General features: G+C 47.3%; 177 protein-coding genes and 6 pseudogenes (1 of these 183 cut by a window edge). 140 read left to right on the forward strand and 43 right to left on the reverse strand.

All coding sequences use genetic code 11. From position 1 onward, the window contains the following. The first annotated feature begins 310 nt into the window (after positions 1-310). Positions 311-412: a hypothetical protein gene (locus FHS19_RS35865; RefSeq protein ID WP_512699185.1), complete on the forward strand. Its 102-nt coding sequence runs from the start codon at positions 311-313 to the stop codon at positions 410-412. A 462-nt stretch (positions 413-874) separates the two neighbouring features. On the opposite strand, the gene FHS19_RS00005 is transcribed toward FHS19_RS35865, so the two are convergent. Beyond that, a complete protein-coding gene (locus tag FHS19_RS00005) occupies positions 875-1516 on the reverse strand; it encodes an AraC family ligand binding domain-containing protein (RefSeq protein WP_183576912.1) in 642 nt (213 codons plus the stop codon). Between the two features lie 402 nt (positions 1517-1918). Here FHS19_RS00005 and FHS19_RS00010 point away from each other — a divergent pair, with 402 nt between their 5' ends. The 23 genes and pseudogenes from FHS19_RS00010 to FHS19_RS00105 all read left to right on the forward strand — a co-directional run bounded on the left by FHS19_RS00010 (position 1919) and on the right by FHS19_RS00105 (position 35335). After that, the gene (locus FHS19_RS00010; RefSeq protein WP_183576914.1) at positions 1919-2587 is read left to right on the forward strand and encodes a GntR family transcriptional regulator; all 669 of its coding nucleotides are present in this window, start codon (positions 1919-1921) and stop codon (positions 2585-2587) included. A gap of 44 nt (positions 2588-2631) precedes the next feature. Then, positions 2632-2757 (forward strand): hypothetical protein, encoded by a 126-nt coding sequence (locus tag FHS19_RS35200; protein WP_281382188.1) that lies wholly within the window; start codon positions 2632-2634, stop codon positions 2755-2757. A gap of 16 nt (positions 2758-2773) precedes the next feature. After that, complete coding sequence (locus tag FHS19_RS00015) at positions 2774-3787, forward strand: response regulator transcription factor (protein ID WP_183576916.1); 1014 nt, start codon at positions 2774-2776, stop codon at positions 3785-3787. A 2-nt stretch (positions 3788-3789) separates the two neighbouring features. Further along, the gene (locus FHS19_RS00020; protein ID WP_183576917.1) at positions 3790-5622 is read left to right on the forward strand and encodes a cache domain-containing sensor histidine kinase; all 1833 of its coding nucleotides are present in this window, start codon (positions 3790-3792) and stop codon (positions 5620-5622) included. 79 nt (positions 5623-5701) lie between these two features. After that, positions 5702-7231 (forward strand): extracellular solute-binding protein, encoded by a 1530-nt coding sequence (locus tag FHS19_RS00025; RefSeq protein ID WP_183576919.1) that lies wholly within the window; start codon positions 5702-5704, stop codon positions 7229-7231. Between the two features lie 108 nt (positions 7232-7339). Then, entirely contained in the window at positions 7340-8299 is a 960-nt protein-coding gene (locus tag FHS19_RS00030) for an ABC transporter permease (RefSeq protein WP_183576921.1), read from the forward strand. 2 nt (positions 8300-8301) lie between these two features. Then, the gene (locus FHS19_RS00035) at positions 8302-9168 is read left to right on the forward strand and encodes a carbohydrate ABC transporter permease (RefSeq protein ID WP_183576923.1); all 867 of its coding nucleotides are present in this window, start codon (positions 8302-8304) and stop codon (positions 9166-9168) included. 147 nt (positions 9169-9315) lie between these two features. Then, positions 9316-11376 (forward strand): beta-galactosidase, encoded by a 2061-nt coding sequence (locus FHS19_RS00040; protein ID WP_183576925.1) that lies wholly within the window; start codon positions 9316-9318, stop codon positions 11374-11376. A 104-nt stretch (positions 11377-11480) separates the two neighbouring features. Next, positions 11481-11657 (forward strand): annotated as a pseudogene (locus FHS19_RS00045) (glycosyl hydrolase 115 family protein); the annotation flags it as partial. Between the two features lie 712 nt (positions 11658-12369). Then, on the forward strand, positions 12370-14004 hold the full coding sequence (locus tag FHS19_RS00050) for a type 2 periplasmic-binding domain-containing protein (protein ID WP_183576926.1): 1635 nt from the start codon (positions 12370-12372) through the stop codon (positions 14002-14004). A 320-nt stretch (positions 14005-14324) separates the two neighbouring features. Next, complete coding sequence (locus tag FHS19_RS00055) at positions 14325-15218, forward strand: ABC transporter permease (protein WP_183576927.1); 894 nt, start codon at positions 14325-14327, stop codon at positions 15216-15218. Positions 15219-15221: 3 nt separating this feature from the next. Next, positions 15222-16115, forward strand: a complete 894-nt coding sequence (locus FHS19_RS00060; RefSeq protein WP_183576929.1) for a carbohydrate ABC transporter permease — start codon at positions 15222-15224, stop codon at positions 16113-16115. Positions 16116-16211: 96 nt separating this feature from the next. Continuing rightward, positions 16212-17996: a sensor histidine kinase gene (locus FHS19_RS35435; RefSeq protein ID WP_183576931.1), complete on the forward strand. Its 1785-nt coding sequence runs from the start codon at positions 16212-16214 to the stop codon at positions 17994-17996. Positions 17997-17999: 3 nt separating this feature from the next. Next, a complete protein-coding gene (locus FHS19_RS35440) occupies positions 18000-19598 on the forward strand; it encodes a response regulator transcription factor (RefSeq protein WP_183576932.1) in 1599 nt (532 codons plus the stop codon). Between the two features lie 356 nt (positions 19599-19954). Beyond that, the gene (locus tag FHS19_RS00075) at positions 19955-23110 is read left to right on the forward strand and encodes a glycosyl hydrolase 115 family protein (RefSeq protein ID WP_183576934.1); all 3156 of its coding nucleotides are present in this window, start codon (positions 19955-19957) and stop codon (positions 23108-23110) included. Between the two features lie 98 nt (positions 23111-23208). Continuing rightward, positions 23209-24477 (forward strand): family 43 glycosylhydrolase, encoded by a 1269-nt coding sequence (locus FHS19_RS00080; RefSeq protein ID WP_183576936.1) that lies wholly within the window; start codon positions 23209-23211, stop codon positions 24475-24477. Positions 24478-24657: 180 nt separating this feature from the next. Continuing rightward, the gene (locus FHS19_RS00085; RefSeq protein WP_183576939.1) at positions 24658-26721 is read left to right on the forward strand and encodes a beta-galactosidase; all 2064 of its coding nucleotides are present in this window, start codon (positions 24658-24660) and stop codon (positions 26719-26721) included. Positions 26722-27521: 800 nt separating this feature from the next. Beyond that, positions 27522-28103, forward strand: a complete 582-nt coding sequence (locus tag FHS19_RS00090; protein WP_183576942.1) for an OmpL47-type beta-barrel domain-containing protein — start codon at positions 27522-27524, stop codon at positions 28101-28103. A gap of 790 nt (positions 28104-28893) precedes the next feature. Then, positions 28894-31194 carry a CBM96 family carbohydrate-binding protein gene (locus tag FHS19_RS00095; RefSeq protein WP_183576946.1) on the forward strand — a complete coding sequence of 767 codons (2301 nt, stop codon included), beginning with the start codon at positions 28894-28896 and terminating at the stop codon, positions 31192-31194. A 383-nt stretch (positions 31195-31577) separates the two neighbouring features. Continuing rightward, entirely contained in the window at positions 31578-31679 is a 102-nt protein-coding gene (locus FHS19_RS35870) for a hypothetical protein (protein ID WP_512699185.1), read from the forward strand. 1479 nt (positions 31680-33158) lie between these two features. Beyond that, positions 33159-33362, forward strand: a complete 204-nt coding sequence (locus tag FHS19_RS34700; RefSeq protein WP_246426376.1) for an ABC transporter permease family protein — start codon at positions 33159-33161, stop codon at positions 33360-33362. A gap of 12 nt (positions 33363-33374) precedes the next feature. Further along, positions 33375-33689, forward strand: a complete 315-nt coding sequence (locus tag FHS19_RS34705) for an ABC transporter permease family protein (RefSeq protein WP_246426377.1) — start codon at positions 33375-33377, stop codon at positions 33687-33689. A gap of 38 nt (positions 33690-33727) precedes the next feature. Beyond that, positions 33728-35335: an alpha-amylase family protein gene (locus FHS19_RS00105; protein ID WP_183576948.1), complete on the forward strand. Its 1608-nt coding sequence runs from the start codon at positions 33728-33730 to the stop codon at positions 35333-35335. 357 nt (positions 35336-35692) lie between these two features. On the opposite strand, the gene FHS19_RS00110 is transcribed toward FHS19_RS00105, so the two are convergent. Both FHS19_RS00110 and FHS19_RS35205 read right to left on the reverse strand, forming a co-directional pair. Beyond that, a complete protein-coding gene (locus FHS19_RS00110) occupies positions 35693-36580 on the reverse strand; it encodes a hypothetical protein (protein ID WP_183576951.1) in 888 nt (295 codons plus the stop codon). Between the two features lie 177 nt (positions 36581-36757). Next, entirely contained in the window at positions 36758-36880 is a 123-nt protein-coding gene (locus FHS19_RS35205; RefSeq protein ID WP_281382195.1) for a hypothetical protein, read from the reverse strand. Positions 36881-37516: 636 nt separating this feature from the next. On the opposite strand from FHS19_RS35205, the gene FHS19_RS35590 reads away from it, so the two are divergent. From FHS19_RS35590 to FHS19_RS00170, 12 genes and pseudogenes are all read left to right on the forward strand, one after another. Beyond that, positions 37517-37855, forward strand: a complete 339-nt coding sequence (locus FHS19_RS35590) for an ABC transporter transmembrane domain-containing protein (RefSeq protein WP_376771801.1) — start codon at positions 37517-37519, stop codon at positions 37853-37855. Between the two features lies 1 nt (position 37856). Beyond that, positions 37857-38486, forward strand: a complete 630-nt coding sequence (locus FHS19_RS00120; protein ID WP_183576956.1) for an ABC transporter transmembrane domain-containing protein — start codon at positions 37857-37859, stop codon at positions 38484-38486. A gap of 43 nt (positions 38487-38529) precedes the next feature. Continuing rightward, a pseudogene (locus FHS19_RS00130) lies at positions 38530-39255 on the forward strand (ATP-binding cassette domain-containing protein). Between the two features lie 411 nt (positions 39256-39666). Continuing rightward, on the forward strand, positions 39667-40446 hold the full coding sequence (locus tag FHS19_RS00135; protein WP_183576960.1) for a Cof-type HAD-IIB family hydrolase: 780 nt from the start codon (positions 39667-39669) through the stop codon (positions 40444-40446). Positions 40447-40735: 289 nt separating this feature from the next. Further along, a complete protein-coding gene (locus FHS19_RS00140; protein WP_183576962.1) occupies positions 40736-40951 on the forward strand; it encodes a hypothetical protein in 216 nt (71 codons plus the stop codon). A 226-nt stretch (positions 40952-41177) separates the two neighbouring features. Beyond that, the gene (locus tag FHS19_RS00145) at positions 41178-41552 is read left to right on the forward strand and encodes a YciI family protein (RefSeq protein WP_100537127.1); all 375 of its coding nucleotides are present in this window, start codon (positions 41178-41180) and stop codon (positions 41550-41552) included. Between the two features lie 342 nt (positions 41553-41894). Then, the gene (locus FHS19_RS00150; RefSeq protein ID WP_183576964.1) at positions 41895-42263 is read left to right on the forward strand and encodes a cupin domain-containing protein; all 369 of its coding nucleotides are present in this window, start codon (positions 41895-41897) and stop codon (positions 42261-42263) included. A gap of 131 nt (positions 42264-42394) precedes the next feature. Continuing rightward, the gene (locus FHS19_RS00155) at positions 42395-42880 is read left to right on the forward strand and encodes a DinB family protein (protein ID WP_183576967.1); all 486 of its coding nucleotides are present in this window, start codon (positions 42395-42397) and stop codon (positions 42878-42880) included. A 413-nt stretch (positions 42881-43293) separates the two neighbouring features. Continuing rightward, positions 43294-44097: a nucleotidyltransferase domain-containing protein gene (locus FHS19_RS00160; RefSeq protein WP_183576970.1), complete on the forward strand. Its 804-nt coding sequence runs from the start codon at positions 43294-43296 to the stop codon at positions 44095-44097. 565 nt (positions 44098-44662) lie between these two features. After that, positions 44663-44791, forward strand: coding sequence for a hypothetical protein (locus FHS19_RS35210; protein ID WP_281382198.1), 129 nt, complete (start codon positions 44663-44665; stop codon positions 44789-44791). Between the two features lie 53 nt (positions 44792-44844). After that, positions 44845-45129 carry a tyrosine-type recombinase/integrase gene (locus tag FHS19_RS34710; protein ID WP_246426378.1) on the forward strand — a complete coding sequence of 95 codons (285 nt, stop codon included), beginning with the start codon at positions 44845-44847 and terminating at the stop codon, positions 45127-45129. A 154-nt stretch (positions 45130-45283) separates the two neighbouring features. Next, a complete protein-coding gene (locus tag FHS19_RS00170) occupies positions 45284-46153 on the forward strand; it encodes a phosphotransferase (RefSeq protein WP_183576973.1) in 870 nt (289 codons plus the stop codon). A gap of 369 nt (positions 46154-46522) precedes the next feature. On the opposite strand, the gene FHS19_RS00175 is transcribed toward FHS19_RS00170, so the two are convergent. Next, positions 46523-47317: an SDR family NAD(P)-dependent oxidoreductase gene (locus tag FHS19_RS00175; protein ID WP_183576976.1), complete on the reverse strand. Its 795-nt coding sequence runs from the start codon at positions 47315-47317 to the stop codon at positions 46523-46525. 148 nt (positions 47318-47465) lie between these two features. On the opposite strand from FHS19_RS00175, the gene FHS19_RS00180 reads away from it, so the two are divergent. The 9 genes from FHS19_RS00180 (at position 47466) to FHS19_RS00220 (ending at position 58302) form a co-directional block, all read left to right on the forward strand. Next, positions 47466-48317 carry a helix-turn-helix transcriptional regulator gene (locus FHS19_RS00180; protein WP_183576979.1) on the forward strand — a complete coding sequence of 284 codons (852 nt, stop codon included), beginning with the start codon at positions 47466-47468 and terminating at the stop codon, positions 48315-48317. A 1710-nt stretch (positions 48318-50027) separates the two neighbouring features. Next, positions 50028-51197 carry an exo-beta-N-acetylmuramidase NamZ family protein gene (locus FHS19_RS00185; protein WP_183576982.1) on the forward strand — a complete coding sequence of 390 codons (1170 nt, stop codon included), beginning with the start codon at positions 50028-50030 and terminating at the stop codon, positions 51195-51197. 22 nt (positions 51198-51219) lie between these two features. Then, complete coding sequence (locus tag FHS19_RS00190; RefSeq protein ID WP_183576985.1) at positions 51220-52173, forward strand: GNAT family N-acetyltransferase; 954 nt, start codon at positions 51220-51222, stop codon at positions 52171-52173. A 29-nt stretch (positions 52174-52202) separates the two neighbouring features. After that, the gene (locus FHS19_RS00195; RefSeq protein ID WP_183576988.1) at positions 52203-53519 is read left to right on the forward strand and encodes an ABC transporter substrate-binding protein; all 1317 of its coding nucleotides are present in this window, start codon (positions 52203-52205) and stop codon (positions 53517-53519) included. 39 nt (positions 53520-53558) lie between these two features. Further along, positions 53559-54455 carry a carbohydrate ABC transporter permease gene (locus FHS19_RS00200; protein WP_183576991.1) on the forward strand — a complete coding sequence of 299 codons (897 nt, stop codon included), beginning with the start codon at positions 53559-53561 and terminating at the stop codon, positions 54453-54455. After that, positions 54455-55327 (forward strand): carbohydrate ABC transporter permease, encoded by an 873-nt coding sequence (locus tag FHS19_RS00205; RefSeq protein ID WP_183576994.1) that lies wholly within the window; start codon positions 54455-54457, stop codon positions 55325-55327. Before FHS19_RS00200 ends, FHS19_RS00205 begins: the two co-directional genes overlap by 1 nt. A 45-nt stretch (positions 55328-55372) precedes the next feature. Beyond that, positions 55373-56083, forward strand: coding sequence for a PIG-L deacetylase family protein (locus FHS19_RS00210; RefSeq protein WP_183576997.1), 711 nt, complete (start codon positions 55373-55375; stop codon positions 56081-56083). Positions 56084-56252: 169 nt separating this feature from the next. Then, the gene (locus FHS19_RS00215; RefSeq protein WP_246426379.1) at positions 56253-57377 is read left to right on the forward strand and encodes a serine hydrolase domain-containing protein; all 1125 of its coding nucleotides are present in this window, start codon (positions 56253-56255) and stop codon (positions 57375-57377) included. 76 nt (positions 57378-57453) lie between these two features. Beyond that, positions 57454-58302, forward strand: a complete 849-nt coding sequence (locus FHS19_RS00220; RefSeq protein WP_183577000.1) for a MurR/RpiR family transcriptional regulator — start codon at positions 57454-57456, stop codon at positions 58300-58302. A 349-nt stretch (positions 58303-58651) separates the two neighbouring features. Here the strand turns inward: FHS19_RS00220 and FHS19_RS00225 are convergent, their stop codons facing one another. Further along, positions 58652-59263 (reverse strand): TetR/AcrR family transcriptional regulator, encoded by a 612-nt coding sequence (locus tag FHS19_RS00225; RefSeq protein ID WP_183577003.1) that lies wholly within the window; start codon positions 59261-59263, stop codon positions 58652-58654. 524 nt (positions 59264-59787) lie between these two features. Between FHS19_RS00225 and FHS19_RS00230 the strand changes: the two genes are divergently transcribed. Continuing rightward, positions 59788-60570, forward strand: coding sequence for an SDR family NAD(P)-dependent oxidoreductase (locus FHS19_RS00230; protein WP_183577006.1), 783 nt, complete (start codon positions 59788-59790; stop codon positions 60568-60570). Between the two features lie 210 nt (positions 60571-60780). Here the strand turns inward: FHS19_RS00230 and FHS19_RS35845 are convergent. From FHS19_RS35845 to FHS19_RS00240, 3 genes and pseudogenes are all read right to left on the reverse strand, one after another. Further along, positions 60781-60918, reverse strand: a pseudogene (locus FHS19_RS35845) (ISL3 family transposase); the annotation flags it as partial. Positions 60919-61051: 133 nt separating this feature from the next. After that, entirely contained in the window at positions 61052-62701 is a 1650-nt protein-coding gene (locus tag FHS19_RS00235) for a response regulator (RefSeq protein WP_246426380.1), read from the reverse strand. After that, on the reverse strand, positions 62698-64449 hold the full coding sequence (locus tag FHS19_RS00240) for a sensor histidine kinase (RefSeq protein WP_183577009.1): 1752 nt from the start codon (positions 64447-64449) through the stop codon (positions 62698-62700). Before FHS19_RS00240 ends, FHS19_RS00235 begins: the two co-directional genes overlap by 4 nt. Before the next feature lie 193 nt (positions 64450-64642). Here FHS19_RS00240 and FHS19_RS00245 point away from each other — a divergent pair, with 193 nt between their 5' ends. From FHS19_RS00245 to FHS19_RS00260, 4 genes are all read left to right on the forward strand, one after another. Beyond that, the gene (locus FHS19_RS00245; RefSeq protein ID WP_183577012.1) at positions 64643-65533 is read left to right on the forward strand and encodes an ABC transporter permease; all 891 of its coding nucleotides are present in this window, start codon (positions 64643-64645) and stop codon (positions 65531-65533) included. Positions 65534-65542: 9 nt separating this feature from the next. Then, entirely contained in the window at positions 65543-66415 is an 873-nt protein-coding gene (locus FHS19_RS00250) for a carbohydrate ABC transporter permease (RefSeq protein ID WP_183577015.1), read from the forward strand. A gap of 117 nt (positions 66416-66532) precedes the next feature. Continuing rightward, a complete protein-coding gene (locus FHS19_RS00255) occupies positions 66533-68227 on the forward strand; it encodes a type 2 periplasmic-binding domain-containing protein (protein WP_183577018.1) in 1695 nt (564 codons plus the stop codon). Positions 68228-68242: 15 nt separating this feature from the next. Then, positions 68243-69535, forward strand: a complete 1293-nt coding sequence (locus tag FHS19_RS00260) for a TolB-like translocation protein (protein ID WP_246426381.1) — start codon at positions 68243-68245, stop codon at positions 69533-69535. 259 nt (positions 69536-69794) lie between these two features. Here the strand turns inward: FHS19_RS00260 and FHS19_RS00265 are convergent, their stop codons facing one another. After that, positions 69795-70577: an AraC family transcriptional regulator gene (locus FHS19_RS00265; RefSeq protein ID WP_183577021.1), complete on the reverse strand. Its 783-nt coding sequence runs from the start codon at positions 70575-70577 to the stop codon at positions 69795-69797. 180 nt (positions 70578-70757) lie between these two features. Between FHS19_RS00265 and FHS19_RS00270 the strand changes: the two genes are divergently transcribed. From FHS19_RS00270 to FHS19_RS00310, 9 genes are all read left to right on the forward strand, one after another. Continuing rightward, positions 70758-71465, forward strand: coding sequence for an RraA family protein (locus FHS19_RS00270; RefSeq protein WP_183577024.1), 708 nt, complete (start codon positions 70758-70760; stop codon positions 71463-71465). Positions 71466-71496: 31 nt separating this feature from the next. Next, on the forward strand, positions 71497-72525 hold the full coding sequence (locus FHS19_RS00275; protein WP_183577027.1) for a zinc-dependent alcohol dehydrogenase: 1029 nt from the start codon (positions 71497-71499) through the stop codon (positions 72523-72525). A gap of 22 nt (positions 72526-72547) precedes the next feature. Further along, positions 72548-73255, forward strand: coding sequence for an SDR family oxidoreductase (locus tag FHS19_RS00280; protein ID WP_183577030.1), 708 nt, complete (start codon positions 72548-72550; stop codon positions 73253-73255). Between the two features lie 107 nt (positions 73256-73362). Then, positions 73363-74427, forward strand: coding sequence for a glycoside hydrolase family 88 protein (locus FHS19_RS00285; protein ID WP_183577033.1), 1065 nt, complete (start codon positions 73363-73365; stop codon positions 74425-74427). 20 nt (positions 74428-74447) lie between these two features. Further along, on the forward strand, positions 74448-76508 hold the full coding sequence (locus FHS19_RS00290) for a heparinase II/III domain-containing protein (protein WP_183577036.1): 2061 nt from the start codon (positions 74448-74450) through the stop codon (positions 76506-76508). 65 nt (positions 76509-76573) lie between these two features. Then, positions 76574-78523, forward strand: a complete 1950-nt coding sequence (locus FHS19_RS00295; protein WP_183577039.1) for an alginate lyase family protein — start codon at positions 76574-76576, stop codon at positions 78521-78523. Positions 78524-78603: 80 nt separating this feature from the next. Then, entirely contained in the window at positions 78604-80001 is a 1398-nt protein-coding gene (locus FHS19_RS00300; RefSeq protein ID WP_183577042.1) for an ADP-ribosylglycohydrolase family protein, read from the forward strand. Between the two features lie 461 nt (positions 80002-80462). After that, positions 80463-83363 carry a sugar-binding protein gene (locus tag FHS19_RS00305; RefSeq protein ID WP_246426382.1) on the forward strand — a complete coding sequence of 967 codons (2901 nt, stop codon included), beginning with the start codon at positions 80463-80465 and terminating at the stop codon, positions 83361-83363. 86 nt (positions 83364-83449) lie between these two features. After that, a complete protein-coding gene (locus FHS19_RS00310) occupies positions 83450-83854 on the forward strand; it encodes a phytanoyl-CoA dioxygenase family protein (RefSeq protein ID WP_312887131.1) in 405 nt (134 codons plus the stop codon). A 254-nt stretch (positions 83855-84108) separates the two neighbouring features. Here FHS19_RS00310 and FHS19_RS00315 read toward each other — a convergent pair whose 3' ends face one another. Together FHS19_RS00315 and FHS19_RS00320 are read right to left on the reverse strand one after the other, a co-directional pair. Further along, complete coding sequence (locus FHS19_RS00315) at positions 84109-85299, reverse strand: winged helix DNA-binding domain-containing protein (protein ID WP_183577048.1); 1191 nt, start codon at positions 85297-85299, stop codon at positions 84109-84111. A 68-nt stretch (positions 85300-85367) separates the two neighbouring features. Then, positions 85368-85727, reverse strand: coding sequence for an NAD(P)H-dependent oxidoreductase (locus FHS19_RS00320; protein WP_183577051.1), 360 nt, complete (start codon positions 85725-85727; stop codon positions 85368-85370). Between the two features lie 390 nt (positions 85728-86117). Here FHS19_RS00320 and FHS19_RS00325 point away from each other — a divergent pair, with 390 nt between their 5' ends. From FHS19_RS00325 to FHS19_RS00345, 5 genes are all read left to right on the forward strand, one after another. Continuing rightward, positions 86118-88496: a helix-turn-helix domain-containing protein gene (locus tag FHS19_RS00325; protein WP_183577054.1), complete on the forward strand. Its 2379-nt coding sequence runs from the start codon at positions 86118-86120 to the stop codon at positions 88494-88496. A 167-nt stretch (positions 88497-88663) separates the two neighbouring features. Continuing rightward, positions 88664-90277, forward strand: a complete 1614-nt coding sequence (locus FHS19_RS00330; RefSeq protein ID WP_376771827.1) for an extracellular solute-binding protein — start codon at positions 88664-88666, stop codon at positions 90275-90277. Between the two features lie 73 nt (positions 90278-90350). After that, entirely contained in the window at positions 90351-91265 is a 915-nt protein-coding gene (locus FHS19_RS00335; RefSeq protein ID WP_312887132.1) for an ABC transporter permease, read from the forward strand. A 12-nt stretch (positions 91266-91277) separates the two neighbouring features. After that, the gene (locus tag FHS19_RS00340; RefSeq protein ID WP_183577060.1) at positions 91278-92159 is read left to right on the forward strand and encodes a carbohydrate ABC transporter permease; all 882 of its coding nucleotides are present in this window, start codon (positions 91278-91280) and stop codon (positions 92157-92159) included. A 111-nt stretch (positions 92160-92270) separates the two neighbouring features. Then, a complete protein-coding gene (locus FHS19_RS00345) occupies positions 92271-93881 on the forward strand; it encodes a glycoside hydrolase family 2 protein (protein WP_246426383.1) in 1611 nt (536 codons plus the stop codon). Positions 93882-94254: 373 nt separating this feature from the next. Here FHS19_RS00345 and FHS19_RS34540 read toward each other — a convergent pair whose 3' ends face one another. Next, positions 94255-94380 (reverse strand): YolD-like family protein, encoded by a 126-nt coding sequence (locus FHS19_RS34540; RefSeq protein ID WP_221223814.1) that lies wholly within the window; start codon positions 94378-94380, stop codon positions 94255-94257. A gap of 190 nt (positions 94381-94570) precedes the next feature. Between FHS19_RS34540 and FHS19_RS00350 the strand changes: the two genes are divergently transcribed. From FHS19_RS00350 to FHS19_RS00375, 6 genes are all read left to right on the forward strand, one after another. Then, positions 94571-95494, forward strand: a complete 924-nt coding sequence (locus FHS19_RS00350) for an ABC transporter permease (RefSeq protein WP_183581286.1) — start codon at positions 94571-94573, stop codon at positions 95492-95494. Positions 95495-95530: 36 nt separating this feature from the next. Continuing rightward, on the forward strand, positions 95531-96412 hold the full coding sequence (locus tag FHS19_RS00355; protein ID WP_183577066.1) for a carbohydrate ABC transporter permease: 882 nt from the start codon (positions 95531-95533) through the stop codon (positions 96410-96412). A 67-nt stretch (positions 96413-96479) separates the two neighbouring features. Continuing rightward, positions 96480-98057: an extracellular solute-binding protein gene (locus tag FHS19_RS00360; protein WP_183577069.1), complete on the forward strand. Its 1578-nt coding sequence runs from the start codon at positions 96480-96482 to the stop codon at positions 98055-98057. A 112-nt stretch (positions 98058-98169) separates the two neighbouring features. Next, positions 98170-99924 (forward strand): cache domain-containing sensor histidine kinase, encoded by a 1755-nt coding sequence (locus FHS19_RS00365; RefSeq protein WP_183577072.1) that lies wholly within the window; start codon positions 98170-98172, stop codon positions 99922-99924. After that, positions 99902-100663, forward strand: coding sequence for a response regulator transcription factor (locus tag FHS19_RS00370; protein WP_183577075.1), 762 nt, complete (start codon positions 99902-99904; stop codon positions 100661-100663). Before FHS19_RS00365 ends, FHS19_RS00370 begins: the two co-directional genes overlap by 23 nt. A gap of 240 nt (positions 100664-100903) precedes the next feature. Beyond that, complete coding sequence (locus FHS19_RS00375; RefSeq protein ID WP_183577078.1) at positions 100904-103621, forward strand: glycosyl hydrolase family 95 catalytic domain-containing protein; 2718 nt, start codon at positions 100904-100906, stop codon at positions 103619-103621. Positions 103622-103798: 177 nt separating this feature from the next. Here the strand turns inward: FHS19_RS00375 and FHS19_RS00380 are convergent. From FHS19_RS00380 to FHS19_RS00400, 5 genes and pseudogenes are all read right to left on the reverse strand, one after another. After that, positions 103799-104017 (reverse strand): annotated as a pseudogene (locus FHS19_RS00380) (IS3 family transposase); the annotation flags it as partial. Further along, positions 103954-104166, reverse strand: coding sequence for a hypothetical protein (locus tag FHS19_RS00385; RefSeq protein WP_183581507.1), 213 nt, complete (start codon positions 104164-104166; stop codon positions 103954-103956). The gene FHS19_RS00385 and the pseudogene FHS19_RS00380, both read right to left, overlap by 64 nt. A gap of 227 nt (positions 104167-104393) precedes the next feature. Further along, the gene (locus FHS19_RS00390) at positions 104394-104825 is read right to left on the reverse strand and encodes a hypothetical protein (RefSeq protein ID WP_183577081.1); all 432 of its coding nucleotides are present in this window, start codon (positions 104823-104825) and stop codon (positions 104394-104396) included. A 1043-nt stretch (positions 104826-105868) separates the two neighbouring features. After that, a complete protein-coding gene (locus FHS19_RS00395; RefSeq protein WP_183577084.1) occupies positions 105869-106153 on the reverse strand; it encodes a YolD-like family protein in 285 nt (94 codons plus the stop codon). Between the two features lie 178 nt (positions 106154-106331). Beyond that, positions 106332-107225: a helix-turn-helix domain-containing protein gene (locus tag FHS19_RS00400; RefSeq protein ID WP_183577086.1), complete on the reverse strand. Its 894-nt coding sequence runs from the start codon at positions 107223-107225 to the stop codon at positions 106332-106334. A gap of 127 nt (positions 107226-107352) precedes the next feature. Between FHS19_RS00400 and FHS19_RS00405 the strand changes: the two genes are divergently transcribed. Next, positions 107353-108237 carry a phytanoyl-CoA dioxygenase family protein gene (locus tag FHS19_RS00405; RefSeq protein ID WP_183577090.1) on the forward strand — a complete coding sequence of 295 codons (885 nt, stop codon included), beginning with the start codon at positions 107353-107355 and terminating at the stop codon, positions 108235-108237. 309 nt (positions 108238-108546) lie between these two features. On the opposite strand, the gene FHS19_RS00410 is transcribed toward FHS19_RS00405, so the two are convergent. The 3 genes from FHS19_RS00410 to FHS19_RS00420 all read right to left on the reverse strand — a co-directional run bounded on the left by FHS19_RS00410 (position 108547) and on the right by FHS19_RS00420 (position 112190). Then, on the reverse strand, positions 108547-109029 hold the full coding sequence (locus FHS19_RS00410; protein ID WP_183577093.1) for a YkgB family protein: 483 nt from the start codon (positions 109027-109029) through the stop codon (positions 108547-108549). A 252-nt stretch (positions 109030-109281) separates the two neighbouring features. Continuing rightward, positions 109282-110805, reverse strand: coding sequence for a redoxin domain-containing protein (locus tag FHS19_RS00415; protein WP_183577096.1), 1524 nt, complete (start codon positions 110803-110805; stop codon positions 109282-109284). A gap of 1046 nt (positions 110806-111851) precedes the next feature. Further along, positions 111852-112190: an MmcQ/YjbR family DNA-binding protein gene (locus tag FHS19_RS00420; RefSeq protein WP_145164451.1), complete on the reverse strand. Its 339-nt coding sequence runs from the start codon at positions 112188-112190 to the stop codon at positions 111852-111854. Between the two features lie 671 nt (positions 112191-112861). Between FHS19_RS00420 and msrB the strand changes: the two genes are divergently transcribed. The 5 genes from msrB to FHS19_RS00445 all read left to right on the forward strand — a co-directional run bounded on the left by msrB (position 112862) and on the right by FHS19_RS00445 (position 117516). Then, the gene (gene msrB, locus FHS19_RS00425; RefSeq protein WP_183577099.1) at positions 112862-113851 is read left to right on the forward strand and encodes a peptide-methionine (R)-S-oxide reductase MsrB; all 990 of its coding nucleotides are present in this window, start codon (positions 112862-112864) and stop codon (positions 113849-113851) included. 123 nt (positions 113852-113974) lie between these two features. Then, positions 113975-114625, forward strand: a complete 651-nt coding sequence (locus tag FHS19_RS00430; protein WP_183577102.1) for a peroxiredoxin-like family protein — start codon at positions 113975-113977, stop codon at positions 114623-114625. Between the two features lie 83 nt (positions 114626-114708). Continuing rightward, positions 114709-115371 carry an NAD(P)H-dependent oxidoreductase gene (locus FHS19_RS00435; RefSeq protein WP_183577105.1) on the forward strand — a complete coding sequence of 221 codons (663 nt, stop codon included), beginning with the start codon at positions 114709-114711 and terminating at the stop codon, positions 115369-115371. A gap of 189 nt (positions 115372-115560) precedes the next feature. After that, positions 115561-116478: an NADP-dependent oxidoreductase gene (locus tag FHS19_RS00440; protein WP_183577108.1), complete on the forward strand. Its 918-nt coding sequence runs from the start codon at positions 115561-115563 to the stop codon at positions 116476-116478. Positions 116479-117069: 591 nt separating this feature from the next. Then, on the forward strand, positions 117070-117516 hold the full coding sequence (locus FHS19_RS00445) for a hypothetical protein (RefSeq protein WP_183577111.1): 447 nt from the start codon (positions 117070-117072) through the stop codon (positions 117514-117516). Positions 117517-118245: 729 nt separating this feature from the next. Here FHS19_RS00445 and FHS19_RS00450 read toward each other — a convergent pair. Beyond that, positions 118246-118947, reverse strand: coding sequence for a Crp/Fnr family transcriptional regulator (locus tag FHS19_RS00450; protein ID WP_183577114.1), 702 nt, complete (start codon positions 118945-118947; stop codon positions 118246-118248). A 1536-nt stretch (positions 118948-120483) separates the two neighbouring features. On the opposite strand from FHS19_RS00450, the gene FHS19_RS00455 reads away from it, so the two are divergent. The 5 genes from FHS19_RS00455 to FHS19_RS00475 all read left to right on the forward strand — a co-directional run bounded on the left by FHS19_RS00455 (position 120484) and on the right by FHS19_RS00475 (position 123508). Beyond that, positions 120484-121446: an NADP-dependent oxidoreductase gene (locus FHS19_RS00455; protein ID WP_204797512.1), complete on the forward strand. Its 963-nt coding sequence runs from the start codon at positions 120484-120486 to the stop codon at positions 121444-121446. A gap of 270 nt (positions 121447-121716) precedes the next feature. Further along, the gene (locus FHS19_RS00460; RefSeq protein WP_183581290.1) at positions 121717-122316 is read left to right on the forward strand and encodes a nitroreductase family protein; all 600 of its coding nucleotides are present in this window, start codon (positions 121717-121719) and stop codon (positions 122314-122316) included. 229 nt (positions 122317-122545) lie between these two features. After that, entirely contained in the window at positions 122546-122791 is a 246-nt protein-coding gene (locus tag FHS19_RS00465; protein WP_183577117.1) for a hypothetical protein, read from the forward strand. A gap of 134 nt (positions 122792-122925) precedes the next feature. Beyond that, positions 122926-123210, forward strand: a complete 285-nt coding sequence (locus FHS19_RS00470; protein ID WP_183577120.1) for a hypothetical protein — start codon at positions 122926-122928, stop codon at positions 123208-123210. Next, positions 123191-123508, forward strand: a complete 318-nt coding sequence (locus FHS19_RS00475) for a hypothetical protein (RefSeq protein WP_246426385.1) — start codon at positions 123191-123193, stop codon at positions 123506-123508. Before FHS19_RS00470 ends, FHS19_RS00475 begins: the two co-directional genes overlap by 20 nt. 317 nt (positions 123509-123825) lie before the next feature. Here FHS19_RS00475 and FHS19_RS00480 read toward each other — a convergent pair whose 3' ends face one another. After that, positions 123826-124527 (reverse strand): Crp/Fnr family transcriptional regulator, encoded by a 702-nt coding sequence (locus FHS19_RS00480; protein ID WP_183577123.1) that lies wholly within the window; start codon positions 124525-124527, stop codon positions 123826-123828. Positions 124528-125311: 784 nt separating this feature from the next. Between FHS19_RS00480 and pdxR the strand changes: the two genes are divergently transcribed. Beyond that, complete coding sequence (gene pdxR / locus FHS19_RS00485; protein WP_183577126.1) at positions 125312-126724, forward strand: MocR-like pyridoxine biosynthesis transcription factor PdxR; 1413 nt, start codon at positions 125312-125314, stop codon at positions 126722-126724. Positions 126725-126803: 79 nt separating this feature from the next. Here the strand turns inward: pdxR and FHS19_RS00490 are convergent, their stop codons facing one another. After that, on the reverse strand, positions 126804-127442 hold the full coding sequence (locus FHS19_RS00490) for an FMN-dependent NADH-azoreductase (protein ID WP_183577129.1): 639 nt from the start codon (positions 127440-127442) through the stop codon (positions 126804-126806). 1038 nt (positions 127443-128480) lie between these two features. On the opposite strand from FHS19_RS00490, the gene trxB reads away from it, so the two are divergent. The 5 genes from trxB to FHS19_RS00515 all read left to right on the forward strand — a co-directional run bounded on the left by trxB (position 128481) and on the right by FHS19_RS00515 (position 132458). After that, complete coding sequence (gene trxB / locus FHS19_RS00495; RefSeq protein ID WP_105446304.1) at positions 128481-129422, forward strand: thioredoxin-disulfide reductase; 942 nt, start codon at positions 128481-128483, stop codon at positions 129420-129422. Between the two features lie 32 nt (positions 129423-129454). Further along, positions 129455-129766, forward strand: coding sequence for a thioredoxin (trxA, locus tag FHS19_RS00500; RefSeq protein WP_183577132.1), 312 nt, complete (start codon positions 129455-129457; stop codon positions 129764-129766). Between the two features lie 185 nt (positions 129767-129951). After that, positions 129952-130560, forward strand: a complete 609-nt coding sequence (locus FHS19_RS00505; RefSeq protein ID WP_183577135.1) for a thioredoxin family protein — start codon at positions 129952-129954, stop codon at positions 130558-130560. 190 nt (positions 130561-130750) lie between these two features. Next, positions 130751-131491 (forward strand): SDR family NAD(P)-dependent oxidoreductase, encoded by a 741-nt coding sequence (locus FHS19_RS00510; protein ID WP_183577138.1) that lies wholly within the window; start codon positions 130751-130753, stop codon positions 131489-131491. A 346-nt stretch (positions 131492-131837) separates the two neighbouring features. Then, positions 131838-132458, forward strand: coding sequence for an NAD(P)-dependent oxidoreductase (locus FHS19_RS00515; RefSeq protein ID WP_183577141.1), 621 nt, complete (start codon positions 131838-131840; stop codon positions 132456-132458). A 106-nt stretch (positions 132459-132564) separates the two neighbouring features. Here FHS19_RS00515 and FHS19_RS00520 read toward each other — a convergent pair whose 3' ends face one another. The 3 genes from FHS19_RS00520 to FHS19_RS00530 all read right to left on the reverse strand — a co-directional run bounded on the left by FHS19_RS00520 (position 132565) and on the right by FHS19_RS00530 (position 136717). Further along, on the reverse strand, positions 132565-133647 hold the full coding sequence (locus FHS19_RS00520; protein WP_183577144.1) for a lactonase family protein: 1083 nt from the start codon (positions 133645-133647) through the stop codon (positions 132565-132567). Between the two features lie 825 nt (positions 133648-134472). After that, the gene (locus FHS19_RS00525; RefSeq protein WP_183577146.1) at positions 134473-135171 is read right to left on the reverse strand and encodes a response regulator; all 699 of its coding nucleotides are present in this window, start codon (positions 135169-135171) and stop codon (positions 134473-134475) included. Then, positions 135164-136717: a DUF4118 domain-containing protein gene (locus FHS19_RS00530; protein WP_183577149.1), complete on the reverse strand. Its 1554-nt coding sequence runs from the start codon at positions 136715-136717 to the stop codon at positions 135164-135166. The genes FHS19_RS00525 and FHS19_RS00530 overlap by 8 nt, the downstream gene beginning before the upstream one ends. 696 nt (positions 136718-137413) lie before the next feature. On the opposite strand from FHS19_RS00530, the gene FHS19_RS35595 reads away from it, so the two are divergent. From FHS19_RS35595 to FHS19_RS00595, 14 genes and pseudogenes are all read left to right on the forward strand, one after another. Next, positions 137414-137533: a potassium-transporting ATPase subunit F gene (locus tag FHS19_RS35595; protein WP_183577151.1), complete on the forward strand. Its 120-nt coding sequence runs from the start codon at positions 137414-137416 to the stop codon at positions 137531-137533. Between the two features lie 30 nt (positions 137534-137563). Then, positions 137564-139246, forward strand: a complete 1683-nt coding sequence (gene kdpA, locus FHS19_RS00540) for a potassium-transporting ATPase subunit KdpA (protein ID WP_183577154.1) — start codon at positions 137564-137566, stop codon at positions 139244-139246. Positions 139247-139271: 25 nt separating this feature from the next. Continuing rightward, positions 139272-141305, forward strand: a complete 2034-nt coding sequence (kdpB, locus tag FHS19_RS00545) for a potassium-transporting ATPase subunit KdpB (RefSeq protein ID WP_183577158.1) — start codon at positions 139272-139274, stop codon at positions 141303-141305. A gap of 149 nt (positions 141306-141454) precedes the next feature. Further along, a complete protein-coding gene (gene kdpC / locus FHS19_RS00550) occupies positions 141455-142069 on the forward strand; it encodes a potassium-transporting ATPase subunit KdpC (RefSeq protein WP_183577162.1) in 615 nt (204 codons plus the stop codon). Positions 142070-142144: 75 nt separating this feature from the next. Continuing rightward, complete coding sequence (locus FHS19_RS00555; RefSeq protein WP_183577165.1) at positions 142145-144478, forward strand: universal stress protein; 2334 nt, start codon at positions 142145-142147, stop codon at positions 144476-144478. A gap of 292 nt (positions 144479-144770) precedes the next feature. Beyond that, positions 144771-144866, forward strand: a pseudogene (locus FHS19_RS34715) (GNAT family N-acetyltransferase); the annotation flags it as partial. A gap of 100 nt (positions 144867-144966) precedes the next feature. Further along, positions 144967-145575: a nucleotidyltransferase family protein gene (locus tag FHS19_RS00560; RefSeq protein WP_183577168.1), complete on the forward strand. Its 609-nt coding sequence runs from the start codon at positions 144967-144969 to the stop codon at positions 145573-145575. A gap of 470 nt (positions 145576-146045) precedes the next feature. Beyond that, on the forward strand, positions 146046-147296 hold the full coding sequence (locus FHS19_RS00565; RefSeq protein ID WP_183577170.1) for an FAD-dependent oxidoreductase: 1251 nt from the start codon (positions 146046-146048) through the stop codon (positions 147294-147296). Positions 147297-147820: 524 nt separating this feature from the next. Further along, positions 147821-149443 (forward strand): response regulator transcription factor, encoded by a 1623-nt coding sequence (locus FHS19_RS00570; protein WP_183577174.1) that lies wholly within the window; start codon positions 147821-147823, stop codon positions 149441-149443. Between the two features lie 33 nt (positions 149444-149476). Further along, positions 149477-151294 (forward strand): cache domain-containing sensor histidine kinase, encoded by a 1818-nt coding sequence (locus tag FHS19_RS00575; protein ID WP_183577177.1) that lies wholly within the window; start codon positions 149477-149479, stop codon positions 151292-151294. Positions 151295-151544: 250 nt separating this feature from the next. Beyond that, entirely contained in the window at positions 151545-153455 is a 1911-nt protein-coding gene (locus tag FHS19_RS00580) for an OmpL47-type beta-barrel domain-containing protein (protein WP_183577180.1), read from the forward strand. A gap of 240 nt (positions 153456-153695) precedes the next feature. Further along, positions 153696-154661, forward strand: a complete 966-nt coding sequence (locus FHS19_RS00585; protein ID WP_183577183.1) for an ABC transporter permease — start codon at positions 153696-153698, stop codon at positions 154659-154661. Positions 154662-154672: 11 nt separating this feature from the next. Beyond that, positions 154673-155545 (forward strand): carbohydrate ABC transporter permease, encoded by an 873-nt coding sequence (locus FHS19_RS00590; protein ID WP_183577186.1) that lies wholly within the window; start codon positions 154673-154675, stop codon positions 155543-155545. Positions 155546-155617: 72 nt separating this feature from the next. Then, the gene (locus FHS19_RS00595; RefSeq protein ID WP_183577189.1) at positions 155618-157147 is read left to right on the forward strand and encodes an extracellular solute-binding protein; all 1530 of its coding nucleotides are present in this window, start codon (positions 155618-155620) and stop codon (positions 157145-157147) included. A gap of 310 nt (positions 157148-157457) precedes the next feature. On the opposite strand, the gene FHS19_RS00600 is transcribed toward FHS19_RS00595, so the two are convergent. Next, on the reverse strand, positions 157458-158162 hold the full coding sequence (locus tag FHS19_RS00600; RefSeq protein ID WP_246426386.1) for a GntR family transcriptional regulator: 705 nt from the start codon (positions 158160-158162) through the stop codon (positions 157458-157460). After that, positions 158111-158917, reverse strand: a complete 807-nt coding sequence (locus FHS19_RS00605) for a sugar phosphate isomerase/epimerase family protein (RefSeq protein WP_183577195.1) — start codon at positions 158915-158917, stop codon at positions 158111-158113. The genes FHS19_RS00600 and FHS19_RS00605 overlap by 52 nt, the downstream gene beginning before the upstream one ends. Before the next feature lie 199 nt (positions 158918-159116). Here FHS19_RS00605 and FHS19_RS00610 point away from each other — a divergent pair, with 199 nt between their 5' ends. From FHS19_RS00610 to FHS19_RS00650, 9 genes are all read left to right on the forward strand, one after another. Next, positions 159117-159977 (forward strand): phosphogluconate dehydrogenase C-terminal domain-containing protein, encoded by an 861-nt coding sequence (locus FHS19_RS00610; protein ID WP_183577197.1) that lies wholly within the window; start codon positions 159117-159119, stop codon positions 159975-159977. 1 nt (position 159978) lies between these two features. Next, entirely contained in the window at positions 159979-161037 is a 1059-nt protein-coding gene (locus FHS19_RS00615; RefSeq protein ID WP_183577200.1) for a Gfo/Idh/MocA family protein, read from the forward strand. Then, positions 161034-161774, forward strand: coding sequence for an amidohydrolase family protein (locus FHS19_RS00620; RefSeq protein ID WP_183577203.1), 741 nt, complete (start codon positions 161034-161036; stop codon positions 161772-161774). The genes FHS19_RS00615 and FHS19_RS00620 overlap by 4 nt, the downstream gene beginning before the upstream one ends. A 28-nt stretch (positions 161775-161802) precedes the next feature. Continuing rightward, the gene (locus tag FHS19_RS00625; RefSeq protein ID WP_183577206.1) at positions 161803-163107 is read left to right on the forward strand and encodes a glycoside hydrolase family 140 protein; all 1305 of its coding nucleotides are present in this window, start codon (positions 161803-161805) and stop codon (positions 163105-163107) included. 23 nt (positions 163108-163130) lie between these two features. Continuing rightward, complete coding sequence (locus FHS19_RS00630; protein WP_183577209.1) at positions 163131-164741, forward strand: extracellular solute-binding protein; 1611 nt, start codon at positions 163131-163133, stop codon at positions 164739-164741. Between the two features lie 78 nt (positions 164742-164819). After that, positions 164820-165731 carry an ABC transporter permease gene (locus FHS19_RS00635; protein ID WP_183577212.1) on the forward strand — a complete coding sequence of 304 codons (912 nt, stop codon included), beginning with the start codon at positions 164820-164822 and terminating at the stop codon, positions 165729-165731. 17 nt (positions 165732-165748) lie between these two features. Then, positions 165749-166624 (forward strand): carbohydrate ABC transporter permease, encoded by an 876-nt coding sequence (locus FHS19_RS00640; protein WP_183581294.1) that lies wholly within the window; start codon positions 165749-165751, stop codon positions 166622-166624. Positions 166625-166656: 32 nt separating this feature from the next. Beyond that, a complete protein-coding gene (locus tag FHS19_RS00645) occupies positions 166657-168324 on the forward strand; it encodes an apiosidase-like domain-containing protein (RefSeq protein WP_183577215.1) in 1668 nt (555 codons plus the stop codon). Positions 168325-168478: 154 nt separating this feature from the next. Next, entirely contained in the window at positions 168479-169486 is a 1008-nt protein-coding gene (locus tag FHS19_RS00650) for a glycoside hydrolase family 130 protein (RefSeq protein ID WP_183577218.1), read from the forward strand. 295 nt (positions 169487-169781) lie between these two features. Here the strand turns inward: FHS19_RS00650 and FHS19_RS00655 are convergent, their stop codons facing one another. Continuing rightward, complete coding sequence (locus tag FHS19_RS00655) at positions 169782-170066, reverse strand: ArsR/SmtB family transcription factor (protein ID WP_183577221.1); 285 nt, start codon at positions 170064-170066, stop codon at positions 169782-169784. A gap of 324 nt (positions 170067-170390) precedes the next feature. On the opposite strand from FHS19_RS00655, the gene FHS19_RS00660 reads away from it, so the two are divergent. The 3 genes from FHS19_RS00660 (at position 170391) to FHS19_RS00670 (ending at position 173368) form a co-directional block, all read left to right on the forward strand. Further along, positions 170391-171143 carry an SDR family NAD(P)-dependent oxidoreductase gene (locus FHS19_RS00660; protein WP_183577224.1) on the forward strand — a complete coding sequence of 251 codons (753 nt, stop codon included), beginning with the start codon at positions 170391-170393 and terminating at the stop codon, positions 171141-171143. A gap of 66 nt (positions 171144-171209) precedes the next feature. Continuing rightward, entirely contained in the window at positions 171210-171956 is a 747-nt protein-coding gene (locus tag FHS19_RS00665; RefSeq protein WP_183577227.1) for an SDR family NAD(P)-dependent oxidoreductase, read from the forward strand. A gap of 245 nt (positions 171957-172201) precedes the next feature. Further along, the gene (locus FHS19_RS00670; RefSeq protein ID WP_183577230.1) at positions 172202-173368 is read left to right on the forward strand and encodes an MFS transporter; all 1167 of its coding nucleotides are present in this window, start codon (positions 172202-172204) and stop codon (positions 173366-173368) included. Positions 173369-173964: 596 nt separating this feature from the next. On the opposite strand, the gene ilvB is transcribed toward FHS19_RS00670, so the two are convergent. Further along, the gene (gene ilvB, locus FHS19_RS00675; RefSeq protein WP_183577233.1) at positions 173965-175671 is read right to left on the reverse strand and encodes a biosynthetic-type acetolactate synthase large subunit; all 1707 of its coding nucleotides are present in this window, start codon (positions 175669-175671) and stop codon (positions 173965-173967) included. Positions 175672-176983: 1312 nt separating this feature from the next. Here ilvB and FHS19_RS00680 point away from each other — a divergent pair. The 5 genes from FHS19_RS00680 (at position 176984) to FHS19_RS00700 (ending at position 182336) form a co-directional block, all read left to right on the forward strand. After that, a complete protein-coding gene (locus FHS19_RS00680; protein ID WP_183577236.1) occupies positions 176984-177505 on the forward strand; it encodes a TetR/AcrR family transcriptional regulator in 522 nt (173 codons plus the stop codon). 242 nt (positions 177506-177747) lie between these two features. Further along, positions 177748-179181, forward strand: a complete 1434-nt coding sequence (locus FHS19_RS00685) for a DHA2 family efflux MFS transporter permease subunit (protein WP_183577239.1) — start codon at positions 177748-177750, stop codon at positions 179179-179181. A 101-nt stretch (positions 179182-179282) separates the two neighbouring features. Next, positions 179283-180161, forward strand: a complete 879-nt coding sequence (locus FHS19_RS00690) for an NAD-dependent epimerase/dehydratase family protein (protein ID WP_183577242.1) — start codon at positions 179283-179285, stop codon at positions 180159-180161. Between the two features lie 74 nt (positions 180162-180235). Beyond that, on the forward strand, positions 180236-180769 hold the full coding sequence (locus FHS19_RS00695; protein ID WP_204797511.1) for an SRPBCC family protein: 534 nt from the start codon (positions 180236-180238) through the stop codon (positions 180767-180769). A gap of 40 nt (positions 180770-180809) precedes the next feature. Continuing rightward, complete coding sequence (locus tag FHS19_RS00700) at positions 180810-182336, forward strand: multicopper oxidase family protein (protein ID WP_246426387.1); 1527 nt, start codon at positions 180810-180812, stop codon at positions 182334-182336. Between the two features lie 51 nt (positions 182337-182387). Here the strand turns inward: FHS19_RS00700 and FHS19_RS00705 are convergent, their stop codons facing one another. From FHS19_RS00705 to FHS19_RS00715, 3 genes are read right to left on the reverse strand one after another with little or no spacing between them, the layout of a single operon-like run. After that, a complete protein-coding gene (locus tag FHS19_RS00705) occupies positions 182388-182780 on the reverse strand; it encodes a carboxymuconolactone decarboxylase family protein (protein ID WP_183577245.1) in 393 nt (130 codons plus the stop codon). A gap of 18 nt (positions 182781-182798) precedes the next feature. Then, positions 182799-184445: a thiamine pyrophosphate-binding protein gene (locus tag FHS19_RS00710; RefSeq protein WP_183577248.1), complete on the reverse strand. Its 1647-nt coding sequence runs from the start codon at positions 184443-184445 to the stop codon at positions 182799-182801. A 4-nt stretch (positions 184446-184449) separates the two neighbouring features. Further along, entirely contained in the window at positions 184450-186696 is a 2247-nt protein-coding gene (locus tag FHS19_RS00715) for an EAL domain-containing protein (RefSeq protein WP_183577251.1), read from the reverse strand. 435 nt (positions 186697-187131) lie between these two features. Here FHS19_RS00715 and FHS19_RS35215 point away from each other — a divergent pair, with 435 nt between their 5' ends. From FHS19_RS35215 to FHS19_RS00740, 6 genes are all read left to right on the forward strand, one after another. After that, complete coding sequence (locus tag FHS19_RS35215) at positions 187132-187257, forward strand: hypothetical protein (RefSeq protein WP_281382231.1); 126 nt, start codon at positions 187132-187134, stop codon at positions 187255-187257. A gap of 14 nt (positions 187258-187271) precedes the next feature. Then, positions 187272-188171 carry a LysR family transcriptional regulator gene (locus tag FHS19_RS00720; protein ID WP_183577255.1) on the forward strand — a complete coding sequence of 300 codons (900 nt, stop codon included), beginning with the start codon at positions 187272-187274 and terminating at the stop codon, positions 188169-188171. After that, complete coding sequence (locus FHS19_RS00725) at positions 188156-189019, forward strand: LysR family transcriptional regulator (RefSeq protein WP_183577258.1); 864 nt, start codon at positions 188156-188158, stop codon at positions 189017-189019. Before FHS19_RS00720 ends, FHS19_RS00725 begins: the two co-directional genes overlap by 16 nt. A 255-nt stretch (positions 189020-189274) precedes the next feature. Beyond that, on the forward strand, positions 189275-190972 hold the full coding sequence (locus FHS19_RS00730) for a type 2 periplasmic-binding domain-containing protein (RefSeq protein WP_376771802.1): 1698 nt from the start codon (positions 189275-189277) through the stop codon (positions 190970-190972). A 192-nt stretch (positions 190973-191164) separates the two neighbouring features. Then, the gene (locus FHS19_RS00735) at positions 191165-192895 is read left to right on the forward strand and encodes a sensor histidine kinase (RefSeq protein ID WP_246426389.1); all 1731 of its coding nucleotides are present in this window, start codon (positions 191165-191167) and stop codon (positions 192893-192895) included. Between the two features lie 6 nt (positions 192896-192901). After that, the gene (locus FHS19_RS00740) at positions 192902-194461 is read left to right on the forward strand and encodes a response regulator (RefSeq protein ID WP_183577264.1); all 1560 of its coding nucleotides are present in this window, start codon (positions 192902-192904) and stop codon (positions 194459-194461) included. Between the two features lie 132 nt (positions 194462-194593). On the opposite strand, the gene FHS19_RS00745 is transcribed toward FHS19_RS00740, so the two are convergent. Together FHS19_RS00745 and FHS19_RS00750 are read right to left on the reverse strand one after the other, a co-directional pair. Next, positions 194594-195433 (reverse strand): alpha/beta fold hydrolase, encoded by an 840-nt coding sequence (locus FHS19_RS00745; RefSeq protein WP_183577268.1) that lies wholly within the window; start codon positions 195431-195433, stop codon positions 194594-194596. 45 nt (positions 195434-195478) lie between these two features. Beyond that, positions 195479-196117 (reverse strand): hydrolase, encoded by a 639-nt coding sequence (locus FHS19_RS00750; RefSeq protein ID WP_183577271.1) that lies wholly within the window; start codon positions 196115-196117, stop codon positions 195479-195481. Positions 196118-196416: 299 nt separating this feature from the next. Here FHS19_RS00750 and FHS19_RS00755 point away from each other — a divergent pair, with 299 nt between their 5' ends. Together FHS19_RS00755 and FHS19_RS00760 are read left to right on the forward strand one after the other, a co-directional pair. Then, entirely contained in the window at positions 196417-196602 is a 186-nt protein-coding gene (locus FHS19_RS00755; RefSeq protein ID WP_076176227.1) for a XapX domain-containing protein, read from the forward strand. A gap of 25 nt (positions 196603-196627) precedes the next feature. Continuing rightward, the gene (locus tag FHS19_RS00760) at positions 196628-198460 is read left to right on the forward strand and encodes an amidohydrolase (RefSeq protein WP_183577274.1); all 1833 of its coding nucleotides are present in this window, start codon (positions 196628-196630) and stop codon (positions 198458-198460) included. A gap of 382 nt (positions 198461-198842) precedes the next feature. Here FHS19_RS00760 and FHS19_RS00765 read toward each other — a convergent pair whose 3' ends face one another. Together FHS19_RS00765 and FHS19_RS00770 are read right to left on the reverse strand one after the other, a co-directional pair. Then, the gene (locus tag FHS19_RS00765; protein WP_183577277.1) at positions 198843-200081 is read right to left on the reverse strand and encodes an MFS transporter; all 1239 of its coding nucleotides are present in this window, start codon (positions 200079-200081) and stop codon (positions 198843-198845) included. Next, positions 200074-200502 (reverse strand): hypothetical protein, encoded by a 429-nt coding sequence (locus tag FHS19_RS00770; RefSeq protein ID WP_183577281.1) that lies wholly within the window; start codon positions 200500-200502, stop codon positions 200074-200076. Before FHS19_RS00770 ends, FHS19_RS00765 begins: the two co-directional genes overlap by 8 nt. 360 nt (positions 200503-200862) lie before the next feature. Between FHS19_RS00770 and FHS19_RS00775 the strand changes: the two genes are divergently transcribed. Continuing rightward, the gene (locus FHS19_RS00775; RefSeq protein ID WP_183581302.1) at positions 200863-201813 is read left to right on the forward strand and encodes a ring-cleaving dioxygenase; all 951 of its coding nucleotides are present in this window, start codon (positions 200863-200865) and stop codon (positions 201811-201813) included. Between the two features lie 92 nt (positions 201814-201905). Here FHS19_RS00775 and katA read toward each other — a convergent pair. Beyond that, positions 201906-203412: pseudogene (katA, locus tag FHS19_RS00780) on the reverse strand (catalase KatA). A gap of 167 nt (positions 203413-203579) precedes the next feature. Here katA and FHS19_RS00785 point away from each other — a divergent pair. Next, positions 203580-203963, forward strand: a complete 384-nt coding sequence (locus FHS19_RS00785; protein WP_183577284.1) for a cupredoxin domain-containing protein — start codon at positions 203580-203582, stop codon at positions 203961-203963. Between the two features lie 205 nt (positions 203964-204168). On the opposite strand, the gene FHS19_RS00790 is transcribed toward FHS19_RS00785, so the two are convergent. The 3 genes from FHS19_RS00790 to FHS19_RS00800 all read right to left on the reverse strand — a co-directional run bounded on the left by FHS19_RS00790 (position 204169) and on the right by FHS19_RS00800 (position 206394). Then, positions 204169-204684, reverse strand: coding sequence for an SRPBCC domain-containing protein (locus FHS19_RS00790; protein ID WP_152401716.1), 516 nt, complete (start codon positions 204682-204684; stop codon positions 204169-204171). A 28-nt stretch (positions 204685-204712) separates the two neighbouring features. Continuing rightward, positions 204713-205063: an ArsR/SmtB family transcription factor gene (locus FHS19_RS00795; RefSeq protein WP_183577288.1), complete on the reverse strand. Its 351-nt coding sequence runs from the start codon at positions 205061-205063 to the stop codon at positions 204713-204715. A 458-nt stretch (positions 205064-205521) separates the two neighbouring features. Then, positions 205522-206394, reverse strand: coding sequence for an AraC family transcriptional regulator (locus tag FHS19_RS00800; protein ID WP_183577291.1), 873 nt, complete (start codon positions 206392-206394; stop codon positions 205522-205524). A gap of 119 nt (positions 206395-206513) precedes the next feature. On the opposite strand from FHS19_RS00800, the gene FHS19_RS00805 reads away from it, so the two are divergent. Beyond that, positions 206514-208076: a glycoside hydrolase family 31 protein gene (locus tag FHS19_RS00805; RefSeq protein WP_183577294.1), complete on the forward strand. Its 1563-nt coding sequence runs from the start codon at positions 206514-206516 to the stop codon at positions 208074-208076. Positions 208077-208092: 16 nt separating this feature from the next. Here FHS19_RS00805 and FHS19_RS00810 read toward each other — a convergent pair whose 3' ends face one another. After that, the gene (locus tag FHS19_RS00810) at positions 208093-208953 is read right to left on the reverse strand and encodes an AraC family transcriptional regulator (protein WP_183577297.1); all 861 of its coding nucleotides are present in this window, start codon (positions 208951-208953) and stop codon (positions 208093-208095) included. 123 nt (positions 208954-209076) lie between these two features. Here FHS19_RS00810 and FHS19_RS00815 point away from each other — a divergent pair, with 123 nt between their 5' ends. From FHS19_RS00815 to FHS19_RS00855, 9 genes are all read left to right on the forward strand, one after another. Further along, the gene (locus FHS19_RS00815; protein ID WP_183577300.1) at positions 209077-211131 is read left to right on the forward strand and encodes a beta-galactosidase; all 2055 of its coding nucleotides are present in this window, start codon (positions 209077-209079) and stop codon (positions 211129-211131) included. Positions 211132-211238: 107 nt separating this feature from the next. Then, positions 211239-212306, forward strand: coding sequence for a glycoside hydrolase family 88/105 protein (locus FHS19_RS00820; protein ID WP_183577303.1), 1068 nt, complete (start codon positions 211239-211241; stop codon positions 212304-212306). 314 nt (positions 212307-212620) lie between these two features. Beyond that, positions 212621-216088 carry a DUF5722 domain-containing protein gene (locus FHS19_RS00825; protein WP_183577306.1) on the forward strand — a complete coding sequence of 1156 codons (3468 nt, stop codon included), beginning with the start codon at positions 212621-212623 and terminating at the stop codon, positions 216086-216088. Positions 216089-216443: 355 nt separating this feature from the next. Then, positions 216444-218162: a hypothetical protein gene (locus tag FHS19_RS00830; protein ID WP_183577309.1), complete on the forward strand. Its 1719-nt coding sequence runs from the start codon at positions 216444-216446 to the stop codon at positions 218160-218162. Between the two features lie 56 nt (positions 218163-218218). Further along, positions 218219-220618 (forward strand): alpha-L-rhamnosidase-related protein, encoded by a 2400-nt coding sequence (locus FHS19_RS00835; RefSeq protein WP_183577311.1) that lies wholly within the window; start codon positions 218219-218221, stop codon positions 220616-220618. A 130-nt stretch (positions 220619-220748) separates the two neighbouring features. After that, positions 220749-221873, forward strand: coding sequence for a GntR family transcriptional regulator (locus FHS19_RS00840; RefSeq protein WP_183577314.1), 1125 nt, complete (start codon positions 220749-220751; stop codon positions 221871-221873). 273 nt (positions 221874-222146) lie between these two features. After that, on the forward strand, positions 222147-223820 hold the full coding sequence (locus FHS19_RS00845; RefSeq protein WP_312887133.1) for an ABC transporter substrate-binding protein: 1674 nt from the start codon (positions 222147-222149) through the stop codon (positions 223818-223820). 109 nt (positions 223821-223929) lie between these two features. Then, complete coding sequence (locus tag FHS19_RS00850) at positions 223930-225843, forward strand: DUF5711 family protein (protein ID WP_183577318.1); 1914 nt, start codon at positions 223930-223932, stop codon at positions 225841-225843. Between the two features lie 19 nt (positions 225844-225862). Then, positions 225863-226762: a carbohydrate ABC transporter permease gene (locus FHS19_RS00855; RefSeq protein ID WP_183577321.1), complete on the forward strand. Its 900-nt coding sequence runs from the start codon at positions 225863-225865 to the stop codon at positions 226760-226762. Between the two features lie 295 nt (positions 226763-227057). On the opposite strand, the gene FHS19_RS00860 is transcribed toward FHS19_RS00855, so the two are convergent. Further along, positions 227058-229712, reverse strand: coding sequence for a DUF4855 domain-containing protein (locus FHS19_RS00860; RefSeq protein WP_183577324.1), 2655 nt, complete (start codon positions 229710-229712; stop codon positions 227058-227060). A gap of 341 nt (positions 229713-230053) precedes the next feature. Between FHS19_RS00860 and FHS19_RS00865 the strand changes: the two genes are divergently transcribed. After that, the gene (locus FHS19_RS00865) at positions 230054-230326 is read left to right on the forward strand and encodes a hypothetical protein (protein WP_183577327.1); all 273 of its coding nucleotides are present in this window, start codon (positions 230054-230056) and stop codon (positions 230324-230326) included. Positions 230327-230464: 138 nt separating this feature from the next. Next, on the forward strand, positions 230465-230686 hold the 5' portion of the coding sequence (locus tag FHS19_RS00870; RefSeq protein ID WP_183577330.1) for a hypothetical protein. Its footprint extends 30 nt past the window's final position; the window shows 222 of its 252 coding nt (coding positions 1-222); the start codon lies at positions 230465-230467; its stop codon lies beyond the right edge, outside the window.

The following is a 230686-nucleotide window of genomic DNA, read 5'->3' on the forward strand; positions in this document are numbered from 1 at the left end:
TATGTACCATGATGAGTCAAATACTCGTTTGTCGACACTTCCTGCCAATTAGGACGAATACCGTCTTCCGCGCCTGCTTATGCAAGAACGGTTACAGTTTTACGCCAAAAGGAGTTTGTACCGTCATATAGCTCTGAGCTAACGGGAAACGATAGCTTAATAAAGGAAGCTGAAGGCAGCCGTCTATTTTGACAGCTGCCTTTTCTAACTTTAAGGACAGATGTCATAAAACCCTAACTGTCATGAAAACGAAAATATGGCTTTTTTCGACTCGTCATATTCTCTATACAGAAGACGACGAGATTTAGGGATGAATAGACATGAAATGTATTTTTATTGGTATATGCCTTTTTCGGAAGAAGCGAGGATCGAAATCGAAAAAATGATGGGGCAGAAGCATGCGAAACCCTAACGGATACCGGGTATACTTTATCTACGAAGCCCGACACGGATGAACTCCTTCGCATTCAAAAAAATTGGTACTACAATGACCTTATCTAGATCTGGATAAGTAGCGTTTTAAGGAAGGAGAAGATCGCTTTAGGCGAGTCGAGACTTGATTCCATAAACGATGTATATAGGTGAATAAATATACAAATCCAGGTTTGCGGGAATTCTCACTAATAGTAAAAATAAACAGTATATTCAGCATTTGCTAAAGGAACCCTTCTCATTAAATATGAAAAACACCCTGATGTATCAACACTTTTTTTCGTTGGTTTTTCTCACTAAATATGACAACACACAAATATTGTGTGTTGTCATAATTAGTGATAATTTTTTCATAATTGATGAGAAATATTTTCACAATTAATGAGAAAATAAATAAACATACATAAATTTGCATATAAAAGTTATCAAAAAAACCGGCCTTTTATGAGGCTGCTTCTGGGAGATATGAAATCATAGTCTCTACTTGAATTCGTCCGTCGAGGTAAAATAGGGGACCGGTATGATTTAGGGCATGGTATATAGGCTGGCCGGGTTCCGTCCACTTTTCCCAAACCTGTTTTATCCAACGGAATAATGCTATGAGAAACAATGAAAATTCTTCATTTCGTTCGGTCTCGGACAGCGCAGGTAAGCGATCGTTCAAACTCTTATAGACGCTGTCGATTATGTTGAATCCATCCTCTTCACTATTTTCATACAGACATGGAAAAGGGAGTTTACCTAAATATATGAATTTATAAAAGGTGTAAAGCGAGGGCCATTTTTCAAAATAAGATTCAAACATGGTCGGTTCGAAGATGGCCAGGGAACGTTCGAAGCACTGGTCTTCGGCATAATCGAGTTTTAGATGATGGAGTTGATAAGGTTGAAAGATGCATAGCATCCCCGGTTTGATATCATAGCGGTTGTTATTGACAATCATCGTCCCTCTACATTGATGGATCAACAATACTTCCGCCCCAAGATTTGAATGAAAGGTTTCTTTATGTTCGTAATTGACACTTTTCCGTTTATAGGCAAAATGCGGTGGAACCTCGCCATAGCTACCCGCAACAAATGACATAACGATTCGCCTCCTCCTTCCCTTTTTCATGCTCGATACAAATCTATTTTCTAATATATTGAATCGATATCCCACATACAAGAGGGGTCATGCCTATGGGACAAAAGTCATCTGTAGGCGATCTACAAAACCGCAATAGAGTGTTGTTTTTCCCCAAAAGCGAATTACAATATCTTTGCTGTTTCAGCTAATATCCTTGTATACAGAATAAACTAAATAATCTCAACGAAAGTCAGATTGTCTCCAACCCCCCGACCTGATCATAACAGTGGCTGTCCCTCGGAAAGGTGCACGCTTGAGTTGCCAGCAAAGGATGCAGGAAAAGATTATAAAAGATGGTTGAAGTCATGTATGAATGTTGGAAAAATCAAAGAAATGGAACGTATGAAAGAGGTTAATGTCATGTCTACAGAGCAGAAAATCAAAGGTTCCACCCGGTCGTATTCTTATAACCTGCTTCGAGAGCGGATCCTACATCTGCAGCTGGAGCCAGGCACAAAAATATCGGAGAAAGAAATCGCGGACGAACTGAACGTCAGCAGAACCCCGGTTCGGGAAGCATTTATGAAGCTGGCTGAAGAGGAACTGCTGGATATCATTCCGCAGAGCGGCACCGTCGTTTCGCGCATCAACCTTACGCATGTGGAGGAAGGGCGCTTTATTCGAGAGAAATTGGAAAAAGAGATCGTAGCGCTGGCCTGCGACCAGTTTGACGAGGAATCCCGATTTCGGATTGAAGCCAATATTGCGATGCAGGAATTATGTACTGCGCAGAAGCACTATTACCGGCTTTTTGAGCTGGATGAAGAATTTCACCAGATCCTGTTTCACGCGACGGGGAAAGCGAGGACCTGGAAGCTGATGCAGCAATTGAATTTTAACCGGTTGCGGTTGTTGCGCCTCTCTAGAGATTCCGATTGGGACAACATCATTCTTACGCACAAAGAAATTTATTGGCTCATCATTCATAAGAAGAGGGAGCAGGCCATGAAAGTCATGGAGAAACATTTGAGCCAGGTCGTGGTTGAACAGGACCTTTTGAAAGAGGAGTATCCACATTATTTTATATGAGGTGAAGATTCTTAGATAACACATTGTTAAAGGAGGTTATTACTATGAATTTACCAAGAAATCGGCTTATGTTTACCATTTATGATTGGTTTGGCTATGAATTACCGATTAAAGATCGTTATGAGTTAATAAAAGAAGCCGAAATGCTATTCTTATCTAAAAAAAGTTAAAGAGGTTGAGGTTCTTATGTTAAAAGTATTGGTGGCAGAGGACGAACCCTGGATCAGAGCAGCCATTGTAGAAATGGTTGAAAGCATCGGGCATGATATTAAAGTTGTGGGTGATGTTACGAACGGAGTCGAAGCATGGCACATGATTCAGCAGTTGTGGCCGACTGTTCTGATAACGGATATCATGATGCCGGAGTTGGACGGGCTTGAGTTAGTCAGGAACATCTCAGAAGAGAAGATCCCGATGGCGGTTATTATCATCAGCGGGTATGAAAATTTTCAATATGCTCAAAAAGCGATCACCTTCGGCGTAAATAAGTATTTGCTTAAACCAGTAACGCTTGAGGATTTACGGGATGCTCTATTCGAGGCGATGGAGAAGCTAACGGAAATCGAAAAAATGAATCATTACCTGATCAAAATTCAAACGTATTTCGATACGATAAATGAAATAGAACCTGCAAGCGGCATTAAAAACATGTACAAGCTGGTTCAAGACATTACAACCATCAAATATGTGAATTATGGCGCATACTTGAGCTTGCTGCGGATTGTCGAATCGAAGATCAGTTCGTTGTTGGATAGTATAGAAGCGGAGCATACAGTGATGTCACAGTTCAGCGGGGTGCCGGATCAAGTCATTCGTAAGCATATTGGACAATTAACGGAATCATGGTTCCTTCATCCGGAGCGCAATAAAAAGGAATTCAAACAAGTCATCAACTCCGCGTGCGATTTCATACATTCCCACTATCAGGATGATCTTACACTGACGCAAATTGCTGAGTATACGAATTTAAGTATTTCTCATTTTGGTTCTCTGTTTAAACGATATACCGGAGAGTCGCTCATTTCTTATATTAATCAAGTGCGTGTTGAGAAGGCGAAGGAGTTGCTCCGTAACTCTAACGATAAAATATATATAATCGCTGAGGAAGTCGGTTTTTCAAGCCAGCCTTATTTTATTCGGGTATTTAGAAATATCACGGGGATGTCTCCGAGTGAATATCGAAAAAGTTTGGGGATATGAATATGAAGCAGTTGCTCAATCGTCTATCTTTGAGTAAAAAAATTACCATAAGCTTTATTAGTATAGCACTGGTCTCTGTCTTATCCATGAACTACCTCTCCAACTTCTATTACAGCCGCGCCACGCAACAGGATTTTTACAATATCGCCGAGAAAACGACCGTTAGTTTAAACCACGAACTGGAGATTTACTTTCAGCAGATCGCCAAATCCACATACGCCATGAATTCAGGTGTACTTCGTTATTCTAGCGTCTTGCTGCAGCAAGGAGATTCAGGCTTGATTCAAGATTGGCTTAGGGACGATTCATCTTTGAGTCCTGAGAAAAGGACTGTAGTCCGTGAAATTCTTAACAAATTCATTGCCTTTAATTATTCCGAGATTGAAGACATTTATCTCATGTCGAACGATCAGCGAGTCTTACAGGCGAACGGCGTTCCGACCGAAGCCCAATTGGCAAATCTACCGTGGTTTAATGAACCATTAAACACAGAACTGGAAATATTCCCAACGTTTCATTTAGGACCCCAAAACATACCTCTGATTGCAGTCTCCATTCCAATTTATGATGTGAATGACACGAAAATTTCGGGTCGGCTTGTTTTGCATATGAGATTAACCGAAATTAATAACATTATGGGAAACATGCGGATGGGTGAAACCGGCTACATCTTTATGGTTTCAGAGGATGGAAAAATCGTGTATCACCCGAATTCAGGACTGTTGGGTGCTTCTGTTGAGGAAACGGAGCTTTCATGGTTGGCACTCAGCAATTCGAACTCCCTGCAAACCTGGCATGGCGAACAATATCTTGTTTCATATAGCATTTCCGAGTTTACCGGATGGAAAACTATTGTATTGGTGCCGTTAAAGGAGATGGCGACAGGCCTGAAAATCGCTCAAAAGTCCGCCATTGTCGTGATGACTCTGCTTATTCTACTAATTATGATTACGGTTCCAACTGCGGCAAACCGCATCACGCGACCGACGATCCAATTGAAAAAAGCGATGGAGAAGCTGCAAACCGGTGATCTTACCGTACGGGCACCCATATCGCAAAGGCGAGACGAAATCCAACTGCTAAGCATAAGTTTTAATCGAATGGCAGAACGACTGAACGATCTAGTCAACACGGTGTACAATATGGAGCTTAAGGAAGTCCAAATGCAGTTGCTTGAGAAACAAGCCACGATCAAGGCACTTCAAAATCAAATCAATCCTCATCTCCTATACAACACGCTTGATATCATCAAAAGTATTGCTTATTTGGAGGGGGTTCCCAAGATCGAGATGATGGCGGGAAATTTGGCTTCGTTATACCGCTTCACGGCAAAGCTGGAGCAGGAGGAGATCAGCCTTGCAGAGGAATTGGAGCATCTAAAGAGGTATCTAGAGATTATTCACATCCGGTATACCCGGCATTTTGAGAGCAAGGTTTATGTGGACGAAAAATATGTTCAAGTTGGCATTATCAAACTTTCCATACAACCAATCGTCGAGAATGCGGTGAAATATGCGGTTGAACCGCGTAACGGGAAAGCTGCCGTGATGGTCAGTGCATATCCCGAAGGAAATGACTTGGTGATAGAAATAGCGGATAACGGTATGGGATTCGATCCCGCCGTTTTGGAAAATATGAAACAACGGCTAGCCTTGATTACCGATCAGCCGAATCATACAAAGACATCTATCAATTCGCTGGGGCTTACGAACGTGCATAATCGATTGGTGTTATTTTACGGAAAAGGCTACGGAATCGAAATTCATTCCTTCCCGAATCAAGGAACCGTCATATCAGTAAGAATTCCGTTCGGAATAAAGGATAACATTTCGTGAGATTGTGCAATTTTGAGTGCAGAACGAGGGGTTACAATTAGCATGAAAAACAATAAATCCATTCAAGGGGCGTGTCATTTTGAAAAAGTCGTTGAAGGCGCTTGCAGGATCGTTCTTGGCACTTAGCCTGATCGTCGGTTGTTCCAACGGTAACAATGGCGGGAACGCGGACCAGGGGAAAGCGGGCACGGCATCGGAACCGGCTAAGAACGAGGAACGGTTGCCGATTACGATTGCCGTGCAGTATTGGAGTGGTCCGAAATGGACGGAGGACCATCCAACTATTAAATATTTGGAAGAGAAGTTTAATGTGGATATCACATTACAACTGATTAACGGGTCTGAATACGGTGAGAAGATGAAGGTCATGGCGGCATCTGGTTCTCTGCCTGACTTTTATCGGGCAGACTCTCCAGAAACGTATCTTGCGTGGCAATCCGAAGGGGCTTTCGTTGAGTTAAGTGAGTTATTGCCGAAGTATCCGAACCTAATCAAGGCGTTCCCACTCGATCACGAAGCGAATCGGCTGCTTAATCCGGAGGGGAAAATTTACGGTTTGCCTGATATTTCCTGGACGGTTCGGGATACGATTCAAATTCGAAAAGACTGGTTGGATAATCTTGGCATGAAGCTTCCATCCGAAGATGAATTTACGGTCGACAAGTATTACGAAATCGCGAAAGCCTTCGCGACTAAGGATCCGGACAAGAATGGGGTCGCCGGCGATACGTATGGCATTATAGGTCTCGATTCGGTAATTCAGAATGCATTCGGCATCGCAAACGGATGGTTCGAGAAGGATGGAAAGCTGCTTCCGAAACAAACGCAAGTCGAGGAGTATAAAGCTTATCTTTCCTTCATGAAGAAAGCTTACGATGAAGGCGTACTGGATCGAGACTTCGTGCTTCGCAAATCTTCTGATTTAGACGACATGAAGAGAGGGAACAAGGCTGGCATCTACTCTCATCATAACGACTTGACCGGGTATGAAGACAGTGTCAAAAAAGCGTTCCCGGATACGAAACCAGAGCTCGTTCCTATGGCACCGCCAATCGGACCGACGGGGATTCGAGCATATTCGGCATATCTGACTGGAATGAACAAGCAGGTCATCAATGCGAAGGCAAGTCCGGAGAAGGTCGATCGGATTCTTCAGATTTTGGATTGGTGGGTTACGGACGAAGGCACGACTATTATGAAGAGCGGGCTTGAAGGCATAGACTATACCAAGAAAGCCGATGGATCCTACGAACCTACCGCCCAATGGGAAACGAATTTTCCGAGATATTTAAACAGCAGCATATTTGCCCGTCCAGGCGTCGATTTTAACATGTACCTCTGGACGCCGCAGGAGGATAAGGACTTTCTCGCATCATATAAGGCACTCGCCGAGAAATATACGTTGAAGGATGCAGCTGCGGGACTCACATTCTATTCAGACACTTATAAGAACAAGTCTGCGGATTTAAGTAAGAACTTTGATGAAGCAATGTCCAAGATTATCGTCGGTTCCGAACCGATCGAATACATCGAGCAGGCTTCCAAGGAGTGGCTCGCGAACGGCGGGGATAAGATCATTCAGGAAATTAATGCTGCGGCAGTAAAATAAATTCCATGCTCTGACGGTGAAGCAGGCCGCGATTCAATTGCGGCCTGTCTTGCGTATCCCTGTGTGAAGCCGAACCCAATAGAAAGTTTAGGAAGGAGCAGAATTGATATGAATGCACCGATTATACAACAGCAATCCGTTGGAAGCAGTACGGTACCATCGGTAAGAGTGAAATCGCAATATTGGAAGAGAGCGTTCCCGTATTATTTTATGATTTTACCTGGATTACTATATTTATTAATATTCCGTTATGCGCCGATGTTCGGTTTGTTTATCGCTTTCAAGAAATACTCACCTTTCCAAGGTGTCTGGGGTAGCGAATGGGTCGGTTTCGATCATTTCGTTCGGTTGTTTACGGAGAGCGATTTTTTGCTGTTGTTGAAGAATACGCTGATTTTGAACCTCCTGGACGTGCTCGTTGCTTTTCCCTTTCCGATCTTGATTGCGGTACTGCTAAACGAAGTCGGAAGGAAATATTGGAAAAATTCCATCCAAACGATTATGTATGCGCCGCATTTCTTGTCTTGGGTCGTGATCGTGGGCATAACGATGTTGTTATTTCGAACGCAGGACGGTGGTATCAATGCCCTGTTGGGTTCACTTGGGCTCAACCGTATCGAGTTGATGACAGATCCTCATTATTTTCGGTTCGTTTGGTTATTCCACAATATTTGGCAGGGCGCGGGATGGGGCGCGATTATTTATCTAGCGTCGATCGCTTCGATCGATCCTGCGCTATATGAAGCGGCCAGAGTAGACGGCGCAAGCCGGTTACGCCAAATACTGCACATCACACTGCCGTCGCTTAAAACGATTATCCTCATTATGCTGATTTTACGGCTTGGCAACTTCATCGATGTCGGCTTCGAACATGTATTCCTGCTACAGAATCCATTGAACCTTGAGGTCTCGGACGTGTTCGAAACATACATCTATCGCCAGGGGCTTGTACAGGGCGACTTTAGTTACGTAACCGCAGTCGGCTTGTTTAAATCCGTTGTAGGACTTGTGATGGTCGTATCCGCCAACGCGATCGCTAAGCGTTTCGGAGAGGAGGGTGTTTACTGATAATGAAGCAACTATCCATGGGGGATCGACTTTTTACTTTTTTTGCATACACTTTCCTGGTTCTCTTTACAGCGTTAATTCTGTTGCCGCTGCTCTATATTATCATTACGTCATTCGCTCCGGCTAAGGACTACTTGACTCGAGGATTCTTCCTCATTCCGAGCCACTGGACATTGGATGCCTATCAATATCTGCTGCATAACCCCGGCTTCGTGCAATCGTTCAAGAACTCGATTTTTATTACGGTAATCGGTACGTTCATTAATATTACGGTTACCTCCATGATGGCATATGGCCTCTCCGAGTCCTGGATTAAGGGACGATCGGCTGTTAACTTTATGATCTTGTTTACGATGTTATTCTCTGGGGGGCTGGTCCCGACTTACCTTGTCGTAGACAGTCTGCATCTCATCGATACGTTTTGGGCGTTGTGGCTGCCTGCGGCTGTCGCACCCTTCAACGTAATCGTCATGCGAAGCTTCTTTGCTTCGCTTCCTTATGAGCTTAAGGAGTCGTCAAGGATTGACGGCTGCGGCGAGTGGAGAATGTTTGCCAAGATCATCCTTCCATTGGCCAAGCCCGCGATTGCCACTTTTACTTTGTTTTATATGGTTGGGAACTGGAACACCTATTTCTCGGCTGTCATCTATCTGAATGACGATTCGAAATGGCCTCTTCAAGTATTTCTAAGGCAAATGCTGGTGATCAACGACGAGCGAGTCGGATTATTAAACGAAGCATTGTATACGTATACGCCATCTGCTCGAATGGCCGCTATATTAGTTTCTGCACTGCCCCTGCTGGTGATTTATCCGTTCCTTCAGAAACATTTCAATAAAGGGATGTTGGTAGGATCGGTAAAGGGTTAAGGGTAAGGAAACTAAACTTTATTGTGGAGAAATGCGAAGGAAAGCTTTTGTTCGATTTGCGAGGCAGTGAATGAACTGACGCAGCCTCGAACCTGGGCTGGTAACCGAGCATATGAAAATTAATTCTAGTAGACGGGATGTGACAAGATGATTAACACGAAAAAGCCGAAAATGTGGTATGGCGGTGACTATAATCCCGATCAATGGGAGAAGCCGATCTGGGACGAAGATTTGCGAATGTTCAAGCTGGCCGGTATCGACGTGACGACGCTGAACGTATTCGCTTGGGCAAAAAACCAGCCCGACGAGGAGACTTACGACTTCGGTTGGTTGGACGAGATCATGGACAAACTTCATGAGCAAGGTGTCGGTGTATGTCTAGCGACCAGTACGGCGGCGCATCCCGCGTGGATGGCGCGTAAATACCCCGATGTGCTCCAGGTCGATTTTAACGGCCGTAAACGCAAATTCGGCGGGCGTCACAATTCCTGTCCCAACAGCACAAACTACCGTAGGTTCGCGGTTCGCATGGCGGAGAAACTTGCGGAGCGCTACAAGGACCATCCGGCACTTCTGATCTGGCACATCAATAACGAATACGGCGGCGCCGGGAATTGCTACTGCGACAATTGCGAAAGGGCATTCCGTGAATGGCTGAAAGCCCGTTACGGTACGCTGGAAGAAGTGAACCGCGCCTGGAATACGTCGTTCTGGAGCCATACGTTCTACGATTGGGATGAAATCGTCTTGCCGAGTGGGCTCAGCGAGGAATGGCCTAGCGTGAACGGCAGGCAAGCGAGCAACTTCCAGGGCATCTCGCTGGATTATATGCGCTTTCATTCTGATAGCCTGCTAGAGTGCTACAAGTTAGAGTATGAGGCAGTGAAGAAGCATACGCCGGACATTCCTGTTACAACGAATCTAATGGGCGCCTTCAAAAAGCTTGATTACCACAAATGGGCAAAACACATGGATGTCGTGTCATGGGATAACTATCCTCGATTCGACACGCCACAGAGCATCGTAGGGATGAGGCACGATCTGATGCGTGGTTTAAAGGATGGCCTACCGTTTATGCTGATGGAGCAGACTCCGAGTCAGCAAAACTGGCAGAATTACAACTCGCTCAAGCGTCCGGGAATTATGCGATTGTGGAGCTATCAGGCAGTGGCCAGAGGGGCAGATACAATCATGTTCTTCCAGCTTCGTCGTTCCATCGGGGCTTGCGAGAAATTTCACGGCGCCGTCATTGAGCATGCAGGGCATGAGCACACTCGCGTATTCCGCGAATGTGCTCAGCTTGGAAAGGAACTCGAGAAGCTTGGGGATACACTCTTAGACGCTCGGGTTCAAGCAAAAGTCGCTATTGTGTTTGATTGGGAAAACTGGTGGGCAATCGAGATGTCCAGCGGACCCACTATCGCCCTCAATTATGTAGACGAAGTGCATAAATACTATGATGCACTGTTCCGTTCGGGAATTCCAGCAGATGTTATTGGTGTGGAAGCTGATTTAAGTTCCTACGAAATTGTGATTGCGCCCGTAATGTACATGGTTAAGCAAGGGATAGCCGATAAATTGGAACGATACGTTGAAGCCGGCGGTACGCTCATCACAACATTTTTAAGCGGCATTGTCGATGAGAACGACCTGGTCAAGACGGGTGGGTATCCCGGCGAGCTGCGGAAGTTGCTTGGCATATGGGCGGAAGAAATCGACGCACTGCTTCCCAGCCAGAAAAATCGAATCATCTTGCAGGGAGACACTTCAGGCCTGAAATCCGAGTATGAGTGCGGGATGCTCTGCGACTTGATCCACTCTGAAGGCGCCGAAGTAAAGGCGGTATACGGCGACGATTTCTATCGTGGAATGCCGGCGCTTACCGTCAATAAGTTCGGTGCAGGAGAAGCGTGGTACCTAGCAACGAGTCCGGAAGCAGCGTTCTTGCAAGACTGGCTGCATGAGTTGTATACCTCTAAAAACATCGCTCCCCTTGTTCTCGATATGCCTGATGGCGTGGAAACGACACTTCGTGTCAAAGACGGTCAAGGGTACTTGTTCGTGCTGAATCATAACGAAGATGCCGTTACAGTCAATTTGGGTGAAAAGTCCGGCGTCGATCTTCTTACCGGACGCGTGCTGCAGGGCGGCGAGGCGGAGCTTGCGAGCAGTGATCTGTGGATCCTGAAGCTTACGAATCATGTATGAGAAGGAGAAGTTAGAGATGGTTCAAGAGAAATTGGGTAAGAAGATACGGTTTGGACACGGTGAGACTATAAGAATACGTGTTCCCAACGAACGCTCATCAGGGGATTGCTCCTTTGACGGAGGTGCTGGTTCCCTGCGAAGATTATGATGCTCCAATGCCTGCCGTTCGGTTCCGTGGGTGGTTTGTCAACGATGAGGTATGTTTGATCGGCTGGAAGAAGCCATATCCGCCTACCCGGGAAGTTTGGCAACCTGTATACGAAGCGCTTCTGCACTCGGGCATATTAAAGTTCCCGATGGCGTGATTCAGGTGCCAGGATCGCGCTTTTGTGCTGCGGTATAATCATCCGTGAACTGTCAAACAATCCGTTACCGGTTAGTTTCTTGCTCATGGTTAGTACCCTCCTCAATACATGGTCCAATAATCGGCCCCGCGGCTTACTTTAGGGCCTTTAGTAGGGGCGGTCCCTCTCTCCCATGTCTCCAAAATCACAACGTTCTCCACCGACGACTTGTTTTCCCAGCGAACCACTCGAAGATGGCGGCGCGCGAAAAACAAGCACGAAACGTAGACAAAATCTCATGTGCAAATTTCAACATGGTATGGTCGGTCAACCCTTTCCGCGATCTGATCTCCTTTCTGGTTGGGGAACCTTAGGATATCACAGAATCGCTAGATTGGGTTATTTCGTTAGTGCACGATTTTTCATCGAGAACTTTTCACTGTCCAGTAATAAAAAATCAATCTCTATTTAAATTGAGTTTTGTTTTTGGTGATTTTTTACAAAAAAACCATCGTAGTAATTCTTTTAAAATTGATAAAAATCTTATCGTTGTTATGTATCCGTTTTCATAGTGGTCACTATAATTAGATACATAGATGAGAAAGGGAAGGGTGTTCAGATTTTGCTGCTGCACGGCGATGACTGAAGTTTAGGGTATAAGGTATGTTTTATATACCAAAATTATCAAATATCAAAAGGGAGGTAAACCATGAAAAACAAAAAAAACTGGTTCAAAAGCGCAACAATGCTGATCCTTGCAGCCTCGCTGGTTCTGGCAGCAGGTTGCTCAAGCAATGGCAGCTCTAAACCAAAAAACACCGGAGTAGAAAAAGAGGTAGCAGGAGAGAGCTCAGGAGGTTTTAAACTTTGGGTAGGCTGGTCCCAAACGGTTAACAATAACAGTTTGGTTCAACAATATTGGAAAACAGAGGAACCTGGCGTTGATGTTCAGGTTGAAGCTACGCAGGGAGACTCTCTAGCTGCCCTTAACCTCAAACTCAATACTGGCGGTTTTGAAGACGCGGCTCTTTTCGGCAGAAGGTTGCTTGTTAATGATGCTATGAAGCGTTCCAAACTTATCCTACCGTTGGAGCAGTACTTTAACATGCCTGACAAATATCCGAATCTGGCGAAGATTCCGAAGGTATATCTGGATCAGATGAAGGATGCCGATGGGCACATATGGTCGATTCCCGGTAACTTTGCTATTGATCCTACTGATCCTTTCCCTGGTTATTCCGCTCAGGCATGGTTTGTCCGAACGGAGATCTTAGAGCAGGCGGGGATGACGGTTAACGATTTGACAACGCTTAGTGGTGTGGAATCCTTCTTGGTGAAGGCAGCTCAGATGAAGGATGAATCGGGCAAGCCGCTTTTGCCACTGGGTCTTCTTATGGACGCAAGCGATGAAAATACTCTTTTGAACACTTTCGGCGTAACAACTGGTACGGCTGGAGGGGTTACTGCTGTACAAAGAGATGGCGATCAATTTATCTTCAAGTTCGATTCTCCAGGTTTTAAAGAAGGATTTAAGTGGATGAATAGCTTGTATAGTAAGGGACTTCTTGATCCTGAAGTGGTTACCGACAAAGTGGAAAGGTTTAAGGAAAAGACAAAAAGTGGCCGATATGCCATGACTGTAGGAAGTTTTTGGAATTTAGATAGCCAATGGGTTTATGGTGACTGGGTTCCGGTTCCATTTCCTAAAGTAGAAGGTGTTAATAAGCCAGGCACGGCTCAAGTCATTAACCCTTATCCTCAATTTGATACCTATATTAGTAAGAATACAAAGAACTTGGATGCCATTCTTAAGTTTTATGATTATGCGTTGAATCAGGAACCGGATTGGATGCATGTAATTAATGAAGGACCAAGCGGGAAATATTGGGACTGGGTGAATGAACCTTTAGGAAAGTGGAAGTTTATAGATCCTCAATATAATGAATTGCGCAACTCGGGCGATAATGCCAAAGTAGCGCAATTAACGCCACAACTTGCTCAGATTACAGCTCGCAGCAAAGAGTGGTACCCGTGGTGGAATCAGGTGATCGAAAAAGAGGGAGATGAGAAACCTGTTGTTTTTTCTCAGCAAATCAGTAAATTTGGCGCAGTGAAGGTTGCTGAGAATCAAGATATGGTGACGGCCAAAGTGGATGGTGTATGGGAGAAATATGCGTCGGAGCTTGAGGTGGTTTATAAGGAGTACCGAGCCAAGCTGCTGATGGCAGAGAACGATGCTCAATTTGAAAAAACTTGGAATGAGTTCACTTCTGCTCTCGAGAAACGCGCTCACTGGAGCGAGCTTAAGCAAGAGTGGAATGAATTGTATCAAGCCATGGACTAAGAAAGAAAAATGAGATTTTATGCAAAGGTGGAGCAGCCATTTTAAATGGGTTGCCCCCTGAGCATCTTTATTCTGACTGATAAGCCGTATGGAGATGAGGTGAATACCAAGTGCGAAGTTGGTATGCGAGAACATACCTCATACATAAATTCGTGCATTTCTAGTAGTGAATGTATGGAGATGAATTGTATAACATTGGATAAAATTTCGTGTAACAAGCGATACATTTCTTTTAAAGGTGATAAAAATCTAATCGTTATAATGTATTCGTTTTCATATAAGTCACTATAATTAGAGTTGCAGATAAAGGAGAGAGAGAAATGTTCTTTAAAATGTATAAATATCGCTGGCAATATTTGATGGTATTACCGGCGATTGTTTTGCTCTTTCTTTTCAATTACATTCCCATGGCGGGGATCCAAATCGCATTTAAGGATTTTGCGATCGGATCATCGATATGGGATAGTAACTGGATAGGATTGGACAATTTTTCGTTTGTTCATGACCCGCAATTTTGGGTCGTTGTGCAGAACACGTTATCTATTTCGGTTTTAAAATTCGTATTTGGTTTCCCTATGCCGATCTTACTCGCCCTCATGATTAATGAGGTTACACACTCAATCTTTAAGCGATTCGTGCAGTCGGTCAGCTATTTACCTCACTTTTTTTCTTGGATTGTGGTTGCATACATTTTGCAGTCATTTCTGACTTTAGATGGAGGAATCGTGAACGATATTATTGGAAATTTGGGAGGAAAACCGATCTTTTTCTTAGGTTCTACCGATTGGTTTCGTCCTATGATAATCGCCAGCAGCTTATGGAAAGAAGTTGGCTGGAATACCATTCTATATCTTGCGGCGATCTCAACAATCGATCCTCAGCTCTATGAAGCGGCAAAAGTGGAGGGGGCGGGCAAATTAGCTCAGATTCGCCACATAACGCTGCCGGGTATCTTGCCTACCATATCTATTGTTCTCATTTTAAGCATTCCTGGCCTCATCAATGTAGGAATGGATCAAATTTATCCTTTGATGAATTCAGCCAATCAGCAGGTCGCTGATGTTATCGATACCTATGTATTACGAAATGGTTTACAACAAGGTTATTTTGGCATGGCTACGGCAGTCGGATTGGTCTCCTCACTTATTGGACTCATTCTCGTAGTTACGACGAATGCAATTTCCAAGAAAATCAACGAAGAGGGGTTGTGGTGACGGATGAAACCAACTTCGCTTGAACGAGTAGGACAATGGCTAATCGTTTTGATACTTACAATGTTATGTTTGTCAATTCTTTATCCTTTTCTATATATGTTGGCTATCTCGCTAAATACCGGAGCAGATGCGGCGAAAGGCGGCGTATATCTTTGGCCTCGATCATTTACTTGGTTTAATTATCAAGTCGTGCTGGGCAATGAGGTAATCCGCAATGCTTATAAAATCACGATTGCTAGAACGGTTCTCGGCACCTTTGGCGGACTTGCCGTTACCCTTATGGCTGCATATGGGTTATCGTACAAGTTACTCCCTTTCCGAAATAGTATTCTGACCTATATACTCATCACCATGTTGTTTAATGGCGGGTTAATTCCTTTTTATATTCAGTTGTATAAGTTGGGATTGACTAATACGTTCCTCGTATATATTATCCCGAGTTTATTCTCGGTCTGGAATATGTTTGTCATGCAAAAATTCATACAGGGTATTCCAGAAGCGATGATTGAATCTGCTGAGTTGGATGGTGCAGGCCCATTTCGAATTTTACTACAAATCATCGTCCCACTTTCGAAACCGATGCTTGCCGCACTAGGTCTGTTTACTGCCGTTGGGCATTGGAATGATTGGTTCGCAGGAGCCTTTTATGTCACAAACCAGCAACTGATTCCAGTCCAGACATTTTTACAGCAGTTGTTGACTGCTCAAGATTTATCAAGCGTATTAAGTTCTAATGAAAACCAAGAAGTGTTAAGAGAACAGTCTATGTCCAATATTACATTGATGTCAATCAAAATGGCTACTGTTATGATAAGCGCTCTTCCGATTCTTGCAGTGTATCCATTCTTACAAAAATATTTTGTCAAAGGTGTATTGATCGGTTCGGTAAAAGGTTGAAATTTAATGTGGAGCAGCCCTTTTATTGGGAATGCTCCCTTTCGCCATTATTTTCAGTCATACAAACGATACGCCATAAGAATGGGAGAATGCGTAGTGAGAAGCTGGCTCGAAAGGCTTGTTATCAATCTGACAAGTTCCATGAAACTTCGTGGGAAAATTGTCCTGTTTTATGGACTGGTCGTATTCATTCCTACAGTTATTTTGGGATTTGGTGCAGGGTATCTGAATGTGAAAAATGTCAGATCCAATTATATGCTAACGATCAATGAGGCCGTTCGCCAGACGACGCAGAACGTTGAGTTCCGGAAGCAAAGTTATGATCTTCTTGTTACCCGCACTGGTACAGATGGAGAACTTATTTCTAGGCTTGCAGAGACTTACGAGAATATGGTAGATCAACTGGCAAGTGTTAACTACGTAAATCGTTCATTTCAAGTCACAAGTCGGTATTTGCCTGGAATTGTAGATTTCCGAATTTATCATGAAAATCCTGACCTTGTTGAGGATGGAGGACTATTATGGAGACCAGCTAACAGATCATTAGCTGGAATGAATGAGTTGTCTTGGTATCGTAGTGTTATGAATTCCGACTTTGTCTCTCAATGGTTTTCCACGCCAAGGAGTACTAACCAACTAATTGTTTCCCGAAAAATAACGAATGCAAATGGATATGCATTTGGAGCCATCTATATGCTCTTGGATTATAACAGTGCATTTGGTGAGGTAATGAATCAACCGTTTAATGGGATGGGAAGTTTGTTTCTTCTGGATGAAAACGATAACGTTGTTGCAGCCTCTGATCGCTCTATGCTTGGTAAGCCAGTTGAATTAACTCCATTGTCCAAGGTATGGCCAGGTGTTGACCATGCTGAGAACATCACCGATGCCAGTGAGTATTTTGCGGTTCGGCACATTAGTGGAGGCTGGAAAGTAGCATCCCTTATTCAAATGAAACAATTGGAGGAACAATCCACTAGGACCGTATACAGCATTATCGCAATTACTGTCGTTTTTCTTTTTATTTCCATGTTTTTAGTGCTGATCGTAATGAAAAATGTCGTTATGCGGGTTCGCAAACTAGGTGTCCGGATGAGTAATATTGCTGATGGGGATTTTGGAGTATCCATTCAAAGTGAGAATCGTGACGAGGTTGGGGAACTTGAAATCATGTTTAATCAGATGACGGGAAAACTTGGGAATCTGCTCGAAATGCTAAGCAGTGTCAAATTGAAAGAAAAAGAATCGTCCTTTCGAGCCCTCCAGGCACAGATCAATCCACATTTTATATATAATTCGCTTAGTTTACTTCAATGGCGAGCCAGTGATCAGGGCGACCAGTATCAGGTGGAAACTATTGAAGCCTTGACGACCTTTTACCGATTTGCTTTGAATAACACCTCAAATGTTACCTTAATCAAACATGAGCTAGAACATGTTCGAGCTTATTTGGACATTCAAATGCTTCGTTATCCGGAACGAGTCCGCGTTGAATGGGATATCGATGAGGATGTATTGGAATTTTATTCAATTAAGTTGATACTGCAGCCTATTGTTGAGAATGCATACATTCACGGGCGAATCTTTACGCGCCGAGACGCCTGTATTGTTATTGGAATCAAGCGAAGTAATAACGAGATCCACTTTTCTGTAAAAGATAATGGGGTTGGTATGGATCCAGCCATGTTATCAAACATTCGGAACGGTGAAAAGACGGGAAGCGACAATGGATTCGGGTTGTCGAACATACGTGAGCGACTAGTTTTGTATTTTGGAAACGTTGGTAAAATGAGAATCGAAAGTACTCTGGAAGTCGGGACAACTGTTACAATCGAACTTCCTGTCTGTAAGAATAAGCCGCACATTCAATTGGAGGGATAAAGTGTGCTTCAAACACTTATTGTGGATGACGAACCATCTCACATTCAGGGACTACTCCGTCACATCCCTTGGACGAGTCTTGGTTATACAACGCCATTAACTGCGGAAACAGGCGAATCGGGGGATTGTCTGCTTCAGACCACTCCTATCGATGTGCTAATAACCGATATATCTATGCCCGGCATGAATGGTATAGAACTTGCAGCAAAAGCGAAAATAATAAATCCAGATATTCAAATCCTGATAATCAGTGGTTACAATGAGTTTGAATTTGCACAGGAAGCTATTGATGTGGGAGCGAAAGGATATGTGCTGAAGCCACTGAATTTGAGGGAAATAGAGCGTAAACTGGCTGCATTCCGACAAACGTTGGAGAACATCAAGAAAATCAATGAGCAAACACTTCAATTTAAAGCAACAGTATCGAATAGCCGAGAATTGCTTAATGATTCTTTTATAGCTTACTTATTGGAAGATGAGCCGTTTGAGGAGAGCATGCTGAACTCATGGTGCCAGCTTCTTAACCTTCCCGACTTAGATGAGGGAATTCAAATCATTGTAGCGATGCTTGACGATTATGCTGCATATGGCAGCGAGGCCGAAAGCAGGTTTATATTGTATTCTGCTCTTCAGCAGTCGGTTTCGGTTTGCTTGCAAGAGATGGGTGTCGTGCTTATTTCAAAACTTAAACCGGATGGGGTAGCGGCCATTATAGTAAACCCTTCGTCTGAGACGAGGATCCTTATCGATAAGGAAATGAGATTTGTTCAGGAATATCTTCGCAATACTTTCCAAGCTACAGTTACAGTAGGCTTAAGCAGGAGAGGGGGTAAATGGAATGAGGTCCGTCATCTCATACGGGAGGTCAAATATACAATCTCCGATGCGCGGCAGAGCGAGAATGGGCAACTCTTGCATGTCGGAAGCATGGAGCAGAAAGCTTACGAGGAATTTCGATCACGTGAAGTTATGATTCCTGGGCTATTGTCACTGGCAGAAAGTGAGGAACTGGTTCCTCTGTTAGAAGCGGTGAAACGAGCATTTTATGACCTAGATACTAATGCCCACTCATTCTCATATATCCAATCATTTAGTATAAGCCTGATTGGAGAATTGTCACGCAAGTTGTGGCACGATATGGAGGCGATAGCCAAACTAACCAAGCATGTCTGGCACCGATTATTGGAGGTTAGTACGATTGACGGGTTGAAGGGCATCGTTCTTGACTACATCGCTTCAGCTTTTGAGTTTGCTCGGAAAGAACGAACACTTCAGCATCATCATCTCATTCATCGCGTCTCCTCTTATATTGAGGATCAATTGCCGGATATTGAGTCGGTGAGGTTGCTTGCAGAACGGTTTCGCATCAGTGCAGGACATCTAAGCGTATTATTCAAAAAGGAAACGGGAAAGACGATTTCTGATTATGTAAAGGATTTGCGGATGAAAAAAGCTAAAGATTTGCTGCAAGACCCGACAATCAAGATTTATGAGGTTTCTGAGCGAGTTGGTTTTCAAACTCAAGCTTATTTTACCTATCAATTCAAGAAGGTTGAGGGTTGCACGCCTATGGAGTATAGGGATCGTTATTACCGACAATGATCTTCTAAACATTATTAAAATTTATCGCGGAATAATATTTAATAGGAAAAGAAATGGATAGGACATGTAATAACTCAAAATGATCATATCTGCTGATCGTAAGGAGAACTCGAATTTGATTGTAGTGATATAACACACTAACTGCCTACTGCGTCTTGCGAATATGCTTGGAAAAAGCGGAAAGTGACCGAAACAGCATTGAGAGTTCTTTAAATGACCTCATGAAGATGAGCACGTTGGTGATCATTTCTATAATTTCAATGTAAGAAATCTTATATCTTCAATAATGAAACAAGAGGAAACTGCGGCGGTAAACTGATCGATGTATAACATAAACAAAAAGGAGATTTTATTTTATGGACAAATATTCGTCAGTTCCCGTTGTCTTATATGACGGAAAAACAACCGCACCCGTTTTGTTGGATGAAGGTTATTTGGGGAATCTGTACAGTAGTCGCAGTTACAGGCAGATCGTACGAGCCGTCGGAGATTTGCGCCAGGACATCGCTATGGTAACCGGGGCGATCAAGGCAGATACTATACAGCAACAAATGGTCGATGACCCGCAGAGTCAGGCGGCTCGTTTAGACTTGGCTGACCAGAGGAAGATTCCTGCCTTGATTCACGCCGTGGAGAGTGGCAAACGGATAAAGACTGCCGTGATTATCGGCTCTATCGCAGACAGTCTGATTATTCAGCGATTGATGGCGGAAGGCAAGCTGGAGGAAGCATTACGAATTGAAGGCAAGTGGGAGGCATATCTCGTCGCGGCGGTGGACCACCCACTAGAGGGCATCGAACGCGCGCTGGTTATTGCCGGAAGTGATGCACGTGGTACCATCTTCGGCATCTATACGTTATCCGAATTACTCGGTGTGTCTCCATGGTACTGGTACAGTGATGTGCCCGTGCTTGTAAAGGAGCGGATTGTTCTGAACGGTTTGATTGACAATCCGATTGTGGAGGAAGGGCCGAGTGTAAAGTATCGAGGCATTTTTATGAACGACGAAGAACGCACTATCGACTGGGCGAAAAAAAAATTTCCGGCAGAGAACGGCACACCGGAAGTGAACTTTTATCGGCATATCTTTGAATTACTGCTTCGGTTGAAATGTAATGTACTATGGCCAGCGATGCATGAGGGGACAACGGCTTTTAACCGGATGACGGATGAGAACGGTATTCCACTCAACGCCAAGGAAGCGGCGGAATACGGCGTAATCATGTCAGCGTCCCACTGTGAAATGTTGCTGCGCAACAATGTCGATGAGTGGGAGCCTTGGTATGAAGCGCATCGGAACGATTATGACTGGGGCGGCGATAACTACAGGGAAGCCTTCGATTATACCCGTCATAAGGAGGCTATTTTAGCCTATTGGAAAGAACGTTTAACGGCCAACAGGGAGTTCGAAAGCATTCTTGCACTCGGCATTCGCGGCGTTCATGACGGAAAATACACATGCAAAAATCTTTCTGAAACCTTTGGAACTGAGATTGCCATGATGGCCGATGTCGTTTACGAGCAACGCAAGCTCATCGAAGATGTGTATGGCAGCGCTAATGCTGTGGCTCAGGTTTTTATTCCCTATAAAGAAATGGGCAATCTTTATAATGAAGGTCTGAAAGCCTACCTTCCCGACGATGTCATGCTGATGTGGGCGGAGGATAATTACGGTTATTTACGCCAGGTTCCAAATACTGAGGAACGCAGTCGTTTCTCGGGTAGTGGCATCTATTATCATAGTTCTTATTGGGGAAAACCCAAAAGCTACCTTTGGCTTAATTCCATTCAACTCTCTCTGATGGTCGAACAATTGTGTCGCGCTTATGACACTGGGGCAGGCACTTACTGGATTCTTAACGTCGGTGACATCAAGCCAGGCGAGATTGCTCTGGAATGTTTTGCGAAGCTCTCGTGGGATATTACAGGCGAGGATGTCAAGATGCTGGAATCCAAGTTTTTGAAAAATCATGCTATGCGGGACTACCATTTGTCGGAGGCTGATGCGGCTATAGTGGCGAAGGTGATGGATCAATATTTCCGGTTATGCGGGACGAAGCGTCCGGAGTTTTTCGGGACAGAAAATCCTTCAGGCGTTCATTCTACCGCTTTTCATGAGGAGTTAGCGTACCCCTTTAGCGTCGCTGGAGTCGGCGATGAAGGTATGCTGCTTCTGGAACGGTGTAACTGGCTGTTGGAAACTTTGATCACGATCTATGAGAAATTGGACGAACAGCATCAATCCGCACTATATCAACAATTGTTGCATCATGTTATATCCTATCTCGGTGTCGCGGAGGAGTATGTTTATTATTGGAAGAATCGGCTTGCAGCGTCTCAAGGAAGATATGCGAGTGCTCGGATTTATGCGGAGCTTTCCCGGAAGGGACGCGACCGAATTCAAACTGCTCAAGACAAGTTCTGGGAAGTTAGTAAAGGGAAATGGCACAAGGCTATCGGTTATAGCCATCCTATTACCTATTATGGCGGCGTTAATGAAGGTATCGTACTTTTGAGTGATGACCATTACTCGACTGTATCGAGTCCGGCGTGGGGTGCGGGTGCAGCAGCAGAAGGACAAAATACGGCGGGCGCTGGTACTTTGCGATTCAATTCCCAAGTGAACGATATGCATTACTTCGATGTCTTCTCCAGAGGCAATGAAAAGGCGGAATGGATTGCCGAATCGGATGAGTGGATCGTTCTTTCGGCAAACGCTGGTAGTACGGCTGCAGAAGAACGAGTGACGGTTGCAATCGACTGGTCCATGCTTAGTTGCTCTGCAGCGGGCTTGATTCGGGTGTTCAACGCAGATCACGGTAAAAAAGTAGGAGAGGCTGTCTCCGTCTTTGCCGTGATGGCAATCGTATCGGAAGTCGCGTTTGATGGCCCCTCCTTCATTGAGGCCAACGGCTATGTTGCCGTGGAAGCGGAGCATTATACCGAGAGTCGTAAAGGTAAGGATGGCAGCGAATGGCGGCCGATCAAGTCCAACGGACCACGCGGCGATACCATGAAAGCATTTCCGGACACCGCGGAGCGCGGGGATTGCGATTTCGCGAACACTGCGCAATTAAGATACCACATTTATTTTACAAGCACAGGAACCTTCAAGGGCACCTTTTACAGGATTCCGACGCTAAATGAAGGCTTTGACGATTATGGTAATCCGCGCAGCTGCCGCACAGCAATTGGACTGGACGAAGTCCTCCCGGCAATGGCACAACTGGATGGTCAGTCCTCTTGGGGAGGTAGAAGATGGGAAGAGAATATTATGCGCATGATAGAGCTGTTAGAGTTCACTCTTATTGTTCAAACACCTGGCTGGCATGATCTAGTGGTCTACCGTTCAGACGCATCCATCGTTTTTAGCCGAATTGTAATAGAGACGGAGCAAGGGGCCGTGGACGGTTCGCTGCTTGGGCCTATGGAGAGTCCAAATAATATAGCGGGAGATGATGTGGAAAGAAGCCGAGTGGCAGGATTAACGAGAGAATTAGATGAGGCTTAACCGACGGGTAATGGAGTTGACAGCAACCATCCTTGTTTGAGAGGCTGTTTCTATTTTAGTCTCGCATAATTTATATTGGGGAAGAAAAGGAGAATACTATGAATAAGGGTATTATATTCAATGGAGTTCCATGGTTTGATCAGAATTTGGAGACGGTTAATGCTCATAGTGTTTGTGTACTAAAGGAAGGGAATAAGTATTATCTTTTTGGAGAGTACAAAACGAATGATGTCAATAAGTACATTGGTTTCTCTTGCTATTCCTCTCATAACCTGTCGGACTGGCAGTTTGAAAGATTGGCATTACCGCCACAAGAACAAGGACTTCTCGGTCCTGATCGAATTGGAGAACGGGTAAAGGTATTGAAGAACCATAACACCGGTACCTATGTCATGCTGATGCATACGGATAATTTGAAATACACTGATCCGTGTATAGGGCTTGCGACTTGCGATACGATTGACGGAACATTCAAGTTTCAAGGGCCGCTGCTTTTCGAGGGAGAACCTATTAGAATGTGGGATATGGGAACCTTTGTTGATGAGGATGGGGCAGCGTATTTATTACTCCACGAAGGCGACATCTATCGGTTAAGCGATGATTATCTTACCGCGGTGGAAAAAGTTGCGGAAAATATTGCACCGGGCGGCGAGTCACCAGCAATGTTCCGTGATGGAAGCCATTATTTTATGATGTTCTCAAACAAAACGGGTTGGGAAAGAAACGACAACTATTATTTCGTCTCGAATGACTTGCGCGGTCCATGGAAAAAACAAGGGTTATTTTGCCCCAAAGACAGTCTAACTTTTAATTCCCAATGTTCTTTTGTGCTTTCAATAGATATAAATGGGAGAACAGTCCCAATCTATATGGGAGATCGTTGGTCATATCCTCGACAAGCTTCAAGTGCCTCACAAGTTTGGCTGCCTATGACAGTCAAAGAAGACACATGTCGCATTTCGGAGTATTTTCCGGTTTGGAGTAGTGACACAGGAACCGAAGTTTTAGTTGAAGGAAACGAAGAGATATTATCATTTCGTTCAAATAAACATGGTGAATCCATAAATTATTCTTTTGAAGGAACTCAAATTATTGTATACGGCATAAGTGATTGTCATAGTGGCTATGCAGAAGTTCTTATCTATAATGACGAAGAAGAACTCATTCACAGATCTACGGTTGATTTTTACAGCTTGGTTACGGATAACAATATTAAATATGTTTCACCGAAACTGCCAGGTGGAAAGTACAAGCTTGAGGTTCGTGTAATGGGTGAAAATGGAGTTTGGTACACAAAGAATGGTACTAAATATGGAAGTGATGATCATTTTGTAACACTTAATAGTGTGAAGGTTTGCACAGACTAAAGCTAATTTAAGGTGAATATTGAATTATTGAAACATCATGATGCATGAAATTCATGGAGTAAATATATAGCTCTCCGGGACATATGAAAATCAGCGGCAACCACAGGAACCAAACCCTCGAAAAGATCATCGCGGCGAGCAAAAATCAAAGGGCGGAAAATGAGGAAAGGGTGAGCAAAGATGTATACATTCAAACCTTACAAAGAACCTGTACTATTAAGTGATCATTTGAACTTGGGAGGCGAAAACCCAAGTGGAGATAAAATAGAATTGACGAGCCATTATATTTTGCGCAACGGCAAGCCATGGCTGCCTGTCATGGGGGAATTTCACTTTTCGAGATATAACCGTCAATACTGGTATGAAGAGCTCTGCAAAATGAAGGCGGGCGGCATTACTCTGGTGTCGACGTATATTTTCTGGATTTATCACGAGGAAATTGAAGGCGTATTCGATTTCTCCGGCGATAATAACCTTCGAGCCTTCATCCTCGAATGTCAGAGGGCCGGTTTGGAAGTGGTCATCCGAATTGGACCCTGGGTTCATGGAGAATGTAGAAATGGAGGCTTTCCGGACTGGCTGCTAAAGAAGCCGTACAAGCTTCGTGAAAACAATCCGGACTATCTTAACAAAGCTCGCATTTTATACGAGAAGATCTCCGAACAGGTGCAAGGGCTGTTTTTCAAGGACGGCGGAAATATCGTGGCTGTGCAGTTGGAAAACGAGTTGACGAATGACGCAGAACACCTGGCCAAACTGAAAGATATGGCGATCGCCTGTGGCATGATAGCGCCAATTTACACCGTGACGGGATGGAATGCTGCTGCTGGCGCGAAGATTCCTGTGGATGAAGTGTTTCCTGTATTCGGTGGGTATTGCGATGCGCCGTGGGCTAGGCATATGGAGCCACTTCCACCGTCTCCCCATTATTTTTTTACGGGGTTGCGTAATGATACGGGCATCGGAGCGGATCTACTTCCGGCAAAACTTGGGGATGAGGGTCAATGGCGGTTGCCTTACGAACGATATCCCTTCGCAACTTGTGAGTTGGGCGGGGGATTGCATTCGACGCATCACCGCAGATATATCGTTCGAGGCATGGATATCTACGCCATATCGCTTGTCAAGCTCGGTGATGGAAACAACTTGATAGGCTACTATATGTACCATGGCGGTACGAACAAAATCGGCCAGTACTCCACATTTCAGGAATCAAAGGCCACGGGATATCCGAATGATTATCCTATCCTTTCCTACGATTTTCAGGGGGCATTGTCCGAGTACGGAGAGGTGGCGGAGCATTACCGGCTGTTAAACCTCCTGCATCTTTTTGTGCAGGACTTTGAGGAATTGTTTGCGCCCATGGTCAAAGTGGGAGCTGCTCAGAACGTGACAAGGGATGACACGACAACTTTGCGATATGCGATGCGAACTGATGGCAAACGGGGCTTCGTGTTCGTGAACCATTACCAGCGACGGTCCGAGCTGGAGAATCTGCAAGATGTCGTCATTGACACGGGCATCGTGACATTCCCTCCCATTGATGTGAATGGGGAAGTAAGCTTTTTTATGCCTTTTCATATGGATTTGAAGGGAAATATGCTTCGATATGCTACAGCACAGCCGCTATGCAGACAAGACAACACCTACTTTTTTGCAGAAATTCCGGGTATTTCTGCGGAGTACCAGTTGGTCGACGGTGAGACATTCAAGCCAGTCGCAGGGCTGCAATCGGTCTTTTCTGTCAACGGGGCTTCGATTGTGACGCTTACCTGGGATCAGGCAAGATATCTGCGCCGACTGGATGGAGAATTGTATATTGGCGATGGATGCGACCTGTATAGAGCTAACGATAAGATTTGTTCTGTGAGTAATGGAAATTTCAACTATTGGCATTGGACGGGGGAGTGTTTTGAAAATCATTCCATCGAGCAGCCGTTCACTGCTCCTGTTTATACGTTTGAACCTGTAGAAGAGCCGCCGTTTGTCCCGCATCACACAGAGACGCTGCATATCGGAGGCAAGAGAAAGGTGGAATGGAAAAAAATAACTGTAACTGGATCCCAGGGTTTTGTCGAAATTGATTACTACGGGGATGTGGCACACCAATATGCGGATGGAGAACTGGTGGCCGATAACTTCTATTGTGGCTTGGTATGGAGAATACCAGCAAGACTTCTGGAAGGCAGAGCATGCTATCTAGCCGTTTCGGAAATGCGCGACGATTTTTATCGCGAGTTTTAAATGGGACAGTAATGACGATTCGGGCTATGAAACTTTACTTCACTACAGAGGATTAGGTAATCCCCTAACTTATAAAATATGAGTGTCGGAGGACAAATACATACATCCATTCGAATCCGCGCTCTGCGCGGATTTTTCTTTTTATGAATGCAAGTTCTTGCCTTTTGTCTCAGACAATAACTTGCAACTTTATCCGTTTGATGACAAGAACTTGCATTGTTTGCCGTTAATGTTTTCTGCAATCGCCTCGAGCTAGATTTGCCCAGTCCCATAAGCAACGGAAGATAAGGCATCGGGTGAAAGGAGGGGAGAGCCTTCCATGACTGGCGGCAATATGAGGCAATTCTTGGCCACTTTACGTTTGATCGAATTCTTTCTGAGAATGAACAGAATAATAAAGCCTTAGAACATCGAACATTCAAGAATAAGCAGCACCTCCGTAGTTGATAGAAAAATTAGTCTTTTCGATTCGAGAAGCCCTTTTTGTCGGAGGCTTCTTTTATTTTGCAGCGGAACGGTTACTGTTGACGAACAATTGGCTTCTGTTGGAGCACCCGCTTTTCTAAAGACGAATGAAAACAATCTTATCAAATTGACAGAAATCTAATCGTTGTTACGTATCCGTTTTCCTGCTCATCAGTATAATTGGAGGTACGGACAACAAGGGGAGACGAGATGCTCGTAAAGATTTATAAATATCGCTGGCAATATGCGATGATTTTGCCTGCGCTTGTGTTGCTTTTACTATTCAATTATATTCCGATGGCGGGTAAGGAGCCCTGGTAGATCAGTTATCCGGAATGGAAGGAGTAACTGCTACTAATCTAGGCACCGTCACGCTATCTGCCGGGCAACACGCGTTCCGATTTACGGTAACAGGAAAGAATGATGCAAGTAACGCTTACTACTTTACAGTTGATTCATTCGTCTTGATGCCTGCTCAAACGGATGATCATACCACGCCCGTTACAACCTCCAATGCGCCTGAAGGGTGGGCAAAAGAGGATGTAATAGTAACCTTGAGTCCTACCGATTCCCAGAGCGGAGTTGCTAAAACGATTTATTCGATCGACGGGGCAGATGATGTCGAGGGAACTTCTTTTACAATAAAGTCGGGGGGAGTTCATACGATTTCCTTCAATTCAGTTGATAACGCAGGAAATGTCGAAGCGGCCCATACCCAACAGGCTAGGATTGATAAATCCGCACCCGTGACAGGGGCTACGGTCGCACCAGCTCAACCGGATGGGTCGAATGAATGGTATGTGCATGACGTAACGCTTATTTCTGACGCTTCAGACAATCTCTCTGGTGTATCCAACACGGAATATAGCCTAAAGCTATTCGGGCTACATAAAGCTGAGTCAGGATGGCCGGTATGAAGTAAAGTATCGCTCTACCGACAACGCCGGTAATGCTGAAACTGCTAAATCGATCTTGCTCAATCTAGATGAGACAACTCCTGCGATTACAGTAGCCGGTATCGTTTACAGGAAAACTTACACCGATTCGATGAGTATCACCCCCACCATCACGCTTCAAGATAACCTTTCTGGGGTTGACAGTACGAAAACGGTCGTATTGTTGGATGGGAATAATGTGCAGCAAGGCGAAGCCATTCCACTATACGAGCTTCAGCTGGGTCCGCATGCCTATATGATAACGGCTAGCGATCTGGCAGGGAACATTAGCAGCCATTCGGTTACGTTCGAGACATCGACAAGCATTCAGTCTTTGCAGGACATGATTAGCAGTTTTACGAGTGCTGGGTGGATCGATAACACAGGAATCTCGAACAGCCAGCAGAAGAAATTAAACAACAACGCACAAAGGTTGAAACATTGTTTCTAAGTAAAGGGTATATAAAAAGATTCGACTCTTCCTCGCAATATGAGGATAAAGCGATTGGCAAAATCAAGGGGGTACAGCAAACGTAGTTGTACTCTCCGGCATCAAGAGTTGTTTCTTATTTTTAATTGAAAGGAGGTGCTGCATCGTGGTTTGAATTTTTGCAAATGACCCAGTCTGAGTACAAGATTTTCTATGATCATCAAGATTGTCAGAACCCGTAATAAATGAAGCAGAAGAAGTAGAATTTATTCGGGGAATACTCGAGTTATTACTTAAGGAATTGATTGCGCTTGCATTCGAAATGTTAGGAGGGAACTGATAATGCCAATGACTCAAAAGAAAACAATGTCAAGACGCTTCTTAAGGGGGCTGGGTGTTACGCTTTGCGCGGGCCTGGCCGCGTCGAGTCTAATTGTCGTACCTGCACGTGACACTTTTGCTTCCGCCAATCTTGGTTCAAATGTAGCTTATTCCAGTCCGGCTTATGAGCGGGACCAGGTGCTGGAGGTGGGAGGAAAGCCATTCTTCTATAACGGCGTCCAGATTCGCATCGACAAGGTCAAAGACGTTTACGGTTATACGGACGCACAGATCAAGAACCTGTTCCAGGTTGCCAAAAATGACGGATTTACCGTTGCAAACGTTCAGATGCGGTGGGCGGATATTCAACCGGACACCACCATTGCGGCAGAGTCAACCGCGACGATCTCGGAAATGGCTCCCGGCTTGGTACAGGCCGGCAATCTGAAAGTCGAAGGAAGCTCGAGTAACGGCGAGAACTATACGTACTTGAGATATAATGTCAGCCAGCTTCCGAATACGGTGGAGGCTGCGAAGATCCGCGTTTACTTGCCGGATCCGTCGAATGACTTGACGCAGTCCCACAATCTGACCGCATATGATGTTACAGGACAAGCTGCTAGCACGAACCTCTCCGCACTGACATGGAATAATGCTCCGGTGAAGAGCACCAACGGGTTGTCAGGAGCTTCGAACGCATCGTATGACTCTATCCGGGGGTTCGGTTATTACGACATCGATGTGACGAATCTTCTCAAAAATCAACTTGCAAACGGCAGCAACGCGGCAGTCTTCATGCTTGGTTCGGCCTCAACGGACGGCCAAAATGCTGAAACGATCACATTAGACCGGAATGCGCAAGCGCCTCGACTAATCGTCTCCGAAAACAAAAATGCGTATGATTGGTCCTACCTGGACAAGATCATCGGATATGCGGATGATGCGAACATCAAACTCGAACTGCTTTGGTTCGGCACGGATACCGTCGGCATAACCGCAGACAACCGTGTTCCGTTCTACGTGTTTCACAATTATAAGAAATCTATGGCAGACGTTAATAAGCCCTTCTGGTCCAAGCAAACAGGGGATGCGGCAACGACGTACGGCGCTTACTGGTACTTGATGGACAAGAATGACACAAACCTCCAGCTACAGGAGAGCTCTGCCGTCAAGGCGATGATGAACCATGTTGCAGCTTATAATTCAAGCCACGGTTACCAAAACAGAGTGATCGGTGTGCAGGTCGCTAACGAACCGATGATTAGCATGCTGCATATGGAAAAGGTCTATGATTCTAATGGCAATGCGGTTCCGCATAGCATGGACTCGGACAGTTTGGCACTCAAAGCACAATTGGGTCTGAACGATCAGCAATTCCGGGATTACACAATGTTTCATTATATCAACAATCTGGCGAAAGCCGTCAAGACCTCCAATTACCCAGTCTGGACCCGTGTCAATAATATCACAAGCAATGATGCATGGGGGGTAACATATAACGAAAACAGGCGAGCGCAAGGAGGCACGGATACCGATTCAGGAACGTACTTGGACTTCATTGGCCTTGATCCCTACAATTATAACCGGGCTCAATTGTTTGGATTTGGGCATGGTGACGTTGGGCTTGGTGACTATTCGACCGGTGAAAATCTGCCGATGGTCATGGAGAGCTCCGGTGCAAGGTCGATGAGCGCCCTAATGGACCTTGCCACGATTGCCGGCGGCGCCTATTACAACGTTTATGATCTGGTCAGCCCTGACGGAAACAATTTATATGACCAGAATATGCAGCCTCGCGTCGTTCCCGCCGGGGATAAGTACTTGCCTAATGGCGGCACTTACATCAACGATGTTCGGGGCACCAACCAAATGCTGAACCAGATCGCCTACGAACTGGCGACCAAAAATCCAGATAGTCTCGGCGGATCCGACCTGTTATTCTTTAACGCCGAAGGTACAGAACTCACCACGATCAACTTAACCAAGCAGCTAGCCGGTCTCAATGTGACGTATCATTCAGACACCAAATACAGCGTTGGAATCGCGACGAAAAGAAGCGACACCGAAATCGTTCTGGAAAACACCTTGGATAATGACGCTACCTTCACGCTCAATGGCATTTCCGCGGGTAAAGTGGAAAGCGTGACATCCGGCCGCTATAATACGCAGACTCAACAATGGGTTGAAGATAATACTGCTTCCTATCAAGGTTCGGGTAACAGCGTCGTGGTTACCATGCCGCAGTACAGCAGCGTGCGCGTGACTCTGAAAAAATGCGGCAACCAGCAACAATGCGTATGGCATAGTCATTCTCATCGCTAAATTGGTTTATGATGACCATTCTGAAAAGTAAACAAAAAATTTAAAACAGCCCATTAACTTTGATTTCGAAGGAGTACCTTTACTAACTTTGCGCGGTCATATCTAATGCCGTTGTTACTTTATTCCTATGGCGTTACATCATGATTACTTCTCCAGGTACAAATTTATAGTAAAACGCTGGCAGAGACAGAGGACAAAAAACGTACTAATCATTAAGCTAACGGGGAACGTTAGTTCAATAAATAAAAATTCAGCCGCGTAAAAACCTTCAACCTCTTACTGTGAGGGAATGAAGGTTTTTTTCTTAACACTCCTTTCGTAACAGAATATAGTTTCTGTTATTTTCGTCGTCTTCTCTATACAGAAGACGACGAGATTTGGGAATGAATAGACATGAAATGTATTTTTATTGGTATATGCCTTTTTCGGAAGAAGCGAGGATCGAAATCGAAAAAATGATGGGGCAGAAGCATGCGAAACCCTAGCGGATACCGGGTATACTTTATCTACGAAGCCCGACACGGATGAACTCCTTCGCATTCAAAAAAATTGGTACTACAATGACCTTATCTAGATCTGGATAAGTAGCGTTTTAAGGAAGGAGAAGATCGCTTTAGGCGAGTCGAGACTTGATTCCATAAACGATGTATATAGGTGAATAAATATACAAATCCAGGTTTGCGGGAATTCTCACTAATAGTAAAAATAAACAGTATATTCAGCATTTACTAAAGGAACCCTTCTCATTAAATATGAAAAACACCCTGATGTATCAACACTTTTTTCGTTGGTTTTTCTCACTAAATAAGACAACACACAAATTATATAATTATTGTGTGTTGTCATATTTGGTGATAATTTTTCATAATCGATGAGGAATATTTTCGCAATGAAAAAAGGAATAAATATACACAAATTTGTATAAAAATGAATCAAAAAACAGCTATTAGGTGGACCTCCTTTTATGCGTGATTAAGCGTTCAACAAATTTAATTTCATCATAGGGAATCCATAATGGACCATCATCAGTGCGCACTTTTGCCCGATTCGGATTCCCTGATTATTGGGCTTTACCTTCAAATACTTCTCCTGTTTCTAATTTAATTCTAACTTTTTGAGCATAGGCAGCGGCGATTCTTAATTCTTCTATCAACTTACGTCACCTCTAAATAGATAATTTCGACTAGTATTTCGTGTTGCTGCGCCGTGTATATTAATTGTTGAATAGTAGCTTGAGAATTATTTACTTCAAAAAAAGAGCTAACTAGCTCCTTTTTTTTAATAATTTTAGTTTGCTCGCCCTAAATAGCCCTTTTGCTTTACATTTGATGTGATATATTTTTGTTTGTTCTATTAATTTTTCGATTTCTTTTTGTTGCTGCTCAATTTTTTCTTCTAATTCACTGATATATTCCGAAACTTCTTGCACCGGAAACCAAGCATGCACTTCAGTTTTGTGTTTGTTCTACATAATGAAAACCCAATCAAACAAATTCCAGCAGAGCTACGAACAGTTGATTTCCCTGACTTGCCTCAAAAATGGGAACTAGCATCAATCAATAAGTATGATGATGGATTTATAAGTCCCATGGGCACCAATACATTTACAAGCTAAGGTTGATAAAAAGATTAATAACTTGTTGAAATTAGGCTACATGAAATAGAAGAAAGGATATGCTCTGCAGCTCCTGGTTAGTAGTTGTTCAATGAAAATAAAACGATATCTTGGTGCAGACGTTGTGGGCATCCGATTATAAAAGGTAAAAAAGTTGCCATTTAGGGCGGACTTTTTTTGGTTTATTGATATCCATTCATCTGCGGGTTCAAACGGTTACAGCAAGCGGTGATATTCGGCAGGGCTTCTGCGGTTAGCGTACTGCTGTTTATTTTGCTATTCGCCATTACAATCTGGCAGTGGAACTCGTATCAAAAGAAAGAGGATTGAGTTGTAGGAGGTTTAACGGATGAGAAGACCAGCATACAGGATCGAGATGCTTGTCGTCTATGTGATCCTGTTTTTTACGGTTGTGACCACACTGTTGCCATTGTTCTGGATGATCACCACTTCGATTAAAACCCCAGGCGAAGTATTTGTATACCCGCCCAAATGGTTTCCTGGTGAATTTGTGTGGTCCAACTATGCAACGGCTTGGGAAATGGCACCTTGAAATAAATACTTTTTGAATACAATTTTATATACATCAAGTAATGTCGCAGGCGTTTTGATTACTTCTATTGCGAGCGGATACGCTTTTTCTAAACTGGATTTCAAGGGAAGAAAGACAATTTTTCTGGCTTACATCGGCACAATGATGGTCCCATCGCAGGTAACGATCATCCCCGTATTTATTTTCCTTTCGCAGATGAACTGGGTGGATAGCTGGGGAGCCATGATGGCAGCTGCTACCATGGTCAGCGCTCCAGTACTCATATTATTCTTGTTTGTCCAAAAGTATTCTATTGAAGGTATTGCGATGACTGGCATCAAAGGATAGATTATCAATACACTAAACGTTTAAAGGAAGTGAACAGGTTGGATTTTAATATTTTTATGACGCCTTCGCTTGTACTGGCCGAGACAGATCAAGGATGGGAGAAGCTGGTGCCTACGACGAATTCAGTTTGGAGTTCAAATCATGTTGAAGTGACAATGAATCTTCAGGAACCGGCAACGAGTAGGGGACTTTACCTCGAATCCAAAGAACTTTCGGTGCACAAAATACGTATTCGCTGGAAGCATCGTTTCACTCAACCAGTGGCACTGCTTGGAGATCATTGGGAACGTGGTTACGGGGACATGGGCTGGTACGGATTACAGCCGGAAAGGGTGATGCCATGGTATTTCATGATTCATGACGGCTCGTTGACTGCAGGTTTCGGCGTGAAGACTGGTGCGAAATCGTTGTGCTACTGGCAGGTGGATTTGGATGGCATAACATTGACGGCGGATGTAAGCAGCGGTAATCAAGGCGTAATCCTCGGTAAAAGGATTCTGAAATTCGCGGAGTTAGTACAGATTCACGGAAACGAGGAAACGACGCCTTATGAAACTACTCAGATGCTATGCAGTCTTATGTGCGACAACCCAGTTATGCCTAGCGCTCCGGTATATGGAGGGAACAATTGGTATTATGCTTACGGAAAAAGCACGCAGGAGGAAATCTTGAAGGATGCACGTTTTATGAGTCGGCTTGCCGGAATAGAAGCGAATCGTCCTTTTATGGTCATCGATGATTGTTGGCAGCTGGGGGCAGGTGTAAACGGAAATGGCGGCCCATGGATCGGTAACCGTGATTTCCCCGACATGGCGGAGCTCGCATATCTGATGAAGCAGGAGGGTGTCAAGCCTGGTATTTGGTGCCGTCCTTTGCTTACGCACGAGAAAGTGCCGCAAGAGTGGGTTCGCTATACCAGAGAAGGGCACTACCTAGACCCCTCCCACCCGGGCGTACTGGAGTATATTAGTCAATTTATCGGACGAATTTCTGATTGGGGTTACGAACTGATCAAGCATGATTTCTCCACCTATGATATGTTCGGGAATTGGGGCAAAGATATGAGAAGCCGTGTGAACGATTTGAACGTCCCCCTGTTTGACCGCAGCAGGACCAGTGCTGAAATTATTACGGGTCTGTATCGTACGATTAAGGATGCAGCCGGGGGAAGCCTGATTATCGGTTGCAATACTGTGGGGCACCTGGCGGCCGGACTCTTTGAGATCCAGCGTACAGGTGATGACACAAGCGGACGCTCATGGGAAAGAACGCGACGAATGGGTGTTAACACCTTAGCTTTCCGTATGCCGCAACATGGAACATTTTTTGCCCATGACGCCGATTGTGTTGGTATTACTCGAGAAATTCCTTGGGATTTGAATAGCCAGTGGCTGAGCCTATTGGCAAACAGCGGTACACCGCTGTTCGTTTCGGTATCACCGGAAGAGGCAACAAAAGAGCAAATTGAAGCGCTAAAGCAAGCATTTGCCAGAGCAGCCAAACCGGCCAAACCCGCAATACCACTGGATTGGATGTATAATACATGTCCTTCCCAATGGCTCATTGATGGAAAAACAGTTCACTTTGAATGGATCGGAATGAATGAAAAGCTTCTTCCGGTAAACGAACACGAATGGTGGGAATAGAGAAAGTAGACTACTAAACAGGATGGCGAATGGAGGATTATATACCGAAAAGTGATTTCCCGCCGAAAACCCTTGGATGGGAGGTAGTATGATTCCTCGGTTGTTAAATATGGCAATACAAAAAAATTGATCATTGCGCTAACGGGAAACGTTAGTTCAATAAAACAGCGACAGTCTAGGACTTTATTATCTCGTCCTTTGGCTGTCGCTGTTTCGGTTTTAGGCTCAGTCTATATAACTTATTCTATGAGGTCTGACGGTAAGGCAATTAGAAAAGCCGCGTGGAATATAGTCAAACAGTCTAATAATTTATTTTCTACTGACACTCGACGTAACGGGCGCTTTTTTTTCGATGGATTAATAACGGTTCAAGATCATGTTCGTCTTCAATTCGTCCGTTGGCAAAAACCAGCCCTCTTCCGTCAGATCGCTCTGAAGCAGGTCGTGGTCGGCCGCCGCTTCGATGCGGGTGTCTGTCTTGAACGACGCTTCCACGATATAATCGTACCCGCTGCCGTCCTCCTGAATAATCGCATATACCTCGACGTCGATTTCCCTTCCGTTCCATTCGCCGGTCCATCGCTTCCCATCAACAGGCCCTTTCTTATCGGCGTCGTCCAACAGGTCGGTGCCCCAGTTGCTGCCGTTCCAATCCTCGAATTTTCCGGGCGCGTGATCGATCGCCTCTTCGATAGCATCGTCTTCGTCCAGGTTGTCCATGCCGTCGTAGCCGTCGTGGCTCACCGTTTTTTTGTTGCTGAAGCTGAGCGTCTGCTTCTGATATCCCCAATCGACTTGCGCCTCGTAATCGTCTTCGTCGGCATCAAAGCCATCCTCGGCCGCCTGGGCCAGCGCCGCGTCGATATTGCCGTCAACGATCGGATAGCGCATCTTATACGTCAGTTCGAATTCGTCGTCGTCGTAATTTTCCAGCTTGCGTACGCGGACATCCCAGCCTTCTTTATTGATGTCAAGATCGTCCGTATCCAAGTATTCCACGCTGATTTTCGTTTTGCTGCTCGGCATTCCGAAATAGTCCCGGACCGAGCTTTTCAGCTCGTGATTCGAGTCGAGCACGACCGATGGGTCCATGAACAGCTTGACCTCGTAGTCGGGGACGGCTGGGGCGGAATCGGCCGCGGCCGGCATAGCAGTGCCAAGTACGGCGTTGCCGGCCAGCACGGCAGCAACGGCCGTCGTTCTAACGAGTTTGAGCAGTCTGTTTTCGTTACGTTTCTTCAACATAATAAATTCCTCCTTGTAATCGGGATAGGGTCAACCCATCCCGTCTGTCTGATGTGGTGCTATAAATCGGCGTGGGCGGTCGAACAGGAATACACGTTCCTTTCGGACAATTCCATCGACGCGAGGCGAAGACCGTGCTTGGTTTCGGTATCGTTACCGAGTCGTCTGGGGTAGCACTCAGCCAGTCATCAGAAGTCTGTTCTTGTACATCTGGTCGATGTTCGGCATAGAAGCTGCCAAGAATAGCGGCTTGATAATGGCGTCGAAGTCGTTCAAATCAACGACCAGTCGTTGTTCCATTTGTCCTCGACCAGCGGGGGGATCGGTTGCGAACACGCTTCGGTAGCAGCCAGCTCGTCCGACTGGGACGGATCGTCGAATGGAAATGCGCGGCGTAAACCTAAGTGTTGTCCACGGCATTACTGCTGGTACCGCTTACGCTGCGATGATGATGAACTCGAGCAAGAGCGGCAGGTTAGCCATCTTTCTCTGTTCTTTTTTCATTGCATCGTAAATACCTCCCCAGAATTTTCATGTCCATTCTCAGACTATAAGAGTTATGTTAGCGAGGCGTTAACGGCGTAATAAAGTTTTGTTAATTGGGCGATGTCCATATCAAGTCACAGCAGCAATTCTACCAGAAGATGAATGCCGGTTAGGTCCTGTTCTTCCATATCGACATGGGCAAAAGGGGGACACATAAACAAGGACATCCAGTTTTAAAGAGGGGGAGGTTCTTGGTTCATTAGAGCTTGTCTAACAAGGCTCTTTATGCCAAAATGTTTAGTGCCATCTGGTAGCTCATAGATGGCTATTCCTGTTGCGGGGATATCCTTAAACGAAACTGCGTTTCTGGTGACAGACTCGTGGGTTGCATTGAGGTAATGCCTTTGTCGTCGGGTTATGACAAGAACATATATCGTTAAAACATAAAAGGTGGAATTGAAGAACCTTTTAGTTCATTACGTTCGTCCTTTATGGATAACAATTCTAATCGGACTTATATTATCGATCATCGGAACACTTCTTAGCGTTGCGCAACCCCTTGTTATCAGAAATCTCATAAATAGTCTTTCAAAAGAATACACTTCTTCGCTTCTACTAAACGTTGTTCTGCTTATTTCCATTCCTATATTGGGGACAGTTATTTCTTACGTTCAAACATTTTTCTTATCTGGTGTAGGGCAAAAAATCACACAAAAACTTCGTGGTGATCTGTTTAATCGTATGTTGGGATTGCATACGGAATATTTGGACAAAACCCCCCCCGGGTAAAATGTATCAATTCATCCAGGATTCAATTATTGTCGGAGAAGGTTATATTGATCGGGAATTAGTACCCGCCATTTTATCTTTTTTTACCTTATTATTTATCTTTATTTCTATGTTCTGGATGGATATTTCTCTAAGCCTAGTTATCATGGCATGTGGATTAATTACAGTTTTATTAACAGCATTAACGGGAGCAAGGGTAAAGAGTGTTGAAAAAAAGTACGTTGATATAAGGTCAGAAAGTGCGGGTTATCTTCAGGAATCTCTAGAAAATATTAGGACCATTCGTCTATTTGGAGGCAGCGATAAAGAGTTTAAAGTTTGGAATGACTGGTTGGCACTAGACCGTCTCTATTGGATGAAGAGAAGACTGATTGGTGATTTTAATGAAAAAGGCATTCTTATTTTATTCCAATCACTGTGTTTAAGTATCGTCATTTTATATGGCTACATAAAAATCCGCCATGGAGTTCTCAATATTGGAAGTATTGTCGCATTTTTAGCCTATGTACTATGGTGTTTCAATCGGTTTCGAGTTTACAAAGGGTGCAATTGGGTACGAAAAGAGTCAAGGTTGTCCTCGACCCAATATATAGCATTTTTAACACTCCGTCAGAAAATTCAGGTACCTTGAAACCATCATTAGAACAAAAGGAAATGGGCAACGTTTTGATCATATCGATTTTAATTATCCAAACCGTAGTGAGGGTCTAACCAATGTTAATTTCAACCTCACCCCCGGTTCGACGACTTTAATCGTTGGACCAAGCGGTGTCGGAAAAAGTACGATTATAGATCTCATTACTGGTTTGTATGATCCCCTAAAGGGAAAGGTAGAAATCGCAGGCTGCGCAACTGTTGAGTGGAACAAGAAGTTATTAAGACAAACGATTGGTATAGTCCCACAAAATGTTGTTATTTAGAACCGTACATTAAGGGAGAACCTTTTGTATGGTTTGTCTTCAGACGAACAGGTAACTGATGAGCAAATAAATGAAATTATTCATAAAACCCATCTGGATTCCCTGGTTAAGAAGTTACCTAAGGGACTAGATGAAAAGCTTGGCCCCAATGCGATTCAGGCTTCGGGAGGAGAACGGCAGAGAATTGCACTTGCCCGCGCTTTGTTAAGAAACCCGTCCATTCTAATATTTGACGAGGTCACATCCGCCCTTGATCCCATTTTAACCGAGGAAATCATTGAGTTAATCTGGAGCCAAGAAATCACCTCGACAAAACTAATTGTAAGCCATCGATTGACTTTTGCATCTCGGGTTGATCAAATTCTGGTTGTCAATCCTGACGGAACGGTAACGGCGGGAAGACATACAGATCTCAAAGACAGTCATAATCTTTACAGAAAATTGGTCATGGCTGATCAGTTTGGGGGTAGTGGGGCATAGTTAGTTAATTTTGAAGGTAAGGTTGGAGTTTCTAATTATGAAATATTTAAAATCGCTCTTAATAATTTGAAATCAATCAGGAGGATGTACTGTATTTGTTGGAGAAAGTATTAAAGCTGATATCGTCACTGCTAAGGAACTAGGTAAGTAGACAATTCTTAAAACGAAGGATATGACATCAGATTTACCCCATGCAATTTGTGATAACTTGAATAAGATTCCAAACACAATTAAATCAATTGCATTGAACTAACGGGTACGATAGCTCAATAAAGATAAGAAGCCAGCCGATCACTTTGACCGGCTGGCTTTATTCAACTAACGGGCAGGATCGTTTAAATAGCCGTGGAATTTTTAAGCGTATAGTTGAGTTTAAAATAGAGTTTTCTTATATTGGGGGATTCGAGCAAAATGTACGAAATTGTGTTTTTTGACGTTGATGGTACATTATACAGTGAAGTGGATAGAAAAATCCCCGATAGTACAAAAGAGGCCATTCAGAGACTTCACGAAAGAGGTATTAAAGTAGTGGTTGCAACAGGGAGACCACATAGTTTATGTGAAGAGCTTATTGCATTATACGGCATCGATACAATAATCTCATCAAATGGAGCCCTTGTGAAAAACCAAAACCAGGTTATCCATAAGTCAGTAATATCACAAAAAACTGTTCGTGAACTGTCGAGTTTCGCTGAGTTACATGGACATGGTATTTCATATTTTACAGACTCAATTACAATGAATGGTATCGGAGTTGACGAGAAACGTATTAAGAATGCTTTAATTGAGACTCTCGGTCTAGTTGATTATCCAATCAAAATAAGTAAATTTCCAAATGAGATTTACTGTGTATGTTTGTATGCAGATGAAAGTGAAGCAATGAAATTCATTGATAGTTTTCCGCATCTGCAATTTGTGCGTTTCCATGGTTATGTGATGAACGTTCTTGAGTCTCAAACTGTTTCTAAATCGGAAGCAATAAAAAAAGTCCTGGATTATTACAACATCGATGTTAGAAATTCGATTGCATTTGGGGATGGCGGTAATGATCTGGATATGTTGGAACTCGTTGGTCTGGGGATTGCAATGGGAAACGGTGATGAGCGGCTTAAACAAAAAGCAGATTTCGTTACCAAGAAAGCAAGTGAAGGTGGCATACACTATGCATTGACCAAGTTAGGGGTTATATAGTTACATGTGGAAAAATACCTAATGCAAACGCGGGAAACATTTGTTTATCAAACTTCATTGTTGAGCAGGCTACAGCAGCCTGTTCATTTTATTAAGCTAACGGGCAGTTTAGTACAAACAATCATTATTATAAATGCGGTATAATTTTGCCAGAGGTGACGTTGGTGAAGACACGAACAAAGAAAAATTGATAGAGGTTATTTATAATAATACATCAAGAGATGACGAAATTGATGATGCCGTTATGAATTTATCCTAATTTGATGACGATGATGTGATCCATATTCTTATGAAATTAGCAAATGACGCTTCATTCGATGACATAATAAGGGCCAGTGCAGGAGAATCTTTAGCAGATATTTGGATAAGAAGAAGTATCATCGATTATAAGCTATTAGGAAGTCTGACAGGGATTGCTTTGAAAGAAGCATTGGCACTGATTAAATCCAAACGATCTGATTGGCACACGACTATTACGGAGTTATTCCCAACCAAAGTAAAGTAAATTATTTACGCTAACAGGAAACGATAGTTGAATAAAAGAACAGGATGAAGCTGCCGATCAGCACCGGCAGCTTCATTACTCTAACGGGCAGGTTAACTCAATAAGTAAATTGAACATGTTTTTTGAAATATTATCTAGGGTATGTCGATTTTTTTATATACCGTTCGTCAATTAAATAGAGGCAAGAATGAATGCCTATAAACTCACTCGATAAAGGAGAAATGAAATGAAATTTCTGTGCTTGGGTTACTTGGAGTCAGATAAAATGGATGCCCGCCCAAAGGATGAGATTGATGCTATAATGAACGAATGTCCACCCCACCTAGAAAATTTCTACAAGAGCGGCCAAGTGATTATCGATGCTGGTCTCGCATCCGAAACGAAATGCTTGCGGCGGGCGAATGGGAAAGTGAAGGTTATGGACGGTCCTTTTATCGAAACGAAGGAGATGATCGGTAGTGCTTTTCTCATAGAAGCACGGGACATGGAGGAAGCGATCCGGATTGCTTCCTTACATCCAACTGTACAAGTGGCATCGGGCGAGCAGTTTGGATGGGGGATTGAGATCCGGCCGATCAATTACTTTGAATCGAGAGACTAGAATCAACTGTTTTACGGAAAAGAGCGTTCAATATATGAAAGTAAGGGCCATTCCGCAAGGAGTGGCCTTAAATAGTTGCCGTTACAGTCAGTGCGCAGATCCCTTCCATAAATGACAGGTTCGGTCATTACGCTAACGGGAATCGTTAGCTCAATGAAGTCATCTTAAGGCAACCGGCTTTTTAGTCGGTTACCTTTTTCTCAACTAACGGGCAGAAGAGTTCAATCTGCAATCGAAGGGATAGTTTTTTTATAGCGATTTTCCACGAACTGAAAATGGTATAATTTGATGCGTATTAAGAAATTGAGCTTTTTTAGCTTAATAATGACATTGAGGTGAAGTATGAATATTTATCGTTTTGATAAACAAGTTGGAAGGCGGATTACTGCATTTGAAAGTGTAAATTTGGTTATGTCAAAAATAGCTCAGTCAACAGGAAAATTCCATATTGGATGTATGCATTTATCTACCAATGGGACTATAGGAGGACATGTTGCAACTGTAGAGCAACTCTTTTTAGTTATGAGCGGAACTGTGGAAATTCGTTCTGCTATTGAAGAGCCATGGACCCAATTATCTCAAGGGGAAGCCGTCTTTTGGAGACAAGGTGAGTGGCACGAAACAAGAACATTTCTAGGGGCGCAAGCAATAGTAATTGAATGCGAAGGTATTGGTCCCAATGAAATGGCATTGAAATCAGCACTAAGCTAACGGGAAACGATAGTTGAATAACCGACAAGGATGAAGCTGCCAATTCTAATCGGCAGCTTCATGCTAACGGGCAGTTTAATGTGGCGCTGCCTTGAAATTTATAGATTCATATTAAGAGGAGCGTGTGCTTCATGGCGAATGCGAAGGAAGTGCTGTCCGACCAACTTTTTGCAAATGCCGATGATCCGAGTTGGTATACGCCTTTCAAACAGGCGACCGAGGGGTTATCCGAGGTAGACGCCTTCCGGAAGTTGGATGCAAACGTTAACAGCATCTCGGAGATCACTCAGCATCTGCTGTACTGGAATGAGACTTGGCAGGAGCGTTACCGGGAGTCCCGGCTCGATGTCGTGTCGCGTATCTCGAGCAATGACGAAAGCTTCGTTGTGCCGGAGGGCCGTGATTTCAAAACCTTGAGGGAAGCTCTAATGAAAGTACTGTCGCGCTGGCAGGAGGATCTTGCTCCCGACAAGTTGGAACTGCGCGTGGACGGCTTCGACGAGTCGGTCAAGTGGTGGCAGGTCATTTCCAACGTGATCACCCATAACGCGTATCATATCGGTCAAATCGTTTATATCCGCAAGCTACAAGATAATTGGACCGAATCAGCGCATTAATAATATTTTGTGGAACCGATCCATCGCTGGTTATCTTTTGCCTGAGGCGATATCTAACGAGGAACGGAAAGTCGAGGAGTATTAGGTGCAGCTTATAATGTCGAAGGACAAGACGATAGTCCCATTGAAAGTCGCTATTTTAGCGGCTTTTTTGTTTTATCGGTACAAGATCTTGTCCCGAGCCCAGGACAAGATCTTGTACCGATTGCCGTAATGGACAAGAACATGAGCTTACCGATAAGATAAGTATCTAACATTGTTTGCATGCATGCAATCTCATTAAGCTAACGGGCAGGATAGTGCGATCTGATGCTCAATTGAAACTGCATACAAGACAGTTGACGATCATTCATTGCAAATGTTATTCTGCAATAATACCCATTTTATGGGTCACTATTTAAGGGGTGCTTGGCATGAAGTTACCGTTACACGATCAATTTATTAAACAAGCAATTGAGTTTGTAAGTCAAGATCAACGATGTATAGGTCTCCTCGCAGGAGGATCTATGATGTATGGAGAAATGGATGAGTACAGTGATCTGGATTTAATAATCGTCTACAATTATGCTTTTCGAAACGAGATCATGGAGCAACGCTTTCGAATTGCCGAAGGGCTCGGTAATTTACTTTCTGCATTCACAGGCGAGCATGTTGGGGAACCCAGATTGCTTATTTGTTTATACGGCCCCTCCCCCCTTCATGTCGACCTTAAATTTGTTCATTTGGTAGAGCTCGAATCCCGAGTCGAGAACCCACTGATTCTATGGGAGAGAGGTACTAGTATCACAAAAATACTCAATAAAACAAGTCCATCTTTCCCTTCACTTCAGCCTCAATGGATCGAAGATCGTTTCTGGGTATGGGTGCATTACTGTGCTACAAAATTAGGGAGAGGAGAATTATTCGAATTAATCGATACAATAACATTTATGCGTAATACAGTGTTAGGACCATTGGTGCTCATTCGCAACGGTCATTCCCCGCGAGGGGTTCGAAAGCTCGAAAAATATGCCCTCAAGGAATTGGAGGAACTACAAGATACGGTTCCCATCCACAACTTTCAAAGTTGCTACCATGCACTAAAAAATACGATCAAAATGTACCAACGTCTACGCGAAGGTTCGGAAATTGTGCCGAGGAATGAAGCTGAACAGGTCTCAATCGAGTTTCTTGACAGTATATATTCAGAAAATTCCAATGACAACTCGTTCAACTAACGGGAAACGATAGTTGAATAAAGACATTTGAAGGCAGCCGACCCAAAAGCCAGCTGCCTTTTTCCTCAACTAACAGGCAGATTGACGTTAACGTAATAGTTATATCTAGCCCATTGAGCGTATAATGGAACTGGAAGGTTTATTCACAGTAAAAATAAGGCGAGGATAATTATGTCAAAGTGGACTATGAAGTCCTTTTCCATACTGGTAATTTTTACCTTGTTGAATCTGTTAAATTTCTCATATATCTACTTATCCGACCAATTATATAAATTCTCGGATCTATGGGGCGATGTTTATTGGATTGCTACAGGATTAATTGGAATTATAATTGGCATAATTGGTGTTATTAGCCTTGGGAGTCGGATGCTTTTCTCTATAATTTCAATACTTGAAATCCTTTGGGGATTTGGACTTTTAGCTTTACTTTTTTTAGCTTTAGGAATCACTTCAATGTAATTTTGTAGACTACGCTAACGGGAAACACTAGTTCAATACATCATCAGATTAAAACCTCTCCTTAGAAGCAAACTAGACATATCGCTTCTAAAGGGAGGTTTTGTTTATGAACTTGAGTGAGTTATGGAGGTTGTATGAAGCTGACAAAATTATTCAAGGATTCAGTCCAAAAACCTTAAAAGCATACTCTCTTCAGCATAAAATGTTGATGCTGGAACTAGGCGACTGGTTATAACGGAAGTAACGTTAACAATGCTGAAGGAATAACTAGCAAAACAATCAGACCGGTTGAAGCCAAGCAGCCCAGGCCATCGAATTCGGTTTATTCGTTCTCTTTTCCGTTACGCTTATGAAGAGACGTATCTAACTTCGAATCCCTCTCTGAAATTATATGCGTGCCAACTCCTTGATAACGGTGCCTCTCTGGATTTCATCCAGGGTATGCTCGGTCATGAGAAGGCATCAACCACGCAAATCTACGCACACTCCGCAGCGAGCGCCGGAGAAAACTTTATCGACGCTTTTTTAATGTTTAACAGCGGCGGTTTTCCTTTTTTAATCCGCCGCTGTTAAACTAAAGGGCAGGAAAGTTAATTTAAACAAAACATTACCTTGAACTTCCTCCTGGTCAACTATACGATCTTTAGAGATGAAGTTATAAAAAAAGGAATTTTATCAAGGGTTATTTAGTCTTATATTCGTCTAATCGATGTTAAGGGGAAATTAAATGTTTGAACAAGTAGATATAAACAGTATCCTCAAAGATCTTCATGAAAAAGGCTTAATTGATAACACTGTTATTGCAACTAAAAATAAGACTGGTTCCACAGATGGGCGGGTTTATATTCTTTCAGAGCACAGCGAATCAAAATATGTTTTAAAGATAGATCACTCGAACCAAATTATCTTGGCGGAACAGTTTCTTATTACACATCGGCACATTAATCTTTTGCCTAAAATTCTCTATACTGATCCTGCAAAAGAGTATATCGTATATTCATACATTGCGGGTACAACCCATACTGCCAGTGGTTTAAAAATCAATTGGTTGACAACTTTGGTGAGAGAGCTCTTCAATCATTACGAAAAATGTCTACATACAGACAAGTGGGGAAGACTGGGATCACCGATTCAATCCTGGCGTGAATGGAACAATCGGAGTTTAGAAGATACGAGAAATAATTGGGGAAGCCTTTTACCAATTGAGGATTATTATAGATTGGAATCCATTTTTGAAAGAATATCCAAAAGTGCAGAGAATGAAGCAAGATTTTTGCTCCATGGAGATACTGGTGTCCATAATTTTGTATTTCATGAACACTCGTTAGTTGGTGTTATCGACCCTTCGCCAATGATTGGCCCTTTGTTATACGATTTTACGTATGCTTTTTGTTCCTCTCCAGAAGATTTAAACCTAGAAACCATATTGCCTGCATTCAATTTGCTGAATCATGGACCTTTGGAGAGATCAAGGCTTATTGAAGAAGTTATCTTTCAACTTTATTGCCGTATTGGTATCTGTATTCAATTCCATCCGCATGATTTAGAGAGCTATCTAAAAGCGTGGAAGTACTGGAAGGCCCTCCCCATCAATTAATCTTTGACCTCACAATTTGTACTTTATAGCGTTTTTTGGCATAACATCGTTTATTACGCTAACGGGAAACGATAGTTCAATAATGAACAAGAAGCCAGCCGATTACTTTGACCGGCTGGCTTTATTCAACTAACGGGATGCGATAGTTGAATAAAACTTAATGTTGAACAGGCTACAATAGTCTGCTCATTTTATTAAGCTAACGGGCAGGATAGTTATAATATACGCGGCCGTGGGTTGGCTTAAATTCCATTGTAGTTTGGGGGCGACAAGCAATTGAAGGAAGGATTCATTCTCGGAGACTTTCATAACATACGGAAGGAGCATCCCGGGTCAATGGGCCCTAGGGGATACTCCCTCCGTTTGGGACTACGCTCTTGTTCCGCCGTCCACCGGCAGAACGACGCCTGTCACGTAAGAAGCGCGATCGCTCAATAACCAGGCAGCCGCTTGCGCGATCTCATGAGGATCGGCAGGACGCCTAAGAGGCGTCACAGAGTTGCTATTTTCGATTATATCTGGGACTTGTGCAACTAACCCCTCGATCATCTTGGTCATGGTGGTGCCAGGTGCAATAGCGTTTACGCGGATACCCGAAGGTCCGTATTCTATGGCAGCCGTCTCGGTCAGACTATTAACAGCCCGTTTGGCGGCTCCGTAGACAGACAACCCCGGATTACCTCTGAAGCTGCCCACGCTGCTGTTGTTGACAATGGCACCGGTACCTGCAGTATCGAGCATTGCCTTGATTTCCGCTTTCATTGCCACCCAGATTCCTTTGTAATTTACAGCTTGAAGAAGGTCGAAATCCTCTTCTGTGACCTCAGTTAAGGGGGAAAGGGGAGCCCCAATTCCAGCATTATTGAATGCTATATCCAGACGACCGTGACGCTCAACGGTCGTTTGAACCGCCCGTTCGATGCTGGCGGAATCGGCCAGATCGGCTACAATGTAATCGGCTTTACCGCCTTTCGCGATAATTTCCTCAACTCCAGAGCGTAGAGCTGCTTCTGTTCTTGCGACGAGAGTAACCGCCGCTCCTTCTTCGGCGAAGAGTTTGGCTGCCGCTGCTCCGATGCCGCGGCTGGCCCCAGTGACCAGAGCTACTTTATTGATAAGCATCCCCTCAGAATTGTTATTTTTGTGCTGTGTTATTGATTGCATGGCCAGTCTCCTTTAAAGTCGGTAATGGTTTGAAACGTTTCAAACTGGGTTGAAGCGATTCCTGTGATTGAGTATAATTTTCTAATACATTTTTGACGAGAGGTTGCTTGATCATAGGTTTCCGAGTAATAGGTTAGGAGGGATTGAGATGAACGATCGCGAGCGCCGTTCGGCTCTCGGTGATTTTTTGCGTAAACGGAGGTCAAGCCTTTCTCCAGAGGATGTGGGATTGCCGACTGGGTCGCGCCGCCGGACAGCCGGATTGCGCAGGGAAGAGGTCGCACAGCTGTCGAATATCGGCACATCCTGGTATATGTGGCTGGAGCAGGGACGTGATGTCCGTCCATCAGTACAAGTGCTGGAAAGCCTAGCTGTGGCTCTAAAGCTTAATCCCAATGAACGACGCCATCTTTTTTTTCTCGCAGGAGAATCACTTCCTCCTTATTTGTCTCCTCATAAAGAAAGTATCGGGTCAACCTTTCAAAGGATGCTGGATGACCTAACTCCGAATCCTGCATATATTCTGGGAAGACGCTGGGATTTTGTGGCCTGGAATGATGCTGCAAATGAGATTTTCTCTATTACCTCGGCATCCCCTCCTCATGAATTGAATTTAATCTGGCGGTTTTTTACCGACCCGGTATGGAAGGGGCGCTTCAAAGGTTTCGACCAAAAGGCTGCGGGAATGATCGCGGAATTCCACACGGCATCAGCCCGCTACGTTGAAGATTCGTCGTTTGCCGAATTAATTGAAGATCTTAAACGGGTAAGTCCTGAATTTGACCGACTATGGCTGAAGCATGAAACTCCCGGCTCTCTTGAAGGATTTAAAGAAGTGGAGCATCCCTACATGGGGCACTTGGAATTTGATCATATTACCCTGCAAATCCCCAATGATCCTGATATGAGAGTGATGATTTACATGCCTCTCACGGCAACAAGATCAAAGCTGGAAAAATATTTGGCAAAGAGATCACCTGCAAAAGAAAGCAAGGGATAAGAACATCATATGATCCTGAGCGCGGGGGCTTTCGATGTGGGAGTTTTATAATGTCGGAGGACAAAAACATACACGCATAAAAGTCGTGGGATCCGCGGCTTTTTTTGTTTTAACGGACAAGAATGGTTAACCGATGAATCATCAATTACGAGGTTGGCGCTGAAAACGTTACTACAAATCAGGTTAATTAAGTTAACGGGCAGGATAGTTTAATCATATCATCGTCATTTCCCACGGAAGGAGAGGTGCATCATCGGATTGGAGATGGTAAGATCACGGTGATGAAGGGCGGAGGGGACTAGTGTCTGAAACAAAGAAACTTACAAATATCTCCTGATTGTGGAAAATGTTATATCATTAAGGTGAATATTGAACTCAACCAACTACCCTACGTTCCGTTCTCGATCCAAAGCAAGGCCCAGACCTAAACATAAAAAGTGGGAATTTGAACATATGTTCGTTGGGGCGTATTACTACATTGCCTGCAATGCGTCGTTGCGGATGTGGATGGGATGGCGAGTACGAAATCGTCTTCCTCATACGACTTCGACGACAATGGCAAAGGAGAGGTCGTCGTCAAGACGCAAGACGGGATTAAAGACGCAAAGGCAATATAATCGACGACAGACGAAGAAGTACTGAAACAGTAGTGGCTATATTCTGTAATGCCCGTGAAGTTATACCTGCGGAGCAAGTGACGCCCAAAAATGTAAGACGACAAGAACACACATGCTTAATAGCCGCGTAACTGCGGCTTTTTTGTTTTAAGGATATATTTTCTTGCCAAACCGACGACCAACTATTCGCACTAATACACCGATCCTCCGTATTTCTCCGCGAGGTCGATCCGCCTTCCAGAAGCCAGTGGGCTTGATGCTTGCCCACTTCCGCCCGAATCATCACGATCGTGGTCTCCACATGCCCGCCCGCGGAAGTAAAGGCAGCCTCTATATCCGTAGGTCGGGGGACATTCGGATGCGTCCAGAATACCCAGCTTGCCACTCGTTCCCTCCCCGAAGTAGAAGAGACGGCTCTGATTGCTAAATGCTTCGATAGAGGGACGGCCGGAGAGATCGCCGGGATCGCAGCCCCGTCGATGTCGGCTACGCTGATGTCCTCTTCGTCAATCCATCGATGCAGCCCATCGATGGAATATTGTTCGATATTCCGCTCTGGCATTCTGTTGTTCCGTAGTGAGTGTGCTTATTTTCTTGTTCATAAGAAGCCTCCATTGCTCGGTGTATCCGTCTGCAGTCACCTACGCTCACATAGGCGACGGATGGTGACCTTTCAGAGCCAAGTATATACAGAAAATGACTAGATGTAAAATAAAAGTTTATATTTTTAAAAATCTATTGAAATTTTATATTAAGTCTCTATAATGGGGCTTAAGGTAGCGCTTTCAATCATGACCGGTGGACTGGAGATTTGCTGAAATCGGTGGATAGGGAATCGCTTTAGGGAGGTGATACGATTCGTATGGTGGGAGTTTGAATAAATATTTCACAAAAATATAGGTTGATATAACAATTACTCTCACTTAAATATGGAAGAAAATATGACAAAAAAATCCTTGAATCGATTTAGAGGTAACATGAAGTAATATCTTGTAATTTTCAAATTTTGCAAAAAAATTTTACTCCTATAAGTTAAATTATCATACGTATAAAGTGACATAAAAACTATCATACCATTTGCGAGGTGAGATATATGTCAACTATGGTACTGACCGGGGCAGATATGCTGGCAGGCGAGGCTGGGCAGATCTTAAAAGGTAAGAAGTTCGGACTGTTGACGAACCCTACCGGCATCGATTCGTGCTATCGTTCTACGATCGAGATTTGCGAATCGCTGCCGGGGGCCGAACTCAAAGCGCTGTTTGGATGCGAGCATGGTATTCGGGGCGACCGGCAGGCCGGCGTCAAATTCGAAGAAGAAGTGGACCCCGAGACTGGTCACACGGTTCACAGCCTGTACGGCAAGCATCGTGCCCCTACGGCCGAGATGCTCGAGCCGCTGGATGCAATCGTTTTCGACATTCAAGACCTGGGGGTGCGGTTCTATACATACCTCTCCACGCTAGTCTATGTCATGCAAGCTTGCGCAGAACATGGCGTAGAGGTGATTGTGCTCGACCGTCCGAATCCGATGGGTAGCTTCGGAGCGGAAGGTGGCTATTTGCGAGAGGGCTTCTACTCGATGGTAGGAGCTTGGCGCATCCCTTTCACCACGGGGCTAACGATCGGCGAATTCGCGACCTTTGTTTGTAGCCAGATGGAAAAGCCGTGCGCGCTTCATGTCGTCCGGCTCGAGGGCTGGAAACGGGACATGGCATACACCGACACCGGTCTCCCCTGGGTTCTTCCTTCTCCCAACATGCCTACGATGGATACCGTCCGCGTCTATCCAGGCAACTGTCTTTTCGAAGGGACGAATCTATCCGAAGGACGCGGCACAACGAGGCCGTTCGAGATGATCGGAGCACCTTGGCTGCGACACCGCGAGCTCTGCGTCGAGATGAACGCCATGAACCTCCCCGGCGTCGTCTTCCATCCCATCACTTTCACTCCAGTCATTTCTAAGCATCGGGGCGAGCTCTGCAATGGCGTTATGACGTTCGTGACGGACAAGAGTGCTTACGAATCGGCGGCGACCGGACTACGCCTAATCGAACGCATCATGCGCTTGCATCCGGACGAATTCGCTTGGGTGAAGCCCGCAGAAGCGGAATCTGGATGGTTCATCGACGTGCTGAGCGGCAGCGATCGAGTCCGCAAGACGCTCCACCACGAGGGCGAGCTGGACGCGATCCTGGCCGACTGGCGTGCCGATAGCCTTGATTGGATGACCGTTCGACAATCAAGCCTGCTCTACGACTAAAATCCAAACAAGAGGTGATCCCATGACAACCGTTCAATACCATCATTACCTTCCTGGTGATGAAGCGGCGATCGTGAAACTGTGGAACCGCTGCTTGACCAAGGATCCGATAACCGACATACGGTTCCGCAATCTCGTCTTGCTCGACGCAAACTTCGATCCGCAGGGGATGCGCATCGCAAGCGGGGACGGCGAGGTGATCGGCTGCTTCTACGCGATCCGACGCTTGCTGCCGATGCACGGCACTGAGCTGGAGACGGATCGAGGCTGGGTGCCGTTCTTCTTTGTAGATCCGGGCTATCGTAGACAGGGTGTCGCTACTCGGCTCCTCGAGGATGCCACCGCTTTTTTGCGGGCCAGTAAGCGGGACAAGATGTTTTTTTCCGCTTATGCCCCCAACTATGTCGTGCCGGGCGTGGACAAGCAGGCTTACTCGGAGGCCGCCGCCTGGCTGGATAAAAAAGGCTTCAAACGCATGTATACTTCCGTCGCCATGGATTATTCGCTCGTCGACTTTGAAATCCCGGAAGCTGTTCGTCAATTAACCGAGCAGCGTATCGCCGAAGGCTATACGTTCTCGCGTGCGAGGGACAGCGATCTGTATGAGGTAATTCGATTCGCGACGGACGTGTTCAATCCCGATTGGGGTCGCGCCATCCGGGAAGGATTGACCCAACAACTCAAGCTGTCACAGATCTTAGTCGCGAGGCACAAGGGGGCGCTCGTTGGCTTTTGCCTGCATGGCGGATACGAAGGTGTGAGGGAGCGGTTCGGCCCGTTCGGCGTCGATCCGAGCCAGCGTGGCAAGGGGATCGGGAAGATTTTATTATATGAATGCCTCCAACTCATGCGCTCTCAAGGCATGCATGGCGCATGGTTTCTATGGACTGGGGAGCAGAGCCCGGCGGGTCAACTGTATCTGAAGACAGGCTTCACGATCACACGAAGCTTCGATATCGTGTGCAGATCCATATAAACCATCATGCTATTGGGGAGGCTCTAAAGATGAAGATGTGGAAAAGAGTACTGAGTGGATCGCTGATAGTGGCGCTGGCTTTAACCACGGCCGCGTGCAGCGGCAGTAAGGATGCAGGGGGATCGTCCGAGTCCGGCAAGAAGGTGACGCTGACGCTCCTCTCGCACTATAACGGCTCCAACGAAGCCGCGCTTAAACCGTATATCGACAAATGGAACCAAGAGAATCCCAACATCCAAGTCAAGATGACCCCGGTAGACTTCGGTGAGCTTCTCAAGACGATTATGACCAAGCAGTCGGCGGGTCAGGTCGCGGACATCATGCACGTCTATACGCTTTGGGGCGGCCAGCTGGCCAAGAACAATGTCCTCGCTGAAGCACCGCAGAGCGTCGCGGACGACGTCACTCAGAACTATCCGGAAGCTGCGGTCAAGGGTGCCTCATTGAACGGCAAAGTGTTCGGCTATCCGACCGAGGTGGAGGCTTATGGCCTTTTCTACAACAAGAAGCTGCTGAAGGAAGCCGGCTATGACGAGCCGCCTAAGACGTGGGACGAGTTGCTCGAGATGAGCAGGAAGATCGAAAAGAAGGACGCGAATGGCAAGGTGCTCGTGCAAGGCTTTGGATTCCAACGCGGGTATGCGGGTCTTGTTGTCCAGCCGTTCATGGCAATGATGGCTTCCGCGGGCAGCGGTTTACTCAGCGATGACCTGGCCAAGTCCAACCTGGACAGCGACGCGGGCCGCAAGACCATGGAGTTCTACAGCAAGGTGTACGGCAAGAACGGCATCACCGACATTGCCTTCAACACGACCAAAGGCTTCGGCGCGGGCCAGGTCGGCATGACGATCGGCGCCGGCTGGTGGGACGGCTCGCTAAAGACGCTGATGAAGGATGCTTATACCGATGTGGGCGAGGCGCCGATGCCGACGCCGGACGGTGGCGCGGGCGGAACGTTGGCGTACACGTGGGCATATGGCGTCAACAGCAAGTCGAAGCATCAGGAAGAAGCTTGGAAGTTCCTGCAGTGGATGAATGCCCAAGCCGACGATAGCGGCATGACGCCGGAAGGCCAATTCCTGCTGGACGCGTTCAACGTGATCTCTTCCCGCAAGACGGACCTCTCCTCGGCTAAGGTGCAGGAGAAGCTCCAATCGAGTCCGAGCGCGAAGCTGTTCTCCGACGCGCTGAACAACGCGCTTGACGAGCAGAGCCCCGCGGCCGGCACGGAAGCGCAGGACATCCTATACAAGCAGATCGAGAGCATGTGGACCGATCAAATCCAAATGGATGCCGCGCTGAACAACGCACACACCCAGATCAACACCAAGTTGGGCGAGAAATAGGTTGTTCGTAAGCGACTCGAAGTCGCAAGGAGGTGTGCCATGAGACGATTTAAATTCAAAAGAGAGACGCTGCTAGCCTACTCATTTCTGTCGCCCGTTCTACTGTTCTATTTGATTTTCCTTATGATTCCGGTCGTCTTCTCCGTATTGATCAGCTTTACGGACTGGGGAGGGTTCGACTTCGCTTCGATGAAGTGGGTTGGGCTTAAGAACTATCGCACCATCTTCTCGTCACAGTCGAGCTTTCTGAACCCAATTATGACCAATACATTCGTGTTCGCGTTCGGCGGTGTTGCGATCTCATTTATCGCGGCGCTCATCATCTCGTACCTCATCTCGCGAATGCGGTATGAGGGATTGTGGAGGACGCTGTTCTTCATGCCGGCCGTCACGACTGTCGTTGCCATCGGGAACGTATGGTACTACATGTACAACCCGACCAATGGGTTAATCAACGGCATTATAACGTCTCTAGGCTTCCGATCGATCAATTTCCTGGACGATCCGAATCATGCGCTCCTCTCCATCACAGCGGTCAGCGGCTGGATGGGCATTGGCAGCGCCGTGTTACTCCTCAGTGCAGGTCTGAAGGGGATTCCGAACGACTACTACGAAGCGGCAGAGCTGGAAGGGGCCGGACACTTGAGGCAGTATACGAAGATTACGTTCCCGCTGCTGAAGCCGACGATCCTGTTTGTGCTGATTACTTCCTTCATCGGAGGGCTGCAATCGTTCACGTTGACGATGGTCATGGCTAAGAGCGGCGGGCCGGGTAATTCGACCAATGTTGGAGCGCTGGAGATGTACAATCAGGCATTCAGCTTCGGCAATTGGGGCGTCGCGAGCGCGATGGCCATTATCTTGTTCTTCGTGATCTTCATCATTACGATGGCTCAGCTTCTGATATTTCGCAAGGGAGGGGTGGAGAGTTACTAATGAAATCCAATCGAGCTCCCTGGTACTTCTATGTCATCATTATCATCGGTAGCGTCATGATGGTCTTTCCGTTCCTGGACATGATCTTCTCCTCCTTCAAGAGCGCATCCGAATACGCGCTATTGAAATACAGGCTGCTGCCTGAACATTTTATCTTCTCAAATTACCGGATGGCAATCGAGGAGCTGCAGCTCCTGCTCCTGTTCAAGAATAGCCTGATTCGTTCGGTTTCCATCACTCTGGTCGTGCTGATCACGAGCTCGCTGGCAGGATATGTACTGGCGAAACTCCGCTTTCCGGGAAAGCAGGTCATATTCAGCTTCATCCTGTCGACCATGATGTTCCCTGCGTTTCTATTCTTCATTCCGAACTACTTTATCACCGTCCACTTCCCGCTCGTCGGTGGCAACGATATCCTAGGCCAGGGCGGTGAGGGGGGACTCGCGGCCAGCATGCTCGGACTTATCGTGCCCTTCTCGGTCAGCGGCTTCGGCATCTTCCTGATGCGCCAGTTCATGATCTCGATCGAAGATGCCTATCTGGAGGCGGCCAGGATCGATGGCGCCAAGGAGCTACGCATCTTCGCCCAGATCGTGGTGCCGATGACAGCGCCGGCGCTAGCCACGCTCGCGATCTTTGAGTTCATCAACTCGTGGAACGAATTCATCTGGGCTCTGCTCATGAATTCGGTCAACTCGAATCTGGCGACGCTCCCCGTTGGCATCCAGATGCTGAAGTCCGCGATAGATCCGACTTTGACGCAGCCGCTGGTCATGGCTGGACTCGTGATCGCGACGATTCCGATCCTGCTGCTCTTCATTTTCCTTCAGAAATACTATGTTCGCGGGATGATGAACACTGGTTTGAAGTAACGATGACTATGCATCAAAATCTATCTACTAAGGGAGAGATATTCAATGAGTGACAATCAAAAACAGCACATTCTGGCCATCAGCGCGCATGCAGGAGATCAAGACTTGACGGCGGGCGCTACACTCGCGAAGTACGTAATGGAAGGGCACAAAGTGACAATGCTTCATTTGACGCCAGGCGAGAAGGGCCATCCGCACCTGCCGCCGACGGAGTATGCCAAGCAGAAGATCGATGAAGCGCATCAATTCGCACACATCATTGGGGCGGACGTCCGCTTCTTCGACTACAAGGACGGCGAGCTTCCGCTGAACGAAGAGGTCAAGTTCCAGGTCGCGGACGTCATCCGTGAGCTGAAGCCCGACATCCTCATCACCCACTGGTCGAAGAGCATGCACAAGGACCACGAGAATACGCACTTCATCACGAAGGATGCACGATACTACGCCGCAATCCCGGGCTTTGAACGCGAATTACCGTATCATGGTGTAAAGCGGGTTTTCTTCTCGGAGAACTGGGAGGATATGTACGACTATAATCCGGAAGTGTTCATCGATATTCCGGAGGAAGCTTACGAGAAGTGGGTCAGAGGATTGAACTGTTATTCATTCGCTCGGGGCGAGACGTACGGCTTTCCATACATTGAGTATTACAAAGCGCTGACGGTCGTAAGAGGTGCGGTCAACGGGTTCAAGCGTGCGCAGGCTTATGCGGTCGCTCCAGGTGGCGTTCACCAACGCCAGCAGATGTTCATGTAGCCTTTTCTAAAACGTTCAGCATTCTAATGATCGCGACAGCCGATCTCCCATTTGTCTGACAGGTTGGCTCTAACAAAAGCCATTACCGGACCGATCAAAAGGGACTCGGCTGGTCGTTTTGATTTGGGGGGTTGAAGGCTAACAATCCTAATGGGAGGTGGACTTTACTATGAAAGAAGAATGGATCGATCAGACCCGTCAGATGGAGCTGAATGCCAGGCTGGCTTGCCGCGTGGTGGCATTGCTGGATCAAGCGATCGCGGAAGACGAGATTCCTGGCGGTGTCGTAGCTATCAGCCGGAACGGGCGGATTCTGGAGTATGCTGCGGGAGCAGCCGGCATAGAAGTGGCTACGAAGTTCCCTGTCCGTACGGATACGCTGTACGACTGCGCTTCGCTGACTAAGATCGTTGTCACCTTGCCGCTCGTCCTCCAACTTTTGGATGAAGGACATATACTACTGGATGATCCTGTCGAACGATACATTCCCGAATTTACTGGAGAGGGCTTCGCCAAGTCCTCCGTCACCATCCGTCATCTGCTGACCCATACGGCAGGGCTCGCGCCCTTCGCCAACATGCACTCTCATGGCTGGACGCAAGAGCAGATGATGAGCTTCGTTGCCGGACAGCGTCTGGATTATGAACCCGGAACGCAAGTTGTTTACAGCGACTTGGGCTTCATCCTGCTCGGCCAACTGATCACGGAGGTGCTGGGAACGCCGCTGGAAGAAGCCGCCGCCAAGCGGATATTCGAACCGCTTGGGATGATGGACAGTGGATTCCGTCCTCCTCCCGAGGAACGTCTTCGGATCGCGCCGACCGAGCGTTACTCTTATGAGCCTGAGCCGCGATGGGGGATTGTCCACGACGAGAACGCCTGGGCGATGGGTGGGGTCAGCGGACACGCGGGCTTGTTCTCTACGGCACGGGATCTAATCACCTATGCTTTGATGTGGCTGAACGAAGGCGAATGGGAGGGCAAGCGGCTTCTGTCTCGCTCGGCCGTACGGCTCGCCGTGCAGAATCAGACAGCAGCCGCTGTCGGTGGAACCCGCGGGCTTGGGTGGGTGTTAAAGGGAGACAAGTGGGACGCGTCCGGCGATCTGCTGTCTGAACGATGCTATGGGCATACCGGGTTTACAGGTACGAGTCTCTATATCGATCCGGACGCCGGGGTGACCATAGTGTTGCTGACGAACCGCGTGCATCTTGGGCGGGACAAGTCTGTCGCCCGGTTGCGGGCTTGCCTTCACAATGCTGTCGCGGCGACTTTGGAAGATTTGACTATTTAAATAAAGTCTTGATATTCATTCCGATCAGGAAATGAAACCATAGAATGAATTCGGATTAGCGCGGAGGTTTGAAATGATGAACGGTGGCCTTGTCAGGATCAGAGAAATGCTGGCCCAGTTGACGCCTTCCGAGCGGAAGGTAGCCAACTTCATACTGGAGAACCCGCAAAACATGATTGGGCTGTCCGTCGCCCAGTTGGCCGATCAGAGTGGCGGCAGCCAGGCGGCAGTCATCCGCCTGTGCAAGTCGATGGGGCTAAAGGGCTATCAGGAATTAATGTTGAAGGTGGCGGGTGATCTGCAAGAAGGGGCCGGATTCGGCTATCAAGAGATTCAGCCCCAGGATTCGATCGCTTCGATCGTCCAGCACGTATCGAATAACAACATCCAGTCGATTCGGGACACACTCAAGATCCTGGACGTGGCGATGATCACGAAAGCTATCGATGTGCTCTACGGGGCAGAGCGGATCTTTTTCTATGGGGTAGGGGCGTCCAATCTCGTCGCGCAGGATGCACAGCACAAATTCATGCGGATCAACAAGACGTGCTTCTCCTTCACCGATACGCATCTACAGTTGAGCTCGTCGGCGACGATGACCTCGCGCGACGCGGCGGTCGGAATCTCCTACTCTGGTGAGACGCAGAACGTCGTCTCCTGCCTGAAGATGGCGAAGGAGAAGGGGGCCGCCACAATTACCATCACCAAGTACGGCAACACACCGGTCAGCGCACAGGGAGATATTCCGCTATACATGACATCGACTGAAAACGAAATTCGTGTTGGCGCGACGTCTTCCAGGATAACGCAGTTGAACGTGATCGATATCCTCTATCTCGGCATGGCCAGCAGAGATTATGAGAAGTCCGTGACGTATCTAGAGATGAGTCGGGAGGCGGTCCGGGTGTCAAAGGAGAAAAGCTGAAGGTGGCGGCTGCTGTAACTTCAGATTCCTAGTAAAAATATAATAAGAAAAACTAAAATTTTTTTGGATCCGCTACTCTATACTCGCTGGTTTGAGCCGAATGAGGATCAAAAGAGTATAAACATGGTTCGTTGCGCTAACGGAAAACGATAGCTCAATGATGACATTTAAAGGCAGCTGACCCAAAAGTCGGCTGCCTTTTTCCTTAACTAACGGGCAGTATAGTCAAATAAACAGAAAACTGATTACCAGCAGCCTGATGGAACCCTAAGTGTGTCCGTTTGCAGGGACTTCGGGGTCATGACAGCCAAGCTTACGTTTTTATAACGATATTCCTCTGCACTAAGGTTTAGGAAGGCTTTCCGGAAAGTGTGGAATTGCCGGTAGGCCAGGTGGAGAGCGCCTGCTCAGCAACAGCCTCTAGCATGTCGCGACTGAAGCCAGCCTTGGCTTGAACAGCCATACCGTGGACCACTGCCATCACGAATGCAGCTAGCGCAGCACAGTTAGCGGTCTCCGGCAGATCTCCCTCCTGCTTTGCCCGTTCGAAGCGTTCACGCAGCGATACCTCTCCCTCCGCACGCGCATCAATCACAGCACGCCGAATAGGTTCGGTATCGTCCGAGCATGCCAAGGCACCGTTGATTCCCAGACATCCCTTGTGATCCGGGTAACGAGTATGCAATTCAGCCGACTTGAAGAGGAGGCGTTCGACCACCTCCCGCGAGGTCGGCAGCTCCAGCGCCGCCGGGACGAAATCTAGGTAGTGCTCGTAATAGCGAGCCAGCGCTCGGCGGAACAACGCCTCCTTGTTACCAAACGCCGAGTAGAGCGCAGGCCGTTCGACACCCGTGGCCTGTGTAAGGTCGGTGTATGACACGCCCTCGTAGCCATTGCGCCAAAACAGGCAAACTGCCGCATCCAGTGCCTGATCCACATCGAATTCGCGCTTACGTCCCATCAGTCAGATCCCCCTCGCTTTCTTTTTTTGTAACAGTCACTATAAAAAGGATTCACGTCAGACTTTCATAATACGTTATCATAACACACGTTACGGAATTCTGCTAATCCATCGGGCTAGGGTCTGTGGCAGGGCACGAACTGGCGAAATACTCGGCTGTATGGATATGTATCACGCACCAACGGCCCCACTGATGACCAATCTCGCAAGAGCGAGATGCCTCATCTTAACGCGACGCCGCTTGACGCCTCTGGCATGGAACGAATGATAGTGTGCACAAAAATGTATAACACAAAAAAATGTAATGATCGTTATGTTATTGACAATTCGCAGCGAATTATAATATTATTTTCGTAACGATCGTTACGATATTCCGCCGATTATGGGGCGAGGGCGTCCAGCGACGTACAAAGAGATTCTTATTTTCATCTGAAATCATTGAAGGAGGTTCTTATTATGTAGAATCGTGCTGAGGAAGTCCTTGCCAAAATAACATAAAAATTCTCTTTTAAGGAGTAGATCATATGTCGACAAATGAAGGAAGATTCAGTGGTAAGGTTGCTTTGGTTACAGGGGCAAGTCGTGGAATGGGGGCTGAAATAGCCAAAAAATTAGCTGCAGGCGGAGCGGAATTTATAGGCGTTCATTACGGCAGTAATAGGGATGCTGCTTTAAAAGTTGTTGAAGAGATTAAGGCGCTCGGCTCAAAGGCTGTGGCTCTGGAAGCAGATTTAAACACTGGTATTACCGGTGCAAAAAAACTTTGGGCTTCATTTGAAGATGCTGTTCGTTCGGAAATTGGATCTGTGCATTTGGACATCTTAATCAATAACGCAGGTATTGCACCGGCCGTTTCTTTTGAAGAAACGTCAATTGAAACGTTCGAAGATGTCATTAATATTAATCTTAAAGCTCCATACTTCCTTACTCAAGAAGCTAGCCCGTTTATACGGAACGGCGGACGAATCATTAACATGTCTACTGGCTTTACTCGTGTTGCCGGTCCAATGAATACCATTTATGCGGCTTCCAAGGGAGCCATTGAGACACTTACTTTGGCGTTGGCTCCACATTTTGCATCAAAGGGTATTACTGTTAATGCAGTAAGGCCGGGAGTTACGGATACTGATATGAACAAGGATTGGCTCGCCAACCCAGAAGCTCGTGCTGGAGCAGCTTCAGCGTCTGTTTTCGGAAGAGTTGGCAACGTTAAAGACGTTGCTGATGTAGTTGTGTTTGTAGCCTCTGAGGAAGCGCGATGGGTCACGGGGCAATTTATTGATGCCACCGGAGGAAATCATCTTTAAGAAAAGCAACAAATGAATGGAATTTGATGTTAAAGGGTTTGTAGTATGCTATCCTCCCTGTTAGCAGAACGACGGCAGCCGATCATCTAGGACGGCTACCGTCGTTTTTGCGAGTAAATGTTAATTTAAATCGGCCTCAACTTTAAAATCAGTGCTTGACTGTTAGCTCAACATCCGATGGCGGTTGCACCCGAAAAGAATGCCTGCTTTACGATCGTCATGCTCACACCAGCGCTCAAATTCTAGACTGGCACCGACAAAGCTCGGCGAGCAGTCATATCAAGTTGTGAATGCTTCTTTCCATTCCCACACGCTGTGAAGAAGTGGAGAGTAGTTCAGCAACGTTTCCGGTGGTCCCCTGGGAAGACGGAAGGCCGCTCCCTTATTCAGGGGACCGTTTTATTTGAAAGAACCAAAAATTCCGATGAAATAACCGAGGGTTGCCTATTCAGGTATCTTCCTGTATTGGAACAATCACTTCCTATTGTTCCATAGAAGCATCACGGAACTCCTGTGGGGTAATCCCATAATATTTCTTGAATAGTTTAGTGAAATAAGGCGGATTCTGGTAGCCGATTTTAGTGCAAATTTGATAGACGCGATCGTCGGTCTGTTTTAGTAAGAAAGCAGCCTTTTCCATTTTTAGTCGAATAATATATTCACTGAGATTTTCACCGGTTCTTGATTTGAAAATTTTGGATAAGTACACAGGGTGCATGTGAACATGATCCCCTATGGCTTGTAGCGTCACATCTTCCGCCAAGTGATTGATAACAAATTGTTGAATTTGCTTAATACTTAAGCTTTTTGCGTCAACCCAATCACGGTTCAGGTCATCATAAAGGAGGTTGGCGACTTTGAATGTCCATTCCTTTAACTGGCGGATACTTAAAAAAGGCTTGCGTGAGATAATCGGCTCATAATCGCTTCCAATCAGATTCTCCAGCAATTTTCCGTTCTTATGTGCGGCATAGGTGAAGGCAGAGCTAAAATGCAGAAACACTTCTAGCAAATGTTCTTGGGAATCGGACCAATGCTCTTCAAGCTCATTTATGATCGATTCGATCTTGGCCAGCGTCTCTTCTTTTTGGCCCATGTCGAAGAGCTGCATCAACGAAGGAGGTTCGTATAGGCTGCCAAGTGATTTGACTTGCGTACTTAAGCGTTTGTCATCCAACGTTAAGAAAATTTCCTGGTCATTACCCACACTGCGCCTAATGGTCGCGATACATTCTTGATACAGATCGGGCACATCCCTGGCAAAGGACCCCCAGGTGCTTACAATAAGAGAAATTCTCCCTTTCAGGAATATTCTTACGTTCTCTTGAAGTTTGAGTGCCAACTGTTCCAACAATAAGGAGTTTTGAACAGACTTGCCACTTTTTATCGCTTTGTCTTCCCTACGCTGATTGACCTTCACGAGGATGACCAAGTAGTCATAAACGTCTTTAGCAGTTATGACATCGAAATGTTCCCTCAACGTTTCTTCCGTAATATTCAGGATCGCGTATTCGAACAGGGAAAGACTTACTTGGTCAAATTCCGCAAACCCCTCCTCCAATCGAATGACCATCAATGCAATGGAATCATCCGTTCGGAATGGCAGATTCATAAATTCCGATTTGGTCTCTAACTCGCCATACCCGAACTTTTTTCCTTTGATCAAATCATTAAGAAACAGAGAACGAATAAGCGGCGCTTGTTCTTTTAGAGCAGCAAATACCTTTTGCTGGGAAAATAGCAACTGCCATTCCTCATAAAGCTGATCTTTCATCCTTCTAACCGCATTTAGGATATCTTCATCACTTGCTGGTTTAATGACAAATTCCGTTACTTGAAAGGACATGGCTTTTTTAGCATACTCAAAGTCCGCGTAACCTGAATGAATTATGCATTTAGTCCTGCTGTTGGCTTCTCGAATCTTTTCAATAAGCTCAAGCCCACTAAACTCTGGCATCCGGATATCGGTGATTACAATATCAATCGGATGTGTGTTCAAAAGCTCCAGTGCATCATTGCCTGAATAGGCACGGTAAACATGCTGGATATCAAGCTCATCCCAGGGGAGTAGTTCTGCTAATGAATCGGCTACAAGCCGCTCATCATCTACGATTAATAACTGTGTCATCATATCCCATCCTTCGAATCGTAGTTTGGCCAGTATAAGGTAAGCTTTAATCCACCGTACGAAGATTGCTCCATAGAGACACCGGCTTCTTCGCCAAATTTAAGAATAAGCCTTTGGGCGACATTCCAAAGTCCGCACATATTGTGATCATTACTTGAGTGCATAATTCTGGCAAGCAGTTCTTCCTGTTCTATCGAAGTTAGACCGGGACCGTTATCCTCAACTGTGATTCGATGGAATTCGTTAACGCTTTCAGCACTTACCTTAATAAAACTCGCTTGACTCCGGTTCGAAATTCCGTGGACGATGGCATTTTCAACAACAGGCTGAAGAATGAGTCTTGGAATTTCAACGGTGTTCATTGACGGCGGAAGGACAATTTCATAATCCATGTCGTACATGCGTAGTTTGTGTATCTCTAAATAGCTTTTGATGAGGTTCATTTCTTCCTGCAGTGTTGTCGTAGCTTCGCCCAGTCGTGTAGCGTAGCGATAATAAGCACCCAGTTGCAGGGTCATGGAAATAACGGCCTCCTCATCATGGTTTTTAGCGCTATATTGAATAAAATTAAGGCTGTTGTATAAGAAGTGTGGATCTACCTGAGATTGAAGTTGCTTTAGGGTCGCCTCTTGCAGCCGTATCTTGGATTCATAGACGGTTTCAATGAGCTCCTTAATCTGTGTAGCCATGGTATTAAATTGCAAGATAAGAAAATAAAACTCATTCCTCGCACGGTATGAAATTTGCGTGGAGAAATCACCTCTTGCTATTGCCCGAGCGCCAGACAACAACTTGATGATAGGGATTTGCACATTTCGGTAAATGAAGTACGAAACGGCTAGTCCTAGAAAAACAAGAATAATAACGGAGCCCACAAAGATATGGCTGGAGCGATTGATGGGCGCCAATACTTCGTCGAGCGGCACGTAATCTACAAGATACCAACCTAAGGCACTGGAAAGTTGGTAAGTAACGATGTATTTATTATTTTGCATGACGATGGTTTCATAGCCTGAAGTGCTCATTTTCGTGTCTAACAAGTGATCGACCATCGTATTGATGAAAGCAGTGTTTGAGCTGGTATTAATAATAGCTTTTTCGCCAGGCTTGAACAAAAAAGGATCATGGACGTTGCCCTTGTTCTTGAACTGATCGAGGCTTTTGACCAGCTCATAGACCGGAAAAGTAATCTCGGTAATCAGCTGATAGGATGACAAAGGACGATTAACGGAATAGCGTGGCTCGATAAAATGACGGATAAAATAAGGATGACCATATCTGTAATCCTCAGGAAGCAATTCCCAGTTTGTGTTCATGTGCTCCTTCAAAAAAGCAGCATCATAGATGACCTTCCCAGATGTCGAAATGGCTTCCTCAGAAATCGGCGAATACACTGCAATTTGGTTGGTCCACGGCATGGAAGAGCTATTTAAATTTAACTTCTCCAAAATATTCGAAACGACAACCAGTTTATCATAGGGCTCCTGAAATACTTCGTAATTCAGATAGGATCTTACCGCACTGTCGCGATTCATGCCAAGGACAAAAGTAGACATTTGATTCATGGTCGTATCAATCTGATTCGTCAATAGCGCCAGATAGGTTTCACTGGAGCGTAAAATTTCGTTGCGGACCACCTTATTACTGGTTTGGTTTGATAAGTAATTTAAGACCAACAAAGGAAGCAACATCATTACAAGAATCAAGTTGATCTTGACGAATGTGCTTAACCTATTGTACCTCTCGAGCATGGGATTCCTCCTGACAACAGGATATTTATCTAAATGCTAGATCAAATTTATTGATAAGTAAAACGCTTTATCAAAATGGTTAAGATAACATACCTGATGTTCATTTCCTCTACTATTAGCATGACTTCTGACCATGTTAACCTAATTTACAGATTACTTGAATAAGAAAGACAGATGGGAGATGAGGTTTGACATGAGACTGAGAAAGAACGCTGTACTCTATTGGATGCTGCTTCCTGGCATGATTCTAGTGTTTGTTTTCCACTATTTGCCCATGGCGGGGCTTGTGATGGCTTTCCAAGATTTTAAGCCATGGTTAGGTTTTGTTAAATCCCCTTGGGTGGGATGGGAGAATTTCCAGATGGCTTTTCAACGAGAGGATAGCTTGCAAGTGGTTTGGAACACCTTTTTTATTGCATGCACAAAAATTATTGTTAATTTAGTGGTACCTGTTGTTTTTGCTTTATTGCTAAATGAGATTAGACATATGGGATTAAAAAAGGTTATTCAAACACTGGTTTATTTACCGCATTTCCTTTCGTGGGTCGTCTTTGGAGGAATTGTAGGAGACATTCTATCCTCGCAAGGAATTATCAATACGCTAGTTCTTCCCTCACTAGGTTTAGACCCCATCTTATTCCTCGCGGACGGGAACTGGTTTCGATTTGTTGTCATCGTTTCAGATAATTGGAAGGAATTCGGGTTCGCTACCATTGTATTTCTAGCAGCTCTATCGAATATTGATCCATCACTCTACGAAGCAGCCGAAGTGGATGGCGCCAATCGATGGCGGCAAACCTGGGCTGTCACGCTTCCCGCTTTAGTTCCGATTGTGATTGTCGTGGGAACATTAGCGATGAGCTCCGTGTTAAATGCTGGTTTTGATCAGATCTTCAACTTGTATAATCCATTGGTCTACGATAAAGGGGACATCATAGATACTTTTGTTTATCGAGTCGGACTGCTGAACAGCGAGTTCGGTCTGGGAACCGCTATCGGATTATTCAAATCCGCCGTAGGCTTTATCATGGTCATCATTGCTTATGTGTTGGCTTCCCGGTTTGCAAACTATCGCATTTTTTAGGGGGTTCCTATGTACTACAAAACAAAATCATACCGGATTTTTTACGCTCTGAACATTATTTTACTTAGTTTGATATCGCTTGCTTGTATCCTCCCATTAATCCATGTCCTTGCCTTGTCATTTAGCAGCGGTTTAGCTGTAAGTGCGAACAAAGTAACTTTTTGGCCGGTAGACTTTAACTTGGATTCCTACAAGAGAACATTAGGTGACGCTGATTTTCTAGTCGCTTTTTATTTGTCCGTTGCACGCGTTGTACTTGGTGTTGTGATCGGGATTGCGGTTACCGTACTTACTGCGTATCCATTGTCAAAGATGGATTCGTTAAAAGGGGGGAGAGTCATTGCGTGGTTCTTTGTTTTCACCATGCTCTTTAACGGAGGATTAATCCCTTCCTATATCCTCATTCAAAAGCTGCATTTAATGAATACGATCTGGGCTTTAGTACTTCCTGGTGCGCTAGGGGTGTATAATATGATCCTCATGCTGAATTTTTTTCGGGCGATTCCTAAGGAGTTGGAAGAGGCAAGCTTAATCGACGGCGCAGGTCACATGACGACGCTGATTCGTATTTATTTGCCGATTTCCATGCCTTCGATTGCAACCATTGTCTTATTCGTAGCTGTGGGTCACTGGAACGCCTGGTTTGATGGTCTAATCTACATGCAAAAAGAGAATTGGCCGATGAGCACCTTGCTGCAAACCATGATTAAGGCGCCGGACCTCAGTCAGCGAACCGTATCGGATGCGGAGATCGTTAACTTAACGGAACGCACACTGAAATCGGCAAAGATCTTTATAGGTACCCTTCCAATACTTCTAGTTTATCCGTTTCTTCAGCGCTATTTTGTAAAGGGGATTGTCCTTGGAGCGGTAAAAGGGTAACTGAAATAAAAGTTAACATAACATATGCGAAGTTAAATAATTCACTCTGTGAACACGTTTGCCATTACTCTACTATAGGGTTGTAACAAATTATCAGTTACGAGAGGGGTTAAGAGCATGAGAAAAAAAATGATGATGCTATCGGCGATTCTGTTAGTGATAGCATTAATGGGAACAGCTTGTTCCAGTGGTGGAGACAAGGGGCAGTCGCCTGAATCGGACGTGGAAAGCAAGGGCTTTACGAACGGGAAGTTCGACCCGCCAATTACGTTGACAACAGTTGGATCTGTTGGTTCTAACTACGTATTCAAAAATGGAGAAACCCTTGAAAACAATGTTCATACCAAATGGGTAAAAGACAATCTGGGGATTGATATCAAGTATAACTGGGTAACCTCTGGTGATCAGTTCGCGACCAAAGTCAGACTGGATTTGTCGGCAAATAATAAGATGCCGGATGTGATTCATATTTATGATCCGCAATTGATGAGCGATCTCATTGAATCCGGTAAGTTTATGGATATCTCTAGTGCGTTCGATAAATATGCCTCACCCAAAGTAAAGCAAATATATAATCAAGATCCTATGTACTGGGCTCAGGTAACAAAAGATGGCAAACATTACGGTCTTCCCACCCTCTCCAGGGCGCAGCAAAATGATACATTGCTCTGGATTCGTACGGATTGGCTGAAGAAGATGAACATGGAACCGCCCAAGACGTTTGACGATCTGGAGAAAATCATGGATGGAATGAAGAAGACCGATTTCGGGACGGGGCCTGTGAATCCTCCGCTAGCCATAAGTATCAAGGATGCCAATATGCCATTTGTACAGTGGCGCGGGGATGCGAGTTGGATTTTTGGTGGGTATGGTATCATTCCTCACTATTGGAACAAGTGGAATGGGGATAAATTAGAGTACGGTTCCGTTCAACCGCAAATGAAGCAGGCGTTAGCTAAAATGCAGGATTGGTATAAGAAAGGTTATCTCTCAGCGGATGTTGGATTGATTGATGTAGGCAAGAGCGATGATACGTTCCGGAATCAGAAATCAGGCATTATGACAGGCCCGACTTTCCAAGCTTCCGTGGTAAGGAGCGCTTTGAATAAGAACAATCCAAATGCTGAAGCGGCTCCGTTCCCGATTCCGGCAGGTCCGTCTGGAAAACCGGGACTCAGAAATACGACCGTGCCAGGCGGTGCCTTCTTGATTAACAAAGACTTTAAGCACGTTGATGCCTTCTTCCTCTATATCAACAAAATGTACGAAATAGGTGACCCGCCAAAGGGCAGCGAATTCGAGAATGGCTATGCGGAAGGCTATGACTACGTCATCAAGGATGGCAAAGTAAGCTCTGTAGAGGCTGACTTCCCAGACAAACAAAAAGTAAATGTAGCTTCTTATTTCTTGAGCGGTCAACCTTTCGTGGATCCTGAACTTGAATTAAATTCATATGTGAAGCTGTACAACGGAGAGAAACCTTCAACACCATTTGAAACGCGGATGTATAACGCAGTTCCCGAATCGGAGCGGAAGGATCCGAAAAATGTACTCGAATGGAAGGCGGCTTATTACACGTTACAGCAAAAAGACAACACCCTGGCGAACTTGTTCCTGGGGCCACCTACTCCAACCATGAAGTCGAAATGGGAGGCCCTGGTCAAGATGGAAAGTGAGACGTTCCTCAAGATTGTGTATGGCAAGGCCTCGATCGATGAGTTCGATACATTTGTGGATAAATGGAAGAAAATGGGTGGAGATCAGATAACCGAAGAAGTCAATGATTGGTATAACTCGGTGGGTGGTAAATAAGGAAGCTCTGAAGCCATGGATGAATCCATGGCTTCTTTGAAATTCCACACATCAGAAAGGAACATGATCATGAATATATCGGAAAAATTCCCTGTTTATAACGATTACGATCCCTCCATAACGTTCCGTTGCGTCACTCCTGGTGAAGGCCGAGTGATTCATCGATTTTTTGATACCTCCCCCTTTAGTCCTTCTGGCCGCTACCTTGGGCTGTTCCGCATGCCCTTCGAAAATCGGAATCCACAGCCGGGGGATGCCGGCGAGGTCATCATCGTTGATCTTTGGGAAGGTGAGGAACGCATTGTTGCCAGAACGTGTGGCTGGGAGAGCCAGGTTGGCGCGAATGTCCAATGGGGGGCAAGTGACGAGGAACTCTTTTACAATGACGTTGATGTTACCACCTGGCAAGCCCGAGGCATCAAGCTGAATCCATTCAACGGGATGACGAAAATGATGGAGACTGGAATTTTCATGGTTTCGCCGGATGGAAGGACAGTCGCCACCACCTGTCCGGCCCGAGCGAGGCGGACGCAGATCGGATACGGGGTCATGCTGCCAGACGATCAAGTGCCAATAAATACAGGTTTGCCGGACGATGACGGGCTTTTTGTGACGGATACGGAGACGGGTGATGGTCGGCTGCTTGCTTCTATTCGGGTGATGCTAGAGGAACTCCACGACAAAGGGAAGCTGAACTTGGACGACTATAGGGAGGGGGAGAGCTACGGTTTTCAGTGCAAGTGGAATCCTCAGGGCACACGATTGCTGTTCGTGTTACGTACGTTTTCCAAGGATCACAGGATCCGGAAGAACCATGTGATCACGATGAAGAGCGACGGCACGGATATTCAACTGGCCATTCCCTCCCATGTTTGGGCTAAAGGAGGACATCATATCAACTGGATGCCAGATGGAGAGCATTTGACCATGAACCTAAATATTGATGGACAAGGTTTACGGTTCGTGAAAGTGCGTTATGATGGCGAAGATTTGCATAAGCTGTTGGACGAGGTGGAGGGCTCCGGTCACCCTACGGTTCATCCGGATGGCATTCATCTGCTAACAGATGCTTATTTAGAAGATACGGTGGCCTTCGGCGACGGCACGGTGCCGCTTCGTCTGGTCAATCTGCAGAATGGTAGCGAAAGGGTGCTCGCTCGCGTGCCCACAAAGCAGCCCTTTGACTTCACGCATCGTGTAGATCCACATCCTGCTTGGGACCGAGGGTTTACTCAATTTGCATTTAATGCCTATGTGGGGGGCACCCGTAGAGTATTTGTGGCAGATATGACTGGGATCCTTGATTAATGCTGGCTTTCGATGTGGATCCAAATGAAGTCGCCGATAAACAACAAAACGGAGCTCGCGATTTGCGGCTCCGTGTTCTATCTAATTTAGAAATGAAGAATGGCCCCTAGCGGGAAGGCGGTAGTCTGCTTCCTTGCTCAGGGGCCAATTATTTTCGGAGAAATCACCTTATGATTTTTATTGCACTGATCATTACATCCTCATGGGCATCGTAATTATCGTACTTGCTAGATACTCAAGTGAGCATGTTGACCTGTTGTCACTTCCTCAAATAATCGGATGGATTACATCCCATAACCTGCTTAAACAATCGGCTGAAATAATACACATTGCCGAACCCGGTATGCAAGGCGGCTTCCGTCACGTTGCATTCTCCACTTAACAACAAATCCTTTGCTTTCCCCAGCTTAATCTGGTTTTGATAATCCAATATAGACTGGCCCGTCACCTTTTTAAAAACCAATCGAAAGTGAGAGGGACTAAGGCCTGCCATGACCGCCAACTCCTGCACGCTATAATGGCGGCTGTAGTTTTCTTGCATTAGATTGATAATGTTCTCAATTGCTGGCGTATGTGGGGAGTTGGGGAGTGAGAAGGTACGAGTTCGGATCATATGGTACAGAATTTCCATGATGATGCTGCGGCAATGAAGTAAATAGCCGGGCTTCTTGCCGGCCCATGCAGGGCCAAGGGTTTGGAACAATTCTATCATCTGGTGAGGGTAAGAAGAAGGATTAACTCCTGAATAAGACGGGGGAAACCCCAGTTCTCCCGAAGGACTCTCCAAATCGAAGGCAACCATAATAAAGCCCCAGGGTTCTTCAGGATCACTGAAGCCGGAGTGAACCAATCCCTTCGGGAAATAGAGCAGGTCTCCTTTTTTTATGGTGTAATGTGTTCCTTCAATATTATAAAAAGCTCTGCCCCTTTTATTAATAGCCAGGATATGGTGAGTCTGGTTGCGGATTTCTCCAGTTCGCCAAGCGGGGTCGGGTTGTCTCTCTAAAACATAGCTAATATCGGATACGATAAAATTATACATCAACAAATAACCCCTTTTTCCACTTGTTCATATTACTCATTATAACATTCCTCGGACAGGAACGGACATAAGCGAATCGGATAAAAAGAACCTTGTAATGTGCATGGATGAAAAGGCTTTCTCTGCTTATGATTTTTAATAAGTGATCAACTCATCAATATGGGATATGGAGGTACGGCTATGAATTTGGATGAATTAACAGCATCAAGGGAGCAGCATCAAATCGTTAAACTGCCTATCACAGAGAAGGAGCTATGCGATCGTTATGAACAGGTGTTCACCTCTGCCGTGAATGATGTTCTGCGGGAGCTGGGGTATGTCTATCAGACGATGCCCAAAGAAATCCTTCCGTTAAGGGAAGACATGAAGGTGGCGGGAATCGCATTCACGGTCAAAGGCTCAAAGAATTTGACGCTGACCAGCGAAATGGAGCAACGGGCAAAGATGCTGGAGGAGCTCCATGAAGACTCGATTTGCATTTGGGATACAAGCGGCGACGATGAATCTGCCCAATGGGGAGAAATCATGACGATGGCTTCGAAACGACGAGGCTGCAGAGGCGCCATTGTGGACGGTGGGGTGCGTGATACAGATAAAGTTCTGGAACAGAATTTTCCGGTATTCTGCAAATACAGAACTTCAAACGGGATGTTGGGACGCTTTCGTATGATTGGCTGGCAGATGCCGGTGAAGCTTGGGGATGTGTTCGTATATCCAGGTGATGTTATCTTTGGTGACATTGATGGCGTCATCGTTATTCCACGGAAGTTGGCTTACGATGTGCTGCTTAAATCGGAATATATTAAGGAAAATGAGAAAGAGATCAAGCAAATGATCGTAGACGGTCTGACACCTACGGAAGTTGTAAAACGCGGCGGTTATTTCTGATCTTTAATCTATAACGGGAGGAGAGTTATTGATGAAAGCAGCAGTTCTAAACGAATGGGAGCATATTGAAATTAAGAATGTGGCCGTACCCGAATTATGTGACGAGGAAGTTCTTATCAAGGTAACATACGCAGGCGTATGCGGCTCGGATGTGACCATATATAAGGGAAAACATCCAACGGCCAAGACCCCAGTCATTCTGGGTCACGAATTCACCGGAGTTGTGGAGAAGGTTAATTCCTCCAAGCGATCCGATCTTAAGATGGGTGACCGGGTTGTTGTGGAGCCACTCATCAGTTGTGGAGAATGTTCCGCTTGTCTGGAAGGGAACTGGCATGTGTGCCGATCATTAAAGCTGCTCGGTATTCATACGAATGGCGGCTTTGCGGATTATGTAAAGGTACCCGCAGCTAAAGTGATCAAACTGAAAGACTCCATGTCCGATCGTATAGCAGCTTTGACTGAGCCCTTTGCAGTAGGCTTCCATGTCAATCAGCGTGGAGGAACTAAAGCAGGTGACAAGGTCCTTATCATTGGGGGTGGACCTATCGGCATGGTCATCGGTATTATGGCGAAACGCTGTGGAGCCGAACGAGTTGTGTTTACAGAGCTTAATGAAGCCCGGATTGATATGATCAAATCCTTCGGATTCGAGGCGATTCATCCCGGTCATGAGGACGTCGCTGCCCTGTCAGCCGAGATTACTCAGGAAACTGGTTATGATGTAGTCTTTGAGGTATCTGGTTCACAATCAGGCCTGCTAAGTTCAACGGATTTGTGTGCCATTCGCGGTACCGTTGTATTTGTTGGGTTCCCCCACAAGCGTCCGGAGGTAGATGTACTGACAGCGATCTTCAAGGAGTTGAATCTCGTTGGAAGCCGAGTGTATACGTTCAAGGATTTTGTTCGTACGGTTCGGATGCTGGAAGAAATCGTAGAAAGCCAGCAATATAATCTGGAGGGAATGATCAGCGATACCATGCCGGTGGAACAGGCCGAAGAAGCTATCCAGAAGATGATCCGTGGCGAGAATCTAGGCAAAATACTGTTAACTTACTAATGGTTGAAAGGGGTATTTCGATTTGAGATCCTTGCAGAATAAAGTAGCTATTGTTATAGGGGCAACAGGAGGTTTGGGTACGATATTGACGGAGGAACTAGCCTCCCAAGGTGTGAAATTGGTATTGGCCTCCACCAATCCTAAAAAGTTAAATCAAATGAAAGAAAAATATGAATCCGAGGGAGTTTCGATCATTGTATCAACTATAGATGTCACTAACGAGGAAGAAGTAAAAACATTATTTCATCTTGTACAACAAACATACGGACAAGCGGATATCCTGGTCAATCTGGCTGGATTATCCATTCCTGCTAAGGTGGAAGCTATGGCCGAAGAACAGTATGACTCGACCATGGATGTGAATGTGAAGGGCACCTACCTTTGTTGCAAGCACTTTATCCCGATATCTAACAAGGAGGATGGTGCACATATTATCAATATTGGTTCTATGGCAGCGAAACGGGCCAATCCAAACGCTCCGATGTACTGCACGGCCAAGGCGGCAGTCAATATGTTCTCCCAGGGTCTTGCTATGCAGGTAATGGATCAAAATATCCGCGTGACCACATTGAACCCAGGAGGCGTGGATACGGCCTTTTGGGGTGATCGGCAAGTGGCAAGGGAGAAATTTCTGAAAGCATCCGATGTCGTGGATGTCATGCTGTTTATATTGACTCGGGACACGCGAGTTGTGTTTCATGATATCGCCTTTGAATCGTTTTTTGCCTAATCATATAAAAATAGAATTACAGCCAACTTAATTGACGACCGAACCCATGAGAAAGTTGGTTGATAGCACGAAGTGACTTTAAATTGGACTAAAGGAGGGTATTTCCTATGGACACTTTAGCCGTTTCCGAGAAACTATTCGATACCTATGAAAGTCTGGAGGAAGTAAAGCATTATTATGGTCTGCTTGCAATATATGCGCTTGTCAGGTGTTCACAACTAGGGGATAACGCTAAGCTGCAAGAGCGTTGCCGCAAGATTCTAAACCGTTTCCCAGATGAAATTGAGCACCCTCATTATAATTTTCCAAGCTATCGAATCGGCGGATTGGCCAAGGCATTCGCCTTAATGACAGGTCTAATGCCGGGAATCGAGGCTCAGGTAAGGGAATATGCAGAGGAACTGCTCACGGCCCCTCGGGATCGTAAAGGTATTGTTAAAATGCCTGGCTCAGGTGATGCGGACTTAATCTGGATTGATGCGGCGATGGCAGTTACCCCATACCTATTATTCGCTGGCGTTAGTTTGAATGATCAACGTTATATAGACGAGGCGGCCAAGCAAACCTTTCTGATGATCGACGAATTCATTGACCCTTCTAACGTGCTGCTGCACCAATGCAAAAATTTTCTGGGGCCGGGTCTGTACTCCGAAGATCATTGGAGCCGAGGAAACGGTTGGGGGTATCTTGCATTAACGGAATTGGTGCAGTACCTACCCCAAGAATCCCCGCACAGGGGAAAAGCAGAAGATTATTTCAAGGATCTTTCTAATGCGCTCCTTCCCTACCAGAGCAAGAGAGGCTTATGGCGCCAGGAAATCCCCTTCGAATACTCGTATGAGGAATCCTCAGGCACAGCTCTCATTCTTTATGGATACGGTGTTGGCCTTCGGTTGGGGCTCTTGGATAAAGACATATACAGGGCTCCCTTTCAAAAGGGGATTCATGGATTGTACCAATATGGCGTGAATCCTGATTACTCTACAGAACTTAGCTGCCCGGGGAATTTATGCCCGGGAGAAGGCGATGAGAGGGGAAAGGTCAAAGCATATGTTACACTTCCCTTGCCATACCGGAACGAGCATCACAGCTTTGGTCCGTTCATACTGGCTTTTACGGAAGCTTATGCTCATGGAATCAGAGAATTGAACAAAGATTTTATTACTCCATAATGCAGGGAGGTTCACCCCCTATGAAATTGCTTGCACAAGAAGAAATTCAAGATCTACGGGACCACATTGCACAAGGAGATAAGCTCGACCAAATGTGGCAGAGTCTCGTACAGCGCGTGGAGAAGCAAACTTCTTCCCTTAAGCTGGTACAGCCGGGAGATACCGTGGAATGGTGGCATTTGGCCTGGGAACGAATCAGTGACGCGGCTTTTGTTTATGCAATTAACCGCGACGAGGGTGTCGGGGAATGGCTCAAGCATATTGTGCTAGAAATGATTGAAAGACCAGGGACCGATTGGCATGGTCCTGCATTTCGTGGACGTGCGACTCCTCAATATGGTGTTCTGGAAACCACACATGTGGGAGTAGCCGTCGCGGAAGCCTGCTGGTTGTGCTCCGATTTGTTCTCGGATTCGGAGAGAACGCTGATCCTGGAGAAGGTGAAGGAAGAATGTCAGGAACCATGCAGACGTTCATTGAACGATATGTCTAATAAAAGGGGGAATATGAGCAACTGGTTTATGGTCCTATTGAACGGTTTCGGAACCTCATCCATACTTCTCGATGACCGTGAGGCTGTGTTAGAGGCGATAGGTTACTATCAGACAGCCGTCCGTATGTTTAATGGCGACAGCTATGGCGAATCCCTTCAATATTGGAATTATGCCGCCCACCATCTGAGCAATTTTCAGGAGATGCTGACTCGTTATGATGCGGAGCTGGCTGAGCAAACCGATTTCATGTGTTATGCCCGTTGTATTCCATGGGCAGTTCAATCCTTGATGTACATGAAACCACTGGAAAACTCTAAGAAAATCATGCCGCGTTCGCTTAATTTTGGTGATTCAGCAGCAATCTTCCGCCCGAGTGCTAATCTTCTCTTACAGGTAGCCAAGCGAGCCAAGGAAGTATCTCCGCAGCTGGCTGGGCTGGCCCGGTGGTTGTTTGAGGAAACGTATTCCGTTCTTGAATTAGAGCGCAATGAATTGGCCACCTTTGGCTTCGTGAATTCCTTTCAGTATATGAGCTTGCTCCATTACGCCGGGGCTGCAGCACCATTGTCTCCAGAGGAGGCAGGGCTGCCGCTTGTACAGGAATTCGAAACAGGGAACGTCATTGTTCGGGACGGATGGCTGAACAAGGGGGCAGTCTTGGGTATGCAGGCTGGATATGAAGTGCTTCAGGTAACCAGTCATAATCATATGGACCAAGGTTCTTTTATCCTTGCTCATCATCATGAACGGTTCTTCATCGATCCGGGACACGCCTGCTACCGATTGGAGACTCAATCGAAATCCATGGCAACCTCTTCCCATAATACTTGGACTTTTCAAGTGGAAGGTCAGATTGAACCCCTGGTCCAGCAGACCATTGAGGGAGTGAACTTCTGGAATCCGAGAGAATCACTGGTTAACCGGAAGGTTGTAAGCAGCATGGACGGTATAACCGTTGTACGTTGCAATCTTGCTCCGATATACGGGCGACCCATTTTAAATGCGGAGCGTACATGGGTAACTTCATTTCCCAATATGATGATGATCATCGATCGGATTTCAACGGATGTGCCTGTCAAGACGCAAACGCACTTTTTGCTGAATAACCGTGGCAACAAATTACTAACAAATCTATATTCTGATACGAAGATCGTTCTTCGGCGGGGCGAGGCAGCTACGAAGTTTTTCTTAATGGATACTCTTTCAGGGAATAAGAGTTCTTCTTGTGCCCGGAAGTTATCCTGGGGATTCATGCATGACTATTATCATCCGCTGCCTAATCAAGACGGTCAGGGTAAGGAAGGAAGCGCAGTTCGCGTCACCTATGAGAATAATGAATTTGCCAAAGAGCATGTCATGGTGTATGCCTTCGCTATGGACGATATTGATAGCATCAGAGGCTGGCATATCTATAATCCGGCTCCCAACGTGTATTTTGCTGAATCACCGAATAAGGACGGGGGCCTCTCCGTAGAGGTGGAACCAGATGGAGGGCTTATCATTCAGGATTACGGTAATGGACGAATCTATGGACTTCTTGATGGCGAAATCGTTCTGAAAGATGATGGCACACAACGTTCACAATAACTGGGAAGATCAAGGATCCATGAAAAGCAATAGGGAGCACCCCTTGATATAAGGAGGTTTGAATTGTGAATGATCTGCCTACGGCATTTGATTTCACAGAGGTATGCAATTATATCCACCAATATTCCCCGGATTACATGCAGAGAACCATGCATTCCGCCGATATGGCTCTTCAAGGGAAGCTGATCCTGTCAGGTACACGCGGACAATGGCTGCTGGTAGGAAACCCTCCGGAATGGCATGACAACAAAGTAAATAACAACGGTTATGTATGGATGTTGAATCGGATGAATCATTGGTTGATTTTAGCTCAGGCGTATCTGTTCTCTAATCAACGAAAGTATATTGACCGTGTACTCCTGGAGCTTCTGGATTGGATCGAATCATGCCCGGCTCCTGCCCTGACGGTAGATGTAAAGGAAGCCCAGCGAGTTTATGGTTCAGTCGACCCCTGGCGCCAGCTTGAAGTCGGTGAACGGATGGGGAATGTATGGCCTTTCGTGATCCGGGTCATGGACCAAATTCCCGGCATGCTGGATTCTGCTCGGTCAACGATCCTTAAGTCCGTACTGGACCATGGGCGAATTCTACGTGAGGTTTGTCCGATGTTTTGGCCTAATGCTGACCATAATTACTACCTAACCGAGATGTGGGGGTTGTATTCCATCGCACTGAACTTTCCTGAGCTTGAGGAGTCAGCGGAGTGGGGGGCATTCGCTCAACAGGAGCTTGAGCGTTGTATGTCCTCTCAGTTCTCTAATCAGGGAGGCCAATTGGAAGGCTGCCCAAGTTATCATAACTTCACCACGATTCACATGGGCAAGGTAGCTTTGCTGGCATGTAACAACGGAATTTCCCTTTCAGAAGCCTTTGTAGAAAGATTCCGTCAAGCTATGAATTACTGCATACAAACATGCCGACCCACCGGCCAGGTCGTGCCGTGGGGTGACTCCAGCGCAGATTACGAGGCAGCGGTAACGATGTCTCTAGGAGCTCTATTTTTGGGAGAGGACAATCTCGTGCTTCTTCTTCAATCATTAATGGGTAAGCAGAAATTTGTCAATGCGATTATACCTCTCTTATTTGAATACCCAGAGTTACTGAGCCTGACGGGGGTGCTTATTCACTTGGATGTACCAGCAGCAGAGGAATTGGATGAACCTCCGCGTATCTTTTGGGACAAAGAGCTGGATCAGGTCTCGATTCGCTCTGATTGGTCCAGGCAGGCATTTAGCGTGTTTTTCGTATGTCGCACTCCGGTTTATAACGGACATGCGCATATTGACCCATCGTCGTTTGATTTTACGGCATGGGGCCAGCCGTTGGTGGTAGATCCAGGACGTTATAATTATTGGTGGCTGGAAGAACGCCGCAATTTCAAGTCGGCCGCCTGGCATAATACCCTAACGATTAATGGTAAGGATCCTTTCGAATACCTCTCCTCGTGGGACTACGGCCCCCAAAAGCAGGGTAAAATTCAGTATACCGTTGATGGAGGAGACTGGATCCGTGCCTCGGCCATTCATCATAATTACGAACCGGTCATCCATCGCAGAGACTTAGTTATGTTTACCGGTCAATTTTTGCTTGTCTTGGACGAGGTTTCAGGACTCACGGAGCAGGATACCGTTCAGTTGAACTGGCACTTGGATGCGGTTCAATCCCATTGGGATAAGGAACGGCAACTCGCATATACACAGAGCAATGAAGTCAATGTAGCGGTATGGACTGCTGGAGGAAAAGTATGCGGCGAACGAAAAGATGCCAGTATTTCCGATAAGATGGACCATCTTAGACCGTCCACCCGTGTTATCATGTCGGATTACGGGGGGGTGGCCGGTATCAGGAAATATGCTACGGTACTTTTCCCTTTCCGTGGTGAATTTCAGCAAGGACAGCTCAGATCACTCGAAGTTTATGAAAAAAGTGGACAAGCCTTTTGTCAAATGAAGTTGGAACTTTCAAGCTATGAGGTTGCATTCAAATTTGATGGCAAACAGGAGGGTAACGCATGAGTGAAGGAGAGCCCTATCAGTATTGAGAAGCTGCCCATCCGATCGGGTTCTATAATGAAAAAAAGTTTGGGGTGAAAATTATGGCAGGATGGGATTGTTTATATCATTTGATAAAAGAGGAAGTTGTACAGCGCAAAGAGGAAGGCTGCAATACGGAGGGGTTCGAAGAGAAGCTTGAAACGGCAGGCAATGATCGACAGAAATGGATGGCGATATATGAGGAACTCATACACCTTCCGATTAGCCCGGATTTTCCATTTAAGGAGCCATCTGGATTGGAAGAGATTCGTCTGGAGCGTCCGGATGGTCCGAGGGTACTTCAGACCAAACATTCTGAAAAGGTCTGGCGGGACAAGTTCTATGGATCATGGCTTGGACGCAGCGTCGGCTGTGCACTCGGCAAACCTGTTGAGCAGAAGGAATATATGGCAGGTAGCTTTGGCAATCCGGGCTGGAAAAATGTGATGCTTTGGTTCCAAGGTGCAGACGCTTGGCCAATAACGTCTTACGTGCCTGCATATTCTCGTGCACAAAAGGAAGTCGGCCTCACAGTTGGTAATTTGTCCACTAAAAGCCTTCGTGAGAACATTTGCTTCATGGAGAGCGATGATGACATCCGTTATACGGTCCTTGGCCTTATGATGCTCGAAGAGAAGGGATTAGAATGGGATTCCTGGGATGTAGGCATGTTATGGCATCGAATATTGTCCTATCATCAGGTCTGTACAGCGGAAACTCAGGCCTACTTAAACTTTGCTCAAGTGACATCTCATGCTAAGAATCTGCTGGAAAAGGAACGAAGTCCAGAATGGGAAATGCAGAAAGATTGGGTTCGTACGTATCTGAACCCTTATCGGGAGTGGATCGGCGCCCAGATCCGTGCAGATGGACTCGCGTACGGCGCAGCCGGGAAACCGGAGCTTGCAGCTGAGCTGGCTTGGCGGGATGCTTCTTTCTCTCACGTCAAGAATGGCATCTATGGAGAAATGTTTATAGCAGCCATGATTGCTGCGGCATTCACGGAAAGTGATCCGGAGCGTATCGTAGAAATCGGCTTAAGTGAAATTCCCGCCAACAGTAGATTGGCTAAAGATGTTAAGGAAGCGATAGCGATCGCGCGCAGTGCACAAGATCAAGTGGAATTGGTTGACCGAGTATGGGAAACATTTAAGCATTATAATCCGGTTCATACCAATAATAATGCCGCTTTGGTTTCGGCTTCGCTGATCTTTGGCCAAGGTGATTTTGAAAGAGCAGTCACCACTTCGGTTCTGGGAGGTTGGGATACGGATTGCAACGGCGCAACGGTGGGCTCTATTATGGGGGCCATGGTGGGAGCTGAGGGAATTCCCGCTTCCTGGTCTGAACCTCTGAATGATACCCTTTATGCGGAGGTCATCGGCTTCCATCCTATTTCCATCTCTGAATGCTCCTCCCGGAGCTATGAGGTATTTAAGAAGCTGAACCCCGATGACTGAAGAAAAACTCATCTTATTATGACACACCAGGTAAAGTATAGAAAACACCGCTATTCCTTTAGGGATAGCGTTGTTTTCTATAGGGAATTCTATAATCTCTTGAATAACTAGTAGCAAATAACTCCATGTGATCATGCCAGATCATTTTTAGCCTCGGTTTGCCTTGATTAGTTAACCGTCAGTTATTTACAACATTACTAAGAAAACATAATTAAAATTAAATCTACCTTCTATAACTAAACCAATGGCACATGTTAGATTGAATGTAGATTAGCCATACCTACGGTACATCAAACTAAACCCATGATGACGAATTCCAGTGATCCTCTTAGTTTTCTTGTAAGCGCTTAAAATATGATTATTCTGAGAGGATCTAGATTTGCAGGGTGCAGTAAAGGGGGATTGTAGTATTCGGAGCAATGACCACAGACGATAGTCGTGCAATAAACAATCGAAGGAGGATGAAATCATTGAAATTCTTTAAAAAAATGAATGTCTGGGTGCTAATGCTTTCATTAGTATTACCTGCATTCTTTGCAGCGATTGTACCGGCTGCAAAGGCTGACGCTTCAGATGGAACGCTCCACGAGGCGGAAGCTTCAGCAGGAGTCAATACGGCTTTGCAGACAGCAAGCGATCCTGTTAACTATTATGTGAGCCCAACTGGTCTCGACACGAATAATGGCCTTACTGAAACGACCGCTTTCAAAACGATTAATAAAGCGGCAAGTGTAACCAATCCTGGGGATACGGTCAATATTATGCCAGGCACGTATTCTCCAACAAACGACGCAAACGACTTTGTTGCGATCACACGTTCAGGTGATCAAGATCCCAGCACCGGTATCGAGCATTACATTACTTATAAAGCCTATGACCCGTCCAATAAACCCAAGCTGCTCCTCCCTCCGAATATTAAGGGAGTATGGGACATGATTGACGTCAATGCCAATTACATTATCATCGACAGCCTTGAAATCGAAGGCAATAACCTCAATCTAACATTGGCAGAAGGGGAAGCCAATTATGCCAGTAAGGTTGCCGGAGGTAAGGATTGGTCGACATATGCCAAGACGAATACCAACGGAATTAGCCTCCATGGACATCACATCATTGTCAAAAACAGCCATATCCATCATATGGCGGGTGGAGGTGTTGGTGGAGGCGGAGATTATATTACCGTTGAGAACAACGACATTCACTCCAACAGCTGGTATACCTTCTATGCAACTAGCGGCATCAGCTTTATGAACGATACGGATATCGACAGTAACATCACCGATTATAAAATTATCGTTCGGAATAATAGAGTTTATGACAATGAAACGAAGGTGAAGTGGGAAAAAACTAAAGGATATTCCGATGGCAATGGCATTATTTTTGACGTGGATGAAACCTATAAAGGTAAAAAACTAGTGGTGAACAACATTGTTTATAACAATGGAGGCGGCGGAATCCACATCTACAGAAGTCACAATGTTCATGTTATTAACAATACGATATATCACAACAGCAGAAGTCCAAATTTAGCGTATCCGAATATGGATGTTCAGTCCGGAGACAATGCAGTCTTCTTAAATAATGTCTCGGTTGCTAGAGACGAAGCCGGCGAGTATGCGAATGGAAACAGCGGATTTAATAACCTTTTTGCAAATAACCTCTATAGCGGCAATACACGGTTTCTAGGGATGAATGAACGGGTATTAGATCCGAAGTTTGTGTCTGAAACGGAAGCAGCTTATGATTTCCACTTGCAGGCAGATTCGCCGGCTATAGATTATGGTACCCGTACACTTGCACCAAGCATGGACATTGAAGGTAACCTACGTCCATATGAAGGAGCCGGGTCGAATGCTCGGGTGGATATTGGGGCATACGAATCCGCATTTAATAACCCAGCATTCTTAGTAGATGACGCCGTACAAATCACGGAACCAACCCCCGAAGTCCCCAAAGAAGCAACAGCAACAAAAGGAACACCGGCTATTGATGGACAAATCGATGATCTTTGGTCTGCAGCAAAGAGCTTTGAACCCCTATATGTAAGCGACCCGACGAAAGAGGCGCCAGAAGCAACTGTGCGTTTGTTATGGGATGAACACCATTTGTATGTGTTAGCTGAGGTGAAGGATACCAATTTGAATGCATCAGGTGGTAACTTATGGGAGCATGACTCCATGGAGTTCTTCGTGGATGAGAATGACGCCAAAACGACGTCGTTTCAAGCAGACGATAGACACTATCGCGTCAATTATTTGAATTTGAAAAGCGGGGGTACGAATGTTACACCGGACATCTTCACCTCTGCAGCACGTGTCGTGGAGGGCGGTTATATCATTGAAGCAGCGCTCCCACTGAAAACCATATCCGGTACCGTAGGGTCCGTTATTGGTTTTGACGCTGGGGCCAGTGATGATAGCAACTATGATGGTATTCGGGATAATGCAACGATGTGGAGCAACCGACGATTAAATTCATATGCCTCTACCCAGTGGTATGGGAATGTAACATTTGTAGAAGCCCCGTCCATCACAAATATAACCCCAATTACGGTGAATACGACAGTAGGAACGGCGCCAGTACTGCCTTCCGTGGTTACGGCCGAATACAGTAATCAATCTACATCCAATGTGAACGTAACATGGGATACTATGGATCCCAGCCGTTATGCAAATGAAGGAAGCTTCTCGGTAAACGGTACGGTTGAAGGCACGGACATCAAGGCCGTAGCTACTATAACAGTTCGCGCAGTGCCGCCAGTGCTGGAAGGATCTACCCTAAAGGTAACTCCGATCCTTACGGGTACAGCCGCTAAGGCTGAGATAACGGAACAACTGCTTCAGCAGCTGTTGGCCGAGACTCCGAGCGATGGTACAGGAAAGAAGCTGGCTACGATTGAAGTGGAGCAGGTAGCAGGAGCGGAATCTTACGTAACGGGCCTGCCGGCACCATTGTTTAAGGAAGGCACCGGGATAAACAGGCTGGCGATTCAGACGGCCCTATCCAACATCACTGTGCCAGATAACATGTTTGAGAAGAAGGATATAGCTGGAGCTTCCAATGTAGAGATCAATATGACGGTTGCTGACGCCTCCATCTTGAAAAAGGAGCAAAAAGTGAAAGTCGGGAACAAAACGTTATTGAAGTTAACCGCACTAGTTGACGGCCAGCGATTGGAATGGAAAAACAATCAAGCTCCGGTGTTGGTATCCATCCATTATCAACCGACACCGGAAGAATTAAAGAAGCCCGAGCACATCACGATCTACTATATTGACGGTGTTGGAAAGACGGTTAAGGAAACCTCGGGAAAATACGATGCGGTAACAGGCAAGCTCACCTTTGCCATTACTACAATGTAAGAGACGCGTCTTTTGCGAGGAATGATAGAAGGTCGTGAGCCTCAGACCTCCATTCCGTAGAGAATGTTAGCCACCTGGACGATGAGGTGAACACACTGTCCAAGGTGGTATCCAATTATCCGGATCCGATTCCGGTACGGTTGAAGCATGGAGATGTACTGTTCTTCGATTCACATCTGTTCCACCGGTCTTATCCAAACCGGACGAAGGACCGTTATCGGCGTTCCTTCGTGTGCCACTATTGCAATGCGCGTTCATTTGTGCCCTGGGATCATGACGGTTATGATGGCGAAAGCGGGAATTATCGCCAAATATTGGCGCGCGGGCGGACTCATCTGGCATATGCGGAACCGATCTTCGACACGCCGGTTGATATTACGCAGCACGATGAATTTCCCGAATCCTCCAGCGTGACGATGATGGCGATGGATGACGGGATGATGATGCCGGTCGTTCAGGAGAAAAAAGAGCAAAGCCAGGTCTTGGAATGAATCAATCGTACAAGAAAGACTTCCACTATAGGCTTCGTCCTGTGGAAGTTTTTTTGCTGTACGTTTTTAAATTTTCTGAATCAAATCCATGAAATGGCATCCCGGTTTACATAAAAAACGGATCGGATTAGACGACGAGACCTTTGGGGGAGTACAAAGATTTCAAGGGTCTCACAGTCACATGCCCTTATCGCTATGTGGGGCAAGTGTTTGATATCAATCCCGAATGAAACTTAACCAGGGCTCCTTCACTTTTACGCATGTGCCCCTGTTGTCACGGCACCAATCGTTAGTTGGGGTTGTCCCCCGAGGAATTGGCCGATCCGTTCTACCTGGTCGGCTAGTTCGCGCTTTTGTATAGCCGTTAGTTCGGCAAAAGGTTCCACTGTAATATAAAGCTTTCGGCCTGCCTTGCGAAGGTTCCAAACACCTGCGGCGATGCCGTTCACAAGCATAACCGGGAAGTTGCCGGCTTGGCCGCCGGACAACGCACGTTCCGCAGCTACTCCGGGGAAAATTCGATCCCGCGGGTGGCAGCCTACTACATAGGAATCAAAGTAAGGAAGCAATCGAATGCCATGAGGTCCTTTGGACGGGAACGAAACGTCTCCTGCTACCACCCATGCAGTTTCTCCATCCACCTCGACTGGTTGAAGTTCCCGGGTCATGGCTTTAAATAGCTCCACGGACCATAGCGGAGATACATTCAACCACTTCGCGAACTGCTGCGGCGTGGCCGGACCATAAGCAAGCAAGAAACGCTTGACGACTTGGGAAAGCGCCGTACGCCCATCCATTGGCTGAAAATCGGGCAAATAACGTTCAGGACTGATATAGGTTACTTTGCGCCCCCGGCTGGGGCCGTAACACAAGGCTCCCCGAATGCCTGCAATCGGCAAGGCAAGACGCCATCTGGGCCACATCCCGCCAAACGCCGGAACAACCCGGTCGTCCGCCCAAGGTCCGGCAGCCCTGATCACCGCTTCGCCCAGTTCTTCAATCGTCAGCTCCTCATGACGCAGTATGTCTGCAATAATTTCAACGATCTCATCTGTCTGTTCTGGCGTTAATCTTGTTTTCTCTGGAAGGCTGGCGGGGTCTCTAGGCGTGCTAGAAGATGATAAAGGAATGGCCGATAATGCTCCGGTCCACATCGGCAAGTCATCCGAAGCCAACAGGTGCACGGTGCCGCGCGGTCCGAACGCTTTGACAAGACTCTTCTCCCTCCACAAGGCCTCATGGATATCTTCGCGTTTTGCTCTCGTCGTCCTCAATCCGATCGACAACTCTGCGGCCGATAAGACCTGCGCATGCACGCCACAGAGCATTCCGGTAATTTCGGGAAGCTTGATTTCCTCAAGAGGAGAAGATAATCCATGACGATCGAGACGCCTCGCGCAAACTTCTTCCCATGTGACTCGCGGCTTTTCCGTGATTGCTGGCATAACCACTCACCCTTTCGTTCGCTTTTTATTCCGTCGGCGGTAGAACGTCTACTACATGAACCGGATCTTCAGAATCGGATGGCCAAAGCCGTTGTTTCCCGTAGCCCCATATCCATGATATCCAGGGGATCGCCGCTATGCTGATGATGCCCTTCGATAACGATCCCTTCCGGATGCCGAATGCCCCATAAGCCGACGATGTTCCGCATATAAGTAATCGCCATCTCGTAAGGTGCCATATCATCGATCGAGTAGTTGCCGTCCCGCGCATTGAGCAAAACCACCTCGGCCTGGTAGAGGTCAAGCACCTCCACCTGATCATCAGGGTGTGCATCTTGGTACGCGTGCAAGAACGCATCGTGCATCCGAACGCTGACGGATTGATCAGCCGGCCGGTCGTTCGCTTTCACCATCAATACTTTTGCCATTCCAAATCTCCTCCTAAGGTTCTGTCTCATTCGTTTTCTACAGTCTCAGGATAAACAAAAAAGTGTGACATCTGTGCGTCATACTTCGGAATAAAAGATTTTGGAGTACTCTTTAATTCTTCCGCAACCGGAGTGGCTCGACAATCTCTGCCCCATCGCCACTGCTCATACGATCTGGATTAGCCACTGTGCACCGGCCGGATTCTTCAGTTTGATCTTGAGATCAGTGTTGTGATTCGCGATAGGAGAAAAACCATATGGACAGAAGGTTTTCCAGTCGTTCTAAGGATCTTGATTACGGTTAACCATTCTATAGAATGGTTAATCGGATCCCTTTTCTGCTGTGCTATAATTCATAAAATAACTGCCCAGTTTGAAAGGATGAGAAGTATGAAAGTGCCATTCAATATGGCCATTAAGCGGGGAAACAAGAGTGTATTTGCCACGCTGTTTATATCATTTTTCGTTGTATTCATCGTACCGGTTACGATTAGCAGCGTTGTTTATTTGAAAATAGAGCAGATTCTGATTGACAATGCCTATCGGGCCAATGAAGCCATGTTGGAGCAGACCAAACACGTAATTAACGGTAAAACGCAAGAAATTGACAGCCTGATGCGTCAAGTCGCATTTCACCCTAAACAGCAGGTTCTGATGCAAAAGCCGGCGGACCCTGCCCAACCTAAGGAACAGTACCAGTATATTGAGCTCATGAAGGACTTAGCCAGGTACAAGGCGTACAGCTCTTTAACTTTAATCTATGATATGTATGTTTATTTTGGCAATACGGATACGATAGTAAGTCCTAGTATGAAGACGGATTCATCCACTTTGTTTCAGCAGATTTACAAATATAAAGGGATGACGGAAAATTCCTATCGCAGCAGCCTGCTTCTGGGGAGCCACTTCAAGTCCTACCTCAGCACCGACCTTATCATAAGCCAGTTCAAAGCAGAGCCGATGATTACCTTTATTCAGTCCCTTCCGTTCGGAGAATTAGGACCAGCCAAAGGAAGTCTAGTTGTCCTGATTCAGAAACGGCAATTCACGGATCTTTTGCGGGAGGTAGAGGGGCTGCATAACGGCAGCATTTATATCCTGAACCAACAAGGCGAGCTACTCATCGGTCCAGAAGGTGAAGGTCAGAACTCAGAAGTTATGGCCCATATTAAACCGAGTCTGGAAAAAACATCGGGCAAGTTTCTATTGCCCGTTCAAGGTGCGGATATGCTCGTATCTTACACAACTTCTTCGGAGAATGGCTGGACTTACGTTTCGGTATTCCCCAAGGATGTTGTTCTGGCGCAGGTTAACCGGGTTAAATTATGGAGTCTGCTGCTGATGGCGATCTGCCTGGCGATGGGTACCCTGCTGTGTGTATTTTTGGCTCGGCGCCACTACTCGCCGATAAAAGGGCTTGTTGCCATGATCAAGCATGGCCGGACGGCGATAGGAAGTGAAGGAAAGAACGAATTGAATTTCATCGCGGAAACGATGCAGCAGTTGTTCGGCAAGGAAGCAGAGATGGAGCACAGATTATCATCACAAATGCCCATTATCCGTTCCGATTTCCTGTCACGCCTGATTCGTGGCCAGATTGACGGCAGGGAGGTTACCCATGAAGATCTGAGTTTCATGGGGATTAATGTTCATCATAATGACTTTGTGATCATCATTCTGGATGTGGAGGAAAGCCCGAGCTTTCTGACCGAGGATACCGAGCGGGAGTGGATCCTGCTCCGATTTATCATGAACAATGTCAGCCAGGAACTGTTGAACGGCGATGGCTATATGCTCGAGCTTGGAAAGAAACGCATGCTGGTATTGGTCCCGCTAAACGACGTATCGGATGAGGATGATCATAGAATTCATGCCTATGCGAGAAGCTTCATTGAGATGATGGCTAGCAAATTCAGGACGGCCGTCTCGGCCGGTATCAGCCGTCGTCACAGTGGTTTAGAGCGGCTTTCGGAATGTTTTGAAGAGGCCACGATTGCCCTCAGCTATAAAATGACAAGGGGAACCCGTTCCATTACTTATTATGATGAAGTACAGAACTGGCAAAGCGAGACTTATCGTTTACCACCGGAGCTTGAAGCACAGCTATTAAACTATACGCGCAACGGTGACTTTCAAAATGCTGCCAGACTTCTCGATCATTTATACGACCTTAATTTTGAACAGGATCATTTGACACCCGAAATGGGAAGGTGGTTCTTCCTTGATCTTCTGAGCACATTGATCAAACTGCTCGAGTCCGAGCAGATCGATTATAGGGAAGTTTTGGGTGACGAAACAGAGCCGTCCAAACTGATCACGGATACGGATACCGCCTTAAGCGCGCACCTTCGCATCAAAGAAATGTTCAGGTTAACCGCCTCCCGGATCCAAGCGGATAAAGTGGATCCCCAAGATGCGCTGCTCAGAAAGATCCGTGAGTTTATTCAAGCTCATTACCATGACAACAATTTGGGATTATCGATGATCGCGGACCATTTAAATATGAACCCGGTATATATATCTTCTTTCTTTAAAAAGAAGAGCGGTGAGAATGTCACGGATTTCATTACACGGATACGGATAGAAAATGCAAAACGTCTTCTTGCCGAAGAAAATCTCACCATCCATGAAATTGCACTGGAGATCGGCTATGCAAGCAATATCGTCCTCACCAAGGTATTCAAGAAATTAGAGGGAATCACTCCAGGAAAATATAGGGAAGGTATCGCTCAATCCAAAACCAAACGAACCGATCTTAAAAATGGATAACCGGTGATCTTAAGCTTGATTTATCCAGCTTGAATGTTTGATATTTATCCCCGCACCCACTTTCCGTAGATTTAAACACAGAAGGACGCAGAGTAAATCTGCCCTTGTAATCAAGTCCAATATTGGGGAGGTTCATGGAATTGAAAAAGAAGAAATGGCGGAGAGGCATGGCTTACGGGATGGCGGCCGTCTTATTCGCAGGAATTCTTACTGCATGCTCCGGAGGAAGTGAAGGTGCAGCGCCAGCCGGATCCAAGGTGGAGTCCGGGCAAACGGAAGGGAAGAACGGGTATCCAGCTTCATTTAGCTATTGGGTGGAGCTGGATGGAGATTCGGCAGTATCCATGACGAATTTTAATGAAAATGAGGCTTACAAAAAGCTGGAAGAAATGACTGGCACCAAGGTGGACTTTAAGCATCCGACCGGTGGCGGCACCCAAATCCAGGAGCAGTTCAACCTCATGATTGCTTCCAGAAACTTGCCGGATGTCATCCAGACGAACTGGCTGACGGTTCCGAAGGGACCGCAGAATGCAATTGATGACGGAACGATCATCCGTCTAAACGATTTGATCGATCAATACGCACCGAATTTTAAAAAGTACTTGGATGAGCATCCGGATATCGCCAATATGATTAAGACGGATAAGGGGGATATCTATGCCTTTCCTTTTATTCGGGAGGACGACCGCCTGAAGGTTTACTACGGTCCGGTGATTCGTAAGGACTGGCTGGATAAGGTCGGAATGCAGCCGCCAACGACAATCGATGAATGGGAACAGGTACTGACAGCTTTCCGCGACAAGGACCCGAACGGTAACGGAAAAAAGGACGAAATTCCATTCCTGCTCGAAGTGGGTGCTGTCCGGAACGATCTCTTGAACTCGATGATTGGTGCCTGGGGCATACTGGACAAGTTTTACCAAAAAGACGGGAAGGTCTATTACGGGGAAATCCAGCCGGAATTCGAACAATTTCTGACTACCATGCACAAATGGTATACCGAAGGTTTAATCGATAAAGACTTTGCTGCTGTAGACGGCAAACTGAAGGACGCCAAGACAGCTGGCAACCAGCTCGGCCTCCTGTACGGATACTCCAGCGGCACAATCGGGAAGTTTACCGATCTGATGAAGGACAGCGTACCCGGATTTAAAATGACGGCCCTCCCTAATCCGACGCTGAACAAGGGAGAGGTATCCGCAGCGGGCATGATCAGTCCGACCTATCCAGGTGAGCATTCCGCGGCCATTACTTCGGCGGCAAAGCACCCGGAGCAAATCGTCAAGTGGCTGGATCTGGCATACAGTGATGAGGGCCACATGCTGTTTAATTTCGGCATTGAGGGTAAGAGCTATACCATGGTAAACGGCAAGCCTGAATACACCGAGCTGATTACGGATAATCCGGATAAGTTGACGTTCAAACAGGCACAAGCGAAGTTTATGAGAACCCAGTACGGAGGTCCCTTTGTCCAGGACGTAGAGTCTTTCCTTCAACAAATGAAGTATCCGGAACAGCTGGATTCGCTTGATGTTTGGTCCAAGGCAAAGAATAATCTTCAGCTGCCATTAATGACCCTGACATCCGAAGAGAGCAGCAAGATTGCATCGATCATGAATGACGTAAACACGTATTCGGATGAAATGGTGGTCAAATTCATCATGGGTACCGAACCGCTCAGTAATTTCCCTAAATATGTGGAAGCGCTGAAGAGCTTTGGCATCGAGGAAGCCATCCAGGTTGAACAAGCCGCGCTTGACCGATATTCCAAACGCTGATGACGTCAGGAGGGGCCTGGGGTCTTCAGTACCCTGGGCTCCCATTCTTACAGCTAATGAGGAGGGAACCTAGGTGTCATCTTACTTTACGAGGTTATGCCGGGACTTGGTCCGAAACCGAGCCGTGTATTTTATGCTGCTGCCGGTTGTCGCTTACTATGTCATTTTTCATTATGGTCCTATGTACGGCCTGCAGATTGCATTTAAAGACTTCAGCCCTGCGAAAGGGATCGGTGGGAGTCCGTGGGTTGGATGGAAGCATTTCGAGTCATTCTTTGGCAGCGTTTATTTTGGGAGAATCCTGGGGAACACGCTTCTGCTCAGCCTGTACAGCCTGATCTTTTTCTTTCCGACCGGGATTATATTTGCGCTGCTCCTGAACGAGCTCAGAAGCGGCAAACTCCGGAAAGCCGTGCAGACCATTTCTTACATGCCACACTTTATTTCGCTTGTAGTCATTGTCGGCATGCTGTTCGATTTCCTGGCCAGGGACGGACTTATCAACCAGGTCCTCGGTTACCTGGGGATCGAAGCCATCCCGTTCATGCGATCGCCCGGCTGGTTCCGAACGATTTATATCTCCTCCGAAATATGGCAGAGCATCGGATGGAGTTCTATCGTATACCTGGCTGCTATCAGTACGGTTAACCCTACATTATATGAAGCGGCGCGCATGGACGGCGCCGGGAGATTCAAACAAATGTGGCATGTTACCCTTCCGGGCATCATTCCGACCATAACGATCATGCTTATTCTGTTTATAGGCAAATTTATGACGGTTAGTTTTGAGAAAATCATTCTGATGTACAATCCGGTGATCTACGAGACCGCCGATGTTATTCAAACCTATGTATATCGCAAAGGGATTCTGGAAGCGGACTTCAGCTACAGCGCTGCGGTCGGCCTGTTTAATGCTGTCATCAGCTTTGCTCTGCTTATAACGGCAAATGCCGTCGCCAAGAAGCTTGGCGAGACGAAACTTTGGTAAGGAGGGATCAAGATGCTGATCAAACCGTCGCCAGGGGAAAAAGCATTCGACATCGTTAATGTCGTGTTCATGATCGTTGTATCCCTGGTCACCTTATACCCACTCTTATATGTTCTGATCTCATCCGTAAGCGATCCCCAGTATGTCGTTCAGAACCGGGGGATTACGCTTTACCCCCACGGATTTAATCTTGACGCATACGCGATGGTGTTTCGGAATCCCAATATTTTAACTTCGTTTGGGAACACCTTGTTCTATGTCGGAGCCGGCACGCTGCTCAATATTATCATGACGTCTCTCGGAGCGTATGCGCTTTCCCGAAAACATCTTATGCTAAAAAATGCGGTCATGTTTATGATTGTGTTCACGATGTTCTTTGAGGGAGGTCTGATCCCGCTGTATTTATTGATGCAGAATCTGCATCTGTTGGATAACCGCCTAGCGGTCATCATCCCCTCGGCCGTGAGCGCATTTAATCTTATCATCATGCGGACGGCGTTTCAGGCGGTTCCCGAAAGTCTGGAGGAATCAGCCAGAATTGACGGAGCGGGAGATTGGACGATCCTGTTCCGTGTGGTTCTTCCTCTTTCCATGCCGGTGGTCGCGGTGATGATCCTGTTCTATGGGGTTTCTCATTGGAATTCATGGTTTTATGCTTCGATTTTTCTTCAGACCAGGGAATACTTCCCGCTGCAAATTATCCTTAGGGAAATTTTAATCAGTAACGACACCAGCTCCATGTCCGTCGGCGTGGGAACGTCCGACCAGATGGCCATCGGGGAAACGATCAAATATGCAACGATCATCATCGCTACGGTTCCGATATTGCTGCTGTATCCTTTTTTGCAAAAGTATTTTGTCAAAGGCGTCATGGTTGGCGCCATTAAAGAGTAAAACCCAAATATAAGATTAATAACTTGGAGGGAAACGGTTTTGATCAGACTATTCGAAACAAACCGCATAAGAAAAACCCGCTCACTGGAGGGCACTTGGACATTTACTACGATGAGCGAAGATAGAACAGAACAGGACGCCCCCGTATATCAGCTTCCGGTTCCCGGATGCTGGGAACAACATCCGAACCTGGCTTCCTACCGAGGAAGAGGCGTATACCGCAAATCAATCCACACGTCGCAGAAAACCTCGCTGCGCTTCGTGTTCAAGGGAGTCAGCCATACCGCTGACGTATCTTTTGACGGTATTCCTGTAGCCCATCATTACAATGCCTATACCGCATTTGCAGCGATTGTAAAAGACGTCGATCCGGGTGACCATGTGCTAAAGGTTGAGGTGGATAACGGATTTCACGAAGGCTCGTCATTGCATGTACACAATGACTATTATACGTATGGCGGGTTGATCCGACCTGTAAGCGTCGAGGAGATCGGGGACGCTTTTATCGATCGGATCGAATTTGAACCACGGAGGAACGACACGGGCTGGGAAGCTGACATTCGGTTACATCTTTGCAGCATAACTGATACAGACCAGGAGTTCCGGGTGACGGGAAGTGTGGCCGGCCAGTCCCTGGACTTTGGATTGGTCCAACTACCCGCGGGCCAGAGTCTGTCCGTTAGCCACTCCATGGCCTTTTCGGGCGTCGAGGCATGGAGCCATGAGAACCCTGCGCTGTATAATCTGGAAGTGCAATTGGAAGATCCCGATGGCGGGGTGATCGATGATTTGATTGAAAGGGTAGGGTTCCGGGTCATTTCAACGAGTAACGGGAAAATTCAGGTTAATGGGAAGGACGTCGTCCTTAAAGGATTTAACCGCCACGAGGATCACGGCAGTGTTGGAGCTTCATTTTCATTGAACCTGATGGTCCAGGATCTGGATCTCATGGCCGATATGGGTTGTAATAGCGTACGGACGAGTCATTATCCCAATGACGAGCGTTTTCTGGACCTTTGCGATGAGCGGGGATTTTATGTATGGGAAGAAAATCACGCCCGCGGATTGACGTTAGAGCAAATGCGGAATCCAAACTTTATTCAGCAATGTGAAGATGTGAATCGGGAAATGGTCACACAGCATTATAACCATCCATCGATCATAATCTGGGCTATTCTAAATGAATGCGCTAGTCATACTGAGGAAGGACGAGTGCATTATCAACGGCAGTTGGAGCAAATTCGCTCACTTGACGGAAGTCGGCCGCTGACGTTTGCTTCCCACCACCGGGAAAGGGAACTTTGTTTTGACCTGGCTGACATTGTCTCTTTTAATCTCTATCCAGGTTGGTACGGCCCAGAGGACGCAGGAGAGCTGTGCGACAAAGCCAGAGGCTGGGCTGATGCAGCAGGAGGACTGGGTAAGCCGATGATTATGAGCGAGTTCGGAGCCGATGCCGTTTACGGGTACCGTATGCCCTCCCGGGTCAAGGGAACAGAGGAGCGGCAGGCGGACATCATCGATGAAAACCTGACTGCATACCAAAGCAGGCATTTTATATCCGGCATGTTCATTTGGCAGTTCTGTGACTGTCGGGTAACGGAGGAAAAAGTAGGACCACTATGGAGGGTGACAACGCAGAATATCAAAGGCGTCGTGGACATGTACCGCCGTCCGAAGCTGGCTTATGAAGTGGTGAAACGACATTTTGGAGACAAGTAACCGCAGTGTCCCTTAGTAACGCAAAAATTTATAAGCTGAAATATTACTCTAATTGATAGAACGGCTTTGTTCGCGAGAGGGGTCACCAGATTGAATACAACATCCTAGCGGTGAGTTATATGGGAAAATCATGATAGGACAGGCGACCAGGAAGTAATGGTCGCCTTTTTTGGGTTGATAGCAAAACATCGTGAACACAGTAGCGGGGCAATGCACAATGCTAAACGAAATTTTGACGATGAGCTGAATTAGCGAACGATCCCGCGATTGAGACAAATCGTCACGCGATTATTGGGAAACATGAGTTCGTGCCCGATATTCACTTGCCGGCCTAAGGAGAACAAAAAGCAGTCGAAGTTGGGATGAAAATAGCTTATGTACTGGCTGCGATAATATCGTCAAACTTAATCCATTCCCATTCATCGCGGTCTATGCTGAGCTTGATCTCTTTACGGACTGTATTAATGACCGTGACGAAACCGATAAGACTCCTGGACATTTAACCAAATATGCTGTGAGATGAAATCTTTACGGATGCACTGTAATGAAAGCGCTATCTATATTTGTATAAAATGATCACTACAATTCAAATTATGAACTGTATTCGTTATCTTCATCGAGAATCTATAATTAATTCACAGATCCGTTGTTTTGAAGCAACCAATGAGGAGGTGAACCAAGTGTCAACTATGAAGCGCCTGCAAAGGCAATTGCCGTTTCAAGTATTCGTGTGGGTTGGATTGGCGTATTTACTCATCTTCAGCTATATTCCGATGTTCGGGATTATTATTGCCTTTAAGGATTACAGGATATCCAGCGGAATTGAGGGTATTTTCACGAGCCCTTGGTCTGGCTTGTCCCACTTTCGGGAGCTAATCGACGACTATAATTTTCCGATGCTTGTGCGCAACACGCTGGTCATTAGCATTCTGAAGATTATATTTTCCTATCCGGTCCCAATTCTGTTCGCCATCTTGCTCAGCGAAGTACGTCACGTATTTTTGAAGAGGTTCGTTCAAACCGTAAGTTATTTGCCGCATTTCATATCTTGGGTTGTCGTTACCGGTATTGCAAACGCTTTCCTGTCGAGCGGCTACGGAGTTGTAAACGACCTACTGCTTAACCTTCACCTCATAGGGAAGCCGCTTGAAGTGCTCACGAATCCAGATTCCTTCTGGGGGCTGGCTGTCTCGACGGCGATCTGGAAGGAAGCGGGGTGGTGGACGATTATTTTTCTGGCCGCGCTGGCTGGTATTGATCCTTCTCTATATGAAGCGGCGGAGATTGACGGAGCGGGTCGATTGAAGCGGATCTTGTACATTACCTTGCCGGGCTTGAAGAGCGCAAGCATCGTCATTCTCATTCTGACGATCGGCAGTATGCTGGGAGGCGGCCTTGTCGGCTCCAACTTTGAGCAGGCGATGTTACTGGGTAACTCACTCAACAGCGACAAATCCCAGATCATTCAGACCTATGCATTTTCCATCGGTCTCGCCCAAGGACGATTTTCATTCGCCACGGCCGTCGACTTGATGCAATCCGTTATTTCGGTACTGCTAATCTTCGGAAGCAATACCATTGCAAAAAGGCTGTCCGGGACGGGGTTGTTCTGATCGAGCCATATATCAATCCCATGCGAGGTGAAAGGGATGCGAAGAAGGAAGACAGTGGAGGACCGCGTGCTGGATACTGTTATTACGGCTATTCTCGTAGTTGTGGTCTTCATTACCTTATATCCTTTCTATTATATTCTACTGATTACGTTCAACGAAGGTACGGATACAGCTGCCGGCGGCGTATACTTGTGGCCTAGACAATTTACCCTTAGTAACTACACTTATTTTCTTCAGGATCCGAAATGGGTTAAAGCGTTTGGTATCTCGGTGCTCCGAACGGTCATCGGGACAGCGCTCGGAATTCTGTTCACCTGCCTTGTGGCGTACGGATTGTCTAAGCGGGATCTGGTTTTCCGATCGGGATATTTTCTGGCCGTCGTGATCGCGATGAACTTCTCCGGAGGTCTGGTTGCTTTCTATATCGTGCTGAGAAGCCTTGGGCTTATTAACAATTTTGCAGTTTACGTCGTTCCGGGCATGCTTAACCTTTTTTTTCTGCTGATCGCCATCTCCTTCTTCCGGGACATCCCGGATGAATTGGGGGAATCAGCGCGAATCGACGGGGCTTCGGAGCTTCATATTTTTGCACGAATTGTCCTCCCGGTATCGATGCCGTTGCTCGCGACGATGAGTTTGTTCATTGGTTCCGGCCAATGGAACTCTTGGCTCGATTCAGCCTATTTTGTACAGGACGAGGGGTTACGTACACTAACTTACCGCATGATGCAGGTTATCAATCAGACAATGGTGCCATCAGGCGACACCCAAGCTGCAGCCATGTCTCGAACGAGCGTCACTCCGTTCTCCGTCCAGGCGACGGCGATGGTCGTCTCCATTGTGCCGATACTCGGCGTATACCCGTTCCTGCAGAAGTACTTCGTCTCAGGAATGATGCTCGGTTCCGTAAAGGGCTAGTCGGTATTGGAGAGTTCTCTTTTAAGGGAATGCTTTGAAAAATAAAAAAAATGATGGGGGAATGAATATGATTCATCGGTACAAGTCGTTTCTAATCCTGCTGATGACATTTCTTTTGTTGGCTGGAGGCTTGTTATCCGCATGCAGCAAGTCTACCAATGAAGGCACATCCAACAACAAGACTGAGGGCACCGCTTCGAATTCAACCTCTGGAGACGGCGCCCAGCCGTGCACAAAGCCGGTGGAATTGACGATGTTCGTTGATGCGACCTGGTATCCGTTCCAAGATTGGACAGGAGAAATTCCCGACTTGATTACGAAGGCGACTTGTGTGAAGCCGAAGGTAACCATTGCGACCGATGACAAGCAATTGGCTTTGATGGTCGCTTCTGGCGATCTTCCGGATCTGGTGGTTTCCTTTAACTTCAAGCTGATGTCCGACAGCAAACTGAGTCTTCCTTACAACGAGATCTTTCCAAAATATGCGCCTGACGTTACCTTCGATCCGGTGAAGGTACTCGTCAACACGGTGAACGACGGGAAATATTATGCCATCCGCAATGATTTTTCTTCGGAGTCTGAATGGAAGGTTAATCCGTATGCTCATATGATGACTGCAGGACTTGCCATGCGCAAGGATATTCTGGAGGAGCTTGGTAATCCTTCTATTAAAACACTGCAGGATCTTGACAACGTTTTCGCCGAAGTAAAGAAAAAGCATCCGGATATAGTGCCGCTTATTCTGAATCCAAACTGGCAGCGCCCATACTTTGACGTACAGTTCGGCGCTCAAGGAGGACTCGTCGACAACGGGGGGAAGATCGAATATTATCTTCGTCAGGATAGCGTGCGTGATTCTATGCTCTATATGAACAGCTTATACCGCAACGGGTTCGTTACATCGGAGAACTTCGCATATAAGAACGAATCGGAGACCGAGCAGATGATGTTATCGGGCAAAGGCTTTGCTTATACGTGGACCTATTCGGGGGCGGATCGTCTGACAGCGGATTCAAAGGGCAAACTTAAGTTTGTACAATTGGCTGAGCCGCTCAGTCCGAAAGCGTCCATCGTCAGCACGGGCACCGGTGGTTTGGGGATCTATGTGACGAAGGATAACAAGAACGTGGAAGCATCGGTCCGCTTCCTGAAGTATCTGTTCTCGGAAGATGGCTGGAGATTGGCGGAATGGGGCATAGAAGGCAAGGATTGGACTTGGAACGATGCCGGCTATCCGGTATTCAACTACGATCCGCAGGATCTGACCGTCCTCAAGCAGAAGGGTGTCTACTGGTGGGGAGTGCCCACAGAGACCGGTGTTGGTATGGCTCTCGGTTCTTACAAAGAAGGTTCCGAGACGACCCGTCAAGGTGAAGCATACGATAAGATCATCTCGTTCAATCCGGCGATTGGCATGATTAGTCCGGATACCGATTCGCCAGAGCAAATTATTCAGACGAATATTGATAATATGGTGAAGACGGAGGTAACGAAGGTATATCTTGCTCCTTCGGCGGAGGAAGCGCAAAAGGCTTACGATGAACTGATCAAGAAAGCAGAAAAAATCGGCATGGCCAAGCTGGAGGCGTGGGCCACAGCTCAGTATGGTCCTTTGAAGGAGAAGTACGACAGTTTGAAGAATTGATGAAATGACATATAAGGACTTTGAAGAAGAGGGGGCTCATATAGAGCGAGGCCGCACCATGGCCCGCTCTGTATGAGATCATTTGTTTTTTAGGGAACGGAGTGGATCTACCTTGCGAATCGGCACAAAGATGATTGTCGGTTATATTCTTCTAATCGTCATTCCGTTTCTATTTTTCGCAATTTTCGTCTACGCCCAGTTGAACGAGAAGTTAACGACACAGTACAAGCTTGCCAATCAACAGAATATCGAGCAGCTCGCAGTGAACCTCGACGCCAGCTTCTTGAAGATTGAATCACTGTATTCTATCTACCAGAATAACTCAGCCTTGATCGATTATTTGCGAGGAAACGAGCTGAACGATAGGGATTTAATTTATTCCTATCTGAAGGATATCTCGCCGGCCTTTTCGTTCGCATCCCTCGCGGAGGTTCAAATCGACAATTTAACTGTATATCCCAAGACCCAACGCAAAATGTTAACCGTAAGCGGATTCAAGCCATATGAAGAAGGACGAGACAAGCTGACAGATGCCGAACTGGGTGCCTTGAGTCCAAAGGAAGGCTTATGGAAGAGAGCAAAAACCGACGGGACGCTGTCCCTCGTCTTTTATCATAAAATTTACAACGATTTGTATAGCAACGATTTGGGAATTCTCGCTATTTCGGTTCGTTCCACCCTTGTGGAGGACTTTGTGCAGTCTCTCCGAAGCATGCATCCCGGAAACGCAGTTCTCCTTACTGACGCAGATGGGCAAACGATATATCGCAGCATCGACAACGAGAAAAATATCGAAGCAATTGATGATGCGGCTCGCCGGGTCCATGCGGGCGAAAAGGAGCATGTCAACGCGCGGTTTATTCTTAATTCTGCGCCAATAAAGCAGCTTGGATGGACTGTAATCGAGATCAATCCGCGAGAATCACTTTTTCACTTGTTTAGGGTGAAGCAATGGTGGCTCGTGGGAGGGGGAGTCTTATTGCTCCTGCTATCAGCCCTTTATTACGCCATTTTGTCGTCCTTGACCAAGCGAATGCTGCTTCTATCCAGACATATGAGACGGGTTGGTCCCGATTGGCTTGGACATTCGTATGCGGGCCCTGTTGGGAAGGATGAATTCGGATACCTCATTTCGAATTACAACGCGATGATCGCACGGATGGATGAGCTTGTCAATCGAGTTCAGAAAGTAGAAATATTGAAAAAAGACGCGGAATTCAAGATGCTTCAGGCACAAATTCAGCCTCACTTTCTTTATAATACGCTGGAGACGATGCGAATGCTGGCGCGTGCCAACGGCGATTCAACCGTTTCGGAGATGGCTTACTCTCTTGGCAATCTTATGCGATACAGCTTGTCCCGGAAAGACAACACGACGCTCGGTGAAGAATGGGAGTACCTTCGTCAATATTTAGCTATTCATGAGATTCGAATGCCCGACCTGCAAATCGAATGGGAGAAGGATGAGGCGGCAACCTCGATTCCCTGTCCACGGTTCATTCTGCAGCCGCTCGTTGAGAATAGTATTCTGCACGGATTATCCAAACGTAGAGGGGGGAAGCTTGTCTCTATCCGTATGGCAGTTCAAGGAGAATTCGTGATTATCATTGTGGCGGACAACGGCACAGGCATCTCGGATGACCGAATGAAGTTGCTGCAACAAAAGCTGCGGGATAACAATGGGTATGACGAAGGGGGGATCTCGGAAACCGAAGGAATCGGACTCAGCAATGTCCTTCAACGCGTCAAGGCTTACTTCGGTCCTCTATCAAGCTTGGCCATAGAGAGCAAACTCGGAGAAGGGACCGTCTGTACGCTAAAGCTATATCTGGAGGAGAGAGACCATGCTAAACTTGATGATCATTGATGACGAACCGATTATACTGGCAGGCATTCGAGATATGGTGGAGCAAGAAAAGACACCCTTTACTAGAATCTCTGTTGCTTTCGACGGTGTTGAAGCATTGGAGCAAATGGCCTACTTCCGTCCTGATCTTGTGATTACCGATATTCATATGCCGGAAATGGACGGACTTGCCTTCATTCGAGAGGCGCATAAGAAAAACGTTCGACGTTTTATCATCCTAACGGGCCACGATAAGTTTGAATACGCTCGTGAGGCATTGCGGCTGAAAGTCGTTGAATATTTGTTAAAACCAATCAATCAATCCGAGCTTAGCAGTCTGCTGAAAAGTATGGCGACGGACATCGTCACCGACAAGAATAAGGAGCGGGATGAAGAAGCGGATAAAGGACCGGCCTGGTATTCGAACGAGAAAATGCGGATGCTTGCCGATTACGTCCACGCCAATTATGGGAGAGATATATCTATTGCAGATGCGGCCACTTGGCTCAATCTGAATCCTGCATATGCAGGGCAGCTGTTCAAGAAGGAAACGGGGAAATCCTTTATCTCATACCTGCGATGCGTCCGAATGGAAAAGGCCAAGGCGCTGCTTCTCGACATGCGAGAGATGTCGATGGACCACATCGCTTGTTGTGTTGGGTACGAAAACAGCCGGACATTCTATAAGGTGTTCCGCGAGCACGTCGGTCAGACGCCCGGAGAGTATCGCGACTCAAACGGCAAGAATGGGGAAAGTTAAATCTCCTTTCGAACGGCTTCGGAATCTAATGAATTTCGATAACTGAGTTCCCGGCATCTTGCAATGCTTTTTGTATGTGCCGGCGAAGCTCTCCGGACGTTGCGAAGCCGAGTTGTACCGAAAAGGACGTTATCGGCCAGCGTCGGCTAATCGGGTTTGCTCTCACGGAACGGGTACGATTCGGGTGATGAAACATTAGTATTTGAAAACGATTATGCGTTTTTTGAGGAGGTTATTCAGATGACGAAATCGACAGACCTGCAACGCATGTTTAACAAAGGGAACTTTTCGCTGACCTATACGGAGATCCCAACTTCAAATCCGGGCGATGAGTGGCGGGACGGAATGGTGAGCGGCAATGGCGAAAATGGTTACATTACATCCGGCTCGCCGTATCGGGACTGCTTTATTTTTCAAAATATGTGGTTTAACTTTCCCTCTAACGCTCCTAGAGAGATACCGAGTGAGTTGACGGGACAACTTGACGATGCCAGAAAAAATGTCTATCTGCTGAACGATCAATGGAAGATCACGGACGCGAAGGGCTCGACGCGAATCAGGACCTTTTTTTATAGTTTCCATCCGGGTCACCAGCTCCGATTGGGAATCGTGAAGACGGGAATCGTATCTGAATACGAGCGGTGGACGAATCATGAGACGGCGGAGACCGGCGTGCGTTATAGAGACGAGCAAGGCCAGTGGGAGCGTACTTCGTTTACGTCTCGGATGGATAACGTATCAATTACGAGAATATCCCAATCGTCTACTGGCTCCAAGATCAATCTGGTCATCTCCATCGACGATATAACTAACATGGCCAAAGCGTACGATGGGCACTCCGAAGTGTCGGCACTTCAATACAAAAAGGTCGTGAACGAAAACGCTGAGTTTATCGCACAGGTTGTTCACTACCCCTCCTATCCAGGGAGCGAATTGATCAATGGCGGTTACGCTGGTCTTACGCAGGTCTTGGTCATGGGAGGAACGAAAAAGAGAGTGCTGCTCGAAAAAACAGACGAGCCGATGAATGTGGGCGCCGAACAAAACCCCGCGATTCAAGTCATTGATGCCGATGCCGTTTATCTCATTACGCAGTCTCAAAGGACAGTCGATATGGGCAAGCTTGACACTTTCGCCGGGTTGAAGGAATATCCCATTATTGGTGAGTTGTTCGGAAAAACAAATGAAGTAGCCATTAAATATAGGGAACGTAGCGGCTTTTTTGATTATGAATCGGCCCTAGCGTCTCATGCAAAGAAGCATTCCGATGAGTACAATGCGGTTAGTCTCGCCATTCAAGGCGATGAAGAGGATAAATCAGCGGACAACCGTTCTCTTGTTCGGGCACAGAAAGCCGAGAAAAGGAGAGTCAACCATGCTTTTATGGAACGGGTGTACGATCAGGGACGTTACGCCATGATCTGTTGCGGCGGTTCGAGCGCGCCGCGCTTGTATGGGATGTGGACCGGGGAATGGAACCCCGGTTGGCGCGGGATTTATACTCTCGACGCCAATGTGAACTTGCAGGTTGCCGCTATGAACACGGGGCATCTCGAACAAATGCCGCTCGGCTATATCAACTTCTTCTTAAGAAATGCGCCGGATTTTGAATATAACGCACGAATGTCCTACGGAATGCACGACGCTTTGCAAGTGTCCGTCAATTCGGACGGTGATCGCGGCATGCACGTGGAATACGACAATGATTATCCTTTCGAGTATTGGAATGCCGGCGCGAGTTGGTGTCTTTTGCCGATATTTGAATACTGGCAGTGTTATGGCAATCGACAAATTCCAATTCACGAGAGCATGCGAATCCAGGATCTACAGCCGATCCTTGGAATAAAAGATGGGGGGCTGACCGACGAGGAATTTGCAGACATGCTCCGTAGAGAATATTTGGATCTTGAACGAGATATCTTGCTTCCGCTTCTGACCAAGCAAGCGAACTTCTGGGAACAAATCTGTACGCCAGAATATTATACGGATGCTGACGGCAACGCCTGTTATCAAAGCGGCAAAACGATGCTTTATGATGGGGAAAAGTACATCCTCCTCCCAACCTATTCACCAGAGAACCACCCGATTGGATACAACAGCACGATCACGGCGAATGCGACAATGGACATCTCGGCTGCTCGCGACGGCCTTCACATGGTCATCGCGTTGGAAAAAGCAGTCAAGCGCGACGGATACAGAGCAGCTGTAGCCAAATGGGAATCGTTGCTGGGGCTGCTGCCGGAATATCAGCTTGATTCGGACGGCGCCTTGCGAGAGTGGGCAATGAAGGAATACACGGAAAACAATAATCACCGCCACCTAAGCCACCTCTATCCAGCCTGGCCGGCTTACGAAACGCAAAAAGAACCGGAGTTGGCCCACGCCGCCTCAATCGCATTGGAGAATCGAAATAATTACAATACGGAAGATGCCACAGCGGGACACGGCTGGATGCATAAGGCGTTAGTTATGGCCAGATTGAAAAACGGGGACGGCGTCATCGCATCACTGCTGCCGATGATGACGAATGACGGTTACTACGAGTCCTTGATGACCGATCACGACACAAACAGAAGATGCCATACCTACTGTACCGACACGTTATTTGGTACGGTAGCGGCTGTGAACGAGGCGTTGCTTTTCTCTAATACCGGCATGATCGAAGTACTCCCGGCTTTGCCCTCCGACTGGCCGAACGGTACTATGAAAGGTCTAATGGCCAGAACCCGGGTCGAAGTCAAACAGCTGGCGTGGGATCTGAACGCCAAACACGTAACCGTCACGCTGCGCTCTTTGGAAGACGGCAATTCAATTCATTTAATGGCGGGGATTCCATGGAACAGAGCGACAGTTGACGGGATTGCAATCGAAGCGACTCACGATGACAGGAACACCTACATTCCGCTGACACTACAGTGTGGATCGGACGTAACAGTAGTTTTTACACTCACAGATTAAGCAGGCGATACGAATGCCAGAGACAATAGCGCGAAGGGATCCTTTCCTGTGAGGCCAGAAGAGGCAATAAACGAGAGAAGGAAAGCAATAAAAGGTCCTGATCTTCCGATGCGGAAGGTCAGCTGGTTAGGGGACTGACCCCCGTTTGTGAGACAGGAATCAAAACACCTTGCAAGTTTAAGCAGCCAGTTGCCGGAAATGAAGCGGCGACTGGTTGTTTCGTTTTGTTTGAATGCGAATTGAGTTATAGTAAGTAATATGGTCTCAAACGGTCTGCTCGACGATGGCAGTCGTCGTACAGGTTAAACCTTCGAGATAGAACGTTTCAGACTTTAGTGTGGAATGAAACGATTCGATGGGGGCATTATCAGCGGGCGTACCCTTGCGGGCGTAGCTGTATTGTTTACCAACAGGCTGCTCCAACCGATTCCATTGGCCACTGCGATACCATCTTGGTCCATGACTTCTTTCACTGGAATGCCATCCAACCTCATTTCAATAGCTTTCTTTTTCACTTCTACTGGATAGCTGACTCTTGTTGCCAACGCAAAAACACCTCCAAAGTTGTCTCCATATCTTACGACATGGATGCATTCTCTTGAAGGTGTTTTTAATTTGTCTCACGCTATGGGGTCAGTGCCTTAGCATGATGCTTTTTTATATTTAGACGAATCCTTCAAACACTGGGAGTCTTAAATATCGAGAGAATATCGAACGTTTTTCCCTGTTAAGTAAATCAGATGATGATTATTAAGTTCTCGAGCAGCTTAGCTCAACGCCATATAAAATTCCCATAATCAATTACAATGATCTTTTTACTATTCTTTACGCGTAAGTTGTTATAATTTGGATTACCATCCTTCCTCATAACTACTTCATAAGGAATAATCCCATAGTAACTAAATTTACTCCTCAGTTCGTAAAGTTTTTCTTTATATTTTTTAGAATGAGGAAAATTCTGATTGTATTTTCTCATTATTATCCATCGATATTCATCTCCATAATCTATAATCTTGCCAAGATGTTTTCTAATTGAATAAGGAGATGAAAAATAAATGAATACTTCTTTCTTGTTGCTTTTAATCCCATATTTTGACTTAGCCACCTTTATAACAAAGCCATTCCCAATATCATAAACAACTCGCCTAGCCCCCTCACCGATAAACTTACCGTCACCAATCAATTTTTTTATATTATTGTTCATAGGTACAAGCAGCTCCTTTCAGAAATAGAAGGTCATAGAAGTTATATTTACGATTATGTATTCTCATCAGATTAATCATGAGGTTGTCAGTAAAAAGGCCACAAACTATTATTGAAAACATAGTTTGTAGCCCTTGGGAAAGTGATGGTGAACCTTATCTAAGCCCACCGTAAAAAGTGTTGTTAGAAGCAACGATGATGTCTTCTGTGTTTTTCACACTTAACTAATACCTTTTGTCCTGGTTTGAGGACGATAACTATAGGCTTCTTATGACGATGTTTCATGAAACATCCTCCCTTCGAAGAAGATAATTCAGTATATTCACTTAGCTAGAAATGAATTGGACTAAGAATCAATAAAAATTACTCATTTTTGTCTGCTGCCTAAAATTCCGCATTATCCTGTTCAAAAAAAACATCTGATCGAAAATCGGGGTCGTTCGCACCCATACCCAATCCGAGACCCCAAAAGGACCCGTGACCGAGAATATGCTCCGTATTTACCTTCCAATTTTTAGAGTGCGAGAAACAAAACACCTACATGGTGCCTTTTGCTCGTCTGGTGGCGTGAATTGCTTCTTAATTATGGAGCAGATAATATTTATTCAGTAGAAAAGAAAGAACATGGCTGTGAAACTTCATCATCCACAAAAATCCCAATGGGACAGGATAGTGAATCGCTGTTCCATTGGGATTTTTGAGCGGAAGGGAGACGATGTGTAACGCACCCGGCTTATGATAACCCTGAAGAAAAGCAGCCACGTTGGTTAGCATGGCTGCTTTTTTAGATTTGGATGAATTCTTCAAACACGGGGAGTCTTAAATACCCTTCATCTGTCCAGTGTCTGAAGCGAACCCTGATTTGAATATCAGGCTGTACGAAGACGTAGTTTTTGTTTTCACTAACTTTGGTCTTCAGTATAATCGGAAATGCCCTTTTGCGAACGGGATCCGTAAGGCCGTACTTTAGCGTCCCGGCCGGAGCGATTTGGCCATTACGGAGAACGCCGAGGGTCCAGGCAACTTCCTTTTTCGAATATCCGGTTATAAAACAGTCCTCACGCTGATAAACAACCATTCCCATTCATCACGGTCTATGTTGAGCTTGATTTCTTTACGGAATGTATTAATGACCGTGACGAAACCGGTAAGACTCCTTGTATGAAACGGATCAAATATACTTAGGTTTACTTTCACGTGGTTATTGAATGAATCCTGCAGTATCAGCCCCATCAGCTGCCACTCCTGCTCATCGATGACCGGCTTGCTCATGCGATTTAACTCCTTCTGGTGAACTAAAATGGTCTCTTTATGTTGCGGCAACATCATTCGCGAGCTATCAAACAACCCATTATCATTGTCCGCGTATGTAAAGGCGTTAAGCTTTACTGGTCAACCGAAACGATAAGGCAGCCCTCGGCTGCCTTATTCCCATTTATTGGGTTTTATAGTCTTGAATACAAAATACGCACTTAAAGCGAAAGCGCATATGTTTCTTTTTTTCTTACTATTTCTCGTTCGATTCGGCTCCTCTGCCATCAAGACCATTCAGGGTCCGGTTGCGGAAGGCTGTCGGTGAAACGCCGTGGAACGCGGTGAACTGTTTGGTAAAGTGGTGGATGGACGAAAATCCGAGGTCGTTAGCCAACGTGGTAACCGTTTGATTGCTTTCTAGCAGGGCGGACGCGGCGCGCTTCATGATCGTGCGCTTCCAGAATGCCTTGGGTGATAGTCCCGTCCCGGCTTTAAACAATTGATGGAAATGGGTCTTTTTTAACCCGCTTTGACGAAGCCATTCCTCATAACTGGACTCCGTATATTCACCACGTTCGATCAAATCTATGATCTTCAGAATGCGTGGGTCAGCGTGGTTGTCGTTAATCGCCTGGCCAAGACAGAGAATGAAAGCTTTTAACAACAAATGTGCCGCCGCTACGGAGCGGTGGTTTCTTTTCTGAAACTGTTTGACGATGGACGCTATCATCTCGGTTAATTCGGTATATCGATGAAGGGGGAATACTGCAGGTATCCGGTTGAGATCCGTTTCCGGGTGGATTTTGGTAAGCAGAGAAGGATTGAATTGGGACGACTTCCAGACAAGATGGGCCTCCGTATTCAGGGGCGGATCGGACCATAATTCGCAGTAGACATTATACGTAGTCAACGCCTGGGAAGGACCACTTTCGAACGAATGCTCGCAAGCGGGAGGGATGAAGAGGAGATCGCCTTTCTTTACATAATATCGCTGCGAATGAATCCTCAAGGTTCCACGTCCGCCATCAACGAGATGAAAGGCATAACAATACCCGATTCTCCCCAATTCGGATGGCTGGTTATCAAGCGGAAACCTGTAATGGTGCGCAACGCGAATGAATGGGGTTATTGACAGTAGACTATCCATTCCATCGTACCTCCAAACCAATTGATCGGAAATAATGACAACATAACGAACAGCCGTACAAATACATTTTCTTTAATTTTTGATAAATTTATCACAGAAAAATTATTTTGTATAGGAGATGATCGAAATGACGAAGGGATTAGCGGGTGGAAGTTTGACCAAAGAACAATTGCAATTCTACAATGAACAGGGCTATCTCGTACTACCGGGGTTGTTGACCGAGGAGGACCTCTCTCCGGCGAGGGAGGCGATGAATGAGAAAGTATCCATGATCGCTAATGAATTGCTTCAGGCTGGGCTGATCGATGATATGCTGGAAGATCGTCCATTCAAATCGAGGCTGGCTGAGCTGTTCGCAGATTTGACCGCTGACGATTTCCTTAAATATGGTCGAAGTTGGCGGGACCGGTTGCCCGGCTATTTCCACCTGATGAGCAATCCGAAGATATTGGATGCCGTCGAATCGCTGATTGGCGGGGAGATATTCGCCAATCCCGTATACAACACAAGACCTAAAATTCCTAGGGTAGCCGCAGGGGCGGTGCCGTGGCATCAGGATAAATCCTATTGGCCAGATGCTAATTCCAATCCGGTTATTACAGTTTGGATACCGTTGGTTGATGCGAACGAGATCAACGGATGTTTGCACATTAAACCAAGAACACACCGCAAAAAACTGCTTCAATGGCATCAGGAATCTCACTCCGGTACGGGCTACACCGCCCTGCACGAGGAACAGCTGGGACGGATTGAAACCGTGGCTCTTCCCGTTCCTACCGGTAGCGCGATTCTATTCAACGATCGATGCCTGCATATGTCGACGCCAAATGAATCGGATGAGGTTCGTTGGAGCGTTGACCTCAGATATCAGCCTACCGATCAAGATCCGATGCGCAATCACGGGGCTGGATTTCTTGCCAGGAGCCGAATTTATCCAGAGCGTGTCGCTACGCTGGAGGACTGGCTTGCGGAGCGCTTGGAGCACCGGCCACAGGAGAGCAGTGCTGAATAATAGGCAAAGAACTGCAGTATATTGTTTTGAATACAATTTAATGGTTAGAAAAAAGAAGTACTCCATTTTCGTCATGATCTCAATAAAGAAGTTTCATTCCTTATTTTTTATAAGAGTGTAAGAGAAACCTGTATGTCATAGAACCTTATGAAAATGCGCCTTGAAGCATCAACATATTCCGTTGGTTTTTCTCACTAAATATGACAACGCACAGGGGTTGTGTGTTGTCATATTGGTGATAATTTTTTCGAAATTAATGAGATTTCAGCGCCGTGGAAGACCGACCGTTTGATGCCGTATGGTCGGGATTCAGTGAATTATTTCGCTGCGAGCCGTCTTCAGCGATTCACCGAGGGCGAATACCGAAGCAGCCAGCAGGACAAGATCCTTCAAGAGAAATTGTCCCGGAAACGCCGAGAGAGCCGGAAAGCCAAGGCTCGGTTCAATAACGCCCGGTGTGGAAAACATGAAGCTGATCGTAGTCAGAAACATGATACAGGAGAGCGCCGCTCCGACAGCCGACAGCCTTGTGGACACAAAACGGCCGAGCAGGAGAAGACCGATGAGAATTTCCAGAACCCCGAGGAGAGAAGAGAACGTTCGGACCGGCATCACATCGTAAAGCCACCCCAAGAGCGGGCTGTTGCTGACAAGCGGGGCGATCCCGTTTGCCTCGTAAGCCGTAAATTTCATCCCGCCAATCCAAATGTAAACAATCGCCAAAGCGATAAACAGGCACTTAATTCCGAATGTTTCAAATTTTATACCAAAAGCATGATCCAACTTGGACATTATTTTTCCTCCTTATACCATCGTTAAGTGGCCATTCCCGGGATAAGCAACTTTGGTGCTCCACCGCAATATATGTTCAAGTACATATTGAATTCAGAACCTTACACTTGGGTCAACCACATTCAATTCCAGTTATTGTGTGTGGTATCTACTTCGCTAAAATTACCTCTATAGAGATCTGAGTATATCAAGGTGTTGAGTTTTAAGGAATATTTTCTTCAAGTATTGTAATTAGCGTTTGTTCCAATAACACTATTGCAACGAACGGACTATTTTTAAGGCTTCGGACGGCTCCATCCGCGTTCTATGGTTTACATCTGAAGCACCGGCTATGACGGTTCCTTTTTTATCGATAATATATGTGGCTGTGACAGGAAGCTCAAATGTATGGTCACCGTTATATTGATGTAGCTCAATACCAGATCTTTTTTGAATGGCTTGCATAAAGTCAGGCAGTCTGTATTTAAGATTATAGTTTTCCGCTGTTTTGTTGTTTGTATCGCTAAGGACGAAGAAGCTCAGTTCATGTTTTTCTTTCATGGAAAGCGAATGATCCGGTGTTTGCGGACTAATGGCAATCAATTGAGCACCGGCAGCTTTAATCTCATTCATGATGCGCTCATAGGCCTTCAATTGCAAATTGCAGTAGGGACACCATTCACCCCGATAAAACACGATAATGACGGGGCCCTTGGTTAGTTCTTCAGATAATGTGACGGGTTTGCCCGAAGCATCCTCCAGAGTAAAATCGGGAGCCTTATCTCCGGTATGCAGTCCTTTGCCTGCACCTTGATCTCGAAGGTCCTGAATCAATCTGGCAAATGCCGTCGCGGCATCTGGCGACATCTGGTTTTGAGTCTGAAATGCATCAAGTTCATCCTTTAAGCTCCTTTCCCATTTAGAAACACAGTCCTGGACCATAAGCGAAATCGATTTTTGAATGGGCGGAAATTCAAATCCTAAAGAGGCGGCTCTGGCATTCAATATCTTCCAAGTATAAGGAAACATGGCGTAGGGGGATAAAGTTTGTTCTTCATGCCGGCCTACATGAAACAGCGGGGTCGTATGCAAGCAGTCCCCTATCTCATAACAGAGTTCCTGGATGCTGAAATAACCGCAATTCGCCGCATTGATTGGTCCGACAAATTCGGATTTGGCTCCGATAAAATGAAGAAATTCGGCCGCATCCCACGCTGTCACATAAGTAATAGGGTGCTCGACTTCCAACACACCGATCGATTTATGTTCAGCAACATGCTTCACATAATAATCAAAACGGCCCGTATAATCGTCGGTTCCCGATACGACCATGGCTACGCGAACCGCAACGACGGGAAATACCGCATTCCGGAAGAAATACGCTTCGGCTTGGCGTTTTCCTTCAGCATAGTCATATTTCTGAACGTCTAAATCATAGCCGTATTGTTCCGGGATGAAATCGTCTTCGGTGATTTCGGCATCTTTACTGTTATAAACCGCCATACTTGAGGTTAATACATAGCGCTTAATGCGGTTGCCAAACACTTGCAGGGCGATTTTGGCATCTTTAGGATTAAAGCAGATTTGATCGTAGACGACATCATAATAACAATTGCCGAACGCTTCCATCATGGCATCCTGATTCGTGCGGTCCACCTTTATTCGGTTCACGGCGTCGCCAAAATTATCCGGTGTCTGACCTCTTGTTGCAATTGTCACATCATGGCCATCGCTGAGTAATAAATGAACTAACCTGCGACCGAAAAATGTTGTTCCTCCTAAAACGAGTATCTTCATCCATATCTCCTTTCGCATTTTTATTAATTGAGCGATATTTTGTCCTGCCATACAGTACAAAATAAAATAGACTGATCAATAGTACTTGTCTATTTTTATTACAAGTTAACATGCTGACTGAATGGGCATCTGTAATCTACATTACATTGTTAAGTGATTTTATACCAAAAATTGGTGCTGCTAACTCTCTACTTTTTTCAACAACACCATTTCGTCTAGATGCTTCATCATAGACAGGGACACGACGAACCGCGATTTCAAGAATGACGCATTCGGGAATATAACTGGAGTGTACAGCTTGGGAGATGTGCGAGTACGGCGGGCAGCTGGTCGACAGGATTGACTGTTTTGACCACCAGAGTGAGGCTCTCACTCTGCGGTAATTTCAGAACTTCGACCAAAACCTGCTGTAGTTCCTTTCATCATGGGGGGATGGGAGCTTAACGAATGTTTCGCGTTATATTGGCCAGGCCCTTATTTCGTGCTTGTCAAGGGAATCCACTTTTTTCAATGAGTTTGCTGTAACGTCAGTAGCGACTTGAACTCGGTACTGGATACCACAACGTGTTTCCTTAGTCGCTACCCGTTTTTATCCAATGGCCTGACAGTACGAATGACAGATCAATGCTTACTGTACTTGATCAGTCGATATTTTTTGTGATTCCACCCTAGTATAAAAAGAGCTTTTTACAAAGGATTACTGTGGAACCATTATGAACAACATTATGAACAAGTAACAGTCGATTCGAGCCCAATAAACCATGGTAAGTCGCGTTACAGGCTATCTTTGCATCTTGCGAGGGTGATTGAGTGCAAGGGGCTATTAACGTTAGAAGGAACGATAAGAGGGAGCGAAAGTGGTCACAGGCGTTCATAATCTGGATTGCGAAACGATGCCCGACGTACTCCCAGCTGCAAGTTGGATGACTTGTGGCTCTATGCCTCGATACACCCTTCCCGGCAACTAGCACTTTACACGGTAGGATTTGGGCCCGGCCGATCAATCCACAGCAGCTGAGGTTGAGTCGGGAATGACTTGAAAATCATTAGATGGACTCTCGTTTGCTCTTTGGAAGGCTTTGTACAACTAAATCGTAGGAATGGTCAATCATATCAAAGATAGCCGACTCTGGCAAAGAACCCCCGAGAATAATCGTATTCCAATGCTGTTTGTTCATATGGTACCCCGGTTTAACGTCTTCATGCTGCTCTCTCAAGTTTTCGGCAATTACGGGGTCGCATTTTAGGACCAAGTACCCTTTTTTCTCAAATAAAAGAGCGAATATTTTACCTGCAATTTTTATCGCGATTGGATCGGGTCCCGAGGGATAATCTTTAATCGCTCCTTTTTTGTTTAGACAGTACTCGATAAAATTATTTTTCAAAACGACTCATCTCCTTCGTAAATAACATCGTGTGTTCTACCCCAATCATCTAAACCGTCTGCTGTAACAATTTTCTTTATATTATAAAAAGAACGTTCGTTAACTTCTAAAGGAAGTATTAGCCCCATCGACCTCAGAGATTTTGTCGGTACTTCGAATATATCGTGAATAACCCCTAAGAATAATGCTGGAGATTGCGCTATGAACGGTTGTGTTTATTTCCGGAATTTCTTTGCCATAAAGATGAATTCGCTCAATCAATTCGTTCGGATTATCTTACGGTAGTTCCCAATAAAATATTTGCCGACTTCAAGACTAACTGAATCAGAATAACCAACAATGCATGCGATTGATTAACATGGCGACATGATTAATCGTCGATAGTATTTGTCATGAATATAATTCAAAATATATATCAAGTCAAATCAATTTCATGGTCGTACCCTCTTTACGAAAGGGAGTTTACTATATGCAGTTGAGAGAGTGGATTCCTTAATGACACAAACATCACGTGCCTTGCTTTAATGCATGAAATCAGGGGGAAATGAGGATAATACATAAATGTTTACCAGGAGCGAATTTGATTTGTCCGGCCGGCTGAATCATTGTAATGAAGCATGTTTTTTCTAAAATTTTCGTGATCTTGAATATTGAAGAGATGAGGTGTTGAAATGAACAGCACAAACGATAAACACAAAGAATTGGCTACTTTTGCCGGCGGGTGCTTCTGGTGTATGGTATCGCCGTTTGAAGAAATGCCGGGCATCATTAAGGTCGTTTCCGGCTATACAGGTGGACATAAGGATAATCCTACCTACGAGGAGGTTAACTCCGAGACTACCGGACATAGGGAAGCGGTGCAAATTACATTTAATCCGGAAGTGTTTCCCTATGACAAGTTACTGGACATTTATTGGTCACAAATCGACCCGACCGATCCGGGTGGGCAGTTTAACGACAGAGGAGAATCCTACAGGACAGCGATTTATTACCACAATGAGGATCAGAAGAACAAGGCGGAATCATCAAAGCGAAAAGTTGCTGAGAGTGGCCGATTCAATAAACCGATTGTGACGGATATTTTGCCGGCACAAACATTCTATCCAGCAGAGGATTATCATCAGAACTATCATAGAACTAATCCGTTCCGCTATAAAATGTATCGCAAAGGATCCGGCAGGGATCAATTCATTGAACAGCATTGGAAGCTCAAGAAGGATCCGAATCAATTAAAGAAGACGCTTACTAAGATGCAATATGAAGTGACCCAAAATAGCGGCACAGAGCCGGCATTTAATAACGAATATTGGGATCATAAACAAGAAGGGATATATGTCGATGTTGTATCGGGAGAGACCCTCTTCAGTTCGCAGGATAAATATGATTCCGGCTGTGGATGGCCCAGCTTTACCAAACCGATCGCAGAGTCACATTTGAACGAAAAGCTTGATCAAAGCTATGGCATGGTTCGCACCGAAGTGAGGAGCCAGGAAGGTGATTCCCATTTGGGCCATGTCTTTGACGATGGACCGCAGGATAAAGGGGGTTTGCGTTATTGCATTAACTCAGCAGCACTGCGCTTTATTCCAAAAGAGAATTTGAAGAAGGAAGGATATGGGGAATACCTTCACTTTTTTGAAAATGATACTTACAACGACTAAGTTTTTGTCCATATTGATTAGTTCAAAATAGGGATACTATGAACTGTAATCTACTTTACAGAACTGAGCTTAAACCTGCCTATATAATCAAACCATCAAATCAATATTGGAGGTTTAAGAACAATGAGCAACCAAAGTTTAACCGAACAGCTGGAAGAAGCCACTCAGCAGTTTAAAGTAAATACACCTATTGAAGCGCAGATTAAACTGAGTCAAATGATCGAGGAGCTTCAGGAAACGGGGATCGCTTCCGGGAAGCAACCAGGCGATAAGGCGGTAGATTTTAAATTACAAAACGCACTAGGCCAAGATGTGATTTTATTTGAAGAGCTCGCGAAAGGGCCGGTTGTGCTCGTCTTCTATCGAGGGGGATGGTGTCCTTTTTGCAATATGCAATTAAGGGCTTACCAGCAGATATTACCGGAAATCCAGGCGATCGGGGCGCAGCTTATCGCGATTAGCCCACAAAAGCCTGATCATTCGTTATCCCTACAAGAAAAGGAAGGATTGGAATTTCAAGTCCTTAGCGATCCGAATGGCTTGGTAACGGCCAAGTACAATTTGCTCTTCGATGTTCCGTCGGGAGTACAGGAAATCATGGAAGGTGCCGGACTCGATCTTGCAGAGTACAATAATACCTCGAAATGGGTTTTGCCGGTTCCAGCTACATTCATGATCGATGAGAGCGCTAATATCCGCTCCGCTTATGTCAATCCGAATTTCATGCAGCGTCAAAGTCCGGAGGAAATTTTGCGAGAACTAAGAAAGCTGTAACGACTTTTTTCGATTTCAAAAAAACGGATCCTGCTCTGCATGGACCCACCGCTGAATTTACTAGTTTTTAGAGGGAGGATATCATGACAATAACAAAGGAAGAAATATTGGCAGCTCATCATTTTCGGCATGCAACCAAAGAATTCGATCCTAACAAAACCGTCTCTGACGAGGACTTTAGATTTATTCTGGAAACGGGCCGGCTTTCGCCCAGCTCGTTTAGCGCTGAGCCGTGGAGATTTGTAGTTGTTCAAAATGAACAGCTTCTGAACAAAATAAAAGACGTTTCTTATGGAGCGGCTAGCAAATTACCAGAAGCCAGCCATTTCATCATTATTCTATCCAGGACCGCACAAGATATGAGATATGACTCCGCCTACCAGTTGGAGCAGCAATCCAAAGCCGTTCCGAAGGAACGACTGTCGAGGCATCTTGAAATCTATGAAGAGTTCCAGAGAAATGATTTCAAGCTCTTGGAGCATGATCGTTTTCTTACGGATTGGGGCATCAAACAGACGTACATTCCGCTTGCGAACATGATGACGGCTGCAGCATTAATTGGCATTGACTCATGTCCGATCGAAGGTTTTGATATTGAGACAATGAATCGGATATTGGAAGAGGAAGGGCTGCTGGAAGACGGACACTTTACCATTTCGGTCATGCTCGCCTTCGGTTATCGCAAAAAAGAGCCGGGACCAAGAATACGCAGACCCTTTGATGATGTTGTGAAATGGGTAAAATAAATATAATTTTACTCACATTTATACCAATTAAATGGGATTGAGGTTGGCGTGATGGTCACATTCGGTGATCAACCAATGAATAATGAATGTGATTGTCGCGCCTGCTAATCCATGGTGGTAAGGCACAGAGCGTGTAATCGCTTTGGGTCGACGTGGAATCGAAGAGATTTTACAGGGTGAGGTGTTGGAATGAAAGCGATTGTGGTAACAAATGAGACCGCGGGAACGGCCGGAATGACACTGGCGGAGAGACCAGAACCGCAGGCGACGACAAACGATGTACTCGTTCAGGTTCATGCGTCCGGATTCACCCCCGGGGAGTTAACATGGCCTGGAACCTGGACCGATCGCCTCGGCCGCGACCGGACTCCGTCGATCCCTGGCCACGAGGTGGCAGGAATCGTAACCGCACTCGGCTATGGCACGAGGGGACTGTCGGTGGGACAACGGGTATTCGGGCTCGCGGACTGGACTCGCGACGGCACCCTCGCGGAATATGTGTCTGTCGAGGCGCGCAATCTTGCACCGCTGCCAAGCGATATCGACTTCACGGTAGGTGCGAGCTTGCCGATCTCGGGTCTGACTGCGTGGCAAGGACTATTCGTGCACGGCCGCATCCAGGCAGGGCAGAGTGTCCTCGTGCATGGCTCGGCCGGAGGAGTCGGTTCGATGGTGACGCAGCTCGCCCGCGAGGCGGGAGCCTACGTCATTGGCACCGGACGTGCAGCAGACCGTCAGACGGCGCTCGACTTCGGAGCGCATGAGTTCGTCAACCTCGACAACGATTCACTGGAAGACGTCGGTGGCGTCGATCTGGTTTTCGACGTGATAGGTGGTGACATCGGGAAGAGGTCCGCGGGTCTGGTTCGAACAGGCGGAATGCTGGTGACCATCGCAGGCCCGCCCGAGGTACAGCCGGCCGAAGGCTTGGCGGTTGATTTTGTCGTCGAGGCCGATCGGGAGCAACTAGGTGAGATCGTCCAGCGTGTCCGGGATGGTCGGCTACGAACAAACATCGGCCAAATCGCCAGCCTCGACCATGCCGTCGCTGCTTTCAACCCAACCGAGCGGATCAAGGGAAAGACGATAATCCGTGTTCGTACGTAAAGGCCCAGGGACCAGGCTTCGGATCATTGTCATCTGGGAAGCCCGGTCATAGATGGCTTTAGAAGCGTGGCGTATGGCCTTAAAGTAAAACCAAAGACCACCGGAAATCTGGTGGTCTTTTCTTATCAATGGTAGCGTTGGAGGCATATTTAATTAGCTAACTCATCACTGTGAACACCAAGCATATGGCTAATCTCTTGATATGAAAAGGCACAGGGCATATCTATCTTGGATGTCGCCGAATGGTTCTCAGGTTGGAAAGAAGATGGAACACGCGTTTTCTTAGATAATGAAGCGCAATCGATTCCGATTGATCGCTCGTTTTTCCTGTCTCCGAATGGTTATGAAATTTGAGTCCGAGAAGTGGTGTTGCTAAGAAGTTCGTATTCCGTAAGAGAATGAAATTGACTCTCCGACTCTATTTCCCCATCGCTCTCTTTTATATCTTCTCGAGACAATTCTTCAAAAAGCCGGGCTCAGTGTCCATTGGGCGGGTGCACCGGCAAGTAGCCTTATTCCCTGTTCGTGCGTTTACATAGTTCACAAGACGGCGTCTCGAAGAGAACAAGTTGATTCAGAAGGGATAAATTAATGGAAAAGAATTCTCAACCTCCGGTTTTAAACGCCGAAAAATTGCTTCGTCATTGGTTAGGTGCAGTGAGGTTCCGATTCACTGTTGCCATATCAGGAACAACGAGCGATTTTGCTTCATTCGATGCTGGTTACGGCGTCAGGACGCCGCTTGAAATTGTACGTCACTTATCGCAGTTGTTACACAACTGCTGTTCAACGATTTTTGATTCGCCGCGCGTACGACTTGAAACAAAAGGCTGGTATGAAGAAGCGGCACGATTTTATGAAATCATAGATCAATTGGAGCAAGCCATCTTGCAATTGATTCCGGAGCAAAGCACTGTGGAATACCTTGTTCAGGGACCGTTAACGGACGCAACCAGCCATATCGGCCAATTGACGATGCTTCGCAGATTGGCAGGAATTCCGGTGGGGTACATCAATTATTCGCAAGCAACGATTTAAAGAATGGGATGGTTGGGAGATAAAGCGTCAACGGCCGCCGCTTGTCTGATGAAGAAGCCAAACGTTTTTTATCGATTCTGTGCGGGTGGAATGGACGATGAAATAAACAATCCCTATGGATTTTTGGGTTTGGCTCTCAAGCCACGAAACGGGCTAAGACAAACGTCTTGAAGTTGTCTATGGGGTGGCGGAGCAAGATAAATACTGATATCCCGGGAGGGTTGCTTTTCATATACTCGGGGAGTCTTCGGTGAATCCAGTTAGGGCACTTGCATTCTAGTTTGAGATGCCGATGGACGCCTGAGCGAAACGCACGGTTATCCTCGATCATCAGATCGACTGCGGCGAGCGCGGCATAATGCGCTCAGCCTATCTCGTATCCGAGCGTTGGGGGCGAAATGACATTAGGAGATATCATTGAGACTATTGTTGTGCGAGTACTGGATGGTGACCAAATCGCAAAGGTCCTTGTTTGATAACGCATGTATGGAAAGTTTTTTTAGCCATTTCAAGAGTGAATCCTTGGAGCTACATCACTACACAAACCAAAAGCAACTCGTAGATGAAATTCAATGTTATATTTCTGTTTAATAATCTTCACCTCTATAATCATCACCGATTCCCAAAAAACAACCTTAGCCCGATTGAGTACCGAACTAAGGTTGCCTAGGTCCTTTTTATAACTGTCTACTTGACGGGGGTAAATCCAATACCCGGTGGTCTTTGCTATCATTGTTTAGAGTTTATAGGATTATTTTCTTCAAGCATGGTGACAGCAAGTTGAACAGACAGGCGAGATGTCTTAACGACGCCATCCTTAGCAAGCTCACTCATCACGCCACTGACCGCTTCGCGGCTAGCACCAAGCATATTGGCAATCTCTTGATGTGAAAGAGGCAGATCAATCTGGGCATATCCATCTTGAATGACGCCGAATTTGGCGCTCAATGTGGAAAGGAGATGAAGGACGCGTTTTCTAAGACCATGAAGCGCAAGCTGTTCCAATTGATCCTCCCGCTCTTTTAACCGGTCACTGAGTGCTTTAAGAAATTTGAGCGCGAGCTGAGGCCGATTGATCATCAGCCGTTCGAAATGAGGCTCGGACATGGAGCAAAGAAGCGACGATTCCATCGTTTCAATATAAACCTTCCTGGTACCGAAAGAGAATGAATCTAACTCTCCGAATATATTTCCTCTTGTGAGAATGCCAAGCGTAAACTGTTTTCCGCTGTCGTTCAGTTTATAAAGTCTAAGCTTTCCCTCCTTGACGAAATAGAGGCCCTCGAGCGTGGAGTCCGGGGTTTGGACCAATGTATTTTTTGTAATCCAATTGAAATGATGGATGGTATCTAACTGATCGATCTCTCTTATCTCTTCTCGGGACATTTCTTCAAAAATGCTGATTTGAGATAAATACCAGAGCTTGTTCATTGAATATCGTTCCTCCAAATTGTATTAGCCTGCGGGATACGGATACTTGATGAATTGGTATGAATCCCCATGGCTGTTTCGTAAAGTTTTAAATGCTGCAGTCGGTTATCCCAAAACCAAGTCGCGAAATGTTTTCCTAGACCATACCTGAAATCGGCTTCCGAATCGGCGAAAACACAACCAAGCAAACGCGCTCAGGAATTCGACATCTCCTAAGGCCTGGTAAAGGGGATAAGTTTTATTCCTTACGTATTCCACATGAAACAGCTCAGATTGACATTTTCCTTCGGAATCGTCATTTTTGCGTTTTAATCATACCTGTATTGTTCCAGCATAAGATCATCTTCGGTGATTTCGATGTTACTATTATAAGCCCTCAAGATTAAAATATTTCGTCTAACCCGGTCACCATACCCTTCTACAGCGATTCTGGAGTCTTGAGGATCAAGCATGTTTGATCGCATACGATATCATAATGATTAACTGTAAAACGTGATTATTATTTTTTCATGGCTGCCTGTTACTTGCATATTAACATCCGGCCGAATCGCTGTAAGTAATCTACTTTACATTGTTCTGCCGGTTTACACATTTCCAAAGGCATCTCTGCAGTTTAAGGTCAATTCACCATATAAACGAAGATCAAGCTCGGTCAAAGGATTGAGCAGCTTGAGCAATCAGGGATCGCCCTTAAGGGGGTATCAGAAATGCTTTCAAAGCCATGGCATGAGATGTACCGAGGTAAGGAGCGAAGAAGATGATTCCATTAGGGATATCTTTGGTTCAGGCCGTCGATGTTGAATATGCCTATAACATGTATAAAATCAATCTGGATAATCCAGAATAAAAGGGGCAGCTATGTGAAAATAAACATAAGGTGATTTTTTATGGTAAAGACAATAAACATATATAAAAGACTCGTCTGGATTGGCGCAATTATCTCGGCTTTAGCTTTTTCATTAACGGGCGAACTTTTTTATCTGGTATTTGTGGTGATAAATATCTTGGAATTGATATTTGTGCCTAGATGGATCGAACGATTTAAAAAGTAAGCCTGCTACATGCATAAAATCAATCGGATAATCTAAAATAAAAAGGGTAAAAAACACTTTTGCCAATATTTGCTCCGAAAGGTTGAGTTAAAGTGACCTTTTCCTTGCCGTCCTAATTGGGCGGCTTTTTTTCTTACCGTCTTTTTCATTGAAACTTACGAAAAGAATATTTGATAGAGCATAGAGAAAAAGGATTTGGAACAGGCACATGAGGAACTTAAATCGATAGGACTCCCTGTATAAAATATGCTTATGCTTGGCAAAGGACAAATAAATATAATCCAACGCGGGGGATCATCGCTAATCTCTCCGGTGCTTTCAAGAACTGCGATTTTTTTATTTTAACGTTATAAGATCATGTGGATCGATTCAAGTATGTAGTTTACTTTACATAACTTTTTTTGTGTAGTGATTAAAATGAAATGTGTCTCGCAAGCATAGGAACTTGAAACATTGAAAAACGAAAAATGTAAGGAGAGGTGTCATGGAAATCTTAGAGAAAATGAAAGCGATTGTGGTGACGGACGAGGCTGCGGGAATGTCCGGGATGAAGCTGGTGGAGCGGCCGAAACCGGACGCGGCGAGGCTCGCCAGCCTCTCGGGCGCGAGCTACGGCGATGTCGTCGTTCAGGTTCATGCATCGGGATTCACCTGGGATGAGCTGACGTGGCCCTCGACCTGGACCGATCGTATCGGGCGGGACCGGACGCCGTCGATCCCCGGCCACGAGGTGGCCGGAGTGGTCACCGCCCTCAGCTATGGCACAACCGGCTTGTCGGTGGGACAGCGGGTATTCGGCCTCACTGACTGGACTCGCGACGGCAGCCTCGCAGAGTATGTAGTTGTTGAGGCACGTAACCTCGCGCCGTTGCCGAGCGATGTTGACTTCACCGTGGGCGCTGGCGTCGCAATGACGGGCCTGACCGCCTGGCAAGGTCTGTTCGAACATGGTCACCTCCGGGCGGGGCAGAGCGTCCTTGTGCACGGTGCGGCCGGCGCAGTCGGCTCGATGGCAGTACAGCTCGCACGCCAGGCCGGCGCCTACGTCATCGGCACCGGACGCGCTGCCCACCGCCAGATGGCGTTCGACTTCGGTGTTCAGGAGTTCGTAGACCTTGAGAACGACTCACTGGAAGACGTCGGCGGTGTCGATCTAGTTTTCGATGTCTTCGGCGGTGACATCGGGAAGCGGTCCGCGAGTCTGGTCCGAGCTGGAGGAATGCTGGTGACCATCGCCGGACCGCCTGAGGCGCGGCCAGCCAACGGCCTGGCCGTTGACTTCGTTGTCGTGTCCGATCGCGCCCAACTGAGTGAGATCGCCCAGCGAGTGCGTGACGGAAGGTTGCGGACGAACATCGGCCAAATCGCCACTCTCGACGATGCCGTCGCCGCTTTTAACGCAACCGAGCGTATCAAGGGAAAAACGGTCATCCGTGTTCGTGAATGAGTCCTAAGGAAAGGGGCTTCATGGTCACAGGGGAATATCAATTGCCAAATTGGTTCGTTGAGCAGTTTCGTTTCATTCAATTTGGTAATTGTTTTTGGATCCTTCGGGGTGAACAACCTCATGGGCTTCTGTTTTTTGTCCAACTTTATCAAAATATACGAATTCACTTCAATCGATACTTTCTGGCTCAACTCTTCCACTTCAGAAATTGTCACCGATGCAATCGATGATAAAAGGAAAAATATGATAAGGAGAGGTATCATGAAAACCTTGGAGAAAGATTTATTCACTGCACTACGCGAACGGCGCTCCATTTATGGAATTAGCAAAGAATCGCCCATTTCGGATCAAAGTATCCAAGAAATAATCGAAGAAACCGTCAAACATACACCATCGGCGTTTAACAACCAAACTACGCGTATTGTTCTTCTCTTGGGAGAACAACATGACAAGTTATGGGATATTACGTCCGAAGTTCTCAAAGCATACGTTCCTGCCGAACAATTTGCTTCTACTCAGGAAAAAATGAACGGATTTCGGAAAGGATATGGTACAGTCCTTTTCTTTGAAGATCAGTCAATTATCAATAATTTTATGAAACAATATCCCTCTTACCAAGAACACTTCCCGATTTGGTCACAGCAAACCAATGGAATGCACCAGTTGGTGATCTGGATGGCGTTGGAGGCTGAGGGGCTGGGTGTAAACTTGCAGCACTACAATCCATTGATTGATGAACGGGTAAAAGCAGAATGGGAGTTGCCGGAAAGTTGGAAACTGATCGCCCAAATGCCGTTCGGTAAACCGTCTGCCGCAGCAGGTGACAAGAAATTTAATCCAGTACAAGAACGTATAAAAGTTTTTAAATAAACTTCACCCTGAGGCTGTCACCATGACAGTCTCTTTGTTTAATTCTATGGAGATGATGGATCAAACGATGGGAGTTCGTCCGTTTATTCATCTATCACTCCCAGCAGATCCCAAATCAAAAATCCGATGCCTGCTTGCGAAGAATCAATATGATTGTATAAATCTTTCCTTGAGCATGCAAATTAAATAAATGAGTAAAGGGCATGAAACTATAGGAGGTTAAATCTACATGGATACATTTAATGATACCGAAGATCGGAAATACTCGGTTCATAAGGATACTTATGGGGTTCTTGGGGAGGAGACGGAAGTTGATTCCGACGTTAATGAGGACCGCAATCGGGAGCAGCAATTGGACGACTCTTTTCAGGATTGGTACCACAATATCGGGTATGGGGTTCAGCAAAAAGAAAATATGACCCAAGTGCCGAAGTCGAACGTCTTTGATGATGTACCTGATATAGAAACCGAATAAAACAGTAACCAAAGGAGTTATATCACAAGAACGGTATTTCTCCTTATTTCATTGCAAAATGGATTCCAAATCCTGTTACGATAGCAATAAATTTTCAGCTTTTGGGTAATATAAGCGCAAGGTGGTGTATTAGAATGTGGATTATAAAGACCGAACATAAAAGAGATGAAGACGGCGGAATTGCAGCGCTAGAACTCGAAACAGAAGATAAGCGTTTTGATGTAAATATTAGATGGGATGGCTGCGCTGAGATCCATGTATATTCAATTACGGAGGAAAATCGTGAAATCAAGGATACCTTCCATACCTGTGATTTAAAAGGAATGATCGATATGCTGCAGTCACTCAACAGCGTATGTAAAGATTACTTTGGTAAAGGAAGCTATTGGGAGGATACTGATGATGTTAAATTTGTCTGAACTCAAAAATCTTCACGCCGATATTCAAGCCGTTCACGAGATTGTCCGAACACTGAAGGTTATTATCGATGGTAAAGAAATTGAAATCGATATTCTCAGAAATCAGAACGGCCATTATTTTTATGAGCTAAGCCATTACTATAAAGACGCGGACAAAACCGATCCTCACAAACCATCGGAAAATAGATATTCATCTGTTGAAGAAGCGGCACGCGGAGCACTCCGCTACGCTACGATGTTTTACCGGAGTACGGATGAGGGTGGAGCTTGGGTGAGAAAGGAGTCTTTCACTCCATAGCAATATACGGCTACCGAATATCTCGAGACACCATATTAGGTGTCTTATTTACGCGTCAGGTACGCAAATAGGCCATTTAGATTTCGTTCACGCACTCATATGTTTCTGTTGTACGTCTCATATAAGAATAACTCACAATAGCCAAGGGAACTATCATTAGCGGTTTTCGGATTTCATCTGAAGCTGAAGAGGAAGCGATCATTTCCTTTCGGAAACGATCGCTTTATTTTGTCTTGCACTATAAAGATTGTTAAAAATTGCATTAGATGGGTAATCCTCAATGCCCAGGAAAGACCTTCGGCAGGGCATCTTCAGTATCAATGTGTAGAATTTTGAGGAATATGTTCTTCAAGTATTGTAACAGCAAGTTGAACAGACAGGCGAGATGTCTTAACGACGCCTTCCTTGGCAAGTTCACTCATCACGCCACTAACCGCTTCACGGCTAGCACTGAGCATATTGGCAATCTCTTGATGCGAAAGAGGCAGATCGATCAGGGCATATCCGTCTTGAATGATGCCGAACTTTGTGCTCAGTGTGGAGAGGAGATGGAGCAAGCGTTTCCTGAGACCATGAAGCGCAAGCTGCTCCAATTGATCCTCCCGCTCCTTTAACCGGTCACTGAGTGCTTTAAGAAATTTGAGCGCAAGCTGAGGCCGATTGATCATGAGCCGTTCGAACTGAAGCTCGGACATGGTGCAAAGAAGCGATGATTCCAACGTTTCAATATATACTTGCCTGGTTCCGAACGAGAATGAATTTAACTCTCCGAATATATTTCCTCTTGTAAGAATGCCAAGCGTGAACTGTTTTCCGCTGTCGTTCAGTTTATAGAGTCTAAGCTTGCCCTCCTTGACGAAATAGAGTCCCTCACGCGCAGACTCGGGGGTTTGGACCAATGTGTTTTTTGTAATCCAATTGAAATGATGGATGGTATCTAACTGATCGATCTCTCGTATCTCTTCTTGCGACATTTCTTCAAAGATGCTGATTTGCGATAAATACCAGAGCTTGTTCATTGATTATCGAGCCTCCAAATGGTGTTAGCCAACGGGATACGGATTCCTGATAAGCTGCCATGCTTCTCCCTTGGTTGGTTTGTAAATATTTAAATGTTACAGCCCTTTATTCGAATATCCAGTCGCGTATATACTTTCCTGAACCTTACAGGCAATTGATTTCCGAATCGGCGAAAACGTAAACCTGGTAGACGCCACACTGGCATTCGACTGCTTCCTTATCCTGGCAGATGGGGATAAGTTTTGTTCCAAAATAGCAGTAAGAAGTAGCATGGAGCGGAATGCGCAACCATACGCAAAAATGCTACATACTATATCATAACCAGTGAACAGGCAATCCCCCGTTCAAAGTATGATTGCCGAGTCGAATAGATACGAGTCGAATGGATAGCGGGCGAAAGTAAGCCCATGCAAAAATCAGGATAGAGGTTAATAAACTGGGAGCAAATGCATTCATGCCCAGATATCGTCGAATGACCTCTAGTATAGGTGCGATTAAACTAATCGTAGACCTCAATACATAGATGCCATAAAGAGGGCGGGTATCAGAACCCAGTCGCCGCCTTCGACAGTATTCCCTGAGGCTGAGTTTGCTTCACTACTTCGGACGTCCCTCGTTCACGAGTCCGAATAGGACAAGGTTCGGAGGTTTCATCAGTTCATCTTCTATCCCAAGCTTTGTATTGGTAATTATTCATTTTAGCATGTAAAATTGGATTCAATCAGATCCACTTTTATTTGAAAATCAGCATACCACTTATTTTAAATGAAGGAGAATTGCATTATGCCTCCACGCACGCCTGCTACAGTTGAGACTAAAACCAAACAAATCTATTCCTTGCTGCGCGAACAGATATTTCAAGGTGTCTATGCAGCCGGTGTTAAACTACCATCGACGCGGGATTTGGCAAACGAATTCGGAGTATCACGTGCACTTATCGTGGACGTGTTTGAACAGCTAATCGCCGAAGGGTACTTGGAGGGCCGACAAGGCTCTGGGAGCTATGTCGTTGATCTTGGCGGAACCAAACGACAATTCTATTCTCAGCTTCAAGACATCGATTCTTCCGGTGAAGGGACTGTTGCGGAACCCCCGGCTCGCTTCCAAGGCATTGATTTTCGCCCAAGTTTTCCGGCTTTGGAACACATCCCTTTCAAGAAATGGAAAGAAACCGCTATTGCCGCATATACAAATACTCATTCAGGAGACTTTGGCTATGACGATGACCCTGCAGGCAATTGGCAACTTCGCACGAATATTTGTCAGGTTTTGCTGCATACCAAAGGGATTCGGTGTCTGCCTTCGCAGGTGATCATAACCGCCGGAGCGACTCAAGCCATAGCCATGCTGTCCAGGCTATTATTGAAACCGGGGGACGCAGTAGCCATAGAAGATCCTAACGCCACCTTTATTCAACATATTTTTGAATCGACAGGTGCTGATATTATCCCGGTTCCCGTAGATGAGCATGGTCTGCGCGTTGACGACCTGCCGACTCATCGGAGCCCCAAATGCGTGTTCGTCACTCCTTCACATCAATTTCCTTTAGGCAGCATTCTTTCCATTGGGCGGCGCATTCAGCTTATAGATTACGCCCGACAAACCGGATGTTATATTATCGAAGATGATTACGACAGCGAATTCCGGTATGCAGGAATGCCGGTACATGCCCTACGAGAGCTCGACTCGGAACGTATCGTCTATATCGGGACTTTCAGTAAAAACTTGTTTCCTGCATTGCGTATTGGTTATATGGTAGTTCCTCATGAGCTGCTAGATCCGCTTCTTCGTTTAAAAAAGCTGATAGATATGCACTGTCCGATCTTGCCGCAAATCACTTTGGCGAGATTTATCACCGAACGCCACCTGGAACACCACATCGCCCGTATGAAGCGTATTTACAGCAAAAGACGAAAATGCCTCATCGCGGGTTTGTCCAACATTTTCGGCAACAGAGTGAAAATATCCGGGGATGCGGCAGGCCTGCATTTGGTTGCGGAAATGGCCGAAAGCTTCTGCGGCTCCCAAGTAGTCGCTCAACTTGAGGAACTTCATATTAAAGTGTATCCAGCAGAAAGATACACCATTGTAAAAGGAAGGTACGAAAATCAACTTATTATGGGATTTGGTAATGTGGGAGAAATCAACATTTTAGAGGGAATCAAGGCGATTGCGAGTGTCTTAAGACAGTGTTAAGAAAGGCACTGCGAGACGTAAAAATGGGGAGCGGTTAACAAAAAAATCCCCTCGAGGGGGATTTTTCACGTCCGGTTCGTTACCAGGCCGCGGCAAGCTTGACGGCCTGTTCCATTGCTGCCCGGATGATCTCTTCCGCGCGCTCCGGCTGAAAATCATGGCCTTCAACGTACAGCGCTTGGATGTCACGAATCCCGACGATGCCGAGCACCTGGCGCAGATAGGGATGGCTGTGATCCATGGCCGCTGCCGGCCCTACGGAGTAAATCCCGCCGCTTGACTGAATGTGCAGCGCTTTTTTGTCGCGCAGCAGGCCGACCGGCACGCTTTCAGCGTAATAGAAGGTCTTGCCGACAATGACGAAGGCGTCGATGAATGCCTTGAGCCGAGGGGGAATGCCCCAATTCCACATGGGGGAGACGAACACGTATTTATCGGCGCGCATTGCCATCTCGGTAATGTCGTTAAGGGCATTAACTTTCTGCTGTTCCACGGGACTTAGTTCGGAAAAGTCCAGGCGTTCTTTTCTTAATTTCTCCCATGCCCGCACGACATCGCCGTCGACTGTCTGGAACGTTTCTTGGTAGACATCGAATACTCGCACGCTGTCGTCCGGATGAGCTTCCTGATAGGCTTGAAGAAACGCCCGTCCGACCTGCAGGCCGACCGAACGGTCCGGCGACTTGGGGGTAGCGGTAATATATAATAATTGCGTCAAGTTACTGCCTCCTAAATTTGTAATGTGAGCGGTAATCTTCGTAAGTGAGAGGAAGGAAGTGAAAATTTCCAGAGTGCGGCATCACGGCTTCAGGCCGAAGCGCGAACCGAAGTAACTCGTGATTACGCGGGCTCTCGACAGTGTCCCCGATTAATGGCCCGGATATTCCAGCTACTCGTCGTAAAAATACGTAAGAGTGCTCAACCATCTCATAGATAGCCGACTCTGGTAAAGAACCCTCGAGAATAATTGTATTCCTGTGCTGTTTAATAACCCTGTCGAACTTCATAGCAAACTCGTTATTGCTTCCCGATTCGTCCTGTCCGCTTTTATTCGGGTCTGGGGATCGCCAGAATTATCCGGTGTCTGACCGCTCGTTGCAATGGTCACATCATGACCTTCCACGATCATAAACGAACCAACCGGCTACGATAAACGCTCTTCCTCCCAAAACGAGCGAGTATCTATATCCGAATTCTCCTTTCACGTTTGCATTCCCACTTTTTAATGGGGGGAAATTTCTCCCGCCAGGAAAATAGATGCGGTTAATTGATAACCATTGTCCATAGCAGACTGTCCGGTTCTTGCAGATTATCATGCCAGCCGAATCGGCGTCTGTAATCTACTTTACATTGGTCTTCCCGTATTTCGTATTTTAAATATGGTAAAGAACTGTAAGCTACTTTACAGAACACCGCTTTTTTTGGATTTATAATCAAGACCGATGTAACCCGCGAAGCAGAAGGCCGTTATCACTTTCGGCCGCTCCGATGCATTCGGAAGCTCACCAGCCAGTCGCAGGCTGATCGCGTGCCCAATTGTAATCTGGTTTACAGATAAATAAAAGAATTGGTTAGTAAAATAAAACTAGGAATGAACGAAATTTGTATGAAGGGAGATGCTCGAAATGTATTAGCCTTATCTGGAAAAACACCACAGGTCATTGGAGTATTTCCCTCATACGTTTTGTTTCAAATCTATTTGTAAGCAAGTTACATGCTACGTGATATGGATGAAAACCGAGGAGGAGGTCTACCTATGCATTACAAAGCGATTATTATCGGTACAGGTCCGGCAGGTCTAACAGCGGCAATCTATCTGGCAAGAGCGAATGTTACTCCACTTGTCATTGAAGGAATTCAACCCGGTGGTCAATTGACGACAACAACGGAGGTCGATAACTTCCCCGGGTTCCCAGACGGGATTATGGGTCCCGAGCTTATGGATAACATGCGCAAGCAAGCACTGCGCTTCGGTGCTACGATTCAGTCTGGTCTGGTGACTGGAGTGGACATGTCCAATCGGCCGTTCACACTGTTCTTGGAGGACGGCAGTAAATTGACGGCTGATTCACTGATTATTTCGACAGGTGCATCGGCCAAGAAGCTGGGCATCCCTGGTGAAGCTGAGAATATTGGCAGAGGTGTCAGCACCTGTGCGACCTGCGACGGTTTCTTCTTCCGCAACAAGAGAATCATCGTGATTGGCGGTGGAGATACCGCGATGGAAGAGGCGAAATTCCTGACCCGTTTCGCGTCCGAAGTTCGCGTCGTGCATCGCCGTAATGAACTAAAGGCTTCGAAGATCATGCAAGATCACGCGCGCGGAAATGAGAAGATAGCTTGGAGCTTGAACCGGACACCGCTTGAAGTAACGGCTGGTCCGATGGGCGTAAGCGGACTGAAAGTGCGTAACAACGAAACGGGCGAAGAGGAACTGTTGGAAGCCGACGGGATTTTCCTGGCGATCGGCCACACGCCGAATACGGGCTTCTTGGGCGGGCAGCTGCCAACGGATGAGCTAGGTTACCTGCAAGTCATTTCGGGCACATCCCAAACCGCCATACCTGGCGTTTTCGCCTGCGGTGACGTGCAGGATCGCATTTATCGCCAAGCCATTACGTCGGCTGGCAGCGGCTGTATGGCTGCGCTGGATGCAGAACGGTTCTTGTCCGAGCAGACGCTTCATATTTTCGCATAACGAATCAAAAATTCCTTAGGGAGGCATATGCCATGTCAGTTCAACCGATAACCGATGCTATTTTCCAAAATGAGACCGCAGCGGGCACTGTGCTCGTCGATTTCTGGGCACCTTGGTGCGGACCTTGTAAAATCGTAGCTCCGATACTAGACGAACTGTCTACCGAGATCGGCGATAAAGCCAAAATCGTAAAAATCAACGTGGATGATAATCCGGAATCCGCGGCCAAGTACAACGTCATGAGCATTCCCACCCTGTTAATATTCAAAGACGGGCAAGTCGTGAACCAACTAGTCGGGGTGCAACCGAAAGTTCTATTGGAGGCTGCTATCAAGCAGGCCTGAGAGTCAGAAGATACACCTATTCACCATGATTAACTCAGCAGCACTTTGCTTTATTCCAAAGGAGGATCTGAAGAAGGAAGGATTGGGGGAATACCTTTACCTAATTGAAAATGATGCTTCGATGGAGGTTTATGAGGTCCGCATTCCGCAGTACCCCAAAAATAATGAGGAGGAAGCGTGAAGAAATGGGAGCACGATTGAACTTAAAACACAAAATCGGTCAAGGAATTCCACCTCAACAATTCATAGATGGCATGCAGAATCGGACGATGGAGACCAGTAATATCACGAATACCAAAGAGCGGTTCATTTCCGTTTACGAGAATTTCACATGGGCGCAAGAAGATCAGAAAGTATTTTTCACCACTTTAAACAATCCCTCCAGCCTCCACTGCTTGATTCTATGTACAGATTGGTGCCCGGACGTCATCTGGAACGTCCCCTTATTGTTTCGAGTGATGGAGCAGAGCGGTATTTCTACTGAAGTGTTGCTCATGGAAAAGCATTTGGAAACTATGGATCTCTTTCTCACGGATGGCGGGCGAAATCAGCCAATCGCGGTTTTCTTGAATGGGTCCGGAGATGTTCTTGGCAGATGGGGAGCTCGTCCGGCCTATATTCAGGACGTGATGGATCGGTTTAAAAAGAACAATCCAGATAAACAGGCAGCCGATTATAAGGAGAAACTGAACCAAACCTATCGGAAGATCGGCGATCTCTATCAAGTTAGCAACGAATATCAGGAAGTTATCCTTCGCGAATTAAGAGATTTGTTCACTACCTTTTCTTCGTGAATGTTCAATCGGTCTGGGCGTAGGGATGACCGGACAGCAGTCACTTCACCATTATTGATTGTTGTCCGTATCAAACCTGAAAGATTAGGCTACGCAGCAGCCCTTCATTAGTACAGGTTCTCGTCCTTTTTTTAAGATGAGTTCACGGCCAACACCGTAGGTTTTTATTTTATAAAGGAGCGTGCAGGAAATGAGTATCCGTGGCAAAGTTGTTATAATTACAGGTGGCAGCAGCGGGATTGGAAAAGCACTCGCCATTGAATTGGTCAAACAAGGAGCAAAGGTCGTTATAAACGGTCGCCGTGAACAAGCGCTGGCTGAAGCGGCAAGAGAAATTGATTCCACGAATACCCAAGTTGCCTATGTGGCTGGAGATATTTCGAATCCTGAGGTAGCGAAGCGATTGATCAGCGAAGGACTTACTCGTTTTGAGCGTATTGATACGCTTGTGAACAATGCGGGGATTTACTTGGGAAAACCATTTACAGACTACACAGCCGAGGAATTTGAAACGGTGCTGTCTACTAATGTGGCAGGCTTCTTCTATGTTACCCAGTATGCGGCGGCAGAAATGCTGAAGACAGGCGCTGGGCACATCATTAACATTACGGCAGGCGTCGCTGAACAGCCAATAAAAGCCGCACCTTCCGTGCTGGCTGCGCTGACGAAAGGCGGACTGACATCAGCAACCAAGTCGCTGGCGATTGAGTTTGCAGACAAGGGCATCCGCGTGAATGCTGTTGCGCCTGGAGTCATTAAGACGCCGATGCATCCGGTAGAAATCCATGATTTTTTGAGTAAACTACACCCAATGGGCCGCATGGGGGAGGTTCAAGAAATCGTCCACGCCATTCTTTATCTGGAATCAGCAGACTTCGTCACAGGTGAGGTTCTTCATGTCGATGGCGGTCAAAGTGCCGGCCATTGGTAAGAACGATTTGCAATCGATATGTTAAAATTTACGAGCGAGATGCTCATGCAATTGCGGATTTACGATGTGATTCCTGGCCGCATGCAGGCAATATTGAATCGCTTTCGGGATGGCACGATAAGAAAGCGGAACTTTCAAGCCTTCACGGAAAATCCACAATATATGAAGAATGCACCTTTCTTTCATCATTGATAACTAACTGAGTATAGATAATAAAGCTCGAAGGGTCCCAAGCTACTATGGTTCGTTACTTGGGACCTCTTCTTTAAGACTGAAAATGAGACCGCATCTCGAATAAGAAACGCTGAGAATACATGTAAGTTATTGGCTTTGGGAGGTTCTTTTTATGAATCTATTGGTTTTAGGTGCAACTGGACGAGTAGGGAGCCATATAGTTAAACATGCTCTTCATGACGGACATCATGTGACAGTATTAGTCCGTACCCCAGAGAAAATTCAAAATTTTAATAAAAATTTGACTATTTTAAAAGGTAATGTTCTAAATAAAGAAGATATTACACATGCAATAGACGGAAATGATGTGGTTATTAGCGCACTAAATACAGATGGTACAACAACTCTATCCGTTAGTATGCCACTAATCATCGAAGCAATGTATAACGCAGGTATACAACGTATCATAACCGTAGGAACGGCCGGTATTCTTCAAAGTGAGATCTCCTCTCCATTTTTAAGATATCAATCAAGTGAATCAAGACGCAAGTCAACCCGTGCGGCAGAAGAACATCATCAAGTATTTCATTTGCTAAAAAATTCGACTCTTAATTGGACAATCGTATGTCCAACCTTCTTGGAGAATAGAGAAAATATAGGGGAATATCGTGTGGAACGGGATATTTTACCAGAGGGTGGCATTAAAATATCTGTGTTGGATACAGCAGAATTCACCTACAATCAGATTAAAGATTGCAATTTCATAAGATCACGTGTAGGTATTGCTTACTAAACGGCAAATTTTATAAATGGATTTTAGAGATGCTTATAATGATTAACTTGTTGCGTTTGAAGTTTTGGACGGGCTACCGTCAAACAACGGTTTTAGACACGAACTTTTAATTTAACACAGCTAGGCCTTGTGATCCAAAATACTGAAAATAGGTCCACGCAGCAACCTGTAATGGGGCGAGACTGCCATCGTCATTGATTTGAAATACCGATACTGTACCCTGATTCCCGTTAAGTGTATAAAGATATCGTCCATCTTGACTGACTTCAATGTTCATAGGAAAACCGGTTGGTATTCCTGCCGGTGTACTGGTAACATGCCCGGCTACCGTTAAGGCACCACTGTTGCTAATTAGAAAGATGGTAATTGTACCGTTCAAGGTATTGGTAGCATAAGCAAAACGTTCATTCTTCGTTGTCGTCACCCAGCAAGTGGCCTTTTGCCCGGTCGGTACAGAGCCGCTAATGACTTGAAGGATCCCCTTTTCACTTAAGGTATAGGAAGAAAGCGAATTGGAACCCACTTCCGTAACTAAAAGCAGCCCTGATGAAAGGAAGTGAGAGCCAAACGGCATCTTACCATTAGATTCATTAATCATTGGTCCAGTAACTGTTCCGTTCTTATTAACATTGTATACACTGAGGCGATCTGTAGTAAGTTCAGGTATAACCATTTTACTGCCATCTGGAGTAAACAGTACTTGCGCAGGTTGGGCATTAATGGTGCTTAGCGAATGAGTAGATCCCGGAACAGGGGTAAGACGTCCGTCTTCCTCTATGTAAAACCCCGAAATATTCGAAGGAAATTGATTGGCGGGATCCCCCACATTGGAGACATAGAGGAGGTTACCAAATACGCCTATGCTATTGGGCTGGGCTCCTCCTGATGGTTTCACGTCCGCGAAGATAAGACGCCCATTTTCAGTTACCATAAAGCTGCTGATACTATGACTACCTGCATTGACCGCAAAAAGAAAACGACCATCACGGGACAAAGTTAGAGAGCCTTCCGAATGAAGAGGATCGATTCCATCGATTGTTGTTGCAGTCGAGACTTCCTTTGTACCGGTACCTTTTCCGTAGGTCGGATAGGAAGCCACAAAGGTGAGCAATCCATTCATGTCCCGGTTAAACGCCACGACCAGATTCATTTCGCTCGTATTGGTCATCATGTATACCATACTCGGCATTTAGCACACTCCTCCTGCATGTAACCAGATTATTATGGGTCAAGTTATGATCAATTGTCACAGAAATATATCGTTTTATATTATTCTGCGGATATGCCTTTGAGACCTCAAACCAAGCTCCGTCAGATAAGTTGATTAGAATGAACGTTAACAATGCTGAAGGAATACTTGGCAAAACAAGCAGACCGGTTGAAATCTGACTTCGAATCCCTCTCTTAAATTGAGAGAACCAAAGTAAGCTACGTAATAACCTTCAGTTTCTTCAGGAGAGGGGAGGGGCTATTTTGATAGATACTTCTTTCTTTATAAGGGGTACTTTTTAGATTAAGAAATGTCTCTACATGCTTTTTGCAACAGCAACAGCAAGAAAGATAACATTTTATTGTAAAGAATCTTAAAAATGTTTTTTAGAATACATATATGAAGTCGGGTACGCTAGAATATTTCGGTAAAGGATCAAACTTCAGAAGAAAGCTTGTTAATTTCGAGAATTAGGAATCGAGGAACGAAGCATGCGGAATTGCGGCGGATATCCGTTATACTCCATTAGCAAGAACCGACACGGATGAACTCTTTCGTTTTCATGTAAAATGGGCACCGGGATGTTCATCTGGATCTGCATACGGAGCGCTTCAAGGAAGCTGGCGAAATGCCGATTTAGATTTTGCAGTGTTCACCTGCATGTATAGGGAGAAACCAGGTGAAGAGCTTGAAACCTGGTGGTACGGACAATGGGAGCGAAAAAACATTGACTGGTGGTGGGAAGATTTGTTCCGTTACACCATCTTTTCTGGCATGGATTCAACAGGGGAGCGCGGAATACTGTCAATATTCCCGGGATTTAAAGCGGTAGCCGATCCCCGGCTCCGTGACGATAAATCTCGGCATAGTCGAGTCTTCCTCCAGTTTTTTGCGCAGATGTCCGATATATATCCGCAAATAATGGCTGTCGGACTCGTTGTGCTGGCTGCCCCACACCTGCTGAAGGAGCTGCCGCTGCGTCACGACTTTCCCAGCGTTGGAGGCCAGTATTTTTAGCAGATCGTATTCCGTCGGTGTCAGCCTGACCCGTTCGCCGTTCAATTCCACGATTCGCTGTGCCAGATTGATCGTGAGCCCGTCGAATTGGAGGACGGGCTCGTTTGTTGATTTGGCCGCATGCCGCAGGGCCACGTTAATTCGGGCGACGAGTTCACCCATGAAGAACGGCTTCGTCACATAATCATCTGCGCCACCGTCCAGCGCTGCGATTTTATCTTCCTCCCTGTCCTTGACAGTTAATACGATAATCGGGGCGCTAGACCAGTCCCTAATCCGGCCGAGCACTTCCATCCCTGATATGTCGGGCAGCCCGAGATCGAGCACAATCAAGTCTGGCTGCGACATCATAGCCTGCAGCACTCCCTCCTCTCCCGTTGACGCTTCGTGGATCGTAAAGCGATGAGCCTGCAGAGTCACCTTCAGAAGCTTGCGGATCTGGGGCTCGTCGTCGACAATCAATATGCGTGCTCCTTGCTCACTCATAGCCGTCACTCTCCTTTTCTATATCCTGCGGCACGGCGCTCTCGTCAACGGGAAGGGTGATCGCTATTACGCTTCCTTTCGGAACGTTGGGACTTGCGATGATCGTACCCCCGTGAAGCTCGGCGATCCCTTTGCAGATCGCCAGTCCTAATCCCGTACCGGTAAACTGCCTGGCCACGTCGGAACGATAAAATTTTTCGAAAATGCGGTCGTAATCCTCTTCGGCCAGCCCGATCCCTTCGTCGGCGACGGAGATGACGAGCTTGTCTTCCGCGGGGGTGACAGCAATGATGATCTCGCTTCGGTCCGGACTGTATTTAATCGCATTGCTGATCACGTTGACTAACAGTTGCTCCAGCAGTACCTCGTCGCCTCGCACCATCGGGACGGACTCTGGAATCCGCACCTTCATCCTGCGATGCTCCTGAAAAGCCTTGACCTGCGACAGCGCGACGCCGATCAAGTCTTCCACGTCACACCAATTTTTCTTCAGCCGGAGCATACCGCTCTCCACCCGAACCATGCTAAGAAGGTTCGCCACCAGCCGGTTCATGCGGAGGGCACCATCCCGAATGTTCAACAGAAGCTCCATGCGGTCCTCGGCAGAGAATAGCAGGTCACCTTCGATGAGGCTTGTCGCCGAGCCGATAATAGCCGCGAGCGGCGTGCGCAGCTCATGGGAGACCGAATCGAGAATGGCGGTGCGCAACCGTTCAGATTCGGCTGTCAAATGGGCAATCTTGGCTTCCTCCGCCAGCTTCACGCGAGCGATTGCACTTGCCGTCAGCCCTGCGAGCGCCTCAAGCAGGCGCCGCTGTTCAGTGGAGATTCCACCCTTACGCTCCTTGAGATTGATCGCCAGAACGCCGTATATCCGGTCTTCTGTCCGAAGCGGAAGGTAGTAACCCGGCGAGTCCCTTAACGTATTCGTACCGTTGCCGGCTTCTTCGCCATGCTCAAACACGAGCGAAGCGATGACCTGCTCCATATTGCCCTGTCCCCACTCCCCGGGGGCGGCTGAGCCGTGGGTCTGTGCTAGTTTGTTCCGGTCATCCGGCATATAGATTGCGATGTTCGTGCCGATCGTTTTCTCGACTTGAAGGGCAACATTATCCAACAGAGAATGAATATCCGTAATGGCGCTCATCTGCCGGCTGAGTGCATAGAGCGCAGCGGTGTGCGTTTCCCTCTGCCTAGAATAGGCGAGCTGCTGCTTCAGCCTTGCCGCCAAACTGGCGGTCAATGCGGCTACCGCCAAATAGACGCCGAACGAAATCAGATAACTCAAATCTTTGACCGTAAAGCTAAGCGTCGGGGGAACGAAGAAAAAATCGAACGCGAGTATGCTCAGAACCGCCGCGTAAAAGGCTGGACCCAGCCCCCAGTATACGGCGCTCAGCAGTACAGGAAACAAATAAATCAGCGCGATATTGACCAAATCGAAGGCAAACTCGAGGGGTTGCAGCACCATCGTCATGAGCGCGACCAGCAGTGTAATCCCCGCGTAAGATCGGTATGTCAACCATAAAGAGTGCAGTCTATGCACAGCCCCTCACTTCCCGCCCTTTTTTTCGTGCTTCCTACATTATAGGTTAAGGCCATCGGATTTTGTAAAATACCAAGCCTATTTTCCGTAAAAAAGAGATAAAATAAACCGCCAACAGGTGTAAAAATAGTATAAAAAAGTGCAAAAGTACTTATAAACGCGAGTATTTGAAAGGAAATTGAAGATAGGATACCAAGAGTACGCCTTTCCAATCGAAGTATTCGTAATTTAGCCGGATATACGGCTCGGGCCGCTTTACACCGTTTTTAAACGTGAGTAACATACGGTCCATAACTGGAGCCGCTTACCGGTTCTGAATTCGCCTAGTTCATAGAGAGGATGATCGACGGAACAACAAAGCAGAGGAACGATTTGTAAAGCACATTGGTTTCGTGGGCTCTCGTCCGCAATTTTAACGAACTTGGAACAATCAGGAATAGAGCATGCGGTCAATGTGGATACTATCGAGCACGGGCTATATAGCTTACCTGCAAAGCTCAGGGCTGATTATATCATTCACTCGAGAGGCATTAACCACTTCTTACTAAATCGCCTTTTACTCCACAAAAAACTAAAGACCATGCTTAATGAGCGTGTTTTCTCAGAAAATACTTGAGGAGGATGGACTGTGCTTGATCTGTATATGGTTCTATTGCTTGCCTTAACATTCACAGCATTTTACGGCTTTATGGCCTGGTGCGACCGGACAATCGAAGATCCGGCGGGAGGGGATCGTCATTGATTATCGTAGCTATTTTTGCTTTGCTCGTATTTTTGTATCTGGTCTTTGCCTTGATTAATCCCGAAAAATTTTAAGCCGTCAAGTGATTTGAAGGAGGAAGTTCGATGGGCGTTCTGCAAATCGTAATTGTCCTTGCGGTAGTGATGTTGCTGGTCAAGCCGCTGGGAACTTACGTCTATCATGTGTTTTCCAATGAACCGAACCGGACCGACCGCATCTTTGGTTGGCTGGAGCGTCTCATCTATTCATTAATCGGATTGAAGCAGCGGGCTGGCATGACGTGGAAAAGATATGTCCTTAGCTTCCTGCTGACCAATATTATATTCGTGGCAATCGGCTATCTGCTGCTACGGATTCAAAGTGTGCTGCCGTTGAACCCGAACGATATCGGTAACATGGAGCAGACGCTGTCGTTCAATACGATTATAAGCTTCATGACGAATACGAATCTGCAGCATTACAGCGGCGAATCGGGACTCACCTATTTCACTCAGATGGCCGTCATTATGATGATGATGTTCACTTCGGCCGCAACCGGATTTTCGGTAGTCATTGCCTTTATCCGCGGTCTTATGAGTAAAGGGCAGACGCTCGGTAATTTCTTCGAGGATTTCGTCAAGTCACATACACGTATCTTGTTCCCGGCGGCCATTTTGGTGACTTTGTTGCTGGTGGCATTGCAGGTGCCGCAGACATTTGACCCGACGATAACAGTTACGACGCTCGAAGGGGCGATGCAAAAGATCGCCGTCGGGCCGGTGGCGTCACTGGAATCGATTAAGCATTTGGGAACCAACGGCGGCGGCTTTTTCGGTGTCAACTCAGCGCATCCGTTCGAGAATCCGAGTGCACTGACAAATATCGTCGAAATGTTGTCGATGTGGCTGATACCCGCTTGTCTGCCTTACGTATACGGACGTTTCGCGAAGAACAGCAAGCAGGGCTGGGTCGTCTTCAGTGCGATGATGACACTGTTCATCGTGTTTCTCTGCGTCATCTATACGTCGGAGATGAACGGCAACCCTCAGATTACAGCGATGGGCATCGACACGTCTCAAGGCAACATGGAGGGGAAGGAGGTTCGCTTAGGGGTCGCTCAATCCGCACTCTTCTCTACGGTGACAACGGCGGCAACAACCGGCTCGGTCGACAATATGCATGACACGTTGACACCGCTCGGCGGGATGGTACCTCTGGCTCAGATGATGCTGAACGTCGTCTTTGGTGGGGAAGGCGTTGGGCTGGTTAACATGCTGATGTATGCGATACTCGGTGTGTTCCTGTGCGGCCTGATGGTCGGGAGAACGCCGGAATTCCTCGGGCGCAAGATCGAGCCGAAAGAGATGAAGCTGATCGCCGTAGCGATTCTGATGCATCCACTCATTATATTAGCGCCAACGGCCATCGCGTTCTTGACCGATCTCGGCAAAGGCTCAATCACTAACCCCGGCTTCCACGGCGTCAGCCAGGTGCTGTACGAATATACGTCGTCCGCGGCCAATAACGGTTCGGGCTTCGAGGGACTGGCCGATAATACGCCGTTCTGGAACATTACGACCGGGCTTGTCATGCTGCTCGGACGTTACATCTCGATCATCGCGATGATGGCCGTGGCCGGATCGCTCGTCCGCAAGCGACTGGTGCCTGAGACGATCGGCACATTTCGGACCGACAACGTGCTGTTTTATGGAATCCTGATCGGAACCGTGCTCATTATTGGCGCGTTGACGTTCCTTCCGACGATCGTCCTGGGTCCGGTTGCCGAGCATCTAACACTGGGATCATAAAGAGAGGACCAGAGGTGATAAATATATGAGATCTGGGCGAAAAAAATCGATGCTGACCACGGGGATCATGAGAGACGCGATCAAGGAAAGCTTCGTCAAATTAAACCCGATGACGATGATAAAAAATCCGGTGATGTTTGTCGTAGAGGTCGGTACCTTCGTCGTGTTGCTGATGACGATCTTTCCTGGTTACTTCAATACAAGAGACGAAATCGGCTTCAATATAACGGTGTTCCTTATTCTGCTGTTTACCGTACTGTTCGCCAACTTCGCCGAGGCTCTGGCTGAAGGCCGAGGAAAGGCACAAGCCGATACGCTGAAGAAAACGAAAAAGGAAATCACGGCAAACAAGGTAGTCGCCGGCGGGATTAAAGCGGTGCCGTCCGCCGAACTGCGAAAGGGCGACGTCGTCATTGTCTCGCAGGGCGAGATGATTCCCGGCGATGGCGAAGTGATCGAAGGCATCGCCTCAGTTGACGAATCTGCTATTACTGGTGAATCTGCGCCGGTCATCAAGGAGGCTGGCGGTGACTTCAATTCCGTCACCGGGGGCACACGAGTCGTCAGCGACAGCATTCGTGTCCGAATTGCTGCCGATCCCGGCGAGTCGTTCATCGATCGGATGATCAACTTGGTTGAAGGCGCTAAGCGCCAGAAAACGCCAAACGAGCTGGCGCTGAATACGCTGCTCATCACCTTGACGATCATTTTCCTCATCGTGGTCGTAACGCTCGAACCTATTGCAAGCTATCTTGGCATCGAACTGCAGATCCCTGTCTTGATTGCTCTACTCGTCTGCCTCATTCCGACGACGATCGGCGGTCTGCTGTCCGCCATCGGCATTGCCGGCATGGACCGGGTGACCCAGTTCAACGTGCTGGCGATGTCCGGTAAAGCGGTCGAAGCGGCAGGCGATATCAACACGATGATTCTCGACAAGACCGGTACGATTACGTTCGGCAACCGGATGGCCAGCGAATTCGTCCCTGTGGGCGGTGAAAGCCTGGAAACGCTTGGTGAATGGGCGGCTGTCAGCTCCGTGAGCGACGAGACGCCGGAGGGGCGTTCCGTACTGGAACTGATGAAAACCAAGTCGCTCCGTTACGATGAATCGGTGTCCGAAGGCGGCGAGTTTGTCGAATTCAAGGCCGATACGCGAATGAGCGGCGTCGACCTGAAGGACGGACGCAAAGTGCGCAAGGGCGCGGTTGATGCGGTCAAGAAATGGGTGTCTGCGCAGGGCGGCCGGGTACCCGGTGATCTAGACTCAAACAGCGACAAAATCGCCCGGGATGGCGGCACGCCGCTTGCGGTCGCCGTGGATAACCGAATTCTCGGGTTGATATATTTGAAGGATACGGTCAAGCCCGGTATGCGTGAGCGGTTCGAACAGCTTCGCCAAATGGGCATTAAAACCATTATGTGTACTGGTGATAATCCGCTGACGGCGGCCACGATTGCCCGAGAGGCGGGAGTGGATGATTTCATCGCGGAGAGCAAACCTGAGGATAAAATTGCAGTCATCCGCCGCGAGCAGGCCGAAGGCAAGCTCGTCGCCATGACCGGCGACGGTACGAATGATGCGCCCGCGCTGGCGCAAGCGGACGTGGGCCTGGCGATGAACAGCGGCACGACGGCAGCCAAGGAAGCCGCCAATATGGTCGATCTCGATTCCGATCCGTCGAAGATCATCGAGGTCGTCTCCATCGGCAAGCAGCTGCTTATGACACGCGGCGCGTTAACAACCTTCAGTATCGCCAACGATATCGCCAAATACTTTGCAATTATTCCGGCCATGTTCACGCTGGCGATTCCGCAGATGCAAGTGCTCAACATTATGAGGCTGGGCACGCCGATGTCGGCGATTCTGTCGGCTCTGATCTTTAACGCCATCATTATCCCGCTGCTCATCCCACTGGCGATGAGAGGCGTCTCCTACAAGCCGATGAGCGCGTCGAAGCTGCTTGCCCGCAACATCGTATTATATGGGATCGGCGGGGTCATTGTGCCGTTTGTCGGCATCAAGCTGATCGACCTGATCGTTCATATCTGGGTGTAGATGAGTAACGGAGAACAGGCATTGCTTCTCCAGAGTCTAATGCCGTCCTACACTTTGGTCAGCTTAAATATTAGACTATTTTGCTCTATGGTGTATCCGAACGACTGCGATCGTTCATTATCCAAACCGAACGGAAAGAAGGACATCACATGGATCAATCGTCGAAAATGCCAAGAGATACGGCGGGCACCGGCTCCTATGCCTGGATCGCCGTGCGGGCTGCCGTTTTGTTTATCATCCTGTGCGGCATCGCCTATCCTCTACTATGCACGGGGCTTGCTCAGCTGTTCATGCCGGGAAATGCGAACGGCAGCCTGATCAAGGACTCATCCGGGAAAGTCGTCGGATCGGAGCTAATCGGGCAGCACTTCACCGATCAGAAATATTTTCAAAGCCGCGTATCGAGCATCGAATACAAGGCGGAGGCGTCGGGTTCGAACAACTATGCGCCGTCCAACCCGGACATGCTGAAGCGGACCCAGGAATCCATCAAAGCCTGGAAGGAGGCGAACCCGGACGTGTCGATTACCGATCTGCCGGTCGCACTGGTCACCAACTCCGGATCCGGTCTGGATCCGCATATTACGCCGGAATCGGCAGCCGTACAAATTCCGCGTATCAGCAAGCTGACCGGCATTGATCCGAACACGCTGCAACAACTGGTCGATAAGCATACGGCCGGACGCGACCTGGGCGTCTTCGGTGAGCCGCGGGTTAACGTGCTTGAGCTGAACATCGACTTGAAGTCGTTGATGACGAAATAATAGTTGAAAGCGAAATCCCCTTCCGTCCTTCGGGCGATGGGGATTTCACGCGTTAACAAGAAAGAAGGGGAACTGATGAAGGAGTTTCGCCGCAAGACGCCGGAGGAGCTGCTGCATTCTATCATGAAGGTGCATTTAGGGCGCCTGAAAATCTATATCGGCTCGGTCAGCGGAACGGGGAAAACGTATCATATGCTGCGGGAGGGACATACGCTGAAGGATCGGGGCATCGACGTCGTCATTTGCGCCGTATCCACGATGCAGCGCCCCGAGACGATCCGTCAGGTCGGCGATCTGGAGCGGGTTCCGAGTATTCATTGGTACAAGGACGGCGTCGAGCGCAAGGATCTCAATCTGGACGCCCTAATCGCTCGCAATCCGGAGGTCGTGTTGGTCGACGGGCTTGCCCATCGCAATCGCGACGGCGCTCGTTTTCCAACGCGCTTCGAGGATATCCGCTTTCTGCTCGGTCATGGGATCAGCGTCATCACGACAGTCAACGTCTACGAGCTGGAGGGCATGACGGAGCTGGCCCAGAAACTGACGGGCATCGAGGTGGAGGAAACGGCGCCGGCGAATACGCTTGAGCTGGCCGATGAGGTGCGGCTGATCGATGTGACCCCGGAAACAATATTGGAGCGGCTGTCGAACGGCCATTTTCGCCATGGCAATCTGGACCTCTTCGAGCGCGGCAATCTGGCCAAGCTGCGCGAGCTGGCGCTACGCCTCGTCGCCGACGGCGTCAATGATTCCCTGGAGAAGCATCGCGAGGAGATGGGACTTCTGGGGCCTTCGGGGGCGGCGGAGCGAATTCTCGTCTCGACGCAGTATCATTGGAACGGGTCGATCTACGTCCGCCGCGGCCAGCAGATCGCCAAGCGCCTGAGCGGAGATTTGAGAGTCGTGTCGTTTGTCCCTTCAAAAAAACGGCTGTCGAAGGAGGCTGCGGCGTTCAAGCGGTCGATCATGCAACTCGTCGACAAGGTGGATGGCGTTTTCGAGGAAATTGCTATCTCGTCCCGTAGGGTACTGCCTCGTAAGCTGGCGGGCTACGCCGCCCGGCATAACGTTACGCGGATCGTCATGGGCCATTCCAGGCAGAGCCGTTGGCAGGATTTATGGAAGGGCTCAGTCGTTAACGGGCTGGTCAAGCGAATTCAAAATACCGATCTGTTCCTTGTAGCCGACAGGGCGATCGAGGAAGGGGAGCGAATATTGCCGACACGCAGCCGCCGGAGCGACGAGTCGGATCCTTACCGGCGGTTGAGCGATACGGATCTCGAGAAGAAAATCGAGCGAATCCGGCGGGGCAAATGTAAGGTCTACATCGGGGCTGCGCCTGGCGTCGGCAAAACGTACACCATGCTGCGTGAAGGGAACGATCTTCTGAAGAAGGGTATCGACGTCGTTATCGGGCTGCTGGAAACGCACGGCAGGCAGGAAACGCTTGCCCAGGTCGGGGAACTGGAGACAATCCCTCGCCTCGTGACGAACTACGGGGGGACCAAGCTGGAGGAAATGGACGTGGAGGCGATTTTGAAGCGGAATCCAGAGGTCGTGCTGGTCGATGAGCTGGCACATACCAATGTGCCGGGGAGCAAGCACAAGAAGCGGTACGAGGATGTGCAGGACATTTTAAATGCCGGCATATCCGTCATATCGACGATGAACGTGCAGCATCTGGAGAGTCTCAACGATGCCGTCGAGCAGATTACGGGTATCCGCGTACGGGAGACAGTGCCTGACAGCATGATGCGCGCGGCAGACGAAGTGCAGCTGATCGACGTAGCTCCGGGGGCGCTGCAAGAGCGAATGAAGGAGGGGAAAATCTACGACCCCAGCAAAATTGATCAGGCGCTGGGTAATTTTTTTAAGCTGGGCAATCTGATTGCGTTGAGGGAGCTGGCATTACGGGAAATCGCTGACGATGTTGACGAGCGGCTGGAATCATGGGACAGGCGGGAAGCGCTTAGAGGCCCCTGGCGGCGGAAAGAAGTGATCTTCGTCGCAGTGACGACCAGCCCCAATGCGGAGCGTCTCATCCGCAGGGGCTTTCGCATCGCCTATCGGCTCAAGGCGGCCTGGTTCGTCACGTACGTGCACGAGAACGGTGACATTCCCGAGCAGGTGATGAAGCGTCTGGCTAAGCTGAAGGAGCTAACGAACAAATTGAGCGGCAATTTTGAGCTGCAGCGCGCCAGCCATCACAGGCAGTTTGCATCCAAGCTGATCGAAATGGCCGATAAATATGCGGCTACGCAGATGATTATCGGCCAATCCGCGCGGAGCTTCTGGACGAAGTTGCAGAAGGGCTCCGTTGTGAACGGCATTTTGCGTCATGCCCGTCATATGGATGTCCTGGTCGTGGCTGATTTTGATCCGAACGTTAAGGTAGGTGACGAAGAGTAAGCGCGGCAGTAAGGGAATAGCTGCAAAAACAAAAGAAGTGCATGAACGGGCATAAAGTTGGGAGCAGCAGATGGGGCTCCTTTTTCTTTTTATCCAGCCCCAAAAGCTGCTCCAGCATGGAACCATGCTCGGCTTCCATGTGATATGCCCTTTGCTATAATTCAAGTCTTTTTCTGATTCCCTAGTTTTCCATTTTTTTATTTACAATCCCTCCTCGGCAACCCAAGTGGATGAGAGATATGTGATGACGGAAGAAGAAAACGACAAGCTGATCAAGCAGTATTTTTCGCAAGGTATGAGGAGAGAAGGACATCTATTGGAAAACTATCTTTCAAAAGGAGAATGGGTTGACGAGTATCATTATTCAATACTACAGTCAGAATGGTAGACAAGAGAAGGCTCTCTCAAATGAATATATCAAATATTGAACAGGCTCTTATTGCATCAAATTTGTAATGGAGGACTTGATAAGAAAAGGGGTAATAAAGATGACAAGCCCTAATTTATTGGCTCGAAATAAAGACATCTCCAGCCAGATAAATTACCTTACGAAGATTATTACGTTGAATCCTCTTATAAACAATATTTTCTTAAAAGCACCAGACCTAAAGTTAACGGATTATTACATAGGCGCAGGATGTATTGCTCAAAGCATTTGGAACTATTCATGTGGATTTCCTGTTAATTACGGTATCCATGATATTGATTTTGTTTATTTCGATTCTGATCTATCATATGACAAGGAATGTGAGGTAATTGATAATATAAAAGGAATGTTTGGTGATCTTCCTATAAGCATTGATATAAAAAATCAAGCACGTGTCCATTTATGGTATGAGAAACATTTCGGGTATCCTATAAATTCCTATTCTTCACTTGAAGAAGCGATAAACTCTTGGCCGACAACTGCTACAGCTATCGGGATGCGAAAAAATGTTAATGGAGAGTGGAGAATTTATGCGCCATTCGGGTTAAATGATTTATTCTCTTTAATTGTAAGAGCAAATAAAACCCAAATAACAAAAGAGATTTATGAGAAAAAAGTGAGTAGATGGAAAGCAAATTGGCCAGCCCTTACGATAATTCCTTGGAATTAGCATTCCAGTAAAATGGCCCATCGTTCACTGAATCCCCTTTAAATAAACAGAAAACTGACATTACCAGTGGCCTTGTACCGACCATCAGACAACCATAGTGGATACTTTAATAAATATTTTTTAAGCATGTGCTCCTCCTAAAAAACCGCAACCGAATTGTTAACCTATCTTATTCCTCATTGTTTGATTCATACCTTTGAAATAAAGACAGATTTGATTATTAAACGTAACTGCTGGCGGAGTAAATAGGGCTAATTAGGCATGGGGTTACCGAGTGGAATAATCTTGGCAAGGCTTAAGGTATAACAGGTTTACCTCTTAATGAAGAAGGAATAAAACAAGCGATTGGATCTGAATAAAGTGGGATTGCACCAGAAAGAGTCGGATCGTCTTCTATGACCGTCAGGCAGGGGCCTATATAATGGGAATATTCAATGCACATAACTTAATCGGAAGGGAAGCTGAAACCGATGAATCGTTATTCATTCCAGAGAGAGGTTCGAATCTTCGACCGAGCTGACATTGTCATCGTAGGAGGCGGACCAGCTGGCGTGGCCGCGGCTATCGCAGCCGCGCGTTGTGGGAAAAAGGTCATTGTCCTGGAGCAATCCGGTCAGTTGGGCGGTATGGGCACCTTGGCGAATGTTAGTGTCTTCATGGGCATTGGCAACGTGACCGGCATCTATCGCGAGATCGTCTCTGAATTCATGCCGCGGCAGTCGGTTCCTGTTAATCACAAAGGCTCGATCTGGCCACAGTATAATCCGTTTCGTCTGCGGCATTTCTTAAATGAGAAGCTCGCGAAGGAAGGTGTGGAAGTGTTGTTCCACGTCAGCTTCGTCGGGGCCGTGATGGAGCAGGGCCGGGTCAAGGCCGTCGTCGCCAATTCGCGCGAAGGATTGATTGCCTTCGAAGCCGACGTTTTCATCGACTGTACGGGAGACGGGCGTGTCGCCATCGAGGCCGGCGCGGCGTATACGACTGGTCGGGAAGGCGACGGGATGACCCAGCCGATGACGCTTATGTTCATGATGCAAAACACAGGCCGTCCTGTCGAGCGTCAGCTGCCGGAAGGATGCTACCATTACGAGAACGTCGAGGACTTGCCGCAAGGAAGGCTCCTTTACTGGGAGGAGAACGAGCCCGGTAACCTGCTCGTCAACATGACGCGTGTCAAGGGAAACGGCACCATGGTAAGGGATATCAGCCAAGCTGAGCAGGAAGCGCTGCGGCAGGTATTCTCGGTTGCCGACTACTTGCAGCGGAACGGTTTCGAGCAGTATGTCATCTCGCATGTTCCGGGGCAGACCGGCGTCCGTGAGACGAATCAGATCGTCGGTCACTATACGCTGACAGAAGACGATCTGACGGCTGGCCAAAGGTTCGAGGATGTCGTGGCGCAGACGAATTACGAAATCGACATTCACAGCCCGGACGGGAAGTCGGGCACGGACGAGCGGAAGATCGATGGGTACGATATTCCGTATCGCTGCTTGATCCCTCACGGCGTGGAGGGACTGCTCGTTGCCGGGCGGGCCATCTCGGCCACGCACGTGGCGATGTCGTCGATGCGCGTACAAGCAACATGCTACGCGCTCGGTCAAGCGGCCGGGGTGGCGGCTTCAATCGCGACGAACCGCGGTGTACGGTTGATCGACGTGGATATTAACGAGCTGCACCGCGAGCTGGGTCGCCAGAACGTCGTCTTCCTGAAAGGTTGAAGCGTTCGTCGCATTATCAAGTAAGTAAGCCAAGACATGGCGGCAATGCTGCGATGTCTTGGCTTGTTTTTACAGGACTATAGCAGCTTTACCAAGGTCCAAGGACGCCAAAGATTTGGCTAAGCAATCAGACTTTCATTCACTCCATATCTGCGAGGGGAGCTCGTGCTGCATTTTGTGATTCCTATATAAACAGTAATATCTGACTAGAAACCGTAAGATTCCCCCTGTAGCTTGTTCCCAAAAGATTTTATAATAATAGATACATTATGCCGGGACGCGTAAGGAGGCTGCAGTGATCAAGCAGACATTTTGGCTGCCGGTGGTGAGCGCTGGAGCAAGTAAGTTACATCGAGACTAAAGTGCCAAGATGGGGTTTTCTTAAAGCGCTGGCGAAAGTAGAGCCGTCAGTATATTCTTTTGTTTTATGCTCAAACGGGTTCGCGCTTTGGTACAACGGCGAAGCCGTTTTTGTATTTGTGAGCTAACAATTCCATCATTTCACATAGAGGGAGGCGGGAATCATGTACAAAATGGTTATTATCGACGATGAGCCGACCGTCCGAAGTGGACTCAGCGATTACTTGGATTGGAGCGCCTACGGAATTGAGCTCTCCGGTACAGCGGACGACGGGGATACAGGGCTGGAGCTCATCGAGAGGGTGAAGCCAGACATCGTGCTGACGGATGTGATGATGCCGACGATGGACGGGATCAGTATGTCGCGGGAGATTGGCGAACGGCTGCCCGAGACGAAAATCGTTTTTATTAGCGGACACAGTGATGCGGACTTTTTGCGGTCGGCATTGCAGATTCATGCCGCTGATTATATTTTCAAACCGGTAAAAAGGAAAGAGTTACAAAAGGTAATCGAACGTGTCATGCAGGACTTGCAGACGAAAGAGAAGGAACGGCAATTGCTCATGGACATGCAAGTGAAGCTCATGCAGAGCATGCCACTGCTCCGGGAGAAGTTTCTAATGTCGCTTCTTCGGGACGTAGTCGGGAAACCGGAGGGACTGCGGGAGAAGCTGGCGTTCTTAAATCTGGAGTTGCCATTGGAATCACCGTATCTTGTTCTCGTGTTCACCATAGATGACTCGGAGGAAGTGCTTGGCGGCCGTTCGGAACAAGACAAGCAGTTACTTTCCTACTCGATTTTAAACGTCATTCAAGAATTGATCGATCATTACCTGAAGGGGTATGCTTTCGAGAATCGAACCGCGGAATATGTTGGACTGATATTTCTGGATGACCTGGCGGAGGACTCGGAAGCTTCGCTGCTCTTGCTGGCGGAGGCGATCCGCGATAATTTGCGGCTCTGGCTTAAGATCAGCGTAACGATTGGCATCGGCGAGCGAGCAGACAGCATTTCCGGACTGCCCGCTTCTTATCGGCATGCCCGAGAAGCTGCGGACCAGAAGTGGTATCTGGGCAAGAATCAAGTCATCACGATGGACAGTCTGGAAATCGGGGAGCCCGGTTCAAATCGATTTGACTCCGAGCAGAGCGATCGACTGCTGTCCGGCCTGAAGTCGGGAGACCGGGGGCGGCTGGAAATGGAATTGGAAAGCCTCTTCGAGCCGTTGAAGCAAATCCGCAAGAATGGCTTCAAGTATGCCCGGCATGTTGGATTGCAGCTGATCTCGCTCGCTGGCAGGGTGCTGCTTGACCTCAACCTGCTTACCCGTGAGAGGGAGGAGCGAGAGGAATGGGCGTTAGATCGGCTGCTTAAATTGGAGACGATGGTAGAGCTGAGAAGCTTCGTGACGAAGTACCTCTACGACATTTGTTCCTGTATACAGGAAAAGCGGAGCAGCAGCCGGTCGTCCAATGTGATCGAACGCATCCAGAAGTTTATCAACGAGCATTTTGCCAGAAACCTATCGCTCGCGGAGATTTCGGCCAGCGTCTACCTCAGCCAGACCTATGCCAGCCTACTGTTCAAGCAAGAGACCGATGAGACGATTTATGAGTATCTGATGAGGGTACGTATCGAGAAGGCAAAGGAGCTGCTTCGGGATCCCCGTGTCAAGTTTTACGAAGTGTGCGAGCTTGTCGGCTATACGGATCCAAGCTACTTCAGCAAACTTTTCAAAAAGATTACAGGGCTAACGCCAAGTGCATACCGGGATCAGCAATACTAAAGAGAACGGTTATAAAGTCAGGAGGATGAGTGGGTGAAAAGGTTCTTACGAAGAGAGTGGAGCCGCACGGCAAGTCTTAGGCAGGGAGTTATGGCTGCCAGAAGATGGATGCTAGCCTACGTATTGCTGATTGTCCTACCAGTCTGCGTCATGCTATTCGTTTATTTTGAGCAATCTTCCCGTATTCTGCAGGAGGACGTGACTCGAACGATGCAGCAAACGCTGAAGCAGGCGGGCATCAATCTGAGCTCACGGTTTGATTATGTCCAGAAGGTATCCAATTCTTTGTTCATGAACCACAAGCTTTATGACAATATGGACCGTGCATATCCGAATAGTGATCGTATTGCTCAGACGAAAGAGCTGAGCAATTTGCTGGAATCGGTTCAAACACCGCCCAATATTATTAAGGCTCGTGTATTTACGGATCCGGAGAACCTTTACGGTTTCGATTTAGTCAATCTTTTCACTCTGGACAGTCTGAAGGAAAGCCCTTGGGGTGAGAAGGTCATGGATGCAGGCGGCAGCATTGTTTGGACCGGGAACTACAAAGAGGTTTATACAGATTCGGGCGAACAGTGGATTTTTTCTTGTGTTCGAATGCTAAGGCAACCTCTTAATTTTGAACAGCCGCTAGGTGTGCTCGCGCTGGACATCCCGGAGAAGGCGATTTCTGACGTCATTTCTAAGCTTGATTTTCCGAGTCAAAGCCGTATTTTCATTGCGGATCAAAATGGGACGATCATGTACAGCCCGGAACGTTCCTTGAACGGAACGAAGGTCAAACTGGCGGGAAAGAAGTCAGATGAAGGGATTTTCGAACGGTCTGAAGGGGGCGCAGATTTATTCGAGGTGTATGCACCTATTCAAGCCACGGATTGGCGCCTTGTGCTGGAGGTACCCAAGACGGGACTGACTCATCGCGCCGCCGCACTCAGCCAGTGGTCTGGAATCGCTACGATTACTGGCATGATGGTCATGTTCCTGATTCTCGTAATTATGTTAATGACGTTCATCGTTCGAGATATGAATCACCGGATCAAATTGGTGGTCAAGACGATCCGCTCAGAAGGAGTCGAAGGATTGGAAGATCATCGTTCGGACGGGGGCGGCAATTTCTATTTGCTAGAACGAGTCGTCGATAATCTGGTTCATCGGGTGAAGGATCTGATGGATGAAGCATATCGCTCGAAAATGCAGGAGCGTGAGGCCGAGCTTCGCGCTCTGCAGGCACAGATCAATCCGCATTTCCTTTACAATACGCTGGATACGATCAACTGGCTGGCGAATGCCCGGGGTGCCGATGAAATCAGCCAAATGATCGAGGGCCTATCCGATTATTTTCGGCTCAGCCTGAACAAGGGCAGGGATTATGTCAGCGTGGCGGACGAGCTCGAGCTTGCCAGAGTCTACCTGGAGATCCAACAGAGCCGCTTCCCTTCCACCTTTCATTTCACGATTGAGGCGGAGCCGGAGGCCAGCTGGTGCATGATTCCGAAATTGACTTTGCAGCCGATCGTAGAGAACGCGCTGCTGCACGGCATCCGGAAGAACAAGGGGAAAATGGGGAGCATCATGATTCGCGCGGAGCGGAGAGGGGACGTGCTCGTCATTTGCGTCGCCGATGACGGCATTGGCATGGATGAAGAACTGGCCGCCAGCCTAATATCTGAATCACGTCCTATGCTGCGGATTGATGGGAGCGGAAGTTCGTATGGTCTGTACAATGTAAACGAACGGATCAAGCTTCTGGCCGGTTACGAATATGGCCTGACAATCCGTTCCCGTTTGGGTGAAGGAACATTAGTGACCGTGCACCTCAAAGCTATGCAGGAGGTACAAACGAAGTAGGATACGCCCAGAAAGTGTCGGATTACCATCTTCATGCTGCATCTCGCTGCCTTTACAATAAAGCCTAAATGAAGGGGGGAATACGAAGATCTTTCAAAAGTCATGAAACAGATCGTAGGGGACTACCTGACAAAACAGGGCAGGGTACCGGAATCAAAAAAGTTAGGGATTAGAACGACAAAAGTGGAGGGAGGTAAGCAGGTGATTGTAAGCGCTGCCAACTATTTAAAAAGCAATGGGAGGTCTAACCGTGTTAAAAAGGATAAGAATTTATGTTGTAATTATGGCAATGATGACGATGCTGTGTATACAAAATACTTCGGTCAAGGCAGAAGCAAACGAGGCAGAAGCTAATTGGTCACTGGTTTTCCAAGATGATTTCAACGGAACCTCTGTTGACACCACCAATTGGAGAATGTATGACGGACCTGGGCATGTAGGTAACGGTTTGCGAAAGCCAAGCGCTTTTTCAGTTGCAAATGGAATTCTCACGGTTACTGCACAGATGATTGATGGTAATCTTGTGTCGGGCGGGATGGCACATAAGGCTAACTATAAATACGGTAAGTTTGAGTTCCGCGTACGTACAGATCCGGATCAAAGTGCTGCAACCAGCGCGGTCGTGCTTACTTGGCCTGAATCGGAAAATTGGCCGACGGATGGAGAGAACGATATTTATGAAACCCATCCCAATGTAACCCGCAGTCAACTCGGATCCTATGTCCATTATGGATTAAATGGTGTGGATAAGACGGTATCCCATATGAGAGATATAGATGCAACTCAGTGGCATACGGTAGCTATGGAATGGGAGCCAGACGAGATACGCATATATATTGATGGTGTGCTGGACTGGGTAACCACAGACACGGGAGCCATACCGGATGTTGCACATCATTTGACGATCCAATTAGACGCTTTCAAAAAGGTCATGTTTGGCTCTACAAAGATGTATGTCGATTGGGTAAAAATTTACCAAAAGACCCAGTTCCCCGACAATCCGACATTCCGTGTGATTGATGATGCGGACGTTAATACGATAAGTTATACAGGCACATGGAACCATCAGAGCGACTTCTGGTTTGAAAAACGTACAAAATCTGTAACAGATATGAGTGGTGCAAGTGCAGAGATGACGTTTAACGGGCCGGGCATAGCCGTATACACGAAGAAAATGAATCTCGGAGGTATATTTGAAGTATTTATTGACGGTCAATCGGAAGGTTTAGTTGACACATATAATCGTTCTGATCTGTACATCGAAAGGGTATTTGAAAAAACAGGGTTAGCGGATGGAGAGCATACAATAAAATTAGTAGCTACTGGAGATAAAAATTCAAGTTCAACCGGAGCTTATATAGGATTTGATTTTTTTGAAATTTTATATGGATCTCCAACGGACAATACGGCTCCAGTCGCGACTGCCGTGATCAAGCCGGAATTGCCGGACGGAAAGCAGGGATGGTACACCCAGCCGGTCGAAGTCCGCTTGAACACCATTAACGATTCGTCTGGTAGTGCAGAGATGCTGTACAGTTTCGACAACGGGACGACATGGCTTCCCTATAATGAGCCAATCATGATCGACAAGGACGGCAGATTTACGATCCAATACCGTGCGAAGGGTAAAGAAGGCAATATGGGAGAAGCGAAGACTCTCAACGTCGATTTGGACGCGACTGCACCAACGATCGCGATTAGCGGGATCAATGACGGTGATATGTTGAATGACGCCGGTGATGTGACGCCTATCATTACGGCTAACGACGGCTTATCAGGCATGGACGGCAGCAAGACGACGGTTACCTTGGACACGTCCAGCTTGGAATCAGGCACCAAAGTTCCTCTGTATAAGCTGCGGCTCGGCCCGCATTCGTTAACAGTAACGGCGAGCGATCAGGCGGGGAATAAGAGCATTCGGACAATCCGGTTCGAGACTTCAACGAGCATGGAGGCGATCGATAGGTTGGTACAGCGCTTCGCGGAGATGAAGCTGATCGACAGTGACGGTATCATCAAGGACCTGCGCAGCCAATTGGCGTCGGGTGAGCTGGCAGAGTTTGCGAACCAGGTGAAAGCGCAGAGCGATAAGCACATTTCGAGTGAAGCGGCCGGATGTTTGCTGCGAGACGCCGAATACTTGCTCGGAGGACAAGTCTAGGATGAAGCTACGGGGACGCCTGCGGTCGTTTCGTTGACCACAGGCGTCCATTTATTCTCATTTTGCGAGACAATGGATGGTTAATAGGGAGATTACTTAATTGATGCCGGGCGATGTCAAATATGATTTGAAATCCGGTATAGAAATAAATTAGATATGCCTAGAAAGTGGCGGATTACCATCTACTTGGCATCTCCGAATACCGCTATAATGAAGCAAAATAACACGGAGGTGTTAGTCATGAACAGTGCCGCAACGCGACTGAAACGAAGGTCAAGCCATCCTGGGCTTGAACGTCAACGTTTCGCTAAGTGGAAGTTAGCGCGAAGAAACATCGATTATTATGTACTTCTAATACCGGGTCTACTCTTATTGCTCCTGTTCAAATATACGCCCATGTATGGCCTAGTGATCGCGTTTCAGGAGTATAACATTTTCGACGGAGTCTCCGGCAGTCCTTGGGTTGGGCTTGATCAGTTTCGTAAATTAACCCAAACGGATGAGATTGTAAATGTTCTCACCAATACAATGCTCATCAGCTGCTACAAGATTGTGCTACTGTTCCCTATTCCGATTATCATTGCGCTCATATTAAACGAGGTTCGTTTAAGCGCTTTTAAGAGGACGATTCAAACGATTATCTACCTGCCTCATTTTCTGTCTTGGGTCATCATCTCCGGCTTGTTCATCACGATACTGTCCCCATCGGGTGGTTTGGTTAATACGGTTCTCCAATGGTTGGGTATGGAGCCGATCTCCTTCTTTATGGATAACCGATTCTTCCGGAGTGTTATCGTATTTACCGCAGGCTGGAAGGAAGTTGGATGGAATGCAATTGTATTCATCGCTGCACTCGCCGGTATAGAGCAGGAGCAATATGAGGCTGCTTCCATGGATGGAGCGGGCAGAATAAAAAAAATGTTCTACATCTCACTTCCCGGCATGATGCCAACGATTATCATGATGTTTATTTTGCGGTTAGGATCGGTGCTGGATGCAGGAACGGAGCAGATCCTGACCATGTATAACCCGGTCGTATACCAAACCGGCGACGTGCTTGGAACCTACGTATATCGTGTCGGTCTGGGCCAGATGGATTACAGCTTCAGTACAGCGGTAGGCTTTCTCAACTCGTTGGTGGGCTTCATCCTTGTAGTCGGCGGCAACTTCGTTAGCAAAAAATTGGTCCATCGCGGGATTTGGTAAGGAGGCAGCGTATGAAAAAGCGATCATTCAGTGACTGGAGTCTGGATATATTTGTTTATTTGATTCTATCAGTAGCGGGCTTGATAACTCTACTTCCGCTTGCTAACGTGTTCTCCAAATCCGTGAGTGCGGAATGGGCCGTCATATCGGGGAAAGTTAATATTTGGCCGGTTGGTTTTCAGCTCGATACCCTGCGTAACGTCGTGACATCCAGTGTGTTTGTCCAAGCCTTTGCCGTGTCCGTCTTCGTCACCGTTGTCGGTACGCTGCTGTCTATTTTCGTTACAGCCATAACCGCATATCCTTTGTCTAAACGTCTTCCCGGTATTTCCTTCGTGATGGTGCTGTTCATCTTCACGATGCTCTTCAATGGAGGTCTGATCCCGACATATCTCTTAATTCGTAATCTGCATCTGCTTGATACGTTATGGTCCCTGATTTTGCCCGCCGTAGTCAACGTGTTTAATCTTCTTGTTATGAAGAGCTATTATGAAACACTTCCGGAAGCACTGGAGGAATCGGCCCGAATCGATGGCGCCAAAACCTATGCTATTCTGTTCAAGATCATTCTTCCGTTAAGCATGCCGGTAATTGCAACTATTTCCTTGTTTTATGCGGTCTTTTTCTGGAATGACTACTTTCATCCCATGCTGTACATTAACGACGAAGCGCTGAAGACCTTGCAATTGTACCTTCGCGATGTGGTGATGCAGGCCGATTCGGCCACTGCCGCCAGCAAAAGCATCGACGAGCTGATGAATATGTCCCCAGAGGGCGTCCGTGCTGCAACAGTTGTCGCATCGACGGTTCCGATCATATGTGTCTATCCTTTCTTGCAAAAGTATTTCATAAAAGGGGTTCTTGTGGGCTCAGTGAAGGGCTGACCCGCATGAACATTGCCAGTACTAACGCTCTCAATTTAAGGATACATGACAAAAATCAGGAGGGGTTTAAAAATGAAGACAAAGAAATGGTTCATTCTTCCGGTCATCGCCGGTCTTTTGCTGACCTCCACCGCTTGCGGTTCGGACAGAAGCAACGATGCGGCAAGCACGGCATCTTCGGAAGCATCGGCCGCAAGTCCGGCTTCCAAGCCCGAATTGCGGGCACTTGTGAAATGGATACCGGAAGGGTATGAGGATCACCCCATCGCGCAGATGCTGGAGGAGAAAACGGGGTACAAGGTGAAGTACGACATGCTGCCCGTCGACAAGCCGGAGGACAAACTGAATCTGCTGATCGCATCGAGCGAGCCTTATGACACGATGACCATCGGCGGCAGCAACAAAGCGCTGTATGCGGACTATGCGCAGAAAGGCGCGCTGGTTGATCTGACCCCGCTGATCGATAAATATGGTCCGAACATTAAAGCGTCCGTGTCCCAAGAGTCTCTCGACGCCGTCAAGGTGAACGGCAAGATTTATGCGATTCCGACCCGTTCGATTGAATATGCCGGCACCAGCCTGATGATCCGCAAGGATTGGCTCGATAAGCTGCACCTCCAAGTACCGACCACCTTGGATGAACTGACTACTGTCCTGAAGGAATTCAAGGATAAGGATCCCGGCGGTAATGGCGATAAAAATATTCCGATAACCATCAAAGGTGATGCTCCGATGGTTGATAATATCGTCGGCGCCTTCGGCGTTTCCAATGCATGGAATGATGTGGACGGCAAACTTGTTCCCCGTGTCATGGACCCTGCTTACAAGGATTACTTAAGCTACATGAACGACCTGTACAAGGAAGGCCTGCTGGATCCGGAATTCGCCGTCAATAAGGACGCAACGGTAAAGGAAAAGTTCACTAACGGAATGGCTGGTGTCATTCCGCTTCATTGGGCAGATATTCCGACAATTGCAGATGCGCTTAAGAAAAATATCCCGGATGCTGAATATGTGTACGTACCAGCTCTTAAGGGCAAGAACGGCAAAGCTGGCCTTGCTGTGGTTTCCGGCTTCGACAGTTTAACCTTCGTCCCGAAAGCATCGAAACATCCGGAGGACGCCATTAAATGGATTAACGCCAAACTGGAACCTGAAACCTTCAAAGATATGTCCATTGGAGTTGAGGGCGTACACTACAACGTTAAGGATGGTGTTTATACCCCCATTCTCCCGAAATTCGATGACGAACGGGGGACCGCCAGCAACTTTCATTCGGGTATAGACGAGAAGAACTACCCAGTCTATTGGCAAGTGCGTGTCCACAAGGACCAGAGGCTGTATGAAGGCTGGGAATATTTGAATAAAGAGCAGCCTGCCGAGGTTTATTTCTCTAATCCTTTGGGAATAGCTCCTTATTTTCCGAATTTCTCGAAGAATAGTGCCAAACTAGGCCAAATGGAAAATGACTACAGTGTAAAAGTTATTGTTGGTCAGGAATCCCTTTCCGGTTTGGACAGCTTCGTAGCCAAATACAAAGCTGCAGGAGCCGATGCCAGCTATAAAGAAATAAATGACTGGTATGCAACAAAGAAAAAGTAATACCCAATAATATACGGATCAGAGGAAGCGGCTGTCCCTAAACATAACCGGGAACAGCCGTTACTTGCATTCTGGTATCTATGAACCATGGCGTAGTTGAGCATGTCAGTCACCTGGACGATGAGGTCAATGAAATCCTAGTTGCGCATTCTTAAATACAAGTGTTGAAGAATGAATATACATAATTTGGGCATCGAAGATGTAAAATTCCCATCAAACTAAAACGGGAAGCTGCCGCTCTTCTTGGCATCTTCCCGTTTATCGTATTTTTTATGAAGTTCGACGGGCAACATCAAAGCAGTAGGCAGAATTACATAATCAAAATCCGTTTACCGAATTCCAGGTGCTCTTCCATGGCCTGGCTAGCTTTGTCCGGATCGCCTTCCTGAATCGATTGAAAAATTCGAAGATGATCATTATAGGACACCTGGATTCTTGTTCGGTCCTTCCGGAGGACTCCAATAGCAATCTGATACAGCTTATCCTGCAAACGCTCCATAGCCTGAATGATTTCCGAATTCGCGTATACTTCGACGAGCTTACGGTGGAATTGCGAGTCCGCTTCCGTAAAGCGGGCATTGTCGCTCTTCTCAACATGAGTCTCCTGCTGCCGTAAATTTTGTTCAAACCACTTCAAATCATTTTTCTCCCATTCCATGGCAGCCAGTTTGCGAACGACAAAGCATTCCATGGCAATCCGGTAATCGTACAAATCTATCGCCTTACGGATCGAAAATTCAGCAACAACTAATCCTTTGTTGGGGGTATAGTTGGCCAGTCCTTCGGCATCCAAGCGCTCCAAGGCTGCTCTGATGGGGGTTCGGCTCATCTCCAGCATTTCAACGAGCATGCGTTCAGTCAACACTTCTCCAGGTTTTAATTCAGCATTTAAAATTAGCCTCCGGAGATGGATATAAGCTTTTTCTTTTAAAGTTACCGTTGTACTAGACATAATGAATTCCCCTATTCCAAAAAATGGGTCATTTTCAAATATTGTAGACTCTGCTCCAACCATTGATGCTCCAAGAGAACAGTTCTCTCAACGGTTTCCATAAAAGGAGTCCATAGCTCGAGGATCACGTTTGTGTCTCTTTGGCCGTTACGAACTTCTTTCAGTAGCCCGTCTATATCCAATTTACCATACCCTGCCGGCTTTCCCAAAACCATAAAGCCCATTTGGTGATCAACCCTAGTAATATCAAAATCTTTTAAGTGGAGATTGATGACATAAGGGGAAAGATCTTGAATCACGGTCTTAGGGCAGTCAAGAGCGCTGAAAGAGTTGACGGTATCCAGACAGCAGCCGACAAAAGGGCTATCGATAGCTTCAAATAAAGACGCAAGCTCTTTTGTTGTATGCAGGCCATGGTTTTCGACAGCGATACGGACACCTGATTCTTCAAAAGCAGGAAGAACCTCTCGGATCTCGCGTAACGGGTTAGTTAGATTCTTCTCTAAGATCATGGTCCGGCACAGGGTAGCGCCTAAAATTTTGGCTATTCTCAGATAAAGAAGCAGGTGGCCAGGGGTTGTACCTCTTGTTCCGACTTCGATTTCGATTCCTCGAGAATCGGCTAACTCCTTTAATGATATAAGCTTCTCTTCACTCAGTTCATGGAGTGGAAGATTATCGGCGAATTGTACGAGTCCAATTCCGTTGCTGTGCGCAATTTCCAACAGATCACAGGCACTCAGGATTCGAAGAGGAGCAGGATAACCCGGTACTCCGACTGACCATGTCAATGCATATGAACTGATCCCAAGCTTCATTTCTTCCCCTCCCCAAATTTATGTACTTAGAAAAGTATAAGCTGAGAGAAGGGCGTTGTAAATCGAATTGTATACAAAATATATTTAATTTATTTTTTTATTGTATACATATTGTGTGCCTAATTGTTGTGTGTTAGTCTGACCGTAGAACGAAATTATAGCTGTTCGAAAACGGAGTCATATGCTGGAGGTGCTTGATTTGAAACAGATTGCACTCATAGGTGCAGGGGGAAAAATGGGCTGCAGAATTACAGACAACCTGAGCAAGGGGAGTCACAAGGTTGATTACGTCGAGATTGGCAGTAGAGGAATTGAACGATTGGCTGAGCGCGGTATTGTACCCGTCCAGCAGCATGAAGCCGTACCGGATGCAGATGTAATCATTCTTGCAGTTCCCGATGTCGCCATCGGACAGATATCTAAAGATATCGTTCCTCTCATGAAGACAGGGGCACTGCTCATGGTGTTAGATCCGGCAGCAGCGTATTTGGGAGAGCTTCCTGCCCGGGAGGATGTCTCGTACTTTGTTGCTCATCCTTGCCACCCGCCTGTTCTAAATGACGAAATTACACTGGAAGCAAAGAGAGATTTCTTTGGCGGGGTAGCAGCCAAGCAAGCAATTGTATGTGCCTTGATGCAGGGTCCAGAGGAGCATTACTTGCTTGGAGAAGATATGGCGAAGGATATGTTTGCTCCCGTAATGAGATCACACCGGATTACCGTGGAGCAAATGGCTGTTCTTGAGCCTACCATGGCTGAGACGATCAGCTCGATGATGGTCACTGTCTTGGGGGAAGCACTGGATGAAGCAGTAAATCAGGGAGTACCTTATGATGCTGCAAGAGATTTTTTACTCGGGCACATCAATATCCAGCTTGGGATCGTATTTGAGAAAGTGAATCCTTTTTCAGACGCATGCCTGGTCGCCATTGAATATGGCCGTAAAGCCATGATCAAAGAAGGATGGAAAGAGCTGTTCCGTCCAGAAAGAGTGTATGAGCAAATTGATGTCATGCTGCATCCCGAGAAGCTGCATACCCTTCATTTCAAGGATTCCTGACATGAAGGTATGGAAAATAGGAGTCGTGGGAACCGGCTGGTGGTCGGAGAAACATTTGAATGCCTGGCGCAGCATTCCTGAGGCTGAAATCATGGCTCTTTGCGACCTTAATGAGGAAAGGTTACATGCGAAAGCAGCTGCTTTTGGTGTATCTAAGAGCAATTTGTACAGCAGTTTTTCCGAAATGCTCGAAAAAGCGGATATCGATATTGTGGATATCGTAACGGCGCCTGAAACTCATCTTGAGCTTGTACAGTACGCTGCTGCCAGCGGAAAGCACATGTTGTGCCAGAAACCGTTTGCAAATTCGATTGAAGAAGCTGAAGAGATGGTACGAATCGCCAAAGAGGCGGGCGTTAGGCTGATGGTGACGGAAAATTGGAGATGGCTTCAGCCATTTCAGTTGATCAAGCGTGTCATCGAGGCGGGTACACTGGGAACGCTTTATTCAGCGAGATACATACACACGGATTACTATACGCCCAGAATGGAACCCGCTGCGGTTCTGCCCCAGCCATTCTTCCGGGAGATGCCGAAGCTTCTCTTTTTTGAAATGGGAGCCCATTGGTTTGACACCTGGAGATTTCTGTTTGGAACGCCAGAGCGGCTTTATGCGGAGATTCAACGGATCAGCCCTTATATAACAGGTGAAGATACCGGTATTGTGGTGATGGGTTATGATCATTTTTGCGGATATCTCGACGCCAGCTGGGCGACAAGGCAGAAGCTGGATCGCCCGCTCGGAACAGGGGTCGGACCGGTGCATTTGGAGCAGCTTGTCATTGATGGTTCCGAGGCAACGCTCAAAATGTATACCTCAGGCAAAATCTCGCTTGTCAGCAAGGACGGATCCAATGAGTGGATGATTGCGGAAACCACCGAACTGGATCATGAAGCAAGTCATATCCGGCTTCAATCTCATTTTTTGGAATGCCTGCAAAGCGGCGCTGCGTTTGATACCGAGGGCAGCGACAATTTGATAACCTTGAGCATGGTATTTGGTGTGTATGAGAGCGCTGCAAAACACGAACCGGTGAAGATTGGAGGAAAGAACGCGTGATTATTGACGTCCATGCCCATTTGGGATGGGATCATGTATTTGATGAGGATTTTACATGGGAAGAACAGCTGGAGAAGCATCAAACATTCAGCGTGGATAAGACGATTCTCCAGCCGGCCTCATGCCACGATATCGAGACGGTACGAGAGCAGCACGACCGAATTGCCCGAGCGGCAAGGGATTACCCGGGGCAATTTTACGGGATGGCCAATCCGAATCCCCATTTAAAAGACGCGGTCTATGAAGAAGAAGTCAGACGGTGCGTCGAGGAGCTTGGATTTGTGGGGATCAAGATTCACACATTCGCCCATGCCGTTCATCCGGGAGGGCGAGACGGCACGAAGGTATTTAAGCTGGCCCAAAAGTTGAATGTTCCGGTCATGGTGCATACCGGCGCGGGGATTCCTTTTGCCAACCCGACCAATCTGATTGCCCCGGCTCTTGCTTTCCCTGACGTCAACATCGTTATGGCTCACTGCGGCATGATGATTATGGCAGGCGAGACCGCGATCGCCATGAAGGCGGCGCCCAATCTCTATGCTGATATTACATGGACCGCCGGGTTCAATTTACGGCATTGGGCGCATGAGTTTGGAGCTCATCGTTTTTTGTTCGGGACCGATCATGCGGACAACGCAGGCACGGAACTGGCCAAAGTCAAAACATGCGGATTGACGGAAGAGGAGCAGGAATGGATTTTGCATCAAAGTGCGCAGTCGGTTTACCGGCTAAAATGATCAGACCATGAAGGAGTGTGTTTAAACTGTGACCCATCGTATTCAGCGCTTAAAAGTCAGTGATAACCAGCGTTTTCTTGTCCATGAAGACGATTCGCCTTTTTTTTGGTTGGCCGATACGGCCTGGGAGCTGTTTCACAAACTGAGCCGCGAAGATGCGGATGACTATCTCCGGAATCGGTCGGAGCGTAAGTTTTCGGTTATCCAGGCGGTTGCTCTTGCAGAGTTTGAAGGATTGACGACAGAGAATGCCTATGGGCGGCTGCCTCTGAAGTCTGGCTCCGGCGGTCTTGCAGACCCGCTCCTTCCCGATGTAGAAGGGGATTACAGCTACTGGGACCATATGGACTGGATCATCGACCGGGCGGCTTCATACGGATTGTATATCGCTCTGCTGCCGACGTGGGGCGATAAATTCAATGTGATGTGGGGCAAGGGCCCATTGATCTTTAACCCCCAGAATGCAAGGCTTTACGGCCAGTGGCTTGGCGAGCGTTACAAGGACCGGACCAACATCATCTGGGTGCTCGGTGGCGACCGTCCACTCCATACCCGGGAACATTTCGAGATTGTCTGTTCGATGGCGGAAGGGCTTCAGGAGGGTGACGGCGGGTCGCATCTGATGACCTTCCACCCGCCGGGAGGGCAATCTTCTTCTTTGCATGTGCATCGGGAGCCGTGGCTCGATTTCAATATGATTCAATCCGGTCACCACGAATGGGTACGCACTAACTATGAAAAGGTCGCCGCCGATTATCATCGTCAGCCGGTAAAACCGGTGGTCGACGGTGAGCCATGTTATGAGGATCATCCGATAAATTTTAAGGCGGAAAATGGTTACTTTGATGCAGCCGATGTTCGAAAAGCGGGTTACTCCGCCGTATTTGCGGGTGCATTCGGACACACTTACGGGCATCATTCCGTCTGGTCTATGACCACCGAACCGAGCACCTATTTTGTTATGACATGGAAGGATGCCATCCTGCGGCCTGGAGCGGAGCAAATGACCCACCTGCGTAACTTGATGGAATCCCGGCCATTCCTTACGAGAATACCCGACCAAAGCTTGATCGCTGAGAATTACGGCGGCGCTAACTATATGACGGCTACGCGCGGAGAGAGTTATGCCATGATCTATTCACCAAATGGCATTCCTTTCCGAGTCGTCATGGGCAAAATAAGCGGAGGGAATGTCAAAGCCTCCTGGTATGATCCCCGTACCGGCGCTTGGACGGATGCCGGGGAATATGTAAATCAAGGCGAAGTTGAGTACCACCCGCCCACCAGCGGCAGAGACGGGGACTGGATCCTTGTGCTGGATGGAATTGAATAGGGATAAAAAGGAGCTGATCAAGAATGAAAAAGAGATTTGCCGCCATTTTGCTTGTATTCATCTTGATATTAACAGCATGCAGCGATCAGACGGAGAAAAATGAAAGCGATTCCGAACCATCCGGCCAGGACCAAAATGGCCAAATCAATATTCAATTTGGGGCAGCAATTGATCCTAACATGGAGCAGGTAGGGAAATTAGAGAAGAAGACGGGGGAAACCCTGGAAAACAACCGTTGGACGAAGCTGTTCAGTGAGAAAAATGGCGTGACCACGCAATATAAATTGATGGCTCCGCAGGCAGACTACACGCAAAAACTCAAATTGTCCATCGCTTCGGGGGATTTGCCCGACATTTTCGTCGTATCAGACAAGGCGGATTTGAAACAGCTGGCCGAAGGCGGTGCCATCCAAGAGATGGGGCCGATTTACGACCAATACGCCTCACCGCTTTTAAAGAGCATCATTGAGGCAGAGACCAAGAAGGTCTTTGATCAAGTAACGTACGGAGGCAAAATTTACGGTATCCCCGCGAAAATGCCCTCAACGAATGGTTATAATCACCTATGGATTCGTGAGGATTGGCTTCAGAAACTTGGCCTAAAAAGACCAAAGACGATGGATGATGTTTACAACATCGCAGTAGCCTTCGCGAAGCAGGACCCCGATGGAAACGGCAAGGCGGATACGTTCGGGCTTGGGCTGCACAAGGATTTCTTGAACGGAATGAAAGGGATCTTCTGGGGTTATAAGGCTTATCCCGAATTTTGGTACAAAAACGACTCGGGGCAGATTGTTTTTGGAAGTGTGCAGCCGGAAATGAAAAAACCTCTTGAACTGCTGGCAAAAATGTATAGTGAAGGTCTTGTGGACCATGAATTTGGTTCAAAAGACGAAGCCAAAATGCTCGAGTCGGTCGTCGCAGGAAAGACAGGGATGATCTACGCGCCCCACTGGACGGCATATTCGGTTGAGAAAACGATGGAGAACGACCCCAATTGCAAGTGGATTGTCGTACCGTTGCCAACAGATGGTTCGGACCCGATTCAAATTCCTCTGTCCAATTCGGCGGATGGGGCTTATGTCGTAAACAAGGATTTTAAGCATCCCGAAAAATTGGTGGAAATGTTAAACACCTATGTGGATGCGCTATTTGGGGAGAATGCAGATTTCAATAAGTATTGGTCTGACGGGGACATTGATTCCGTATGGGCGATGAGCCCGATTCATACGCTGGATCCATCCCTCGATCTAAAAGGGCATCAAGATATCAAGAAGGCGCTCGCAAACAACACAACGGATCAATTGACGGGAGTAGCGAAAGGCTTCTATAAGACGATGCAGGACGGCGTTTGGGGAATGAGTATGATGTTCGGACCGAAGGATACACCTTTTGCTTTCGTTGACCAAACCTATCCGGATCAGGTGATCTGGAGTGAATTTGAGGGGGCACCGACGCCTACCATGGCAACGAACTGGAGCTCGATGAGCGAGCTGCTAAATACAGAGTTTACCGCAATGGTACAAGGGAAGAAAAACCTGGACAGCGATTTCGATAAGATGGTACAGAACTGGAACAACCTGGGCGGAAAAAATGTCCTTGAAGAAGTCAATGCGCAAGCCATCAACAAATAAGCATGACCGACAAATGCGGGCTGCCCCAAGTGCTAGATGCGGGAAAGCAGCCCGCTATCAAGGAAAGGATGAGCCATCATGAGCAAAGGTAAAAGTTATGCCTGGAAAAGAGAGCTCCCCATGCATCTCATGCTGGTCCCAGGGCTGGTTCTTCTACTCATTTTCGCCTACATTCCTATGACCGGCATTATGATCGCGTTCCAGCAGTTTAATCCGGTGAAAGGATTGTTTGGTCATCAAAGATGGGTAGGGCTTGATAATTTTCATTATATTTTTTCCATGCCGAATATTTGGAGAGTCGTGGGCAATACGCTGCTCATCGCAAGCTTGAAAATCGTATGCGGCATGGTCGTTCCTATTGTGTTCGCCCTTCTGCTGAATGAAGTGAAAAATGTGCTGTTCAAGCGGGTGACGCAGACGGTCATTTATTTTCCCTATTTCCTCTCCTGGATTATTTTAAGCGGCATCATGATCGATATTTTGTCGCCTTCCGGCGGACTGGTGAATCAATTCCTCGGCGCTTTCGGAATCAAGGGGATTTACTTTCTGGGAGAAAATAAATGGTTTCCCTTCACGATGATCGCTTCGGATGTATGGAAAAATTTCGGTTTTAACACCGTCGTCTACCTGGCCGCGATCACCGGTATCGATCCGGCTTTGTATGAGGCTGCTGCTGTTGACGGGGCGAGTCGTTGGAAACAGACATGGCATGTGACATTGCCTGGAATGCGGATGATCATCGTGCTGTTAATGGTACTAAGTTTGGGGAATATTTTCGACGCCGGGTTTGACCAAATTTTCAATCTCTATAGCCCTCAGGTTTATCAGTCTGGCGATATTATCGATACGATGGTGTACCGGATGGGACTCCTCCAGTCCCAATACAGCGCCTCGACCGCGGTTGGGTTGCTGAAATCGGGTGTCTCGTTCGTACTGATCACATCATCCTATTATCTGGCATATCGGCTGTTCCGATATCGGCTGTTTTAGGAGGTTATATCATGAAAATGGTTAATCGTTCGAGAAATCACTGGTTCAGTGTCGTGAATACTATCATTTTATCTTTGACCTGTATCATCTGTCTTATTCCGTTTATTCATATCGTATCCCTGTCATTCAGCGACAAAGCGGCCGTATTAGGGGGACTTGTTAAGCTGTGGCCGGTTCATTTTACGTGGGAGCCTTATAGCTATGTATTAGAACGGACAGCCTTCTGGCGCTCCTTCGGCATGACGCTGGAACGTGTAGTTATCGGGGCAACCATCAACGTGCTGCTTGTCATTTTGCTGGCTTATCCTCTTTCCAAACCGAACAATAAACTGCGATTCCGTTCCGTTTATGTATGGATCTTCTTTTTCACCATGTTGTTCAATGGCGGATTAATCCCCAATTATATTCTGGTTAAAGAACTTCACATGCTGGATACCATCTGGGCTTTAGTCCTTCCGGGCGCCGTGTCGGTATTCAATATTATTCTTATGCTGAATTTCTTTCGCGAGGTCCCTCATGAACTGGAGGATGCCGCGTTTATTGATGGAGCAGGACATATGCGGACGCTGTGGCAAATTTATGTCCCCATGTCTTTACCTGCGATTGCAACGATTACACTTTTCTGTATTGTTGGGCATTGGAATGCGTGGTTTGACGGCATGATTTATATGAAGGGTGACCATTACCCTCTGCAAACCTACCTGCAGTCCATCGTGATCAAGTTTGACTTTAATACGATGTCGGCGAGTGAGGCTCAGAGATTAGCCAAGTTAAATGATCGTTCGGTTAAAGCGGCTCAAATGATTGTGGCTGCAATCCCCATTCTGCTTGTTTATCCGTATCTTCAAAAATACTTTGTGGCAGGAATACGCCTTGGTAGTGTAAAAGGATAACTATTATCAGAGCCTGTGATAAGGAGTACACGATGAACATAACGTTTGAGCAAAGTACCAACATCGTTGAGACCTATGACTTCATTGAAGTTCGGATTCACGTCGAAAATCCTTCAGTCGCCAATCCGTTTACGGAGGCGGAGGTATTTGGCCAATTCGGATTAGATGTTGAGCCGTTTACATTTACACATGGACTGCCGGATGGAGAGTTGGGGACGGCAAGCATCCGGCCCGGACTCATCCCGGTAGACGGGTTTTGCGATTCGGACGACGGCAGTCTGTACCGGATTCGCTTTATGCCGAGTGAGGCGGGAGCCTATTCCTATGAGGCGGTATTTACAGCCGGCGGCCAAAAGTATCATACCTCAGGCACGTTTATGGCAGAGAACCGGGGGCGGAAAGGGCTTCTCCGGGTAGATCCGGATTTTCCGTTTCATTTTCAGTGGGATAATACGAAAGAGCATTTTTTCTATCACGGAATGACAGCCTATCATATGCCGGGCATTCAGGATGACGCCGAAATTAGAAGGTCAATCGATCGACTGCATGCCTGCAAGGTCAACCGGATCCGGATTGCGGTAAACTCCAGCAGGGTCCGAAACGGAATGGCCTGGTTTGAGCCGGTGTATGACTCGGAGGATTTTACCTTCCTCTACGGACCTTGGATAGCCGAGCGGCCGCATGACCATACGTACCCCGGCTGGGATGTGACCCGGTTTGATATTGCTTATTGGAGAAAGCTGGAGCGGCTGCTTGCCTATGCGTTATCTAAGGATATAAGCGTGTCGCTCATTATGTATCTGGATGCTTATCGCAGAGGGTGCGATCCGTTTGGTCCTCACCATGCAGGTGGATTGGATGAGCAGCGTTATTATCGGTATGCCGCCGCACGGCTGGCAGCTTACTCCAATATCACATGGGACCTAACGAATGAGTACCGTTTGATTCGGCCGCACGCATGGGTGGAACGGATGGGATATTTCCTGAAATCCTGCGATCCTTATCACCATCTGATGACTTGCCACGGACATGAGACATTTGATTTTCGGCTCTCGGGCTGGGCCGATTTTGCGGTCTACCAATGCTGGGATGAACATGGCGGCTATGCATACATGCTCCGGAACCGTGAGACACAGCTTGCCATGGGAAGAAGCATTCCGCAGGTAAATGAAGAATACGGGTACGAAGACCACTACCCGTCTGCCTGGGGAGAGGGTAAGAAGGCCCCGGCCCGCAGCGCGGACCGGCTTCGCCGGATAGCATGGGAGATCGCGATGGCCGGAGGATACCAAACCAGCGGGGAATATGCGGGAAATGGTCTGGGAGGATGGTTAAACGGGCGCGGGGATGAATCGATGCTTTTGCCGAAAACGCTTGAGCCCCTGGTTCGCTTTTTTGAACATTTGGAATGGTGGAAGATGAACCCGGGACAAGTTGAACTGATTAAAGGAACTGGTTATTGCCTAGCGGAACAGGGAAGACAATATGTCATTTATGCACCGGAGGCCGGCGAAATCGGAATTGTTCTGGACAGGGGCTCGTATGAGATCAGCTGGTATAACCCGAGGGAAGGGACCTTTTACCCTGGCTTCCGGTTGGACGGCTCCGAATTGGTGGCCCGGTGCCCGGATCAGGAAGGCGATTGGGTTGTTCGGATTCAATCAGCGGCATGCCGGATTCCGGAGAAAACGACTCCATAGTCAACAAACGCTCTGCCGGCCGATAAGATAAATTTACGATTTTCCCCTCAGAAACCGTTCGCTTTCATACCACCTTATCGGCCAGGCAGTGATAGAATGATAGGAGATTCGGATAGGCAGGATGATTGTGAATACGAAGAGGAGATGAGAAACCATGAAAATAACCCGCTGTGAATCCAATCCCATCGTTGTGCCCGGTATGTACGACTGGCGCAGGGTTACCGTATTCAATCCGGCAGTTATTTATGAAAACGGCAAGTTTTTTATGATTGAAAGAACAGCAGGAAGCCTGAATCCGTTTCAATGTTATTTCGGTTTGCTGGAGAGCGAGGACGGAGTTCATTTCAGCCATGTTCTGGACCGCCCGGTGATACATCCCGGGCAGTTCGGTTTTCCCCATGGAAGCATTCAGGATCCGCGCATGGTTAAAATAGACGATACTTACTATTTGAATTATGCATTGCGCCCCTGTTCCATGAGCTATCATCCAACCGGACTTGGGGTGCCCGAAAGCTTCAAACCGGCCTATCCCGACGGCTGGGGGGAAGATGCCGGGGACTGGTTAACGCGTTCCTCCATCGCCGTGTCCAAGGATCTGATACACTGGGAGTTTCTCTGTGATACGACACCGCTGAATATCAACGACAGGGATAACATACTGTTTCCCGAGAAGGTCAATGGAAAGTATGTACTTCTCCGGCGCCCCGAAGAATTCGTAGGGGAGGAATATGGGACAGATAAACCGGCCATGTGGATTACCTATTCCGATAACTTGACCGAGTGGGAAGAACCGCGGCTGCTTGCCGATTCGGAGCAGGAGTGGGAAATCAAGAAAATAGGGGGAGCGACCCCTCCAGTCCGTACAGATCGGGGATGGCTCACACTATACCACGGGGTAGACCGGCATAATGTGTACCGGGCGGGGGCGATGCTGCTGGACCTGGACAATCCTGAGATCATCATTGCACGATCTAAAAAATGGATTATGGAACCCGAAATGTACTATGAAAAATTCGGTTTGTTTATTCCGGATGTGATATTTCCAACCGCAAATGTCGTTAAGGATGATTTGCTGTATATTTACTATGGTTGCACAGATACGTCCATCGGACTAGCCACTGTCCCCTTGAAGGATCTGGTGGATTTCGTTCTGGAAAACTAACGCATACAGGATGGGTGTCCGAGAATGCGGTTAAATTTGTAGGCCCGATCCCCTGATGAAGGGGACGGGGCCCTGCGATTTCTTCGGACAGTCTACCCAGCTTACTGTTAGAAATTCCAGCAATAGCATAAAAGAACAACATGAATAATCAATTAACTCATCATCCGTGTGCTGAAATGTATCCAATAATTCAGATTTTCTATCTCTCGTCATCATGAAGACATGGATGAAGAAACAAAAAACATCGCCATTCAATAAGGCGATGCTTTTCTTGTTACATAAGTTTTATTGTTCTTTATTCGGAAAGTTCAGAAAGCTTTTTTACATAAGCATTCATTACGTCCGGTTGAAAGACCAAGCTCATATATTTACCTTCACGAATGTTTTGAATAAGCCCGGCAATTTCAAGTTCCTTAATGTGGTGAGAAATGGTTGCCGCACTGACATTATGCTTCTCCTGTATGACACTACATGGAAGTGGATTGCTTGACGCACTGATTTCCTTAAGCATTTGATACCGTCTTGGTTCAGCAAGTGCGCGGGATATTCTCGCAAACTGTTGTTCTGATAAATCGGCCATTAACGTCCCTCCTTTTAAAACAACAATCTGAATGCTTATATAATTATATATTCATCTAAATATAAAGTCAAAACGGCAACGGAATAAGGTTTTATTTCACATATAGACAATTATCTAAATATCATATTGACAAAACGTCGTAAACAGTGCAAAATGACATTACGACATTTTTATGATTGTCGAAATGAATACCAGGGAGGTAACGATTCAAAATGGATAGAATTCATTTGTAAAGAACTAATCGCTTACTCGATGGATGGTTTTTCATAGCTAACAATTCGATAATCATAAAAATATCTAAATATAACAAGGGGAGATGTAGCATTGAAGAAACTAACCGGTAAAACGGCGATCGTTACGGGCGCCTCTAAAGGTATTGGAGCTGGAATAGCCAAGGCATTGGCCGGAGCTGGTGCTGCCGTCATCGTTAACTATTCTACGAGCAAAGAGGCGGCGGATCGCTTGGTCGGGGACATTCGGAGCGACGGTGGTCAAGCTGTTGCAATTGAAGGAAACGTCGCTTTAGCAACAGACGTGCGCCGCATGTTTGCCAAAGCAAAAGAAGCCTTTGGTTCGGTAGACATTCTTGTAAACAATGCGGGCGTGTATCGATTCGAGCCGATCGAGGACGTGACGGAAGTAGAGTTCCATCGGGAAATCAATACGAACGTTCTGGGGACAATCCTGGCGATTCAAGAGGCGCTTAAGTACTTTCCAGCTGAAGGAGGAAGCATCATCAATATTGGCTCCATTGCAAGTGAAAATCCTGTTCCGGACTCGGTGCTTTATGCATCGACCAAGGGGGCAGTGGATACACTGACGTTGGCTCTTGCAAATGAGCTCGGTCACCGGAATATCCGGGTAAATACGGTCTCTCCGGGCCATACTGAAACGGATGGAACCCACCAGATCGGCCTCGTCGGGAGCGAGCGGGCAGACCAACTTGCCTCGGAAACGCCTCTTGGAGGAAGGCTCGGACAGCCTGATGACATTGCACCTACGGTCGTCTTTCTTGCGTCGGATGATGCCAAGTGGCTGACGGGTGAGAGAATTCATGCTTCGGGCGGCATTCATTAACCCACGAAGGATTTTTGTCCTAAAAACAAACCTATAAACAAATATCTGTGAGAGGGGAATATAAACATGGCAAACTTACAAGGTAAAGTAGCAATCGTAACAGGTGCATCCAAAGGAATCGGAGCAGGAATCGCAAAAGGTTTGGCAGAAGCAGGTGCTGCGGTTGTCGTCAATTATTCTTCCAGCCGTGAAGGGGCTGACCGTGTGGTATCGAGCATCACCGAACACGGCGGCAAGGCTATGGCAGTTCAAGGCGATATGTCCAAAACGGCAGATGTCGAGCGGCTGTTCGAGGAAACCAAGAGAGCTTTTGGCACGCCAAGCATTTTGGTCAACAACGCAGGAATTTTCGAATTCCAACCCGTTGAGGACGTGACGGAAGAGCTGTTCCATCGCCACTATAACATTAACGTTCTTGGGCCCATCCTAACTACGCAGCAAGCACTGAAGCATTTTCCTGAAGAAGGCGGAAGCATTATTAATATCGGCACGATCGCAAGTAAAAACCCGGTTCCAACTTCGATGCTATATGCATCAAGCAAAGGCGCAGTGGATACCATGACATTGGCGCTCGCGAAGGAGCTCGGTCCACGCAATATCCGAGTTAACACGGTTGCCCCGGGCTTTACTGATACGGAGGGTAATGCTGGTTTCGTTGCCAGTGAGGCCGGACAGGCCCTTGCTGCTTCTACGCCACTAGGTGGACGATTTGGAAAGCCTGAAGATATTACGCCAACAGTCGTATTCCTTGCCTCAGACGAAGCAGCATGGCTGACTGGCGAGCGTATCAGTGCTTCTGGTGGTGTGCATTAAGCGAAATGCTGGATCATCTGAGTCATTGAACCTAAAGTCGGATTTCTTGATGGGCGGTCTGTCTATACAGATCGCCTTTCTTTTGATAGTTAGGTAATAAAACCTTGAACTGATCATTATTAATTTGGCCCCAACCAGGTGAGATCATATTCTATACTTTGATAGTTATAAAACTGTATAATCAAAGCGATTTTCTAATATCCATTTTCCGGGATCTCATAGTACTTTAAGGAGTTGAACGATTCGTGGCTAATACTAAATCAATCATTATATTCATACTCGCATTGGGTATTTTCGGTATTATAAATACGGAAATGGGCGTTATCGGTATATTGCCGCAGATTGCCAATAACTTTAACATCAGTGTGTCTCAGGCTGGATTGCTCGTTAGTTTGTTTGCCTTGGCCGTAGCCATCTCTGGGCCATTTTTGCCCATGTTGTTCTCGAGAATGAACCGGAAGAGCGCAATGCTCCTTGTCATAGGCGTTTTTCTGATCGCAAATATCATTTCAATCTTCGCTCCTAATTTTACGGTAGCACTTATCGCTCGGGTGGTACCTGCATTTTTACATCCAGTTTATTTCTCTGCAGCGTTCACGGCTGCAGCTGCTTCTGTTAATCAAGATCAGGCTCCTAAAGCGATAGCCAAGGTATTCATGGGTCTCACTGCCGGGATGGTCATTGGTATACCGATTTCCTCTTTCATTGCAGATGTCGCTTCACTCGAATACGCGATGTCGTTCTTTGCAATCATCAATGGCATCTCATTTTTATCCATCCTGCTATTCATTCCTTCGATGCCCGTAAGAGGGGGGCAATCATACGGTAAGCAGCTCGTCGTGATGAAAAAGCCGCTCACATGGCTAAGCCTTGGAGCCGTAATCTTTATCGTATCAGGCATGTATGCCGTCTACAGTTTTTTTGCAGAGTACCTTTCGAAAGTAACAAATATGCCTGAGAAAGAAATAAGCATAATGTTGATATTATTTGGCTCAACCGGTATTGCTGGGAACTTGCTGGCAGGAAAATGGCTTAGCCGTAAACCAGTAAAAACAGCGGTTATTTATCCAATTGTAGCAGCTCTCATTTATTTACTAGTGTTTCTTCTTGGAGATTTACGATTGCCAATGGTGTTCCTAATTGCAGTATGGGGTGCTCTATTTACCTTTGCGCTTAATTTGACTCAATACTGGATTTCGTCCGCCGCACCAGAGGCACCGGAATTCGCTAACGGATTATTCGTATCATTCTCTAATCTCGGCATCACGGTCGGCACATCCGTAGGCGGCTTATTTATTTCTGGTATGGGGACTCATGACGTCGTGTGGGCAGGTTTACTGATGCTTGCAGCAGGCTTTATTTTTATAACGATAAGAGCTTTAGCTTTTAATGAAAAAATAATATCAAATTGACTATTTCTTAACTTGGAGATCGTTTCACCATTTTCATTGCGTTTGCATGTAGATTAGAGCCGATCTAAATATTAAATTTTATGGTTCTCAAATACCTCAGGGACGCCAGGCGGATGTAAAGTTGTAATTCCCGAGCTTACGACAGATCGGCTAATGTGTTTCATGTACATCAGAACGGAACACTCACAGGTCCCACGCTCTTTCGCATCGAAGATGAGGGCAAGGCAAGGACTGGCCATTCTTTGACTGGTTACCTGATTCATCGCAATGATCCCACGTTAATGTGTTACTCATTTGTTTAGAGAACCCTGGACTTTGATATGTCATTTGGTTATGTGAAATTAATACTCGTCATATTCACTATTTAGAATATGACGAGATTTGGGGGTGAATGAACTTGAAACGCGAATGGAACCATACATTATGGAATGGAAATCTCTGTACGAAGACAAGGGACTGTCATATAAACGAAAGCGGCAGCCGATACAATGTTGCCTCCCAACGGCCGGCTGCAGCGTGCGGATCCGACGCTATGGCCTACTCCAGGGTTTAGATGAAGGCCCACCCCAGACTTTGGCAGCCGCAAAACATACAAATCATTCGAAATCCCCCAGAATCATCTCATGTAACGACGTTCCTGCAAGTACCATTGGATATACATTCTCTTCTTTCGGTACGACAAACTCTACTAGTACGGGACCAGGTGTATTTAGAGCCTCTTGCCAAACACGGGCAGCCTCTGCTTTATTACTCGCTCTCAACCCTTTGATTCCGTAGGCTTCAGCCAGCTTTACGAAATCCGGACTGCCGGCAAGGTCGATTTGGCTGTAACGCTTGGCGTAGCTGAGTTCCTGCTGCTGTTTAACCATCCCCAATACCTGGTTGTTAATCACGACAATTTTGACAGGAATCTGATGGATGGAACAAATAGCCATCTCCTGCGCGCACATCTGCATGCCTCCATCACCGTTTACGGATACCACAAGACGTTTCGGATTCCCGATCTGAGCGCCAATGGCGGCCGGGAACCCAAAACCCATCGTTCCAAGACCTCCTGAGGTAATCAGTGAGCGGGGGTGGTTAAACTTGTAAAATTGAGCTGCCCACATTTGGTGCTGACCTACGTCCGTGGTTATGATCGCTTCCCCTTGTGTTGTTTCATGGACCATTTCAATAACAAATTGGGGCTTAAGCTCCGTATCCGAATCTTTGTACCGTAACGGGAAATTTCGTTTATATTCCTGAATTTCCTTGACCCAACGATCGGACGGCGAGGCGATAGCTTTCGTATTCGCGTAGTCCAGTACAGCCTTGATATCACCGATGCATGCAATATCCGCCTTGATGTTTTTGCCAATTTCAGCCGGATCAATATCAATATGGGCAATCCGTTTGGCATGGGGGGCGAAACCCTCCACGTTCATGGTCACCCGGTCATCAAACCGCGAGCCCATCGAAATAATCAGATCGGCATGCTGGATTGCCATATTCGCTGCATATGCACCATGATGGCCCGGCATACCTATCCACAGGTCGTGAGCACTTGGAAAACCTCCCAAACCAAGCAATGAGGTCGCCACCGGAATGTTGGTTTTATTCACGAACTCCAGCAGCTCATTGGATGCACCTGAATAAACAACGCCCCCTCCGGCGATCATGACTGGTCTTTCGGATTCGGTAATCGCTTGAATCAAGGTATCGATCTGGTCTGTATCCAAATTCGGATCGGGATCATACCCTCGGAGATGAATCGAATCCGCTGGTTGGTAATGCAGCTTGTGATTGGATACATCCTTAGGAATGTCGATCAGTACAGGGCCTTTCCTGCCCGTATTAGCAATATGGAAGGCTTCGTGTACGATACGCGGAAGGTCTTGCACATGACGAACGGAGTAACTGTGTTTCGTTATGGACAGGGTCATGCTGACGATATCCGCTTCCTGAAAAGCATCCGTACCCATGACCGTAGTCGACACGTTGCCCGTAATGATGACGAGAGGCGCGGAATCCATATAAGCCGTCGCAATTCCGGTAATCAAATTTGTCGCTCCCGGACCGGATGTGGCGATGCAGACGCCGACTTTACCTGTCGATCGGGCATAACCGTCTGCCGCGTGTATAGCTCCCTGCTCGTGCCGGGCCAGAATGTGTTTGAACTCCGGATTGTCGACCATGGCGTCATAAATGTACAGCGCATTGCCTCCGGGATAACCAAAAACATGTTCAACCCCCTCGAGCAATAAACAGCGCAAAAGGCATTCGGATCCCGTGATGAGTTCAGCTTTTTCTCTCTTCGTTTCCATGCGATATCCCTCCAATATAAAAATCCCCTCTCATCCTAAAAGCCGGCAGCATACTGCCGTACTAAAGGGACGAAAGGGGTTGATTTTCGCGGTACCACCCTGGTTTGCCAAAAATCTCACGATTTTGGGCCTCACGAAGTAAAGGGTTTACTTCCGGCACGGTAACGTGTGCCATCCGGTTGAGACTACTCACTAAATCAAGCGCTTGATCCGGTTTTCGATCAACAGCTCGGAGATGACGTCATGCAAGGGATTAAGGCAAAGGTTTCAGCATTCCCTTCGCTCTCTGGACATAAGAGCCCTTGACACTTTTTTCTCTTCATCGCTTGTTCGTTATATACATAAAAACCCCTCTCCTCCCAAGCTCGGCAGCGATCTGCCGAACGATAGGGACGAAAAGGGGTTGATTTTCGTGGTACCACCCTGATTTGCTGAAATCTCACGATTCCTGCCTCATGAAGTAAGGAATCCCTTACTTCAGCACGATAACGTGTGCCCATCCGTTTGGAACTACTGGCCAAATCAACGATCCGATCCGGTTTTCGATCAACAGCTCCGAGGTGACTGATATACAAGGGGTTAAGGCAAAGGTTTCAGCATTTCCTCCGCTCTCTGGACATAAGAGCCCTTGGTACTTTTCCTCTTCATCGCTTTTCAAATGATATTATGAGGATATTATCACAGACGCCATTATTTTTTCAACAGGTTCTTATTCATTTTTATTTTAAGAATAGATAAACCGGAAAGCTGCATGCATTCCAGTTTCATTATTATTACATAATAGGTGGGTTCGAGTAGGCCTCGGCATTGAAGCTTTCCGGACCTGTACGTGTCGGAAATACGGAGACAACCGCAGGTACGCTCACGATGGCTTGATAGACAATGAAACCGGGGTTCGGTGGATGTTAATCAATGCCGACCCCCGACAATACAGTAGTTGTCAGCACGCCTGCCACTTCTCAGAATCTGGCAGCAGTTTTATGATGGGCGGTTCGTGGACCACCATTGTATTGACCACTTGCGGAGTTCTTGCCGCTATTTCCAGCGCGAAAACGGCACCTCCGCTGTTTCCGAAAATATAAGCCGATGGATGGCCGACTGCTTCCAACACTGCAACCGCATTGTCATCCGCCATTCAGTTCAATTTCGATTAAATAAATGGCTTAATTCTTCATCCCACGGACATGGTTCATCTAATGTTCTCCAACTGACGCTTGGGAAGCTTGCAGCAACCTTGTATTGATTTGTTCTGGAAGTCGTTGTATAATGATTTGATTATTGATCAATCACTTTTAATAGGAGGAAGAAGAGGATGGCTAAACCCGAAACAACGTCAGTTAATCGCAGATCCGAAATTATCTCCGCAGCGATTGAAGTATTCGCAGAAATCGGATACTACCGAGCTACAACGGCGCAGGTGGCGGAACGGGCGAAAATTTCGCAGCCTTACGTATTCCGTTTTTTCTCGACTAAAGAAAATTTACTGCTGGCCGCCCTGGAGGTTTCTTGGTCCCGGGTCATCGAATCATTCCGTAAGTTGGTAGAGACGACTTCGCCAGAATTGCTGGAGGCCAAGCTTATTCAGGAGTACGTGAACATCCAGGAGATGTACCAGAATGAGGTGCTTTTGCAGATGCAGGCGCAGACCATTCGGGAAGATGCAATCCAGGAGACGATGCGGAGCGGCTTTAAGGAAGTCCGTGATATGGTGCTGGCTGCCTTCCGTGAAGCTGGTATGGATAAGCCGGAAGAGCGAACGATGCTGTTTCTAGCCCGCGGAATGCTGTGCAATGTTGCCGTTGCGATTAATTTGCCTGAATTGATGAAAGGATGAGGAGGTGAAATTGGTTCCAAAATTGTTATTGACCAACTGATAACGATCTGATATAGTGAAATCACTAAGTAATTGATCAATCACTAACAGAGAAAGCGAGGCGGTGAGAAAGCCCCACCTGTTGGCAGAGACTCGATTGACAGTGGTCATAGGGACTATAACGAAAACCTTTAAGAGGTTTGGCGGGCGAATATTTTTTTAGTAGAGTGTAATTGATCAATCAATAACAGGAGGAGATTGTTATGAATTCAATGGTTCAACCGGCAATCGCGAAATCTCGCCATCTGTCGCTTCGGTGGTGGGCGCTAATCGCGCTGGCTTTAGCTCAATTCCTGGTCGTGCTTGATGCATCTATCGTCAATATCGCGCTTCCCTCTCTCGGCTCAGAACTTCACCTAAGCACGAATACGCTGAGCTGGGTCATTACGGCTTATGTTTTGCCTTTCGGGGGCCTGCTGCTTCTCGGTGGAAGGTTGTCGGATCGATTCGGACATCGAAGATTGTTCATGACCGGAGTCGCCGGATTTGCGCTTGCTTCGGCCGCAGCCGGACTGGCAACCTCGGGAGCCTGGCTGCTCACGGCTAGAGCGATTCAGGGCGCATCGGCCGCCCTGCTCGCCCCGGCCGCGCTTGCTCTTGTCACCAAGCTGTTCTCAGATCCTCAGGATCGGGCGAGGGCGCTCGGTATTTGGGGTGCGGTCGCAGGTATCGGCAGTGCGGCGGGCGTCTTGCTGGGAGGCGTGCTGACGGCTTCGCTTGGCTGGTCCGCAGTGTTTTATGTGAATGTTCCCGTAGCAGTATTGGTTCTGGCGGCAGTTCCCTTGCTCATCACCAAAGATTCGCTCGGCGAACGCATAACTCTGGATATGGCAGGCTCGGTTGCGGTAACGGGTGGCATCGTAGCGCTTGTGGCCGCGCTTTCCGGAACAGAGCGGGTCGGCTGGACGTCCCCGCAGACGCTGATTCTGGCAGGCTTGGCAATTGTGCTGATCGGATCGTTCATCTTCTTCGAGAAGCGTGCTGCGAATCCGCTTATGCCGCTGGACATCTTCCGTAACCAATCGGTTACGGGCGGCAATCTGGCGATGTTCCTCATCGGAGGGGCGACAACGGGCTTGTTCTTCGCACTCTCGGTTTACATGCAGCAAGTGCTTCATTACGATGCGTTAAAAGCAGGGCTCACCCAGCTCCCGTTAGCCGGCGCGCTGGTCGCAATTGCCGGAGTCGTTCCGACGGTAGTTAAGGCAATCGGCCCGAGCAAGACGCTTGCGACATCGCTCGTCCTGCTGGCCTCAGGGCTGATCTGGTTATCTTTATCGCCTAGTGACGCTACGTTCGCAGCCAATTTGTTAGGACCGTCCATATTGATTGGAATCGGACTTGGAGGCGCCTTTGTCTCCGGAACAGAGCTGGCGGTTCACGGTGTGGCGAACGAAGAAGCTGGGCTCGCCAGCGGCCTGGTCAATACGAGCCAACAGATTGGCGGAGCCATTGGACTTGCGGTACTGACAACGGCGGCATCAGCTCGAAGCGATCGCTTGTTGGGCCGCGGTGTATCCGAAGCACAAGCGTTGACCGGAGGATTCTCCTGGGTGTTCCTTGGAGCTGCCGTGTTCGCGATAATCGGAGCTATAGGGGTCCTCGCGGTTGTAAGGCATTCCCGTTTTACGAAGTAAGTGACTAATCAATCACAAAATGATTGCGATGCCTATTCGTTGGGAACCAAATGAGGCAACCTTCAGGATAACTATATAACCTTAATTTAGGAGTGAACAGAATGTGTAAAGCAATGGTCGTGAGAGCAGGTAGCGGATGGGGTAAGGCGCTTGTCAAGCAATTGATCGGGGCGAATGTTGAGGTCGTTGCCTATTCGGGATCACAACGGAAGCTGGAGTCGCTGCAGGAGGCCTTCTCTTCCTCACCGCTTCTTCGAACGGTCAGGGGAGAGGCTGGGAATCGGACCGATCTGCTGGCAGCAGCAGAAGGCGTTGACGTGATTTTCTGCGGGGTCTACTTAACCTACGATGACAACCCGGAGAAGGTGCGGCGGATGCTAAAAGCCGTTCGAAGCATCGCGCTGATGAGTGGAGCCAAGATGGTTACCCTTGAAGGGGTGTATCGCCCCGTCGATGAGAAGGAACCGGTGAACTCGAACGTTCCTGGTACAACTTCCATGCGAATCTTTAGCCCGGAGTTGTACGGAGAGGCAGCTTCCAACACGATCATTCATTATGCACTTCGAAAAATCGTTCAAGGGAAACCCGTTAAGCAGCTCATTGATCCGTCCGTTAGAAGGGACTATCTATATGTGGACGACGCTGCCCGTTATGTCTTAGAGCTGGCTTCGATGGAGACCGCGTATGGCAGCAATTGGCATCTTCGCGGCGGTGGCCCAATTTCGCAAGCGGAACTTCTTGACCTCGCGGGTTCGATCGTTCAAGATGCGCCGCGGTTTGAGCCAATCGGAGGGTTGCAGCAGCACTTCCTTCGGTGGTATGAGCCGACGGCCAAGAAAATGCTGGATCGTTATGAGCGGCTTGTCGACAATCTGGGAACTTTTGGCACCGAGTATAGTGGGGTGTCGCCAACATCTTATAAAGAGGGTATAGCCTCTACGATAAAAAGCATGATGGCAAAGCAGAACCATGGCTATTAACTATTACTTATTAAGCGTTACATGAAATCCAAGTTCGTAATCAATTACAAATCCAACGAAATGAGGTCAATAAAATGAAAAAAATGATGATCAATGGGGCAGCCAGCATAACGGGATCGGAGAACACGGAAGAATTGTTCGTACTGGAGGGCACGGTCGACGTTGACCGAAATGCGCAGGTCATCGTCGACCTGTCCATTGAGATTGAAGCTTCGCGGGAGATCGTATGGCAAATACAGACTGGCGTCGAACAGTGGCCGACTTGGCAAAAGGATATCACGCAAGTGCGGTTATCCGGTCCAATCGCGATAGGAAGCACGTTTTGGTGGGAGACTCATGGGCTGCAAATCGTCTCTACGATCCTTGAGGTTGACCCCATGAAACGTATTGTATGGGGAGGTCCAGCACATGGTATCGAAGGCGTTCATGTATGGAGCATCACCCCCACACCTAAAGGAGTAATCGTGAACACCACGGAATCCTGGGACGGTCCGCCCGTAGCAGCTGATCCCGACGGTATGAGCGCTGCACTAACGGCTTCGCTGAATGCCTGGCTCGCCGCCCTCAAATCAACAGCCGAGAGCTTGCAGCTGACATTGGCGGAATAGTAATTAATCAATCAATTTTACGGCGAGGAGAAAAATAATCTTGAATAGAAGAAAGATCGTAAAACGTCTGATTTACTTTGGCCTTCCTTTAACTTTGGTGCTTCTGGTCGGAGCGGTGCTTGTCACTTATTTTTGGCAAATGCGGCTTCAGAAGCCGGAAGAAATCAACATGGCTTACCATCAGATGGGGGTCGGCATGACTCGAATGGTAAACATGACCGATATGGAGCATATGGAGGGCATGGAGCATATGGAGGGCATGGGGAAATCTTCCTCCGAAGAAGGCACGGTGTCTTGTTCCTCAATCACGACCACGGAGTCATCGGCTCCGATCCACAAGTTCGATCTGACGGCCGCCCGGACGACATTAAAGTTGGACAACGGTAAGACCGTCGAGGCTTGGACCTTCAACGGCGTATCTCCGGGTCCGGAACTTCGCGTCACGGAGGGCGACCAGGTTGTTGTTACTCTGCATAATCAAGATATTGAGGACGGCGTTACGATTCATTGGCACGGAATTACGGTTCCGTGCTCGCAGGACGGGATTGCGGGAGTAACGCAGGACGCCGTTCCGCCTGGGGAACAGTTCACGTACACCTTCATCGCCACGACTCCGGGCACGTATTGGTATCACTCTCATCAGATGAGCTCGATTCAGGTAAGCAGAGGACTTCTAGGCGCGCTCATCGTCGAGCCGAAAAAAGGTTCTGAATCCGATCCATCAACATCGGAGACAACAGCTCTTTATCAACAGCTTGGTTCTTCCATGCTGGTGAACGGAAGCGAGCGAGGACTGACGATCCCGGGCCAGCCAGGCGAACAGGTCAGATTAAGGCTGATCAATTCGGGCAATGAAACGATGGAATTTGGTGTTGACGGGGCTCCTTTCCGGGTCCTGGCAATGGATGGCCACGATCTGCATGAACCTGGTCTGCTGGAAGGGACGATAGTTCCGATAGGGGCGGGCCAGCGTTATGACCTGCTTATCCAAGTTCCGCGGTCAGGTAAAGTCGTCGTCAGCAGTCCCTCGGCTAAGGATTTACCGGTTACAATAGGCAGCGGAAGCCAGCCGCAGCATAAAGAAGGCGGGCAGCTGTTCTCGTTTCTCGATTACGGCACCCCGTTGCCTGACGACCCCGTCTTACAAGTCAAGCCCGATCGGCATTTTGAGCTTAAGCTCGGCCAAACTCTTTTCACCAAGTCAATTAACGGAAAATCCTTTCACGATATTCCTCCGATGACCGTGAAGGAGGGCGACCATGTTTTCATTACAGTCTCCAACGAAGGGGGAGGAGATCATCCTTTCCACCTTCATGGGCACGTGTTCCGAGTCTTGAGTAAGAACGGTGAAGCCTTGCAAGGCAGCCCAGTGTATCTCGATACGCTTCTGACGAAAAAGGGCGAGACCTACGAACTGTACCTGGAAGCTGACAATCCAGGCCTCTGGATGATACATTGCCACAACCTCAAGCACGCCTCGATGGGAATGAGCATGATGTTGAATTACGAAGGCATTACGACGTCATACCGGGTAGGAACCAAATCAGGCAATCTTCCCGACTTATAACGTCCACCAAGTGATCGAGTCTGCATTCGCAGAAAAAAAAGCATGACAGCGTCATGCTTCTTCGTATGTAATTCCTTGTTCGTCAAACACGTTCATGACCACAAACATGGCATCCAGCGTTTTGGGAAAGCCCGCATAAGATACACAGTGCATGACGGCCTCTACGATCTCATTGGGTGTAAGCCCGACATTCAGAGCCCCTTTAATATGGAAATCGAGTTGAGCTGCCGCTCCTGAGGCAATCATAGCCCCTATGGTAAGCAGGCTTCGTTGCTTTAAATCCAAACCTGGACGGGAATACAGCGAGCCATAAGGGAACTCCACAATCAGCTTGGCCATATCAGGACTGAATTTCTCCATTTTTTTTACCGTTGCGTCCAGCGTTTCTTCACTTACCATCTGTTGTAAAACTTCTAATCCTTTATTATAGCGATTTGTTTCCATATATGTCCCCCGTAAGTACTAATCTAAACTAAGCAATCTGGTAAGAATCGGCGGGATTTCTTGCGGATCCACCATGACCTCGATGACCGTTGCCGTATTGGATTGCAAAGCTGACTTAACCGCCTGCTTGATGTCGGTTTCATTTTCACAGCGAAATGCCATTGCGCCCATGGATTGGGCAAATAAGCGAATATCCAGCGGCTGCTCATAGACTGCCCCAACGGAGCGTCCCGTGTTATAGGACATTCCCTTATCTACCATATCTAAGCGTCCGTTATTCAGCACAAAGAAGATAACCGGAATCCCGTGGTTAACTGCTGTCGATATCTCGGTGCCGTGCATCATGATGCAGCCGTCGCCGGTCACACAGACGACAGGACGATCGGGCATGGCGATTTTCGCTCCGATCGAATAGCCGATCGCCGCCCCCATAGCGATGAACACTTCATCGAAAAAGAATGTCCCGGACTCGATGATTTCGAAATGTTGTACGGCATGAAAGGAGTGACTCCCTGCATCTCCGAAGAGTACCGCCTCTTTGGGAAGCACAGCCCGCAAGCTCCTGAACGCCGCTCCCGCGGACAATGTGGTGGATTCCATCTCGGAGGTTGCAGCTGCCGCTTGTGCCCGGGTTGTCAGCATCTCATGCTCTTTGGACGATGCCCCGCTCCGCAAAATGAGTTGAGTCAGGTTGGAGTGAATATCGCCAAGGATAACTTGCGTCGGCACCTGAATGGTTTTACCTGCGAATGTAAGGTCATACTCAAATTGCAACACCTTGTCCGGCTCCATATCGGCCGTAAATCCCGACAACGACATGTCGCACAATTTGCTGCCAACGACGATCATCAGGTCAATGCCGGATCTCATGTAATCCATTGCATCCTTGGAACCGCCGAGACCATACCCGCCTAAGTATAGGGGATGATTGGTGGGAAACGCCCCTTTCCCGCCGGGTGTGGTCACCACAGGAATCCCCCAATGCTCGGCAATCGTCCGCAATTGGGCATAGGTATCCGACATGACGGCGCCTTTGCCCACGAAGAGAACAGGTTTCTTGGCCTCACCCAGCAAAGATATTGCCTTATCAATATCGGGGGATACAACGGGTGAAATATGGTCCGGCAACGGCAGGTAGAAGGTCTCCACTTCCTCCATCAGCACATCAAATGGGATGCACAGATGAACGGGTCCCTTTTCACCGGTGTAGGCCTTTTCCAAGGCATGTTTAAGGTAGAGATAAAGAAGATCCCCCCGTTCGATGCGGGCACTGAACAAGGTTACAGGTTCGAACATTTTAACCAAATCGGCCCCGAACTGGCTTGAATCCTGGCTTAAAGCGCGTCCAGTCTCTTGCATCGACGGCTGTCCGGTAATGAACAATACAGGCAGCTGGAACTCTTTAGCCTGCGCCGCGGCTGTAATCAGATTCGTTCCTCCCGGCCCGGAAGTACCGATCGCGACCCCCATCGTTTTTGCTGCCAGGGCATATCCGGACGCTTCAAACCCACTGCCAGCTTCATGACGACCCAGCACATATTGAATCCCATAGTTTTCAAGTTCCAGCATGATCGGAGAAATGGACTTTCCAGGAATACCAAACACGTGAGAAATGCCCCATTTTTTAAAATGCTCAACTAATAGTGAATACACTCTCTGTTTCATCTTATCATCCTTGCAAATTGATTTTTATTGCTGCCGTTTGCATCAACAACTGCTCGATTTGTTCCGCCGGTAAAGGCGGGTAATAATAGAAACCTTGTACTTCATGGCAGTTCTGACTGCGCAGGAAATCTAACTGATCCTTCGTTTCTACACCTTCCGCGATCACATCGATTCCAAGCTTATGGGCCATCGCGATGACCGTAGCTACAATATCCGCGTCATTCGAATCCGTCATAATATCCCTGACAAAGGATTGATCAATCTTCAGCCGGTCAATCGCAAATTGTTTTAAATAGGAAAGATTGCTGTAGCCTGTCCCAAAGTCATCGATGCAAATCTGTATACCCAGCTCTTTCAGTTTTCCGAGAATCTCGATCGCAACATCCACATTCATCGTCATCGACTCTGTGATTTCGAGCTCCAGATGTTGGGGATCTATATGGGTTTCGAGTAAAATCTCTTTAATGGTCTCTACCAAATCATGCTTTGAAAATTGGCGAGAAGAGAGATTCACCGATACGCTCATAGGAGTAATCCCTTTTTCCTTCCATTTTTGATGCTGAAGGCAGGCGGTTTTGAGCACCCATTTTCCGAGGGGGATGATGAGTCCTGTTTCTTCGGCGATCGGGATAAACTTAGCTGGGGGGATTAAGCCGAGAGTCGGGTGATTCCAGCGTACGAGCGCCTCGGTACCGATGATTTCCCCTGACCGGGAATCGATTTGCGGCTGGTAATACAGCACGAATTCCTCTAGCTGCAGCGCTTTACGGATCGAATTCTCCAATGTAAGCCGTTCAATACCGCCGCCACTCGGGATAGACTTGAAAATGTTATAGTTGTTCTTCCCGTCGTCTTTCATCTGGTAGAGGGCAATGTCGGCGTTCTTCATCAGCATTTCGACATTCCTGCCATCTTGAGGATAGAAGGCAATACCGATACTGGCTGTTATATACAACTCATAGCCGTCCACTGCAAATGGTTTCTCGAATGCTCGAATGATTTCTTCCGCAACATGAACGGCTTCCGAATGATCCGTAATCTGTTGCAAGAGGATCGTGAATTCATCCCCGCCCATTCTGGAAACCAGCTGATCCGGAGCATGGCAGCAAGCTTTCAGACGCTCGCCAACCAGCTTCAACAACTCATCACCGTTGTTATGACCGAGCGTGTCATTGATCTTCTTGAAGCTGTCCAGATCGAGAAACATGACGGCAAAGATACTGTTTTCGTCTACCCCATGTCTCAGCAATTCATCAATATGCTTGGTAAAAAATCTTCGATTCGGCAATCCGGTTAAATCGTCATGATAGGCCAGATAATTGATTTGCTTTTGCGTATGATAACGCTCCGTGATGTCCCGAAACTGTGCAAATGCGCCCATAATCTGCATATTCTCATCGCGAATAGGGAAGGCGTCGAACAGGCAGACCAGCTCGTCTTGTCCCATCCGGGGGCGCAGCATGAATTCCATATCTTCGTACTCTTTTCCCGTTTGAAGGACCTCTTTAATGAAGTCATGGGTTCTATGATCGGGAATAGGTTTATTAATGACGTCCTGTTTATTGGCACCGGTTAAAATTTCAGCAAACTTGTTGAACTCGGTAATGTTTCCATCCCGATCTGTAATAATAATGCCGTTTCTTGTGGTTTCGATGACCACCTGATTCAATATGTGCAATCGTCTATTTTGTTTTTTCAGCAGCAGTTCTCTTTCGATCGAATCTACGACCGTGCAAAGCATCGCCAGCAAAAACGGATTGTGCTGGTCGATCGTCGTCATGATCGTAATGGTTCCGAGCAAATTGGCGTTATCTGTATATTGAAAGGGTACGGAATAACAGGCCGAGGACCATAAAAATTCATAATAATGCTCGTCCCCGACAAGTTGAATGGGCTGACGATGATCCAAAACCAAATTAATGCTGTTGGTTCCCGCTTCGTGTTCATTGAACACGAGGCCAACCATAATGCCTGATTGCTGAACCACACTCTTGATCGCTTCATCCCCGGCCATTTCCAGAATGCAGCCATTTTCATCGGAAATCAGGATCAGCAGCGGGAGCCCTTTCATGAGCTCCAACAACTTATGAACAAAAAAATCAATGACGGACAATATTTCCTCGTATTCGGCCCGTTTTAGATTCAGATCGCTTTCAGATAAAAAGTTAGTAAAGCAGGGAATCCCCTGGGGATCAATACCTAGCTTTTCACATCTCTTTTTGGACTCCGAGATTAAGGATACTTTCGTCAAATCAATCCCCCTACTTTACCATGAAAAATGCAATAAATTTACTTAAATGATAAGTTACCCCGATATGTAACGGTTCTTTTTTCATTATGACGGCGCTTAAAGTTTTTTTCAATTTATTTTCTGTTAGATTCTGGGTGCTCTCTAGAAATCGAGTTTTCATGGATGAGCTACACGATTACATGTTCTCTAATACATCCACCCTTTCTGCAATTCTTCTAATATTATTTCGGCCGATTTATCCAGATTATGAACATCGATGAACGTCATTCGTATGGTCGTGGTTTGATCAGGACCCGTGTATAAAATTAACCTTACATGCCTTCCGGACTGCCCTGACCGATCCACCCTAAAATCTAGTAACCTTCACCTGAAATGTAGCGGATATATTACATGACCGTTTCCTTCATATAATGTTTATTACAGAGAGGCTCAGCAATGACCACGGTCACGCTCATGACGCGGATGAGCAATGCATACGGTAACCAGCAAGTAAAAGTACCGGTCAGCAAGGATGGTGTCTGGAAAATCTCAGGTTCAGTAATCGAAGGACAAATAAACTAAAGGGGGGATACATTGTGGAATTACGTCAGCTTGAATATTTTATTCAAGTTTGCAAATCCGGAAGTCTGACCAAAGCGAAAGAAGAATTAGGTGTAACTCAGCCTACACTAAGTCAGCAAATTCGGGTTTTGGAAGATGAGTACAATATTCAATTGTTCGATCGGGTCAGCAGGGGAGTTGAGGTAACGGAAGCGGGGAAAATTCTCTTGAATAAGGGCCATGCCATTATGAATCTTCTTGAAGAAGCGCGAAATGAAATCGTTGGCCGAGTCAACCAATCTGTAGAGACCATTTCTATTGGATGCTGTCCTGCTGAACTCGAATATCTTGCTCCTTACTTCATGAGATTTCATCAAAAGTACCCGAACATTTTATTGAAAATTATCGATGCAGAGGATGCCGAGAATAAAGTTTTGGAACAAAAGGTAGATATCGGGATCACTGCCTATCCGGTTTCTGACACTTCAGTCATTTCGACTCATTTGTATAGACAAGAAATGGCGCTATTGCTTCACTCGGAACATCCTTTGGCCAATAAATCTTCGATTCCTTTTCGATCTTTGAAGCAAATGAATTCGATCATGTTCCGGGAACAAAACAAATCATTAATTGATATGCATTGTTTCTCTTGTGGGTTTGCCTTGAAGTCGAGCATAGAAACATCCTCCACTCCAGTATTGATTCACTGGGTTCGTCAGGGACTTGGAGCAGCTCTTATCCCTATATCTTTGCTTGAAGGTCTACAGGACGACTCTTTGCGTATTGTCAAATTAGAAGGCCATATACCTCGTTGGGATATTTCTCTTGTAAACCTTCGTTCCGTTACGATGAAGTCTGTTGTGCGCCTATTTATTCAAGAGATGGTTTCATATGTAAGAGAGGTTGAGGTGAGTCTTTCATGTTCAGGCAATTAGAATGCTTCATCCAAATCTGCAAAGAAGGAAGCTTTACTAAAGCCGCAGAAGTTTTAATGATTTCTCAACCTACGTTAAGCCAACAGATCCGCTTTCTAGAGGGAGAAGTTGGAACCCCTTTATTTCAGAGAGTTGGCAGAGGCGTAAAAGTTACAGCTGACGGGGAAATACTTTACGGGAAGGCCCTTTCCGTAATGAAGCTCATTGAAGAATCGAAGAAAGAAACTTACGAGTTACGCTATGCTCGGGCAAATAAACTTTCGATAGGTATTTCGCCAGTGGACTTCCATGGTCTAATCCCGCGTTTTTTGAAATTCCATGAACAGTATCCTGATATTACATTGAAATTTGCCAGTACAGAATATACAACACAGCAATTATTGAATCGTAGTATCGATATTGGCATTGCCAACCATTATGATCCAAACAAAGAAATTCATGCGATGCACCTCTATAAAGAAGAACAAGCATTGGTCGTTTATGCGGACCATCCATGGGCAGATCGAACCTCTGTTTCTTTTCAAGAGCTTGAAGATTTAGAAACTTCCTTATTTGTCGCAGATAAAAGTGTAATCGATCATCTTCATACCTTCAGCGAGAAAATCGCCAAATCCTTACAAACCCAATTCGAGTCAACTTCGACGGCTATTCTTCTTTCTATGGTACTGCAAAAGGTGGGGGCAGCTATATTACCTGCTTCTTTAATTGAAACATTTCCTGGGCAGCATCTGAAAATGATTCGTTTCGTAGATCCAACACCTGTACGTGAGATTAAGCTGATTTATAAAAAGTATCATCACCATAATCCTTCTGTTCAGAAGTGTATCGACTTTTTTATGGAATCATAGATCGGGGAACCAGAACATCATAGCTAACCAATGCGAGCCTAGACGAAGGGAAGTTTTCCTGTCTTGCTCGCTTATTCGCGTTGGTCGGCATAGGAACCCCCCAAATATTGTAACCCTACGTATCATGTTAGACTCTTTCCTTTGCTTGCTATAACCTTTATACTAGCAATGAATTAAGGAATTTGAACGGCATTCGTCTGCTTTTGTTGAAATATATTAAATTATGGGATATTAACGGCCGAAGGGGAATTTTGAATGGGTAAAATGCGTAAATCGGCATTGCTGTTACTGGCTCTAATGATGTGTTGGACTATGGTGTCTTGTTCTGGGAACACGGGCACATCGAGCAATGGCACCGCTGACGATACGATTCTCAACGCCAACCTTAAAAAGGCAGATGCTTCTCAAATGAAGCTTTCTCCGGACGAGCCTGCCTGGAAGCTCGATACGACACCGATAACGTTTGACTGGTATATCAATTTCGATTGGTTTACCGGCAAGTGGGGAGGCAACGCAGTTTCCGATTATATAACGAAGAAGACGGGCGTCAGCTTGAACTTTATCGTGCCTGCCGGCGACGCCGGCGAGAAGCTTAACACGATGATGTCAGCAAGGTCGCTCCCTGACTTCATCACGCTAGGCTGGTACGAGGATTCCGTGCAGAAGATGATCAATGGAGATATGGTACTTCCGCTAAATGAGCTGGCGGAACAATACGATCCTTATTTTTTTAAAGTCGCTGACTCAGAGAAGCTTAACTGGTACACACAGGCTGACGGAAATGTGTACAGCTACCCGAATGCATCTTCATCCCCTGCGGATTATCAAAAATACGGGAAGCTTTTTACATCTAATCAGACCTTTGTTGTCCGGAAAGATATGTATGAAGCCCTCGGGAAGCCGGATATGAGCACACCGGAAGGGTTTCTCGGCGCACTGAAGGCTGCGAAGGAGAAGTTTCCGGAAGTAGATGGCCAACCGCTCATTCCGATTGGCATGCATGAATTTACGGAGACCGGCAACTATTCGCTGGAATCCTATCTTCAGAACTTCCTAGCCATTCCGCAGCAGAAAAACGGCAAACTGTACGACCGTCGAAGCGATCCAACTTATCTGAAATGGCTGAAGGTGTTCCGTCAAGCGAATGAGGACGGGTTGATGCCGACAGATGTTTATATTGATGAAAAACGGCTGGAAAAGGACGAAAAAATAGCACAAGGGCGTTATTTTGCCATGCTGTATCAGTGGTCTGATTTTACAGAGATTAACCAGGCGCTGTATCAGAAGGACCCGAATAAGGTGTATATCGCGATTGATGGACCGGCCAATGATGCGCATGATGCGCCAACACTAGCAGGAAATGGCGTCTCCGGTTGGACGGTGACGCTCATCTCGAAGAATGTCAAGGACAAGAAGAGGGCCATTGCCTTCCTCAGCTATTTGCTCAGCGAAGAGGGAAACAAGGATCTGTACTTAGGAGAGAAGGGCGTTACCTACGATACGATAGACGGCAAAGATCAGTTCCTGCCGGAGGTCATGCAACTGCTCAACACCAACCGCCAAGCGTTCGACAGCAAATACGGCGGTTCTTATAGGTACTGGATGTTAATGGATACGAACATGAATCTAGCATGGATGACGGGGATGGATGCGGAGCCTTCCAAACAAATTACCGATTGGACGAGGGGAAAGACGATCAGCATGAGTGAGTTTGAAAATCTGGACCCGGACCCGACGACGAAGGAAGGTATTGCGCAAGGCAAAAATACCCGGCTCTGGGCCGAGACGCTGCCGAAGCTGCTGATGTCTAAGTCTGATGCCGAATTCGACCGGCTGTTCGCAGAATTCATGAAGATCACTACCGAGGATCCCGAGTATGGAGCTATCGTAGCTAGCCGCCAAGCAGCCTATGAACGAAATGTACAGAAGCTGCAGTCGTCACTCAATCCGTAGTTCAATAGAGGAAGCAGCAGGATGTGAAAACAGGGGATGGGATTTGCGGCAATTCGTTGGTTATTGGGGATACGTGCATTTACGTCTAACCTTTCGCTTCAAGTCAAACTGATTCTGTCATTTGTGTTCGTTATCTTTATCCCGGTTGTTCTGTTCTCCTGGTACACGATCAACGAGGAAACCGCTAAGGCAATGAAAGAATTGACGGAGAGCAGCGAGAATGGGCTGGAGGTAGAGAAGATAAACATTGAGAATAACGTAGAGCTGATGGGATGGACCGGTCAGCTTGCGTTATCCAACCGGGAAATGAACAATTATTTGCAGGTTGAACAATTTCAGGATACAGCACATGTTCTGCATATTAAGAAAGATGTGGTCAACAGCTTTCAATATTTTTTGTTTAACAATCCACGAATTGCCAATGTCCGGTTGTTTACGGACAACCTTTTTGTGAATGAGATTTGGCCGGTTATCCTACAGGAATCACGTATTCAGGACAAGCCTTGGCATCATGACGTGATGAAGCAGGGCGGTTTGCCCTGGTGGGAGATACAAGAGAACGTCGTCCTGACCGGCGCGCCATCCGAACAATCGCCGAATGAGCCATTCATGACGTACTTGCAGGAATTCAAATATCCGGACAACGCAACTCATAACGGGATTCTGGAGATATCGATGAAGCTGTCCGATTTCTTCTCCCGGACGTTCAGCAGCGTGCAGGACATGAACTCTCAGCTGATCGTAGTCGCAAGGAGCGGAAAGCTTTTCAGCTTGAAAGACTCGCCCGTGTTCGAGCAGAACAGCGCCGGGGAATTAATGAGAAGCGTGAAGCTGACGAGTAATCCAGATAGCCAGGCGGTACAGTTCAAGGTTAATGGCGAGTCCTACTTGGCATTTCAGAGCTACATCCCATCGATTGACGTACATCTGGTCAATATGGTCAGCCTTGCGGAGACGATGGAAGGCATCAACCATTCGAGAATTCGTTATATCGTGCTTGTATCATTACTAGCGGCATTTCTTGTGCTGCTGTCTTACTCGATGCAGGCGATCATTTTGCGCAGGCTAAAGGCATTAAGAGAATCGATGCAGCAGGTGAGAAATGGCAACTTCAACGTCGAGCTGCCGCAGATCACCGGTACCGATGAGGTAGGAGAGCTGGGCTTCCATTACCGCAATCTTATTCTGAAAATTAACGAGCTCATTCAAGACCAGGCAGCTCGGCAGGCGGCAGGCAAAGAAGCTGAGCTTCGGGCGCTGAAGAACCAGATCGATTCCCATTTCCTCTACAATACGCTGGAGAACGTCAAGATGCTGGCGGAGATTGAAGGGCAGTATCTTATATCAGACATCATGACCTCGTTAGGCGGTATGATGCGGTATTCGATGGAATGGAGGCAGGATCACGTGATGCTTAGCGATGAGATCCAGCAGGTCCAGCATTATGTATCCGTCATGAACATCCGTTATGATGGTAGACTTGATCTCCGGCTGTCTATTGGACCGGAATGCCTCAAGCAGGAATCGCTTAAAATGTCGCTGCAGCCCGTAGTCGAGAATGCCATCAAACATGGGATGAGCCGCATGCATTCCAAGGATGGAAACCTTCTCATTACGATTTCTGCCGTCCGGCGTGATCAAGTTTGTGTCATAGAGATTACGGACAGCGGCTGCGGCATACCGGATGAAACACTGGGCTTATTGAATCAAATGCTGCGAATGGAAGAGCTCGCTTACCGGGAGGTCCGGCAATTATTCGTTCGTAGGGATAACGAGGACGGTAATGGGATCGGTCTGCGTAATGTGGACCAACGTTTAGTGATGAGCTATGGGGTGGAATATGGGATTCGGATCGAAAGTGAGGAAGGAAGCTATACACGCATAATCATGACTTTGCCGTACCGGGTCATGGGAGGGGGATAGACATCTATGATTAGCTTGCTGATCGTCGACGACGAGAAGATCATTCGGAGAGGCTTGCAATCCGTCATTGAGAGGCAGTTCCCTGATCTGTTTAATTATCGGTTTGCCGAGAATGGACAAGAGGCGCTGGAGCTGCTACGCCAGGAGCCTGCGGATATTATGTTTACAGACATCCGAATGCCAATTATGGATGGGATCGAACTGCTCGACCAACTGCAAGACCATCCGGTTAAACCCGAGGTTGTATTGCTGTCTGGCTATAATGACTTCGTATATGCGCAGAAAGGTATCCGCTTTGCTGTAAAGGATTATCTCGTAAAGCCAGTGATTCGGGAGGAGCTGTTTGCCGTCCTGGAGCGATTAATGCTGGACATAAGGACAAGAGTAGAGCGGGCGGACAAGGCGGGCGAAGATGCCAGCCTTTTTGCTGCCGAGCTGGTTACCCTGCATTTAACCCAGAAGGATGTGGTTGATGCGATCAAACCGAACCAGCTGAAGCAGGCCGGCTTAAGCTGGTTGAATGCAGGATATACACTGGGCTTGGTTACACAACGCGGTGGGAGATCACACGCAGGCAGTACGGATGCAGCTTCTTTCAGGAATCAAATCGCTAAGCTGTTACAAGGGCATATGAATTGGATGCTGACGCGTGATGGGATAGGCGGAACGATTATGATAGCAAGCGATCCGGTTATGTTCTACCAGTTGGCGGAACAGTGGGAGTTCAGTGAGTATGAGACACAGCTGCGAATTGCGATTAGTGATTCTGTCCAAGGGATTGAGCAGATAAGGTGGGCATACAGCCAGGCGAAGCAAACCATGAAATACGGGATTCTGCTTCCAGATCTCGATGTGCTGGACTACACCGGCATAAGTGACCGCAATGAGCGGTATGTCGTTCCTGTTGAGTTGATTCAACGAATATTGAATCTCCTTGGAATGGGACGCGGGGATGAAATCCAACAACTTCTGAATCAGATCCTCGATATTCGCATGATTAGCAGCAGTGAGATCGGCTATCTGGAACGTATTAGTCAGCTGCTCAACGAGGAGCTGTTCGATAAATTGTTCCGCATCTATGGGCATAAGGTATTCGGTCTATTAATGAAGTACGCTCATGTCGGTCACATCGGGAATTTCGATCGATTTGAAGATTATTACAATGCCGTCGTGCAGCTTCTCGATCGTCTGGATCGGTTCATCCAAGATCGGAAAGAGCAAGCGCCGACGGAACAAAATACGATGCAAAAAGTACTCACCTACTTGCAGACGCATTATGCCGACAATTTAAACATGGCGGTGGTGTCCAACCATTTCTCACTCAATTACTCGTATTTCAGCCAAGCCTTCCAGGAATTTACCGGTGAGAGTTTCTCGAACTATGTTCGCCGGTTAAGGCTGGATAAGGCGAAGGAACTCCTGGTGCACTCTGATTTGAAAGTGTACGAAATCAGCGATCAGGTTGGATTCGAAAATGTGAAGCATTTTACGAGAATATTCAAGGATACCGAAGGCATCACGGCGCTGGAATTCCGAAGCCAGCGGAGACGGTTTGAAACCCAATGATGCTCGTTTTCATTTCGCTATTTCCGTCTTGCTTCTCATCCTTACCAAAGCGAAAACACAAATGACCCATAAGAGGGTCATTTTTTTTGTAAAAAAGCATCCTCTTTTGGGCCACAGTTCACAACCTTTCAATCATTCAGCATTCAGAAAGTTAATCAAAGCTGTATTGAATTCTTCAGGGTGAGTTGCGTTTAGACCATGAGGTCCACCTTCGATGACGACGAGTTGACTACCTGGAACCGCTTCGTGGGAAAGTTGACCGCTGACTTCAAGCGTCACAATGGCATCGGAATCCCCATGGATAACAAGCAATGGGATATCGAATTTCGCCAAATCGCCACGGAAATCCGTCCGGCCGAAGGCATCAATGCAATCCAGCGTCCCCTTTGGCGAAGCAGAAGAAGCAATTTCAACGTTGTAATGGCGGAAAGACTCGCTAACCAGATCAGTTCTATCCCCTGCTTTAAAGAAATTGTGAGTGAAGTCGTCAAGGAAGGCGACACGGTCTTTTTTCAAACCGTCTTGGAAGCCTTGAATCGTGGCTTCATCCAGACCGCCTTCCGGATGCTCGGCAGATTTGTAAAAGAACGGTGGAACCGCAGCGGCCAGCACGGCTTTTTTGACACGGCTTGTTCCGTATGTACCGATGTAACGGGCCACCTCTCCGCCACCCATCGAGAATCCGACCAGCGTCACATCCTTCAGGTCCAGTTGTTCGATTAGCTTATGAAGATCCGCTGCAAACGTATCATAGTCATATCCGTTCCACGGTTGCGAGGATTGCCCGAATCCACGGCGGTCATAGGTAATTACGCGGTAACCTGCATCGATGAGCGCTGGAACTTGACTCTCCCAGGAGCGCCCGCTCAGTGGCCAACCATGAATCAAAATGACAGGTTTGCCTGTGCCAAGATCCTCAAAATTCAACTGAATGGGGTGCCCATTTTCTTCTCCGACTAATAATTTTGGCATGTTTCATTCTCCTCTGATTTTTTTTGATGGTAATTCATTTTAGCTTCAGCCCTCGTGGCCGCCAAACATCGTCTGGGCATAAACAACGCCCGCACCATAAGCACCGGTGTGCTCCTTAGCAATCGACATCACTGCGTCATAGGTTTCCTGGCGAGCCCAATCGCGTTGGTACTCAAGCATCACAGAAACCCAGGTAACGGGGATGGCTCCTGCCTGGATCATGCGTTGAACGGCCATGTCATGCGCTTCCGTAGTTGTCCCGCCTGAAGCATCCGTTACGATGTACACTTCATATCCGTCTTTAATAGCTCCAATAACAGGAAAGGCAAGGCAGACCTCCGTCCACAGCGCTGCCATGACCAGCTTTTTACGGCCTGTTTTCTTCACGGCTTGTACCAGGTTGTCGTCTTCCCAAGAGTTCATTGTTGTACGGTCGATCGGTACCTGATCTGGAAATACCGCTTGGATTTGCGGATGAATCGGGCCTGAGAATGATTCTGCAGCCACCGTTGTAAGAATGGTGGGCACATTGAAGACTTTTCCGGTTTTGGCCAATCCAACTGTGTTGTTAATGATGGTTTGACGATCCGCGCTTTGAACTCCAAAGATCATTTGAGGCTGATGGTCAATAAGAATAATTGCAGAGTTTTCAGCTGTCAGTAAATCTGTCTTGTCATTAAACATAAGGGGTCCTACCTCCTAGATTTTGTTTGCAACAGGGCCCGATACGTTGGAATTCCTGCGGCATGTATTCAGTCTATGGAAATACCACTGTGCAAACAATCTTCAGTTTTCTATATTTTTCATAGGAAAAGCCTATATACCTCGAAAGTTCTATAAAGAATATACATAAGCAATTCCTATCACTGTTATAGAGAACGCCTTATTGTTCGTGAAAATGTGGACTCTTAGACTTATAAATAAGACTCATGAATATAGGCAGTCTAGCAACATCACAATTCGTATTAAAGGAGGTATCGACTATGAGCACAGGTTCTATAGGTTCTATGGCCTTGGCCCTTGCCGCAGGTATTGTCATTGGCGTTGTTTTTCAATCGCTTAAGATCCCCTCGCCAGCACCGCCTTTTTTAGGGCTGCTCGGTCTCGCCGGGATGTTTGTAGGCCAGCGGTTGATCCCCTGGATCCAGCAATGGCTAAACCACAAATAATGCAATCAAAAAGGAGAGCGGAATCATGTCTAGAAAAACGATAGATGTTGAGGCCAGTCTAGTCATTCACAATGCCAGCATCGTAACGATGGACGATGCCAATCCTGCCGCTTCGGCAGTTGCCGTTAAGGACGGCCAGTTCCTGGCTGTGGGAGAGGATGCCGAAATCATGAAATATGTCGGATCATCCACACAGGTCGTCAACGCCAACAAACGAATGTTGATACCGGGCTTGAACGATTCACATATTCATCTCATTCGCGGCGGTCTCAACTATAACCTTGAACTTCGCTGGGATGGAGTGCCATCCGTAGCGGATGCATTGCGCATGCTGAAAAAGCAGGTTGATCGTACGCCAGCACCTCATTGGGTCCGTGTCGTAGGCGGATGGACGGAGTTCCAATTCATCGAACGCCGGATGCCAACTCTGGATGAAATCAATCGAATTGCTCCGGAAACCCCCGTTTTTATCCTTAATCTTTACCGTCAAGCCTTTTTGAACAAAGCTGCCTTACGGGTAATAGGGTATACGAAGGATACGCCTAATCCGCCAGGCGGAGAAATCCAAAGGGACAGCCGAGGCAATCCAACAGGAATGCTCATCGCCAGGCCTAATGCAACGATTTTGTACGCCACCTTAGCTAAAGGGCCCAAGCTTTCATATGAAGACCAAATCAATTCAACCCGGCTCTTTATGAGGGAATTGAATCGATTTGGTGTGACAAGCGTTATCGACGCTGGAGGGGGCTTTCAGAACTATCCCGATGACTATCAGGTGTTTGAAGAGCTTGATAAAAACGGTGAAATTACAGTTCGCACTGCGTATAATTTATTCACTCAGCATCCCAAGAATGAATTGAGCGATTTTAAAGCATGGACCGCTTCCTCGCAGCCGTACACGGGCAGTTCCTACTATCGTCATAACGGTGCCGGTGAAATGCTTGTTTATAGCGCGGCAGACTTTGAAGATTTTGTAGAGCCCCGTCCGGAACTCCCTGCTGTACTCGAAGATGAACTATTTGATGTTTCTCGGCACCTCGTTGAACAACGCTGGCCATTTCGTCTTCATGCAACCTATGGAGAGTCGATTTCACGTTTCCTCGATGTATTTGAGCGCGTGAATAAAGAGGTGCCATTTAAAGGCCTACGCTGGATTCTGGATCATGCCGAAACGATCCACGAGAAGGATCTGGAGCGGGTCGTCGAATTGGGAGGTTCCATCGCGGTTCAAAGCCGAATGGCTTTCCAGGGTGAATATTTTGTTGAACGATATGGGGCAAAAGCAGCGGAGAATGCGCCTCCGATAACCAAGATGATGAAGTCCGGACTGCGCGTTGGTGTGGGAACGGATGCCACCAGAGTAGCTAGTTATAATCCCTGGGTGGCCTTATATTGGTTAGTGACGGGCAAAACACTGGGAGGGTTAAGCCTGTACCCTGCCTCTAATCGTGTAGAAAGACACCAAGCGCTTCGGATGTATACGACGGGGAATGCATGGTTTTCAAAGGAAGAAGATGTGAAAGGGCAAATCAAACCGGGGCAATACGCTGATTTTACGATCCTTTCCGATAATTTCTTTCAGGTCTCGGAAGAGGCAATTAAAAAAATCGAATCCGTCTTTACCGTCGTGGGCGGTAAGATTGTCTACGGCACCAGCGAATTTCAGTCTTTGTCGCCTCCAGCTCCAAAAGCCAGCCCGGACTGGTCTCCGCATAATTTCTTTGGCGGCTATTACAAGGGGCCGGAATATGGGGGTGGTGGATCAGGCGCCCATACACCTAAACAGGCCCATCTTCACCATAAGTGTAACCATCATCATGGCAGCGGTTTCTGCGACTTGGATTGCTTTGTCTTCTAAATATCATATGATGCTTTGATCCATGAGGCTGTCCTTGTTCATCTATGATGACTTATAGGACAGCCTCGTTTTCAAAACAAGTCACAAATATAAATGAAAGGGGTGAGTATATATGTCGCCTAAAAGAGAGTTGTCTATTACTCGGGAAGAGTTGATTCGGCTAGTACGAGCCATATTAAATCATAAAACAAAGCCCACAGCTGATCATTCCCGAGAATCCATCCCTCTGCAGTTGAAAAACGAGATCACCAGGAACTATAAATAAAACCTAAGGCGTTCCCGGATTAGACAAAAGGTACAGCCGCCTCATTGAATATGAGGGACTGTACCTTTTTATTTGGAACTTTTTATCAGCGGCTTCGATCAAACAGGAATCATCTTCTCAATGATGCTCAACGTTCGTTGGATTGGGCTGATGGATCTGGGTAGTGGTTGTCTCCTTTTTCTCTAAGCGAATGAAGAATGGGACAATCGTACTTAGCAGCAGTAATCCGGCCAACACCTCGAAAGTGAACACATGACCTTTGATGTCGATCAGATAAATCGAGACGATGGGGCCAAGTGAGGCTCCGATGAATAGCATAAACATATGGAAAGAAAGAGCGCTGGCCCTTAAATCTCCAGCTAAAGTGCCTATTAGAGATAACAAGGCAGGAAGAGCCATAGCTATGCCGGCAGTAAAAAGAATACTCGCCAAGATTAAAAATGCAAGGTTCTCCCAGGCGCCAACCAGACCGAGGCCAATACCGGACAGGATCAGGCCGCAGCACAGTACATTCTTAACGCCAAACCTGGCAACGAGCTTCCCGTCAAACGGGGAAACGAGCATGCCGATAATACCAGCTGCGCGAACCCATAGGATTTCCTGGTGGCTCAGACTGAAGGGAGAGCTGCTTAGATAGCTTCCAAGCGTAGAGAAAAAACCGACGAGTGCAATAAAGAGCGTTGAAGAAATGATGTAACAGAAGGGCAGGCTTTTTTTCTTGAAAATACCGCCAATGCGCTTTAACGGAGAAAAGAAATTGCCCTCCGGCTTCTGGATGATATCTTTGGGTATACATATGGTAATCAGAAAAAACGAAATCAAATACACGATGCCAAGGATGTAAAATACATACCTCCAGCTTAGTTCCAAAATGACGGTGCTGCTATAAATCTGCCCAACGATACTGGCCATTAAAAAAGCGGTGCTTATAAATCCGAGGATCGTGACCCTTTTATTCGTTGGGAACATCTCTATTGCGTAGGCTAACACAGAAGGCGGAAACATGGATGCCGCCAATCCTTGGATAACCCTCAGCACAATAAGCCAATGAAACTCATGAACCGTTCCAATAAAAGGGGTTGATACCGTGAGTAAGCATAATCCGGATATCATCATTCTTTTCCGTCCATAGCGGTCGGAAAGACCCCCGAACAAGAGTCCTCCACCGGCAAAAGCAAAAGAAAAGGCGCTTCCTGCCCAGGCTGCTTTGGAAGATGAAATCTGGAATACGTCCTCAAACAAGGGAAAGAGGGGGATCGTTAAATATAGTGCTGAAACAACAATTAATGAGCACCAGAATAGAATCAAGGTCGTCAGATTATAACGCGGTGCCGCTTGCTTCGCTGGATTATTCAATCGTGATCCCCCTTTCTTCTGCAGGCGTCCCTTTTTTTACAGCTGCATTGGTTTCTCTGACATTTAGAAACACGTTGACAGCAAAAACAAGAATGCCGCTTCCGGCAACGGATTCGCCTATACGTTTCATCGTTGATAACCATTCCTGATCATAGCCGTTTGCAATAAAGGACAGCGAGATTAACATGATTGGCAAACCTGTGCCCTGCAGCCAGAAGTGCCATTGAGCCAGACGGGACGCTGCAGCTTTGGGAAAACGCAGATAAGTAAATCCGCAAAGGGCCAAAGTTGCCCATCCGAAAAGATTGGTGTGGGCATGAACGCTGGTCAATGCAAAGTTCAATGTCGCACCCATGTAGATTCCAATGCCAATGCCGAGAACAATATAAATAACAGCCATTTTTAAAAAACGTACTCCCATTCCAATTCTCCTTTGTATTTTACGAAATTCATTCTCCGGTCGAGGAGTGCACTCATATTCAATTCCAAGAACCAGATATGTAACACAATCGTATAAACAGCGGTTCGTACGATCAATATCGATATTTCTATGTCTCATATAGCTTTTTCTTATAATTATCGGAACAGCCTGGGAAAATCCTCGGCCTTTTGTATTATAGATTTTTCGTACAAAAGATATAGTAAATTCGCTATGCAAGTATAGAAATAATGGAATGGTTCGCTGCTGCTCTTTTCTCTATGATTTGAATCAGGAGTACATTTTCAGTTATTAGCAGGATTGAATAAACCTAACAGAAGGAGTTTGGGTAAGATGGGGAATATGATAAAGAAAACGGCAGGTATCCATCATATTACTTGTTTCGTGAAGGATGCGCAGAGAAATGTAGATTTTTATGCTGGAGTCCTAGGTTTTCGTCTTGTAAAAAAAACAATTAACTTTGACGCACCCGAGGTATACCATTTGTACTTCGGCAATGAAAAAGGCAGCCCTGGAACAATCATTACGTTCTTCCCGCACGAATTTTCCGGCAAAGGTCGCATAGGCGGAGGACAAGTAGGTACAACAACGTATGTAGTACCCGTAGGCGCAATTGACTTTTGGAAAGCACGTCTCGCGGCGTTCGGTATTTCTTTCACAGAAAGCACCCGTTTCTCTGAAAACTATATCGAATTTTTAGACCTTGACGGTCTGCAGCTAGAGATTGTTGAACGGGAAGGCGGGGCTCACAATACGTGGTCATTCGGGGGGATTCCGACGGATAAGGCTATCAAAGGATTTGGGGGCGCGGTGCTATACAGCGTTGCGTCCACCAAGACCATGCAGGTACTTGAGGACGTTTTAGGTCTTGAAAGGGTAGGTCAGGATGGCAACTTTATTCGCTATAAGGCTGAAGGAGACATCGGCAATCTCATTGACGTGAATGCGGAGCCCATGGAATGGGGAATCCCAGGCAGCGGCACCGTACACCATATCGCGTGGCGAGCCAAGGATTTTGAAGACCATGATGCCTGGAGAAGCCATGTGGAAAGCAGCGGTTTAAATCCTACACCGATTATTGACCGACAGTATTTCCATGCGATCTATTTTCGTGAACAAGGTGGCATTTTGTTTGAAATGGCGACGGATCCGCCAGGTTTCGCCAATGATGAGCCCCAGGATCATCTGGGCGAGACCATCATGCTGCCTTCATGGTATGAAGACAGCCGTGCTGAAATTGAAAAGAACCTGCCCCCTATTCAAGTGCGCCAAGTGGAGTCAATCAAGCAATGAAACATTTATATCCAACTCATTGATAATCGCACTTAATAACGTAAAAAGAGCAGTTACACAGGCTATGATTAGCTGTGATAACTGCTCTTTGTTTAATTGGATATCGTCTCTTTATCTCTTAAACCAAGCCCCTCAGCTATCGCATTTCCCCATTCAGGATCCGCTTTATAAAAATGGGCGATTTGACGAAGCTTTATCCCATCCTTCTCAACCGGTTTCATGGCATTGACAATGTTATTTACCAAGCGCCCGCGTTCTTCTGCACTAAGCAACCGGTACAAGTCACCAGGTTGAGTGTAATGGTCATGATGGTCATAAGGGACACTGTCGGCTGAACCGGATACTTCGAACGCGGCTGTCTTGTATGCTGCAGATTCAGTCACTCCGTGGTAGCTATTCGGTTCATAATAAATTGAACTTCCTCCGTTGTGATCAGAACGCATTTGACCGTCACGCTGGTTATTATTCACTTCGATAACAGGTTTATTAATAGGGAGCGTATTATGATTGGTTCCAACCCGATAGCGATGTGCATCGGCATAGGCGAATAAACGGCCTTGAAGCATTTTATCCGGAGAAGCTTCAATCCCGGGTACGAAGGCTCCAGGAGAGAAAGTTGCTTGTTCGACTTCAGCAAAATAATTCTCCGGGTTACGATCGAGGACCATGCGTCCAACCTCGATAAGTGGGTAGTCTTGTTGCGACCACACTTTTGTTACATCAAAGGGGTCGAATCGGTGCGTATTCGCGTCTTCCAGCGGCATGATTTGAACATACAACTTCCACGCGGGGAAGTCTCCTTTTTCTATAGCTTGGAACAAATCCTCCATGTGGTAATCCGGATTTTCGCCGGCCAGTTTAGCAGCCAGTTCGACATCGAGATTTTTAATCCCCTGTTCCGTTTTGAAATGATATTTGACCCAAACCCCTTGTCCATCTGCATTGACCCACTTAAACGTATGGCTTCCATAACCATGCATATGACGTAAAGTAGCGGGGATACCGCGGTCAGACATCAAGATGGCTACTTGATGCAAGGACTCGGGAGACAATGACCAGAAATCCCATACTGCGTTTGGATTTTTAAGGTGGGTTTGAGGGTGACGCTTCTGAGTGTGGATGAAATCCGGAAATTTGATGGCATCCCGTATGAAGAAGACAGGCGTGTTATTTCCTACCAAATCATAGTTCCCTTCTGCCGTGTAAAACTTTACGGCAAAGCCACGGGGATCGCGCACGGTATCTGCAGAGCCAAGTTCGCCTGCAACTGTGGAGAAGCGAATAAACAGTGGCGTTCGTTTACCAATCTCGGACAAAAAAGTCGGCTTTGGTATACGAGGACACATCATGGGTTACTTCAAAATATCCGTGTGCACCGGCACCTTTGGCATGAACAACCCGCTCAGGGACACGTTCACGATTGAAGTGGGCCAGCTTTTCAAGAAGATGGACATCTTGAATGAGGGTTGGACCTCGAGAGCCGGCGGTCATCGAATTCTGGTTATCTCCAACTGGAGCTCCCCAACTTGTCGTTAATTGACCATGTTTGATTTCCAATTTAAATACCCCCAATAGGTGAAATTCGTACGATAGAAACATCTTATTATCCATTTTGTATTTTGATCAATATGAGTCTATCTATATCTGACATAGTTATCGTTTATATCTGTAGATATTAGAAATCCCTATGGCAGATATTGACAAACACTTATTGATAGATAGGAGTGGGAGGATTTAAGCTATTACCATCACAAGGAGGGGATCGCGTGCATCGTATAACCTGGGTTTCCGTCATGATCGTGGCGCATGTCATATTGCTTACGGCATGTGGAGCTAGTAACAATGAAAAGGCTGAATCCGCGCCTAGTGAACAATCAACAACAATAGCGGATGAAGTCGTGATCAAGGCAGCGAACTGGAAGTTTGATAAAGCCGAGTATCGAATTAAAAAAGGAGAAGCCGTCAAGCTAACGTTAGAGTCGGAATCAGGCGTCCATAGTATTGCATTTAAAGGCCTTGGAATTAAAGAACTGCGCTCCGGTGACTCCGAAGTTGTGACCATAAATGAGGCTGGGACGTATGAACTCTTCTGTAACACCATGTGCGGTTCGGGCCACGCCAATATGAAAGCTAAACTTATCGTTGAATAAAAGCTTTGGACGACCGCCACGTATAGATAAGCAGGTAAATGAGAGATGAGCCGCAGACCGAACCAATCTGATCATTAAGATAGCTGCCCGCCGGTCCGTTGGACCGCTTGGGCTCCGTTTGAAGTTGAGCCTCGGCTGGTGTATTCCGCAAAAGCCAATAAAACAGCCGCCGGCTCTAAAGCCAGGCGGCTGTACCCATATTTCCTTACTTGAACTCGATCAGACGAGCTTCCAGACGATCCCAAGTTTCGCTGATGCCTTGCAGCATGCCCATGTCCATAACCGTTTTGAGCGCCTCTGCGGAAGCATACACCGCACGGTTGATCAGCTTTGTCTTGCCTCCTAAATCGACGAATTCCAGCGTGATTTCGGTCGATGGCAGCGTATCATTTACATTGCCTTCGGCATCTGAGAAGTAATCGGTGTAGATAATTTTCTCCGGCTCGGCGATTTCCTTGTAAACGCCTTTGCCCCAAGATTCCATCCCGTAAAATTCGCCCTGGTTCCGGTCGACGCACTTCATGCAGTAGTGCCAAACACCACCCGGCCGGAAATCGACGTTGCATACAGGAATTTCCCATCCTTTGGGCCCCCACCAATGCTTGAGGTGTTCAGCCTCTTTAAACATTTGGAACACGAGATCGCGCGGTGCCTCGAATACACGTTCCAGCACCAGCACCCGGTCGTTTTCTACTTTCGAAACAATAGCATGGTTTGACATTTTATAATTCCTCCTTAATCGATTTAATTTACAGTTCTGATTTTTCCTTGTTTTGCAATTTACGCAAGTATTCTTCCAGATTATCGAATCTGTCTTGCATGACATGCCGAAAGGATTCCACCCAAGACTCCAGTGTCAGGAAGGGCTCGGGCCGCAGCCTGTAGATTCGGCGATTGGCTTCGGCCTTTACTTCAACAATCCCGTTGTCGCTTAGGATCTTTAAATGCTTTGAGGCTTGGGGCTGGCGAAGACTCAAACGGTCGGCGATTTCACCAACGGTCAGAGGGCCATCGCGCAAAAGTTCAACGATACTCATACGATTCGGTTCGGCCAAAGCGCTCAGCGTTGTCATATCCATTACCGGATTTTGCCTTGGCATGTGCTTCACCTCGTTATGGGATGTCTCTTGTTCAATCTCATCTCCTTCATCATTATGTCGTTTTGTTGATTTAAATATACCTCAAGGGGAATATTCCTGTCAAGGAATATTATTTGTTTATTATTCTTCAATCCAGACGATGAAACCACAAGAGTCAAGGGAACTGTCCGGTTGAGGGAAGATGGGGGATGACTTGGCTGAACAACAGAGTGCGGGAGGAGAGCCGCAGAAATCATCGTGAATATGCTGGAGTCGAATCATTATCTGCAGGAAAAGGTGACCATTCCCGTTAAGCTGGTGGAGCGGGATTCCATTGGTCCTTGTATCGTTAGTGAAGCGAAATAGAAGCCAAAGTTTAATCAGGCACAGGATTCATACGAAAGACAGCGTAATTCAGTAAATCCCCGAAAATAAATCAATTTCCGGGGATTTTTGTTTTGCTTTGTTCCTGCCCTTTGCTATTCATGGTAATAGATCGCATCATAAGGAAACTCGAACTTTTTCATTCGGTACTCCTTTGGGGTCATGGACATATATTCACGAAACACCTTACCGAAGTAGCTGGGGCTTTCAAAACCGCATTGTTTGCCAACATCCTGGATCGGCAGGTCTGTGGTTCGAAGTAAGGTGACTGCAGCCTCAACCCTCCGGTCTCGCAAATAAGAAAGGGGAGAGGACCGCTCCGATTTCTGGAACAGCCTGCATAAGTGATGCTTGTTCACTTCGCAGTGTTCGGAGAGCATGTCCAACGTCACTGGGGAGGCATAATGCTCCTTCATGAACCGCTTGGCCTTCAGAATGATGGAAATTGAGTTCTCGTTAATGTCTTTGTTCATTTCTCTGCTAGTCTTGACTAGAGTAAGCATCCACGCATAGACCGTACTGGACAGTTGGTATTTATCAATCACCTTCTTCTCGGCTATCATGCCCAGAATCTTCCACAGACCTAGAATTAAGGGAGAGTCAGCATCTCTCTGAATGACGGGCCCCTCTTGCCCAATCACAAGATCCCAAATCCGGTTTGCTTCTTCCCCTCTCAAGTTAAGCCATAGAATCTCCCAGGGCGTTCCGTTATCCGCATAATAGTACCGGTGTCTGCTTGGAACTTTGACCAGAAATCCTGTTCCCTGGTGCAGAGTGAAGCGCTGCTGATCATACTCCAGGATGCCTTGGCCGCTAAGCGTATATTGAAAAATGACGTGCCCGCAATCCGGACGATCCTTGCCTGCAAAGCTGTACTCCGTGCTCTGGATGATCTGCCAACCGACCGAATCTAATGTCAATATTGAATGATCGTCGCTTCGAAAAGCATAGGATGAAGGGGATATCATGTCGTGACCTCCACGTTCCATGAAGTCAATTTTGTTATAGTATAGCGCAATACATTTAGATTGTCTTCGTCATCGATCACGCATAAGATCGAGGTATCAAGAACAAAGTGGGTGAACCTATGGAGGAGAAGAGGTATAACGAAACGGTGAGGATCGATCTAAAGGAAGATGAGTACTGGTGGGGTGGAGCCGCCCAAGATGGGACCTTCATGCCGTTTGGCAGTGAGCCCTATTCACGCGATCTATATGGCGATGCAGCCTATAACCAAGCAGCGCCGCTGCTTCTCTCCAATAAAGGGAGACTGGTTTGGTCGGAGGAACCGTACCGGTTTTCTTTTGACGACCGAGAACTTGTCATTGAAGGAAAGGAAGAAAACATAAAAGTCGAGGAAGGAGGGAGCTCCCTTCGTGATGCATACCGCCTTGCTTCGCAGAAGTATTTTCCTCCCGCAGGAAGTGCTCCGGATTTGCAGTTTTTTACCGTGCCCCAATACAATACGTGGATGGAGATGAGCTACCATCCAACGCAGGACAAGGTGATCGCCTACGCTGAAGCCATATTGTCCAATGGGTTGCCGCCAGGCATCCTCATGATTGATGACAATTGGCATGAAGACTATGGTACGCTCAAGTTTCATGTGGGACGTTTTCCCGATCCCCTGGGGATGGTGAACCGGCTTCATGAGCTTGGATTCCGCGTGCTTCTGTGGGTATGTCCATTTTTTAGCCCGGACGGCGAGGTATACCGCGACTTGAAGAGGAGGGGATATTTGCTTAATCATTCGGAGGGGAAGCCGGTTGTTCGCGAATGGTGGAACGGATTCAGCGCCGTTCTCGATGGGACCAATCCGGAGGCGGTAAGCTGGTTTGCAGGTGAGCTGGACCGGTTGACTGAAACATACGGGATCGATGGATTTAAGCTTGACGCGGGAGATCCTCAGTACTACAAGCCGGAGGATATCAGCTATCGGCCGGTGACGCCGAATGAGCAGACGGAAGCTTGGGCGCGTCTCGGACTCCGATACGCCTTTAACGAGTACCGGGCATGCTGGAAGCTGGCCGGCCAGCCGCTTGTTCAGCGCTTGAGCGATAAGAACCACAGCTGGGGTAAGGACGGATTAGCGAGTCTGATTCCCAATGGTCTTGCTCAAGGACTGATCGGCTATGCCTTCAACTGCCCCGATATGGTCGGGGGCGGCCAATACGAGGACTTAATTCGCCCGGATTTCCAGGTTGATGCGGAGCTTTTTGTCCGTTATGCGCAGTGCTCCGCTTTGTTCCCGATGATGCAATTTTCTACGGCACCATGGCGGGTGCTGGATGAAACACATTTGAACTTATGTATCGAAGCTGCAAGGCTGCACTGCCGGATGGGAGACGAGATCGCCGCGTTAGCCCGTCATGCCGCCGAAACGGGTGAGCCGATCATGCGTCATATGGCATACGTATTCCCGGAAGGGGGCTTCGAGCAAATCACCGATCAATTTATGCTCGGTGATGATGTTCTGGTTGCCCCGGTACTGCAGAAAGGGGCGACGGCCAAAAGAATCGTATTTCCTCCAGGAATTTGGTATGGAGATGACGGGTCGCGGGTAACTGGCCCGTGTGAAATGGAAGTTGATGCTCCTTTGTCCAGGCTTCCGTGGTACCACCGGGAGAAGGGGGCTTCCTCTATTTACTGATCTCCCTCCGATCCGCCTAGGGCTTGCCGTCCAGTCGTGTTTCTGGATTGGACCCCGGGCCGTACAGTTTACGGTAAGTCTCCGGCGTCATCCCTTCCTTCTGGCGAAACGTAGCCACGAAGTGACTCGCGTCGCGGAATCCTACCGCTTCTCCAATGCGGCGCACGGTCCAATCGGACCGGTAAGGGAGCCATTCCTTCGCCTTGCGGAGCCTTAGCTGAATTAAATAAGCATAAGCCGTCATCCCGAACAAATCCCGAAATCTTTCGTTCAGCTGCCGTTCACCGATGCCCAGCTGCGCAGCCATCTCCGCCAATCCGATTTCCGGGTTGGCGAATTCGTGTTCCAGCCAGTTCAGCAGGCCTTGAACCCGGTCCAGCCGCTTCGAGATGGAGGGCCGCTTGTCCGTGCGGGCGTCGGTACGAAGCAGCGTAAGAAATCGGTATAGATCTGCGGAATACCGCCATCCCGACGGATCGCCGCCCGATTCGGCGAACGCAAGCATGCCTTGTAGCTGGTCGGTTATCGGATCATGGCCGGCTTCCCATTGAAACCGTTCGGCGGCGCTCCAACCGAGGGATTGCACGATACTGGCAGCAGCACTGCCGTGAAAGGTGATATAACCGGTCTGCCAGCCGTCGCTTTTGGGCTCGTATCGATGAGGTGTCCCCGGGGCGAGAAGAACGCCCGATCGCTCCGTCATTTTCCAGGTGTACCCGTGAATCGACAGCTCTCCCTCTCCATGTAACGTCTGAAGCCAATGGAAATAAGGATAGCCCGAGGGCCTTGCTATGGTCTCCTGGTCGGGTTTGATCCCAATCGTCTCCAGCTGCAGGGGCAGCAGCTCCGAAGGGAAAGCGGGAACGACTCGGCGCATCTTATAAAAACCTCCATATTCTTATATAAAAAATCCCGAATTTTATATTTTTTACAGCTATCATAAGCCATTAAGATAGGGTTATCAATTGCAGTTTTATCATATACATTGAGGTGTGACAAGTTGATCAATACGAAAAAAGCGAAAATTTGGTATGGCGGAGATTACAACCCGGATCAATGGGAGAAGCCGGTCTGGGACGAAGATTTACGTATGTTCAAGATAGCGGGTATAGACGTCGTGACGCTCAACGTGTTTGCCTGGGCGAAAAATCAACCCGACGAAAACACCTACAATTTCGATTGGCTCGACGAGATGATGGACAAGCTTCACGCGGATGGAATCGGCGTCTGTCTTGCAACAAGCACGGCAGCCCATCCCGCATGGATGGCGCGAAAGTACCCCGACGTGCTTCAAGTCGATTTTCATGGCCGTAAACGGAAGTTCGGCGGGCGCCACAATTCCTGCCCGAACAGCCCGTCTTACCGTAAGTTTGCAGCTCGTATGGCGGAGAAACTGGCGGAGCGTTACAAGGATCACCCGGCCTTGCTTATTTGGCATATTAACAACGAATACGGTGGTGCCGGGAACTGCTACTGCGACAACTGCGAAGCGGCTTTCCGGGAATGGCTCAAAGCGCGATATGGCACGCTTGATGAGGTGAATCGGGCCTGGAACACCGGGTTCTGGGGTCATACGTTCTACGATTGGGAAGATATCGTCCTGCCAAGCGGACTCAGCGAGGAGTGGGCCGGGGCAAACGGGCGGACGGAGACGAACTTCCAGGGCATTTCGCTCGACTACATCCGTTTCCATTCCGACAGTCTGCTGGAGTGCTACAAGCTTGAATATGAAGCCGTCAAAAAGCACACGCCGGACATTCCTGTGACAACGAACCTGATGGGTGCCTTCAAAAAGCTCGACTACCATAAATGGGCTCAGCACATGGACGTTGTGTCATGGGACAACTACCCCCGTTTCGATACGCCGCACAGTTACACGGGAATGATGCACGATCTGATGCGCGGTTTGAAAGATGGTCAGCCGTTTATGCTCATGGAGCAGACGCCGAGCCAGCAAAACTGGCAGCCTTACAACTCGCTTAAGCGTCCTGGCGTTATGCGGCTGTGGAGCTACCAGGCAGCGGCCAGAGGGGCGGATACGATCTTGTTTTTCCAGCTCCGCCGATCCATCGGCGCCTGCGAGAAATACCACGGAGCCGTAATCGAGCATGTCGGCCACGAGCACACACGCGTCTTTCGCGAATGTGCCCAGCTTGGCGAGGAACTCGCACAGCTCGGGGATACACTTCTTGATGCCCGCGTTCAGGCCAAAGCCGCCATTTTGTTCGATTGGGAGAACTGGTGGGCGCTCGAAATGTCCAGCGGTCCGTCGATCGCCCTGCGTTATGTAGACGAAGTCCATAAGTTTTATGATGCGCTGTATCGTTCGGGCATTGCGGCGGACGTCGTCAGCGTGGAGGCGGACCTTAGCAGCTACAACCTGGTCATTGCACCCGTGATGTATATGGTGAAGCAGGGAGTAGCGGACAAGCTGGAGAACTATGTACAAGCCGGCGGTACATTGGTTACGACGTTTTTCAGTGGGATTGTCGATGAAAATGATCTTGTACGGACGGGCGGATATCCCGGCGAGCTGCGCAAGCTTCTCGGGATATGGGCGGAAGAAATCGATGCCTTGCTTCCGGACCAGCGCAACCGTATTGTCCTGTCTGACGGCACTCCCGGTATGAAACCGGAATACGAATGCGGCATGCTCTGTGACTTGATTCATTCGGAAGGCGCCGAAGTCAAGGCGGTATACGGCGAAGATTTCTACCAAGGCATGCCGGCGCTAACCGTGAACAAGTTCGGCTCGGGCGAAGCCTGGTATGTGGCGACAAGCCCCGAGGCCTCCTTCCTTCAAGACTGGCTGCCGCAATTATGCGCCTCCCATGGGATTGAGTCTCACATTCCCTCTGTACCGGAAGGCGTAGAGACGACGGTCCGATCGAAGGAGGGCCAAGACTACTTATTTGTCCTCAATCATAACGCAGATACCGTAACCGTCGAACTGGGCGATCGGACAGGCATCGACCTGTTGACCGGCCGTACGCTGAATGGCGGAAAGGCAGAACTGGTGGGACATGATGTATGGATTGTAAAGCTCGATCGGTAGCATAACGTCTCATGGAAGCAAGCACATCAGGTTAGCGGAGTTATACTCAAGGAGTTAGTTCCTGGTTACCGCGTGGCTCTATTACGAGAATAGGGGGATGAACCGAGATGAAAATAAACGCAAACATAAGCGACTTGGAGCAAATCGTCGGACGAGTGGCGTCGTACACGTTCGACATGGATCTGACGTGGGATTGGCCGGGAGGCGTCGCTTACTATGGCGTCAGCAGGGCATTCGAAGTAACGGGAGAGCAAGCTTACCTTGATCGGATGAAGGATTGGGTGGACGAATATATCGAAGCCGGTCTGCCGGACTGGACGGTAAATACATGCGCCATGGGCCATATGCTGCTCACGCTATACGAGCAAACAAAGGACGAGAAGTATGTGGCGATTATTCACAGCAAACTCGATTACCTGGAGAATGATGCCCTGCGTTTCGGCGATCGGGTGCTTCAGCATACGGTATCGTCGGGGAACGATTTTCCGGAGCAGTGCTGGGCGGATACGCTGTTCATGGCGGCGTATTTCATGCTGCGCGCTGGCATCCTCTTCGATAAAAAACATCTCATTAACGACGCCCTGCATCAATTTTTCTGGCATATCAACTACTTGCAGGACGACAACGACGCCCTGTGGTATCATGGCTACAACCATATTAAGCAGGATCATATGTCAGGCATATATTGGGCGCGCGCGAACGCTTGGGCTGCCTATACGATGGCCAGGGCGGCACGTATTCTGCCGGAAGGATACCTTTATCCCCCAATGATGCATATTTGGAGTTCATTGCGCGACCAGCTTGCCGCGATTAAGAAACTCCAGAAAGAAGACGGTTTATGGGGGACGGTTCTGGATTATCCGGAAGCTTATGGCGAGGTATCGGCCACGGCGGGCATCGGGGCGGCCATGGTAACTCAAGGCAATCCTTTGCACGCGAAATACGTGCAGAAGGCGCTTGACGGTCTGCTTGCGAACATTGCCGACAACGGCCGCGTGCTGAACGTATCGGGCGGCACCGCTGTCATGAATGACATCTCCGGTTACCTCGGCATCGACAGGAAATGGGCTCAGGGCTGGGGGCAAGGACTGGCGCTCGCGTTTCTGACCTCGGTGATCGAGGAGCTCAAGAAAAATGAAGCGAGAGTGGATCACAAATCAGTGGATGCTTTGTGAAGATGAACGGGAGGATGTCCTTGTAACAGAACGTGATGGCGTGCGCGGAATTACCATTCATGAGAGCAACGAATCAAACATGATTCGTTGCTTTTTTAATTGTCGAGCTAGAGATTGATATTTAGTTGGATCGGCGTATCTAAGTTTCGCAAAAAACGCAGAGATATGCTTGAATAAAGGGGATTTTGTCATCGGGAATTGAAACGAATAGGCCTGAAGAATTATTTAAGTATACATTGAAAAATTATTGTTGTATTAAGAATACTTAAAATATAAAATACATACCGAATATAATGATAAAGGAGGTTCACAAAGTGCGTCTGCGACTGTTATCAGGTATTTTGTCCGTGGTCATGCTCATTCAGCTTGTTCCGGTATTCAAGGTGCACGCAGGTCCGTATATACCGGATCTTCCGCAATCCGATCATGTCCTCACAGGCCAGGATTTGATTCCTGCCCTTGTCCTCCACGATTTCAACACGCCTGAAGATGTAGCGTCATGGAAAGCAGGGACGAACACCAAAGAGGTTCAGTATGTGACAAGTATGCTAAACGGCCCGAACTCGCCTTATGAAGGAAGCGGTGCTCTGGAACAGGTCCCGGATCCGGTCAAAGTGTATGAATGGCGCACGATCTATACGGATTACGAGCAGCCGAAGGACCTGTCCGCATACCGTTTCCTGGCTCTTGCGGCAGACAGCTATGGGTGGCAGTCATCTGCAGACTATGTGCTGAAGGTGAAATTGTTCAGTGGAGAGGACGAATTTGAGAGCATCGCGCATATCCGCCCGGATCAATGGAAGCGGATCTTTATCCGGCTGGGGGATTGGGAAGGCAAGCATGCCGTCACCAAGATGGAAATATCCTTTATGCAAAATTTTGATCTGGAAAATGTGCAGCCGGGCCAGCCGGGATATGACTCCTGGGATGGACGATTTCAGATCGATTACATCTGCGCGACGAATGTGATTGATCTCGGGTTTAATCAGGAAGGGGAACCCGAAGGCTTCACCGCTATGAACGGCTCGGTCCAGGCGCAGGACGGGGCATTGGCATACCGCATGGAGGCCGAAGGCGGGTACATCGAATCACCGGAAATCAAGATTGATACGACTCAGAGGAACGGCATGACGATCAACATGACGAACGAAACGGGCGCCCAGGAGTTGAAAATCCAGTGGCGGACCGAGGGGGGAGATTGGTCTGACGACCAGGTGAAATCGTTCACCATCCCGGCCAGCGGCACCTTCTCGCAAGATTTTAACTTCTCGGATCATCCCGGATGGCAGGGCATCGTAACCGCATTCCGCATCATTCCGGTAGCAGCAGCCGGCACGATCAAGCTGGACCAGATTCGCTTCAGGCAGCTGCCGGAAATGGAGCAGCCTTATGCAGGCAAAGCGGAAGCCAGTATAGACCAGGACGGCAAGATCATCGTGGAAGGAACGGTTGAGCCGGACTTTGTGTCTGCTCATCCCGATGGTCAGCTGGAGCTGTTTGAATTGGCGACCTATGAGGATGCTAAGGAAGTGCTCTCAGCCAAGACGCCTCTTGCAAAGACCGCTCTGAGCGAGTCGTTCCGGTTCGAGACGGCTGCGAATGACGGGCAGCGGAGCCGTCTCTACTCCAAATTCGCCGTTGCATTTCATGCGGAAGACGGCACATACACCCCGATGGACGCTCCGCAGTATATCATCAATCCGGAATCCACTGCGCGCAACACCGAGCCCTATCCGGAGGCGCAAAGCATCAAAGGGCTTCAGGTACAAATGACGGGTGACGCCCAGGAGCTTGGGATCAGCCATGCCGCACTGAATGTGAGCTACAACGAACTGATGTACAAATCCGATAACCATCCGGAGAATACGATAGCATACGACCTCGAGGGGGAAACCTTCTATTTCCGCAAAGACCGGATCGAACGCATGGATAACGCCATCAAAAGCTTGTCCGACAACGGCATTATCGTCTCTCTGATCTTAATTATGTATGATATCAAGGATCCCGATTCACCCAATGAGTTCCTGATCCATCCGGACTCCGAGCCTGGAGGAACCGTATATGCGCTCAATACGAGTAATGAAATGGGCGTAAAATACGTGAAGGCGGCAACCAAGTTCATGGCGCAGCGTTATTCGATGCCAAGCGAACAATACGGGAGGGCCGTCAATTATATCGTCGGCAATGAAGTCGGCCAGAACAAAGTTTGGAACAATATGGGCCCCAAAAAGGTGGATGCTTACGTCCGGGAGTACGTCCAGACCTTCCGGCTGATCGACACGATCGTCAAAGGCGAATGCGCCAACGCCAGAACATATGTATCCTTGGATCATTTCTGGAATGAAAAGCTTGACGATACTTCCCTCTGGAAATACGACAACAAGGTCATCGTCGATAAAATGGCGGAATTATCGCGTAAAGAAGGCGATTTCGCCTGGAACATTGCCGCGCATCCTTATCCGGAAGATTTATTCAATCCACGGTTCTGGAATGATGCCACGGCAACGGATTCGTTTGACACCCAGCGCATTACGTTTAAAAACCTGGGAGTTCTCGTCGATTATATGAAGCAGCCGGAACTTCTCCATAACGGGCAGATGCGGCGTATCATCCTGTCGGAGCAAGGCTTCCACAGCTTGACCAATTCGGAAGAGCATCAGAAGCTTCAGGCCGCCGCTTATGCCTATGCTTATTATAAAGTAAAATTTTTGGATGGCATTGATGCGTTCATCCTTCACCGGCATGTTGACCATGGACAGGAGGGAGGGCTTAATCTCGGCTTGTGGACCCACACACCGGACAGTGTCGTGACGCCGGATCAACCGAAGTATATATACGATGTCTTTAAATATATCGATACGGCCCGTTCGCTGGAGGTAACCGAGTTTGCCAAGCCGATCATCGGTATTTCAGATTGGCGGGAAGCGATTCCGAACTTTGATCCGGGCCAGCTTCAGGACCGGACGATTCCTTCGATCGGTGGCCTCGACTACATTCTTGACGTTCAGAAGCCAAGGGAAGGAAGCGGTTTTGAATCGGGTACCGACGGCTATATCGCATCGGATGAGGTACAGGAAGTGCGCAGCGCTTCCGGTGATGCCTTCAACGGAACGGGAGGCTACCTGGCAGCCAGATTCAACAGCCCGTACGCGAAAAATTGGGCCGGTGTGCAGAAAGAATTCACGGAACCAGTTGATGTCAGAAAAACACCGTACTTCACAGCCGCGCTGCAGCTGGCCGATGTGGATCTTGCAAAATCCTATGAGGCGAAGGTTATTCTATACAGCGGATTTGACCGAATCGAAGGAACTGCCAAGCTGGATCCGGCGAAGGGATGGCAGCTGGTTTCGCTTCCGCTTGGGGATTGGAAGGGAGCGAAGTCCGTTGACCGGGTGAAGATCTGGATACGCTCCGAGGGAGGAGCCCCTTTGACAGGAGAACTCCGTGTGGATGAAGCCCGCTTTGCCGAAAAAGTGAAATATGATCCTCATTCATCCAATTTGGGGATCTCGGTGCGGCAGCTGACACCCAAGCTTGAGGTTGGGGCGAAGCTTACTGTCACGGTCACAAACCTCGGCTCCCAGAAGCTGAACAAGAAGATGAGGGTGGAATTACCCCAAGGAATTCAAGCAACCCCGGGAAGTATAGATCTTGGCGACGTTGGAACCGGGATGAGCAAAAACCTCACCTTAGAGATCACCCATTATGCTCCGCTGAATGAAAAAGATCTGACATTAACGCTGGACTATGATTCCCGCAAATTCACATTTCCTTTGGAATGACGCAAGCAAGAGCGTAAAATGATTCCTTCAATAGAATCAAGAAAAATCCGAAAACAAGAGCGATCGTAGGAACATGTTACGCATTTGATCCCATCATCCATTTCAAACTATTCGACTTATACAGAGATGACTGCGGTGCCCGGTAGGGAGCGCCGCAGTCTTTTTTTCGATATCAGGGCTGTTGTCCTTTTAGAGATCGAATCAAACAATGTATATTTAGTTGTAAACAGTCCGAACAAAGTATATTATATTATTAATAAGAATACTTAATTATCGACTATAATGCTTTCGATATTCGTTAATGGAGGTCGAGCTGCTTATGTGTGAGACGGATCCGTTGGGAGGAGCAGAAAGGATGCGGAATATTGCCAGTCGAACGCATGCCGATCCATGGGGAGGCATTGACGGGTTGGGAAGGGAACTTCCAACGCAGGCAGAAACGGGGCCGATGCGTGAAGGCAGGTACGTAGGTTTATTTTATTTTCTCTGGCTGGGACAGCACGGAACGTCAGGCCCTTTTGATAACAGCGGAATTCTCGCTCAATATCCTGAAGCGGTACGGGATTCGGCCCACCCGGCTTGGGGACCGGAAAATTCATTTCACTTTTGGGGTGAGCCTTTGTATGGCTACTATTTGAATGACGATGCCTGGGTGCTTCGCAAACATGTTCAGCTTCTGACAAGTGCAGGCGTGGATTTTCTCGTGTTTGACACGACCAATGCCGTCACGTACAAGAAGGTATACGACGCATTGTTTCGCGTGCTGGACGAGATATCCGGTCAAGGTTTTACCGTACCGCAGTTTGCCTTTTACACGAATACGGATTCGGGAAAAACAATAGCGGAATTGTACGAAGATATATACAAACCGGAGCGCTATAAGCATCTATGGTTTCACTGGAAAGGCAAACCTTTGATCATTGGTGATCCGGCGGAATGCACGGAGGAACAGCGTGCGTTTTTCACCTTTCGCCGGAATCAATGGCCCAATGAAGAAGCGAAAGTGAACGGTTTTCCATGGATCGAATTTCAGCGGCCGCAGCGGGTGTTTTTTAATGATGAAGGGGAGAAGGAAGTGATCAGCGTTTCCGTTGCGCAGCATCCCAGTGTAGCCATGAGTGATACGCCCTTTTACGGGTACGGAAATAATTGGGGCAGGGGTTATTGCGAAGGGATGGAGAACTCGGAGGCTGATCTGCCCGAATCCATTCATCGGGGCATGAATATCGCCGAACAATGGGAGTTTGCTATGGCAGAGGACCCGCAGATCATTTTCGTTACGGGCTGGAACGAGTGGATCGCCATGCGCCTGCAAGGAACGCCGGACCGGCCTGTTTTGTTCGTCGATCAAGCTACGCTTGCATTCAGCCGGGATATCGAGCCGATGAAGGGCGGCTATCAAGATCATTATTATATGCAGCTGATCGGTTATATCCGCCGCTACAAGGGCATGTCCGTGCCGGTGGACAGCGGAACCTTCCTGGCTGCAGAGCCGGACTTTACGATATGGCCGTCTGTACCGGAGCTGTACAGGGACTTTGAAGGGGATACGATGCGCCGGGATCATGCCGGATACGGGCGTTTTTATTATTTTCAAGACACGGGCAGAAATGATTTCGTTACCCTGAAAGCCGCTCATACGGATCAATGTCTTTATTTTTACGCAAAAACGAAAGAAGCTATTACACCCTATACGGACCGTCACTGGATGATGCTCCTCATCCGTAACCGGAGAGACCATAACCCGGGATGGGAGGGGTACCACTATATTGTGAACAGGACCGTTTTAGATCGTGCAATAACGCAATTGGAACGCAGCAGAGGAGATTGGAATTGGGAGGTGTCCGCAGAGATCCGTTATTTCGTTTCTCGGAATGAAATGTATGTTGAACTCCCGCTTGCACTGCTTCGGGAGGAGGAAGCTCCGGAGGACCGGGCAAAAGGAATATGGATGGAGTTCAAGTGGGTGGACAATATGCAGAACGAAGGGGACATCGCAGACTTTTATCTGCACGGCGATACGGCGCCGGAAGGACGTTTGAACTTTGTGTACAGATCGGTCGACGAATCATAGATCATAAGCACTCATTTTCTGGATACTCGAGATCAGCACAAGCTGGAGGTAAAGCGATGAATAGACCAAGCTGGAAAGCGGAATGGATTTGGGCCGAGGGAACGGGGAATGAGAATAACGTATACGTGGAAGCGCGCCAATCTTTTGAACTGGCGCCACCCTTTACAAAATCGTTCGTACGGATTTCCGCCAACCAATCCTACAAGCTGTACATTAACGGCATCGAGGCGGGCAGAGGCCCCGCGCCATCCGACTTGTTATGGATGTCTTTCGATACGCACGACGTTACCGCATTGCTCCGGAACGGCCGGAACTGTATTGCGGTGGCCGCACACAATTTTGGTAAGGACAGAATCGTCACCGAGCAGCTGCAGGGGCCCGGCGGATTGATATGCCAGCTCGACGTTTACGGCGCTGACGACCAAGGGGCAATCCTGCTGACGGTTGCCAGCAGCTCCGAATGGAAATGCAGGCGGTCCACCCGGTGGAAAACGGGAGTAAGCCGCCTCCACATGTGGGGCGGATACCGGGAGTTGATGGATGTGTCCCGGGAAGACGGCTGGGAATGCGAAGATTATGACGATTCCTCCTGGCCGCCCGCGGAAGTGATCGCAGCAGCAGAGCAGGAGAATTCCCCCTGGCCCCGCCTGGTCGCGCGCGACATCCCGTACCTGAAGGAGAATCTGGTATCCCCGGTAACGGTGGTATCGGCCGAATCGTTTCTGGGATCCATTCAAGCCCCGAAAGCGCAATTAGCGGCTGATACGGAGGAAGGAAGGGGACCGGTGGTCATGGACGCTTCGATTCCCGGCTCTTTTCCCCAGATTACCTATGACTTTGGCGCGGAGATCGTCGGCTATCCGGAGCTTGAAGTCATCGCCGGGGAAGGGGGAGTTCTGCAGCTGTTTTATGGGGAGTCGCTGGAATTGGATTTGAGGGATACGTACCTCCTCCGCAAAGGCGTAAACAAGATCACTCCGTTCGGAAGGCGTGCATTTCGCTATCTTAAGGTGGGTGTCATGGCGACGCCCGTTCCCTTACGTATTTGTGACCTTCGAGTCCGTTTTGTTCATTATCCCTACAAAGACGGGGGGCATTTTCGCAGCAGCGATGATAAGCTGAACCGGATTTGGGAAATCGGCCGGTATACGACCATGGTCAACAGCCAGAACCATTTTGAGGATTGCCCCTATCGCGAAGGTGCGCTGTGGGTGGCCGACTCGGTTGTCATGGCCAAAGTGGTCTATCAAACGTTTAACGATCCCCGGCTCGTTCGGAAGTCATTGCTGCAGGCGGCGAAAATACAAAACAACGACGGTTCCATACCCGGCACCGGCCCGCAGCGGAACGCCTATTTGCTGCCCGATTTTTGTGCGCATTGGCTGTTTGGTATAGCCGAATATTACGATTATACGAAGGATCAGGCTTTTCTGGAGGAATTATGGCCGCATATCGTGAAGCTTGCCGCGTGGTTTGCGGAGCAGGAAGATGACGCCGGATTGTTTGCCGACGCAGATCGGGACGGCATGTGGTGCTTTATCGACTGGTCGGATGCAATCCACCGGGAGGATCGCGTAACCGCCGTCTCTTGCTTCTATTATAAATTTTTAAATACGGCTTCCGCATTGGCGTTTGAGCTGGGCGAAGAGGAGAGCGGGAATTCATTTACGCATAAAGCGGCGGAGCTTCGCCAGTCTGTCCGGAAACTGCTCCGGATACCGGACACGGCGATCTATGCGGACTGTTTGACCGGAGATGGCCTTTCCTCCAGTATCACGGCTCAGACCAATTTTGCGGCTGCCTGGTCGGGGATCATGGATGAAGAGGAAATTACCGTATTCTTGCAGGAGTATTACCTGAAAGAACGGCTTCCGCAAATTCGCGGGGCGTTCTTCTACCATATCGTGCTCGAGACCCTTTTCCGTTACGGCCATGCTGCGGATGCCGTACGCATCATCCGAAATTATTGGGGCGAGATGCTGGATCGGGGAGCCACAACCTGGTGGGAAACCTTTGATCCGAATCTCCCCTTTTCGACCACGCCAAGCCCCTACCTTGGGCATACGCCGACCTATTTGGAGGATGCCGTTCCTGTGAGTTTATGCCATGGCTGGGGAGCATCACCGACGTATTTGTTGAATAGGGAGCTGCTTGGAATTGATATTTCAAAGGCGGGGCTTGGGCAGGTTACGCTCCGTCCCAGCGCAGTGACGGAAGTCGAGTGGGCGGAAGGGTCAGTGGCAACCCCTTTTGGAAAAATCAGTGCGCAGTGGAAAAGGGATGAGGACGGGGTGTACTGCTTTGTGGCTCACATACCCGCGCAAATGACATGGAAGGCGCCAGGATTGCGCGACGTCACGGTTTCTATGGATCAGGATCATGTTCTTGTTCAAGGAATGATTCCTGTTCATGCGGCAGCACAAAAGCGGACCCCATTGGTCGATTGCAGCGGATAACCTCCGAATGAAGGATTTGAAATGTAAGGGCAGTCTCTCTTTCCGTCAGGATCAGAGACTGCCTTTTTGCTTGCAGGAGTGACAGGATTTAAAGTATACTTAACTCAATTTGGTAAGGAGTGATGGCTTCATGGATATGGAAAAATCGGACAAGACTCCGATGTATCAATATATAATGAACGATATTAAACGAAAGATTGCCTCCGGAGAACTCAGGCCGCATGATCCGCTCCCCACTCAGATTGAGCTGGCGAAAGAGTATAACACCAGTGAAATTACGTCCAGGCGGGCACTGTCGGATCTGGTTCAGGAAGGGTTCGTTTACAGGATCCGAGGGAAGGGGAGCTTCGTCCATGAGAACCCGGCTCAAGCCGATTCCAAAGGGCTGCGCACTCTATACTTTGCCCATCAGAATCATGAAGTGAGCATATTGAACCACCCGTTTTTTACGGATATGTTTGAAGGCATTAAAGAGGTATGTGATGAAAACGGCGTCGCCTTCCACATTTGGGATATCGGGGAACACTATGAGCTGCCCGAGGATCCAGGGGCCGGCATCATCCTCCTGACGGTTAAAGGGCATTTTGACTTTTCGCGTTTAACGGCTTGGCAGGAAGAGAATCGGCGCATCGTCACGGTGCATTTCTATTATCCGCATTTGGGTATTCCCTATGTCATTGCGGATAATCTGACAGGAGGATATCTGGCCACCCAGCATCTGATTTCTCAGGGGCATCAGCGAATAGGGGTTATTCTGACAGGCAGTTCGCTCCTGGAATTAAACCAGGATTTTTCCCTTCGCCTCCAAGGCTATAAGCTGGCGCTTACCCAGCATAATATTCCTTTCAATCCGGATCTGATCACCGTCATCGACGGTGATGACGAACGGGCGGAAATGGGGGAGGAAGGATTCAGAAGGCTGATGAATCTGCCGGAGCCGCCGACGGCGATATTCGCCACAAGCGACTATAAAGCTTTCGGTGCGATGAACGCGGCAAGAGAGTCCGGGATGAACATCCCCCAAGATATAAGCATTATCGGTTATGATGATGTGAAGCTCGGCGAGTATTCCTATCCAAGGCTCACCACGGTAAATCAGAATACACGAAAGATGGGAAAGAGGGCGGCGGAGATTTTGCTGTTTGAACTGGAGGAGGGGGTTACATCCTTGGTTAAAGACGAAATCGTCCCGACGCTGATCTTGCGCGACAGCACCGCTCCCTTACCAACGAGGCAGCGCATCAAGAATAATTAATTTCCAGGGCTCCCGGTTAACGGGAGCTTTTTTTGAAGAAGGAAGAGCGTGTTTCTCATTCATGTATCATCCTTATCCCACAAGCAAACTTCAGCTTTCCTCCGCGTGTTTCGAAAGAAAAACTGTTGCAATAGGCAAATTACTACAGTATACTTTGTTTATCAAAGTATACAAAATTTTTAACGTATACTTACAGCTGAAGTGTATTCATTCAAGCTTATTCTAATTGAAAGCGCTTCAGATCATGACCATTCGAAAATAGGGGAGATCAATGTGAACAAAAGGAAGGGATTTATCGTTCTCTTGAGTATTGTGATGCTCTTGGCTTTATTGTCGGCATGCACCAAAGCAGCTCCCACATCACCAGATAATCCAGGCACCGCAGAAACGAATCCAACGGGTGAGAATCAGGGTAAAGAAGAAGACGCCGGGAAGGATCCGGCCGCTTCGCAGCTGACAGGAAATATCAACATTTCCTTGCCGAATGCATCGGCGTCAGTATGGAATGCGGTTGCCGAAGCGTACATGAAGAAAAATCCGGGAGTGAAGGTCAAAGTCGACAACAAGCCGGCGGAAGGCTACAAGGAATGGCTGACGGCTCAATTTGCAGCAGGTGTGCCGGATGTTGACCTGGTTACGAATAACGAAGTCGGTGGACTAGTCAACAGCAAAAAATTTATGGACTTTTACCCTTATTTCGATAAGGTCAATCCTTATACGAACCAGCCCTGGCAGGACACCCTGGATCTGAAAGCCATGGGCATTAACCTCGAAGGTATTGGAGCCGAAGACCATTTGTACAACCTGAACTTTGAATCTGTGCAGATCGTATGGGTGTACAATAAGGAGATTTTCCAGAAGGTCGGCATTACGGAAGCTCCCAAAACGTTTAACGAGATGATCGACGCTTTCAATAAAATAAAAAAGGCCGGATATACGCCGCTGGCGCTCGGCGGAGACTCCAAATCGATGTGGAGCGGCCAGGCGGGATGGCTGGTGCGGATCTATGCCGATCAGTATATGCGCGATTATATTAACATCATCCGGTCCCAAGAACAGGACTATACTTACGTTCCCGAGCTTGACGAACAATGGAAATATGATCTGACGGATCCGTATAACGATTCCAACAGTAAAGTGACCAAAAACGAAATGCGGCTGTGGAAAGCCGTCAAAGACAAAGAAGGCCCCTTCAAAATTGCAGGCAATCCCCAATGGAAAGCTTACTCGGAAAATCTGAAAAAACTGTTCGATTATGTGCCGGACGGATTTTTCGGAGTGAAAGAGGACCAGGCCTACAATCTGTTCCTGACGGGAAAGGCGGCGACGATGTTAGGCACGCCGGCCTCTTACTGGCAGCTCCCCAAGGATTTCGCGGATGAAGAAAAGACGGGTGCCACAGGCGGGGTGAAGCCATTCGAATACGGATTTTTCAACATGCCCTCCATGGAAGGACCTGAGGTGATGGCCCCGGCCCGTACGATCCAGATTCCGATCGGATTCTACGGTTTCGTCAATAAAGATGCGAAACAAAATGAATTGAATGTGGATTTCATGATGTACCTGACGAGTCCGGAAGGTTACGCCGTATATTTGGATGCGATCCAGAATAGTGACGACGCTTCCCTCTCAGGCGCACCGGCCATTAAAGACATTACGCTCCCGGATGAGATGGCGGCGGCATTCGCCGACTTCAAACCGATTGGAAATACCGAAGGCTATACCAGCGCCGCGAACAACCTGGCTCGCGGAATGTGGGATTACCAGCCGTCCGTGCAGGATTGGGTAGGGCTCGTACAGCGGTACTTCAGCGGTAAGCTGACAACGGATCAATATTTGGAGCAGCTGCAGGCGAATATCGATAAATATATGGAACCTGCCATGAAGGAAGCTAAAAAAGAACTCTCCGACTTGGATCACCCTGAGCGGCGTCCGCCGCAGCGTTAATCACTATTTCACTCGGGTCTGCACATGCATTTGCATGTGCAGACCACGCATGATTACCCGAGGGAAGCTGGCAATTCGTAAGGACGACGGATAAAAAGGGAGGTTCATCATGAGGAAAGCCCCATGGATATTTCTTGCACTGATCCTGCTTCTAGGGCTTGTCCCGGGCGCAGCACTTGCCAAAGACAACTGGTCCATTGAAGGAGCGGGGAATATCACCTCCCTCTCCGTATCGGAGGATGGGAGCCGCGTGGCCGTCGGAGGTCATAACGCGAAGGCATTTCTTTACGATTCCGAAGGTAATCCCATCTATCAGGTTGAAGCGGGAAATGTCGTTACAGGGGTAGCGCTCCTGAGTAATGGCACGCTTCTGGTTTCATCGGATGACAGACACCTGTACGCTTATGACGAGAAGGGAGGAAAGCTGTGGGATTCGGACCTGAAGCGCCAGGTCAAGAGCTTGGCCGCATCGCAGGACGGATCCGCCATCGTTCTCGTTACCCAGCGCAGCAAAGATCTGATCGTTGTGGATCAAAATAGCGGAAAACAGACAGGCAGTGTACCCATCGGTTCCCTGTTGAAGGAAGTGAGCGTATCGGCCAACGGGCAGTGGATCGTTGCCGCGACAAGCGATCAATTCGCCTATCTTCTGGACAAGGACGGCAGCGTGCTGTATAAATTCAGCGCGGATAATCAAATCCAGGCGGTGGCCGTTTCAGAGAATGGCTTGGCTGCTGTGGGTACGGCTTCCAATAAGGTGGAATTGTTTGATCAGAAAGGGAGTACTTACGGCTCGATTAACACGCGTGACATTGTGACCGATGTTGCCTTTTCAAACGATGGTGAACGGCTCGGCGTCTCGGATTTATCCGGTAACTACTATATTTTCGACGGGCACGGAAAGCAGCTGTGGGAGTCAAAGATCACGGGGGAAGGCCGGGGCGTCCAGTTTGACCGGGAGGGCAAGACGCTGTATTCCGGCACCAACGACGGAAGGATTTTTAAATACGATGTAGGCAGTGTCATCGATAAAGCGGCAAGCAAGGCACGCTTAAACGCTATATTGTGGTCTGCAGCCGGCGTCTTGGCGGTCGTCCTCATTCTGCTGTACTTGAATTACCTGAAGAAGCGCAGCCGGCTCGGTATTTTCCGCCAGATATGGAAAAGCAAATACATCTACCTGGGCTTGGCACCGACGTTTATTCTGGTGTTCGTGTTTCTCTATTACCCGGCTGTTTCGGGCTTATTCCATTCTTTATACGACTGGCAGCCAGGCGGCAGGACCACTTTTGTCGGATTGGCCAATTTTGAGCGAATGATTCATGATCCTTATGTCATTAAGGGGATGGGGAACCTGCTCATTCTGATCATCACCGGGCTGATCAAAGCAATCATCCCTGCACTGATCACCGCCGAGTTGATATTCCATTTACGCAGTAAACGTCTGCAATACGGTTTTCGGACCGCGTTTACCGCATCCATGGTTATTCCGGGTGTTGCCCTGCTTTTGATTTGGCAAAACCTGTATGATCCCAACGTGGGTCTGATCAATAACGTATTGGAACTGATCGGGCTTGGTTCTTGGGGGCATGGTTGGCTTGGCGACCCCAATACCGCCTTGTGGGCTATTATTTTTATCGGGTTCCCGTTTATAGGCATCCTGCAGCTGTTGGTGTTTTATGCGGGGCTGCTGTCCATTCCGAACGAGCTGATTGAGTCAGCAAAAATAGATGGGGCCAATCTTTGGCGGATTATCCGGTCCATTCATTTGCCGCTGCTGAGCGGCCAGTTCAAGTTCTTGATCATTTTAACCCTCATCGGCATTATCCAGGACTTTAACGGCATCATGATCGTTACGGGCGGTGGTCCCATGGACTCGACTTATGTACCCGCACTTCAGATGTATTATGCCGCCACCAAGTTCAACGATCTCGGTTATGCATCGGCGCTCGGTGTAAGTATGTTCCTGGTGATCCTTGCCATTACGGTTGTAAACATGAAGCTTATTAAAACAGAAGATTAAGGAAGGAGGAGAGGGATCGATGTATACCGAAACGGATACAGCCGCTGAAAGCGTTGGCCCCGTGAGAAAGCTCAGAAAAAGCGAAGGCCGGTTCATCAAATATCTCAGTTTCCCTCAAATCGCCATCATCGTAGTGCTGTGCTTGCTGGTTATTCTGATGCTGGTGCCCATTCTGTTCATGATCGTCAGCTCCTTAAAAAGCAATGCGCAAATTCTCGGCAATTTCTGGGGGCTGCCTTCTCCGGCCAAATGGAATAATTACGGCGCTGCGTTCACCAGTATTTGGCGCTATATGGTAAACTCCATCTTGTATGCGGTCGGAGCCAGTGCATGTGTCATTCTGCTCTCCTCCATTTCAGGATATATATTCGCCAAAAAAAGCTTTCCCGGCAAAGAACTGCTGTTTATGATGATGCTGGCCATGATGATGATTCCGGGTGTGCTGACGCTGATTCCCTCGTATGTCCTGTATAATAACCTGGGACTTACGAATACACCTTGGGTGATCATTATTGCCGGCGCAGCAGGGGGGCAAATCTTCGGAACCTTCTTGTGCAGGAGTTTTATGTCGGGCATCCCCAGCGAGCTGTTTGAGGCGGCCCGGATTGATGGAGCATCGGAAATTCGTGTATTTTTTCAAATCGTCATCCCGTTGTCGCTGCCGATCCTGGCGACCTTGTTCATTATGCAGGCCGTTGGTGTGTATAATGATTACATTTGGCCGCTGCTTACGATCAGGGACAGCAGTCTTCAGGTGGTTGCCGTTGGCCTGACCGTCTTTACGAAACAGTTCGGCATCACCGATATGGGCACTCAGTTTTCGGCATACGCCATTTCCTCTATTCCGTTAATTTTGATCTTCTCTTTCGGCATGAAATATTACATTCAGGGCATGACGCAGGGGGCTCTGAAAATGTAGAGTGAGCTGGCCCAACGGATTGGAGTCATCATGATCTTAGGCGGGCGAGTCTGCCTGATAGAGTACAAAAAGCAGCCGTTCAGGTTGAACGGATCTAGTGCGGTTCAAAGCTGGACGGCTGCCAAATCGCGGTGGAAGTTTATGTATTCGGCGATACGTATAGCATTACAGAGGTAGGGTGGAATGATTGCGGATGCGTGAGCAAGCAAGGAAGAAGACTGCCGGTTAATCGGCAGTCTTCTTGTTCGCAAGGATCATTTGGATAAAAAGAAGAGGTTTATCTTATGACAAGTTCTTACTCCCTTGGCTCCGAGAGGTTATATACCCCAAACTCATAAAAGGAATATCCATAATCAGTGGCTCTTTCAATGCCCTGAAATTTAACGTATCTGGCTTTAACGGGGGCAAAACGAACCGTTTCTTTGCCGTCATGAGCGGTTATGATGCCATCATTGTCCAGGATCACGCTGGTCCAGTTCTGCTGGTCGTCGGAGACAAGGATCTTGTACGTTTTGGCGCGGGCGAGTTCCCACTCGATTCGGACCGTATCGAAAACTTTGGCTTCGCCCAGATCGACCTGGAACCAGCTGTCATTCACGTAATTGCTCGCCCATCTTGTCGAAGAAAACCCATCGACGGCATATTTGGGCGCCAAAGTCGAAACGGAGCCTTCAACAGAAGAGGCGGTTACACTTTTATTTTCCGCCAGGTTACCGGCAAGATAATATACCTCTTCTTTCAGCGAGGCATAAGCCGTATCCGATACGATATGATCCGCAGCCAGTTGATCCAGCTTTGCATTAAAACCTCTAAGGAATTTATCATACTGCACGGCATTCTTTTCTTCAAAACGCTTCATCTGGTCCAGCTGCGCGTTCAACGAGCGGGGGGCTCCGGGTGTCGTGAACTGCTTTTGCTCGGCAAAGAGGTTCACATGAGCCTTCATGGTGTCAGCGGTCGACGCCGCCTGGATCGTATAAGTCGTTGTCTTGGATTTGGCAGCCGCCACGGTAATAGCCAGTTGATGCTTCCCCGGCATCCCCTTCAGATCAATCGTCGTTCCCGGGGTGTAGGGTTTGCCGTCGAAAGTGGCCGTTACTCTCGTTAATCCGCTGTCGTCGTCTTGGACTTCCCACGTGAATGCAACCGTTTCGGTATCCGGAACGACCGCATCGCCTTTTAATGTTTGACCATTGATAAATACGTCTGCTTCAGGCGGCGTACTATTATGAATGACGTATGTTCCGTTCACATATTGATACAGCCAGTCATACATGAGGCGCAGGCCGGGATCTTTGCTTACCGCCAAATTATAAACCGCATTATTTCCCTGGTAATAAGCTCTAAAACCCGTTTGCATCAAACCGGTTGCGGCGCCGCTGTTCAGGTAGTCGATATAACGCTCACGGAATATGCCGTCCTGCAGCATCCGGTCATCAAATTCGACTTCATTCGACATTCCGTACCGCTTTGCAGTATCAGCGGCATCCTCCAGCAGGTCTTGATCCAGGCCGCCAAAGAAATAGTTTGGTTGAAGAGCCGAGGCATCAAATCCTACATCTTTCCACATATAGCTTTTATAAGCTAAAGAGTGGGGGATCCAGAAAAATTTCAGATTCATGTCATGGACTTTGCCGCTCACGGCTTTAATCAGGTCGGGTCCCGCCTCGCTTGTGCTGATTTGTTCTTCCAGCCAGTACATGCCGACAAGCTCCAGATTGGAATAATTCGCGGCCTGCCATCTTTGGCGGACCTGATCCAGCCACCACTGAACCGCTATTTGCCTGTTTTCGAGGGCTTTTTCTTGTCCGACGACGGAGGCATTGAAGCTTAACGATTCCCCTGATCCATCCACATCGCCAAAATCGTTTAAAGACTCCCCGGGATTCGGAATCATGAGCACAACATTCTCTTTATAATCAGGTTGGTTCAGCTTGGCCCCGACTTCTCTGGTCGCCTCATTCAACTGCTGCATATCTCCCGCAGCCGCAAAGGTTTTATCCAAATACCAGGTCCAGTCCTTCAGATTTGTTTGCCCAAGACCGAAATCCCGGCCGGCAGGGGAAGCCAGCCCCAGGTATAAAACTCCGTCAAAAAGCCAATCGGTAGGTTCCCCAGACTGATCCACATAACTGATGTTCGGGATAATCCGTTCCTTGGTCCAATCCCCCAAACCGTCCGCATACTGTCCGTTATACAGCAGATTCAGATTCCGGATTCCGCCTGTAGCTTCACCCGGCTCCAAAAAATGGGGCTGCTCGGCGGGAACCTTTACCGCCCCGTCAATCTTTCCGTTCATACCCATAATTTCAATTTCGTCAATGTACTCCCAATGGGTAGGATGCATCGTGAAAATGACTTTTACATAGCGGGCATAGGCCAGCTTGCCGTCCGCATTCCCGCCTTGGATTCCGTCCCGGCTGCCGTCCCACGCAAACGTTTCCTGCCTTGGTGGTCCTTCTCCCCAGAGCAGTTGGGTGGCATGATGGGAGAGAAGGCCCCAATTCTCCTTGTCGTCCGAAACATACATCGATACCGTCAGAGGCACGAGGATCGAGTTGGCAGGGTAATCCTGAAGAAAATGGGCGGTTATTTTTCCGATCGACTTATCCTCACCCAAATCGAACACAACTTCGCGCGCTTTGCCGCGAACATGTCCTACCCAAGCCGGGTCATTCATATCCAATTGTCCATATTTTCCATCTGTAAGCTTGTTCCCATCGTCCGGATGCGACGCTTCCGGTGCTTCGGACCATTCATAAGGGAGTCCCAGGGCAAGATTACGAAGCTTCGGCTGCTCCGCATCTAATGATACCGCGGGGTCATTCGCTGCGGAAACCTCCTTTGCCTGCACCGTCGGAACCAGCTTGCCCGCTTGGGCTGCCGGAACCAGTGACACCATCATGACCGCAGCCATTACGACAGCAGCACATCTTTTATACCAGCTCATCAAGTCCAGCTCCTTTTCCATTGTTGAGTAAAGAAACCGCATCAAACTTTGATTGGCACTCCCTTCAGACCAAGTTTATTTCATCACCACCTTTCTCCGATTCCATTTGATGGGTGTAAGTCATGGGGACACTCTTCCGCATGATTGATGGTAATTGGGGCCATATATTCCAGGCAAGCAACATTTTTTGATGGCTTCGCAATATTTTCGTAACTCTGTTGGGAAGGGAATTTCATTGTCATTTTGTGTGTCGGTGTATTTTGGTTTGGATAAGCTCGCATCCAAGAAATCTATCATTCTCGTGAATAGAATACATCATAGATTTCGAGGAGGTGAGATCGATGCCGAAAAAACCACGCGTGAAGCAAGGGGACGACTTGATGATCGTTGCCGATGCCTATACGTTGTACTCACAAAACATTTCATTAAATACGGACGCATTCAGAGCGGCCGTACGTACAAGGAATGCACAAGCCGTCCGAAATATTCTCGGACTCCCCAGACCTTCTTCCATCTCGTTCTTTACAGCTCAAGACGGGAGACGTTGTGTCAACATTGTTTTTTCTTCAGGAACAACATCAGGAAGATTAACGATCTGTGTGCCTCGCCAATAAAATTTAAGCATAGAAACTCCCAGCCCTCATGCTTGGAGTTTTTGTGCTATGGTGTTAACCTGTGTTGCCGGAATGAATAAACGGCTATTTAACTATGGAGAATAATCTATAAAGTCACATAGGAGGGGGTAGAGGGGAATGAGGAGGAGATTTTGGGTTGTATGGATATTGCTTCTTATGCTGGCCTTTAGTTTAGGAACGAGCTGCCTTGCGGTGGAGGCCGATCACCCAGATGAGGACTCTAGAGAGTTACAGTATCAAGACATGCTGATGCTGTTTCTATTACCATATATAGAAGAACGGCTGCCGGATATTTACGGGCCGTTATTGACGGTTACTCCATTGTTATATCCGTATATG

Origin of the sequence: Paenibacillus rhizosphaerae (assembly GCF_014192015.1) — a bacterium.
GTDB lineage: Bacteria > Bacillota > Bacilli > Paenibacillales > Paenibacillaceae > Paenibacillus_AQ > Paenibacillus_AQ rhizosphaerae.

What these genes read in the sequence shown, in the direction of transcription:
- FHS19_RS00730 (WP_376771802.1), top strand. Translation starts at nt 189,275, where the DNA reads ATGGGTAAAATGCGTAAATCGGCATTGCTGTTACTGGCTCTAATGATG.
- FHS19_RS00275 (WP_183577027.1), top strand. Translation starts at nt 71,497, where the DNA reads ATGAAAGCAGCAGTTCTAAACGAATGGGAGCATATTGAAATTAAGAAT.
- FHS19_RS00005 (WP_183576912.1), bottom strand. Translation starts at nt 1,516, where the DNA reads ATGTCATTTGTTGCGGGTAGCTATGGCGAGGTTCCACCGCATTTTGCC.
- FHS19_RS00840 (WP_183577314.1), top strand. Translation starts at nt 220,749, where the DNA reads ATGGATATGGAAAAATCGGACAAGACTCCGATGTATCAATATATAATG.
- FHS19_RS00320 (WP_183577051.1), bottom strand. Translation starts at nt 85,727, where the DNA reads ATGGCAAAAGTATTGATGGTGAAAGCGAACGACCGGCCGGCTGATCAA.
- FHS19_RS00205 (WP_183576994.1), top strand. Translation starts at nt 54,455, where the DNA reads ATGAAATCCAATCGAGCTCCCTGGTACTTCTATGTCATCATTATCATC.
- FHS19_RS00135 (WP_183576960.1), top strand. Translation starts at nt 39,667, where the DNA reads ATGTACGAAATTGTGTTTTTTGACGTTGATGGTACATTATACAGTGAA.
- FHS19_RS00325 (WP_183577054.1), top strand. Translation starts at nt 86,118, where the DNA reads ATGAAAGTGCCATTCAATATGGCCATTAAGCGGGGAAACAAGAGTGTA.
- FHS19_RS00085 (WP_183576939.1), top strand. Translation starts at nt 24,658, where the DNA reads ATGTATACATTCAAACCTTACAAAGAACCTGTACTATTAAGTGATCAT.
- FHS19_RS00095 (WP_183576946.1), top strand. Translation starts at nt 28,894, where the DNA reads ATGCCAATGACTCAAAAGAAAACAATGTCAAGACGCTTCTTAAGGGGG.
- FHS19_RS00110 (WP_183576951.1), bottom strand. Translation starts at nt 36,580, where the DNA reads ATGTTGAAGAAACGTAACGAAAACAGACTGCTCAAACTCGTTAGAACG.
- FHS19_RS00265 (WP_183577021.1), bottom strand. Translation starts at nt 70,577, where the DNA reads ATGTATAATTTTATCGTATCCGATATTAGCTATGTTTTAGAGAGACAA.
- FHS19_RS00405 (WP_183577090.1), top strand. Translation starts at nt 107,353, where the DNA reads ATGACGAAGGGATTAGCGGGTGGAAGTTTGACCAAAGAACAATTGCAA.
- FHS19_RS00245 (WP_183577012.1), top strand. Translation starts at nt 64,643, where the DNA reads ATGAGACTGAGAAAGAACGCTGTACTCTATTGGATGCTGCTTCCTGGC.
- FHS19_RS00570 (WP_183577174.1), top strand. Translation starts at nt 147,821, where the DNA reads ATGTACAAAATGGTTATTATCGACGATGAGCCGACCGTCCGAAGTGGA.
- FHS19_RS00805 (WP_183577294.1), top strand. Translation starts at nt 206,514, where the DNA reads ATGGAGGAGAAGAGGTATAACGAAACGGTGAGGATCGATCTAAAGGAA.
- FHS19_RS00040 (WP_183576925.1), top strand. Translation starts at nt 9,316, where the DNA reads ATGATTAACACGAAAAAGCCGAAAATGTGGTATGGCGGTGACTATAAT.
- FHS19_RS00595 (WP_183577189.1), top strand. Translation starts at nt 155,618, where the DNA reads ATGAAGACAAAGAAATGGTTCATTCTTCCGGTCATCGCCGGTCTTTTG.
- FHS19_RS00795 (WP_183577288.1), bottom strand. Translation starts at nt 205,063, where the DNA reads ATGCCAAGGCAAAATCCGGTAATGGATATGACAACGCTGAGCGCTTTG.
- FHS19_RS00410 (WP_183577093.1), bottom strand. Translation starts at nt 109,029, where the DNA reads ATGTCCAAGTTGGATCATGCTTTTGGTATAAAATTTGAAACATTCGGA.
- FHS19_RS00510 (WP_183577138.1), top strand. Translation starts at nt 130,751, where the DNA reads ATGAGTATCCGTGGCAAAGTTGTTATAATTACAGGTGGCAGCAGCGGG.
- FHS19_RS00735 (WP_246426389.1), top strand. Translation starts at nt 191,165, where the DNA reads ATGAAAGAATTGACGGAGAGCAGCGAGAATGGGCTGGAGGTAGAGAAG.
- FHS19_RS35210 (WP_281382198.1), top strand. Translation starts at nt 44,663, where the DNA reads ATGAACTTGAGTGAGTTATGGAGGTTGTATGAAGCTGACAAAATTATT.
- FHS19_RS00585 (WP_183577183.1), top strand. Translation starts at nt 153,696, where the DNA reads ATGAACAGTGCCGCAACGCGACTGAAACGAAGGTCAAGCCATCCTGGG.
- FHS19_RS00475 (WP_246426385.1), top strand. Translation starts at nt 123,191, where the DNA reads ATGATGTTAAATTTGTCTGAACTCAAAAATCTTCACGCCGATATTCAA.
- FHS19_RS00270 (WP_183577024.1), top strand. Translation starts at nt 70,758, where the DNA reads ATGAATTTGGATGAATTAACAGCATCAAGGGAGCAGCATCAAATCGTT.
- FHS19_RS00525 (WP_183577146.1), bottom strand. Translation starts at nt 135,171, where the DNA reads ATGAGTGAGCAAGGAGCACGCATATTGATTGTCGACGACGAGCCCCAG.
- FHS19_RS00210 (WP_183576997.1), top strand. Translation starts at nt 55,373, where the DNA reads ATGAGTGACAATCAAAAACAGCACATTCTGGCCATCAGCGCGCATGCA.
- FHS19_RS00810 (WP_183577297.1), bottom strand. Translation starts at nt 208,953, where the DNA reads ATGCGCCGAGTCGTTCCCGCTTTCCCTTCGGAGCTGCTGCCCCTGCAG.
- FHS19_RS00015 (WP_183576916.1), top strand. Translation starts at nt 2,774, where the DNA reads ATGTTAAAAGTATTGGTGGCAGAGGACGAACCCTGGATCAGAGCAGCC.
- FHS19_RS00830 (WP_183577309.1), top strand. Translation starts at nt 216,444, where the DNA reads ATGCGGAATATTGCCAGTCGAACGCATGCCGATCCATGGGGAGGCATT.
- FHS19_RS00370 (WP_183577075.1), top strand. Translation starts at nt 99,902, where the DNA reads ATGCTAAACTTGATGATCATTGATGACGAACCGATTATACTGGCAGGC.
- FHS19_RS00505 (WP_183577135.1), top strand. Translation starts at nt 129,952, where the DNA reads ATGGGAGCACGATTGAACTTAAAACACAAAATCGGTCAAGGAATTCCA.
- FHS19_RS00705 (WP_183577245.1), bottom strand. Translation starts at nt 182,780, where the DNA reads ATGGAAACAAATCGCTATAATAAAGGATTAGAAGTTTTACAACAGATG.
- FHS19_RS00605 (WP_183577195.1), bottom strand. Translation starts at nt 158,917, where the DNA reads ATGAAGCTTGGGATCAGTTCATATGCATTGACATGGTCAGTCGGAGTA.
- FHS19_RS00680 (WP_183577236.1), top strand. Translation starts at nt 176,984, where the DNA reads ATGGCTAAACCCGAAACAACGTCAGTTAATCGCAGATCCGAAATTATC.
- FHS19_RS00565 (WP_183577170.1), top strand. Translation starts at nt 146,046, where the DNA reads ATGAATCGTTATTCATTCCAGAGAGAGGTTCGAATCTTCGACCGAGCT.
- FHS19_RS35200 (WP_281382188.1), top strand. Translation starts at nt 2,632, where the DNA reads ATGAATTTACCAAGAAATCGGCTTATGTTTACCATTTATGATTGGTTT.
- FHS19_RS00035 (WP_183576923.1), top strand. Translation starts at nt 8,302, where the DNA reads ATGAAGCAACTATCCATGGGGGATCGACTTTTTACTTTTTTTGCATAC.
- FHS19_RS00030 (WP_183576921.1), top strand. Translation starts at nt 7,340, where the DNA reads ATGAATGCACCGATTATACAACAGCAATCCGTTGGAAGCAGTACGGTA.
- FHS19_RS00155 (WP_183576967.1), top strand. Translation starts at nt 42,395, where the DNA reads ATGGCGAATGCGAAGGAAGTGCTGTCCGACCAACTTTTTGCAAATGCC.
- FHS19_RS00560 (WP_183577168.1), top strand. Translation starts at nt 144,967, where the DNA reads ATGACAAGCCCTAATTTATTGGCTCGAAATAAAGACATCTCCAGCCAG.
- pdxR (WP_183577126.1), top strand. Translation starts at nt 125,312, where the DNA reads ATGCCTCCACGCACGCCTGCTACAGTTGAGACTAAAACCAAACAAATC.
- FHS19_RS00745 (WP_183577268.1), bottom strand. Translation starts at nt 195,433, where the DNA reads ATGCCAAAATTATTAGTCGGAGAAGAAAATGGGCACCCCATTCAGTTG.
- FHS19_RS00655 (WP_183577221.1), bottom strand. Translation starts at nt 170,066, where the DNA reads ATGGCCGATTTATCAGAACAACAGTTTGCGAGAATATCCCGCGCACTT.
- FHS19_RS00140 (WP_183576962.1), top strand. Translation starts at nt 40,736, where the DNA reads ATGAAATTAGCAAATGACGCTTCATTCGATGACATAATAAGGGCCAGT.
- FHS19_RS00290 (WP_183577036.1), top strand. Translation starts at nt 74,448, where the DNA reads ATGAAATTGCTTGCACAAGAAGAAATTCAAGATCTACGGGACCACATT.
- FHS19_RS00350 (WP_183581286.1), top strand. Translation starts at nt 94,571, where the DNA reads ATGAAGCGCCTGCAAAGGCAATTGCCGTTTCAAGTATTCGTGTGGGTT.
- FHS19_RS00750 (WP_183577271.1), bottom strand. Translation starts at nt 196,117, where the DNA reads ATGTTTAATGACAAGACAGATTTACTGACAGCTGAAAACTCTGCAATT.
- FHS19_RS00415 (WP_183577096.1), bottom strand. Translation starts at nt 110,805, where the DNA reads ATGAAGATACTCGTTTTAGGAGGAACAACATTTTTCGGTCGCAGGTTA.
- FHS19_RS00760 (WP_183577274.1), top strand. Translation starts at nt 196,628, where the DNA reads ATGTCTAGAAAAACGATAGATGTTGAGGCCAGTCTAGTCATTCACAAT.
- FHS19_RS00835 (WP_183577311.1), top strand. Translation starts at nt 218,219, where the DNA reads ATGAATAGACCAAGCTGGAAAGCGGAATGGATTTGGGCCGAGGGAACG.
- FHS19_RS00220 (WP_183577000.1), top strand. Translation starts at nt 57,454, where the DNA reads ATGAACGGTGGCCTTGTCAGGATCAGAGAAATGCTGGCCCAGTTGACG.
- FHS19_RS00195 (WP_183576988.1), top strand. Translation starts at nt 52,203, where the DNA reads ATGAAGATGTGGAAAAGAGTACTGAGTGGATCGCTGATAGTGGCGCTG.
- FHS19_RS00080 (WP_183576936.1), top strand. Translation starts at nt 23,209, where the DNA reads ATGAATAAGGGTATTATATTCAATGGAGTTCCATGGTTTGATCAGAAT.
- FHS19_RS00640 (WP_183581294.1), top strand. Translation starts at nt 165,749, where the DNA reads ATGGTTAATCGTTCGAGAAATCACTGGTTCAGTGTCGTGAATACTATC.
- ilvB (WP_183577233.1), bottom strand. Translation starts at nt 175,671, where the DNA reads ATGGAAACGAAGAGAGAAAAAGCTGAACTCATCACGGGATCCGAATGC.
- FHS19_RS00590 (WP_183577186.1), top strand. Translation starts at nt 154,673, where the DNA reads ATGAAAAAGCGATCATTCAGTGACTGGAGTCTGGATATATTTGTTTAT.
- FHS19_RS00300 (WP_183577042.1), top strand. Translation starts at nt 78,604, where the DNA reads ATGGCAGGATGGGATTGTTTATATCATTTGATAAAAGAGGAAGTTGTA.
- FHS19_RS00725 (WP_183577258.1), top strand. Translation starts at nt 188,156, where the DNA reads ATGTTCAGGCAATTAGAATGCTTCATCCAAATCTGCAAAGAAGGAAGC.
- FHS19_RS00850 (WP_183577318.1), top strand. Translation starts at nt 223,930, where the DNA reads ATGAGGAAAGCCCCATGGATATTTCTTGCACTGATCCTGCTTCTAGGG.
- FHS19_RS00710 (WP_183577248.1), bottom strand. Translation starts at nt 184,445, where the DNA reads ATGAAACAGAGAGTGTATTCACTATTAGTTGAGCATTTTAAAAAATGG.
- FHS19_RS00430 (WP_183577102.1), top strand. Translation starts at nt 113,975, where the DNA reads ATGAGCAACCAAAGTTTAACCGAACAGCTGGAAGAAGCCACTCAGCAG.
- FHS19_RS00020 (WP_183576917.1), top strand. Translation starts at nt 3,790, where the DNA reads ATGAAGCAGTTGCTCAATCGTCTATCTTTGAGTAAAAAAATTACCATA.
- FHS19_RS00445 (WP_183577111.1), top strand. Translation starts at nt 117,070, where the DNA reads ATGGAAAAGAATTCTCAACCTCCGGTTTTAAACGCCGAAAAATTGCTT.
- FHS19_RS00635 (WP_183577212.1), top strand. Translation starts at nt 164,820, where the DNA reads ATGAGCAAAGGTAAAAGTTATGCCTGGAAAAGAGAGCTCCCCATGCAT.
- FHS19_RS00800 (WP_183577291.1), bottom strand. Translation starts at nt 206,394, where the DNA reads ATGATATCCCCTTCATCCTATGCTTTTCGAAGCGACGATCATTCAATA.
- FHS19_RS00050 (WP_183576926.1), top strand. Translation starts at nt 12,370, where the DNA reads ATGAAAAACAAAAAAAACTGGTTCAAAAGCGCAACAATGCTGATCCTT.
- FHS19_RS00255 (WP_183577018.1), top strand. Translation starts at nt 66,533, where the DNA reads ATGAGAAAAAAAATGATGATGCTATCGGCGATTCTGTTAGTGATAGCA.
- kdpB (WP_183577158.1), top strand. Translation starts at nt 139,272, where the DNA reads ATGAGATCTGGGCGAAAAAAATCGATGCTGACCACGGGGATCATGAGA.
- FHS19_RS00440 (WP_183577108.1), top strand. Translation starts at nt 115,561, where the DNA reads ATGAAAGCGATTGTGGTAACAAATGAGACCGCGGGAACGGCCGGAATG.
- FHS19_RS00755 (WP_076176227.1), top strand. Translation starts at nt 196,417, where the DNA reads ATGAGCACAGGTTCTATAGGTTCTATGGCCTTGGCCCTTGCCGCAGGT.
- trxB (WP_105446304.1), top strand. Translation starts at nt 128,481, where the DNA reads ATGCATTACAAAGCGATTATTATCGGTACAGGTCCGGCAGGTCTAACA.
- FHS19_RS00315 (WP_183577048.1), bottom strand. Translation starts at nt 85,299, where the DNA reads ATGCCAGCAATCACGGAAAAGCCGCGAGTCACATGGGAAGAAGTTTGC.
- FHS19_RS00665 (WP_183577227.1), top strand. Translation starts at nt 171,210, where the DNA reads ATGGCAAACTTACAAGGTAAAGTAGCAATCGTAACAGGTGCATCCAAA.
- FHS19_RS00160 (WP_183576970.1), top strand. Translation starts at nt 43,294, where the DNA reads ATGAAGTTACCGTTACACGATCAATTTATTAAACAAGCAATTGAGTTT.
- FHS19_RS00285 (WP_183577033.1), top strand. Translation starts at nt 73,363, where the DNA reads ATGGACACTTTAGCCGTTTCCGAGAAACTATTCGATACCTATGAAAGT.
- FHS19_RS00215 (WP_246426379.1), top strand. Translation starts at nt 56,253, where the DNA reads ATGAAAGAAGAATGGATCGATCAGACCCGTCAGATGGAGCTGAATGCC.
- FHS19_RS00225 (WP_183577003.1), bottom strand. Translation starts at nt 59,263, where the DNA reads ATGGGACGTAAGCGCGAATTCGATGTGGATCAGGCACTGGATGCGGCA.
- FHS19_RS00455 (WP_204797512.1), top strand. Translation starts at nt 120,484, where the DNA reads ATGGAAATCTTAGAGAAAATGAAAGCGATTGTGGTGACGGACGAGGCT.
- FHS19_RS00180 (WP_183576979.1), top strand. Translation starts at nt 47,466, where the DNA reads ATGAACGATCGCGAGCGCCGTTCGGCTCTCGGTGATTTTTTGCGTAAA.
- FHS19_RS00250 (WP_183577015.1), top strand. Translation starts at nt 65,543, where the DNA reads ATGTACTACAAAACAAAATCATACCGGATTTTTTACGCTCTGAACATT.
- FHS19_RS00790 (WP_152401716.1), bottom strand. Translation starts at nt 204,684, where the DNA reads ATGTCAAACCATGCTATTGTTTCGAAAGTAGAAAACGACCGGGTGCTG.
- FHS19_RS00330 (WP_376771827.1), top strand. Translation starts at nt 88,664, where the DNA reads ATGGCTTACGGGATGGCGGCCGTCTTATTCGCAGGAATTCTTACTGCA.
- FHS19_RS00450 (WP_183577114.1), bottom strand. Translation starts at nt 118,947, where the DNA reads ATGAACAAGCTCTGGTATTTATCTCAAATCAGCATTTTTGAAGAAATG.
- FHS19_RS00520 (WP_183577144.1), bottom strand. Translation starts at nt 133,647, where the DNA reads ATGCCGAGTATGGTATACATGATGACCAATACGAGCGAAATGAATCTG.
- FHS19_RS35205 (WP_281382195.1), bottom strand. Translation starts at nt 36,880, where the DNA reads ATGGAACAACGACTGGTCGTTGATTTGAACGACTTCGACGCCATTATC.
- FHS19_RS00200 (WP_183576991.1), top strand. Translation starts at nt 53,559, where the DNA reads ATGAGACGATTTAAATTCAAAAGAGAGACGCTGCTAGCCTACTCATTT.
- FHS19_RS00465 (WP_183577117.1), top strand. Translation starts at nt 122,546, where the DNA reads ATGGATACATTTAATGATACCGAAGATCGGAAATACTCGGTTCATAAG.
- FHS19_RS00305 (WP_246426382.1), top strand. Translation starts at nt 80,463, where the DNA reads ATGAAATCATTGAAATTCTTTAAAAAAATGAATGTCTGGGTGCTAATG.
- FHS19_RS00240 (WP_183577009.1), bottom strand. Translation starts at nt 64,449, where the DNA reads ATGCTCGAGAGGTACAATAGGTTAAGCACATTCGTCAAGATCAACTTG.
- FHS19_RS00075 (WP_183576934.1), top strand. Translation starts at nt 19,955, where the DNA reads ATGGACAAATATTCGTCAGTTCCCGTTGTCTTATATGACGGAAAAACA.
- kdpC (WP_183577162.1), top strand. Translation starts at nt 141,455, where the DNA reads ATGGATCAATCGTCGAAAATGCCAAGAGATACGGCGGGCACCGGCTCC.
- FHS19_RS00360 (WP_183577069.1), top strand. Translation starts at nt 96,480, where the DNA reads ATGATTCATCGGTACAAGTCGTTTCTAATCCTGCTGATGACATTTCTT.
- FHS19_RS00260 (WP_246426381.1), top strand. Translation starts at nt 68,243, where the DNA reads ATGGATGAATCCATGGCTTCTTTGAAATTCCACACATCAGAAAGGAAC.
- FHS19_RS00340 (WP_183577060.1), top strand. Translation starts at nt 91,278, where the DNA reads ATGCTGATCAAACCGTCGCCAGGGGAAAAAGCATTCGACATCGTTAAT.
- FHS19_RS00170 (WP_183576973.1), top strand. Translation starts at nt 45,284, where the DNA reads ATGTTTGAACAAGTAGATATAAACAGTATCCTCAAAGATCTTCATGAA.
- FHS19_RS00375 (WP_183577078.1), top strand. Translation starts at nt 100,904, where the DNA reads ATGACGAAATCGACAGACCTGCAACGCATGTTTAACAAAGGGAACTTT.
- FHS19_RS00650 (WP_183577218.1), top strand. Translation starts at nt 168,479, where the DNA reads ATGAAAATAACCCGCTGTGAATCCAATCCCATCGTTGTGCCCGGTATG.
- trxA (WP_183577132.1), top strand. Translation starts at nt 129,455, where the DNA reads ATGTCAGTTCAACCGATAACCGATGCTATTTTCCAAAATGAGACCGCA.
- FHS19_RS00695 (WP_204797511.1), top strand. Translation starts at nt 180,236, where the DNA reads ATGAAAAAAATGATGATCAATGGGGCAGCCAGCATAACGGGATCGGAG.
- FHS19_RS34700 (WP_246426376.1), top strand. Translation starts at nt 33,159, where the DNA reads ATGAGAAGACCAGCATACAGGATCGAGATGCTTGTCGTCTATGTGATC.
- FHS19_RS00010 (WP_183576914.1), top strand. Translation starts at nt 1,919, where the DNA reads ATGTCTACAGAGCAGAAAATCAAAGGTTCCACCCGGTCGTATTCTTAT.
- FHS19_RS00145 (WP_100537127.1), top strand. Translation starts at nt 41,178, where the DNA reads ATGAAATTTCTGTGCTTGGGTTACTTGGAGTCAGATAAAATGGATGCC.
- FHS19_RS00355 (WP_183577066.1), top strand. Translation starts at nt 95,531, where the DNA reads ATGCGAAGAAGGAAGACAGTGGAGGACCGCGTGCTGGATACTGTTATT.
- FHS19_RS00055 (WP_183576927.1), top strand. Translation starts at nt 14,325, where the DNA reads ATGTTCTTTAAAATGTATAAATATCGCTGGCAATATTTGATGGTATTA.
- FHS19_RS00235 (WP_246426380.1), bottom strand. Translation starts at nt 62,701, where the DNA reads ATGATGACACAGTTATTAATCGTAGATGATGAGCGGCTTGTAGCCGAT.
- FHS19_RS00390 (WP_183577081.1), bottom strand. Translation starts at nt 104,825, where the DNA reads ATGAACAATAATATAAAAAAATTGATTGGTGACGGTAAGTTTATCGGT.
- FHS19_RS00060 (WP_183576929.1), top strand. Translation starts at nt 15,222, where the DNA reads ATGAAACCAACTTCGCTTGAACGAGTAGGACAATGGCTAATCGTTTTG.
- FHS19_RS00685 (WP_183577239.1), top strand. Translation starts at nt 177,748, where the DNA reads ATGAATTCAATGGTTCAACCGGCAATCGCGAAATCTCGCCATCTGTCG.
- FHS19_RS00690 (WP_183577242.1), top strand. Translation starts at nt 179,283, where the DNA reads ATGTGTAAAGCAATGGTCGTGAGAGCAGGTAGCGGATGGGGTAAGGCG.
- FHS19_RS00865 (WP_183577327.1), top strand. Translation starts at nt 230,054, where the DNA reads ATGCCGAAAAAACCACGCGTGAAGCAAGGGGACGACTTGATGATCGTT.
- FHS19_RS00555 (WP_183577165.1), top strand. Translation starts at nt 142,145, where the DNA reads ATGAAGGAGTTTCGCCGCAAGACGCCGGAGGAGCTGCTGCATTCTATC.
- FHS19_RS35870 (WP_512699185.1), top strand. Translation starts at nt 31,578, where the DNA reads ATGAATAGACATGAAATGTATTTTTATTGGTATATGCCTTTTTCGGAA.
- FHS19_RS35865 (WP_512699185.1), top strand. Translation starts at nt 311, where the DNA reads ATGAATAGACATGAAATGTATTTTTATTGGTATATGCCTTTTTCGGAA.
- FHS19_RS00470 (WP_183577120.1), top strand. Translation starts at nt 122,926, where the DNA reads ATGTGGATTATAAAGACCGAACATAAAAGAGATGAAGACGGCGGAATT.
- FHS19_RS00740 (WP_183577264.1), top strand. Translation starts at nt 192,902, where the DNA reads ATGATTAGCTTGCTGATCGTCGACGACGAGAAGATCATTCGGAGAGGC.
- FHS19_RS00345 (WP_246426383.1), top strand. Translation starts at nt 92,271, where the DNA reads ATGAGCGAAGATAGAACAGAACAGGACGCCCCCGTATATCAGCTTCCG.
- FHS19_RS00775 (WP_183581302.1), top strand. Translation starts at nt 200,863, where the DNA reads ATGATAAAGAAAACGGCAGGTATCCATCATATTACTTGTTTCGTGAAG.
- FHS19_RS00645 (WP_183577215.1), top strand. Translation starts at nt 166,657, where the DNA reads ATGAACATAACGTTTGAGCAAAGTACCAACATCGTTGAGACCTATGAC.
- FHS19_RS34540 (WP_221223814.1), bottom strand. Translation starts at nt 94,380, where the DNA reads ATGTCCAGGAGTCTTATCGGTTTCGTCACGGTCATTAATACAGTCCGT.
- FHS19_RS00600 (WP_246426386.1), bottom strand. Translation starts at nt 158,162, where the DNA reads ATGGTTGGAGCAGAGTCTACAATATTTGAAAATGACCCATTTTTTGGA.
- FHS19_RS00860 (WP_183577324.1), bottom strand. Translation starts at nt 229,712, where the DNA reads ATGAGCTGGTATAAAAGATGTGCTGCTGTCGTAATGGCTGCGGTCATG.
- FHS19_RS35215 (WP_281382231.1), top strand. Translation starts at nt 187,132, where the DNA reads ATGACCACGGTCACGCTCATGACGCGGATGAGCAATGCATACGGTAAC.
- FHS19_RS00435 (WP_183577105.1), top strand. Translation starts at nt 114,709, where the DNA reads ATGACAATAACAAAGGAAGAAATATTGGCAGCTCATCATTTTCGGCAT.
- FHS19_RS00150 (WP_183576964.1), top strand. Translation starts at nt 41,895, where the DNA reads ATGAATATTTATCGTTTTGATAAACAAGTTGGAAGGCGGATTACTGCA.
- FHS19_RS00820 (WP_183577303.1), top strand. Translation starts at nt 211,239, where the DNA reads ATGAAAATAAACGCAAACATAAGCGACTTGGAGCAAATCGTCGGACGA.
- FHS19_RS00230 (WP_183577006.1), top strand. Translation starts at nt 59,788, where the DNA reads ATGTCGACAAATGAAGGAAGATTCAGTGGTAAGGTTGCTTTGGTTACA.
- FHS19_RS00175 (WP_183576976.1), bottom strand. Translation starts at nt 47,317, where the DNA reads ATGCAATCAATAACACAGCACAAAAATAACAATTCTGAGGGGATGCTT.
- FHS19_RS00400 (WP_183577086.1), bottom strand. Translation starts at nt 107,225, where the DNA reads ATGGATAGTCTACTGTCAATAACCCCATTCATTCGCGTTGCGCACCAT.
- FHS19_RS00855 (WP_183577321.1), top strand. Translation starts at nt 225,863, where the DNA reads ATGTATACCGAAACGGATACAGCCGCTGAAAGCGTTGGCCCCGTGAGA.
- FHS19_RS00190 (WP_183576985.1), top strand. Translation starts at nt 51,220, where the DNA reads ATGACAACCGTTCAATACCATCATTACCTTCCTGGTGATGAAGCGGCG.
- FHS19_RS00090 (WP_183576942.1), top strand. Translation starts at nt 27,522, where the DNA reads ATGGAAGGAGTAACTGCTACTAATCTAGGCACCGTCACGCTATCTGCC.
- msrB (WP_183577099.1), top strand. Translation starts at nt 112,862, where the DNA reads ATGAACAGCACAAACGATAAACACAAAGAATTGGCTACTTTTGCCGGC.
- FHS19_RS00770 (WP_183577281.1), bottom strand. Translation starts at nt 200,502, where the DNA reads ATGGGAGTACGTTTTTTAAAAATGGCTGTTATTTATATTGTTCTCGGC.
- FHS19_RS00630 (WP_183577209.1), top strand. Translation starts at nt 163,131, where the DNA reads ATGAAAAAGAGATTTGCCGCCATTTTGCTTGTATTCATCTTGATATTA.
- FHS19_RS00395 (WP_183577084.1), bottom strand. Translation starts at nt 106,153, where the DNA reads ATGATGTTGCCGCAACATAAAGAGACCATTTTAGTTCACCAGAAGGAG.
- FHS19_RS00120 (WP_183576956.1), top strand. Translation starts at nt 37,857, where the DNA reads ATGTATCAATTCATCCAGGATTCAATTATTGTCGGAGAAGGTTATATT.
- FHS19_RS00480 (WP_183577123.1), bottom strand. Translation starts at nt 124,527, where the DNA reads ATGAACAAGCTCTGGTATTTATCGCAAATCAGCATCTTTGAAGAAATG.
- FHS19_RS00615 (WP_183577200.1), top strand. Translation starts at nt 159,979, where the DNA reads ATGAAGGTATGGAAAATAGGAGTCGTGGGAACCGGCTGGTGGTCGGAG.
- FHS19_RS00515 (WP_183577141.1), top strand. Translation starts at nt 131,838, where the DNA reads ATGAATCTATTGGTTTTAGGTGCAACTGGACGAGTAGGGAGCCATATA.
- kdpA (WP_183577154.1), top strand. Translation starts at nt 137,564, where the DNA reads ATGGGCGTTCTGCAAATCGTAATTGTCCTTGCGGTAGTGATGTTGCTG.
- FHS19_RS00185 (WP_183576982.1), top strand. Translation starts at nt 50,028, where the DNA reads ATGTCAACTATGGTACTGACCGGGGCAGATATGCTGGCAGGCGAGGCT.